212 protein-coding genes, 3 tRNA genes, 3 rRNA genes, 1 other RNA gene and 1 pseudogene (1 of these 220 running past the window's edge) are annotated in these 228,808 nt (G+C 56.5%); 153 read left to right on the top strand and 67 right to left on the bottom strand.

The features are described from left to right. Positions 1-67: 67 nt before the first annotated feature. The 3 genes from WCX18_RS11275 to WCX18_RS11265 are packed head-to-tail and all read left to right on the top strand — an operon-like array spanning position 68 to position 4,505. On the top strand, positions 68-2,644 hold the full coding sequence (locus WCX18_RS11275) for a plasma-membrane proton-efflux P-type ATPase (protein WP_345987889.1): 2,577 nt from the start codon (positions 68-70) through the stop codon (positions 2,642-2,644). Between the two features lie 49 nt (positions 2,645-2,693). Next, complete coding sequence (locus WCX18_RS11270) at positions 2,694-3,944, top strand: DUF4010 domain-containing protein (protein WP_345987887.1); 1,251 nt, start codon at positions 2,694-2,696, stop codon at positions 3,942-3,944. Positions 3,945-3,953: 9 nt separating this feature from the next. Then, on the top strand, positions 3,954-4,505 hold the full coding sequence (locus WCX18_RS11265) for a DedA family protein (RefSeq protein WP_345987885.1): 552 nt from the start codon (positions 3,954-3,956) through the stop codon (positions 4,503-4,505). On the opposite strand, the gene WCX18_RS11260 is transcribed toward WCX18_RS11265, so the two are convergent. Both WCX18_RS11260 and miaA read right to left on the bottom strand, forming a co-directional pair. Then, positions 4,489-5,673: a diguanylate cyclase gene (locus WCX18_RS11260; protein ID WP_345987883.1), complete on the bottom strand. Its 1,185-nt coding sequence runs from the start codon at positions 5,671-5,673 to the stop codon at positions 4,489-4,491. The genes WCX18_RS11265 and WCX18_RS11260 overlap by 17 nt on opposite strands. Positions 5,674-5,760: 87 nt before the next feature. Continuing rightward, positions 5,761-6,657, bottom strand: coding sequence for a tRNA (adenosine(37)-N6)-dimethylallyltransferase MiaA (gene miaA / locus WCX18_RS11255; protein ID WP_345987880.1), 897 nt, complete (start codon positions 6,655-6,657; stop codon positions 5,761-5,763). 61 nt (positions 6,658-6,718) lie between these two features. Between miaA and WCX18_RS11250 the strand changes: the two genes are divergently transcribed. Next, the gene (locus WCX18_RS11250) at positions 6,719-7,591 is read left to right on the top strand and encodes an alpha/beta hydrolase (RefSeq protein WP_345987877.1); all 873 of its coding nucleotides are present in this window, start codon (positions 6,719-6,721) and stop codon (positions 7,589-7,591) included. A 4-nt stretch (positions 7,592-7,595) separates the two neighbouring features. Beyond that, positions 7,596-8,456, top strand: a complete 861-nt coding sequence (gene mqnP / locus WCX18_RS11245; protein WP_345987875.1) for a menaquinone biosynthesis prenyltransferase MqnP — start codon at positions 7,596-7,598, stop codon at positions 8,454-8,456. 157 nt (positions 8,457-8,613) lie between these two features. Here mqnP and WCX18_RS11240 read toward each other — a convergent pair whose 3' ends face one another. After that, the gene (locus WCX18_RS11240; protein WP_345987872.1) at positions 8,614-8,910 is read right to left on the bottom strand and encodes a c-type cytochrome; all 297 of its coding nucleotides are present in this window, start codon (positions 8,908-8,910) and stop codon (positions 8,614-8,616) included. Between the two features lie 181 nt (positions 8,911-9,091). On the opposite strand from WCX18_RS11240, the gene rfaD reads away from it, so the two are divergent. From rfaD to WCX18_RS11225, 3 genes are read left to right on the top strand one after another with little or no spacing between them, the layout of a single operon-like run. Further along, positions 9,092-10,099 (top strand): ADP-glyceromanno-heptose 6-epimerase, encoded by a 1,008-nt coding sequence (gene rfaD / locus WCX18_RS11235; protein WP_345987870.1) that lies wholly within the window; start codon positions 9,092-9,094, stop codon positions 10,097-10,099. Then, positions 10,096-11,532 carry a D-glycero-beta-D-manno-heptose-7-phosphate kinase gene (gene rfaE1, locus WCX18_RS11230; protein WP_345987867.1) on the top strand — a complete coding sequence of 479 codons (1,437 nt, stop codon included), beginning with the start codon at positions 10,096-10,098 and terminating at the stop codon, positions 11,530-11,532. Before rfaD ends, rfaE1 begins: the two co-directional genes overlap by 4 nt. Beyond that, positions 11,526-12,128 carry a YfaZ family outer membrane protein gene (locus WCX18_RS11225; RefSeq protein ID WP_345987864.1) on the top strand — a complete coding sequence of 201 codons (603 nt, stop codon included), beginning with the start codon at positions 11,526-11,528 and terminating at the stop codon, positions 12,126-12,128. The genes rfaE1 and WCX18_RS11225 overlap by 7 nt, the downstream gene beginning before the upstream one ends. A 21-nt stretch (positions 12,129-12,149) precedes the next feature. Here the strand turns inward: WCX18_RS11225 and waaF are convergent, their stop codons facing one another. Further along, positions 12,150-13,121 (bottom strand): lipopolysaccharide heptosyltransferase II, encoded by a 972-nt coding sequence (waaF, locus tag WCX18_RS11220; RefSeq protein ID WP_345987861.1) that lies wholly within the window; start codon positions 13,119-13,121, stop codon positions 12,150-12,152. Further along, positions 13,118-14,380 carry a glycosyl hydrolase gene (locus tag WCX18_RS11215; protein WP_345987858.1) on the bottom strand — a complete coding sequence of 421 codons (1,263 nt, stop codon included), beginning with the start codon at positions 14,378-14,380 and terminating at the stop codon, positions 13,118-13,120. The genes waaF and WCX18_RS11215 overlap by 4 nt, the downstream gene beginning before the upstream one ends. Before the next feature lie 116 nt (positions 14,381-14,496). Here WCX18_RS11215 and WCX18_RS11210 point away from each other — a divergent pair, with 116 nt between their 5' ends. From WCX18_RS11210 to WCX18_RS11200, 3 genes are all read left to right on the top strand, one after another. Further along, positions 14,497-15,819 (top strand): UDP-glucose/GDP-mannose dehydrogenase family protein, encoded by a 1,323-nt coding sequence (locus tag WCX18_RS11210; RefSeq protein ID WP_345987855.1) that lies wholly within the window; start codon positions 14,497-14,499, stop codon positions 15,817-15,819. A 53-nt stretch (positions 15,820-15,872) separates the two neighbouring features. After that, a complete protein-coding gene (locus WCX18_RS11205) occupies positions 15,873-17,783 on the top strand; it encodes a YrbL family protein (RefSeq protein ID WP_345987852.1) in 1,911 nt (636 codons plus the stop codon). A gap of 122 nt (positions 17,784-17,905) precedes the next feature. Beyond that, positions 17,906-18,919, top strand: a complete 1,014-nt coding sequence (locus WCX18_RS11200; protein ID WP_345987850.1) for a glycosyltransferase family 9 protein — start codon at positions 17,906-17,908, stop codon at positions 18,917-18,919. A gap of 4 nt (positions 18,920-18,923) precedes the next feature. Here WCX18_RS11200 and WCX18_RS11195 read toward each other — a convergent pair whose 3' ends face one another. Next, positions 18,924-19,976: a glycosyltransferase family 4 protein gene (locus tag WCX18_RS11195; RefSeq protein ID WP_345987848.1), complete on the bottom strand. Its 1,053-nt coding sequence runs from the start codon at positions 19,974-19,976 to the stop codon at positions 18,924-18,926. Positions 19,977-20,112: 136 nt separating this feature from the next. Between WCX18_RS11195 and WCX18_RS11190 the strand changes: the two genes are divergently transcribed. Further along, positions 20,113-21,141 (top strand): glycosyl transferase family 90, encoded by a 1,029-nt coding sequence (locus WCX18_RS11190; protein ID WP_345990809.1) that lies wholly within the window; start codon positions 20,113-20,115, stop codon positions 21,139-21,141. A gap of 6 nt (positions 21,142-21,147) precedes the next feature. Here the strand turns inward: WCX18_RS11190 and WCX18_RS11185 are convergent, their stop codons facing one another. Next, positions 21,148-21,897 (bottom strand): lipopolysaccharide kinase InaA family protein, encoded by a 750-nt coding sequence (locus tag WCX18_RS11185; protein ID WP_345987845.1) that lies wholly within the window; start codon positions 21,895-21,897, stop codon positions 21,148-21,150. Between the two features lie 67 nt (positions 21,898-21,964). Between WCX18_RS11185 and WCX18_RS11180 the strand changes: the two genes are divergently transcribed. Genes WCX18_RS11180 through WCX18_RS11165 form a run of 4 tightly spaced genes read left to right on the top strand, consistent with a single transcriptional unit; the run spans position 21,965 to position 25,428 of the window. After that, on the top strand, positions 21,965-22,723 hold the full coding sequence (locus WCX18_RS11180; protein ID WP_345987842.1) for a glycosyltransferase family 2 protein: 759 nt from the start codon (positions 21,965-21,967) through the stop codon (positions 22,721-22,723). Next, positions 22,720-23,781, top strand: a complete 1,062-nt coding sequence (locus tag WCX18_RS11175; protein WP_345987839.1) for a TDP-N-acetylfucosamine:lipid II N-acetylfucosaminyltransferase — start codon at positions 22,720-22,722, stop codon at positions 23,779-23,781. The genes WCX18_RS11180 and WCX18_RS11175 overlap by 4 nt, the downstream gene beginning before the upstream one ends. Beyond that, complete coding sequence (locus tag WCX18_RS11170) at positions 23,774-24,853, top strand: DegT/DnrJ/EryC1/StrS family aminotransferase (protein WP_345987835.1); 1,080 nt, start codon at positions 23,774-23,776, stop codon at positions 24,851-24,853. Before WCX18_RS11175 ends, WCX18_RS11170 begins: the two co-directional genes overlap by 8 nt. 2 nt (positions 24,854-24,855) lie before the next feature. Continuing rightward, entirely contained in the window at positions 24,856-25,428 is a 573-nt protein-coding gene (locus WCX18_RS11165; protein WP_345987833.1) for an acyltransferase, read from the top strand. 4 nt (positions 25,429-25,432) lie between these two features. Here the strand turns inward: WCX18_RS11165 and WCX18_RS11160 are convergent, their stop codons facing one another. Next, positions 25,433-27,256, bottom strand: coding sequence for a sulfatase-like hydrolase/transferase (locus WCX18_RS11160; protein ID WP_345987832.1), 1,824 nt, complete (start codon positions 27,254-27,256; stop codon positions 25,433-25,435). A 74-nt stretch (positions 27,257-27,330) separates the two neighbouring features. Here WCX18_RS11160 and WCX18_RS11155 point away from each other — a divergent pair, with 74 nt between their 5' ends. From WCX18_RS11155 to WCX18_RS11140, 4 genes are all read left to right on the top strand, one after another. After that, on the top strand, positions 27,331-29,337 hold the full coding sequence (locus WCX18_RS11155; RefSeq protein ID WP_345987830.1) for an LTA synthase family protein: 2,007 nt from the start codon (positions 27,331-27,333) through the stop codon (positions 29,335-29,337). Beyond that, a complete protein-coding gene (locus WCX18_RS11150) occupies positions 29,334-31,043 on the top strand; it encodes an ABC transporter ATP-binding protein (RefSeq protein ID WP_345987827.1) in 1,710 nt (569 codons plus the stop codon). Before WCX18_RS11155 ends, WCX18_RS11150 begins: the two co-directional genes overlap by 4 nt. A 186-nt stretch (positions 31,044-31,229) precedes the next feature. Next, positions 31,230-33,203 carry a fused protease/ribonucleoside-triphosphate reductase gene (locus WCX18_RS11145; RefSeq protein WP_345987824.1) on the top strand — a complete coding sequence of 658 codons (1,974 nt, stop codon included), beginning with the start codon at positions 31,230-31,232 and terminating at the stop codon, positions 33,201-33,203. A gap of 573 nt (positions 33,204-33,776) precedes the next feature. Further along, positions 33,777-34,157, top strand: coding sequence for a hypothetical protein (locus WCX18_RS11140; RefSeq protein WP_345987821.1), 381 nt, complete (start codon positions 33,777-33,779; stop codon positions 34,155-34,157). Between the two features lie 71 nt (positions 34,158-34,228). Here the strand turns inward: WCX18_RS11140 and WCX18_RS11135 are convergent, their stop codons facing one another. Continuing rightward, positions 34,229-34,492, bottom strand: a complete 264-nt coding sequence (locus tag WCX18_RS11135; RefSeq protein ID WP_345987818.1) for a hypothetical protein — start codon at positions 34,490-34,492, stop codon at positions 34,229-34,231. A 141-nt stretch (positions 34,493-34,633) separates the two neighbouring features. Between WCX18_RS11135 and WCX18_RS11130 the strand changes: the two genes are divergently transcribed. The 8 genes from WCX18_RS11130 (at position 34,634) to WCX18_RS11095 (ending at position 42,549) form a co-directional block, all read left to right on the top strand. After that, positions 34,634-36,607, top strand: a complete 1,974-nt coding sequence (locus tag WCX18_RS11130) for a fused protease/ribonucleoside-triphosphate reductase (RefSeq protein ID WP_345987816.1) — start codon at positions 34,634-34,636, stop codon at positions 36,605-36,607. Between the two features lie 12 nt (positions 36,608-36,619). Further along, entirely contained in the window at positions 36,620-37,051 is a 432-nt protein-coding gene (locus tag WCX18_RS11125) for a hemerythrin domain-containing protein (protein ID WP_345987814.1), read from the top strand. Between the two features lie 70 nt (positions 37,052-37,121). Next, positions 37,122-37,553, top strand: coding sequence for a hemerythrin domain-containing protein (locus WCX18_RS11120; RefSeq protein WP_345987812.1), 432 nt, complete (start codon positions 37,122-37,124; stop codon positions 37,551-37,553). Next, positions 37,553-37,801, top strand: coding sequence for a DUF2249 domain-containing protein (locus tag WCX18_RS11115; RefSeq protein WP_345987809.1), 249 nt, complete (start codon positions 37,553-37,555; stop codon positions 37,799-37,801). The genes WCX18_RS11120 and WCX18_RS11115 overlap by 1 nt, the downstream gene beginning before the upstream one ends. A gap of 13 nt (positions 37,802-37,814) precedes the next feature. After that, on the top strand, positions 37,815-39,092 hold the full coding sequence (locus WCX18_RS11110; RefSeq protein ID WP_345987807.1) for a hypothetical protein: 1,278 nt from the start codon (positions 37,815-37,817) through the stop codon (positions 39,090-39,092). A gap of 89 nt (positions 39,093-39,181) precedes the next feature. Beyond that, positions 39,182-39,571, top strand: coding sequence for an Rrf2 family transcriptional regulator (locus WCX18_RS11105; protein WP_345984817.1), 390 nt, complete (start codon positions 39,182-39,184; stop codon positions 39,569-39,571). A 98-nt stretch (positions 39,572-39,669) separates the two neighbouring features. Further along, positions 39,670-41,907, top strand: a complete 2,238-nt coding sequence (locus WCX18_RS11100; RefSeq protein WP_345987804.1) for a cbb3-type cytochrome c oxidase subunit I — start codon at positions 39,670-39,672, stop codon at positions 41,905-41,907. A gap of 213 nt (positions 41,908-42,120) precedes the next feature. After that, positions 42,121-42,549: a globin domain-containing protein gene (locus WCX18_RS11095; RefSeq protein WP_345987801.1), complete on the top strand. Its 429-nt coding sequence runs from the start codon at positions 42,121-42,123 to the stop codon at positions 42,547-42,549. A gap of 11 nt (positions 42,550-42,560) precedes the next feature. Here the strand turns inward: WCX18_RS11095 and WCX18_RS11090 are convergent, their stop codons facing one another. The 6 genes from WCX18_RS11090 to WCX18_RS11065 form a co-directional block, all read right to left on the bottom strand. Beyond that, complete coding sequence (locus tag WCX18_RS11090) at positions 42,561-43,172, bottom strand: Crp/Fnr family transcriptional regulator (protein WP_345987798.1); 612 nt, start codon at positions 43,170-43,172, stop codon at positions 42,561-42,563. 78 nt (positions 43,173-43,250) lie between these two features. Next, positions 43,251-46,343: an efflux RND transporter permease subunit gene (locus tag WCX18_RS11085; RefSeq protein ID WP_345987796.1), complete on the bottom strand. Its 3,093-nt coding sequence runs from the start codon at positions 46,341-46,343 to the stop codon at positions 43,251-43,253. Next, the gene (locus tag WCX18_RS11080; protein ID WP_345987794.1) at positions 46,340-47,398 is read right to left on the bottom strand and encodes an efflux RND transporter periplasmic adaptor subunit; all 1,059 of its coding nucleotides are present in this window, start codon (positions 47,396-47,398) and stop codon (positions 46,340-46,342) included. The genes WCX18_RS11085 and WCX18_RS11080 overlap by 4 nt, the downstream gene beginning before the upstream one ends. Further along, complete coding sequence (locus WCX18_RS11075; RefSeq protein ID WP_345987792.1) at positions 47,395-48,699, bottom strand: TolC family protein; 1,305 nt, start codon at positions 48,697-48,699, stop codon at positions 47,395-47,397. Before WCX18_RS11075 ends, WCX18_RS11080 begins: the two co-directional genes overlap by 4 nt. 40 nt (positions 48,700-48,739) lie before the next feature. After that, complete coding sequence (locus WCX18_RS11070; RefSeq protein WP_345987790.1) at positions 48,740-49,798, bottom strand: HAMP domain-containing sensor histidine kinase; 1,059 nt, start codon at positions 49,796-49,798, stop codon at positions 48,740-48,742. After that, the gene (locus tag WCX18_RS11065) at positions 49,785-50,438 is read right to left on the bottom strand and encodes a response regulator transcription factor (protein WP_345987788.1); all 654 of its coding nucleotides are present in this window, start codon (positions 50,436-50,438) and stop codon (positions 49,785-49,787) included. The genes WCX18_RS11070 and WCX18_RS11065 overlap by 14 nt, the downstream gene beginning before the upstream one ends. Before the next feature lie 205 nt (positions 50,439-50,643). On the opposite strand from WCX18_RS11065, the gene WCX18_RS11060 reads away from it, so the two are divergent. Next, on the top strand, positions 50,644-51,168 hold the full coding sequence (locus tag WCX18_RS11060; protein WP_345987785.1) for a c-type cytochrome: 525 nt from the start codon (positions 50,644-50,646) through the stop codon (positions 51,166-51,168). On the opposite strand, the gene WCX18_RS11055 is transcribed toward WCX18_RS11060, so the two are convergent. Genes WCX18_RS11055 through moaA form a run of 4 tightly spaced genes read right to left on the bottom strand, consistent with a single transcriptional unit; the run spans position 51,165 to position 53,414 of the window. After that, positions 51,165-51,602 (bottom strand): molybdenum cofactor biosynthesis protein MoaE, encoded by a 438-nt coding sequence (locus WCX18_RS11055; RefSeq protein ID WP_345987782.1) that lies wholly within the window; start codon positions 51,600-51,602, stop codon positions 51,165-51,167. The two genes, WCX18_RS11060 and WCX18_RS11055, sit on opposite strands and share 4 nt — an antisense overlap. A 2-nt stretch (positions 51,603-51,604) precedes the next feature. Continuing rightward, the gene (locus tag WCX18_RS11050; protein ID WP_345984806.1) at positions 51,605-51,826 is read right to left on the bottom strand and encodes a MoaD/ThiS family protein; all 222 of its coding nucleotides are present in this window, start codon (positions 51,824-51,826) and stop codon (positions 51,605-51,607) included. Between the two features lie 4 nt (positions 51,827-51,830). Then, positions 51,831-52,436, bottom strand: a complete 606-nt coding sequence (locus WCX18_RS11045; RefSeq protein WP_345984805.1) for a hypothetical protein — start codon at positions 52,434-52,436, stop codon at positions 51,831-51,833. Between the two features lie 12 nt (positions 52,437-52,448). Next, on the bottom strand, positions 52,449-53,414 hold the full coding sequence (gene moaA / locus WCX18_RS11040; RefSeq protein WP_345987780.1) for a GTP 3',8-cyclase MoaA: 966 nt from the start codon (positions 53,412-53,414) through the stop codon (positions 52,449-52,451). Between the two features lie 143 nt (positions 53,415-53,557). Between moaA and WCX18_RS11035 the strand changes: the two genes are divergently transcribed. The 14 genes from WCX18_RS11035 to WCX18_RS10970 all read left to right on the top strand — a co-directional run bounded on the left by WCX18_RS11035 (position 53,558) and on the right by WCX18_RS10970 (position 66,562). After that, on the top strand, positions 53,558-54,214 hold the full coding sequence (locus WCX18_RS11035; protein WP_345987777.1) for a Crp/Fnr family transcriptional regulator: 657 nt from the start codon (positions 53,558-53,560) through the stop codon (positions 54,212-54,214). 12 nt (positions 54,215-54,226) lie between these two features. Beyond that, positions 54,227-55,594, top strand: coding sequence for a type IV pili methyl-accepting chemotaxis transducer N-terminal domain-containing protein (locus tag WCX18_RS11030; RefSeq protein ID WP_345987774.1), 1,368 nt, complete (start codon positions 54,227-54,229; stop codon positions 55,592-55,594). Positions 55,595-55,730: 136 nt separating this feature from the next. Further along, positions 55,731-58,544: a nitrate reductase catalytic subunit NapA gene (gene napA / locus WCX18_RS11025; RefSeq protein ID WP_345987772.1), complete on the top strand. Its 2,814-nt coding sequence runs from the start codon at positions 55,731-55,733 to the stop codon at positions 58,542-58,544. 10 nt (positions 58,545-58,554) lie between these two features. Next, positions 58,555-59,358, top strand: coding sequence for a ferredoxin-type protein NapG (gene napG / locus WCX18_RS11020; protein ID WP_345984800.1), 804 nt, complete (start codon positions 58,555-58,557; stop codon positions 59,356-59,358). After that, complete coding sequence (napH, locus tag WCX18_RS11015; protein WP_345984799.1) at positions 59,355-60,164, top strand: quinol dehydrogenase ferredoxin subunit NapH; 810 nt, start codon at positions 59,355-59,357, stop codon at positions 60,162-60,164. Before napG ends, napH begins: the two co-directional genes overlap by 4 nt. After that, complete coding sequence (locus WCX18_RS11010; RefSeq protein WP_345984798.1) at positions 60,161-60,787, top strand: nitrate reductase cytochrome c-type subunit; 627 nt, start codon at positions 60,161-60,163, stop codon at positions 60,785-60,787. Before napH ends, WCX18_RS11010 begins: the two co-directional genes overlap by 4 nt. A 52-nt stretch (positions 60,788-60,839) precedes the next feature. Beyond that, a complete protein-coding gene (locus tag WCX18_RS11005; RefSeq protein WP_345990808.1) occupies positions 60,840-61,283 on the top strand; it encodes a ferredoxin-type protein NapF in 444 nt (147 codons plus the stop codon). Beyond that, positions 61,280-62,251 carry a hypothetical protein gene (locus tag WCX18_RS11000; RefSeq protein ID WP_345987770.1) on the top strand — a complete coding sequence of 324 codons (972 nt, stop codon included), beginning with the start codon at positions 61,280-61,282 and terminating at the stop codon, positions 62,249-62,251. Before WCX18_RS11005 ends, WCX18_RS11000 begins: the two co-directional genes overlap by 4 nt. Positions 62,252-62,260: 9 nt before the next feature. Continuing rightward, positions 62,261-62,611: a chaperone NapD gene (locus WCX18_RS10995; RefSeq protein WP_345984796.1), complete on the top strand. Its 351-nt coding sequence runs from the start codon at positions 62,261-62,263 to the stop codon at positions 62,609-62,611. Between the two features lie 11 nt (positions 62,612-62,622). Then, the gene (locus WCX18_RS10990) at positions 62,623-63,147 is read left to right on the top strand and encodes a PAS domain-containing protein (RefSeq protein WP_345987767.1); all 525 of its coding nucleotides are present in this window, start codon (positions 62,623-62,625) and stop codon (positions 63,145-63,147) included. Positions 63,148-63,296: 149 nt separating this feature from the next. After that, positions 63,297-63,590 carry a c-type cytochrome gene (locus WCX18_RS10985; protein ID WP_345987765.1) on the top strand — a complete coding sequence of 98 codons (294 nt, stop codon included), beginning with the start codon at positions 63,297-63,299 and terminating at the stop codon, positions 63,588-63,590. Between the two features lie 30 nt (positions 63,591-63,620). Further along, entirely contained in the window at positions 63,621-64,844 is a 1,224-nt protein-coding gene (locus WCX18_RS10980; protein ID WP_345987762.1) for a hypothetical protein, read from the top strand. Between the two features lie 153 nt (positions 64,845-64,997). Beyond that, positions 64,998-65,369 carry a cytochrome c gene (locus WCX18_RS10975; RefSeq protein ID WP_345987759.1) on the top strand — a complete coding sequence of 124 codons (372 nt, stop codon included), beginning with the start codon at positions 64,998-65,000 and terminating at the stop codon, positions 65,367-65,369. 182 nt (positions 65,370-65,551) lie between these two features. Continuing rightward, positions 65,552-66,562 carry a glyceraldehyde 3-phosphate dehydrogenase NAD-binding domain-containing protein gene (locus WCX18_RS10970; RefSeq protein ID WP_345987757.1) on the top strand — a complete coding sequence of 337 codons (1,011 nt, stop codon included), beginning with the start codon at positions 65,552-65,554 and terminating at the stop codon, positions 66,560-66,562. A 345-nt stretch (positions 66,563-66,907) separates the two neighbouring features. On the opposite strand, the gene WCX18_RS10965 is transcribed toward WCX18_RS10970, so the two are convergent. Then, positions 66,908-67,825, bottom strand: coding sequence for a hypothetical protein (locus WCX18_RS10965; RefSeq protein ID WP_345987754.1), 918 nt, complete (start codon positions 67,823-67,825; stop codon positions 66,908-66,910). A gap of 109 nt (positions 67,826-67,934) precedes the next feature. Between WCX18_RS10965 and WCX18_RS10960 the strand changes: the two genes are divergently transcribed. Both WCX18_RS10960 and WCX18_RS10955 read left to right on the top strand, forming a co-directional pair. Further along, positions 67,935-68,192: a hypothetical protein gene (locus WCX18_RS10960; RefSeq protein WP_345987750.1), complete on the top strand. Its 258-nt coding sequence runs from the start codon at positions 67,935-67,937 to the stop codon at positions 68,190-68,192. A 144-nt stretch (positions 68,193-68,336) separates the two neighbouring features. Next, positions 68,337-69,092, top strand: coding sequence for a hypothetical protein (locus WCX18_RS10955; protein ID WP_345987748.1), 756 nt, complete (start codon positions 68,337-68,339; stop codon positions 69,090-69,092). A 72-nt stretch (positions 69,093-69,164) separates the two neighbouring features. On the opposite strand, the gene WCX18_RS10950 is transcribed toward WCX18_RS10955, so the two are convergent. Then, complete coding sequence (locus WCX18_RS10950; RefSeq protein WP_345987746.1) at positions 69,165-69,926, bottom strand: hypothetical protein; 762 nt, start codon at positions 69,924-69,926, stop codon at positions 69,165-69,167. Positions 69,927-70,238: 312 nt separating this feature from the next. On the opposite strand from WCX18_RS10950, the gene WCX18_RS10945 reads away from it, so the two are divergent. Next, the gene (locus WCX18_RS10945; protein WP_345987743.1) at positions 70,239-70,565 is read left to right on the top strand and encodes a helix-turn-helix domain-containing protein; all 327 of its coding nucleotides are present in this window, start codon (positions 70,239-70,241) and stop codon (positions 70,563-70,565) included. Beyond that, the gene (locus WCX18_RS10940) at positions 70,501-71,565 is read left to right on the top strand and encodes a tyrosine-type recombinase/integrase (RefSeq protein WP_345987740.1); all 1,065 of its coding nucleotides are present in this window, start codon (positions 70,501-70,503) and stop codon (positions 71,563-71,565) included. Before WCX18_RS10945 ends, WCX18_RS10940 begins: the two co-directional genes overlap by 65 nt. A gap of 78 nt (positions 71,566-71,643) precedes the next feature. Here the strand turns inward: WCX18_RS10940 and WCX18_RS10935 are convergent. The 6 genes from WCX18_RS10935 to gyrA all read right to left on the bottom strand — a co-directional run bounded on the left by WCX18_RS10935 (position 71,644) and on the right by gyrA (position 77,897). After that, a tRNA-Asn gene (locus WCX18_RS10935) sits at positions 71,644-71,718 on the bottom strand. 42 nt (positions 71,719-71,760) lie between these two features. Further along, positions 71,761-72,705: a radical SAM protein gene (locus WCX18_RS10930; protein ID WP_345987738.1), complete on the bottom strand. Its 945-nt coding sequence runs from the start codon at positions 72,703-72,705 to the stop codon at positions 71,761-71,763. A gap of 23 nt (positions 72,706-72,728) precedes the next feature. After that, complete coding sequence (hemE, locus tag WCX18_RS10925; protein ID WP_345987735.1) at positions 72,729-73,778, bottom strand: uroporphyrinogen decarboxylase; 1,050 nt, start codon at positions 73,776-73,778, stop codon at positions 72,729-72,731. A 34-nt stretch (positions 73,779-73,812) separates the two neighbouring features. After that, complete coding sequence (locus WCX18_RS10920) at positions 73,813-74,328, bottom strand: YqhA family protein (protein ID WP_345987731.1); 516 nt, start codon at positions 74,326-74,328, stop codon at positions 73,813-73,815. Further along, the gene (locus tag WCX18_RS10915) at positions 74,321-75,355 is read right to left on the bottom strand and encodes an aspartate-semialdehyde dehydrogenase (RefSeq protein WP_345987729.1); all 1,035 of its coding nucleotides are present in this window, start codon (positions 75,353-75,355) and stop codon (positions 74,321-74,323) included. The genes WCX18_RS10920 and WCX18_RS10915 overlap by 8 nt, the downstream gene beginning before the upstream one ends. A gap of 22 nt (positions 75,356-75,377) precedes the next feature. Then, on the bottom strand, positions 75,378-77,897 hold the full coding sequence (gyrA, locus tag WCX18_RS10910) for a DNA gyrase subunit A (RefSeq protein WP_345987724.1): 2,520 nt from the start codon (positions 77,895-77,897) through the stop codon (positions 75,378-75,380). 235 nt (positions 77,898-78,132) lie between these two features. Here gyrA and WCX18_RS10905 point away from each other — a divergent pair. The 4 genes and pseudogenes from WCX18_RS10905 to WCX18_RS10890 all read left to right on the top strand — a co-directional run bounded on the left by WCX18_RS10905 (position 78,133) and on the right by WCX18_RS10890 (position 81,524). Beyond that, a pseudogene (locus WCX18_RS10905) lies at positions 78,133-79,444 on the top strand (ammonium transporter). Positions 79,445-79,510: 66 nt separating this feature from the next. Next, positions 79,511-79,849: a P-II family nitrogen regulator gene (locus tag WCX18_RS10900; protein ID WP_345987119.1), complete on the top strand. Its 339-nt coding sequence runs from the start codon at positions 79,511-79,513 to the stop codon at positions 79,847-79,849. 146 nt (positions 79,850-79,995) lie between these two features. Beyond that, positions 79,996-80,334, top strand: coding sequence for a P-II family nitrogen regulator (locus WCX18_RS10895; protein WP_345985174.1), 339 nt, complete (start codon positions 79,996-79,998; stop codon positions 80,332-80,334). An 8-nt stretch (positions 80,335-80,342) separates the two neighbouring features. Next, entirely contained in the window at positions 80,343-81,524 is a 1,182-nt protein-coding gene (locus WCX18_RS10890; RefSeq protein ID WP_345987721.1) for an ammonium transporter, read from the top strand. A gap of 313 nt (positions 81,525-81,837) precedes the next feature. On the opposite strand, the gene glmS is transcribed toward WCX18_RS10890, so the two are convergent. After that, positions 81,838-83,652, bottom strand: coding sequence for a glutamine--fructose-6-phosphate transaminase (isomerizing) (glmS, locus tag WCX18_RS10885; protein WP_345987718.1), 1,815 nt, complete (start codon positions 83,650-83,652; stop codon positions 81,838-81,840). Continuing rightward, positions 83,652-86,168 carry an HD domain-containing protein gene (locus WCX18_RS10880; protein WP_345987716.1) on the bottom strand — a complete coding sequence of 839 codons (2,517 nt, stop codon included), beginning with the start codon at positions 86,166-86,168 and terminating at the stop codon, positions 83,652-83,654. The genes glmS and WCX18_RS10880 overlap by 1 nt, the downstream gene beginning before the upstream one ends. A gap of 100 nt (positions 86,169-86,268) precedes the next feature. Between WCX18_RS10880 and mqnE the strand changes: the two genes are divergently transcribed. The 24 genes from mqnE to rrf all read left to right on the top strand — a co-directional run bounded on the left by mqnE (position 86,269) and on the right by rrf (position 111,835). Next, entirely contained in the window at positions 86,269-87,321 is a 1,053-nt protein-coding gene (gene mqnE, locus WCX18_RS10875; RefSeq protein ID WP_345987713.1) for an aminofutalosine synthase MqnE, read from the top strand. Between the two features lie 138 nt (positions 87,322-87,459). Beyond that, complete coding sequence (locus WCX18_RS10870) at positions 87,460-87,801, top strand: NADH-quinone oxidoreductase subunit A (protein WP_345987710.1); 342 nt, start codon at positions 87,460-87,462, stop codon at positions 87,799-87,801. Further along, on the top strand, positions 87,792-88,307 hold the full coding sequence (gene nuoB / locus WCX18_RS10865; RefSeq protein ID WP_345987707.1) for an NADH-quinone oxidoreductase subunit NuoB: 516 nt from the start codon (positions 87,792-87,794) through the stop codon (positions 88,305-88,307). The genes WCX18_RS10870 and nuoB overlap by 10 nt, the downstream gene beginning before the upstream one ends. Before the next feature lie 58 nt (positions 88,308-88,365). Further along, complete coding sequence (locus WCX18_RS10860) at positions 88,366-89,994, top strand: NADH-quinone oxidoreductase subunit D (RefSeq protein ID WP_345990805.1); 1,629 nt, start codon at positions 88,366-88,368, stop codon at positions 89,992-89,994. Further along, on the top strand, positions 89,991-90,464 hold the full coding sequence (locus WCX18_RS10855) for an NAD(P)H-dependent oxidoreductase subunit E (RefSeq protein ID WP_345987704.1): 474 nt from the start codon (positions 89,991-89,993) through the stop codon (positions 90,462-90,464). Before WCX18_RS10860 ends, WCX18_RS10855 begins: the two co-directional genes overlap by 4 nt. Further along, positions 90,461-91,711: an NADH-quinone oxidoreductase subunit NuoF gene (gene nuoF / locus WCX18_RS10850; protein ID WP_345987702.1), complete on the top strand. Its 1,251-nt coding sequence runs from the start codon at positions 90,461-90,463 to the stop codon at positions 91,709-91,711. The genes WCX18_RS10855 and nuoF overlap by 4 nt, the downstream gene beginning before the upstream one ends. Then, positions 91,708-93,099 carry a 2Fe-2S iron-sulfur cluster-binding protein gene (locus WCX18_RS10845; protein ID WP_345987699.1) on the top strand — a complete coding sequence of 464 codons (1,392 nt, stop codon included), beginning with the start codon at positions 91,708-91,710 and terminating at the stop codon, positions 93,097-93,099. The genes nuoF and WCX18_RS10845 overlap by 4 nt, the downstream gene beginning before the upstream one ends. After that, positions 93,096-94,388 carry a complex I subunit 1 family protein gene (locus WCX18_RS10840; protein ID WP_345987697.1) on the top strand — a complete coding sequence of 431 codons (1,293 nt, stop codon included), beginning with the start codon at positions 93,096-93,098 and terminating at the stop codon, positions 94,386-94,388. The genes WCX18_RS10845 and WCX18_RS10840 overlap by 4 nt, the downstream gene beginning before the upstream one ends. Continuing rightward, entirely contained in the window at positions 94,388-94,912 is a 525-nt protein-coding gene (locus WCX18_RS10835; RefSeq protein ID WP_345987695.1) for an NADH-quinone oxidoreductase subunit I, read from the top strand. Before WCX18_RS10840 ends, WCX18_RS10835 begins: the two co-directional genes overlap by 1 nt. Beyond that, positions 94,899-95,399, top strand: a complete 501-nt coding sequence (locus tag WCX18_RS10830; protein ID WP_345987692.1) for an NADH-quinone oxidoreductase subunit J — start codon at positions 94,899-94,901, stop codon at positions 95,397-95,399. Before WCX18_RS10835 ends, WCX18_RS10830 begins: the two co-directional genes overlap by 14 nt. Beyond that, a complete protein-coding gene (gene nuoK, locus WCX18_RS10825; RefSeq protein WP_345987689.1) occupies positions 95,396-95,719 on the top strand; it encodes an NADH-quinone oxidoreductase subunit NuoK in 324 nt (107 codons plus the stop codon). The genes WCX18_RS10830 and nuoK overlap by 4 nt, the downstream gene beginning before the upstream one ends. Next, positions 95,712-97,589: an NADH-quinone oxidoreductase subunit L gene (gene nuoL / locus WCX18_RS10820; protein WP_345987686.1), complete on the top strand. Its 1,878-nt coding sequence runs from the start codon at positions 95,712-95,714 to the stop codon at positions 97,587-97,589. The genes nuoK and nuoL overlap by 8 nt, the downstream gene beginning before the upstream one ends. Continuing rightward, complete coding sequence (locus WCX18_RS10815) at positions 97,586-99,055, top strand: NADH-quinone oxidoreductase subunit M (protein WP_345987683.1); 1,470 nt, start codon at positions 97,586-97,588, stop codon at positions 99,053-99,055. Before nuoL ends, WCX18_RS10815 begins: the two co-directional genes overlap by 4 nt. Further along, a complete protein-coding gene (locus WCX18_RS10810; RefSeq protein WP_345987680.1) occupies positions 99,052-100,551 on the top strand; it encodes an NADH-quinone oxidoreductase subunit N in 1,500 nt (499 codons plus the stop codon). The genes WCX18_RS10815 and WCX18_RS10810 overlap by 4 nt, the downstream gene beginning before the upstream one ends. Positions 100,552-100,611: 60 nt before the next feature. Next, positions 100,612-101,181 (top strand): aminodeoxychorismate/anthranilate synthase component II, encoded by a 570-nt coding sequence (locus tag WCX18_RS10805; RefSeq protein ID WP_345987677.1) that lies wholly within the window; start codon positions 100,612-100,614, stop codon positions 101,179-101,181. Next, on the top strand, positions 101,178-102,371 hold the full coding sequence (locus tag WCX18_RS10800; protein WP_345987675.1) for a hypothetical protein: 1,194 nt from the start codon (positions 101,178-101,180) through the stop codon (positions 102,369-102,371). The genes WCX18_RS10805 and WCX18_RS10800 overlap by 4 nt, the downstream gene beginning before the upstream one ends. An 86-nt stretch (positions 102,372-102,457) precedes the next feature. Next, positions 102,458-103,777: an ATP citrate lyase citrate-binding domain-containing protein gene (locus WCX18_RS10795; protein WP_345987673.1), complete on the top strand. Its 1,320-nt coding sequence runs from the start codon at positions 102,458-102,460 to the stop codon at positions 103,775-103,777. Positions 103,778-103,787: 10 nt separating this feature from the next. After that, on the top strand, positions 103,788-105,605 hold the full coding sequence (locus tag WCX18_RS10790) for a citrate/2-methylcitrate synthase (RefSeq protein ID WP_345987671.1): 1,818 nt from the start codon (positions 103,788-103,790) through the stop codon (positions 105,603-105,605). Positions 105,606-105,747: 142 nt separating this feature from the next. Next, entirely contained in the window at positions 105,748-106,374 is a 627-nt protein-coding gene (locus WCX18_RS10785) for a type II secretion system protein (protein WP_345987669.1), read from the top strand. Positions 106,375-106,705: 331 nt separating this feature from the next. Continuing rightward, positions 106,706-108,207: ribosomal RNA gene (locus WCX18_RS10780) — 16S ribosomal RNA — on the top strand. A gap of 127 nt (positions 108,208-108,334) precedes the next feature. Then, positions 108,335-108,411 (top strand) — tRNA-Ile (locus WCX18_RS10775). Positions 108,412-108,423: 12 nt separating this feature from the next. Beyond that, positions 108,424-108,499, top strand: a tRNA-Ala gene (locus WCX18_RS10770). A 189-nt stretch (positions 108,500-108,688) separates the two neighbouring features. Next, a 23S ribosomal RNA gene (locus WCX18_RS10765) occupies positions 108,689-111,554 on the top strand. A gap of 165 nt (positions 111,555-111,719) precedes the next feature. Continuing rightward, positions 111,720-111,835: ribosomal RNA gene (rrf, locus tag WCX18_RS10760) — 5S ribosomal RNA — on the top strand. Together the 16S, 23S and 5S rRNA genes with 2 tRNA genes alongside form the textbook arrangement of a ribosomal RNA operon. Positions 111,836-111,958: 123 nt before the next feature. Here rrf and WCX18_RS10755 read toward each other — a convergent pair. The 3 genes from WCX18_RS10755 to bioD are packed head-to-tail and all read right to left on the bottom strand — an operon-like array spanning position 111,959 to position 114,424. Beyond that, entirely contained in the window at positions 111,959-112,891 is a 933-nt protein-coding gene (locus tag WCX18_RS10755) for an aminodeoxychorismate synthase component I (RefSeq protein WP_345987668.1), read from the bottom strand. Then, positions 112,878-113,759, bottom strand: a complete 882-nt coding sequence (locus WCX18_RS10750) for an aspartate carbamoyltransferase catalytic subunit (protein WP_345987666.1) — start codon at positions 113,757-113,759, stop codon at positions 112,878-112,880. Before WCX18_RS10750 ends, WCX18_RS10755 begins: the two co-directional genes overlap by 14 nt. Positions 113,760-113,782: 23 nt before the next feature. Next, the gene (bioD, locus tag WCX18_RS10745; RefSeq protein WP_345987664.1) at positions 113,783-114,424 is read right to left on the bottom strand and encodes a dethiobiotin synthase; all 642 of its coding nucleotides are present in this window, start codon (positions 114,422-114,424) and stop codon (positions 113,783-113,785) included. Positions 114,425-114,479: 55 nt separating this feature from the next. On the opposite strand from bioD, the gene WCX18_RS10740 reads away from it, so the two are divergent. The 21 genes from WCX18_RS10740 to dxs all read left to right on the top strand — a co-directional run bounded on the left by WCX18_RS10740 (position 114,480) and on the right by dxs (position 137,751). Continuing rightward, entirely contained in the window at positions 114,480-115,715 is a 1,236-nt protein-coding gene (locus tag WCX18_RS10740; RefSeq protein ID WP_345987662.1) for an aminotransferase class I/II-fold pyridoxal phosphate-dependent enzyme, read from the top strand. A gap of 123 nt (positions 115,716-115,838) precedes the next feature. Further along, entirely contained in the window at positions 115,839-117,518 is a 1,680-nt protein-coding gene (locus tag WCX18_RS10735) for an SUMF1/EgtB/PvdO family nonheme iron enzyme (RefSeq protein ID WP_345987661.1), read from the top strand. A gap of 187 nt (positions 117,519-117,705) precedes the next feature. Continuing rightward, on the top strand, positions 117,706-119,070 hold the full coding sequence (locus WCX18_RS10730; RefSeq protein WP_345987659.1) for an FAD/NAD(P)-binding oxidoreductase: 1,365 nt from the start codon (positions 117,706-117,708) through the stop codon (positions 119,068-119,070). 10 nt (positions 119,071-119,080) lie between these two features. Continuing rightward, entirely contained in the window at positions 119,081-119,794 is a 714-nt protein-coding gene (locus WCX18_RS10725) for a Rieske 2Fe-2S domain-containing protein (protein WP_345987657.1), read from the top strand. Positions 119,795-119,959: 165 nt separating this feature from the next. Beyond that, positions 119,960-120,259, top strand: a complete 300-nt coding sequence (gene clpS, locus WCX18_RS10720; RefSeq protein WP_345985157.1) for an ATP-dependent Clp protease adapter ClpS — start codon at positions 119,960-119,962, stop codon at positions 120,257-120,259. Next, positions 120,259-122,463: an ATP-dependent Clp protease ATP-binding subunit ClpA gene (gene clpA / locus WCX18_RS10715; protein ID WP_345987655.1), complete on the top strand. Its 2,205-nt coding sequence runs from the start codon at positions 120,259-120,261 to the stop codon at positions 122,461-122,463. Before clpS ends, clpA begins: the two co-directional genes overlap by 1 nt. Next, positions 122,460-123,131 carry a leucyl/phenylalanyl-tRNA--protein transferase gene (aat, locus tag WCX18_RS10710; RefSeq protein ID WP_345987653.1) on the top strand — a complete coding sequence of 224 codons (672 nt, stop codon included), beginning with the start codon at positions 122,460-122,462 and terminating at the stop codon, positions 123,129-123,131. The genes clpA and aat overlap by 4 nt, the downstream gene beginning before the upstream one ends. A gap of 11 nt (positions 123,132-123,142) precedes the next feature. Beyond that, on the top strand, positions 123,143-123,715 hold the full coding sequence (locus WCX18_RS10705) for a hypothetical protein (RefSeq protein ID WP_345987651.1): 573 nt from the start codon (positions 123,143-123,145) through the stop codon (positions 123,713-123,715). 95 nt (positions 123,716-123,810) lie between these two features. After that, positions 123,811-124,257, top strand: a complete 447-nt coding sequence (locus tag WCX18_RS10700) for a DUF3015 family protein (protein ID WP_345987649.1) — start codon at positions 123,811-123,813, stop codon at positions 124,255-124,257. 61 nt (positions 124,258-124,318) lie between these two features. Beyond that, positions 124,319-126,133, top strand: coding sequence for a DUF4105 domain-containing protein (locus tag WCX18_RS10695; protein ID WP_345987647.1), 1,815 nt, complete (start codon positions 124,319-124,321; stop codon positions 126,131-126,133). A gap of 70 nt (positions 126,134-126,203) precedes the next feature. Next, positions 126,204-127,187, top strand: coding sequence for a transaldolase (locus WCX18_RS10690; protein ID WP_345987645.1), 984 nt, complete (start codon positions 126,204-126,206; stop codon positions 127,185-127,187). A gap of 3 nt (positions 127,188-127,190) precedes the next feature. Continuing rightward, on the top strand, positions 127,191-128,411 hold the full coding sequence (locus tag WCX18_RS10685) for a PilT/PilU family type 4a pilus ATPase (RefSeq protein ID WP_345987643.1): 1,221 nt from the start codon (positions 127,191-127,193) through the stop codon (positions 128,409-128,411). 70 nt (positions 128,412-128,481) lie between these two features. Next, a complete protein-coding gene (locus WCX18_RS10680; protein ID WP_345987641.1) occupies positions 128,482-129,018 on the top strand; it encodes a 50S ribosomal protein L25/general stress protein Ctc in 537 nt (178 codons plus the stop codon). Positions 129,019-129,020: 2 nt separating this feature from the next. Further along, on the top strand, positions 129,021-129,578 hold the full coding sequence (pth, locus tag WCX18_RS10675; RefSeq protein WP_345987640.1) for an aminoacyl-tRNA hydrolase: 558 nt from the start codon (positions 129,021-129,023) through the stop codon (positions 129,576-129,578). 29 nt (positions 129,579-129,607) lie between these two features. Next, positions 129,608-130,681 carry an LptF/LptG family permease gene (locus WCX18_RS10670; RefSeq protein ID WP_345987638.1) on the top strand — a complete coding sequence of 358 codons (1,074 nt, stop codon included), beginning with the start codon at positions 129,608-129,610 and terminating at the stop codon, positions 130,679-130,681. A 94-nt stretch (positions 130,682-130,775) separates the two neighbouring features. After that, on the top strand, positions 130,776-131,990 hold the full coding sequence (gene lysA, locus WCX18_RS10665) for a diaminopimelate decarboxylase (protein ID WP_345987636.1): 1,215 nt from the start codon (positions 130,776-130,778) through the stop codon (positions 131,988-131,990). Between the two features lie 4 nt (positions 131,991-131,994). Further along, entirely contained in the window at positions 131,995-132,780 is a 786-nt protein-coding gene (locus tag WCX18_RS10660) for an HAD-IIA family hydrolase (protein WP_345987634.1), read from the top strand. Positions 132,781-132,800: 20 nt separating this feature from the next. Further along, positions 132,801-133,883, top strand: coding sequence for a prephenate dehydratase (pheA, locus tag WCX18_RS10655; protein WP_345990802.1), 1,083 nt, complete (start codon positions 132,801-132,803; stop codon positions 133,881-133,883). Then, the gene (gene hisC / locus WCX18_RS10650; RefSeq protein WP_345987632.1) at positions 133,880-134,974 is read left to right on the top strand and encodes a histidinol-phosphate transaminase; all 1,095 of its coding nucleotides are present in this window, start codon (positions 133,880-133,882) and stop codon (positions 134,972-134,974) included. Before pheA ends, hisC begins: the two co-directional genes overlap by 4 nt. A gap of 12 nt (positions 134,975-134,986) precedes the next feature. Further along, a complete protein-coding gene (locus tag WCX18_RS10645; RefSeq protein WP_345987630.1) occupies positions 134,987-135,853 on the top strand; it encodes a hypothetical protein in 867 nt (288 codons plus the stop codon). Between the two features lie 74 nt (positions 135,854-135,927). Beyond that, positions 135,928-137,751, top strand: a complete 1,824-nt coding sequence (dxs, locus tag WCX18_RS10640) for a 1-deoxy-D-xylulose-5-phosphate synthase (RefSeq protein WP_345987628.1) — start codon at positions 135,928-135,930, stop codon at positions 137,749-137,751. Between the two features lie 11 nt (positions 137,752-137,762). On the opposite strand, the gene WCX18_RS10635 is transcribed toward dxs, so the two are convergent. Genes WCX18_RS10635 through WCX18_RS10595 form a run of 9 tightly spaced genes read right to left on the bottom strand, consistent with a single transcriptional unit; the run spans position 137,763 to position 145,818 of the window. Continuing rightward, on the bottom strand, positions 137,763-138,380 hold the full coding sequence (locus tag WCX18_RS10635) for a prepilin-type N-terminal cleavage/methylation domain-containing protein (protein ID WP_345987627.1): 618 nt from the start codon (positions 138,378-138,380) through the stop codon (positions 137,763-137,765). Then, the gene (locus tag WCX18_RS10630) at positions 138,377-138,850 is read right to left on the bottom strand and encodes a prepilin-type N-terminal cleavage/methylation domain-containing protein (RefSeq protein ID WP_345987625.1); all 474 of its coding nucleotides are present in this window, start codon (positions 138,848-138,850) and stop codon (positions 138,377-138,379) included. Before WCX18_RS10630 ends, WCX18_RS10635 begins: the two co-directional genes overlap by 4 nt. Next, complete coding sequence (locus WCX18_RS10625; protein WP_345987624.1) at positions 138,850-140,364, bottom strand: GspE/PulE family protein; 1,515 nt, start codon at positions 140,362-140,364, stop codon at positions 138,850-138,852. The genes WCX18_RS10630 and WCX18_RS10625 overlap by 1 nt, the downstream gene beginning before the upstream one ends. 3 nt (positions 140,365-140,367) lie before the next feature. Further along, positions 140,368-142,272: a secretin N-terminal domain-containing protein gene (locus tag WCX18_RS10620; RefSeq protein WP_345987622.1), complete on the bottom strand. Its 1,905-nt coding sequence runs from the start codon at positions 142,270-142,272 to the stop codon at positions 140,368-140,370. Continuing rightward, positions 142,256-143,065: a PDZ domain-containing protein gene (locus WCX18_RS10615; RefSeq protein WP_345987620.1), complete on the bottom strand. Its 810-nt coding sequence runs from the start codon at positions 143,063-143,065 to the stop codon at positions 142,256-142,258. Before WCX18_RS10615 ends, WCX18_RS10620 begins: the two co-directional genes overlap by 17 nt. Beyond that, on the bottom strand, positions 143,049-143,579 hold the full coding sequence (locus WCX18_RS10610) for a hypothetical protein (protein ID WP_345987618.1): 531 nt from the start codon (positions 143,577-143,579) through the stop codon (positions 143,049-143,051). Before WCX18_RS10610 ends, WCX18_RS10615 begins: the two co-directional genes overlap by 17 nt. After that, the gene (locus WCX18_RS10605) at positions 143,576-143,983 is read right to left on the bottom strand and encodes a hypothetical protein (protein WP_345987616.1); all 408 of its coding nucleotides are present in this window, start codon (positions 143,981-143,983) and stop codon (positions 143,576-143,578) included. Before WCX18_RS10605 ends, WCX18_RS10610 begins: the two co-directional genes overlap by 4 nt. Then, positions 143,976-144,893, bottom strand: a complete 918-nt coding sequence (locus WCX18_RS10600) for a hypothetical protein (protein WP_345987614.1) — start codon at positions 144,891-144,893, stop codon at positions 143,976-143,978. Before WCX18_RS10600 ends, WCX18_RS10605 begins: the two co-directional genes overlap by 8 nt. A 22-nt stretch (positions 144,894-144,915) precedes the next feature. Continuing rightward, complete coding sequence (locus WCX18_RS10595) at positions 144,916-145,818, bottom strand: hypothetical protein (RefSeq protein ID WP_345987612.1); 903 nt, start codon at positions 145,816-145,818, stop codon at positions 144,916-144,918. Between the two features lie 158 nt (positions 145,819-145,976). Here WCX18_RS10595 and gspG point away from each other — a divergent pair, with 158 nt between their 5' ends. Genes gspG through WCX18_RS10580 form a run of 3 tightly spaced genes read left to right on the top strand, consistent with a single transcriptional unit; the run spans position 145,977 to position 148,197 of the window. Then, positions 145,977-146,429 carry a type II secretion system major pseudopilin GspG gene (gspG, locus tag WCX18_RS10590; protein ID WP_345987610.1) on the top strand — a complete coding sequence of 151 codons (453 nt, stop codon included), beginning with the start codon at positions 145,977-145,979 and terminating at the stop codon, positions 146,427-146,429. Further along, the gene (locus WCX18_RS10585; RefSeq protein ID WP_345987608.1) at positions 146,407-146,973 is read left to right on the top strand and encodes a prepilin-type N-terminal cleavage/methylation domain-containing protein; all 567 of its coding nucleotides are present in this window, start codon (positions 146,407-146,409) and stop codon (positions 146,971-146,973) included. Before gspG ends, WCX18_RS10585 begins: the two co-directional genes overlap by 23 nt. A 9-nt stretch (positions 146,974-146,982) precedes the next feature. Beyond that, positions 146,983-148,197, top strand: a complete 1,215-nt coding sequence (locus tag WCX18_RS10580) for a type II secretion system F family protein (protein ID WP_345987606.1) — start codon at positions 146,983-146,985, stop codon at positions 148,195-148,197. Here the strand turns inward: WCX18_RS10580 and WCX18_RS10575 are convergent. Next, the gene (locus WCX18_RS10575) at positions 148,194-149,708 is read right to left on the bottom strand and encodes a DEAD/DEAH box helicase (RefSeq protein WP_345987604.1); all 1,515 of its coding nucleotides are present in this window, start codon (positions 149,706-149,708) and stop codon (positions 148,194-148,196) included. The two genes, WCX18_RS10580 and WCX18_RS10575, sit on opposite strands and share 4 nt — an antisense overlap. Positions 149,709-149,954: 246 nt before the next feature. Between WCX18_RS10575 and bamD the strand changes: the two genes are divergently transcribed. The 5 genes from bamD to WCX18_RS10550 all read left to right on the top strand — a co-directional run bounded on the left by bamD (position 149,955) and on the right by WCX18_RS10550 (position 155,800). After that, on the top strand, positions 149,955-150,707 hold the full coding sequence (gene bamD, locus WCX18_RS10570) for an outer membrane protein assembly factor BamD (RefSeq protein WP_345987602.1): 753 nt from the start codon (positions 149,955-149,957) through the stop codon (positions 150,705-150,707). Then, positions 150,707-153,130: an endopeptidase La gene (lon, locus tag WCX18_RS10565; RefSeq protein ID WP_345987600.1), complete on the top strand. Its 2,424-nt coding sequence runs from the start codon at positions 150,707-150,709 to the stop codon at positions 153,128-153,130. The genes bamD and lon overlap by 1 nt, the downstream gene beginning before the upstream one ends. Positions 153,131-153,213: 83 nt before the next feature. Beyond that, complete coding sequence (gene rmuC, locus WCX18_RS10560; RefSeq protein ID WP_345987598.1) at positions 153,214-154,602, top strand: DNA recombination protein RmuC; 1,389 nt, start codon at positions 153,214-153,216, stop codon at positions 154,600-154,602. After that, positions 154,599-155,579, top strand: a complete 981-nt coding sequence (locus WCX18_RS10555) for a HAMP domain-containing sensor histidine kinase (protein ID WP_345987596.1) — start codon at positions 154,599-154,601, stop codon at positions 155,577-155,579. The genes rmuC and WCX18_RS10555 overlap by 4 nt, the downstream gene beginning before the upstream one ends. Beyond that, entirely contained in the window at positions 155,576-155,800 is a 225-nt protein-coding gene (locus WCX18_RS10550; RefSeq protein WP_345987594.1) for a hypothetical protein, read from the top strand. The genes WCX18_RS10555 and WCX18_RS10550 overlap by 4 nt, the downstream gene beginning before the upstream one ends. Here the strand turns inward: WCX18_RS10550 and WCX18_RS10545 are convergent. Then, positions 155,769-156,323, bottom strand: a complete 555-nt coding sequence (locus WCX18_RS10545) for a CDP-alcohol phosphatidyltransferase family protein (RefSeq protein WP_345987592.1) — start codon at positions 156,321-156,323, stop codon at positions 155,769-155,771. The genes WCX18_RS10550 and WCX18_RS10545 overlap by 32 nt on opposite strands. Before the next feature lie 144 nt (positions 156,324-156,467). Between WCX18_RS10545 and WCX18_RS10540 the strand changes: the two genes are divergently transcribed. The 4 genes from WCX18_RS10540 to WCX18_RS10525 are packed head-to-tail and all read left to right on the top strand — an operon-like array spanning position 156,468 to position 160,840. Continuing rightward, entirely contained in the window at positions 156,468-156,698 is a 231-nt protein-coding gene (locus WCX18_RS10540; RefSeq protein ID WP_345985122.1) for a FeoA family protein, read from the top strand. Further along, a complete protein-coding gene (gene feoB, locus WCX18_RS10535; protein ID WP_345987590.1) occupies positions 156,688-158,850 on the top strand; it encodes a ferrous iron transport protein B in 2,163 nt (720 codons plus the stop codon). The genes WCX18_RS10540 and feoB overlap by 11 nt, the downstream gene beginning before the upstream one ends. A 44-nt stretch (positions 158,851-158,894) precedes the next feature. Next, positions 158,895-159,563, top strand: coding sequence for a response regulator transcription factor (locus WCX18_RS10530; protein WP_345985120.1), 669 nt, complete (start codon positions 158,895-158,897; stop codon positions 159,561-159,563). After that, positions 159,560-160,840 (top strand): ArsS family sensor histidine kinase, encoded by a 1,281-nt coding sequence (locus WCX18_RS10525; protein WP_345987588.1) that lies wholly within the window; start codon positions 159,560-159,562, stop codon positions 160,838-160,840. The genes WCX18_RS10530 and WCX18_RS10525 overlap by 4 nt, the downstream gene beginning before the upstream one ends. Here WCX18_RS10525 and WCX18_RS10520 read toward each other — a convergent pair. Then, complete coding sequence (locus tag WCX18_RS10520) at positions 160,835-161,215, bottom strand: hypothetical protein (protein WP_345987586.1); 381 nt, start codon at positions 161,213-161,215, stop codon at positions 160,835-160,837. The two genes, WCX18_RS10525 and WCX18_RS10520, sit on opposite strands and share 6 nt — an antisense overlap. 73 nt (positions 161,216-161,288) lie before the next feature. Here WCX18_RS10520 and surE point away from each other — a divergent pair, with 73 nt between their 5' ends. Genes surE through WCX18_RS10500 form a run of 4 tightly spaced genes read left to right on the top strand, consistent with a single transcriptional unit; the run spans position 161,289 to position 164,957 of the window. Next, complete coding sequence (gene surE, locus WCX18_RS10515; RefSeq protein WP_345987584.1) at positions 161,289-162,062, top strand: 5'/3'-nucleotidase SurE; 774 nt, start codon at positions 161,289-161,291, stop codon at positions 162,060-162,062. Positions 162,063-162,064: 2 nt separating this feature from the next. Beyond that, positions 162,065-162,706 carry a ThiF family adenylyltransferase gene (locus WCX18_RS10510; protein ID WP_345987582.1) on the top strand — a complete coding sequence of 214 codons (642 nt, stop codon included), beginning with the start codon at positions 162,065-162,067 and terminating at the stop codon, positions 162,704-162,706. Continuing rightward, entirely contained in the window at positions 162,703-163,992 is a 1,290-nt protein-coding gene (locus tag WCX18_RS10505) for a thioredoxin-like domain-containing protein (RefSeq protein WP_345987580.1), read from the top strand. The genes WCX18_RS10510 and WCX18_RS10505 overlap by 4 nt, the downstream gene beginning before the upstream one ends. Positions 163,993-164,009: 17 nt before the next feature. Further along, a complete protein-coding gene (locus WCX18_RS10500; protein WP_345987578.1) occupies positions 164,010-164,957 on the top strand; it encodes an AEC family transporter in 948 nt (315 codons plus the stop codon). Positions 164,958-164,978: 21 nt separating this feature from the next. Here the strand turns inward: WCX18_RS10500 and WCX18_RS10495 are convergent, their stop codons facing one another. After that, a complete protein-coding gene (locus tag WCX18_RS10495) occupies positions 164,979-166,331 on the bottom strand; it encodes an FAD/NAD(P)-binding oxidoreductase (protein ID WP_345987577.1) in 1,353 nt (450 codons plus the stop codon). Between the two features lie 175 nt (positions 166,332-166,506). Between WCX18_RS10495 and greA the strand changes: the two genes are divergently transcribed. From greA to WCX18_RS10430, 13 genes are all read left to right on the top strand, one after another. Further along, entirely contained in the window at positions 166,507-167,007 is a 501-nt protein-coding gene (gene greA, locus WCX18_RS10490) for a transcription elongation factor GreA (RefSeq protein WP_345987576.1), read from the top strand. Then, positions 167,000-167,998: an N-acetyl-gamma-glutamyl-phosphate reductase gene (argC, locus tag WCX18_RS10485; protein ID WP_345990800.1), complete on the top strand. Its 999-nt coding sequence runs from the start codon at positions 167,000-167,002 to the stop codon at positions 167,996-167,998. Before greA ends, argC begins: the two co-directional genes overlap by 8 nt. Beyond that, positions 167,988-168,731 (top strand): metallophosphoesterase, encoded by a 744-nt coding sequence (locus tag WCX18_RS10480; protein WP_345987574.1) that lies wholly within the window; start codon positions 167,988-167,990, stop codon positions 168,729-168,731. Before argC ends, WCX18_RS10480 begins: the two co-directional genes overlap by 11 nt. Before the next feature lie 5 nt (positions 168,732-168,736). After that, the gene (locus WCX18_RS10475) at positions 168,737-169,852 is read left to right on the top strand and encodes an MlaE family lipid ABC transporter permease subunit (protein WP_345987573.1); all 1,116 of its coding nucleotides are present in this window, start codon (positions 168,737-168,739) and stop codon (positions 169,850-169,852) included. A gap of 1 nt (position 169,853) precedes the next feature. Continuing rightward, positions 169,854-170,594, top strand: coding sequence for an ATP-binding cassette domain-containing protein (locus tag WCX18_RS10470; protein WP_345987571.1), 741 nt, complete (start codon positions 169,854-169,856; stop codon positions 170,592-170,594). Further along, complete coding sequence (locus tag WCX18_RS10465) at positions 170,591-171,556, top strand: MlaD family protein (protein ID WP_345987569.1); 966 nt, start codon at positions 170,591-170,593, stop codon at positions 171,554-171,556. The genes WCX18_RS10470 and WCX18_RS10465 overlap by 4 nt, the downstream gene beginning before the upstream one ends. Beyond that, the gene (locus tag WCX18_RS10460; RefSeq protein WP_345987567.1) at positions 171,553-172,188 is read left to right on the top strand and encodes an ABC-type transport auxiliary lipoprotein family protein; all 636 of its coding nucleotides are present in this window, start codon (positions 171,553-171,555) and stop codon (positions 172,186-172,188) included. The genes WCX18_RS10465 and WCX18_RS10460 overlap by 4 nt, the downstream gene beginning before the upstream one ends. Further along, positions 172,175-173,347 carry a PatB family C-S lyase gene (locus WCX18_RS10455; RefSeq protein WP_345987565.1) on the top strand — a complete coding sequence of 391 codons (1,173 nt, stop codon included), beginning with the start codon at positions 172,175-172,177 and terminating at the stop codon, positions 173,345-173,347. The genes WCX18_RS10460 and WCX18_RS10455 overlap by 14 nt, the downstream gene beginning before the upstream one ends. Before the next feature lie 95 nt (positions 173,348-173,442). Further along, entirely contained in the window at positions 173,443-174,153 is a 711-nt protein-coding gene (locus WCX18_RS10450) for a hypothetical protein (protein ID WP_345987563.1), read from the top strand. A 100-nt stretch (positions 174,154-174,253) separates the two neighbouring features. Further along, complete coding sequence (locus WCX18_RS10445; protein WP_345987561.1) at positions 174,254-174,985, top strand: Sir2 family NAD-dependent protein deacetylase; 732 nt, start codon at positions 174,254-174,256, stop codon at positions 174,983-174,985. Positions 174,986-175,072: 87 nt separating this feature from the next. Continuing rightward, positions 175,073-175,297: a hypothetical protein gene (locus WCX18_RS10440; protein ID WP_345987560.1), complete on the top strand. Its 225-nt coding sequence runs from the start codon at positions 175,073-175,075 to the stop codon at positions 175,295-175,297. Between the two features lie 64 nt (positions 175,298-175,361). After that, complete coding sequence (locus tag WCX18_RS10435; protein ID WP_345987558.1) at positions 175,362-175,790, top strand: pyridoxamine 5'-phosphate oxidase family protein; 429 nt, start codon at positions 175,362-175,364, stop codon at positions 175,788-175,790. A gap of 97 nt (positions 175,791-175,887) precedes the next feature. Beyond that, complete coding sequence (locus tag WCX18_RS10430) at positions 175,888-176,568, top strand: dUTP diphosphatase (protein ID WP_345987556.1); 681 nt, start codon at positions 175,888-175,890, stop codon at positions 176,566-176,568. Positions 176,569-176,779: 211 nt separating this feature from the next. On the opposite strand, the gene WCX18_RS10425 is transcribed toward WCX18_RS10430, so the two are convergent. Genes WCX18_RS10425 through panB form a run of 4 tightly spaced genes read right to left on the bottom strand, consistent with a single transcriptional unit; the run spans position 176,780 to position 179,849 of the window. Next, complete coding sequence (locus tag WCX18_RS10425; protein ID WP_345987554.1) at positions 176,780-177,832, bottom strand: AI-2E family transporter; 1,053 nt, start codon at positions 177,830-177,832, stop codon at positions 176,780-176,782. 9 nt (positions 177,833-177,841) lie between these two features. Beyond that, positions 177,842-178,852: a Holliday junction branch migration DNA helicase RuvB gene (gene ruvB, locus WCX18_RS10420; RefSeq protein ID WP_345987552.1), complete on the bottom strand. Its 1,011-nt coding sequence runs from the start codon at positions 178,850-178,852 to the stop codon at positions 177,842-177,844. Positions 178,853-178,854: 2 nt separating this feature from the next. Then, positions 178,855-179,046, bottom strand: coding sequence for a hypothetical protein (locus WCX18_RS10415; RefSeq protein WP_345987551.1), 192 nt, complete (start codon positions 179,044-179,046; stop codon positions 178,855-178,857). Between the two features lie 11 nt (positions 179,047-179,057). Beyond that, positions 179,058-179,849, bottom strand: coding sequence for a 3-methyl-2-oxobutanoate hydroxymethyltransferase (gene panB / locus WCX18_RS10410; RefSeq protein WP_345987549.1), 792 nt, complete (start codon positions 179,847-179,849; stop codon positions 179,058-179,060). Between the two features lie 174 nt (positions 179,850-180,023). Between panB and trpA the strand changes: the two genes are divergently transcribed. From trpA to WCX18_RS10365, 9 genes are all read left to right on the top strand, one after another. Then, complete coding sequence (gene trpA / locus WCX18_RS10405) at positions 180,024-180,767, top strand: tryptophan synthase subunit alpha (RefSeq protein WP_345987547.1); 744 nt, start codon at positions 180,024-180,026, stop codon at positions 180,765-180,767. Between the two features lie 324 nt (positions 180,768-181,091). Next, positions 181,092-182,357 (top strand): phosphoribosylamine--glycine ligase, encoded by a 1,266-nt coding sequence (gene purD, locus WCX18_RS10400; RefSeq protein WP_345987545.1) that lies wholly within the window; start codon positions 181,092-181,094, stop codon positions 182,355-182,357. A gap of 3 nt (positions 182,358-182,360) precedes the next feature. Next, positions 182,361-182,810, top strand: coding sequence for an RDD family protein (locus tag WCX18_RS10395; RefSeq protein WP_345987543.1), 450 nt, complete (start codon positions 182,361-182,363; stop codon positions 182,808-182,810). Next, positions 182,773-184,962, top strand: a complete 2,190-nt coding sequence (gene lptD, locus WCX18_RS10390; RefSeq protein WP_345987541.1) for an LPS assembly protein LptD — start codon at positions 182,773-182,775, stop codon at positions 184,960-184,962. The genes WCX18_RS10395 and lptD overlap by 38 nt, the downstream gene beginning before the upstream one ends. Beyond that, on the top strand, positions 184,959-185,600 hold the full coding sequence (locus WCX18_RS10385) for a phosphoribosyltransferase (protein WP_345987539.1): 642 nt from the start codon (positions 184,959-184,961) through the stop codon (positions 185,598-185,600). The genes lptD and WCX18_RS10385 overlap by 4 nt, the downstream gene beginning before the upstream one ends. Continuing rightward, positions 185,601-187,778 (top strand): polyribonucleotide nucleotidyltransferase, encoded by a 2,178-nt coding sequence (locus WCX18_RS10380; RefSeq protein ID WP_345987537.1) that lies wholly within the window; start codon positions 185,601-185,603, stop codon positions 187,776-187,778. A gap of 29 nt (positions 187,779-187,807) precedes the next feature. After that, positions 187,808-189,064: an AAA family ATPase gene (locus WCX18_RS10375; protein WP_345987535.1), complete on the top strand. Its 1,257-nt coding sequence runs from the start codon at positions 187,808-187,810 to the stop codon at positions 189,062-189,064. A 147-nt stretch (positions 189,065-189,211) separates the two neighbouring features. Beyond that, positions 189,212-190,402 carry a MopE-related protein gene (locus WCX18_RS10370; protein WP_345987533.1) on the top strand — a complete coding sequence of 397 codons (1,191 nt, stop codon included), beginning with the start codon at positions 189,212-189,214 and terminating at the stop codon, positions 190,400-190,402. Between the two features lie 12 nt (positions 190,403-190,414). Next, positions 190,415-190,819 carry a hypothetical protein gene (locus WCX18_RS10365; RefSeq protein ID WP_345987531.1) on the top strand — a complete coding sequence of 135 codons (405 nt, stop codon included), beginning with the start codon at positions 190,415-190,417 and terminating at the stop codon, positions 190,817-190,819. Between the two features lie 20 nt (positions 190,820-190,839). On the opposite strand, the gene WCX18_RS10360 is transcribed toward WCX18_RS10365, so the two are convergent. Next, positions 190,840-191,787: a hypothetical protein gene (locus WCX18_RS10360; protein WP_345987529.1), complete on the bottom strand. Its 948-nt coding sequence runs from the start codon at positions 191,785-191,787 to the stop codon at positions 190,840-190,842. A gap of 67 nt (positions 191,788-191,854) precedes the next feature. On the opposite strand from WCX18_RS10360, the gene WCX18_RS10355 reads away from it, so the two are divergent. The 9 genes from WCX18_RS10355 to WCX18_RS10315 all read left to right on the top strand — a co-directional run bounded on the left by WCX18_RS10355 (position 191,855) and on the right by WCX18_RS10315 (position 198,080). Then, the gene (locus WCX18_RS10355) at positions 191,855-192,295 is read left to right on the top strand and encodes a phosphoribosyltransferase family protein (RefSeq protein ID WP_345987527.1); all 441 of its coding nucleotides are present in this window, start codon (positions 191,855-191,857) and stop codon (positions 192,293-192,295) included. Then, the gene (locus WCX18_RS10350; protein ID WP_345987525.1) at positions 192,288-192,782 is read left to right on the top strand and encodes a hypothetical protein; all 495 of its coding nucleotides are present in this window, start codon (positions 192,288-192,290) and stop codon (positions 192,780-192,782) included. The genes WCX18_RS10355 and WCX18_RS10350 overlap by 8 nt, the downstream gene beginning before the upstream one ends. Beyond that, the gene (locus WCX18_RS10345; RefSeq protein ID WP_345987523.1) at positions 192,770-193,516 is read left to right on the top strand and encodes a TerB family tellurite resistance protein; all 747 of its coding nucleotides are present in this window, start codon (positions 192,770-192,772) and stop codon (positions 193,514-193,516) included. Before WCX18_RS10350 ends, WCX18_RS10345 begins: the two co-directional genes overlap by 13 nt. Positions 193,517-193,620: 104 nt before the next feature. Then, the gene (locus tag WCX18_RS10340) at positions 193,621-193,908 is read left to right on the top strand and encodes a hypothetical protein (RefSeq protein ID WP_345987521.1); all 288 of its coding nucleotides are present in this window, start codon (positions 193,621-193,623) and stop codon (positions 193,906-193,908) included. Next, positions 193,905-194,702 carry a 3-deoxy-8-phosphooctulonate synthase gene (gene kdsA / locus WCX18_RS10335; protein WP_345987519.1) on the top strand — a complete coding sequence of 266 codons (798 nt, stop codon included), beginning with the start codon at positions 193,905-193,907 and terminating at the stop codon, positions 194,700-194,702. Before WCX18_RS10340 ends, kdsA begins: the two co-directional genes overlap by 4 nt. A gap of 36 nt (positions 194,703-194,738) precedes the next feature. Next, positions 194,739-195,209, top strand: a complete 471-nt coding sequence (gene ribE / locus WCX18_RS10330; protein ID WP_345987517.1) for a 6,7-dimethyl-8-ribityllumazine synthase — start codon at positions 194,739-194,741, stop codon at positions 195,207-195,209. Continuing rightward, the gene (gene nusB, locus WCX18_RS10325; RefSeq protein ID WP_345987515.1) at positions 195,209-195,616 is read left to right on the top strand and encodes a transcription antitermination factor NusB; all 408 of its coding nucleotides are present in this window, start codon (positions 195,209-195,211) and stop codon (positions 195,614-195,616) included. The genes ribE and nusB overlap by 1 nt, the downstream gene beginning before the upstream one ends. A gap of 122 nt (positions 195,617-195,738) precedes the next feature. Further along, positions 195,739-196,788 (top strand): dehypoxanthine futalosine cyclase, encoded by a 1,050-nt coding sequence (locus tag WCX18_RS10320; RefSeq protein ID WP_345987513.1) that lies wholly within the window; start codon positions 195,739-195,741, stop codon positions 196,786-196,788. Positions 196,789-196,835: 47 nt separating this feature from the next. Then, entirely contained in the window at positions 196,836-198,080 is a 1,245-nt protein-coding gene (locus tag WCX18_RS10315; protein ID WP_345987511.1) for a pitrilysin family protein, read from the top strand. A 180-nt stretch (positions 198,081-198,260) separates the two neighbouring features. Here WCX18_RS10315 and recG read toward each other — a convergent pair whose 3' ends face one another. After that, positions 198,261-200,051, bottom strand: a complete 1,791-nt coding sequence (gene recG / locus WCX18_RS10310) for an ATP-dependent DNA helicase RecG (RefSeq protein ID WP_345987509.1) — start codon at positions 200,049-200,051, stop codon at positions 198,261-198,263. Positions 200,052-200,160: 109 nt separating this feature from the next. On the opposite strand from recG, the gene raiA reads away from it, so the two are divergent. Then, on the top strand, positions 200,161-200,697 hold the full coding sequence (gene raiA / locus WCX18_RS10305; protein WP_345987507.1) for a ribosome-associated translation inhibitor RaiA: 537 nt from the start codon (positions 200,161-200,163) through the stop codon (positions 200,695-200,697). Between the two features lie 45 nt (positions 200,698-200,742). On the opposite strand, the gene WCX18_RS10300 is transcribed toward raiA, so the two are convergent. From WCX18_RS10300 to WCX18_RS10260, 9 genes are all read right to left on the bottom strand, one after another. Beyond that, positions 200,743-201,261 carry a hypothetical protein gene (locus WCX18_RS10300; RefSeq protein WP_345987506.1) on the bottom strand — a complete coding sequence of 173 codons (519 nt, stop codon included), beginning with the start codon at positions 201,259-201,261 and terminating at the stop codon, positions 200,743-200,745. Continuing rightward, on the bottom strand, positions 201,237-202,067 hold the full coding sequence (locus tag WCX18_RS10295; protein WP_345987504.1) for a type II secretion system protein: 831 nt from the start codon (positions 202,065-202,067) through the stop codon (positions 201,237-201,239). Before WCX18_RS10295 ends, WCX18_RS10300 begins: the two co-directional genes overlap by 25 nt. Beyond that, positions 202,064-202,738: a hypothetical protein gene (locus WCX18_RS10290; RefSeq protein ID WP_345987502.1), complete on the bottom strand. Its 675-nt coding sequence runs from the start codon at positions 202,736-202,738 to the stop codon at positions 202,064-202,066. Before WCX18_RS10290 ends, WCX18_RS10295 begins: the two co-directional genes overlap by 4 nt. Before the next feature lie 11 nt (positions 202,739-202,749). After that, entirely contained in the window at positions 202,750-206,088 is a 3,339-nt protein-coding gene (locus tag WCX18_RS10285; RefSeq protein ID WP_345987500.1) for a hypothetical protein, read from the bottom strand. Between the two features lie 149 nt (positions 206,089-206,237). Continuing rightward, positions 206,238-206,999: a pyrroline-5-carboxylate reductase gene (locus WCX18_RS10280; protein ID WP_345987498.1), complete on the bottom strand. Its 762-nt coding sequence runs from the start codon at positions 206,997-206,999 to the stop codon at positions 206,238-206,240. Positions 207,000-207,004: 5 nt separating this feature from the next. Next, entirely contained in the window at positions 207,005-207,268 is a 264-nt protein-coding gene (locus tag WCX18_RS10275) for a hypothetical protein (protein WP_345987496.1), read from the bottom strand. A 52-nt stretch (positions 207,269-207,320) separates the two neighbouring features. Then, on the bottom strand, positions 207,321-207,569 hold the full coding sequence (locus tag WCX18_RS10270; protein ID WP_345987494.1) for a GIY-YIG nuclease family protein: 249 nt from the start codon (positions 207,567-207,569) through the stop codon (positions 207,321-207,323). Beyond that, a complete protein-coding gene (locus WCX18_RS10265; protein ID WP_345987493.1) occupies positions 207,559-208,590 on the bottom strand; it encodes a dipeptide epimerase in 1,032 nt (343 codons plus the stop codon). The genes WCX18_RS10270 and WCX18_RS10265 overlap by 11 nt, the downstream gene beginning before the upstream one ends. Next, the gene (locus tag WCX18_RS10260; RefSeq protein ID WP_345987492.1) at positions 208,587-209,714 is read right to left on the bottom strand and encodes a DUF819 family protein; all 1,128 of its coding nucleotides are present in this window, start codon (positions 209,712-209,714) and stop codon (positions 208,587-208,589) included. Before WCX18_RS10260 ends, WCX18_RS10265 begins: the two co-directional genes overlap by 4 nt. Positions 209,715-209,771: 57 nt before the next feature. On the opposite strand from WCX18_RS10260, the gene WCX18_RS10255 reads away from it, so the two are divergent. Together WCX18_RS10255 and WCX18_RS10250 are read left to right on the top strand one after the other, a co-directional pair. Beyond that, on the top strand, positions 209,772-210,080 hold the full coding sequence (locus tag WCX18_RS10255; protein WP_345987491.1) for a hypothetical protein: 309 nt from the start codon (positions 209,772-209,774) through the stop codon (positions 210,078-210,080). Positions 210,081-210,082: 2 nt separating this feature from the next. After that, a complete protein-coding gene (locus WCX18_RS10250; protein ID WP_345987490.1) occupies positions 210,083-210,832 on the top strand; it encodes a 3'-5' exonuclease in 750 nt (249 codons plus the stop codon). A gap of 27 nt (positions 210,833-210,859) precedes the next feature. Here WCX18_RS10250 and WCX18_RS10245 read toward each other — a convergent pair whose 3' ends face one another. From WCX18_RS10245 to WCX18_RS10220, 6 genes are read right to left on the bottom strand one after another with little or no spacing between them, the layout of a single operon-like run. Next, on the bottom strand, positions 210,860-211,237 hold the full coding sequence (locus tag WCX18_RS10245; protein ID WP_345987489.1) for a response regulator: 378 nt from the start codon (positions 211,235-211,237) through the stop codon (positions 210,860-210,862). 17 nt (positions 211,238-211,254) lie between these two features. Next, positions 211,255-214,383 carry an ATP-binding protein gene (locus WCX18_RS10240; RefSeq protein ID WP_345987488.1) on the bottom strand — a complete coding sequence of 1,043 codons (3,129 nt, stop codon included), beginning with the start codon at positions 214,381-214,383 and terminating at the stop codon, positions 211,255-211,257. A gap of 12 nt (positions 214,384-214,395) precedes the next feature. Further along, complete coding sequence (locus tag WCX18_RS10235; RefSeq protein WP_345987487.1) at positions 214,396-216,150, bottom strand: Hpt domain-containing protein; 1,755 nt, start codon at positions 216,148-216,150, stop codon at positions 214,396-214,398. Between the two features lie 15 nt (positions 216,151-216,165). Next, positions 216,166-216,585, bottom strand: a complete 420-nt coding sequence (locus WCX18_RS10230; RefSeq protein WP_345987486.1) for a PAS domain-containing protein — start codon at positions 216,583-216,585, stop codon at positions 216,166-216,168. A 60-nt stretch (positions 216,586-216,645) separates the two neighbouring features. After that, a complete protein-coding gene (gene uvrC / locus WCX18_RS10225; RefSeq protein WP_345987485.1) occupies positions 216,646-218,442 on the bottom strand; it encodes an excinuclease ABC subunit UvrC in 1,797 nt (598 codons plus the stop codon). Beyond that, positions 218,414-218,878: a hypothetical protein gene (locus WCX18_RS10220; protein WP_345987484.1), complete on the bottom strand. Its 465-nt coding sequence runs from the start codon at positions 218,876-218,878 to the stop codon at positions 218,414-218,416. Before WCX18_RS10220 ends, uvrC begins: the two co-directional genes overlap by 29 nt. A gap of 89 nt (positions 218,879-218,967) precedes the next feature. On the opposite strand from WCX18_RS10220, the gene nadB reads away from it, so the two are divergent. The 5 genes from nadB to ssrA all read left to right on the top strand — a co-directional run bounded on the left by nadB (position 218,968) and on the right by ssrA (position 225,359). After that, positions 218,968-220,407 (top strand): L-aspartate oxidase, encoded by a 1,440-nt coding sequence (nadB, locus tag WCX18_RS10215; protein ID WP_345987483.1) that lies wholly within the window; start codon positions 218,968-218,970, stop codon positions 220,405-220,407. A gap of 50 nt (positions 220,408-220,457) precedes the next feature. Next, complete coding sequence (nhaD, locus tag WCX18_RS10210) at positions 220,458-221,765, top strand: sodium:proton antiporter NhaD (protein ID WP_345987482.1); 1,308 nt, start codon at positions 220,458-220,460, stop codon at positions 221,763-221,765. 124 nt (positions 221,766-221,889) lie between these two features. Continuing rightward, positions 221,890-223,440 (top strand): glutamine-hydrolyzing GMP synthase, encoded by a 1,551-nt coding sequence (gene guaA / locus WCX18_RS10205; protein WP_345987481.1) that lies wholly within the window; start codon positions 221,890-221,892, stop codon positions 223,438-223,440. A 194-nt stretch (positions 223,441-223,634) separates the two neighbouring features. Beyond that, positions 223,635-224,909 (top strand): OmpA family protein, encoded by a 1,275-nt coding sequence (locus tag WCX18_RS10200; protein WP_345987480.1) that lies wholly within the window; start codon positions 223,635-223,637, stop codon positions 224,907-224,909. An 83-nt stretch (positions 224,910-224,992) separates the two neighbouring features. Next, positions 224,993-225,359, top strand: a transfer-messenger RNA (tmRNA) gene (ssrA, locus tag WCX18_RS10195). A gap of 11 nt (positions 225,360-225,370) precedes the next feature. On the opposite strand, the gene WCX18_RS10190 is transcribed toward ssrA, so the two are convergent. After that, on the bottom strand, positions 225,371-225,988 hold the full coding sequence (locus tag WCX18_RS10190; protein WP_345987479.1) for an HD domain-containing phosphohydrolase: 618 nt from the start codon (positions 225,986-225,988) through the stop codon (positions 225,371-225,373). 161 nt (positions 225,989-226,149) lie between these two features. On the opposite strand from WCX18_RS10190, the gene WCX18_RS10185 reads away from it, so the two are divergent. After that, a complete protein-coding gene (locus tag WCX18_RS10185) occupies positions 226,150-227,904 on the top strand; it encodes an alkaline phosphatase D family protein (RefSeq protein WP_345987478.1) in 1,755 nt (584 codons plus the stop codon). An 84-nt stretch (positions 227,905-227,988) separates the two neighbouring features. Beyond that, on the top strand, positions 227,989-228,808 hold the 5' portion of the coding sequence (gap, locus tag WCX18_RS10180) for a type I glyceraldehyde-3-phosphate dehydrogenase (protein ID WP_345987477.1). It continues 176 nt past the right edge of the window; 820 of the gene's 996 nt are visible here — the first part of the coding sequence; it begins with the start codon at positions 227,989-227,991; the stop codon falls past the right edge of the window.

The following is a 228,808-nucleotide window of genomic DNA, read 5'->3' as shown; positions in this document are numbered from 1 at the left end:
GCCATGAGGCTCTGATCGTGCCGTTGGGCATACACAGGGCAAACGGAATTCCTGAAAAGGAGCCACGATGGAAACGGACACATCCGACTCACTACAGCGCGGCCTGCGCAGCAAAGAGGCCGAAGCCCGTCTCGCACAGTTCGGGCCCAATACGATCGAAGAGAAGCAGGTCTCCTGGGCCGCCCGGCTCTTAAAACGTTTCTGGGGTCCGATCCCCTGGATGATTGAAACCGCAGCGGTGCTGTCGCTCAGCGTGCAGCGGTGGGAAGAGTTCGCCATCATCATGGTCATGCTGCTCGTCAATGCGGCAGTCGACTTCTACCAGGAGTCGAAGGCGCTCAATGCGATCGAGGTGCTCAAGAAGAAGCTGGCCCGCAGGGCGCTGGTACTGCGCGACGCGGCATGGCAAACGATAGATGCCTCACACCTCGTCCCCGACGACATCATCAAGATCAAAATCGGCGATATCGTTCCGGCCGATGCGAAACTGCTCAGCGGCAGCGACTATATCCAGGTCGATCAGTCCGCATTGACGGGGGAGTCCCTCCCTGTCGACAAAAAGGTCGGAGACGACCTCTATGCCAATGCGATCGTCCGGCAGGGGGAGATGGTCGCCCATGTCACGGGTACGGGGTCGCATACCTATTTCGGCAAAACGGTCGGGCTCGTTGCCAAGGCGGAGCGCGAAGGGCGGAGCCATTTCCAGAAAATGGTCGTGCGCGTCGGGAATTTCCTCATACTGCTGACACTGGCGATGATCGCCGTCATCATTTACCACGGTGTGCAGAACAACGAACCGACGGTCGAGCTGCTGATCTTTGCGCTGGTACTTACAATCTCGGCCATTCCCGTCGCCATGCCCGCCGTCCTCACCGTGACGATGGCCATAGGGGCGCATGTCCTGGCGTTGAAAGAGGCTATCGTCAGCCGTCTTGCCGCGATAGAGGAACTTGCCGGTATGGATGTGCTCTGTTCGGACAAGACGGGGACGCTGACACAGAACCGCATGAGCCTTGCCGATCCCTACGTTGCCGACGGTTTCGATGAAGAGGCCCTGTACGTCTATGCCGCCCTGGCAAGCAAGGAGGAGAACGGCGATCCGATCGAGAGACCGATCTTCGACATGATCGACACCCGGGCGCTGCGGGATCGGCTGAAACCGTGGGAGCTCAAGAAGTTCCTCCCTTTCGACCCCGTCCATAAACGCACCGAGGGGATCTATGAAGACGGGGAGTGCGAACTGATCGTCACCAAGGGGGCGCCGCAGATCATCATCGAGCAGAGCGATGCACACGAGTTCGACCGCCAAAAGGCGAATGAACAGGTCCAGCTGTTTGCGGACAAGGGGTTCCGCACCCTGGGGGTCGCGTTCCGCAAATGCGAAGAGGATGTCTACCACTTCGTGGGCCTGCTCCCCTTTTTCGACCCGCCTCGGAGCGACTCCAAGCTGGCCGTAACGGAGGCCGAGGCGAACGGGATCGACGTCAAGATGGTGACGGGAGACAATATCGCCGTCGCGACCTATATCGCCCGGCTGCTCTCGATCGGGGAGCAGATCGAGGATGTCCGCGCGCTCAAGGGTGAATCGATCGAGGAGTACCTCTACCTCTCGAAAGTGCTGACCTCGGCCATCACCGAGGCTGTGATGCCGCATGCCGCCCCGGCCGAAGTGGATGCGAAAGTACGGGAGATCCTGCAGAAAGTGCAGCGCGAGCTTTACAACATGCCGATACCGAAGGGGGCGGTGAAGAAGCACGAATCGGAGATCATCGCCCTGATCGAGGCGGCGCACGGGTTCGCCCAGGTCTACCCGGAAGACAAGTATTTCATCGTCGATGCGCTGCAGAAGGCCGACCATATCGTGGGGATGACGGGCGACGGGGTGAACGACGCCCCGGCACTGAAAAAGGCCGACTGCGGTATTGCGGTCGACGGGGCGACGGATGCGGCGCGCGCCGCGGCGGATATCGTGCTGACGGCGCCGGGCCTGTATGTGATCGTCGATGCGATCAAGGAGGCAAGACAGATCTTCGAGCGTATGAAGAGCTATACGATCTTCCGTATCGCCGAGACGATCCGCGTCATCATCTTTATGACGCTGGCCATCGTGCTTTACGACTTCTACCCGGTGACGGCGCTGATGATCATCATCCTGGCGCTGCTCAACGACATCCCGATCATGACTATCGCCTATGACAATACCAAAGTAAGGCAGAGACCGGTGCGCTGGGATATGCGGGAGGTGTTCGTCCTGGCGAGCTGGCTGGGGATTGCCGGAGTGCTCTCCTCGTTTACCCTGTTCTGGGTCACGATGTCACTGATGCATCTGCCGCTCGATTTCGTGCAGTCGCTTTTCTTCGTCAAGCTCATCGTCGCCGGGCACGGCACGATTTTCAATACCCGTATCGACGAATGGTTTTTCCGTCGTCCCTTTCCGTCGGCACCGCTGCTGTCGGCATCGCTGCTCAGCGCCGCCGCCGGGATCGTTGTCGGCGTCTACGGGTTCGGTGTGATGGTACCGATCGGATGGAGTGCCGCTGCAGCCGTCGGGGCATACGCTTTCGTCTGGTTCATCTTTAACGATGTCGTCAAAATGGCGGTTTTGCGCTATTATCGTAAACGGTTCGGCATCGCGGTGATCTGAGGGGTCAAGAGGCGAAAGACATGGCGATGCTTTTTTGAGGAGTCAAGCGATGGAACAGTATTTTGACAGCCGGCTGGCACATTTCGCCCTGACGGCGATGTTCAGTTTCCTGATCGGCCTGGAGATCAAAACCTACCGGCTCCGGTTCCATCCCACCGACCAGGAACATACGTTCGGTTCGGCACGGACCTATACGTTTCTCGGCATCCTCGGCTATCTCTGCTGGCTGCTCGGTACGGCCCCCTATCTGGTCGCGATGGCGGGGGTCACCCTGCTTTTTGCGCTCTTTTACGTCCAGCAGCTCAACAAGGGGCGTCCCTCCATACTCTTCTACCTCGCGGCGCTGCTCGTTTATACCATCGGGCCGCTGTCGGAGCTTTTCGCGATCTGGCTCCCCTCTCTGGTGTTTGTCCTGATGATCTTCCTGCTCAACGCCAAGCCGCGTCTGCAGGCACTCTCCAAAAGCCTCAACGCCGAGGAGCTGGAAACGGTCGGCAAGATGGTACTGCTCTCGGCCGTCATTTTGCCGCTCCTGCCGCATCAGCCTATCGGGACGTTTTTGCCCCTGTCGCCTTTCGAACTCTGGAGCGCGGTCGTGATAGTATCATCGATCTCCTACGGCGGTTACCTGGCCCAAAAATATATCTTCCGCCAGAGGGGTTACCTGATTGCCGGGCTGATCGGCGGGCTCTACTCCAGTACCGCGACGACGGTCGTGCTCTCGCGCAAGGCCGCCGAGATCGGGAACCGGCGATTGATGACGGGGGCTATCGTCGCCGCCTCGGCCATGATGTACCTGCGCCTGATCGTGATCGCCGTGATTTTCACCCCGGAGGTGGCCGAGGCGCTTCTGCTCCCTTTTATGCTCTTTGCCCTGGCGGCCTTTGCGATCGCGGCACCGTATGCCCTGCGTCAAAGCGGGGAGACGGTACCGGTGGAAGGGAGTGTTGATACGAATCCGCTGGAACTGGGGACGGCGTTCCTTTTCGCCACCCTCTTTGTCGTGATGATGGCGGTGACGCAGCTCGTGACGGCCCATTTCGGCACGGGCGGGCTGCAGCTGCTCTCGTTTGCCGTCGGCTTCACCGATATCGATCCTTTTGTCCTGTCGCTGCTGACGGGCCATGAGGGGCTGAAAACGCCGGTGATCGTCTCATCGGTGATGATCGCGGCGGGGAGCAACAACCTGCTCAAGGCGATTTATGCCGTCTGGTTCGGGGGCTTTGCCGCCGGCCGGATCGCCGCGCTCTGGCTGCTGCTGCTCGGGCTGTCGACCATAGGGGTCGCTTTTTTCATCTAGGGGGCGGTCATGCTCGAAGCGCTGGTGATGACGTACGGCTACGCGATGATCGCCGCGGGCACTTTTTTGGAAGGGGAGACGGTCCTTGTGATCGGCGGCTACCTGGCCCATGCAGGCTACCTGGAGCTTCCGTGGGTGATCGTTTCCGCCTTTGCGGGCAGTTTTGCCGGGGACCAGCTCTACTTTTTCATCGGGCGCAGGCAGGGGACGGCACTGCTGGAGAAACGCCCCCGGTGGCAGGCAAAATCCGAACGGGTGCGTGCGTTGCTGCAGCGTCGTCAGAACAGCGTGATCGTAGGGTTCCGTTTCCTCTACGGGTTGCGGACGGTGACCCCCTTTCTGCTCGGAGCGAGCGGGATCGCACCCGGCAAGTTCATGCTGCTCAATGCCGCAGGTGCGGCGCTCTGGGCCGTCGCTGTTGCGCTGGCAGGCTACCTGCTGGGGCATGCCGTGACGCTGTTTTTCGCCGAGGCCCACCGTTATGCCCTCTACGGTGCGCTTTTTATCGCCTTCGTTGCGATGGTGGTCTGGGTGCGGCGCATTACTAAACGGAAGCGGTGACGCGGTTCCGTCCCGCCTTTTTTGCCTCGTAAAGCAGAGCGTCGGCCCGCCGGATAATGGCTTCATAGTCTGGATCGTTCACATCGATTTCAGCGACCCCGAAGCTGGCGGTCACGACCCCGGCGGCAGGAGAGCTTTTATGAGGGATTGCCAGTGCCTCGATACGGCGGCGCAGCGCTTCCGCAAAATGCTCGGCATTGGTGAGAGGCGTATTGGGAAGCATGATGATGAACTCCTCGCCCCCGTACCGGGCAATACAGTCACCGGGGCGTTTGAGGGCCTTTTGCAGGGTATGGGCCACCCTCTGCAGACACCGGTCCCCCTCAATATGGCCATAGGTATCGTTGTAGGCTTTGAAAGCGTCAATATCCGCCATAATCAGCGTCAGGGGTTGCTGTTCGCGCCGCTCCCGCTGGTACTCCTCTTTCAGACGTTTCATGAAATGGCGCCGGTTGGCGATGCCGGTGAGCGGATCGATCATACTCTGCTCCTCAACGGTCCGGTAGGCACGCCGCAGACGCCAGCCGACCAGTAGAATGATGACAAGCCCGATCAGGGCAATGAGGAGGTGACCGCCTCCCAGCGGAAGCTGGGGGGCCCTGACATGGGGGATGGTGACGCTGATGGCGCCGCGGATATCACCGACCTTGTAGCCTTGCACACCGTGGCACTGAAGGCAGCTTTTCCTGGTATACAGAGGTGCCATGTAACGGTACCCGTCTTTGAAAAAGGCCCCGTACTCTTTTTCCCCCTCGTAAAAGGACTCAAGCACTGTGCGTTCCCAGGGGTAGGGCGCATTCCCGGGGCGGATCGGGCGCAGGCTGGTAATATGGATCTGCACTCCGTCGTAGTTTTCCGCCAGTTCGGAGAGCTGGCGCGTCATATAGGCGGGGTTCACGAGGGTCAGCGACCGGTTGTCTTCGAGGGGGATGTCCCGCAGTACACCTTTGAGGTAGGGGTTGGGCGGTGTCGATGCGTCGGCGAAGACGTAGACGCCGCCGTGGCGTGCATTCCACTCCCGCGTGAGAAGGATCTGCTGGAAGAAGGCCCGTGCGGTTTTGAGCATGGTGTTTTCATCGAGCTTTTTGTTGTGATAAAACTCCCACGTCCATGAAAAGAGAACGACGAGTATCCACCCTCCCGCGAGCAACGAGATCTTCCCAAGCATCTTTTTCCCTGTCGGCTAATGGTCTTTTGATCTATCTATTTGTATAGATTATATCGCAGATCGGAACGAAAGGGAGCGGCCGTGTTTTCAGTCGGAAAGCGCGGCTGTGAGGTACGGGAGTAACGCTTCATACGGCAGCAGGGTCTTGGCGGCAAACTGGTTCCGGTTAAAGGTCTGCTGCCGCTTGGCCAGCTGTGCCGTGTGGGTCATGATCAGCTGCGTCATCTCCGCTTTGGTCGATTTCCCGTCAAGGTAGTCCAGGACCTCGATGATGCCGATCGCTTTCATTGCGTTGGGCGTGCGGCCGTACCGCTGCTCCAGCCGGGCGACTTCGTCGATCAGCCCGGAGGCAACCATCTTCTCTGTCCGTCGCGCGATACGCTCACGCAATACGTCGCGGGGGACGTCGATCTCAAAGAGGGGGGCATCGGTGAGGACCGGTTCGGGGGGGTGGGCCGCAAACCACTCCGAGGGGGGCATCCCCGTCTGAAGATAGATCGTGAGCATTTTTTCCGTACGGTAGCGGTCGTTGGCGTCGATTCCGGCCATATAGTCCGGATCGACGCGCTGCAGCATCCCGTAGGCCTTTGCATGTTCCTGCAGCAACGCTGCGACCTTTTGGCGGGTGTTCTCATCGGTGACGGGGGTCTCGGAGATCCCTTCAAAGAGGACTTTGAGGTAAAAGGAGGTGCCGCCGACGATGATCAGCGGGACATCGGCGGCGGCGCAGTCGGCATGGGCCTGCCGGTAGAGGTCGATAAAGGTCGTGACGTCAAAGGGTTGGTCCGGTGTCAGGACGTCGATGCCGTAGTGGATGATCGCTCCGCGCTCTTCGATCGTGGGCTTGGCCGAGGCGATGTCGATCCCTTTGTAGAGGCTGAGGGAATCAAGGGAGAGGATACGCGCGCCCGTGACGGCGGCGGCCTGAAGGGCAAGGTCGCTCTTGCCCGAGGCCGTGGGTCCGATGAGGGCGATCGTTTTCATGACGACAGTATACGCTACAATCGCTGTTAAAGTTGTGTATAAAGGCACAAGGAGAAGCGGGATGAAACTGGCGGGGTATGCGGTTGCGATCGCGGTATTGTTGGCGCTGTGGGGGTGCGAAGCGATGGTGTTCCAGCCCGATTCGCGGCTCTACGCGACGCCGGCGGATCTCAATCTCAGTTACCGGGAGGTGCATTTCGACTCCCGGGACGGTACACGGCTGTCGGGCTGGTGGCTCGAACCCGGCAACGTACCGCGGGGAACGGTGATGGTCGTGCACGGAAACGCGCAGAATATCTCAGCGCATTTTTTGGGGTTCGATTGGCTGGTAAGGGCGGGATACGAGGTGTTCATCTTTGATTACCGGGGGTACGGCACCTCGGAGGGGAGCCCGGCGCTGGAGGGGGCGGTGGAGGACACCGAAGCGGCCCTGGCATACGTGCAGGCACAGCGCAGGGGCAGGGTGACTGTTATCGGGCAGTCGCTGGGGGGCGCGCTGTTGTTCAATGCCCTGGCGCGGCAGGGGACGGAGCGCATCGCGCTGGCCGTCTTCGACAGCACCTTCGCTTCGCTCCCCCAGGCGGGCAGGGAGGCGCTTGACCGCTCTATTGTGGGCTGGCCTCTGCAGTGGGGCGCGTCGCTGACCCTGACGGACCGCTACGACCCCATCGGGATCGCCCCGTCGCTGGCGGTGCCGAAACTCTACCTCGCCGGCTCAAAGGACAGCATCATCTCCCCCAACCATAGCTGGCAGCTCTTTGACGCCTCGGCTCGGCCGCGCGCTTTCTGGCTCGTACAGGATGCAGGACACATCGCCGCTTTCAACGACTCCCGTATCCGGGCGCGCTTTCTCGCCTTTCTGCGCCGTCCGGCTTTTGATCCGGATGCCTCGGCTATGCTGATTTTTGATACAATTAAACAAAAAAGTGAGTAGCCGGGTGAAACGCATCGTCGCTAAACTGCATGATTTCAATGAGCTGGTGATGTTCCAGCACTCCATTTTTTCGCTCCCTTTCATCTTTATCGCGATGATCGTCGCCGCCGAAGGATGGTTCGGCTTTTCGCTGCTGCTGCTGGGGATCCTTGCGGCGATCTCGGCACGCAACTTCGCCATGGGGGTCAACCGCTACGCCGACCGCGATATCGACGCGCAGAACCCGCGGACCCAGGGGCGCCCCAATGCCGACGGCCGGCTGGACAGCACGACGATCCTGCTCTTTTCCGTCGTCAATGCGCTCGTCTTTATCATCGTGGCCTACCTGGTAAACGAGCTGGCCTTTACGCTGGCGATCCCTGTATTGGCGGTGCTGGGGAGCTATTCGTATTTCAAGCGCTTCAGCGAGCTGGCTCATGTCGTGCTGGGCGTCTCCCTGGGGCTTGCACCGCTGGCGGGTGTGATCGCCGTGAGCGAGAGCGTACCGCAGTGGTCGGTGCTGCTCTCCCTGGGGGTCTTGTTCTGGGTCGCCGGGTTCGATCTGCTCTATTCGCTGCAGGACATCGAGTTTGACAAGCTCCACGGGCTGCACTCCGTCCCCTCCGTCTACGGTCCGAAAGCGACCCTCTTTATCTCGACCCTTTTCCATCTCAATACGGTGCTGTTCTGGTGGATGTTCGTCTGGGCGGCGGGTCTGGGATTTTTTGCCTGGATGGCCGTGGCGGTCAGTGCGCTGATGCTGGGTTACGAACACTACCTCGTCCGTAAGGACTTCACGAAGATCGACCGCGCTTTCTTTACGGTCAACGGCTATCTCGGGATTGTTTTCCTGGTGCTGATCATCCTGGACCAGTGGCTGCGCTAGGCTTTTAACGTTGCAGCCGCTGCGGTATGAACTGCTGACGGTATGACGTGATGATGGGTGACGTTCGTATCGGTTGATTGTTTCGTTAAAGCGGAATGGGATGGAAAATGGTGTGTAGAAAAGAGGGGTTCCGCAGGAATGCGGAACGGGGCCGGAATTACTTCAGGCCAGCGATGTAAGCTGCAACAGCTTTGATGTCTGCTTCAGAGTACGGAGCAACCTGACCTTTCATCAGTGCACCCATACCGTGAACGTTGCGTGTACCGGCTTTGTACTCGTTGAGAGCCGCTTCAGTTGTAGCTGCGTCCCAGCCCTGGATGACTTGAGATTTGCCGAGGGCTTTTTTCTCGCCGCTTGCACCGTGGCATGCAGCACATTTTTTGTACAGAGCAGCACCGTCAGCCGCCATCAGAGAAACGCTTGCAACAAGCAGAGTCAGAGCAATTTTTTTCATTAGTAGGTCTCCAAGTGAAAATTTCGGGGTTCATTATACTGGGAAGAGTCTTAAACATTGTTAATCATTCCTATTAGTTTCACTTAACGAGATGTTCACTTCTGTTGAACAAAAGGGGCTCTTAGAGGGTTGTTACGTTCTAAATGGTAAAATCCCCATTATTTTTAACATGGGGAAAACGATGCGCTATATTGATGACGACCTGAAAGACAAGACGATTCTGATCACGGGGGGCGCAGGCTTTATCGGTGCGAACCTGGCCTTCTATTTCCAGGAGAATCACCCGGGTGCCCATGTCGTCGTCCTCGACAGCTTCCGCAGCGGCGAGACGCTCAGCAACGGCAACCTCAAAAGCTTCGGCCACTTCAAGAACCTGGTAGGCTTCCGCGGCGAGGTGATCAGCGGCGACATCAACGACAAGGCGCTGCTGGCCAAACTGGAAAAAGATTACGATTTCGACTACATCTTCCACGAAGCGGCCATCTCCGACACGACGGCGCTGGAGCAGGACCTGATGATCCGCACCAACCTCAACGCCTACAAGGACCTCCTCGACATGGCGGTGCGCCAGGGGGCGAACATGATCTACGCCTCGTCGGGCGCGACGTACGGTGACGCCCCCTCACCGCAGCGCGTCGGGGTCGAGGCGCCGCAGAACGTCTACGGCTTCTCCAAACTGATGATGGACCACCTCAGCCGTGACTACATGAAGCGCGAGAAGATTGGCATCGTCGGTTTGCGCTACTTCAACGTCTACGGGCCGCGGGAGTTTTTCAAGAACAAGACCGCGTCGATGGTCGTGCAGTTCGGCCACCAGATCCTCGCCGGCAAGAACCCGCGTCTCTTCGAAGGCTCGGACAAGATCGTGCGCGACTTCATCTATATCGAGGATATCATCCAGGCGAACATCCTGGCGATGCACCCCAAGGAAAGCGGGATCTACAACGTCGGTACGGGCAAAGCGCGCTCCTTCCAGTCCATCGTCGACACGCTCCAAAAAGAGCTGGGGACTTCTATGCCGTGCGAGTATATCCCGAACCCCTTCGTCGGGCGCTACCAGTTCCACACCGAGGCGGATATCGAGAGCACCAAGCAGGGGCTGGGATATGCGCCGCGCTATGAACTCGAAGACGGGATCAAAGCCTATATCCCCGAGATCAAGCGCCTTTTTGAAGAAGAGGTCAAATGATCCCGATCCTGCGTAACAGCCGTCCCAATATTCTCGTTATCGGCGATCTGATGATCGACCACTACCTCTGGGGCCGGGCGGAACGTATCTCCCCCGAGGCACCGGTGCAGGTCGTCGACGTCGCCAACGAGACGACGGTACTGGGCGGGGCGGGCAACGTCATCAACAACCTGATCGCCCTGGGCGCCTCCGTCAGCGTCGCCTCGGCCATCGGGGACGACGCCAACGGCAAAGAGCTGACGCTGATGCTCAAGAGCATCGGGGTGAAGACGGAGGGACTGGTGACGCAGGCGGGCCGCAAGACGAGCAAAAAGAGCCGCGTCATCGCCGCGAACCAGCAGATCCTCCGTTACGACAAGGAGTCCAAGGACGCCATTACGGAGGGCTCCGAGGCGAAAATCCTCGCCGCGGTGGAGAAGGACCTTTTCCTCTATGACATCATTATCCTCTCCGACTACGGCAAGGGGGTCCTGACCCCGGCGCTGGCCCAGGGGATTATTTCCCGCGCACGCCGGGGGGGCAAGAAGGTGCTCGTCGATCCTAAGGGGCGCGACTACTCGAAGTACCGCGGGGCGCACCTGCTGACCCCCAACAAGAAAGAGGCGATCGAGGCGACCGGCATCGAGATCACGGACAGTGAAAGCCTTCAGGCCGCGCTGCTGTGGCTCAAGAACGAATGTGACCTCGACCGCTCCATGATCACCCTCTCCGAGGACGGGATCGCGATCTTCGACGAGAAGCTCAAGCGTTTCCCGACCGTGGCGCAGGAGGTCTACGACGTGACGGGGGCGGGCGATACCGTGATCGCCTCCATCGCGTTCGGCCTCAGTTCGGGCCTCAGCATCGACGACGCGGCCCGCTTCGCGAACCTTGCCGCCGGCGTCGTCGTCGGCAAGATCGGTTCGGCGACGGTGACCCTGGACGAGATCGAAGAGTACGAGGCGATGCTGCACCAGAGCAGCTCCGATGCGCACATCAAGAGCTTCGAAGAGATCGACCGGATCGTCAACCGCTGCCGTGCGGGGGGCAAACGCATCGTCTTCACCAACGGCTGTTTCGACATCCTGCACGTCGGCCACGTCAAGTACCTGCAGGTGGCCAAGAGCTTCGGCGACGTCCTGATCGTCGGGCTCAATTCCGACGCTTCCGTCCGTGCGCTCAAAGGGCCGTCGCGCCCGGTCAACAGCGAAAATGACCGCGCCTATATCCTCGCCGCGCTTGAGTCGGTGGACTATGTCGTCAAGTTCGGTGACGATACGCCCTACGAGCTGATCAAGATGCTCCGCCCCGACGTCCTTGTCAAAGGGGGGGATTACGAAGGCAAAGCCGTCGTCGGAACCGAATTTGCAGGTGAGCTCAAACTCGTCGATTTCGTCGAAGGCAAAAGTACGACGAAGACCATAGCCAAAATCCAGGAGGGAACAACATGCTGAAAACTTTGGTCGCCACGTTGGCACTGGGCTGCTCGCTGTTCGCGATGCACGAAGCGGAACTGAACCTGAACAACTACGATCTCAATCTGAAACTCGATCTTGATATGGGGCAGTTCAACGATGCCGTCGATCCGGACACCGTCTTTGTCGGTGCACGCTATCTGCACGGCTCCTACCATCACAGCGACGAACTCCGCGACAAGGATCACGATCTTGTCGACCTGCACTTTGCCGTCGGGGAGCACCTGGATGCCAACCGCGCGCTCAAGCTCGGGCTCGGGGCAAAACTCGTTTACACCTCTATTGAAGGGTATGACTATTACGCCATGCCGCTCGGACTCTTTGCACGTTATACGCTGCCGCTGAACCTGGCGATTCCCTTTGTCGTCGGCGCCGATCTTTACTACGCGCCGCAGGTGCTTGCCTGGCAGGATGCGAAGAACTACCTGGAGTATGACCTGTCGCTCGATATCCGGATCATCGAACGCGCCGCGGTGACGGCGGGGTATCGCAAGATCGATACGGACTTCGACCTTCCCGGGGGGGATTTCACCTTCAACGAGGCCTGGTTCGCCGGGGTCAAGTTCCGCTTCTAAACCTTTCCGCCACCGGCGGGCTCAGACGATGAGCTGCTCCGCCGCTTCAATCACTTCATAAGCTTCGATCGATTTCATACATTCATGGTGTTTAAGGGGACATTCGCGTTTCATGCAGGGGGCGCACGCCATGTCGTGGCGGACGATGGCGCTTTTGGGATTGCCCCACTGGCAGGTCTCTTTGTGACGCGTCGGCCCGAAGATCGCGACGGTGGGCACGCGGTAGGCCGCCGCGACGTGCATGGGGCCGCTGTCGTTGGTGACGAAGAGCGACAGCCCCCCGATAGCGGCGCAGAGTTCGGGAATGGTCGTTTTTCCCGCGAGGTTGCGGTAGTTCTCAACCCCCCGTGCCTGCAGATCCTTTTCAATCGCTTCCGCCATGGCCATTTCACCGGGACCCCCGAAGATAACGATGTCGTAGCGGTCGGAAAAATGGGCGGCGACGGCGGCGAACTTTTCGGGGTACCACCGCTTGGCCGAACCGTAGGTCGCTCCCGGGTTGATGCCGAGCGTCGGTCTGTCAAAGGTTTTCGGTGTTATGAAAAGGCGCAGCGGTCCCGGTGCGGTTTCGCCGCCGCAGAGGCGGTCGGCCAGCCGCTGGTACTGCGCTGTCAGATGCTCACCGCGGGAGAGGGCAACCGCGTCGCTGAGCAGCAGCTGTGCATGCCAGCTCTTGCGGGCGACGGTTTTGGGGGTCCCCGTCCAGCGCAGCAGCAGCGAGGCGTGCAGCTGGTTGCGGAAACTGACCGCGGCGTCATGGCGGCCGATCATTTTGGCAAAGCGGTAGGTGTTAGCGAGGCGGTTTCCGCCTTTTTTCGTTTCGTCGACATAGGCATTGACACACATCGGGTGGTGTTTGAGGGCTTCGACGGAGACGAAGGAGCCGACGAGGGTCAGTCGCGCCCGGGGGTAGCATTCGCAGAGCGATTCGATGGCGGCCGTAGCCATCACCGCGTCGCCGAGCCAGTTGGGCAGGATGATCAGCAGCTTCACGCTTCGTCCTTTTCAATCAGATAGACCGGGCTGCCGGAGACGGTCAGGGCATCCGTCGTAAAGGTATTGCCGTCACGGCCGATAAAGTGGCGGGGCTCGGCAAAGTGCTGGGTATACTCGGTCCCGTTCGTCCAGAAGATCCGCAGCAGGCCCTCGGGGCGCTGCAGCAGCATCTCGAAGCGGTCACGGCGCTGCTGCAGGGCGATATGCCGCGCCTCTTTCAACAGAGACGCCATGGTCTTGAATGCCTTAAACCCGGGGCGTTTATGCCACCCCTCCCGGGTATCGACAAGACCGTAGCCCGGGGCGGCAAGCTGGTGCCAGTAGACGGTGGCGACCTGCTGTGTCGCCAGGGCGAGCAGGTAGTACCGCACCATGTACGAGGCGTAGGTCTCCCCGTCGACGCACTCCTTTTCGCTGGTGGGCGCGTAGGGGGCCGTTCCGCTCAGCGGCCAGTTCGTCTCGGTGAGGTAGAGGGGGTATTTCGCCCGGGGCGAGAGCATTACCAGTGAGGAGAGGAAATTGATCTTGCAGGGGAGGTCGCACCCCGTCTGGGTGTTTTCCGGGGCCCCGCGGCGGTCGACGTAAAGGAGGGCGGCTACGGCGTCGAAGCGGATGCCGCGGAGGTTGAAAAAGGCGTGGGCGGCGAAGTGGTATTCAAAATCGATGACACCGGGGCCGATGAGTTTCAGCTCCGGGTAACGCTCGTCGCGGAGCTGCTGCGCCGTTTTGAAGAACTCCAGGTATTCGTTGACGCTCGCGAATCCCCATTTCGCACGGTTGATGGTCGTGCCGATCTGGAAGCGGTCGCCGAAGGGGGCAAGGGCGGCAAAGGTGCGCTCGAGCGACCGGCGGCGGAGTGCTGCATCCTCAATGTGTTCGCGGTCCTGCATCAGCACGAAGAGCAGCCGTCTTCCTTCGAGGTTCCGGGCAAAGGCCGTGATCTTTTCCAGCGCGTCGGGTTCCCAGAGTTTCACCCGGATCAGCAGCTCGTTGACATCAAGCTCGGTGACGGCACCGAGTGTGGCTTCGGGCTCACGGAGGGGGTCGATGATAAGGCCCGTAAAACGGGAGGCTTCGACCGGGCGGCGGCGCAGGAAAGGCATGGCCAGCAGCGCCAGCGGCAGCCAGAGCAGGCCGGAGAGCGCCGTTTTGACAAGGGAAGCGCGCTGCGCTTTGCGCAGGCGGCGTTTGAGGGCACGGTCTTTGAGCTGATAGGGCTGGTCGGAGTGGAAATCCCAGGCGTACGGCGGTTTCATGCCGGCATTATATCGTGTATTGCCCTGCCTTCGTAACCGCGGAGTAATCGCCTCAATGGGCTTCTAACCGGGGATGAGATAAAATATCCCCCATTAAAACAGCAGCAAGGACACTCATGAAAATCTCCGTCATCGGAACGGGCTACGTCGGACTGGTCAGCGGGACCTGTTTTGCACAGATGGGCAACAGCGTCACCTGTGTGGATATCGATGAGGCGAAGATCGCGAAACTGCGCGAGGGGATCATTCCGATCTACGAACCGGGTCTGGAGACGATGGTACTGGAGAACCATGAGAAGGGGACGCTGACGTTCACGACCGATATCAGAGCGGCGATCGCCTCGACGGATGTCGCCTTTATCGCCGTCGGTACCCCGATGGGAGAAGACGGCAGCGCGGACCTGCAGTACGTCCTGGCCGTCGCCAAGAGCATCGGCGAGCATATGCAGCACTACATGGTCGTCGTCGACAAGTCAACGGTGCCCGTCGGGACGGCGGAGAAGGTCAAAGCCGCGATCCAGGCGGAGCTGGATAAACGTGGCGCCGACATCGATTTTGACGTTGTCTCCAACCCGGAGTTCCTCAAAGAGGGGGCGGCCATCGAGGACTTCATGCACCCTGACCGCGTCGTCATCGGCGCCGAGAGCGAGCAGGCGATGCAGGTGATGCATGACCTCTATGCGCCGTTCATGAAGAAGAGCGACCGCTTCATCGGGATGGATATCAAAAGCGCCGAGATGACCAAGTACGCCGCGAACGCGATGCTCGCGACGAAGATCAGCTTCATGAACGAGATGGCCAACATCTGCGAACGCGTCGGCGCGGACGTCAACAAGGTGCGCCACGGTATCGGGAGCGACGGCCGCATCGGCTACAGCTTCATCTACCCGGGCTGCGGCTACGGCGGCAGCTGTTTCCCCAAGGATGTCCAGGCACTCGCCAAAACGGCCAAGGATTTCGGCTATACCCCGCGCATCCTCGACGCCGTCGAGGCCGTGAACTATGACCAGAAAATGGTCATTGCGAACAAGGTGATCAAGCGTTTCGGCGAAGATCTCTCGGGCCTCACCTTCGGCATCTGGGGCCTGGCGTTCAAACCGGAGACGGACGACATGCGCGAAGCCTCCGCCATCACGATCATCAATGCCCTGACAACACGCGGCGCAAAGATCAAAGCGTACGATCCCAAAGCCCGCCACGAGGCGGAGAGCCACTACCTCAAGGGCAATGAAAGCGTCGAATACGTCGACAGCAAATACGACGCCCTTACAGACGCGGACGCGCTGATCCTCGTCACGGAGTGGCAGGAGTTCCGCAGCCCCGACTTCGACGAGATCGACAAGCGCCTCAAAAGCCCCGTCTTCTTCGACGGCCGCAACCAGTTCGACAAAGAGCGCATGGCGCGCCTCGGCTTCGAATACTTCCAGATTGGTGTTTAAAGCTGATATGGACCGGCTGGCAGTAGGTGAGTGCTGTGAGTGAAAATAGTACCTTGCAACTGTTCCGGGAAGTGCTGGATGAGGTGAGACGCCAGGGGCTGACGCTGGTCCAGCTGCGTCACCGTCCCATCAGCGAGGAGTACGCATTTCACGGTGATTATGACTTTATTCTTCCGCAGGAGCAGCGCAAAGCTTTCCTGACACTGCTGTTTGAGATGGCGAGCGAAGCCACTATCGCGTTCGGTATTGACCAGACGAAGAGCGGGAAACTGAAACTGCTTCTTTACGATACGGAATCGCCCGCGTTCATTACGCTGGAGATCTGGAACCACCTGCAGGTCCATGACCCCGAAGGCGCATCGCTCAAGCGGATATTCTGGGAGGATCTCGCACATATGCTCGGTGCAGTGGAAGCGGGAAGAATGACACTTCCTTTTCCCATAGAAGCCCTCTACTACCTTTCGCACCTCTACACCAAAAACAAGCGCCTCGATGCGGAAGAGGTGGCGCGGCGCGTTGCCTATTATCTGCAGGAAGCGGAAGCGCGTGGAGAGGACGTTATCACGGCACTCTTCCGGAGATTGCCGTCGCAGGGCATCAAGGCCGTCGCCCATGAGGCGAACCGCGAACTGATGGCGCTGGGCATTCTGCGGGCTCGAGGTGATAAAACACGCTATTGGGAGGAGAAACGCGCACGCTTCTTTGAAGAGTGGCACCGTTTCCGGATGAAAAAACGCACCAACCGCAGGCTGATCCCGTTCATCGGACCTGACGGCGTCGGCAAGACCACACTGATTGAAGCGGCATGCGGCGCCACAGGCAAGACCTCGTATTACCGCTTCAAAAAGATGTTCCGGAAGTCGCTGCTCTACAAAGCGGCCCTGCCCGTGATGCGCCTGCGGACGATAAAAGCGATGGGGATGAAGCCGGAGAAGAACCAGGTCGACGACTATTGCGGCGGCGTGGTACTGGGGATCGCACTGCTCCGCTATCCGCTGCTGTGGCTGCAGACACAGCTGAAAGGCTACCTGCTCGCCGACCGGTACTATTTTGACTTTCTGCTGAAAAACAGCCGTTTCGAAGGCCATGATAGCGGACTGCGGGAGGGATGGCAGCGGTGGCTCGGTCTGTTGCCGACGCCGGGGCTGCTCGTTCAGCTTGACGCCCCCGCTTCCGTGATCCATGCCCGGAAGGAGGAGCTTTCAGCGGAAGATATCGATCGCTACCGGACGCTGATGTTCCGCCTCTACCTGGAAAAACCGTCGGCGCGTTACCTTTACCTGAATACCTCCCGTCCTCTGGAGCACTGTTCGCAGACGCTGATGCAGGCCATGGAAAGCGTCGGCGTCAAAAAAAAAAGCAACGCGCAGCAGCTTGATCTGAGCCGGGCCCAGCTCCTGGGCAGCGGGAATGAACGGTTGTGCTATGTCCACCCCGAAGACCCGTCGAAGGTCATCAAGGTCAACCGCAAAGGGGTCAAGGGAAGGGAGCAGAACCGTATCGAGGCGGTATACTACCGGAACCTGCGGTGGTGGGAAGTCTCTTTCCATCATCTCCCCAAATGCCGCGGATGGATCGAAACGTCCGAGGGGAAAGGATTGATGTTCGACCGTATCACCAATGCGGACGGTACGGCGCCTGTCACCTTTGACGAAGCGCTCCGTTCGGGTGCCGTTACCGAGCAGGAGGGGCGTCAGATGTTGAAAGCGCTGGGGGCCTATCTGCTGGAGAATTCCATCCTCTTCGCCGATGTCGCACTGAGCAATATCATCTACCGGCAAAGTGCGGAGGGGGGAAAACTGATCATTGTTGACGGTCTCGGCTCAAGGCACTGCGGGCCGAAGTTCTGGCTCTACCGCAACGTCCGTCTGCTCTCGCGCATGCGTATCCGTCGGCAGCTGGCGCGTCTGCAGCAGAATTTCGACACCCTGGTGAAAACACTGGGTCAAGCGGAAAACGCCTAAGATACGGCGTGATGAGCGTTACCGAAGCGTAACCGTTTCGTGACGGGAGCATGTCCTTTGCTCCTGTAGTATTGCCTATTCTAAAATGTCCCGCCGTTATGGGCAGGGCAGGAGCAGAGGCAATGCACTTCCCCCCTTTCGCCCGGAACGGTTTCCGGGAACCTTTCAAATTCTTCACGGCACCGACGGCTGAGAGCGTAACACAGGCGTACCGTCCGGCTGACGGAAAACAGCGTCAATCCGTTTCGCGGGCGAAAAATATCGTGGTTTTTCTGCAGAACCGGGATTTTTTCGGTGCGCAGATCTGCCATATCCCGCTGCTGGAAGCGTTACGAAAGGTCTATCCGGGCCGGAAGATCCATCTTGTTTCGAAGCACAAGATCTCCAACCTGTTAAAAGAACTCGGGTTGGCGGATGAGGTGATCCTTGAATCGGGCAAATTGGAACTCGCATCACGCTACTTTGCGCTGGCACCGGAGATCACCCTTAATCTCCGGCGCCAGTCGGGTTTCGTCAATACCCTTGTCGGCCTCGGGAGTGTTCAGACGAAAATAGGATTTGCCTCCCCGATAAGCACGAAGCTCTTTACACGGACACGGACGCATGAGACAGGCGTTTACCGGGCGCAGAACTATCTGCGTCTGCTCGACAGGGCGATGGAAGAGACACATTTTAGCGAGGGGAATGAGATCCTGATCATGCCCGGTGCCGGCGGTGAACACAAGATCTGGCCGCTTGCAAACTATCTCGATGCAGCGCGGGTGCTCTCTGCACGCCACCCCGTTCTCAAAATTGCTTTTGTGCTGGGCGCCAAAGAAAAAGGGATGCGGCAGGCAATTGAGCAAAGCGGTTTTGCGGTCTATGACAATCTGGAGATCCGGCCTCTTGTCGAAAAAGTGAAACGCGCAAAGTGCGTCATCGCGAACGATTGCGGTCCTTCCCACATTGCACAGGTCTACAAAAAGCGGAGTGTCATTCTTTACAGCGACGAGTCATACACGGCGCAAGGGACGATCGATGAGTGGTTTCACAAACATGACAGGGCCGTTGCCCTGATCGGCGAGGCCGGCGCTCCGATTGATACGATTCCCGTTACGGAGGTCGTGGCGAACGTCGAGCAGCTGCTGTGCTGCTGAGGGGCTACTGATTGTAGCAGGAACGGTAGAGCTGCTCGTACCTGTCGGTCATCGCGCCGGGCGAAAAATGCTCAAGCTGAGTACGTGCCGCTTCGACAAGGCGCTCCCGCAGTGCGGCATCCAGGTAGAGACGTTCAACGGCGGCAGCCAACGCATCGGCGTCGCCCGGTGGAACGAGCAGCCCGTTCTCTTCATGGTGTATGATGTCGGGGATACCGCCGACGTCCGAGGCGACGATGGGGACGTCGAACTGCATGGCGTCGAAGAGAATGGAGCCCAGTCCTTCATAGCGTGAGGGGAAGGCGAAGAGGTCGAAGCATTTGAGGTAGTCGCCGACGTTGTTGACGAACCCCTCGAAGGTGACGTTTGCGAGGTCGGCCGCCGCTGCTTTCAGCTGTGCTTCGTCCTGACCACCGCCAAGCAGCACCACTTGGACGTCCGGGTGTGTCTGCGCCAGGAGACGGGCCGCTTCGATGAGCACGGCCTGGCCCTTGTGTGCATCGACGAGCGCGCCGATATGCCCCACGACGAATTTCCCCTCAAACCGGCGTTTCAGTCTGCTGACACTCTCCCCGTCGAATGCGAGGCGGCTCCAGGCGCTGGGGATGATCGCGACGTCGGTGTCGGGAACGAGTTTATGTATCTCCGTTTTGATGGCTCCGGAAAGGGCGACGCACTGCGCGGCATGGGCATAAATGGCCCGGTTGAAGGCATTGTTTTTGATGGCGTGGTCGACCCGGCGGGTGACAATGTAGGGAATGCCGAGGAGGCGTCTGCCGAAGAGGGCGAACTGCGCCGCCTTCGTCTCGTGCGCATGCAGCAGGGCCGCCCCTTTGAGACGGGCCAGGTGAAAAGCGTAGGGCTTGCCGATCTCGATGACGGTGAGGTTGTCGATGCCCCGGCAGCGCCGCCCCAGGTCCGAGCCTTTGCGTACCAGCAGCCGCTGGCGGTAGCCCCGCGCTGCGAGCGTTTCGATCAGCAGCTGCGTCTGCCGCTCGCCCCCGCGGAACCCTTTGGCAAAGTTGGCGTGGGCGATAAGCGCTCCGGGATGCTCCATCGTAACTGTCCTCTCTCACTGCATATTCCGGACGTATCCGAAGGGTAACCGGATCGTGTCGTAAGGATGTCGTATGGTACTGTAACATTGCCAAAAATCACAATGCCCCGCTGCCGGGGATGAAGGATGATTGGTGATGCTTAACCGCCGTTACCTCCGGATCGATGCAGACAGAAACAGCAAGTTTACCTACTATATGCGTAACGTGCTCGCCTACCCGCTTCCGGGTATCCTCTTCCGTCAGCACCGCGATTCTCTGCTGGAGAGAGGGAAAGCGGATGCGGAAGTGCAGGAGCGGTTGCACTACTATAACCGCTGCGACACGCCGTTTCGTCTGGGAAGCGACGCCGACACACTCGATGCTTTCAGAAAGGCGAAAAAAAAGACCTACTTTTTCGATCTTTACGGCTGGTGGCGCTATTTCCGCCCCGAGTACCGCAGCGCCTACCTCTTCGGGGATATCACCCACGTGCCGCCGCAGCCGACCCTGGTCAAAAGCCGCCCTATCGACGGGGACAACCGCAATTCGGTGCTGATGAACCTGAACAAAGTACGTCACTTTGTCTTCGTGAACGACAGGGTGCCGTTCGAGGCGAAAAAGAGTATGGCTGTCTGGCGCGGCAAGGCGTACGGAGAGCACCGCAAGGCGTTCGTGCAGCGTTATTACGATCACCCGTTTTGCGATATCGGACAGACGAATACGAAGTTCGAGCGGGACGTGCCCTGGCAGAAGGGGCGAATGACGCTCAAAGAGCAGTTGCAGTACAAATTCATCGTCTCCATCGAAGGCAATGATGTCGCCTCGAACCTCAAATGGATCATGTCCTCCAACTCGCTGGCGTTTATGGCCCGGCCCAAATACGAGACCTGGTTCATGGAAGGCACCCTCATCCCCGATTACCACTATGTCCTGCTCAAAGATGATTATTCCGACCTGGAGGAGAAGATCGCCTATTACAGTGAACATCCCGAGGAGGCGAAGGCCATCATCGCCAACGCCCACCGCCACGTGGCCCGGTTCCGGGACAGAGCGCGTGAGGCTATTCTTTCGGTTTCGGTACTGGAGAAGTATTTTGAGCGTTCGGGGCAGCTGGAGGCGGAACGCCGGAGTGCAGGGCGGAGACGGCGCGCCGTCCGTCCGGTCCCGGCGCTGTTCGGGGTATAAAAGGGCCTACTTCTTCCCTTTGAGGCGCTTTTTGAAGTTGACGACGGCTTTGGTCTTGCGGTCGAAAGCGGCGATGGCTTTCAGCGCCAGGGCCTCGTCGATGCCGCGCAGTTCGGCGTAGACCCTCCCCATCAGGGCGAGGTCATCGGGCTGAGCCCAGAGCTTGCTGAAGTTTTTCAGCCCTTCAAGAGGGCCGATGGGGCGGAACTGCATGCGGTTGATATCGACGAGCATAAAGGTGTAGGCCCCGTTTTCTTTACGTATCAGGATATTCCCGGGGGAGTAATCCTCGTGCCAGACCCCTTTTTCGTGGAGGCTGCAGGTAAAGGCCGTAAAGGCACGGAGGATCGCCTCCACATCCTTATCCTTTACCTCATGATGCAGTACCTCCCGGATCGTAAAATCGTAGGGCTCGTACTTCGAGATGAAGAAGCTTTGCGCGAAGAGCCCGCGCTCGAAGAATTCGATATAGCCGATGGGCTGGGGGGTCGGGACATCCAGTGCCTGCAGCCGGACGGCGTTGTTGTAGGACTTCTTCGCTTTCGAATCGCGTAGATAGGCATAGACGAAACGGTTGAGCAGGTGGGGGACCTTGAACGCCTTGATGACGGTCTGCATGCCGTGCAGGGGGACGATGCGCAGTTCGTTGCGCGCTTTGTGGATGCTTTCACTGGAAGAGGCAAACTGCTCCTTGACCGCGAGCAGCTCGTTTTCAAAGTCGGTATAGTCGGAATGGATGGTGTAGTTAACAGGCAACCGAGACCCCTTTTTATGACGGTGTAATAGTGATTCGGTTAAGATTTTCATCATTTTCGGGGACACGATGAAAAAACAGATTACGGCCAATATTATAACACTCAACGAGGAAAACAACATTGAAGCGGTAATCCGTTCGGTGCTGCCCGTGTGCGATGAGGTGCTTGTCGTCGATTCGCAGAGCAGCGACCGTACCCGCGAGATCGCCGAAAGCCTCGGTGCGAAAGTCGTGGTGCAGCCCTACCTCGGTGACGGTCCCCAGAAAGCCTTCGGCGCCCCGCTGGCGACGAATGACTGGATCCTCAGCATCGATGCGGATGAGCGTCTGGACGCGAATGCCGTCGCGGCGATTGCGGCACTTGACCTCGATCAGACCCCCTATGACGCCTTTTCATTCAAGCGCAAGACCTTCGTAGGGAAGCACTTCATCAAGGTCTGGTACCCCGACCGCGTCGCCCGGCTTTACGACCGGAGGAAGTGCGGCTATTCGCAGGCGATAGGACATGCGCGGGTCGAAACATCAAACGTCAAAGAGCTGGATGCGGACATGCTGCACTACTCCTTTGATGATTATGCCCACCTCATGCGCACGACGGAGAAGTTTGCCGCGCGGGGGGCAAAGATGCTCTACGAGAAAGGGAAGCGGGCATCCTGGTATGACCCTTTCACACACGGCTTTTCCAACTGCTTCAAAAAGCTCGTGATGAAGGGGGGAATGTTCCACGGCATCCCGGGCTGGACGGTCTCCATCAATTCAGGCTACCACACGTACATGAAATATGTCATGCTGCTGGAACTGCAGGAAAAAGCCGGGGAGAGCAGATGAAGTATCTGCATATCATGAAGAACGAGAAGTTCATCGCACCCTTTATCGAACTGATCAACCAAAACTTTGACCCGCAGGAGCATTTGTTTGTCGTGCTCGGAGGCGTTTCAGAGGCTAAACACCCACTCCCTGATGCGGAGAACGTCGTGCTTCTGAAACGTTCCTTGGCACACAAACACAATCTTTTCCTGCTTTCACGAAAACTGACTCCGTATTTTGAGCAGGCGGAAAAAGTCTTTCTGCATAGCCTGCTTGTGAGGCAGATCATCGATTTCCTGTTTTTTCATCCGCGCTTTTCGCGTAAAACATATTGGATCATCTGGGGTGGTGATCTTTATGACTACCATGCGAAAAGACGGAAGATAATGAAGAGGTTTCATCTTTACAAAAAGCAGAAGGTGATTAGCCGGCTGGGGGGTATCGTCCAGTTTAACCGGGGCGAATACGAGCTGGCCCGTGAGTGGTACGGGGCGACAGGCAGCTTTCACGACTGCATCTTCTACCCGGTCTATAAGCCGATGGAGCTGCCGGAAAAAACAGAAGATACTGTCTATATCCAGGTGGGGAATTCGGCGACGGCTTCTAATCACCACTTCGAAGCGTTTGCGAAACTGGTCCCCTATGCTTCGCAGCAAATCAAGGTGGTCTGCCCGCTCTCCTACGGCAATAAAACGTATCGTGAAAGGGTCATTGCCCGCGGCCGGGAACTGTTCGGCGACAAATTCGTCCCCCTCGTGGATTTTATGCCCTTCGACGCCTATATGGACCTTCTCGCTAAGATCGATATCGCCCTGTTCGACCACAGCAGGCAGCAGGCGCTTGGAAACATTATCGCCCTGCTTGGTTATGGGAAAAAAGTTTATCTGCGCCGGGATGTAACCACCTGGCAGATGCTGCGCGACAAGGGCATAGAGGTGTTCGATATCGCACAGGTCAATCTCGAGCCCCTCGACGAGGCGGCGAAAGCACAAAACCGACGGGAAGTGGAGGCGCACTTTTCGGAAGCAGCCTGTATTGCCCAGTGGAAAAATGTTTTAAAGGCACCTTTGAATGATTAATGTAACGAAAACATGGTTACCGGATAAAAAGAAGTATATTTCGTACATCGACAAAATTTACGAGAGTGGGTGGGTCACGAATAATGGGCCGCTTGTTAAGGAACTTGAAAGACGGCTGGAAGATTATTTAGGTGTGAAAAATATGATCCTCGTTGCCAATGGAACGATTGCGTTGGAGATCGCATACCGGCTTTTGAAGCTTGAAGGGGAGGTAGTGACGACACCATTCAGTTTTGTTGCTACGACGAGTTCCCTGGTATCCAATGGCTTGCAGCCGATTTTTGCGGATATTGGTTCGCGGTCATTTAACATTGACCCTGGGAAGATTGGAAGTGTGATCAGCGATCAGACCTCTGCCATTGTCCCCACGCATGTCTTTGGGAATGCGTGTGATGTTGAAGCGATCAATAATATTGCCCGACAATATAATCTGAAAGTCATCTACGATGGGGCCCATATTTTTGGGGTCCGGTATCAAGGGGAAAGCCTCCTGAAGCACGGTGATGTTTCGACACTTAGCTTCCATGCTACCAAATTGTTTCATACTGTTGAAGGCGGTGCACTTATTGTCAATGATGATTCTTTAGTGGAAGAGGCCCGTTTTCTTATCAACTTCGGTATTGACGGTCCTGATTCAATCAAGGCATTGGGGACGAATGCGAAGATGAATGAACTCGAAGCAGCGATGGGTCTGTGTGTTCTGGATGATATTGATTTGATTCTGGAAAAAAGAGAAGAGGTTCATTACCGATACCAGAACGCTTTGGAGGGCTTAGTCGATTTTCAGGAACAAAATCTACAGAGCAGCAGAAATTTCAGTTATTTTCCTATTGTCATGAAAAGCGAAGCGAAGACTTTAGAGTTACAAAAGGCATTGAACGAAGCGAAGATTTATCCAAGAAGATATTTCTATCCTTCCCTGGACACAGTGAATTACATTTCGAATCATCAGGTTATGCCGGTTTCACGGGATATCGCTAGCCGTATCCTGTGTCTACCGCTCTATCCGGGATTGGAATTACAAGATCAGGAACGTATCATTTCTCTTATCGAAAAGACGCTGAAAGTGTAGTCATGGGGAAGTATAAGATTCCTTTCGTAAAAACATTTGAGTTTACCAAAATCATTGGGATTGAGAACATTGACTTTGGCAAGTACGTGATCATCGATGATTTCGTCCTGATCTATGCGAAAGAACGGGTACGGATCGGTAATTATGTCCATATCGCCTCTTTTACATCGGTTAGCGGTGGTGGGGAGCTGGTGATGGAGGAGCTGAGCGCGGTTTCATCAGGTTGCCGTCTCATTACCGGAACGGACGACTTCAAGGAGTGGGGTTTTGGAAATTCGACGATTGCGAATGAATTTAGGAATGTGAAGACGGGTAAGATCCATATTGGCAAGTTTGTCGTTATCGGGGGCAACAGCGTTATCCTGCCGGGGGTGACGATCGGTGAGGGAGCCGCAGTGGGTGCGGGTTCGGTGGTTACCAAGGATCTGGAACCGTGGGGAATCTACGTCGGGAACAACAGGATTGGTTCACGGGACAGAGAGGCTGTCATGCGTCACTATGAGCGCTTTCTTTCCCTGCCGGAGGCCGAGCGCATAGGGGTGCTGTTCGCTCGCGATCTGCCGGACGTGTCCTGAGACTTTACCGGCTGAACTGCCGGTTCTCCTCAAGGCTCCTGATCAGGACCTCGTTCATCCGCTTTTTCTCTTTCAGTTTGATTTTTTCGTAACTCTTCGTATCGCGTATCTCGTTGTTGAATGCCTTTGCAAGGACGTCGGAGATGACGAAAGTCTCGTCTTCGCAGATGATGGCGTTTTCGTTCCAGTTCCCGACGAAGGCGCATTCACGGTGGTAGTCCGGGGCGAAAAGGTCGTAGCCGTGTGCATAGTCGCTTGATGGGTTGTCCGCCCCCAGCATCGCCATCAGTGTCGGGGCGATATCGAGATGCGAGGTGAGGCGGGTCACCTTCTTCGGCGCCGTGCCCGGCAGGCGGATATAGAGCGGCGTTCCGACCTGTTCGCGGTCGTAGGCGGAGTTGTGGCCGTAGTGGTCGTGCTCGAAGAACTCCTGCCCGTGGTCGGAAAGGACGATGATGACGGCGTCGTCGTAGAGTCCCTTTGCCTTGAGGGCGGCAATGAAGCGCGAAAAGCGCTCATCGACCTCGTAGGCGGCATTTTTGTACATGTTGAAGAGCTCGGTCCGCTCCTCGGCGGTCGCCGTCAGGTACTGGCTGCTGACCTGGTCGGGGGTGTATTTCCGGAATGCGTCATCGTAGGCGCGGCTGTGGACCGAATCGAGCCAGACGAAGGCGAACATCGGTTTGCCCAGCTCCTGGCGTCCCAGCCACTCGTTGAAATAGTTAACAGTGGCCAGGTCGTTTTCGGTCTTGCTGCTGTTGTAGTCATCCTTGATGGCGTCCTGGACGTCGTAAAAGATCGTCTGCCGGAATTCCGGCCACGCCGTGTTGACACTGGAGTCGATGCTGATCTGGTAGTCCAGTTTCTTGAGGGTCTCAAAGAGTACCGGCCCCTTTTTGGCATTGAGGAAGCCGAACCAGTAGCTGGAGTTGATGCCGTAGAAGATCGAGAAGAAGCCGAAACGGGTATTGTTGCCGCCGCTGTAGTGGTTTTCGAAATCGACGGCGTCGCGTTTGAAAGCGGCCATGTTCGGCATGTTGTCGTCGTTAACAACGTCGGGGCGGAGGGCATCGACCCCGAAGATGAAGATATTGGGCGTTTTGGGGTGGGTGACGCTGATGGGGTGCAGCGGGTAGCGGATGTTGGTGATCTTCTTGATGTTGACGTTGATCCCCTCGTTCTGCGCTTTTTCCATCCCGAACGTGCCGATAAGGAGGTCGTCCATCAGCAGCGGCTGGTAGAGGGGAACGACCTTCGTGCGTTCGAGGATGTCGCCATTGAGGTGCAGGTTGGCGACGGCATAGGTCAGTTTTTCGCCGAGGATGACGAGGAAAAGCAGGGGTACGAGGGTGCGGTTCAGCCGGCGGTTGACCTGCAAAGCCCTCTGCGCAGGAATCCGAGCGATCCGTTTCAGTCCGACCAGCAGCAGCGCCGCCAGGGCAGCGATGACAATGAGGACGATCGCGACGGCCTGGCCCGTCATCTGGAGACTGTCGTAGGCGGCCGGGGAAAAGAGGATGTTGAGCACCATGCCGTTGATATGGAAATTCCAGATACGGTAGATGGCGAAGTCGGTCATGAGCAGCAGATCGGTCAGGAAAAACAGTACAGACAGCAGGATCGCCGTCACACGGGCAAAGCGGAAAAAGAGCCGCAGGAGCAGCCAGTAGATGAGGTAGAGTGTCGCCGTCGTCGAGAGCAGGGCAGCCAGCGTGAAAACGAAGGCGGATGCGGTATAGTGGCTGTTAAAAAGGGCAAAGGCCAGTGAAAGCAGCGCGGTCAGGAGCAGATTGGCTTTGAAAAAAAGGGAGAGATGCTGCGGTGTCATAGTGTCGCTTTTTGGTGAAAGTATACCAAAGCGGTGCAACACTGTATAATACGCCTTAAAAAGGGTATTGACGCTTGAACGAATCGCCGACGCAATACTATTTCGGCCTGCTGCGGCAGACGGTGAAACTCCAGCTCCTTTTTCTGGGGCTGCTCTCCCTCTTCCGCCTGCTCTTTTTCTGGCAGTTCTCCCCGGCGAAGGTGTCTTTCCCCGCGCAGGAACTGACCGAAGCATTCTTCCTCGGCCTGCGTATTGACCTGGTGCTCGTCTGCTACCTCTCAGCCCTTCCGTTGCTGCTGATCATCCTCAACCACCTGGCCCGCTCCATCGTACCGCTGCCGTGGCTGAGACGGCTCTTCCGGGGCTACTTTACGCTCACCTACCTGATCGTCAGCGCCCTGGTCGGGATTGATTTCGGCTTCTACTCCTACTTTGGCGAGCACATTACGATCATGCTTTTCGGCTTCTTCGACGACGATACCTGGGCCCTCGTGCAGATCGGCCTTAAAAACTACAACGTCACCCTGATCATCGGCCTGGTACTTTTTTACGCCGTGGCCCTGGTCTGGCTCGTCGGCCGTTTTTTCCGTGATGTCCGCCCGACGGGCGCGGCGGCCGGTCCGCTCAGCGCGGCAGCCGTCTACCTGATTTTGCTGCTGCTGGTCGGGGTGGGTGCGCGGGGCAGCCTCGGGCTTTTCCCCCTGCTTAAAGACATCCCGGAGGTTTCGACGGACGTCTTTGTAAACGCCATCCCGCGCAGCGGCGTCTTTGCGTTCGAGAAAGCGCTCAAACAGTATCTCAAAGACAAAAACGGCGGCTACGACCTGATCAAACGCAGCGGCTACAAAGGCAATGTTCCGCAGGCCTTCAGGGACTATCTCGGGCGGGAGCAGATCAATACGGCCGATCTCGTGTCGAACCTGCGGCGTACGACGCCGAACAATAGCGCTGCCGCAGCGAAACCGCCCCATGTCGTCGTCGTCATGGTGGAGAGTTTCGGGGCACCGATCCTGCAGTACCAGAGCCCTGATTTCGATATCCTGCGCCGGCTCAAAAAACACTTTGACGAGGATATCCTCTTTACCGATTTCATCTCCGGTGCCAATGGGACGATCGCATCGATGGAACCGTTTCTGCTCAACGTCGTCGCCCGTCCCGGCAGCATCGCCTACGGGCAGAGCCGTTACCAGGGTACGGCATTCCCGCAGGCGGCAGCGAGGGTCTACAAAGCGGCGGGCTACGAGACGAACTTCGTCTATGGCGGGGACCTCTCGTGGCGTAACGTCGGCACTTTTTTCAAACGCCAGGGGTTCGACCGTGTCGAGGGGAAAAGCGACATCGAAGCGCTCTATCCCGGGGCGGAGGAGCATGATTACGGCGTCTACGACCGGTACACCTACGACTTCGTGCTGCACAAGCTGGAGCAGGCGGAAAAGCCGCAGTTTGTCTACATTCTGACGACGAACAACCATCCCCCCTATATCCTCTCCAAAAGCTACGACTCCAAGCCGCTGCAGTTCACGGAAGCACTGCAGGCGCACATTACCGGGGATATGGAGCTGGCGCACCGGCGGCTGCAGGACTACCAGTACGCCCTCGATATGGCCGGGCGTTTCATGGACGGGGTCAAAGCCTCCGATCTGGGGGAACGGACCGTTGTCGCGATCACCGCGGATAACAACACCATCGAGGGGATCATGCATTACGACAACCCCCCGCAGGAAGGCAAGCAGGTACCGTTCTACCTCTACCTGCCGCCGTATCTGAAGGCCGAACCGTTCGACCGCAACGTCAGTGCATCGCATAACGACCTCTTTCCGACGCTTTACGGCCGCACCCTTTCCAACACGGCCTATATAGCCGTCGGGGAGGACCTCTACGATCCTGCGGCGCTGCACTGCGGCTATAACGACGCGGGGGTCATCGTCTCGGCCGGGGGAGCGTTCAAAACCGGCCATGCCGCCAACGCACAGCAGCGTGCCTGCGAACAGAAGTACAACGCCGCACTCGCGGTGACCGAGTACCTGGTGCGGCAGGCATATAAAGCGGCGAAACCCGTATGGGAAAAGGGGAGTGAATGAAACAGACGTTCCGACGGTTCTGGCCGTATATCAAGGGGTATAAAGGCTACTACGTCATCGTCCTCATCGGGATCATTATGACGGTACTCGCCACGGTGGCGACGGCACAGATCATGCAGCCGCTGATGGACAAGATGTTCATCGAGAAAGACCCGCAGATGCTTTACTACATCCCTTTGATGATGATCGTCATCTACGTCGTCAAATCGGTCGGGCGCTACCTGCAGGCCGTATTCATGAACTATATCGGCCAGCATATCATCACCCGGCTGCGTTCGCAGCTGCTTGACCATATGCTGCACCTGGACATGGCCTTCCTGCACGCCAACCGCAGCGGGGAGCTGATCAGCCGCATCACCAACGATATCAACCGGGTGCAGTATTTCGTCTCAAACATGCTGCCCGAACTGGTTCGGGAGCTGCTGACGGCAGTCGGCCTCGTCGTCTACGTCATCTATCTCAATGCCGAACTGGCGTTCTACTCCCTGGTCGTGCTCCCGTTGGCGATCTATCCGCTGATCCTCATCGCCAAGCGCCTGCGCCGCCTTTCGCACCGTTCGCAGGAGAAGAACGCCGACGTCGTCACCCGTCTGACAGAGGTCTTCAACAACGCCGAGATCATCAAGGCCAACGGGACCGAAGCCTACGAGATGGGGCGCTTCGACGCGGAGAACAACAAGTTCTTCAAGCTGAACATGAAGGCGGTCTATACGAATGAAATCGTTTCCCCGATGATGGAGGTCCTGGGGGCCACGGGGCTGGCCGCCGTCATCTTTATCGCCGGGCAGCAGGTCTTCAACAACCAGATGACCGTAGGGGAGTTCACGGCGTTTCTGACGGCCGTGGGGCTGACCTTCCAGCCGATGCGGCGCGTCAGCTCCATCTACGGGAAGATCCAGAACGCCATTGCCGCCAGCGAACGGATCTTCAACGTGCTTGACCGCAAAAGCATGATCGAAGAGGGAACAGCGCTCCTGGAAGAGCCGATCCGGGAGATTGAATTCAGCCAGGTATCGCTTGATTACGGGGAGAAGCGCGCATTGCGGGGGGTGTCGCTCTCAATCCACCCCTCCGAGCAGATCGCCCTTGTCGGCGACAGCGGGGGCGGGAAGAGCTCGCTGGTCAACCTGCTGTTGCGGTTTTACGACCCGTCCGAAGGGGTGCTGCGCATCAACGGCCGGGATGTACGGGAGTATGATCACCGCTCCCTGCTCAGGCAGATGGCCGTCGTCTCCCAGCGCGTTTACGTCATGCAGGACAGCCTTGCCGAAAACGTCGCGTACGGACTGGAACTGGACGAAGCGCGGGTCATCGAGGCGCTGAAACTGGCCGACGCCTACGACTTTGCCCAGGGATTGCCGGAGGGGATACATACCCCGATGGAAGAGGGGGGTGTCAACCTTTCGGGCGGCCAGCGCCAGCGTATCGCCATCGCAAGGGCGATCTACAAGAACGCATCGGTCCTGATCCTCGATGAAGCGACCAGTGCACTGGACAATGAGAGCGAATACCGCATCCAGAAGGCCCTGGCATCCTATTCGAAAGACAAAATCACCATCATGATCGCCCACCGCCTCACGACGGTAGAGCACGCCGACAGGCTCTACTTCTTTAAAGCCGGCGAGATCACGGACACGGGAAGCTTCACGGAGCTGATGGCGCGTTCGGAGGATTTCCAGCGTATCGCACGCAGCTACGAAGGGTAGTCCCGACAGCATTCCGCCCGGCTGTACCCGACCTTTTCTCTTGCCCTATTTAAGCCCCTTCTTCTTTAAAACTGCCAAGCCTGACGATCGTCGGCATAAGCCGTTGTCTGACATTGTGACTGAACTAACGGCAGTGGTATGAAAATCCTACTATACTTGTGAAAGATGCTTGCAAGGAGGGATGGGATGAACGACAGTGACGATAAGATGATGATCACGGAACGATTCGAGCTGAAGGCAAAGGTCTGTGCCGCGCTGCGTCAGCGTAGACCGGATTTTGGTTTCGGCGGCTTTGGGGAGGCAACCTACTACCGGACCTACAGCCGTCGAAAAGAGGACGGGTCGCAGGAACATTGGGCCGATACGGTCATCCGGGTGATGAACGGGGCGATGTCCGTTCGAAAGCACCATTATGCGACGAGCAGGCTGCATTGGGATGAAACGTATTGGCAATCCTATGCCGCCGAAATGGCCGAAGCGATGTTCGAGATGAAATGGCTGCCGCCGGGGAGGGGGCTCTGGGCGATGGGAACGGCATACGTCTATACCCGTGGCGGTGCCGCGCTCAACAACTGCGGTGCGGTGGACACTGCCGATCTCGCCGCCGCGGCCGACTGGACCATGGATATGCTGATGTGCGGTGTCGGCGTCGGTTTCAACACGGCCTGGAAAGGCAGCGGTGTCGCCGTGCCGGACAAGTCCCGACCGGTGCCCTTTGTCATCCCCGACAGCCGCGAAGGGTGGGTCGCATCGGTCAGGCTGCTGATCGAAAGCTACACCAGGGGCGGGGCATGGTTCGCGTTCGATTACGATACGATCCGCCCTGCCGGTGCGCCGATCAGGGGCTTCGGCGGCACCGCTTCGGGACCGGAACCGCTCAAGACGCTGCATCGAAGGATCGAGAGTTATCTGGATGCCTTCTGTGCGGGGGAGACGGACGCGACGCGCTGTACGGCGGACATCTTCAATGCCATCGGTGCCTGCGTTGTCGCCGGCAATGTCCGGCGCAGCGCCGAGATCGCCCTGGGCTCGGCGGACGACAGCACCTTCCTGGAGCTCAAAGACTACGAACGCCATCCCGAGCGTGCCGAGATCGGATGGATGTCCAACAATACGGTCGTCCTGGAAAAGACGGACGATTTCAAAAAGCTGCCGATGATTGCCAAGCAGATCATCGCCAACGGGGAGCCGGGGATCATGAATCTGATCAACGTGCAGAAGTACGCACGCTACGGCAGAGACGCACACGACAATGCCTGGCTGGCGAACCCCTGTTCCGAAATTCCGCTGGAGAGCTTCGAGCTGTGTAACCTCGCGGAGGTCTTCCCGTCGCGCTGCGGGGACGAGAACGACTTTTACAAGGTGCTCGAATACGCGACGTTTTACGCGTCCACGGTCGCCCTGCTGCCGACGCACCGGCCCGAGACCAATGCCATCGTCGTGCGCAACCGTCGCATCGGCATCAGTCTCTCCGGCGTAGCGGATATGCTCGATGCGCTTGGGGCGACCGAACTGACACGGCGGCTGCGCAAGGGGTACAAGGTCGTGCGCACCGTCAACCAGAAACTGGCGGCGGATGCGGGGGTGCCGGCTTCGATCCGCGTGACGACGATCAAACCGTCGGGCACGATCTCACAGCTGGCGGGGGTAAGTTCTGGGATGCACTTCCCGACCTTTCAGTACGCTTTACGGCGGATGCGTGTCGGAAACGACTCCGCCGTCTGCCGTGTCCTCAAAGCGGCGGGGGTTCCCCACGAAGCAGACGCTTACAGCGACAACACGACGGTCTTCGCATTCCCGATCGATCAGGGGAAGACGCGTAAGGCGACGGAGGTTTCCGCCTGGGAGCAGTTCGCGTTTCTGGCGATGCTCCAGCGCGAATGGAGCGACAACATGGTCAGCTGTACCGTTTATTTCGACCCCGAAACGGAGGGGCACCAGGTCGAGCATATGCTGGCGCAGTTCGCCCCGGTTATAAAGTCGGTTTCCATGCTGCCGCACTCCGAGACCGGCGCCTATAAGCAGATGCCCTATGAAGGGATTTCCCGTGAAACCTATGCGGAGAAGCTCTCCGCCATGCCGCAGATCGACTGGAACCTTTTTGCCGACAGCGACGGGATCGAGAGCCGTTTCTGCTCGAACGACACCTGCGAGCTTTAAGCGGGGTCTACCGCATACGGGCAAACGATACGAAATGGATCACGGGTAGAAAAGAAAGTCTGTAAAAAGAGGGTGTTCTACACAGTAGAACTTTCATAGGCGATTTTTTCTAAAATCAAGGCGGAATAGTACGAAGCGTACTCATGTACGTGAGTGCCATGACAACGATGAGTTTGGGAAAAAGCGTCTAATGAAAGTGGCTCCGGATACTGGATTATCTCGAATGAAATGAAATAAACTACAAAAGACCATGACAAAGGGCTTTTGCAGCTCTATCACTTACTCTCACATTTCTTCAAAAGTGGTCATTCTTTGGCACGATATGGGCACATTTATGACATGGATATCAAAAGTACTTAGAGATAAATTTCTAATGTAAAATGTATATGGATATAGCCAAAAGCCTTTCTCCCGATAATTTTGAATCTTTCCCAACGAAAATATTTCAACTAATAGAATTATGATTTTTGTGTCAGACACCCTTAAAAGCAATGCGGCTACTATTAATAATTATTATCAATGGAGGTTGATATGAAATTGTGGAGCGTAGTAGCCATACTATTGGTGTGTAGCATGTTATACGGTGAACAAAGTAAAGATGTTCAAAAAGAAGAACTCAAAAAAGCGATGCAAAGCTTTGCATCGGCGCTTGAATTGATCCAGCACGGAATTTTATATAACAAACCTTGGGAGATGCGCAAAGGTGCGCAGTTGCTTGACAGAAGCTCTAAGGATTTTGTGGAACGGCATGGGGATGCACTCGTTTATCATATGCCTGACGACCCAAAATTTGCTCGAAGTTACGCCAAATATACAGCGCTCAGAATTCGGGATAATATCGACAAACTTTCTTCGAGTCTAGGCGGGCCGAAAGACTACAGTAATACTGCCGCCTACTATGCGCATATACTGAATGAATGTGTTGGATGCCATCAGAAGATACGACAGTGGTGATGAGACTGTAAAGCAGGAGGGATGACGATTTAGCACACTATTTTTGGGCAGATAAGGTATGTAGACTCTTGCTAATCAGCCTGTTCAAGTGAATGCTGCATCTTGTCGATCTCCTGTCGCACTTCATTAATATGATCCGGTCTTGCCAATGGCGTTTTCAGCCACTCCACCTGTAGTTCGTATCCTTCATACAGATCAAATAGCATCTGAATATTCTCGTTCATTTCGTCGAGGTTGTGGCAAATGAAATGCTTTCGCGTAATGGTGTTTATGACATCGAGCTGCCACTGATCGCCGACAGACTGGATTTCCACGGTAATGAGCAGTTGTTGCATAGGAACCTTTCAACTTTTAATTTAGTATAACCACTGTTTACGGGCAGCGCTTTGACATGCGTCAATCTGACTTGACGAAAGTCATGGAGTGATCTTGTGAATCAAAATATACTTGCCGGTGATCATTCAGGGAGAAGAGAGATGCAAGACAGTGAAAATGAGATCATGATTTCGGAGCGGTTCGAACTCAAACAACAGATCATCGATATGCTTCAGCAAAGAACGCCGGCATTCGGGTTCGGCGGTTTTGGGGAGGCTACCTATTACCGTACCTACAGCAGGCGTAAAGAAGACGGATCGCAGGAACATTGGGCCGATACGGTCATCCGGGTGATGAACGGCGTGATGTCTGTCAGAAAACAGCATTACGTGAACAGTCGACTGCATTGGGATGAGGGGTATTGGCAGGCGTATGCGGCGGAAATGGCTTCAGCGATGTTCGAGATGAAATGGCTCCCTCCGGGGCGCGGACTTTGGGCGATGGGAACGGAATACGTCTATACCCGCGGCGGTGCCGCGCTTAACAACTGCGGCGCTGTGGACACTGCAGATCTTTCCGCGGCCGCTGACTGGACCATGGACATGCTGATGTGCGGTGTTGGTGTCGGATTCAATACGGCCTGGGATGGTGCAAACGTCGCGCTGCCAGACAAATCGCGCCCGGTACCTTTTGTCATTCCCGACAGCCGTGAAGGGTGGGTTGCGTCGGTCAGGCTGCTGATCGAAAGTTACACCAAAGGAGGAGCCTGGTTCAAATTTGATTACGACTCGATCCGCCCGGCAGGCTCATCGATCAAGGGTTTCGGCGGTACCGCTTCGGGGCCGGAACCGTTAAGTACACTGCATCGAAGGATAGAAAGCTACCTGGACGCGTATTGCTCGGGGGAAACGGAAACGACGCGCTGTACGGCGGACATCTTCAACGCAATCGGTGCCTGTGTCGTTGCCGGCAACGTGCGCCGCAGCGCTGAAATTGCTTTGGGATCGGCAGATGATGGGAGTTTTTTGGAGCTCAAGGATTATGAGCGTTATCCCGAACGCGCCGAGATCGGATGGATGTCAAACAATACGGTAGTCCTGGAAAAAACCGAGGATTTCGCAAAACTTCCGATGATTGCCAAGCATATCATAGCCAACGGAGAACCGGGAATCATGAACCTGATCAATGTGCAGAAGTATGCTCGTTACGGTAAAGAGTCAGATGATCAGGCGTGGCTGGCCAATCCGTGCAGTGAAATCCCGCTTGAGAGCTATGAGCTCTGCAACCTTGCAGAAGTTTTTCCATCCCGATGCGCAGAAGAAAACGATTTTTTCAAGGTGCTCGAATACGCGACATTTTATGCTTCAACGGTAGCATTGATGCCGACACATCGTTCCGAAACCAATGCTATTGTCGTTCGCAACCGACGTATTGGGGTGAGCCTTTCCGGCGTAGCAGACATGCTCGATGATCTTGGGGCAACCGAACTGACCCGCCGTCTGCGCAAAGGATACAAGATTGTGCGGTCGATAAATCGTAAGCTGGCTTCGGATGCCGGTGTGCCGCCGTCGATTCGGGTAACGACAATCAAACCATCAGGCACAATCTCGCAACTGGCCGGAGTCAGTTCCGGCATGCATTTCCCGACATTCCAGTATGCATTGCGCCGGATGCGCGTCGGGAATGATTCCGCCGTCTGTCGTGTACTCAAAGCAGCGGGCATTCCGCATGAACCTGACGTCTACAGTGAAAACACGACCGTCTTCGAATTTCCGATAGACCAGGGAAAGACACGAAAGGCCACCGAAGTTTCCGCCTGGGAGCAGTTTGCGTTTCTCGCCATGCTGCAGCGGGAGTGGAGTGACAACATGGTGAGCTGTACCGTCTATTTTGATCCCGAATCCGAAGCGCATCAGGTTGAGCATATGCTGGCGCAGTTCGCCCCGGTCATTAAATCGGTTTCCATGCTTCCGCACTCTGAGACCGGGGCCTATAAACAGATGCCCTACGAAGGGATCAGCAAAGAGACCTATGACGAAAAGCTGGCAGCAATGCCACGGATCGACTGGAGGTTGTTTTCCGACAGCGACGGGATTGAGAGCCGTTTCTGTTCAAATGACAGTTGTGAGATTTAAAAGGATGAACGTATGATCATGGATGAATTCAAAGCTGAACACCGACAGTGTGATTCGCTCTATGCGGAAGCTGAAAGGGCGGTTGTCGGCGGCGACATAGAAAGGGCCGAAAAACTGTTCGGACAGTTTGTGGAAGAGACCGTCTCGCATATGGAACATGAGGAGCTTCGTGTCTTTTCAAGGCTCGAGGCGGAAGAACAGGCGGGACTGGATCCGATCCGTTTTGAACATATGCAGATCAGGGCGTTGCTCGAGAAGATGCAGCAGCTGCTCGCAGTTGGAGATTTTTCGACGTTTCTAGGGTGGGGAGAGTCTTTCATGATACTGATGCAGCAGCATAACATGAAAGAAGAGCAGCTGCTCTATCCGCTTTGCGATCGGCTCATGGCTGAAGATGCGGAAAAAGACGGCATAGAGATCGAGGGGTGCTGTTTGCGGCCATGACGGAGCATCTTGATTCACATCAATGAGCGAAAGGTCCAAAAGGGGGTAAGATCGCAGTAAAAAAGGATGTATGATGATTCTTGAATTTCTGCGAGATGACCACCGAAAATGTGATTCTGCGTTTGCCGAGACGGAATCAGCTGTTGCCAAAGGCGATCTGGCAGCGGCCAGAGGGGCATTTGAACGATTTAACAGCGAGACCCTTCACCATTTCGCCATGGAAGAGGAGATTCTCTTCCCGGCATTTGAGCAGCGTTCCGGTATGCAGGGCGGCCCGACACATGTGATGCGTATGGAACACGAGCAGGTTCGTGGGCTTCTGGAGCGGATGCGTACGGCATTGGATAACGGAGATTCGAATGGTTTTCTCGGGATGGCGGAGTCGATGATGATTCTGCTGCAGCAGCATAACATGAAAGAGGAGCAGATGCTTTACCCAGCCTGCGACCATACCCTGCAAGGCGATGCGTCGCTGATCATTGACGAGATGAAAGCGCTGTAATGCATGTGATCGAACTGGATGTGCGGATTTTCGAACATCCTGTGCCGTTGGAAAAGGCGATTGCGGCTTTTGCCGCACTCACACAGGGCGAAGTGCTCCACATGATTCATCGAAAAAACCCGCTGCCACTTTTTGATATTCTCGGGAAGCAGGGGGGACGTTACCGCTCTTATGAAGATGAAAACGGCATTTGGCATATTCTGATTGCCAGGGATCCTGCGGTCGACCTGGAGTCTCTGGATGTTTAGCCAGGGGCTCTCTTTGGAACAGGCGCCACCGATCGGCGTCATCCTGCGTTTTTTCCTCATGGTGCCCTTCTTCGGAGTGCTCTTCTCGCTTTTCATGTTCTATTCCGGCAGTGATATGCTCGTGCCGCACGGCCCGTCGGCAGCTGCGGCAGTCCATCTGCTATTCCTTGGCGTCATCGCTATGGCAATGACGGGATCACTCTTCCAGATGCTGCCGGTACTCGCCGGGGTCGTCATCAAAGTACCGACTCGCCATGCCACTGCGGTTCATCTGTTGCTGACCACGGGGACCATGATGCTTGTCTGGGCGTTCATAAGCTTTGAACCTGCGGCATACGCTCTGGCAGGCTTGTTGCTGGGGAGTGCCGTGTTCTGGCTGGCACTGCTGATGCTTCCTCCCCTGCTACGGCAGCGAGATGCCAAAGATACCGTACGCGGGATGCAGATCGCACTTGCCTCTTTTGCAGTAGCAGTACTTTTGGCATTGGCAATGCTTTACATGTTTGCACAGGGAGAAATGTCTGTTTCGCATGAGGCAATCCGCGCCTCCCATTATAGTTTTGCCCTGGTGGGATGGATGGGGATGCTCATCATAGCGGTGGCATTCCAGGTCATCGAGATGTTCTATGTGACACCCCCGTACCCAGGATTCTGCAAAAAGTGGGCCTGGGCAATACTCTTTGCGTCACTCATGCTGAAAATGATCTGGTTAATCTTCTCATTGCCGTATGCAGCTGTTTTCGATACATTCATTGCAGTGACATTGTTAGGATTTGCTGTGATCACATTCCGGCGCCTGTCGCAGCGGAAACGTCCCGTAGCGGATGCTACGGTATGGTTCTGGCGAATGGGCATGGCGCTGCTGCTTTTAGCGGTTTTGGGGTGGTTTTGTTATACCGTAAGCGGTGAGTCGGCCCTCATTCCTATGATGCTGGTCGCCTATGGGGGATTTGCACTCAGTGTGGTTTTCGGGATGATGTACAAGATCGTACCATTCCTGGTCTGGTTTCATCTGAACAGCCAGGGATATTTCGATGCGCCTGTCATGACGGAGATCATATCGCCAAAACGCGCAAAGCTCCATGTCTATCTTGCCTTGATGTCGTTTTTGTTTTTGTTCGGCAGCTTTGAATTTGATGTGCTGTTGCCATGGGCTGCGCTCGCCATGTTATTGAGTTTTATGCTGCTGGGGATGAATCTGCTCAGTGCAGCGAATGTTTACCGCCGGAAGCGAAAGTCCGGTACCCCGATGGATCTTTCCGCATTTTCCGACATGAGTATGAAATCGTGAGAAGAGCCTGCGACGCTGCAGCATAGGTGATTGTTAGGAAAAGCAAAAAGATTATATGCAGGTGAATCTCTTCGGTATAATCAGAAACCATGAAACTGAGTAAAACAGCTGAATATGCATTGTCTATCATGGCCCAGCTCGCCAGTGCAAAAAGTGTTGTCAGTGTGAAGACATTGCATGAACGCCTGAACATACCATTTCAATATACCTCCAAAACACTTCGAATGCTGTACCGATCCAATCTGGTAATCACCGAGCAGGGAAGAGAGGGCGGATATCGTCTTTCGCGTTCGGCCGAAACGATCATGCTCAGCGACATTGTTGAAGCTGTGGAGCCTGGATATAATTACGTCAACTGTATCATGGGCCGTGACAGGTGTGATTCAGATAAACCGTGTGCTCTTCATGAGCAATGGGCAAAGCCCAGAGAGCAGATCCGCAGAATGCTTCAAGAAACAACGCTTAGCAGTATCTCCTAGATAAAACATTCCCGATCTTGATCGATATCAATGCAGTGAAATTGGCAAAGCATTATAGTTCCATTAAATACTACCTAAAGGTATGATTTAAGGAGTTGATGATGGAAACATCGTTTATGGAAAAACTGATGAGCAGAAAGAGTTTGTATGCTTTTTTCTGGATTATCGGTACCTTCATGGTCACGATACTGATTTATTACACGGCTACATTGCAAAAAGAGGTGCCACCGATTCCCAAACAGGTGGTCAGCGAGAGCGGAAAAGTACTTTATACCTATGATGACGTCGTCGCCGGCAAAGGCTACTTTCAGCAGTTTGATTTAATGGATTACGGCACGCTGCTTGGTATGGGTGCCTATCTCGGTCCGGATTTCTCGACGGAGTTTATGCATAAGCGGGCTGAATCACTATATAGGTCCTATGCGCGTTCATTGTTCGGGAAGCCATTGGATAGACTTGATGATACGGAGTTGGCTGGTGTAAAAGCACGTACCATACGCGACTTCAAAAAACAGACATTGCTTGATGAAGCAGGTGTTGTTTATACGGAGGCTTCGGCCAAAGCCTATGAACATAACGTAGATTACCTCGTGAACTTTCTTGTCAACGGTGACCATGAACGCGCATGGCGTGCGGGCGTTATCCGCCAAGATGAAGCGAAAAAAATTGCCGCTTTTGTCGACTGGTCGCAATTAGTCGCATCTTCCTTGCGCCCGGGTACGGACCGGACCTGGTCAAATAACTGGCCATCTGAACCGCTCATTGATCAGGATGTTCAATGGGTATCGCATTTTTATTCACTTTGGGAATTTTTGATCTTGTGGGCAATGACGATCGGTGTCATTTATCTGGCATACGAATTTTTGTTCAAAGGCGAAGCGGATGAAGAGAAACATCTCGAGCCGGCGCTTAAGATCACGAAGCTGTTTCCATCGCAGGAAAAACTTCTCAAGTACGTCCCGATAGTGGCGCTCTTTATCCTGCTTCAGCTTGTCCTCGGCGGGTATTTGGCACATATTTATGTTGATCCGACGGAAAACTTTATTCTATCCCAGGACATTCTTCCGTTTAATGTCATGCGTGCGCTGCATACCAATCTCGCCATTGTGTGGGTAGCCGTTGGCTGGTTGGTGGGCGGTCTCTTGATCGCGCCGCTTGTCGGCGGAGAAGACCTGAAATTCCCCAGACTCGTGGACGTGTTATGGGTTGCCTTGCTAGTTGTCGGCGGTGGCGGTCTTATAGGGATATATCTTGGTGCGACCGGCCAGATGCGTGATGTCTGGTTCTGGTTCGGAAACGAAGGGCGAGAGCTACTTAATTTGGGACGGGTCTGGGATATCGGACTTGTTATCGGTCTCGTACTTTGGTTCGGTATGGTCTACTCTACTGTTCGCAAGGCCCGTAAAAATAATTTGTTGGTCGGAACCATTATCTGGTCGGCTTTCGGAATTGCAACACTTTATATCGCGGGGATGATGCCATTAACAGATATCATGCCTAACTACACTGTTGACGATTATTACCGATGGTGGGTTGTTCACCTCTGGGTAGAATTGACATTTGAACTCTTCGCAGCGGGTGTGTTGGCATTCTTGACCGTAGCGCTTGGGCTGGTTTCGAAACGTACGGCAGAACGCGTGATGCTTTTTGAGCTTGGACTGATTATGATGAGCGGTACGCTCGGGGTCGGACATCACTACTGGTGGCAGGGACTTGACGAATACTGGATTGCTGTAGGGGGCATCTTTTCGGCGATGGAGCCGCTGCCGCTAGCGCTTCTGATGATTGAGGCAATCAAAGAGCGTAGTCATATTAAGAGCCTTGGAAAGGAATTCGTCTTCAATGTACCATTCCTGTGGCTTGCGGGTTCGGCATTTCTAAACTGGTTTGGTGCTGGCTTTTTGGGTATGGTCATCAATACGCCCACAATCAGCTATTACTCTCACGGCACCTACTTGATCATGCCGCATGGGCATGTGGCACTGCTCGGGGCCTTCGGATACATAGCGATAGCGTTTATCTATATGACGGCACGCGCCAATGCACTGGCAAAGAATCTTGAATGGGATGATCGGCCTAGCCTTTGGGGATTTTGGCTGTTGACCGTCGGGGTGGTGCTTTATGCGCTGCCGACATTGATCATAGGATTTGAACAGACGTCAACTGCACATGAATTTGGTTATTACGCAGCACGCAGCCGTGAAACGATAGAGGCGCTCAGCGGATGGATGTGGTTCCGCATTCTTCCAGACGGTACGATGATACTTGGAGGATTGGTCATTCTCTATGATACAACGAGAAAAATCTATTTCAGCAAGGTGCTGCATAGGGGCTAGGCCCCTTGCAGTTAAATGCTTATCTGTCGGACGGTGCCCATCATTTTTTAACTTCAACAACTGACATTCGCGCCAGGCTTTCCCTTGGCATTTTTTAAGAAAATATTAAGATTATAGCATAAAATATATACAATTTTATTGCACAAAAATACAGCCATCACTGATAAAATCATCAAACATCGATGCTACATTTTGACATATAAAGGATTTGACATGAGTCTATCAAAAGAGACAATTGAGATTGTAAAAGCAACCGCAAAACCGGTCGCAGAAAATGCAGAGGCGATTACGGCGAGAATGTACGAGATCTTATTTGAGTCCCATCCGGAGACGAAAGCACTGTTTAGCGATGCTTCTCCTGATCAGCACAAAAAACTGGCGGCGGCAGTTGGCGCATATGCCGCCAATATCGAGCGCCTCGATATCCTGGGTGATGCACTGGATAAGATGGCGCAGGCGCATGTGCGTACCGGTGTGAAGCCGGAACATTATCCGATGGTCGGTGTTTCACTGCTGGGCGCCGTAAAGGATGTACTTGGTGATGCTGCTACCGACGAGGTGCTTACAGCTTGGAAAGAGGCATATTTCTATTTGGGCGATTTGCTGATCGCCCGCGAAAAGGAGCTTTACGCTGCGGCGTAAAGGAGTGTCTTCTATGGGAGAACCTCCCACCCCTCCACACTGTTGACGACTTTACCTTCATGCTGCAACTTTTTGAGTGTTCGCGAGAAGGTCTCCGGTGTCAGGTTCAGAATATTCGCAATTTCGTAATGACGCATTGTTTTAAGCAGCTCAGGAGATTTCCGGATAAAGTTGATAACGCGTTCGGATGCGTCCATGACCAGGCCACGTTCAATGACTGATTCAAGCATACGTATTTTCTTACTAAGTGAAAGCAGAAGAACACGGGCAAGTTCCTGATTGCTGAGAAACATTGACTCGAAAGCGTCGTAGTTGATCAAGAGCACCTCGCTGTCGGCTTCGAACACGGCGGTGGCCGGGTAGGGGATGCGATGCAGCACGGCGACTTCTGCCACCAATGAGACGGGCGTAAAATGATGAAGGATGATCTCTTTGTCGCTGCTGGAGGTTTTGAAAAGCTTCAGGATTCCCTTGGTCAGGACCACCAGATCATTCGGAGCGTCTCCTTCAAAAAAGAGTATTTCCCCCTTTCGGAATCTACATTGTCTTGCGATTTCGGTCAGTTTTGAGAAGGTCTCCTCGTTGAGATCTTCAAAAAGTGGCAGTGATCTTAATGGGTTCATAGGATAATCGTAACTTCACTCTCTTGCGTATCTGATACGTCATTTCGGTTTGCAATTATTATAACGAAATGAAAAACATCAGCCCTGTGCCTTTTTGCTTTGGGTCCATATAAAAACCAGTGGAATAAAGAGCAGTGTTAGAAATGTGCCGACGATCAGACCTCCGATTGCTACGGCACCCAGTGGAGCAAGCCGTTCCAGGCCTATGGCATTCCCCACGGCGATGGGCAGCATTCCTGCCGAGACGGCAAAAGCAGTCATTAATACCGGTCGGGTCCGGATTCGGATACTCTCCAGCATCGCTTCTGCAGCATTCATCCCTGCCATCATCCTCTCTTTTGCAAAGTGGATCAGTAATATCGCGTTATTGACGATGACACCCGAAAGCAGAATAAAGCCCATCATGGCGGGCATAGAAGTATGGTAGTGCATCAATAGCATCATCCACGATGCTCCTATGATTGTCAGCGGGATGGAAAGGACTACAATGAAAGAAAGCTTCAGGGACTCAAAAAGAACAACAAGTGTCAGTAAAATCAGGATAACTGCAAACCCTATGGCGACGACCATCCGTCCTGCAGAATCTTTGAACTGCTTGATATCACCACTCTGCTCCATCGTGACACCTTCAGGGAGAGTGATTTTCATGAGAGCCGCTTCCAGGGAATCCATAATGTGAGAGATGGCTGCTTTTTCGCGATATCCGTAAATATTGAGTGTGTATTGCAGCCCCTCACGCGTAATCAGGGATGGACCGATATGCTCTGTAACTTCAGCGACAGCACCAAGAGGGATTTTGCCTTTTGGCGTATCAATAATCCAACTGGCAAGTTGGATTGAGGAAGCCCGCTGGTGCGGTTTCAGCTGAATCCACACTGTTAAATCCTCGATATTGCTTTCCGGTACTGAAGCAAGAGCGGAACCATAGATTTGTGATTGCAGCTGAGATGCAATCTGTTCACGGTCAGTACCGTAATAATGTGCTTTTCGCTCGTCGAGCTTCAGGTCGAAGACCTTCTTGTCACGTTCCCAGGTTTTTGATACAGATACCAGCCCTTGCGTCTGATACAGTGCCTTTGCGACAAGATCACCAGCCTGTACGAGCGCATTCAGGTCATCACTGAACAGTGTAACATCGACATTGGCGCGGATATTCGCAAGCGCCGTTGCGCCAAAATCGACGACGTCAAACTGTTTGACGTCGGGCAGTTTTTGCAGTTTTGATCGAATCAGGCGAGCGATCTCCCAGATGTTTTCTTCACGATGGAACCGGTCAACGTACGTCGCCGTGACGGACAGCTGGTCTTCGCTGCCTCCGCTGCCGATGCTGAGAACACCTGCTTCAGAACCGATTGACGCGGAGAGATAGCGCAGTTCCCCGCTGCTTTCAAGAATGGTATTGACGCGCTGTATGACAGCTTCACTCTTTTCGATGGGGAGGTTCGCATCCATGATCATATTTACTTTGAGCGCACCCGTATCCATAGGCGGCATCAGTTCACGCCCGACAGTCGGCATAACACCTCTAGCACTAATGATGAAAAGCAAAACCAGTACGATGACATAACCGATCGCAGCCAGCTTTGAGCGAAGGGCGAGTTTGACTGCAGAGGCAAAAAAGTATTGGACATGGTCATTGAAACGCATGATGAAGCGGTTAAATATAGCTTCACTTCTTTCCAGCCGTGGATGCTTTATGGCCAATATTTTCAAAGAGAGTAGCGGGACCGCGGTAATGGAGATGATGTAGGAGGCGACCAGAGCAAGCAGAAGCGTACCGACGAGCGGCTGGAATACGGTTTGCGGGTAGCCGCCGACAAAAAGCATCGGGGAAAGGGCGATCATGGTAGTGATCGTGCCGGAAAGATCGGCGAACATTATCTCTTTTGTCCCGGTAATTACGGCTTGATCAATGGTGTCGTGCAGCGTCTTAAAATGGCGTTCGATGTTTTCCATTACGACGACCGTATCATCCAGAAGGAGACCGAGCGCAAGAATGATCGCCGTCATGGTAACGACGTTGATCTCGATCCCGACGAGCCACATCAGTGCGACGGTACTGGCATAAACCAGAGGGATGGTCGCCATAACGACAAGAATCTGTCGGAAACTTCCGAGGAACAGAAAAACGACGAGTGTCGAAAGGATAATCGCATCACGCAACGATTCGAACATATTGGTCGTACTCTGTACGATAGTATCCTTCTGTGTATCCGTGACACTGATCTGCAGGTTTGTGAACTCAATTGCGATTTTCTGCATTTCTCTTTCGACGGTTTCGATAGCGGCGATGACATCGGCGTTTTCATTGCGCTGTACCGCAAGCGCGATCGCCGCATTTCCGTTGCCATAATAGAGGGCGCGGTTGTCGCCGTGTCCGAAGTTGATTTCAGCAATGTCTCCAAGGGAAATGTTTGCGGAGATGGGGAGTGCCTTCAGCGATTCAACTTCCTCTCTTTGCCCGCTTGAACGCAGAAGATAACGCGTTTCCTCGTTTTGCAAAAAGCCGATGGCGAAATCAGCGTCATTGCTTTTGAGTGCACCTATGACACTGTCCAATTTCAGTCCGAAACGTTCCATCTTGTGCCTGTCGAGCGAAATCCGGACGCTTTTTTCATGTCCGCCAAAAAGATCAACGTTGGCAACACCTGGAAGTTTCAGCAGGCGGTTTTTGATTGTACGCTCCGCCAGACGACGGATCTCTTCCAAGGGAATCGTATCATCCTTCGAATGCAGCGCATAAGTAACGATCGGGGCCGTGGCAGCCGTTATTTTAATGAACTGCGGATCTTGTATAGACGTCGGCAGTACTGCACGGATTTTTGAGAAAGCGGCACTGACATCGTTCAGTGCGTCGTCCAAATCCTTGTCATATTCGAATTCCGCACGGATGACTGTAACCTCGTCAATCGTTGAGGAGTACACGCGTCGGACGTTGTCGATGGTATAGAACTTCCGTTCTGCCGGGACGGCGATATTGGCTGCCATATCTTCGGCAGACGTACCGGGTGAAGCGATCACTACAGCGATTTCCGGATAGTTTGAATCGGGGAAGAGCTTGCGGTCAAGCTTGCCGTAGCCGACCAGTCCCAGAAAGACAAAGAGCACCAGGAATGAGTATATAAAATAGGGACGTCGCAACAGGCGTTCCGTAAAGCTATTCGATGTCATGGATGTTCTGTCGCCTCGTGGCTGTTTTGTAGGGCCAGCGCTGCTAATTTGGTCGCAGATGCGACAGCGACACTGCTTTCGGGGCAGGGTTCTACAGCTGCATAAGACCCGTCACGCGCAAGCACGTCGACTGCCAACGGCACAAATGCTCCATTGCGGTTTTCCAAGACTGTCTGGGACTTCCCGCTTTTGAACAATGCTTTTTCCGGGACACTGCAATGCATAATCTTTTGAAGTTCGACTGCCACCGGGACAGCCTCTCCATGCACAAATGCAGATTTCGGATCCAGTGCAATTTCGGCCTCGTAAAGTCCCTGCGGTGCGTCGGCATACCGGGAAACGACGTTCCCAATAAAGATGCCATGGCTATGTACAGCGGCATTTTGGGGTATGGAAAGGGTTGTTGGATAAGCGATTCGGGCGATTTTAGGTTCCGAGTGCAGTTCTATAAGCCCTTTCCCGGGTACAGTGACATCCCCTATTTCTATATCAACCGTGCCGATGATTCCATCATACGGTGCACGGAGTTCGTAATAGGGGAGCTGCTGTTTCTGTATTTGAAGAGTGGCATCGAGTTCTGTCAACAAGGCGGATTTGTTTACAAGCGAGAGGCGAGAAGTATCATAGCGTTCTTCGGATATGGCTCCGGCTTTGAAGAGGAGTGCATCTGAATGAAACCGTTTTGAAAGTACTGCCACTTCACTCTCAAGTGCTGTTTTTTTGCCTTCGAGTGCTCGAATTGTTTTTTGCACGTCGCCAGAATCAAGCCGGACAAGCAGGTCGCCCTTTCTGACTCGTTGCGACTCATGGACCGGTATTTCGACGACGACACTGCTGTAGCGAGTCGCGAGTTTAGAGAGTTGCTTTGACTGGATATGGGCCAGTGTTGGATATGAAGTGATAATCTCACGGTCAACCGGTGTAAATATGTCAACATTGGCGATGTGTTTTTGCGGAACTGGCAGTGAGGTAATTTCCGCTTTTCTGTTCAGCAACAGTAATGCGCCCGAGATGAGGAACGCGAGAGCGATAAGCAAGAAAACGTATTTTTTCATTGTGTATCTCCTTGTTCATAGAGGTATTCGAGGATGTAATATGCCTTTAAAAGGGCATATCGCGATGAAAGCATTTCACTCAGTATCATTTGGGTTTTCGCTTTCTGTAACAGGAAATCGTTCATGCTGATCTCCCCCTCCTGGTAGCGGAGCGTCTCGATCTCCTCTGTTTTTTGTGCGAGTGCATACTCTTTTTTCGCCAGTTCGTACCGTCGTTTTGCCGTATTGAAACTGATGGTCCCTTCACGGCGATCCTGCTCGACTTGTAGTACGGTATGCGCTTTGGAATGTTTTTGCTGTATTTTCAGGATACGGGCTTGTTGTTGCTTGGCTGAACTGGTCCCGAAATCCAATATGTTCCACTGCAGATTGAGGCCGATATTCCAAAGTTCTTGATGTTCCCAGTTTCCGCTGTATGGATTGGTCGGGTCATTGGGGCCGAAACTGTAGCCGTAGTAGCCTTCTATCCCCGCCTGCGGAAGTGAGGACGCGTGGCTTTTGTGCTCATTTTTCTCAGTTTGGTCAATGAGAAGATCGTTGATCTGTATCCGCGAAGAGCTTGCCGCATCCCTCAGGGATTGCAAGGACGGAACGATTGGAATATCTTCCAGTGGTATAAGAGGACGGGTTCCCCCGGTCAGTACGGTTAAAAGACCGACCATGGATTCTCTCTGAGCCGCGAAAAGCTCGGCATTGGTTTCACTGCCGAGGCGTTCCGCATCGACTTTTAGAAGTTCGACCTCCGCTTTTTTCCCGAGAGATACCATTCTTTTCGTAGCGCTATAGAGGGTTTCCATTGCTTCGGAATAGTGTTCCCATGCTTTTGCATTGGCTTGTGCGCCAAGGGCGTCAATATATGCACTGCGGATTGTGAAAATGAGCTCTTCACGCGCAAGACGATATTTCAAGGAAGCAATCTTTCTTTGAAGCTCGGCGACCGCTTCAGTATCCTGCAGTTCATATCCACTGAATAGCGAAGCCTGGTAGTGAATCCCTGCCGAGAAAAGATCCTGGGTTGTCGCGATTTTAGACGCACCTGTTGCAATGGCGGCGGGAGTGAGCGGAAAAAGCGTTCTGGGAGTATTGTAATGCGAGTAATTTGCTACTGCTTCGATCTTCCCGAAATGCCTTGATGCGCTTTCTCGCTTTTGTTCATCTGCCAGCGATATCTGCAGGTCAGCTGATTGAAGCTGCTGATTGTAAGTAAGTCCCAGAGCAACAGTCTCCTCCATGCTCATTGCATAGAGGAGCGAACTGATTGGCAAGAGGAGGTAAAAAAGTTTTTTAAACAACATCGGCATTCAACTGTCTATTGGAATGCGATATCGTAGAATGACGCTGTTAGCGGAATGTTAATGAGATCGAGGTGCCGCGTTCTGTTGAAAGAACATCGATGTGGACCTGCATGGCATCACAGAGGCGTTTGACAATATCAAGCCCAATACCACTACCGTATTGCTCGGAGTAGCTGCGCTCGAAAATACGTTCAGGACGCTTGATCCCGATTCCTTCATCTGCAATTGTCAGTTTTTTATCTTTGTAAGTGAGTGTTATCTTGCCAGAATCTGCACTGAATTTGCATGCATTGGAGAGCAGATTGTCCAGAATCTGCCGCAGGGCTGCTGCGTTTGCCTGAACATTTCTTTCATGGATTGCTACTTCAAAATGCTGGTGAGGATAGAGCTGCCGATATTCCGCGAGCAGGGAATCAACCATCTGTTCAAGATCTATCAGCTCGGGCGTATAGGACCCCTCGTGTAGAAGATACCTCAGGTTCTTGTGCAGATCGGAAATGGCATCAGCACTTTTTTGAAGACGGTCCAGTGCGGAATGATTATGCAGCAAGGGTTCTTTGCGCAATGCTTTGAGGTTCAGCCCGATTGATGTTACCGGTGTATTGAGATCGTGGATCAAATCTTTGGCAAAGCGATCGAGCTCGCGTATGCTTTTTTGCAGCGGTGCGATAGCGTTTCGTGCGAGAATAAAGCTGATGATTGCGAACAGGAGCAGTAGAAGAAACTGCGTTCCGGCGACAACGAAAAAGAGCCTGTTGCGTTGTTCTTCAAAATGCGTGGTGTTCTTGGTAATGAAGATATAAACACCTTTTTCATTGCCAGGTACCCATTTTTCGAATTGATCGTTCCTTTGGTTGAAATTGTCGATGCTGAAATGTTCAAATGTTCTTTGCTCATATCGGTGCGTATAGCCTTCCAGACCTTCAGTGCTCTCGCCGACTTTGAGCCGTTTGGCGTACTCTATGAGGGAAAAATGTTCCATTTCAAGCAGTTGGTGCTGCATCTGGGAATAGTAGAAATGACCTGCTGTCAGGATGAGAAGAGCAACACTTATAAAGTAGGTGAGGAAAAACTTCCAGAAAGCCCTTTTTTCACTTGATTTCAAGCCGGTACCCTACATTTTTTACTGTCTGAATGGGAAGGCCGATTTTGCGCAGTTTGTTGATCCTTACCCGTAATGCGCCTTCGCTGGCCTCTTCACCATGCGCTGTTTCAAAAAGGATGTCCTCCTTTGTCAATGTGGTGCCGGAGTGCCTGAAAAAAAGCCTGACCAGTCGACGTTCGTAGTCACTCAACGGGATGAATACACTCTTTCTGTACAGTTCACCGCGATCGATGTGAAATGAAAGGTCTCCTATTTCTATGGTCTCAAGGATGCCTTGATAATACTGCCGGATCAGTGCTTTGATACGGATCATCAGTTCGTCGAAATCGAAGGGTTTTTTGAGGTAATCGTTGGCACCGCTTTGAAACCCCTGTGATAGTGAACGTATATCCTGCAAAGCGGTAATGAATATGGCCGGGGTGTCGATTGCGGCGTCACGTAGAGATCGTAGGGCAGTGAAGCCATCTGTCCCGGGAACATTGACGTCCAGTAGCAGCAAATCGAACGAGGTGGTTGCGGTAGCATCTATAGCTGCAGTGCCGTCCCGGACCCAAGAAACCTCGTACCCTTCATCTTCAAGTAGAAAGATAAGGGATTCGGCAAGTGTGACATCGTCCTCAAGTAGTAAGATGTCCGCCATATCGTCTCCTTAGTGAGAATAACAGTTTTCCATCACCTTGTTAGCGCCATATTAACGGCCTGCCATATGAGTCTTTTTTTCGTTGAATTGGTACTATTTTACCTGTTTTACTCAGGTGATATGCATGATGCGGGTCAATGGGTTTTGCCCAAAAGGGGAGTATGCTTTGGAAGGTAGAGTTTGATCTTTTAATAAAGGAGAGACGGTGAAAATTCATTACCCTGTTTATTTCGCTCTTGTGACTATCTTGCTTCATGGATGTGAATCAAACCCTGTCATGGATAAAGAACCCTGCGATAGCAATAGCCATACCCTGGCGAAAGAAGACAGCAGGGGAAAAGCTTATATAGCTATGCAGCGTGAATACAATGAAATTGATAGCACTGCTTATCTGGAAAGGTATGTCGTGGACGTCATCAATCAAGGTTCCGATGTGCTTGGGCTTCCGGCCGGGAGTATGGCAGCAGGTTTTTCCGATCCTTCCGATGCTCAGATAATTGCTGCATATGTTGTCTCTATCGCGGGCAAAAGCCCCGTCAATCCGGAATACATTCAGGAGGGCAGTCTCTATTATGCCGGTAACTGTTCGGGGTGTCATGGCAGTGATGGCAAAGGGATGGGCGGGGCCTATCCGGACCTGACACTGCCGATGTTGGAAGGCATAAAACTGAAAAAAAGTGCATTGCAGCGTCAGATTGATGCTATCGGAGAAAAAAGAGCTGCTGACTAGACGAGTATTCCACTGCCCTCAATTGGTGCGGAGCGGTCGGCGGCATAGATGCGCCGCCCATTGACGAGATCATATTTCCAGATAGGGGCGCTAGCCTTGAAGCTTTCGACAAATGTTTCAATCATTTCGAGTGCTGTCCGGCGCTTCGGTGAGAAAACGGCAGCAATATAAGACGACGTGTGTACGGGAACATCGCCACGGCTGTGCGCCATTTTCACGAGGGCATCTTTCGTTTTCGCTCTTTGCTGCCATTCGGTGAACCACCGGTTCAGGAGCGGATCATAGATGTCAAAGCTCAGGCCGTCAACGCCGTTTTCTTCTCTGACTGTGCCGATAAAGGGGATAAAGGCCCCATAGTTTTTAAGGGATTCTTCCTCATACCAGCGTTTGAGGATGAGCGGGACGTTTAGTGGTCCGTGATGGATTTCCAGCATCTTCAGCCTCCGCATACCGGCGGAAGCAGCGAGACCCTGTCCCCGTCTTTCAGCGGCATGTCCAAAGCGGTAACCAGTGTATCGTTGATGGCAACGGCACACGTTTCCAGCCAAGGACGTATCGTTTCGTTCAAACGTATCTGGTCTGCGACTTCAGCCAGGTTCGCAGCTTTTATTTCAAGGACAAGATTGCCTATTGGGCCCAGACAATGTACGGTAATCATTCAGCTACTCCTTATGTATGGTGATCAAATCGGGGTTTGACCGGTCTGCAAGGATAGCCGCAACGTTCTGCTGCCAAAGGCGGCCGAATGCTTTCTTCTCTTCAAAAGAAGATGTGCCCATGGCGACAGCCTTCATCAGTTCCGGGGGAATCTGCGCAGTTGGTGCGGCTGAAGGGTTATAGTTTAAATAGATTGTGTCTCCCGTTCTCTTGCATGTCATCATGACTGGTTCCGGCAGCACACGGTGAAAGTGTAGAAGTGCGTTTCGTGCAAAGTTGCCCTGCAACCCTTTGAATCCTTCGTCACCTGCTGCACCGGTGATGAGTCCTAGAACATTCCCGATGACGCCATTTGTTCCCTCCTCGCGGCTGCCCCGGATAGTGACAGCAATATCTCCCCGTTGCGGGACACTGTCCGGGTAGAGGGCATCGATGCCTTTGAGCGCCATCAGATACGCGCCGGCAACTGTCGGACAGGAGTGGCCGGCGAGCTTGACGGCATCGAGGTAGCTGTAGGTGATGATCCCGTCACCAATCGCACCCAGCAGGTCGGCGAGGGGATCATAAAGGGTGATCGTAGGTGCCTGGTCGAAAAAAGTCGGGTAATTCATGTCGGTGAGCCTTTATCCACCCGTCTGGTAGAACGCCCGCGTCGAGACTTCGGAGTCATTGGCGTTCCAGCGGTTTTTTTCGGGTTTGTTGAAGACGACGGTTCTCAACACCTGTTCAGCCTGATCAAGATCATTTTCACGCAAAGCATCTTTGACACTCATGGCCTCATCGAAGTACAGGCAGGGAATGAGATCGCCTTCCGCAGTGAGTCTGATGCGGTTGCAAGTGGCACAAAAATCGTGTTTATGCGGTTCGATCGTTCCAAAACGGCACCCGTCTGTGCATTCATAGAGTGTCGCCGGACCATCACTGCCGATCAGCACGGGGCTGAAACTGACATGCTTACCCAGAATGTCCAGAATCTCATCACTTGTCAGCCCCTGCACATGGCTGCTGGCAAAACTGTTCTCCATGTATTCGATGAAACGGATTTGCGCCCCAAGCCCTTTGGCATATTCGAAAAGGGCAATGACTTCATCCTCGTTTACCTTTTTCATGATGACACTGTTGATCTTGACTTTCAGGCCTGCTTGTACAGCGGCTTCAATCCCAGCCTTGACTTTGTCTAAAACATCTTTTTTTGTAATGGCATGCAATGTCTCTTTTTGCATGGAATCGAGGGAAACATTGATCCGTTTCAATCCTGCATTGCTGAGCCGTTCAACCATCGGTTCCAGTAGGTAACCGTTGGTAGTGAGCCCGATATCGACATCTGGTGCATACTCGATGATCATGGCGATCAGGTGGTCCAGATCGTCACGTGTCAAAGGTTCGCCCCCCGTTAAACGTATTTTCGTGATCCCTTGGTCGATCCCGATGCGTATAAACGAGTAGAGCTCTTCATAGCTGAGCAAATTTTCACGGGGAACCCAGCTGAAAGGTTTTTCGGGCATGCAGTACTGGCAGCGGAAATTACACCGTTCGGTGACCGAGACTCTCAGATAGGTCACGTCTCTGCCGAATTGGTCGCGCAGCATGGTAAATCCTTTTTTTGCTTGTATTATGGACATCATAGTCTTTTCCATATGCATGATGCATTGACCGAGGTCAAGGACAAGGGTGTATAGGTTGATATATATTTTTGATAGAATGGAGGTATTATGAATCAGGATCACTGCCGATGACCAAGCGTGTCACGGAGGAATATCTAAAGACCATTCCTTTATTCTCGGACTTGTCACAAGAGGAGCTGGCGGAGCTCATAAAGATTGTGTCGCTGCGCAAATACCCGAAGGGCGCGATTCTCTATTATGAAAAAGAGAAGCACAATGAGATCTACTATCTGAAAGAGGGGCTGATCAAGATCTACAAGGTAGACAGGTTCGACAATGAAGTGTTCATGTACAACCTTTTCAGCGATACGCTGATATCAGAGATCACTGATTTCGACCGTATCGGGTGCTTTGCCAATGCGGAATTCGCCATTGACAGTGATGTACTGGTTATCGACTTTGAGCATTTTCAGCAGATGTATATGAACAGTCCAAACCTGATGTTGAAACTGCTGAAAGAGTTCGCCAAGAAGAGTAAAATGATGCAATGCATCATCAACCGGGAGATCGTGTTTGACGGCACGGCGAAAGTCGCCTTTATGCTGATCAACGATCTTCGGAGTTTCAACCAGCTCAAGAAGCAGGAGATAGCCTATATGCTGAATATTCAGCCTGAAACACTTTCACGCATTCTGAAAAAACTGACACGCAGTGGCATGATCGATACTGTTGACGGTGAAACAGTTTTGAAAGATGAAGCAACATTGCGGGAAATTTTTGAATAAGAGAGGATCGTGATGAGAACCATTACATCCAAAATCAAACTGATCGGCGGCATGCTCTCGCTGATCATCGCCTCAATTGTCGGTATCACTGTGTATATCAACCACGCATCAAAACAGGACTCCGTGGTGATCAATATCGCGGGTAAGCAACGGATGCTGACGCAGCAGATCGCCAAAGAGGTGCTATGGCTCCAAAACCGTAACGAGGGAAACTTTAAAGCGCTTGATACTGCTCGTGCCGAGTTCGATGCAAGCCTGGAAGATCTCATGAACGGCGCCCCGGAACGAGGGATATATGCACCACCCAAGCAGTGCATTACGGAAAGGCTTTTGCAGGTCTCTTCACTTTGGAAAACATTTGATGATCATGTAGTCCGATTCCAAGAGCTTCTGGCGGAGACGAACAAACTGAAAGAGTCGCTCCCTTCTGAAAACGAGGCGATCTTGATGATCTCGGACCGGGTGGTAAAGCAGATGGTCGTTGAAGGGCTTGAAGGAGCGGTCATTGACGATGCGGGGCGACAGCGCATGCTGACACAGCGTATCGGTTTCAGTGCGACACAGTATCTGATCACAGGAGATGCCAACTATTTTACGCAGTTCCAGAAGGCGTACGGGCTCTACGGTGCCACGCTCAAGCGGTTTGAGGAGAACCGGGTCTGGTACCAGCGGCCTGACCTGCATCAACTGCTGATTGAAAATGATAAACAGTGGCAGAAATATTCCACCTATATGTTTGAACTGATGGAAAAGCAGAAGCAGCTCAATGAAGCCGTGCTGCATATCAAGGAACTTAATGTTGTTTTGCTTGAGACTATGGACTCTGCGGTAGCAGCCTACAGTGCCTATTCGGAAGAGCAGCGTGCCTTTTTACAATATTTCCAATATGCCGCAAGCTTGATCGCTTTGCTTTTTATGGTGTATGCCGTGTATCTGACACGAAGGATCCAGGGAGACTTCGAGCTTTTCCTTGACCGTTCCAGGTCGATGGCGGATTCGTTGAAGCTTTCAGAAGAGACGGTACGGTACGAACCGACAATGGAGACGGTCCAGACCGATGAGCTTTCTCAGGCATCGATGCATATGAGTCATTTTGTGGACAAGATCAACACGATACTTCAGCATGCCCAGCAGGCGATCCATGAGTCCGAACAGGCTGCTAATGAATTGGCCACTGTCACTGAAACTATGGATGAGGAGTTTGAGGGATTAGGGATAGATGAGGCATCCAAAAAAGATATTGATCGTACAATAGATAAAAGTGAAGATATCGTCATCCAGACGCTTGAAGAGCTCTCCGGCACATCAAGACTGTTGACAAAACTGCAAGAAAACCTCAACAGCATCGTCACCAAAACAGAACCAAAACCGCGTGGGTGAATCCGATGCAATGCTTTCTTGACTTAGGTCAAAGACACCTGACAACTTGTCCCGATACAATGATAACGTAACCTGAAAGCTGATAGACGCTCTCCCTTGCAGACGGCGGCCATCGGTAATCAACAAGGAGGATACGATGGGTATGGACAGAAGAAGTTTTCTCAAGAGTGCAGCGGCCGCTTCGGCAGCGAGCGCGATTGGAATGACGATTCCGACAGATGTCGAGGCCGCGGGGACAGATGCCCAGAAAGACTGGCGCTGGGACAAGGCGGCATGTCGTTTCTGCGGTACGGGATGCGGGATCATGCTCGCGACCAAGAACGGGAGGATCGTCGCGGTCAAAGGAGACCCCGCGGCACCTGTCAATCGCGGGTTGAACTGTATTAAAGGGTATTTCAACGCGAAGATCATGTACGGTGCCGACCGTCTGACGCAACCGCTGTTGCGCATCAACAGCAAGGGGGAGTTCGACAAGCACGGCAAGTTCGCGCCGGTCAGCTGGCAGCGCGCCTTTGATGAAATGGAAAAAAATATCCGCAAAGCCCTTGCGCACAGCGGCCCGGAAGGCGTTGCCAACTTCGCTTCCGGGCAGTACACAGTCATGGAAGGGTATGCGGCACAGAAAATGATGAAGGCGGGATTCCGTTCCAATGCGATCGATCCGAATGCCCGCCACTGTATGGCATCGGCCGTCGTCGGCTTTTACCAGACGTTCGGCATCGATGAACCGTCGGGCTGTTATGACGATATCGAATTGACGGACACTGTCGTAGCCTGGGGGTCGAACATGGCGGAAATGCACCCGATCCTCTGGTCGCGTGTCACAGACCGCAAGCTCTCCGATCCCGACCGTGTCAAGGTTGTTTCCATTCAGACCTACACGCACAGAACATCCGACTTGGCGGATATCGAGATTATTTTCTCGCCAAACACGGACCTTGCATTGTGGAACTACATTGCACACGAGATCGTTTACAACCATCCCGAAGCGATTGACTGGGACTTCGTCAAACAGAATATCATTTTTGCGACAGGTCCGGTTAACATCGGCTACGGTATGCGCCGCAGTGACGAGAAATCGGTCAAAGAGGGCAAATACACCGATCTTGAGATGGAGACGATTTCAAAAGAGATGAGCAAACCCGTCTCTGCCAAGGAAGCACCGGCCCTGGAGCCTTACGGCTATAAAGAGGGCGAAGTTATGAATAATCAGCCCGGTACCCTGGCACACTGGGAGATCTCGTTTGAAGAATACAAGAAATCCCTCGCGCCGTATACACTTGACTACACTGCGAAGATTGTCAAGGGTGACCCGAATGAGGATCTCGAGGCCTTCAAAGGTAAACTCAAGGCGCTGGCAGATCTCTACATTGAGAAAGGGCGCAAAGTCGTCTCTTTCTGGACGATGGGGATGAATCAGCATACGCGCGGTACCTGGGATAACACGCTTTCGTATAACGTCCACTTCCTGTTGAACAAGCAGGCGTTACCGGGCAGCGGCGCTTTCTCGCTGACGGGCCAGCCTTCAGCGTGTGGCACGGCGCGTGAAGTCGGAACATTCTGTCACCGTTTACCGGCGGATATGATGGTCGCCAATCCGGCGCACCGCAAGATCGCCGAGCATAAATGGATGATTCCGGAAGGGACGCTCAACCCGGTCGGGAACCAGCACATCATGAAAATCCACCGCGATATCGAGGATGGTATCGTCAAATTCGCGTGGGTCAGCGTCTGTAATGCTTATCAGGATTCCGCCAGTGCGAAACACTGGATCAAGGCCGCACGCGAAATGGACAACTTCATCGTGACATCCGACGGCTATCCGGGTATTTCAGCGAAGGTCTCGGACCTGATCCTCCCTTCGGCGATGATTTACGAGAAATGGGGGGCGTATGGTAACGCCGAACGCCGGACACAGCACTGGCGTCAGCAGGTGCTCCCGGTCGGCGATGCGATGTCCGACACCTGGCAGTGGGTCGAACTCTCCAAACGGTTCACCGTCAAAGATCTCTGGGGCGCATCGACGCTGCGTGATGGCACGAAAATGCCTGATGTCATCGCGGAAGCCAAAAAAATGGGCTATAACGAAGATACGACGATGTTCGACATCCTGTTTGCGAATGACAAGGCCCGTTCATACAAACTGGATGACAAAGACCCAGTTCAGGCCGGTTTCGACAACTCTGAGTGTCTGGGTGACAGCCGGAACGTTGTCGGTTCCGACGGAGAGGTCTTCAAGGGCTACGGATTCTTCATTCAGAAATACCTGTTTGAAGAGTATGCGGACTTCGGACGCGGGCACGGCCACGACCTGGCACCGTTTGATGTCTATCATAAGGTCCGCGGCCTGAAATGGCCGGTCGTCGACGGGAAAGAGACGCAGTGGCGCTTCAATGTCAAATACGATCCATATGCGGCCAAAGCGGTCGCCAAGTCCGGTTCGGACAGCACGCACGCGTTCTACGGAAAGCTGGCGAAGGCGCTGCCATACGGCGACCTGGGCGGCGTCAAAGTCGCGGAGAAAAAAAGCCTTGAGAACAAGGCAAAAATCTTTGCCCGTCCTTACATGGATCCACCGGAAATGCCGGACAGCGAATACGATGTCTGGCTGGCAACCGGCCGTGTGCTCGAGCACTGGCACTCCGGTACGATGACGATGCGTGTACCGGAACTGTACCGTGCGGTACCGGAAGCGCTTTGTTACATGCATCCGAATGACGCCAAGAAACGCGGTGTACAGCGCGGCGAACTTGTCAACGTCGAATCGCGTCGCGGTTCGGTGAAGGCCCGCGTAGAGACGCGCGGCCGTAACCGTCCGCCGGAAGGCCTGGTGTTCGTACCGTGGTTTGATGAAAAGGTCTTCATCAATAAAGTCTGTCTGGATGCGACGTGTCCGATGTCAAAACAGACAGACTTCAAGAAATGCGCGGTCAAGATCACGAAAGCATAACGAGAGAGCAATGAAAAACGAACAGCTGAGCGACCGTCGTAAATTTCTTCTGACCATGGCGCGGGGTGTAGGCCTCAGCGCGATGGGTGCATTGGTATGGACTGCTTATGTGGAAGAAGTCAAAGCGGCACCGCTGGTGCTGCGTCCTCCCGGCGCGCAGAATGAAGCCGACTTTTTGAAGTCCTGTATCAAATGCGGCCTCTGTGTCGAGGGGTGTCCTTACGATACGCTCAAGCTGGCAGCTCCCGGTGATACATTACCGATGGGAACACCGTTTTTCACCCCTAGGGAGATCCCCTGCTATATGTGTGAAGACATCCCCTGTGTCCCGGTCTGTCCCACGGGCGCGCTGGACGCAAACAAAGTTCAAAGTGACTTCGAGGGAGAGATGTTCTGGGACATCAAGAAGATCGACATCGGGGTTGCCATCGTCGATCCGAAGGCCTGCATCGCCTTCTGGGGAATCCAGTGCGATGCCTGCTATCGGGCCTGTCCATTAATGGACCAGGCCATAAAGCTGGAATATGAGCAAAATGAACGGACGGGGAAACATGCCTATTTAAAACCGGTTGTTGTCCCAGACGTCTGTACAGGCTGCGGGATGTGCGAACATGCCTGCGTTACGGAAAAGGCGGCGATTACCATCCTACCGAGAGGTGTTGTCGAAGGACATGCCGGCAGTCATTACGTCAAAGGCTGGGATAAAAAGGACCAGGAACGCGTCAAATCGGCTAAAGGCGGCACGACGGTAACGGAACGCAGTCAGGAAAAAGCGATCGATTCGCTGAACGATATGGGGGATCTGCTCGAATGAAATATCTGATTTTGCGCCGGATGCTCCAGGTCGGTCTGCTGACGCTTTACGGTGCGGCCAACTGGTACGGATACACGGCAATCCTGCAGGGAAATCTGAGTGCGTCACTGCTGCTTCAGCGTGTGCCGCTTTCCGATCCGTTCGCGGTATTGCAGATGCTCTCGGCGGGTGCGGCGCTTTCAACGACCGTACTCATCGGAGCGGTGATCATTTTTGTTTTTTACGCCGTGATCGGCGGACGGGCTTTTTGCAGCTGGGTCTGTCCGGTCAATATGGTCACGGACGCGGCCAACTGGACACGGAGAAAACTGGGGATATCCCAGGTGCAGAAGCGGGTTTATATGAGCCGGAACATGCGTTATTGGGTACTCGGGATTTCCCTGATACTCTCTGCGCTGACAGGCGTTGCAGCGTTTGAAATGATCAGTCCGATCTCGATGGCGCATCGCGGCATCGTGTTCGGTATGGGGTTCGGCGGTGCAGCACTTCTGGTGATCTTTCTGTTCGACCTGTTCGTCCATGAACACGGATGGTGCGGTCATATCTGCCCGCTGGGCGGGTTTTATTCGCTGATCAGTCGTTTCTCTCTGATCCGGGTCTTCCATGACGCGGAGAAGTGTACGGCCTGTATGAAGTGCAAAGAGATATGCCCTGAAAAAGAGGTGCTGCATATGGTTGCGAGAAGCAGCGAAAGTGTAGTGATGGGTGAGTGTACAAACTGCGGAAGGTGTGTTGAAGTCTGTGAGGATGATGCACTGAACTTTTCAATTCGCAAGCTTGCGAAACAAGCAAAGGAGAAGTCATGAAAATGAGAGTGATAACGGGCGGCATTGCAGCTGCTCTGCTGATGATTGGATGCAGCAATAGTGTGGAGCCGGCGAAGACAGCCGAAGTGAAACCGACGGTATCGGAAGAGTCCCTGGGGCTTCGGAAGACTGATCTCTATACGGAGCAGGGAACGAAACCGGCGATGGCGGATTATTCCGCGGAGGCTCCTGGAACGTCACAGCGGATTCAGCGCGCCTACGACAACGCGCCGCCGATGATCCCGCATGACGTTGAGGGCCTTCTGCCGATTACCAAGGAGAACAATGCCTGCCTCGGCTGTCATATGCCGGATATCGCAGAGGCGATGGGGGCAACGCCAATTCCGGCTTCACACTTTGCCAACTTCCGGCCCGATACATCGTTGGCCGCCGACGGCAAGATCACAAAAGAGGGGAAAGAGGTTGACAATACAGGTGATTTCAAAATGATCGTAAAGAAATCTGATCACCTTTACCAAGGCCGCTTTAACTGCTCCCAATGCCATGCGCCGCAGGCGAATATCGCGCCGGCAGTTGCCAACACGTTCAAACCCGATTATCAGGATGAGACGATGAAGAACAAGTCCGATCTGCTTGATGTCCTTAACGTAGGGGTGCAATAACGTGTCTGACATCAGCCGCCGCGGTTTTTTCGGTGCACTCGGTGCCGCCGTTATGAATAAAGGGAAGCAGATCAGGCCTCCCTACGCGGCGGATCTTTCGCGCTTCGGGCAAACTTGTCCTGAATGCGAAGGAATGTGCAGCAATGCGTGCGAAGAGAATATCATCATTATCGGTAAAGACCGTACTCCTCATCTTGACTTTTCCAAGGGTGGCTGTACCTACTGTGGAGCGTGCCTGGAAGGCTGTAGCCCCGGGGTGCTTTCCCATGCGGAAGAACCCATTCATGCTGCCGTTAGGATCAACCCTTTAAAATGTGTTAGTTGGCAGGGAGTGATGTGTTTTTCATGCAAAGAACCTTGCTTGGACAATGCGATCGATTTCAAAGGGCTTTACAAGCCGGAAATAAATGCCTCCCGATGCACATCGTGCGGATTTTGCATCGGCAGGTGCCCGTCTGAAGCCATTGAGACGACATTCTTTAAAGGGAACGAGTGAAAAAAATCAGCCTGCTTTTCATGCTGTCGGCAGCACTGTTGATCGGTCGGGAAATCGGTCCGGCTGCAGCGTTGACGGCAGATGGGCTGGTGACAGACATCCTTGTCGAGAACGGTGAGCTTTATGCCGCAACCTACGGCGGCAAGGTCGATGTTTTCGACATCGCAGGCAGGAAAAAGCAGGCCGTCATTACGATTCCGAATATCATTGATTTTATGGGAGATGAAATCCCGGCAAAAATATATTCGATCGACAAACTCGGTGATGTTTTGATGCTGGTCTCCGAAGGGAAGGCAGGCTATCGCAACGTTTACCTTTATCAAAATGAAAAACTGAAAAAAGTGATTGACAGCAGCGATGCCCTTCCGATAAAGAGAGGGGTGCTTGTTGACGAAGACCATATGCTTCTGGGGCTGTTGAGTTCTGAAATCATTCTGTATCGGATCAGTACCGAAGAAGTTGTTTACCGCCGAATGATCAAGGATGAGGAAAGCGGCGGATCCGCATTCGGGGACATGACGCTAAGCGAGGACCGCAAGACGGTCGTCACTGCGGATGAAAGCGGGGATGTCAATGTCTTCAGGGTATCGGACTTTTCCCATATGAAACTCCTGCGTGGACAGAACGTTGACAATATATACAAGGTGGATTATCGCCAAGGCGTCATCATCACCGCGGGGCAGGACCGCCGCTGTGCCGTCTATAAACCGGATGGCACGGCTTACTACATGGAGGGTGATTTCCTAATCTATGCCGCAGCGCTGACGCCTTCGGCAAATCGGGGCATATTCGCGGCAACCGTTGAAAACGATGTAGCGCTTTTCGACATAGCGGGTCGGACAAAGTTGGCTGAGCTTAAAGGGCATACGGCAACCTTGACGGATTTCGCATTTGTGGATGAAGACCATTTTTTCTCATCGGCCGAAGAGACCAGAATCCTTTACTGGGACATTGAAACCATCAAATAGGAGATGAACATGAACATTTCAAGTATTGTCGTTCAGACGACACCGCAATTTGTCGAAGAGTTGGTCGAAGCGCTCAAAGCTTCGGATGTATGTGATTATCACTTCCATGACGAAAAGGGACGCATCATTGTCACAATTGAAGGTGATGGGGTTGAAGAAGAGGTGAAAAAGCTGACTACGATTCAGGAAATGCCGCACGTTGTCGCCGCCGATATGCAATTTGCCTACAGTGAAGATGAGCTGGACAAAGAGCGGGACAAACTGGAGATCGAAGGAACGGATATACCTGAATGGCTCGATGATCCCGATGCCAGGTATAAAGATATCCAGTACAACGGCGATCTGAAGAAGAAGCTTTAAAAGGAGCCGATATGCAGACGTCGTTTGCGATGTTCCGCGAGACTGAAGTGCCGGAAGACGAGCTTATTATCTCCCGTACGGATCTCAAAGGCATCATCACGTATGCGAATGATACTTTTGCCGACATTTCCGGTTATACTCCGGAGGAACTGGTCGGCCAGCCACATAATATTCTGCGCCACCCCGATATGCCCAAGAGCGCATTCCGTCATATGTGGGAGACGCTCAAAGCAGGTAAAGCATGGGAGGGATACGTTAAGAACCGCCGAAAAGATGACGGTTATTACTGGGTGTACGCCCGCGTCAGCGGTGTGTTTAAAAACGGTGAACTCATAGAGTACAAATCGCTTCGCTCCTATGTTCCTCACAGCAAACGTTATGAGATGCAAAATGTCTACGATGCGATGCGGCAAAAAGAGGGCGACAGTGTACGTATTGTCGGCTACTTTCCGACAAGAACATACGAAAAGATGTTACAGGCTGCCTCTGACGCCGGGATCTCCCCCGAGGAGTGGCTTGCAAATCAGTTAAACTAGTGCTTCCGAATCCGACGCAGACTCCTGCGCCGGTCTCTCCCCTGACCCCCTTTTTACTCAGCAGTTTTTCTGTCGCTTGACCTAGGTCAAAGACGACGCCCTTGTTGTTTTCTTATAATCTTCATAACCGTATATTCAAGGAGAAGATTATGACAAAACTCGTAACGGCATTGGTAGTGACGTTTGGCTTGACATGTTCATTGTCTGCCGACGGTGCTGCTGCTTATAAAAAATGTTCGGCATGCCACGGTACAACCGGAGAAAAGTCGGCGCTCGGTAAAAGCAAGGTGATCAATACGATGACAAAAGCAGAGATTGTCACAGCGTTGAGCGGATATAAAGATGGCAGTTACGGCGGCCCGATGAAAGCGATGATGAAAGGTCAGGTAGCAAGCCTTTCGGATGCAGATATTCAGTCGATTGCTGACATGGTCGGGAAATAAGGCGTAAGTAGCCAAATTGAGGAGTAGAACATGAAAAAAGTGATGTTGTCTTTGGCCGCCGTGCCGGTTATTGTGGGAAGTATGGGTGTGGCCGCGTCGGCGGCCGAAGAGATCGTCCTCCTGGACGGAATGAAAATGAGCGGCGAGATCCGCCCGCGCTACGAGATGGCGGACGTCAAAGACAACGGCCTCGATACGGCCAACGCCTTTACCGCCCGGACGCGCCTCGCGGTCGAAGGGACGCTCCTCGGCCTTGAAGGGCTCACCGCCAAAGTGGGGATGACCTCGGTCAACAACTTCGGCTACAACGACTACGCGCCGCAGGATGCGACCTATGACCTTATCCTCGACCCGCAGCAGGCGATCCTGACCGAGGGATACCTGGCCTATACGGCGGCGGACACGACGCTGCTCGCGGGACGCTCCTTCGTCAACCTCGACGACCAGCGCTTTGTGGGTACCGTCGGCTGGCGCCAGATGGAGCGTGCCTACGACACGGTGACGCTGACCAACGGTTCCATCGAGGGCCTCTCCCTCATGGCCTCCTGGATCTACGGTTACCAGGGGGTCAACGCCAACCCGACGACCGATACGGGCTCGCTGCTCCTGCACGCTACGTACTCGGCGGGCAAGGCGCTCTCCGTCACAGGGTTCGGCTATATGCTTGCAGACATTCACGACACCTACGGTCTGCGCGTCTCCGGGGATATCGCCCTGGACGGCGTGACGCTGAACTATGCGGCCTCCTATGCAAAGCAGAGCGACGCCTCGCTGACCTACGCTCTCGATGATGCGCCGGAGATCGATGCTGCTTACTATGACGTCGCCCTGGGCGCGAACATCTCCGGCCTCATTGTCGGGGCGGAGTATGAGGTGCTCGGTGATGCCGAAAGCAACAGCACGAAAGGGTTCACGACCCCGCTGGCGACCCTGCACAAGTTCCAGGGGTGGGCGGACGTCTTCCTCGGTCGCACGTCCGGAAGCAACAACGACGGTCTGGCGGACCTGAGCGGTACGCTGGGATATGCCGCGGCGGGCTTCGGGAAAGTGCTGGGCGTCTACCACAAGTTTGACGCCCTCTCCGGCGCAAACAAGGACCTCGGCAGCGAGTTTGACGTGCTCTACGCGAACAAGGTCCCGGGCGTCAAGGACCTCGCGTTCCTGGCGAAAGCGGCTTTCTACTCCAAAGGCGACACGGGCAACGACGTCACCAAGGTCTGGGCACAGCTCGACTATAAATTCTCAACGAAGTAAGTCGCCTTCCCGCCTTCGGGCGGTTTGGCCAGGCAGCATTTCAAAGCGTAACCGATTCATTCACTCCTATGTAACTCGAGAGTTTCATCAAGCCGCTGCCTGACCAAGTCGTCCCCCTCGATTCGCGATACAATAACGTGAAAAGGAATTCCAATGAAAAATATATTGTTTGTTCTTTTGCTGATAACGTTTGCTTACGCATCGGAACCAATGGCATCACTGGAACAAAAGGTAGAGAGTGGGTGTGCAAGCTGTCATTTGGTGAGCAACCTGTCTCCGGAGCGAGTCGCTACAATGAAAGCGCCACCGATGTGGGGCGTGATGAAAAAAGTAAAAGCGGCTTATCCGGAACGTGAGAAAGCAGTAGAGTTCATGGTGGAGTATATGCAAAATCCGTCAGAAGACAAGATGCTTTTTCCTAAACAGACTATCGCGCGTTTCGGCGGGATTATGCCTTCACAAAAGTCGCTTTTCACCGAGGAAGAATTACGGGAAATTTCGAACTACCTGTTCGAAAGATATTAGTGGGCAGGTAAATTGTATATACACAACTAACCAATATGAATATCGCCTTCGGGCGGTTCGGGTAAGCAGTAACTGTGCGAAAGAAACCTTGCAACTTCATTCGATTCACAACACTCCAATTACACCAGAACAGTTACTGCTTACCCGAATGATGCACATGCCGACTGGTTTATAATCTCACTATGAAAAAAATCAATGTCTTTATCAACGGATTCGGGCGGATAGGGCGGGCGCTCATGCGCAGATTGCTTGAAGATGACCGCTTTGAAATTGTCGGCATAAACGATATCTATATGCGGGAACAGTTTGCATATCTATTGCAGTTTGATTCGGTATATGGCCGGCTACGATATGGTGTTGAACAGAAAAATGACCGCATCATGGTCGCGGACAGGATAATTCCACTTTTTAACGAAGAGAAGGTGGAGTCAAAGGCTCTGTACGACTTGGATATTGACATTCTCTTTCAGTGTACCGGGATACATCTCACCTGCAGGGCCAATCAGCCTTTTCTTAACAGCGGTGTGAAAAAGATCATCGTGTCGGCACCGCCACTGGATGATATGCCGATGTTTATCGGAAGCATCAACGATGATCAGTATCAGGGCGAGAGGATAGTATCAGCGGCGAGCTGCAGCGCGAATGCTATTGCCCCCGTGCTAAAACTGCTGAATGAATATGCCGGTGTGGAAGCCGCAAGTGTATCCATGATCCATAGCTATACTGCAGAACAGAAGCTGCTCGATGTGCTAGTGAATACCTCTGAACTGCTTCGTTGCAGAAGCGCTTCCTCAAATATATTACCCCTTTCTAGTTCGGCTACAGTTACCGTGGAGAAGTTATTGCCGCAACTCGATGGCCGTATTCAAACCCATAGTATTCGGGTGCCTGTACCTGCAGGGACACTTTACGATTTCAGTATGCAGCTCATACAATCGATACATGCAGAAGATCTCAACAAGATATTTGAACATGCAGCACACAATGAGTATAAAGAACTTCTGGCCGTGACGGAAAATGTCCTTGCATCGTCCGATATTATCGGTGACCTTCACGGGATCACGATTGAAAAAAAGCGGACGGTGAATGTGGGGGGAAAGTTTGTCAGACTGATGGGTTGGCAAGACAACGAAGTTGGATACGTTTCACAAATGATTAAACTTGCACTGAGATTAATGGAAATGAAAAATTAGTTTGATTGGAATCCTTTTCTACGAATGTATATTAAAAGACTGCAGCATCTTTCTCAAAAGAGTTGATACTATTTGATCATAACTTCGCGATAGCGAAGTAGTTAAGATTTGTCCCAAAAATATTTTGGGACTATACCTGATCTACACACACAATGTTTTTCGCGAATGGCGACCATGCTCCAAATGCCGATACTAAGGGCCAAACGGCTGTGGCGACTAGCGAATTTAAGCAAAGTGTGTTGATCGGTAGTCTAGAGGGCACCGTTGACAAGTTGTCAACGGTGCTCTGAAATTCCCTAAAATAGGGCCTTAGCCGCATTTTTGACGATTATCGTCATATTGCCCTTAATCATCGTCTCCATTACCAATAATAGTGAAAAAGATTGGGTGATGATCGCTGTATTTTGCATTCACTTCATCGTTTGGAGTAGAAGTAGGGAGCTCAAATATTTCGTAAAGATCAAGCACCTCATAATTGTCGATTCGTGTATAGTTCTTGATGTACAAGACTTGATCGTATGGCTCTGATTTTTTCAAATTGGAGTTTAGGCATTCACGATTAGCACGTGAAAATAATGCATCAACTCTTCGGTCCAATACATCACAGTCATATACATTCATATCGCCCACAATAATGAAGTCCCTCTCTGACCCCATGGAAGCTTGTTTAAACACCCAAGAGACAATAGAACTCAACTCGTGATAGCGGCGGTCAGTATCTGCATTGCTGCTACCGGGATTCAAGTGGGTTGAGATGACAGTAAAATCCATCCCACTCTTATCTTTGAATGTAAAATAGTATGGGACGCGTTCATAATCATCATTATTGCTACGATCTTCGGCTAGATATCCCTTATCGATCAATGTAAGCTTGTCTTGTTTGTAAAATGCGACAAACCATTCCGTTGAGGCGGAGTTGGAATGAATACTGTCACCAGTGCCGGTATCTTCTTCTGATAGTGCGTAATCGTACCCCTGCTGCTGCATCGCATCAAAAAAAGCTGCTGACTCTGCATCTCCACTGATGGCCCAGCCTGGTTCTCCTGTAATATTGATATCAGTAGGTGGCGAAACAACCTCTTGAATGAAAACAACATCCCTATGTCCTTCGGACATTAACTTCGCAATTCCCTCGTTATCACGACTACTCGAATATCCGATCCATTTGACATTGAATGTAGAAGCGTTGACATCTGCAAATACCAAGTTCGTAAATATCAAAATGCTAAACAGGAATGCTACTTTAATCTTTTTTGTTTGCATTGAGCGCTCCTTTAGCCATTGCATGATTAGCATTCATTGTAGCAAAGAGTGGAAAGTCATGTATGTAATATTTTAATGCCCATGCTATAGATTCATGCATAATTGCCCTATGAAACCATTCAAACTTCCAGCAATCAACCAGCTTTATGGTTCGGTCACAATCGAGACTAAAGAACAGTTATTTGAAATTCTCAGCTATCAAAACCCTCTTATGCTGAAGGAGTATAAAAAGCATCTGCCATGGTATGTAAAAGTCTCTGAACATGGTGCAAAGCTGAAAATCAATGTATTTCAACCGATTGTCGTTGTTGAAAAGATGTATGAAAAATCAAAAAATGGGGGGATAAAAAAACGTCGGGGTAGTTAGCTACAATGCAATTCGATCCCCCAAAGTGGAAATGATTTACACTTGTTCTGATCCATACACTTGAAGAGTTAGGAGATGACCAGGTTTTAAAGTAAAGAGTGTCATGGCTAAATACGGGATGATACATATTTTTCGAAGGAGCAAATGATGGTTAATGTTCTTCTAAATTCAATTGGAAGCTCTGGCAAGTCAATGATTGCACGAGAGATTCTTGGTGCCAATATGCCAAAGGCTCATATGTTTGAAGTAGAAACGTCAAACACAGGGAACCAGTATTATTCTGAATATTTCGGATCATACCGCCGAATTCCTGCTTACAAGTTTTTGGAACTTAACAAAGAGCTTTTATTGAGAGGTGAAGTGGAAGATTACATAATCGACGTGAGTGATAAGGAAGTATCGGAATTTGTGCGTGAAATGAGACGATATACAGGTGTACACGAGTCATATCATAAACTCATCCTCCCTGTGGTTCCTACTATGAAAGATATCCTTGACACCTGTAAAATGTTGAATACATTAATCTGTGACATTGGGGTCCCTGCATCGAATGTCTATGTGATTTTTAATCGTCTGGAAGATGGATGTGACATTGAAAAGAAGTTTGCACTTGTTTATGTGTTGAAAGAATCACTAGGCTTTCATACCAGTGACAATCTTAGCCTTTTGAACAAAGATGTTTTTTTCGAGTTGGAACAAAAAGGTCTTACCTCAAAGGCACTCATGGAATCAAAAGAAGATTACGCAAGGCTATCCCTAGAAGAAACTGACCCAGTCAAAGCCAATGAATATGCACTATTGCACCTGCTCTGTGCAAATGTCAAAGGGTTATACAAGAAAAATAAGAGAATCTTTGACTGGGTAATGGCTTCCCCTGAAAAAATTTTCGATGCTTCTTAGGACATGTAAATCAAGTGATGACTGTATTTGTGAGGATAGGTCCTTTATTTTCAGGGTTGTATGACCTGTTTTCTACAGCCCTAGCACATCAAATGCGTAAGGGCGGTACTTAACCTTTCCCCCTTTGCTCTCAAAAAACAAGATTATTGCAATGCCTCTTGCAAGTGATCTGCGAATCCGACTGCCAACAGATGCCAGTACGGCATCTTCACTTCCTCTCGCGTTTGCACAATAGACCGATGTAATCCTGCGAAAGTTTTCATTGAGATGTACTCCGGCATGATAGTTGACGTTCTCATTCAATAGTTTTTGCATTTCATCATTCAGTGTGATGGGTCCGGGGGTCAGGATCATTGCACCTATATCCTTATCCCCCATCTTCTGATATTCAAGAATGTTTCCCTCTGTAAGCGGTACATTTAAAACCTCCCAGTTCGGAATCATATAGGGCGAGCGGCTATAGAGCCGATATTCTCGTGTCATCTCATCTTTATGTTTTACAAATTCACCTGCCAACCAGTCTTCTAAAAGGTCATCCATGAAAAATGCAGCCATTTCTGTATTCATACGAAGGTATTCGTTCGTTATGGGGAGTAATGCCTCATGGTTCTGTGCAATTCTGACCTTCATCTTATGATTCAGATAGTGTGCAGCTCTTACCATGTCGGCTGAATCGATGCCATCGATATCAAGACGAAAATGGTAATTGCTGCCATCAGTGATCATCCGGATTGTCATACGTGCTTGAAAACCGACGATCTCCATAGCGACTTTTTCCAGAGCAGTCGTTGCCCAGTAAAATTCTTGGTTCGATTTAACTGTTTCGTTGTTCATAATCAATCCTTCTAAAGGCCATACGGTTTGGGTTTTCCTAGGACGGTCGTCTTGGAACCCGTGCGGCTTGAAAGAGTATTTGCCATCAAAATTTTTTTGTCAAGGAGTGTGGGTATTTTTGCATTGACCAGTTTCAAAAGAGCGTCTTCTAATACCACCAGGCAAAACGCAACGATAATTAAGCGTCTGAAGTACAAAACGCAACTATCCCTAGGCACTGGTTAAAAAGCGACTTCTTACAATGGTTGTATCGAAACACGAAGTCGGCTTTTTCTTACTTCGTTGACGAAAATCGCCAATCAGGAGTCTGCAATGGAACTGTCACTGGAAAACATTAACCTCATTCCACTGCTACTAAAAAGAATAGACGAGCTCTCTATGAAGCTAGAGACGTCGAATACCAAACGGTGGTTGAACGTCAAAGAAGTTGCCGAATATCTTGGCTACTCCAAGGATCGCATCTACAAGATGAAAGATGAGCATTTCATAGAAGGAGTGCACTTTCACAATCGAACGGGTAAAATACTCTTTGATAGAGTTGCGATTGACTCTTGGGTGGTCGGAAAGGACGACCGTGAAACTGATTACACGCAACGGCAAGTTGTGGATAACGTTTTATCATCAATCAAAGAGATATAGACGCTCTTTGGGACTGGATGACAACAAGGCAAATCGCGCACTAGCGACCAATAAAATACTTCCCGAGATCATCTACAAGTTGAACTCGGGAACGTTCTTTGAAAAAGAAACAACCATACCGACGGTAAGCGAATACGCCCAGGTCAGCTTCGCGCTGCACGAGCATCACCGCAAGCCCTCGACGAAGTATGACTACGCAACCTCACTGCGTCTGCATATCGCCCCCCGTTTGGGCAAGAAACGGCTGGACAGGATCAAGCCTTCGGATATCGCTCTGTGGCAGAATGAGCTGCTTCAGACGCTTGCGCCGCGACGGGTGCGCAATGTCCGGGCGGTGCTCAACACCTTCTTCGAGGATGCGATACGCGACGAGATCATCGACAAGAACCCGGTCTCGAAAGTGAAGCTTCCCAAAATCGATAAGGTGGATGTTGCCCCGTTCACGATGGACGAGATGAAGCTAATCATCGAAAACGCCGAAGGCGATCTTCAGACCTTCAGTGCCCTGGGATTCTTTACAGGGATGCGAAGCGGAGAGATGATCGGACTGCGATGGGAAGATGTCAATTTCGAAAGAGGAGAGATCTCCATCAAGCGGGCGATCAAGATGGGTGTCGTCTCGACACCGAAGACGCAAAGCAGTATCCGTACCATTGATATCCTCGATCCGCTGCTGCCTTATCTCAGGGCGCAGTACGAGCGGACGGGAGAGCAGGGCACCTATGTCTTTCTCAATAAGAACGGTGAGCACTACTACGATATCAAGCGCATTCGTGACACCCGCTGGAAAAAGCTGCTCGAAAAGCTTGATATTGAATACCGTACCATCTACCAGATGCGCCATGCCTTCGCGACGGTGATGATCGAAAACGGGGAAGATATTCTCTGGGTCTCGCATATGCTTGGGCATACGGACACGTCTATGACCCTGCAGATGTACGCGAAGTATCGCAAGCAGAAAGATAAGAAAAGGGCTGTGTTTTTGGCGGATGTGCTCTAGGCACTTATGGGCACAATTCGGGCACAGTGCTTGAAGTTGTTTCTTTGAAAGTCCGGTGTTTGGGGGTTACAGAAAAAGTGGCTCCGGATACTGGATTCGAACCAGTGACCAAGTGATTAACAGTCACCTACTCTACCGCTGAGCTAATCCGGAATCGTTAAGAGGCCGAAATTATAAAAGAAACTTCCTGAAAAGTCAAGAATTCTTGGTGCGTTTTCGGTGGAGGTTTCCGGCCGGGATGTAGAAGGTGATCCCCGAGCTGTCTTCGGCAACGATCCGGCCCGTCTCAACGAGGGCTCGGAAACGCGCCTGGCTCTCATTGTCGAAGAGCAGGGCGATGTCTTCCATGCTTAGCGGGCGCTTGTCGAGGGTGTTGAGGATCGCATCGTCACTGTAGCGTCCCTGGCAAGACTCGGCATGGGTGCGTGAGGCGATGTGGACCGGGAGCTCCGGGTCGAACTTCGAAGCAACCTCGTGAAGCTCACCGTAACTGAGCCCCTGTACGGGGTAGGCCGGGGGCCGGTCGATCGTCCCGATATCGATCCGTTTGCAGGGGATGTCGTGCAGGACCGCATTGAGAGCAGTGATCTCTTCGTCGGTGTCGTTGAGGCCGTGGACGAAGAGGATTTCCAGGTAGAGGTCGCCGCGGTACTCTCTTGCAAAGGATTTGACGGCATTGACGAGCGCGTCGATTTCGATCCCTTCGGCCGGGCGGTCGATCTTGCGGAAGACCTCCGGGGTGACCGCATCGAGGGAGAGCTTGACCTGGTCGAACTTGAGCAAAGTGGCAAAGGTCTTTGGATCGGTCAGCGTGGCGCTGTTGGTGAGAATCAGGGTCTTCGTATCGCCTTTGACGGCGTCGATGCGCTCGACAAGGGCGTCCAGGTCCGGGTAGAGGGTCGGTTCGCCGTTTGCGGTAACGGTGATGTCGTCGATGCCGGGATGTTCGGCCAGGGCGCTACGCAGTTCGGCAACGATTTCATCGACACCGCTGCGCTGTGTCTGTGTAGTGACAGGTGCGGCGGGGGCGAGCTCGCAGTAGAGGCAGTCGAAATTACACTGTTTGAGACCGGGCGAGAGGTCGATACCGAGGGAGGTACCGAAACGGCGGGAGTTGACCGGACCGAAGATAGCGCTCATCGTTTGGACCGATACGTTAGGCGTCAGGCTTTGGTGCTGACGCGGTGGCACTCGTTGACGAAGTGGATGGCGTTTTCGACGGGAACGTCGGGAAGGATGCCGTGGCCGAGGTTGAAGATGTGGCGCTTGCCGCCCATCGTCTTCTGGATCACTTCGATGCACGCCGTCGTGGCCTCTTTGGAGTAGAGGCGGCACGGCTCCATATTGCCCTGCAGGACGTACTTGTCGCCCAGTTTCTCCTTGGCCAGGGCCATCGGCGTGCCCCAGTCGATACCCATGACGTCGAAGTTGCCGTAAACGAGTCCGCGTTCGATGAAGGCCGCGATCCCTTTGGGGAACATGATGACCGGGATATGGGGGTACTTCTCTTTGAGGTACTCGGCGATCTCGACCATGTACTGCCAGGAGAACTCGTCATATTTGCCCGGTTCGATTGCCGCGGCCCAGGAGTCGAAGATCTGCACGACGTCGACGCCGCTCTGGATCTGTTTCTCCATGTAGTATTTGACGACTTCGGTGACTTTTTTCAGCACGCTGTGCAGCAGTTCAGGGTTGGAGTACATCATCTTCTTGCAGATGTTGTAGGTCTTTGTCCCCTGGCCTTCGATCATGTAGGTCGCCAGGGTCCACGGGGCACCGGTAAAGCCGATCAGCGCCTTCTCGTCACCGCGTGCGTCCAGCTGTTTGCGCAGCAGTTTGATCGTGTCGTAGACGTAGGTGAGCTTGTCCGCTGCCTCCTCGCCGCCGAGGAGACGGTCAACGTCCGCCTGAGAGGTGATGGGGTCGCTGAATTTCGGTCCTTCGCCTTTGACGAAGGAGAGGTCCATACCCATTTCATCGGGAATAACGAGGATGTCGCTGAAGAGTATCGCTGCGTCGACGCCGACAATGTCAAGAGGCTGGAGCGTGACTTCCGCCGCTTTTTCCGGATCGTGGCAGAGATTCAGGAAGCTGCCTGCCTTGGCACGGACTTCCATGTATTCGGGCAGGTAGCGGCCCGCCTGGCGCATCATCCAGACCGGGGTATACGGTGTCTCTTTTCCGAGGCAGGCATCGACGAAAATTTTACTCATTTATATTCCTATGGGTGTTGGATTTTGCGGGCGATCAGTGCTGATCGCCTTTGTGCAGAAAATAGAGGGCGAGCGCCAGCAGCAGGATCGACCCCGAGAAGTAGAGCATCTCCAGCGCCCCGTTGAACTGGGTGTGCAGGACACGCTGGAAGAAGTTGACGACCAGGACCATGACGATGACCTTGGCGATCTTGTCCTTGAGCTGGTCCAGGGAGTGGATCTGCAGCACCGAGGAGCTTTTTCCGTCCTCATCTTCGGCCGCATCGATCTTGGAGACGAAGAGCTCGTAGACCCCGAGGCTGAAGATCAGCAGCACGATAGCAATGAGGTAGAGGTCGATGGCCCCGATGATGCTCGCCACGACGTCTTCATGCAGGTGCTCGGGATGGACGTGGTGCGCAACGACGTCCCATACCAGTACTAGCACGCCCCAGATGTCGAGGCTTGCGACGACAAAGAGGATAATGGCGCCGATCAGCGAAAAGACAACGGCAAAGAGGGTGAAAAGGCGGCTGTTCCAGAGGCCGGATTCAAACAGCTTCTCAAACATCTGCACCCCCCATCTCTACCCATTTCTGCGCGATACGTACGGCATTGGTCGCGGCACCGACGCGGAGGTTGTCCGCGACGACCCACATGTGGAGCATATTGTCGCGGTAGAGGTCGCTTCTGATCCGCCCGACAAAGGTCTCGTTGCGGTCGACACAGGCTGCCGGCATCGGATAGACGCTGTTTTGCGGGTCGTCCTGGATGATGATGTTCGGGGCCTTGGAGAGGATCTCGCGTGCTTCGGCGGCGTCGACGGCGCTGTCGAATGTCATCGTGATCGCTTCGGAGTGGCCGCGCAGGACCGGGACGCGAACGCAGGTGGCGCTCAGTTCGATCCCTTTGTGCATGATCTTCTTCGTCTCGTTGACCATTTTGAGCTCCTCTTTCGTATAGCCGCTGTCGGTAAAGACATCGATCTGCGGAATGAGGTTCAAAGCGATCTGGTGCGGGAACTTGTTGTGTTCACTCTCGCCGAGGCGGAAGGCGAAGAAGTCCTGCATCTGCTGGACAAGCTCTTCCATGGCCGATTTGCCGGCCCCCGAAGTCGCCTGGTAGGTACTGACATCAACGCGCACCAGGTCGAAAGCGTCGTCGAGAGGCTTGAGAGCCTGTACCATCTGGATGGTCGAACAGTTCGGGTTCGCGATGATCCCTTTTTTCTTCCAGTCGCGGATATCTTCGGGGTTGACCTCCGGGACAACGAGCGGAACCTCTTCGTCCATCCGGTAGTGGCTGGTGTTGTCGATGACAACGGCACCGGCCGCGGCGGCGAAGGGAGCGAATTTGGCCGAAACGGAACCGCCGGCACTGAAGAGGGCGATCTCGATCTCCTCTTCGTCAAAGACGGTCTCTGTCAGCTCCTTGATGACCAGTTCGTTGCCGTTGAATTCGACGGTATTGCCGGCACTGCGGCTGCTGGCCATCGGTACGAGTTTGGCCAGGGGGAAGTCGATCTCTTCGAAAATGCGCAGGATCTCTTCGCCGACGGCACCGCTGGCGCCGACGACGGCTACGTTGTATTTTTTCATGACTGTTTGCTACCTCGTAAAATTATTCTAAATCAAATGATTGCTGTTCGGGCTCGATCTGGACATTTTCCATCTCGCCCTCTTCGCCGTCATCCTCTTCGTCTGTCACGGGTTCTTTTTTCGGACAGCGGGAGATGCTGACGACATCATCGCCTTTGACAATGTAGACGCCACTCGTGTTGCGGCTCGATTTGGAGATGCTCTCCATATCGACGCGGATCATCTTGCCGCCTTTTGTCAACGCCATCATGTCCATATTTTCGTTAACGATCACACAACCGACGACATGCTGGCCGGTTTTCGCGTTGAGTTTCATGGCAATGACCCCGCTGCCGGCGCGGTTGGTCAGGCGGTATTCGCCCGCGGTCGTCCGCTTGCCGATCCCCTTCTCGCTGATGGTAAGGATCTCCTGCTCGTCGCTGTCGATGATGTTCGCGTCGACGACACGGTCACCGTCATGCTTGAACTTGATACCGCGTACACCGCGGGTACTGCGTCCCTGATCACGGGTTTTGTCGATCTCGAACTTGATACACTGCGCATACTTCGTCAGGATGAAGAGATACTTCGTCTCCGCGGTGGCGATTTTCGCCGTTATCAGCGTATCGTCGTCGTCGAGTACGATGGCGCGCACCCCGTTGCTACGGATGTTCGAGAACTCGCTGAGGTTTGTCCGCTTGACGATACCGTTCTCGGTAAAGAAGACCAGGGACTTTTCGTCGCTGAAGTCGGTCGTCGGGATGATCGACTGGATCTTTTCGTCCTGCTGGAGCTGGATCAGGTTGACGACAGCTTTTCCTTTGGCCGTACGGGAACCTTCCGGGATGCGGTAGACCTTCAGCCAGTGCAGCTGCCCGCGATCGGTGACGAACATCAGCGTATCGTGGGTGTTGCAGGTGAAGAAGCTTTCGATGAAGTCGTCCTCGTAGGTTGTGACGGCGGTTTTGCCTTTGCCGCCACGGCGCTGTTTCTCGTAGTTGACCAGCGGCACGCGTTTGATGTAGCCGCGGTGGGTGATGGTGACGACCATCGGCTCGTTCGGGATCAGGTCCTCGATATCGATATCGTCGTAGTCATCTTCGATGTCGGTACGGCGCGGGTCGTTATAGACCTCCATCACCTCGTTGAACTCCTCTTTGATGATGCCGCGGAGCACCTCTTCGCTGCGCAGGACGCTCTCGAGGTATTCGATGAGTTCGAGCAGCTCTTTGAGCTCGTTCTCGATCTTTTCGCGCTCGAGGCCGGTCAGCTTCTGCAGACGCATGTCGAGGATCGCCTGGGCCTGGACCGGGCTGAAGTCGAACTCGGAGATGAGCCCCTCTTTGGCGGTTTCGGTGTCTTTGCTGGCTCGGATCAGTTTGATGATCGCATCGATGTGATCCAGCGCTTTCTTCAGACCTTCGAGAATGTGCGCACGCGCCTTCGCTTTTTCGAGGTCGAAGATCGTGCGGCGGATGATGACCGTTTTGCGGTGGTTGATAAAGTGGTTCAGCATCTCCAGGATCGGGAATACTCTCGGCTCCTGGTTGAGGATGGAGAGCATGATGATCCCGAAGGTCGTCTGCATGTTGGTCGATTTGAAAAGGTTGTTGAGCACGATTTCGCTCATGGCGTCGCGTTTGAGCTCGATGACGACACGGATCCCTTCGCGGTCGGATTCGTCGCGGATCTCGCTGATTCCGTCGATCTGCTTGTCTTTGACAAGGTTGGCAATGCTCTCGATCAGGCGCGCCTTGTTGACCATGTAGGGGAGCTCGTCGATGACGATGATCTCTTTTTTGCGGGTCTGTTCGATATGGGTCTTCGCACGGACCTTGATGCGGCCGCGGCCGGTCTCATAGGCATCCATGATCCCTTTCTTGCCGAAGATCGTTCCGCCGGTCGGGAAGTCCGGTGCCTTGATATAGTGCATGATGTCCGTCAGCGTCGCTTTGGGGTTGTCGACGAGGTGTACCAGTGCGGAGAGGACCTCTTTGGGGTTGTGCGGCGGGATGTTGGTGGCCATACCGACGGCGATACCGGAAGAGCCGTTGATCAACAGGTTGGGGACGCGGGTCGGCAGGATCTCGGGCTCCTGTGTCGTCGCATCGTAGTTGTCGATCATGTTGACGGTCTCTTTGTCGAGGTCCTTGAGCAGTTCCCCGGCATACTTCGTCATACGCGCTTCGGTATAACGCATCGCCGCCGCGTTGTCGCCGTCGATGGAACCGAAGTTCCCCTGGCCGTCGACGAGGGTCATCCGCATGGAGAAGGGCTGCGCCATACGGACCAGCGCGTCATAGACCGCCGTGTCGCCGTGGGGGTGGTACTGACCGATGACGTCCCCGACGATACGGGCGGATTTTTTGTATTTCGCCCCGGCGGAGAGGTTGAGCTTGTCCATAGCGTAGAGGATACGGCGGTGAACCGGTTTGAGACCGTCGCGTACGTCCGGAAGCGCCCGGCCGATGATGACGCTCATGGAGTAGTCGAGGTAGCTGCTCTGCAGACTCTCTTCAATATTGATATTTTCGATTTCGCTGTTGTCCAACAGTTCGCTCATTGCTTGTCCCACCTCGTACAGGAGCCTGCAGGCCCCGTGTTCTAAGATTTTTGGCGCTTATATTAACCTATATATACTTAAACACGACGGACACGGGACGGGGGCGGGATGGCGGTGATAAAACAGGAGGACACTGCCTAAAAAATAACCACCACTATCGAGTAAAAAGCCGACAAAATTGTATACTATTTTCATGAAACTTCCGCAGTCAAGGCTGCGAAAAAAGGATTAACCAATGAAGAAGTGGCTTTTGTCCATGATGATGCTTCTGCCGACGCTTGCGCTGGCAGAGGATGCTCCAACGCTCGATACAGGTGATACGGCCTGGATGATGGTGTCAACCGCATTCGTACTGCTGATGACGCCGGCAGGCCTGGCACTGTTTTATGCCGGGATGACACGTACAAAGAACGTACTGAATACCTATGCAATGGTCATGGGTGCCTTTGTCGTTGCCTTCGTGGTCTGGGTCATTGCAGGCTACTCCATCGCCTTCGGTGCGAGCGAGAGCGCAGCACTGCAGAACGTGTTCGGCGGCTTCGGCAACGTCTTCCTTTCCGGTATCAACTGGTCTGACCTGTCCGGCAGCTACCCGACCTTCGTCTTCATCGCCTTCCAGGGTACGTTCGCAGCGATCACCGTTGCCATCGCATCCGGTTTCCGCGATCGAGCGTATGAAGTTCTCCACATGGATGATCTTCGTTGTCCTCTGGGGTCTGGTGGTTTACGCACCGATTACCCACATGGTATGGGGCGGCGACGGTGCCTACCTCTTCGACGAAGGTGCACTTGACTTCGCCGGCGGTACGGTTGTCCACATGAACGGCGGTCTGGCCGGTCTGGTCCTGGCGATCATGCTCGGTAAACGTGCAGGCTATCCGAAAACAGCGATGAAACCGGTCAGCATCATTCTGACTGCTGCCGGTGCAGCCCTGCTGTGGTTCGGCTGGTACGGCTTCAACGGCGGTTCCGCATTCGGTGCGAACGCGGTTGCAGGTCTTGCGGTTCTGACAACAACCATCGCTACGGCAGCTGCCGGTGTCACCTGGATGCTGGTTGAATGGTTCATGTTCAAGAAACCGACCCTGCTCGGTGTTGCTTCCGGTATCGTTGCCGGTCTCGTCGCGATCACTCCGGCCGCCGGCTTCGTCGGTGTCGGCGGTGCCTTCATCGTCGGTATCGTCGGTGCACTCATCGGCTTCTTCGGTGTCGCGATCCTGAAAAAGAAACTGGGCTACGACGACAGCCTCGATGCATTCGGTATCCACTTCCTCGCCGGTCTGTGGGGTGCGATTGCTACGGGTATCTTCGCGCTGAACGATCAGGACCTCCTCTGGGACGGTCCGCTCAAAGCAAGCGGCGACCGTATGGGTCAGCTCTTCGTCCAGTTCGAGTCTGTCCTGATCGTCGGTCTGTGGACCCTGGTCGGTACGGTTATTGTTTACCTGATCTCCTCTGCGATCACCGGCGGTGCACGCGTTGACGAAGAGACAGAAACAATGGGTCTGGATGAGTCCATCCATGGCGAACGCGGATTCAACCTCTAATTGAACGGCTCGGGGGCTTCGGCTTCCGAACAGTGTTACAATACAAAGCACAAAAGGATTGTCAGAATGAAAAAAGTAGAAGCGATCATCAAGCCGTTCAAGCTTGAGGATGTGAAGGATGCCCTGGCTGAGATCGGTATTACCGGTATGACGGTCAGCGAAGTGAAAGGGTACGGGCGCCAGAAAGGGCACAGCGAGCTCTACCGCGGTGCGGAGTACGTCGTTGACTTCCTGCCGAAAGTCAAAATGGAGATGGTCGTCGAAGCGGCATCGGTCGACCAGGTCATCGATACGATCGTCGAAGCGGCCCGCACCGGCAAGATCGGTGACGGCAAGATCTTCATCAGTGATATCGAAAAGATTATCCGTATCCGTACCGGCGAATCCGGCTCCGAAGCCGTTTAAGCCTCTCCTCGGGGCAGGCTTTTCCTGCCTTGAAAGTGTACATCGACTACCATTGTCAAGGCTTTGATGATTAATTAATAATCATGTGTCTAAAAAAAGATCATGGTTTTCTTGATAAGATTGCATTAGTCTTATGAGGAGAATACATGAAAAAAGTAGAAGCGATCATCAAGCCGTTTCGTCTTGAAGAGGTAAAGGATGCGCTGGCGCAGATCGGGATCACCGGTATGACGGTCAGCGAAGTGAAAGGGTACGGGCGCCAGAAAGGGCACAGCGAGCTCTACCGCGGTGCGGAGTACGTCGTCGATTTCCTTCCGAAGATCAAAGTGGAACTGGTCGTTGACGACGAGCAGCTTGAGCAGGTGCTCGACACGATTACCGAAGCGGCCCGTACCGGCAAAATCGGTGACGGCAAGATCTTTGTCAGCGGCATTGAAAAGGTAATTCGCATCCGTACGGGTGAAACCGGTTCCGAAGCGATCTAGGCGGTGTAATGGAAGATTTCGGTTATATTGTCGACACGCTCTTCGCCCTCTTTGCGATGACGTTGATCGTCTTTATGGTACCCGGTTTCGCGATGCTCGAAGCGGGGCTGGTCCGTACGAAAAACGTTACGTCCGTCCTGACCGTTAATACGATGATCTATGCCGTGGCGTCGATGATGTTCCTGCTGGTGGGGTATGAACTGGCTTTCGGCAGCTGGGAAAACAGCGGGATGAGCATCTATGCCGCTTTCTTGTTCCAGATGGCCTTCGTCGGGAAGACGGTCAATATCATGAGCGGCGGGGTGAGCGAACGGGTGCGCATCCTGCCGATCGCGCTCTTTACCGTTCTGATGGGCGGTCTGATCTACCCGCTTGTCGTCAACGTTTCCTGGGGTGCCGACCTGCTGGCAGGAACCATGCTGGATCTGCAGATGTACGACCTGGCGGGGTCGACCGTCATTCACTCGACGGGCGGCTGGGCGCTGCTGGCGGCCATTATGATCATGGGACCGCGTAAAGGGCGTTACAAGGATGGCAAGATCCACGTCATCCCGGCGTCAAATATTCCTCTGGTCGTCCTGGGGGCGCTGCTGCTGTGGATTGGCTGGTTCGGTTTCAACGGCGGTTCCGTCGGTTCCATTGCCAGCAAAGAGAATGCGGATACGGTGGCCTTGACGATCATGAATACCAACACCGCCGGTCTGGCGGGGGCGTTGATCGCGGGGATCTTTATGTACCTGCGCTACCGCAAGTTCGATATCACGATGATCCTCAACGGTGCGTTGGGCGGGCTTGTGGCCATCACGGCCGGCCCGGACCTGTATGATACCCATACCCCGATCTTCATCGGTGCCATCGGCGGTGCACTGGTCGTTTTCGCCGTTCCGCTGTTTGACAAGCTGAAACTGGACGATCCGGTCGGTGCCCTTTCGGTCCACCTGGTAAACGGTATCTGGGGAACCCTGGCGGTCGGTATCTTTGCCGCCGAGCCCGAAGCGGGGATTACCCTTCTTGGGCAGCTCAAAGGGATCGCTGTCGTCGCGGTGTTCGTCTTTACCGTTTCGTACGCGGCAATCTACATCATCAATAAATTCCTGCCGTTCCGTGCCGGAGACGATGAACAGGTCGAAGGGCTTGACGTCACCGAATGCGGTCTTGAGGCCTACCCGGAATTCAAAAGAGCATTCTGATTCCACTCTCGGGTTTCGGCCCGGGGAAGAAGGCTTGTTCCTGTCCTTGCATCTTTCACCCCTGAGTGTTGTCAACAATTACTAATGCGTTCATTGTTCCCTTTCTTCTTTACGACTCGGCATTTAGTGCCTCGCATGTATTGCGCTTTAGCGCTTATGCTCGCACAAAGAAGAAACCGAACCCGAAAGAAGAAAGTGTGAAAGGCTGCCGCTTGCGGGAGCTTCCATTCATCACAAATCCGCCTGACACGCTTAATACCGTTTCTGACTTGACAGAAGAAGCGGAAACCGTCATCCTTCACTAAGTACTAAGTTATTCTACCGTTACACTTTTTGCAAGGTTTCTCGGCATATCGACGTCGTTGCCGAGGCGGATGGCGATCTCCATGGAGAGCAGCTGCAGTACGACCATCATCTCAAAAAATTCCGGCATATAGTGCGCATGCACGGCAATGGGGATGAAGTCGTCCGCCTTCTCAAACGGTTCATCGCTGATGGCGCAGATCGTGGCGTCGCGGGCGCTCAGCTCTTCGACGTTGCTCTTCGTTTTGTCATAGAGCAGGTTCTTGGGCATCAGGGCAATCGTGAACAGTTCCGGGTCCGCCAAGGCGATGGGTCCGTGCTTCATTTCGCCGCTGGGGTACCCCTCGGCATGCAGATAGCTGATCTCTTTGAGCTTAAGGGCCCCTTCGAGGGCGAGGGGGAAGAAGATATCCCTTCCGATAAAGAAGAAACCGTGGCCGTGCAGGTAGCGCTTGGAGAGACGGCGGATCCGTTCGTGCAGGTCGTCGTCGACTTTGACGACAGCCGGGGTTTCGCGCAGCAGCGCAATCTGTTCGCGCATTGTTTCCGTGCCGATAGCCCCTTTGGTTTGGGCGACGTAGAGGGAGAACATCCACAGTACGGCCATCTGGGTCGCGAAGGCTTTGGTGGAGGCAACCCCCTTTTCAATCCCGGCACGGGTCAGGATGGCGGCATCCGCTTCACGGACCATGGAAGAGTTGTCGACGTTGCAGATGACAAGGGTCTTTAAGCCCGCCGTCTTGGCCATCTTGAGGGTCTCGAGGGTGTCAGCAGTCTCCCCGCTCTGGCTGATGACAACGAAGAGCGTATCGGAGCAGAGCAGCGGTTCTTTGTAGCGCAGCTCGCTGGCGATCTCGACGGAGGTACGGATTTTGCCCAGGCGTTCGAAGAGGTAGCTTGACGCGAGGGCGGCATGGTAGCTCGTCCCGCAGGCGCAGAGTTTGATTTCGTTGATACCGTCGAGCAGGGAGGGATTAAGCTCGTCGAAGACGATCGCTTCGTCCGCAAGCCGCCCGATCAGGGTGTCGGAGAGAACTTCGCTCTGCTCGTAGATCTCTTTTTCCATGAAGAATCGGAACCCCTCTTTCTGGGCGGAGAGTTTCGATTCCGGCAGGGGGGCGAAGCGCGGTACGACAGCGGTGCCGGTCGTATCTTCAAGGTGAATGCCTGTACGCGAAACAAAACCGAGCTGGCCGTCCTCGAGGTAGATGACCCGGCTGCATTTGCCGATCAGTGCGGCGTCAGAGGAGCCGAAGAATTTCTCATCGCTTTCGTTCACCCCGACGATCATCGGCGAGCCGTGCTTGGCGAAAAAGATCGTATCGGGCATCTGCTTGGTGACGAGGAGGATCGCATAGGCCCCCTTGAGACGGCTGATGGTTTCACGGAACGCCTGCATCGGCTCCATGCCACTGTTCATCAGGGATTCGAAGAGGTGGACGATGACTTCCGTGTCGGTCTGGCTCAGGAAGTGTACCCCGCCGGCGACCAGGGCATTTTTGAGCTCCTGGTAGTTTTCGATGATGCCGTTATGGACGACGTAGGAAGTCTCTCCCAGGTGGGGGTGGGCATTGATCTCCGTCGGTTTGCCGTGGGTCGCCCAGCGGGTGTGGCCTATTCCCGCGGCAAACCCGCTGGTGCTGAAGTCGGCCGTTTTGGCTTCAAGGTTGGCCAGCTTTCCGACCGCTTTGAAATAGGAGAATTCATCGGCCTGCAGGACGGCGATCCCCGCGGAGTCGTAACCGCGGTACTCGAGCTCTTTGAGACCGTCGAGCAGAATTTCTTTCGTATCATGTTTTCCGAGGTAGCCGACGATGCCGCACATTACGTATTTCCTTTGCAGAGAAGGGGGATTAATCGATCGGCATTATTACACATATGCGGTGTTTTCTCGATTAAGAAATGGTCGCGTGCACGGCGTTTCGTCGTATGGATTTTGGCGGTGACGATCTGCATGTCCAGGGCATCGAGGCACTGGATGATAAAGGCCAGGAGCCCGCGCTGGTTTGCCGTGTGGACGGCAAGTTCGGCGAGATTCTTGGAGTGTTCGCAGTCGATGGTGATCTCTTCGGGTTTGATGACCGGCGCCTCGAGGGCAACGCTTCGCTGCATATCAAAAGACTCTTCGACGACCTCACGGATGCTCTCATACATATCCGGTGTCGGTGTCTGGAGGAAGTCGAGCTTGAAATACTTGACGTCGTCGAAGAGGGTGAACACCTCCATCGAGACGACATCGAGGTACCCAAGGCGCCCCAGCAGATAGGTGAGGTTCAACGGGATCTTGCGCAGGATCTCGACGCTGAGTCCCGTACTGAAATCCAGCGCGTACTGGTACTCTTTCACCTCGCGGGCGCGCTGCGCGATCTGCAGGACCTCTTCCGGGCCGTGGAGGAAGAAGAAGATGTTCGATTCGACCGCGAGGATTTTTTTCTGCAGCAGGCGGGGGAGGGCTTTGAAAGCGTCGAGCCGCTGGATGCGCTGTTCGACCTTGAGACGCCGTGCGGCATCGGTAATCCGCTCTTTTTCCTGGGCGACTTCCAGGGAAGAGTGGTAGAGCTCGTTGAGCAGTTTCGCATTGAACGCGTTGTAGGTCCCGGGCCCGACACCGCTCATGTCGGCGTAGGTGAGAATGTAGAGCAGGGTCAGCAACCGCGGTGTCCTGATGATGGACATAAATTTATAGAGCGTTTTTTCGCTGTGGATGTTGTGGCGCTGTGCGATGATGCTCATCAGGATGTGATGGCGGACCAGCAGGGTGGCATCGTCCGTCATTTCGGCACTGAAGCCCATCTTCTGCATCACGGGACGGATCAGTTTGACGCCGACCTCGCTGTGGTCGAGTTTCCTTCCCTTGCCCGCATCGTGCAGAAGCACGATGATTTTGAGCATGGTCCTGTCTTCAAGGCTGATCGTGTCGTAAAGGGCCTTGACATCGGGGTCATCGATGGATTCGAAGGCCTTGACGCACTGGATGGAGTGCAGGCCGACGGGATAGTGGTGGTAGCCGTCGAACTGCGGCAAAAACAGTGCCTTTTTCAGGGCGGGGATCAGTTCGGCGAGCACCCCGGCGTCGTAAAAGAGGCGGAGAAAACCGTAGCTGTGTTCGCGTTCGAAAAGCTTGCGGAGCAGCTGCTTGACGGTTTTGCTCCGCGGATGCGGGACCGACGTGTAGGTGAACTGGCTGACAAAGCTGTCGTCGAAACAGTAGGGGCGGTCTTCCAGGTTGATCAGGATGCTCAGCAGGGATTCGATCGGCTGTGCTTTGAGACGGAAGGAGGCAAACACTTTGTCATCAGAGACAAAGATACCGCGATGCACCCTCTGGCCCCGCAATGAAGGGAGACGTGTGGAATCGTAAAACATGGGTCTGATCATCTTGGTGACAAAGATGCTGCTGAAGTTGTGGATCCGCCACATCGCTTCGATGACCTGGGTGGCAAGCTTCATATCGTCGGAGAAGCCCAGCAGTTTCCGTACCTTGGGCAGATACTCGAGGTTGAGCTGGTCGTTCTGCTTGCCGGAGACGAGGTGCAGGGCGCTGCGCACGCGGAAAATCAGCTCCAGCGCGATCCGGTAGGCGCGGTAGGACTCCTCGCTGAAGATCGAGCCGTCTAGCTCTTTGAGGCTGGTGACGTCGAAGCGGGTTTTGGCGACCCAGTAAAGCAGCTGGGCATCGCGCATGCCGCCGACGCCCTCTTTGATATTGGGCTGCATGGAGACGGGGTATTTCGCCCGGCGTGTCTGCGCTTCGGCGATCTTCGCCTCGATGAAGCGGCGCGGCTCATAGCGGCGGATGCGCCCGAGCTCACGCTGGGTGGCGTGCCAGGTGTAGGTCGAGCCGACGATGAAGCGGGCTTCCATCATCGCCGTGCGGATGGTGATGTCCTCGTCGGCGGCATCGAAAAGTTCGGAAACCTTGTGGACCCGGTGGCCGAGCTTCAGGCCGGCGTCCCAGGCGAGGTAGAGGAACTTCTCGATGATCGCCTCGGTATTGTACCCCTCCAGGGGGACGTAGACGATCATCAGGTCGATGTCGCTGTAGACGGAGAGCTGTTCGCGCCCGTAGCTGCCCAGGGCCATCAGGGAGATGGGAATGGCGTTGCGCATCGGCAGGTAGTTGCCGAACATCCGCCGGAGCACCGTTTTGTACATCTGGGTGATGAACTGGTCGAGGGCCTTGGTGTGGCGCACGAGGAAGTCTTTCCCCTGGGTCTGTTCGAAGAGATCGGGCAGCGAGTCGAGGTAGACGCTGATCGCCTGCTTGAACCGTTTCGAGATCTCGAAGTCGCTGGCATTCTTCTCGATAAGGGTTTCAATATCTTCTACAAGTGTTTTCAAGGGGGCTGTTCCTCTGATGAAATCTTATTATTATAGTCGCTTTAGCCTTTGGAGGCGCTCATCTGGCTATAATGCGCGAAAAGAAAAGCAGAGAGTAAGCATGACGAAAATCGCAAACCGCCGGGTCGGCTTTGAAGAGGCGCTGGCGCTGTACGACGAAGATCTTTTCGCCCTGGGTGAACGCGCGGATGCGCTGCGGCGCGAGCTGCACGGCGAGAAGACCTACTTCAATATCAACCGTCATATCAATCCGACCAACGTCTGCAAGGACGTCTGCAAATTCTGCGCCTACAGCGCCAGCCGCAAAAACCCCAACCCCTACACGATGAGCCATGAAGAGATCCTCGGGATCGTCGACGACATCGTTTTACGCGATATCAAAGAGGTGCATATCGTCTCCGCGCACAACCCCGAAACGGGACTGCAGTGGTACCTGGACATCTTCCGCAAGATCAAGGAGAAATACCCGCAGCTTCACGTCAAGGCATTGACGGCGGCGGAGGTGCACTTCCTCGCCGAGGAGTACGGCAAAAGCTACGACGAGATCCTCGACCTGATGGTCGAGAACGGTGTCGATTCGATGCCAGGCGGCGGTGCGGAGATCTTTGACGAGGGGGTCCGCGACTATATCTGCAAGGGGAAAGTGACCTCCGAACAGTGGCTGGAGATCCACCGCAAGTGGCACGAACGGGGCAAAAAGAGCAACGTGACGATGCTCTTCGGCCATGTCGAGGAGCGCAAACACCGCATCGACCACATGATGCGTATCCGCGATCTGCAGGACGAGACCGGCGGCTTCAACTGCTTCATCCCGCTCGTGTACCAGTCCGAGAACAACTTCCTGAACGTCAAAGAGTTCATCACGGCCAACGAGATCCTTAAGACGATGGCGATCAGCCGTATCGTCCTGGATAACGTCCCCAACCTCAAAGCCTACTGGGTGACGTCGACGGTAAACCTCGCTCTGGTGGCGCAGGAGTTCGGCGCGAACGACCTCGATGGTACGATCGAAAAAGAGTCCATCAACTCCGCCGCTGGGGCCAAAAGTGCCAACGGCGTCAACCTCGAGGAGTTCGTCCACCTGATCAAAGAGAGCGGCTTCACCCCCGTCGAGCGCGACAGCCTTTACAACGAGATCAAGCCCTGGGCATGATGCTGCGCGATATTTGTCCACACCCGTAACAGATTCATAATCAACTTTTGTTATCATAGTTGCAATGACACGTGGAAGGCCTGCAAGCGCGGGCTAATAACGTCGTAAAAGTAGGTCAGGATGTCCGGATCGTTATTATTGGCAACAGGGTTGGTCACGGCGCTGGTGATCCTACTGCCGCTGCTGTTTCATCTGACGCGTCATCTCGGTGCCGTCAGCGACTCCCCGCGCAAAAACGAACCCTATGAAGGGGGCGTGCGCAAGACCGTCGAGGATCCTTCCGACGTCTTCAATGTCAAGTTTTTCCTGGTCGGTATCATTTTCCTGATCTTCGATGTCGAAGTGCTTTTCATGTTCCCCTGGGCGGTCAACCTCCGCGACCTCGGGTTTTTCGGCGTGGCGGAGATGTTCGTTTTCATCGGCCTGCTGGCCGGCGGCCTGATTTACGTTTACCGGGCGGGGATACTGCGATGGATCTGAGCGAAAACCTCCTCGGCGATGCCGTGATCACAACGAGGGTCGACGCCGTCATCAACTGGGGGCGGCAGTCGTCGCTGTGGCCCTTTGTCTTCGGGACGGCCTGCTGCGCCATCGAGTTTATGGCGACGGCGGCCAGCCGATACGATATCTCCCGCTTCGGCGCGGAGGTGCTGCGCTTCTCCCCCCGCCACGCGGACCTGCTGGTCGTCGCCGGTACCGTCAGCTACAAGCAGGCACCGATCCTCAAGCAGATCTACGACCAGATGCCCGAACCGCGTTGGGTGATCGCCGTCGGGGCCTGCGCCTGCAGCGGCGGTTTTTACGACAATTACACGACCCTGCAGGGGATCGACGAGATCGTCCCGGTGGATGTCTACCTGGCCGGATGCCCGCCGCGCCCGGAGGGGATTCTTGAGGCAGTGATGCAGATCCAGCAGCGGTTGTGGCGGGAGCCGACGCTCTCCCCGCGCAACGCCGACTTCAAAGGGAAGCTTGACGATGCCTGAACCCGATCTCTTCCGGCCGCTGCTGGCGCGGTTCGATGCCTTGCATTTTCTGCCGCCCATGGGGGACACCCCGGTGCTGCAGTGCGATGCCGCATCGCTCTACGGGGTTGCCGAGGCGCTGAAGCGGGAGTTCGGGTTTACGTTTCTGCTCGACATCACCGCCGTGGACAACCTCTACCGTCCCCGTGCCGGCGGGGCGCGCTTCGACCTGGTCTACCTCTTCCGCCACCGCGATTTCGTCCGGACCCTGGCGCTGAAAGTCCCGGCGCTGCACGAAGCGGTCCGCAGCATCGTTGCGCTCTACTCCAGCGCCGACTGGGCCGAGCGGGAGGTGTTTGATCAGTACGGGGTCCGTTTCGAGGGGCATCCCAACCTCAAGCGTATCTTGAACCACCTCGAGTTTGTCGGCCACCCGCTGCGCAAAGATTACGAGATCACCAAGGGGCAGTACTGTACCCAGACCCAGGACATGATGGATGAGATGGCCCCGCTGCTCGCTTCAAAGGGGCTGGAGGCGGAGCGCGACGGACTGATGATCCTCAACCTGGGCCCCTCGCACCCGGCCAGCCACGGCACCATCCGGACCCTCGCCGCCCTCGACGGCGAAAAGATCATCGCCGGCGCCAGCGAGATCGGCTACCTGCACCGCGGCTTCGAGAAGAGCTGCGAAAACCACACCTACAACCAGATCATCCCCTATACCGACCGTCTCAACTACTGTTCGGCGATCATGAACAACATCGCCTTCGCCCGCACGGTAGAGGGGATGCTGGGGGTGACGCTGCCTGATCGGGGGGTCTTTATCCGTGTAATCATCGCCGAGCTCTCCCGGGTCATCGACCACCTCGTCTGCCTGGCGGCGGGGCTGCTCGACATGGGAGCGCAGACGAATTACTGGTACCTCTTCAACCCGCGCAATGACGCCTATGATTTCCTCAGCCGCCTGACCGGGGCGCGCCTTACCAACAGCTACATGCGTGTCGGCGGGATGACGCACGATCTGCATGACGGCTGGAAAGCGGAGCTCGAAGCGGTACTGCAGAAGATCGACAAGGGGATTTCGGAGACGCTGATCATGACGGAGCGCAACCGCATCTTCCAGGACCGGCTGCAGGATATCTCCCCGGTCAGCGCGGAGCAGGCGGTCGATTTCGGCTTTACGGGCCCCAATCTGCGCGCCAGCGGCGTCGCCTACGACCTACGGGCCGCGAAACCCTACGACTTCTACGAGAGCTTCGATTTCGATGTCGTCGTCGGCTCCGTCGGTGATACTTTCGACCGGCTTATGGTACGGTTCGAAGAGATGCTCCAGAGCATGCGCATTATCCGCCAGGCGGTCAAAAGGATGCCGGGCGGACCGGTCAGCATCCCCGACCACCGCATCGTCTTGCCGCCGAAACCGGCGGTCTACGGTACGATCGAAGGGGTAATGAACCAGTTCAAGCTGATCTACGAAGGGGTCAAGGTCCCCGCGGGGGAGTATTACGGCGCCTATGAGGCGGCCAATGGGGAGCTGGGCTTCTACATCGTCAGCGACGGCAGCGGGACGCCCTACAAGGTGAAGGTGCGACCGCCCAGTTTCGTGCATATGGCCGCCTACCCGAAGATGATCGAAGGGTACCAGGTCGCCGACGCCATTTTGACCCTGGGCAGCCTCAATATCATCGCCGGAGAGATGGACCGATGAGTTTTGCCTTTCATGACCAGACCTTGGAGAAGATCGCTGCACTGCGCGAGCGCTACCCGCAGCCCCAGGCATTGGTACTGCCGCTGCTCTGGCTGGCGCAGGAACAGGAGGGGTGGCTGAAACCGGGCGTCTTCGAGGCGGTCGCGGCCCTGGCGGAGACGGCACCGATGGAGGTCTACCGGGTCGCCACCTTCTATACGATGTTTCACCTCGAGCCCGTCGGCACTTATCATATCCAGGTCTGCAAGACCCTGTCGTGCAAGCTCTGCGGGCAGGCGGAGATCCTGGCGGCGCTCGAAGCACGGCTTGGCATCGGGGTCGGCGAAACGACCGGGGACGGCCGCTTTACCCTTTCCGAGGTTGAGTGCCTCGGCGCCTGCGGCTGCGGCCCGATGCTGCAGGTCAACGAGACGAACCATGAAAACCTCACCGTCGAGAAACTCGAGCGGATACTGGAGGGGCTCGCATGAGAGACGCACGCATCGTCAGCCGACGCTTTGAGTCACCGAACAGCCACACCCTGGAAGCCGCCAGAGCCGACGGGGCCTACACGCGTCTGAAAGAGGCCTTCGCGATGGGGCCGGAGGTGATCGTCGCGCGGGTCGATGCTAGCGGGTTGCGCGGGAAGGGCGGCGGGGGTGCCCCGGCCGGGGCGAAATGGAAGCTGATGCCCAGGGAGGACCCCCGTCCCTCCTACCTCGCCGTCAACTGCGACGAGAGCGAGCCGGGCACCTTCAAAGACCGCCAGATCATCTCCAAAGACCCGCATCTCCTCATCGAGGGGATCATCCTCACCTGCTACGCCATCGGCGCGCACCACGCCTACATATACATTCGGGGTGAATATGCCTCCTTCCAGAAGATCCTGCAGGGCGCTGTTGACGAGGCTTACGCGGCGGGCTATCTGGGCGTAACGGTGGACGGCTTCGATTATCCCCTCGACATTACGATCCACCGCGGCGCCGGGGCCTATATCTGCGGCGAAAAGTCGGCGATGCTCGAATCGCTGGAGGGCAAACGGGGGCATCCGCGTCTTAAGCCCAAGCAGAAAGAGCCGGAGTGGTACTTCGGCAACCCGACCCTCGTCAATAACGTCGAGACCATTGCTACTGTACCGTTTATCGTTTATGAGGGGCCGGAGGCGTACCGCGCGTTCGGGACCGAGCAGAGTCCGGGCACGCTGCTCTTTGCGATGAGCGGCCACGTCGAATGCCCCGGGGTTTACGAGGCGGAGTTTGGCACGCCGATGCTGGAGTATATCGAGCACTTCGGCGGCGGGATCCGCGGCGGCAGAAAGCTCAAGGCGGTCATCCCCGGTGGGGCGTCGACAAAGGTGTTGACCGCCGACGAGGCGGCGCAGGCGACGCTGGATTACGAAACGCTCCGCGCGATGCGTTCGTCCCTGGGAACGGGGGGAATGATCGTGATGGATGAAACGACCGATATGGTCGCAGTGCTCAAGAACCTGCTGGAGTTCTACCACCACGAATCCTGTGGGCAGTGTACCCCCTGCCGCGAAGGGACGGGGTGGAGCGACGCTTTGCTGCAGCGGGTCCTGGAGGGCCGCGGCAGCGCAAAGGATCTCGACACCCTGCTGGAGCTGGCGGAGACAATGAACGGCAAGACGATCTGCGTATTCGCCCCAGCGGTCGCGGATGTCATCACCGGCTTCCTGACGAAGTTCAGGAGCGAATTCGAAGCAAGGACGGCGGGATGAGCAGGGTCGAGATCATCGTAGACGGCCGGACGGTCTCGGCGGAAGCGGATGCGCTTCTGATCGAGGTTCTACTGAAAAACGGCATAGAGATCCCCTATTTTTGCTACCACGAGGCACTGGGGCCTGATGGCAACTGCCGGATGTGCATGGTGGAAATAGAGGGGCAGAAGCGGCCGCAGATCGCCTGCGATACCCTGGTACGCGCGGGGATGTCGGTGCGTACCAAAGGGGAAAATATCGATGCCGTTCGGCGCAATATCCTGGAGCTCGAACTGCTCAACCACCCGGTTGACTGCCCCATCTGTGACCAGGCCGGGGAGTGCAAGCTGCAGGATTTCTATATGGACTACGGCCTGCACGACGCGAAGATCGAAAAGCGCGAGAAGGTAACGCACCGAAAGCACGTCGACCTGGGCGCCAATGTCATGCTCGACCAGGAGCGCTGCGTGCTCTGCGCACGCTGTACCCGATTCACTTCCGAGATCACGAAGACCCACGAGCTGGGCATCATCGGCCGGGGCGACCATGCCCGGGTCAGCACGATGCCGGGCAGAAGCCTTGAGAACCCCTATGCGATGAACGTGATCGATCTCTGCCCGGTGGGGGCGTTAACCAGCAAGGATTTCCGTTTTCACCAGCGGGTCTGGTTCCTCACCTCGACGCCGTCGGTCTGCCACGGCTGCGCGGCGGGGTGCAATATCTGGGTGGACCATAACCGCGAGAAGTACAAGGACGACCGCATTTACCGCTTCCGCCCCCGCGTCAACAGGGAAGTGAACGGCTGGTTTATCTGCGACGCGGGGCGGCTCAGCTACGAAGCGCTGCAGGAGAACCGCCGCTTGGATATGCTTCTGAACAAAGAAGCGTGCGATGAGGTCCGGGCCCTTGAGTACTTCCGTGATGCGTTGAAGCGTCACAAAGGTGCCGTTACGATCCTCGTCGACGCGGACCGCTACAGCGAAGAGATGGAGGCGGTAAAGGTGTTCGCCGAACGCCACGGCGCCGCGCTCTACTGTCCGGCGGCAAGCTACGACGATCCCGCCTTCGGCGATGACTGGCTCCGCTCCTCCTGCCGTGCGGCTAATCTCGGCGGCGCGGAAAAACTGGGGATCGAACGTACGCTGCCCGATGCGCTCGAAACGGGGCTGCTGATCAATGTTAACCACCCCGACGGAGCGAAATTCAAAGCCGAGATGCGTATCGAACTGCAGACGCATGTGGGTCGGGACGCCGACCTGATCCTGCCGCTGGCGGTGTTTACGGAGTGTGCGGGGACCTTGGTCAACGAGCAGGGCGTCGCGCAGTTCTGCCCGCAGGCCGTGCACCGCAACCGTCCGATCCCGTCGGCCGTCGAATGGGTGGAACGGCTTGAAGAGGCGCCGTTATGAGCCCGGCCGCGATCATCGTCGCACTCGGATCGTTCGTCCTCGGGGCGCTGCTGGCGCTGCTGATGATTCCGGTACTGGTCTGGCTGGAGCGGCGCGTCGCGGGGCTCATCCAGGACCGCCTGGGGCCAAACCGCACGAACATTGCCGGCTTCCGCCTGGGCGGGGTCGTACAGTCCTTCGCCGACGTGATCAAACTGGTGCTCAAGGAGGAGTACTACCCGGCGCATATCAAAACGGGGCGCTGGTTGCTGATGCTCTCCCCCGTCATCACCTTTGCCGCGGCCCTGCTGGCCTTTATGGTGATCCCCTTTGCGGATACCCTCTATATCGGCGGCGAAGCGCTGCGCGTCCAGCCGCTGCCGGTTGATTTTGGGGTATTGTGGTATCTGGGGGTGGGCGCCGTCGGCGTCGTCGGGATCTTCTTCGGGGGGTGGCTGAGCCACAACAAGTATGCGCTGCTGGGGTCGGTACGCGCCGGGTCGATGATGGTGAGCTACGAACTGCCCCTTGGACTCTCGGTCGTGGCGCTGATCCTCACCTACAATACGATCGATTTCAACGCGATGGTGCAGTGGCAGAGCGGCACGGTGCTGGGGTTCCTGCCCGCCTGGGGCATCCTGGTGCAGCCGCTGGCGGCCGTGATCCTGATCATCACGCTTTTTGCCGAGACGAACCGCGCCCCCTTCAGCGTCGCCGAGGGGGAGAGCGAGATCGTCGCGGGCTTCTTTACCGAGTATACGGCGATGAAGTTCGCGATGTACTTTATGGGGGAGTATGTCGCGATGAACACCGCCAGCGCCGTGGTCATCACCATGCTTTTCGGCGGTTACCAGCTGCCGTGGGTCGGTACGGCGTCGATGCTGACGCATTTTGACTACTACGCCTGGGGATATATGGTTGTGCTGCCGCTGATCGTCTTCGGGGTGATCCGCTGGATGCGCAAAAACAACCGGGTACGCCCAACGGTCTCCACCGACGGTGGCCGCGGGTTCGAGACGAAGGTACTGACAGGCGCGCTCATTATCATGACGCTGCTCATCGAGGGCGCACTGCTCTGGGTTACACTGCTCCCAGAGGGGACGGCGGCGGTTGCGACGGCGGTCGCTTTGCTGCAGATCGCGGTCTTCGTGACGAAACTGATGGCATTCAACCTCTTTTTCATCCTGGTGCGCTGGACGCTGCCGCGGTTCCGCTTCGACCAGGTGCAGTACCTGGGGTGGTACTACCTGCTGCCGCTTGCCCTGTTCAATCTATTCGTTACGGCACTGGTCGTGACAGGAGGTGCCTGATGCCACGCAACGTCAAAGTCGTCCCGCGCCATGGCCGGGAGACGAAGGACCGCTTCTACCTGCCGGCGATCTATGAAGGGATCAAGATCACCTTCCGCCACTTCTTCGATAACGTCAACGACATCACGGCGGTGGACGCCCTGGAGTACCCCGAGGAGCAGCCCGGTGACATCACGGAGCGCTACCGGGGTCTACACCGCCTCACCCACCGCCCCGACGGCAGCGTCGCCTGCGTCGCCTGTTTTATGTGTGCGACCGCCTGCCCGGCGAACTGCATATTCATCGAGGCGACGGAGCGCACCGACGGGGTCGACGAGAAGATGCCGCAGCGCTTCGCGATCGATACGCTCGAGTGCGTCTTCTGCGGCTACTGCGTCGAAGCGTGCCCCTGCGACGCGATCCGGATGGATACAGGGATCTTTTCGCTGACGGGCCGGAACCGGGAGGATTTCGTCCTGGAGAAGGAGCGGCTGCTCTCATTCCGGGGCGCTTTCGGGGAGGAGGACAGCCGTGCTGGAAAATAGCCTCTTTACCGTGTTGGCGTTGATCATGCTGGGCGGGGCTGTCGCGATGGTGTATCTGCGGCAGACGCTCTACGGCGCCTTCGGCTTTCTCTGTGCGATGCTGGCCATGGCGGGGATGTTCGCGCTGCTGGAGAACGGTTTCCTCTTTCTCGCCCAGATCATGGTCGCCGTCGGCGCGGTCGTGGTGCTGAGCCTGATGGTCATCGTCTCGGTCAACGCGAAGGATGAGAACCTTCCCCATGAGCCCTATAAACTGCGCTGGATCCTGTTCAGTGCCGCGCTGACCCTTCCCTTCGGCATTTTGCTCTACCGCACCCTGGCGTACCTGCACCGGGGATTCGCCGAAAGTGCAGAGGGGTTCGGCAGCCTGCACGCGGTGGGAGCATCGCTGTTTCAACAGTGGGTGCTCCCCTTCGAGATCGTCTCGGTCCTGCTGCTGGCGGCCATGCTGGGCGCGATCGTGATCGCCCGGAAGGAGCAGCCGTGAGCCCCGAACCTTTTCTCGCCCTCGCCACGCTGCTCTTCTGTCTGGGGCTGGTCGGCATCGTCAGCCGCCGCAACCTCTTTGTCGTCTATATGTCGGCGGAGCTGATGCTCACTTCGGTCAGCCTGATGCTTGCCACCTTCGGACGGGTGCTGGGCAGCGGGGACGGCGCGGCGATGGTACTGTTGATGATCGCGGTGATCGCTGCCGAGGCGGCGCTCTTCCTGGCCATCATCATCCAGCTGCACCGGGGGCGGAAAACCCTCGACAGCGATGCCTTCGCCGCACTGGCACAGCGCGAAAAGGAGGGGCGTGATGCTTAGCCTGATCGTACTGGTTCCCTTCGTTTCCGCCGCCGTGCTGGGGCTGCTCTACCTGGCTGCGCCGACACGGCCCCGGGAGCGTCTCTATGCGGCTGTCGGCATCGCCGCACCGGGCATTTCTGCCGTCCTGGCGCTCTTTGCGGGAAGTGAGCTCGCTGCCATGCCTGCTGACGCCGCACTGCATTCGACGCTCTTTGAATGGATCGCCCTGGGGGAATTCCGAATTCCCGTCGCCTTTGCCGCCGACAGGCTCGGCGCGGTGATGATCGCCTTTATTACCGTGATCGGGACGCTGATCCACGTCTATGCCGCGGGGTATATGCGCGGTGATCCCGGTTACGGGAAGTTCTTCGCTTTTTTCAACCTCTTTATGGGAAGCATGCTGCTGCTGGTACTGGCGGACAACCCGATCATGATGTTCATCGGCTGGGAGCTGGTGGGGCTGTCGTCGTACCTGCTGATCGGCTTTTATCACCGCGATGCGGCCAACGTCACGGCTGCGAACAAGGCGTTCATCCTCAACCGCGTCGGGGATTTCGGCTTTGTCATGGGGCTCGTGCTGCTCTTTGTCTCCCTGGAGGGGCAGGGGTATACCTTCGACGCCATCCGGACGCATATCGGCATGCTGGAGCCGGGCACCGCGCTGCTGATCGGTGCGCTGCTCTTCGTCGGGGCGATGGGCAAATCGGCGCAGATCCCGCTCTACGTCTGGCTGCCCGACGCCATGGCGGGGCCGACGCCCGTTTCGGCACTGATCCACGCGGCGACGATGGTGACGGCGGGGGTCTACATGGTGGCGCGTTTCGCCTTCCTTTACAGCGGCATTCCCGAAATCGGGGAGGGGATCGCGGTCATCGGAGCGGCGTCGGCACTCTTCGCTGCGCTGATTGCCTCCTACCAGCGTGACATCAAGAAGATCCTCGCCTACTCGACGATGTCGCAGCTGGGTTATATGTTCATCGCCGTGGGGCTGGGGGCCTACGGCAGCGGGCTGTTCCATGTCTTCACCCATGCCTTTTTCAAGGCGTTGCTCTTTATGGGCGCAGGGGCGGTGATCATCGCGCTGCACCATGAACAGGACATCTTCAAGATGGGCGGGCTGAAGGCGAAGATGAAGTACGTCTACGCCGTGATGCTGATTGCGACGCTGGCCATCAGCGGCATCCCCCCGTTTGCCGGTTTCTTCAGCAAGGATGCGATCCTCGCGGCGGCCTTCGCGTCGGGGCACTATACGCTCTGGGGCATCGGCGTCTTCACGGCCTTTCTGACGGCATTCTACATGTTCCGGATGCTTTTCATCGTTTTCCACGCCCCCGGCACCCATGCATCGCTTGCGACGCTGCCGCGCACGATGACCTGGCCGCTGGCAGTGCTGGCGCTCGGGAGTACGGGCGCGGGCTTCCTGGGCGCGAACGAAGCGTACGGCGGCAGTGACCTCTTTGCGCATTTTGCCGCGCTTCCGGACAGGGTGTATGCACTGTCGCACCGGACGGAGTACCTGCTGGGGGCACTGAACGTCATCATGGGGGTAGGGGGCATGGCCCTGGCCTACCGCCGCTACGCCGCGGGGGCGGAAGCGCCGCGTCCCGATACGCCCTGGCGCCGGGCCGTGCTCGGCAAGTTTTATGTCGATGAACTCTACGCCCGGCTCTTCGTGCGGCCGCTGTTGCGGCTGAGCCGCTTTGCGGATACGGTCGTCGACCGCCGCGTCGTCGACGGTTTTATCGGCTTGAATGTCCGGGGGTACCGCTTTGCCGGCCGCCGGTTTGCGGCCCTGCAAAACGGCAAGGTGCGCTATTACGCCCTCTATATCCTGGCAGGGGTCGCGGCGATGTCGTACGCGATGCTGGGCATCCTGGAGGTACGATGATGGAGAAGGTGCTGACCGACATCATTTTCCTGCCCTTTGTGGCGGCACTGCTGCTGGGGGTGCTGCGTGCGCCGCTTGGCTGGCTGCGCCTGGGCGCGCTTCTCTCTTCCCTCGGGGTCCTTGCCCTCGTACTGGCCGTGACGGCGGGCTTCGATCCGGACGGCGGGATGCAGTACATGCGCCATCTCCCCTGGATCGCCAACTACGGGATCGCCTATTTCGTCGGAGTGGATGCACTCTCTTTGGTATTGCTGCTGCTCATCGCGATTCTGATACCGCTGCTGTACCTGTACATGTGGCATGAGAAGCGCAAGGGGTACTGGTACAACATGATGCTGCTGCAGACCGGGGTGACCGGGGCCGTTCTTTCGCTGGACCTGATCCTCTTTTACCTCTTCTGGGAGACGATGCTGCTGCCGGTGTTCATCATGATCGGCCGCTACGGCAGCGGCGATCGTCAACGAAACGCGATGAAGATCGTGCTGATGACCGTGATGGGGTCGATGAGCATGCTGCTGGCGATCCTCTACCTCGGGTACAGCTACTTTGCCGCGACGGGGGGGTGGAGTTTCGACCTTGAAAACCTTTCAACGCTCCGGTTCTCCCCGCTGACATCCGTTTGGCTGGCCGCCGGGTTCCTGCTGGCATTCGCCATCAAGATTCCGCTGGTGGGCTTTCACACCTGGATGGCCCCGGCCTACGGTTCGTCGCCGACACCGGCGGTTGTGATTCTTTCGGCCATTATGGCCAAGCTCGGCGCCTACGGTATCTGGCGTTTCGGGTACGGCCTGTTTGAGCCGACGCTGAAACTCTATGCCCCCTTTATCATGGCGCTGGCGATCATCGGGATGCTCTATTTCGCGGTGCGGGCGGTCACGGAGAACGATCTGCGCAGGATGTTCGCGTACGCTTCGGGGTCGCACCTCTCCCTGATTGCGCTGGGGGTCTTCGTCACCAACCTGTACGGCTGGGGCGGCAGCCTCTATTTCATTGCGACCCACGCCCTCTCATCGGCGGGGATCTTCATTATGATCGGTCTGCTGTATAAACGCGTCGGTTCCATCAGTATCGGTGCGCTGGGCGGTCTGGCGCAGCAGGCCCCGAGGTTCGCCCTCTTTTTCGTCTTTTTTGCTCTCAGTATCGCGGGGCTTCCGGGAACCGGCGGGTTTGTGGGTGAGCTGCTGATCATCGTCGGCGCCTTCAAAGCGGACCCGCTTATCGGCATGTTCGCGGCGACGACGATGCTGGCCGCCATGCTGTACGTCTTCTGGATGCTGCAGCGGACGGTCTTTGGTTCGGCGGGAGCCTGCAGCAGTGCATGCCGGGACCTTGATGCCCGGGAGCTGGCGATGCTGATCCCCCTGGCGCTGCTGCTGCTCGTCACCGGGATCGTCCCGTCGCTCTTTACGCCGATATTCGAACCGCAGCTCACCGCAATGCTTGCCATGTTGGGAGGTGCCCGATGATGCAGATGCTGCTGCAGGCCCTGCCGCTGGCCGTCATTTTTGCCGGCGCCTTCGTCATGATGCTGCTGAGCCGGACCCGAACCTTCGGGCTGGGGCGTTTCAACCTGGTCGCCGTCGCCTTCCTGGCCGTTTCGTTCCTGCTGGGGCTGTTGCAGTACGGGGGCAGCGCTCCCCGGCTGCTGTGGCAGGGAACCTTCGGACCGGCATTTATCGTGGATGATTTCGCGCGACTGTTTGATCTGATGTTCACCGCGGGGGCGATGCTGACACTGCTGATCAACACCGATTACTTCCGCAGCCGCCGCTACTACAACGGCGAGTATTTCGCCCTGATCCTTTTCAGCGTATTCGGGATGATGATGCTGGCCCATACGAACGAACTGGTCAGTGCCTTTATTGCGCTGGAGACCGCGTCGCTCAGCATCTATGCCCTGGTCGGGTACCACAAAAACAACCTGATCAGTTCCGAGGCGATGATGAAGTATCTGGTCCTGGGTTCCATGACCGGCGTCTTCTTCATGCTGGGAACGGCGCTGATCTACGGGGCGGTCGGCGCGACGGACCTGACGGCCATTGCCGCGTTCATGCAGCACGCCGGTGAAGGGGAGCAGACGATGGTGATTGTCGGCGGGACCTTTATTATCGTGACCATTCTCTTTAAAATCGGGGCGGTGCCGTTTCACTCCTGGGTCGTCGATGTGTACCACGGTGCGCCCTACCCGGTGACGATGTTCATGGCGTCGACGTTCAAGATCGCCGTGTTCGCGATTGCGTTGCGCCTCTATCTGGTCGACTTTGCGACGGTGCAAACGGTCTGGACGCCGGTCCTGCAGGCAGTGACGGTGCTCACCCTGCTCGGGGGATCGTGGCTGGCGATATCGCAGCAGACTGTCAAACGGATGCTGGCGGGATCGAGCATCGTGCACAGCGGCTACCTGCTGATCGCCCTCACGTCGGCCGGGATGGGGTCGCAGGTGGCGGCGCCCGCGATCATGTTCTACCTGATCGCGTATTTCCTCAGTGCCGTGGGTGCGTTCGGCGTTTTGAGTTCCATCGCTTCTCAAAGCCGCCGGCAGATGACCTACGAGGATTTCAAAGGGTTCGCCGACCGCCACCCCTACCTGGCGCTCACCATGGCGGTCTTCATGCTGTCGCTTTCGGGTTTTCCGTCGACCATCGGTTTCCTGGGCAAGTTCTATATCTTCAGCGGGGCGATAGAGTCGGGACAGCTGCTGCTGGCGGGGCTTGGGATTTTGACGGCGTTTATCTCGGTCTATTACTATTTCCGGCTGATTGCCATGATGTACTTTTACCCGGGAGAGGGGGAGGCGCAGAAACTGAGGGTTAATCTGAGCAGTACACTCATTGCCGTGATGGCCGTACTGATCATCTGGGGCGGGATCGGTACGAGCCTGATACCGTTCGTCCCCGGCGCAGACGGTATCATCGATGTGGCGCAGCAGGCGGTGGCGGCACTTGCGGTGCCCACCCCGTAACTTTTTGCGTTCGTTGGATATAATGGCTTTCATTATACTTTCCGCAGCAGAGGTTCCGCCATGGTCTTGATGATCGACAATTACGACAGTTTTACGTACAATATTGTGCAATACTGCCTGGAGTTGGGGGCGGACCTGAAGGTGATCCGGAACGACGAAATGACGGTGGAGGAGATCGCTGCGCTGCAGCCGGAGAAGATCATCATCTCACCGGGACCGGCAACCCCGGATGAAGCCGGAGTGAGCCTGGCCGTCATCGACCATTTCAAAGATGAGGTGCCTATTCTCGGTATCTGCCTGGGGCATCAGAGTATCGCACAGGTTTTCGGCGGGAACGTCGTGCGCGCAGCAAAAATGATGCACGGCAAGACGTCGGTCATGGAGTGCGAAACCGGCTGTGCGATCTTCAAGCACCTTCCGGAGTTCTTTACGGCCACACGTTATCACTCCCTGATCGTCGAAAAGGCGGGTCTGCCCGAGACGATCGTGCCGACGGCCTACAGCCAGGACGACCATGAGATCATGGCGCTTCAGATCAAAGACAAGCCCATCTACGGCGTGCAGTTCCACCCCGAATCCATCATGAGCGAGTTCGGGCACGAAATACTGGATAACTTCCTCAAACTATGACCCCCCGTCTGGCGCTCTTTCTCCTGCTCGGGATCGATGCCGTCATCCTGCTGCTTGAGGCCTCCTCGCTCTCCCTGACCTACCACGGCGCCAAACTGCTTTACGACTATGAACCTTCCGTCATGACGCGGATCATCCAGGGCTCGATTGCTCTGTTCGGCCAGAATGACGTGGCGCTGCGCCTGCCGATGATCCTGATGAACCTGGCAAGCGCACTGCTGCTCTACAAGGTCGCAAAACCCTATGGGAAACATGGGAGAGAACGGGTCTGGCTTGTTGCCGTTTTCCTGCTGCTACCGGGCGTGATCAGCTCTTCGCTTCTGGTGGACAATGCCGCGCTGGTGACCCTGGGGCTATTCGTCTACCTTTTCCTGGAGCAGCGGTTCGGAAGGAGGGCGGATTTGCTGCTCCCGCTGCTGGCGTTATGCGATGTGGCCTTTACCCTGCTGTTCATGGCACTGGCACTGCAGGCTTTCCATGCGAAACGCTACCGCTACTTTGGTGCCTACCTTCTGTTGTCCGTAGTCACCGTATGGGCCTTGGGATTCAATACGGGGGGCGTGCCGCAGAACCAGTTCCTCGACATGATGGGGCTTTATGCGGCGGTCTTTTCCCCGGTCGTCTTCGTCTACCTGGTCTACGTGCTCTACCGTCGTTACGTGACGGGTCAGCTGGACCTTCTTCTGGCCATTGCGACGTCGGCCCTGGTCCTCTCCTTGCTGCTCTCTTTCAGGCAGCGCATCGAGATCGAGCAGTTTGCTCCTTTCCTGATGGCGGCATTGCCGCTCGGTATGCAGACCTTCTATCACTCCTACCGGGTGCGGCTCCGGCCCTTCCGCAAGCGTTACCGTCTGCTGTTTACGCTGGCGATGGCGCTGCTGGTCGTGAATGCGGCTGCCGTCTTCTTTAATAAAGCGGCTTATCTCTTTATCGATGAACCGTCGCACTATTTTGCCTACCGCACACACATCGCCAAGGAGCTGGCTGAAGAGCTGAAAGCGCGCAATATCTTCTGCGCGACGCTCCCGGAGAACCGGGCCATGCAGCTGCGGCTGCGTTTCTACGGGATCGGGGAGTGTGAAGAGACGGTTCTGCGTTCAGAGGGGCCTTTGGGACACAATAGTGTAACAATTCGTTACTATAATGTGCCGGCAGCGGTTTTTTATGTTACTAAATTACCCAAAAATTAATTCCACGACCTCCCGCGAAAGTCTCAAGCAGGGGTGAGAGATCATCCGTGATATAATCCAAACCAAAAGATTTTCAAGGAGTTGAAATGGCTCAAAGAGCGATTCGTGAATACGACGGTAAAGCCATCTTTGCCCGCCACTGGGAAAAATATTTCAGCGGTTTTCACTATGGATTCAAATCAGTTCTTGTCACCAGCGGTGCGGAACTGAAAGCGAAAGCCGAGGAACACGGTTTCGAGTGGCTGAAGCAGGAGCCGCTCGTCGCCAAGCCGGATATGCTGTTCGGTAAGCGTGGTAAAAACGATCTCGTTCTCTTCAAGACGAACAAGCCGGGCGACGTCACCCTGGACGATGCCGCCAAATGGATCGACGAGAAAATGTCACATGACGTGACACTGCTTTCCGGTCAGCACGGGCGCCTGACACACTTCGTCGTCGAGCCGTTCACACCGCATACGCAGGAGCAGGAGTACTACATCTCCGCGACGACCGTCGGCGAAGACGATGTTCTTTACATGTCCGCAGAGGGCGGTATGGAAGTCGAAGAGGGCTGGGACGAGAAGGTCAACGAGGTTCATATCCCGATCAACATGAGCGATGCGGATATGGAACATGCCGTCCGTGCAAACGTGCCTGCGGATATTCCGGCTGCAAATAAAGAGGCATTCACCTCTTTCGCGATCGCATTCTTCAAGTTCTACCGTGACCTGAACTTTGCTTACCTTGAAATCAACCCGATCGTCATGCTCGCCAACAACGAAATGGCTATTCTTGACCTCGTAGCACGCCTGGACGATACCGCAGGCTTCATGATGGGTGACGCTTGGTGCGGTGCAGAGTACCCGACGGCATTCGGTATGGAGGACCAGTCCCCGGAAGAGAAAGCGGTTGCTGAAGCCGATGCGAAATCCGGTGCATCCCTGAAACTGACGATCCTCAACCCGCTCGGCCGCATCTGGACGATGGTCGCGGGCGGTGGTGCTTCTGTTGTTTATGCAGATACCATTGCTGACCTCTCGGGCGACGTCAAAGACCTCGCAAACTATGGAGAATACTCCGGTGGTCCGACAACGGGTGAAACGAAGTTCTACGCCGACACACTCCTTGACCTGATGACACGTCACAAAGATGCCCAGGGCCGTGACAAAATCCTCATCATCGGCGGTGCGATTGCAAACTTTACCGACGTTGCGAAGACCTTTACAGGTATCATCCAGTCATTCGAAGAGTATGCGGATAAGATGAAAGAACACAACACGCGTATTTATGTACGCCGCGGCGGACCGAACTACGAAAAAGGTCTTAAAGACATTAAAGAAGCGGCAGACCGTCTGGGCCTGTATATCGAAGTCTATGGGCCGGAAACACACGTAACCGATATCGTGCGTATGGCACTTGAGAAGTAAGGAGAGAAGAATGGGTGCACTGTTTACAAAAGACACACAGGCAATTTTCTGGAATAACAACGCAAGCGCGATCCAGCGTATGCTGGACTATGACTATGTCATCAACCGTGCAACGCCGTCAGTTGCGGCGATCGTCGCACCGACGTCCAGCAATAAATTCGAGAAGTTCTTCTATGGACCGGACGAAATTATGGTCCCGGTTTTCCGTAACACGACCGATGCGGCGAGCGCGTTCCCGAAGGCAGACGTTCTGCTGAACTTCGCCTCTTTCCGTACGGCGTATGACGTCACGATGGAAGCGATCGGTCTCAAGGGCCAGTTCAAAACGATCATGGTTACGGCAGAAGGTATCCCGGAGCGTCTGGCACGTGGTATGAACCAGGCGGCACGTGATGCCGGTGTTACCGTTATCGGGCCTGCGACGGTCGGCGGTATCGCACCGGGCGCATTCAAGATCGCGAACGTCGGCGGTACGATCGAGAACATCATCAACTCCAAACTGCACCGTGCAGGTTCCTGTGGGCTTGTGACACGTTCCGGCGGTCTGTTCAACGAACTTTCCAACATCATCTCTATCAATGCCGACGGTATTGCAGAGGGTGTTGCGATCGGTGGTGACCGCTTCGTCGGTTCCGTCTTCATCGACAACCTCCTGCGTATGCAGAACAACCCGCAGGTCAAATACATGATTCTGCTCGGCGAAGTCGGCGGTACGGAAGAGTATAAAGTGATCGAAGCGGTCAAGTCCGGCAAGATCACGAAGCCGATCATCGCATGGTGTATCGGTACGATCGCAAAACACTTCAGCTCCGGTGTTCAGTTCGGTCACGCGGGTGCATCCGCAAATGCCGATGCTGAGACTGCTGCAGCTAAAAATGCAGCAATGGCAGAAGCGGGTATCTATGTACCGGCAAGCTTCAACGATCTTCCGGGCAAGATCAATGAGGTTTACAATAAACTGAAAGCGGAAGGCGTCATCGGCGAAATCGAAGAGCCTGCACTGCGCGAAGTACCGAAAGTCCGCCGCAAGAAAGAGTTCATCTGTACGATCTCCGACGACCGCGGCGACGAAGCGACGTACGCAGGTTACCCGATCAGCTCTGTTGCAACGCCTGACACCGGCTTCGGCATTGGTGACGTTGTTTCACTGCTGTGGTTCAAGAAACGCTACCCGAAATGGGCGACGGACTACATCGAAACTGTTATGAAAACTGTTGCGGACCACGGTCCGGCGGTCTCCGGTGCACACAACGCAAAAGTCACTGCACGTGCCGGCAAAGACGTTATCTCTGCGCTGGTAACGGGCCTTCTGACAATCGGACCTCGCTTCGGCGGTGCGATCGACGACGCGGCGCGCTACTTCAAGTACGCGAACGACAACGGTATGAGTCCGGCAGAGTTCATCGCCTACATGAAAAAAGAGGGCAAGACGATCTCCGGTATCGGTCACCGTATCAAGTCCGTCCGTAACCCGGACCTGCGTGTTTCCGGTCTGAAGAAGTTTGCAGCTGAAAACTTCCCGGCGACTCCGCTCCTTGACTTCGCTCTTGAAGTCGAGAAGCTGACGACATCCAAGAAGGACAACCTGATCCTGAACGTCGACGGTACGATCGGTATCCTCATGGTTGACATGTGGCGTGCGCTCGGTTACTCCGAGGAAGAGATCGACGGCTTCATCGACGCGGGTGCGCTCAACGCATTCTTCGTCGTCGGCCGCTCCATCGGCTTCATCGGCCACATCCTTGACGAAAAACGTCTCGGAATGCCGATGTACCGCCACCCGATGGACGACATTCTTTACAACGTCGAAAAAGCGGAAGAGCTTTAAAAAGCACTGCCTGGAAAAAATCAGTTTTCCAGGTAAGAGCTCTAAGCTCTATCCGTCTTCGACTTTCCTCTTTTCTCACCTTCCCCACTACTGTTTTCTTATGTTATAATGACCTATCCTCCAAAGAAAGATAGGAACCTCGATGAAAAAATCAGCTTTTACGATGATCGAACTGGTCTTTGTTATTGTTGTTGCCGGCATACTGGCAGCGGTGTTTATTCCAAGATTTGAACGTGATAATATCGCTGAAGCCGCTTATCAGGTTGCCAGACATATCAGATTGACGCAACACCATGCAATGGTTGAAGACCGCTTTAATGATGCACCTGCCGGTGTTGACTGGAAAGAAACAAACTGGCGAATCACCTTTGTGAGTGGCACAAGCGGCGAGTGTTACCAGGTACATGCAGACCGAAACGGCAATGGGGGGACGCCGGGATCAGATGAGTGGGCAGTTGATCCAATGACAAAAAAAGGTCTGTTCGGCGGATCATCATGTAATGGGACGAATGATGATGTATTGCTATGGAAGAGCTTCGGCATCAGTTCAGTGACGGTGTGCGGCGTGGCGACATCATCCGGCGGTATCAAGAATCTGGCTTTTGACCATCTGGGCAGAGCCGGCCAGATCAGCGGCAATACGATGAACTTGCTGGCAAATGATTGTACCGTCCATCTGACCACAAGCGATGGGCATACTGCGGATGTGCTTGTGACCAAAGAAACGGGCTTTGTCAAAGTAGCAAATATTGACGGAACAGCACTGTAAAAGCGTGTATTTTGGGAATTTCCAAAAAATTTGAAAATTTGCGCAAAAACCTCTTGACATTGCTTTTGAAATCCCCTATAATTCCCGTCCACAAACGATGAGAGGCATCGAAAAGAGGCCTATCTAGCGGGACTTCGGGTTGAAGATCGCGAAAGTTTGAGATCATTGAAAACTAAGCAAGTGGGATGGACAGACAAGGTCTGGAAGTCTTACTTAGATAAGACACAATAACCGTCTATTACTTGGGAAACTAAGTATAGACACTATACAGCCAATGATTTTATATCTTGGGCTGGATCAGTAATCGCTTCATTTATGAAGTGTCTTTTCAATTATGGAGAGTTTGATCCTGGCTCAGAGTGAACGCTGGCGGCGTGCTTAACACATGCAAGTCGAACGGTAACAGGAAGTAGCTTGCTACTTTGCTGACGAGTGGCGCACGGGTGAGTAATGTATAGGTTACGTGCCCCATAGTCTGGGATAGCCACTGGAAACGGTGATTAATACCGGATACTCCTGTTCGCAGGGAAAGTTTTTCGCTATGGGATCGGCCTATATTGTATCAGCTAGTTGGTGAGGTAAGAGCTCACCAAGGCGATGACACATAGCGGGTTTGAGAGGATGATCCGCCACACTGGTACTGAGACACGGACCAGACTCCTACGGGAGGCAGCAGTGAGGAATATTGCACAATGGGGGAAACCCTGATGCAGCAACGCCGCGTGGAGGATGACGCATTTCGGTGTGTAAACTCCTTTTATTAGGGAAGAAAATGACGGTACCTAATGAATAAGCTCCGGCTAACTCCGTGCCAGCAGCCGCGGTAATACGGAGGGAGCAAGCGTTACTCGGAATCACTGGGCGTAAAGGACGCGTAGGCGGGTTTTTAAGTCAGGTGTGAAATCCAATGGCTCAACCATTGAACTGCACTTGAAACTGGGAACCTAGAGTATGGAAGGGGCAGATGGAATTAGTGGTGTAGGGGTAAAATCCGTAGATATCACTAGGAATACCGAAAGCGAAGGCGATCTGCTGGGACATAACTGACGCTGAGGCGTGAAAGCGTGGGGAGCAAACAGGATTAGATACCCTGGTAGTCCACGCCCTAAACGATGAATGCTAGTCGTCGGGGTACTCGTTACTTCGGTGATGCACTTAACAGATTAAGCATTCCGCCTGGGGAGTACGGTCGCAAGATTAAAACTCAAAGGAATAGACGGGACCCGCACAAGTGGTGGAGCATGTGGTTTAATTCGAAGATACACGAAGAACCTTACCTGGCCTTGACATTGATAGAATTCTGTAGAGATACGGAAGTGCCAGTTTACTGGAGCTTGAAAACAGGTGCTGCACGGCTGTCGTCAGCTCGTGTCGTGAGATGTTGGGTTAAGTCCCGCAACGAGCGCAACCCTCGTCCTTAGTTGCCAGCAGTTCGGCTGGGCACTCTAAGGAGACTGCCTTCGCAAGGAGGAGGAAGGTGAGGACGACGTCAAGTCATCATGGCCCTTACGGCCAGGGCTACACACGTGCTACAATGGGGCGTACAGAGAGTTGCGATACCGCGAGGTGGAGCCAATCTCATAAAGCGTCTCTCAGTTCGGATTGTACTCTGCAACTCGAGTGCATGAAGCTGGAATCACTAGTAATCGTAGATCAGCTAAGCTACGGTGAATACGTTCCCGGGTCTTGTACTCACCGCCCGTCACACCATGGGAGTTGATTTCACCCGAAATCGGGAAGCTAAAGTAGCTACCGCTTACGGTGGAATCAGCGACTGGGGTGAAGTCGTAACAAGGTAACCGTAGGAGAACCTGCGGTTGGATCACCTCCTTTCTAGAGTAACCGGGCACCATTCGTTTGGTGGCCCGAAGAGAAAATCTCACATTTCAGATTGTGTCTGTCCGCTTGCTTGCTTAGTTTTCAGTGATCTGTGTTCTATTGAATTAGAAATGCCGAGAAGGGGCCTATAGCTCAGCTGGTTAGAGTGCACCCCTGATAAGGGTGAGGTCGGAGGTTCAAGTCCTCCTAGGCCCACCAGGATCACTATGTGGGGAATTAGCTCAGCTGGGAGAGCGCCTGCTTTGCACGCAGGAGGTCAGCGGTTCGATCCCGCTATTCTCCACCACGAAGCCTAATACGAGTACTTTTAGAAGTACTGATATTAGACTTCTTAGTGTATAAGAGTCTAAAACGTTCATTGAATTATCATTGTTAAAGTCAACAAATATTTATGAAGATTACTTCGTAAGTATTGCAACTACAATTAAATATTACAGTCTTATTCATATTGAGTAAGGCAGTAAGCGCTAATTAGAATAAAGATATTAAGAGCTATAGGTGGATGCCTAGGCTGGTAGAGGCGATGAAGGACGTACTAGGCTGCGATAAGCCTCGGGGAGCTGCCAAGAAGCTTTGATCCGGGGATTTCCGAATGGGGCAACCCGGCACGGCGAGAGTCGTGTCACCCTGCGGGGAGCGAACCAAGGGAAGTGAAACATCTCAGTACCTTGAGGAAAAGAAATCAACCGAGATTCCCAGAGTAGCGGCGAGCGAAATGGGACTAGCCCTAAAGCGTGTAGTGTGTTAGCAGAATCCTTTGGAAAGAGGAGCCATAGAAGGTGATAGCCCTGTAAGCGAAAACTATCTGCATGTTATTCGAGTAGGTCGGGACACGTGTTATCTTGACTGAACATGGGGGGACCACCCTCCAAGGCTAAATACTACTACCAGACCGATAGCGAACCAGTACCGTGAGGGAAAGGTGAAAAGAACCGTGGTGAACGGAGTGAAATAGAACCTGAAACCTATAGCTTACAATCATTCGGAGCCCCATTCTTTATGAGGGGTGACGGACTGCCTTTTGCATAATGAGCCTGCGAGTTGTGGTATCTGGCAAGGTTAAGCGAACGCGAAGCCGTAGCGAAAGCGAGTCTTAATAGGGCGATTAGTCAGATGCTGCAGACCCGAAACTGAGTGATCTATCCATGAGCAGGTTGAAGCCGGTGTAAGAGCCGGTGGAGGACCGAACCGATGGGCGTTGAAAAGCCCCCGGATGACTTGTGGATAGGGGTGAAAGGCCAATCAAACTCAGTGATAGCTGGTTCTCTCCGAAATATATTTAGGTATAGCCTCGAGCATTAGCATACAGGGGTAGAGCACTGACAGGGCTAGGGCTGCTCACCGCGGTACCAAACCCTATCAAACTCCGAATACTGTATGTGTAACCTCGGGAGTCAGGCGGTGGGTGATAAAATCAATCGTCGAGAGGGGAACAACCCAGACTAGCAGCTAAGGTCCCTAAGTTACATCTAAGTGGAAAAGGATGTGGAGTTGCTGAAACAACCAGGAGGTTGGCTTAGAAGCAGCCATCCTTTAAAGAAAGCGTAACAGCTCACTGGTCTAGCGATTCTGCGCCGAAAATATAACGGGGCTAAGATGTACACCGAAGCTCTAGACTTAGTTTTACTAAGTGGTAGGAGAGCGTTCCATTCAGCGTTGAAGGTATACCGGCAAGGAGTGCTGGAGCGGATGGAAGTGAGCATGCAGGCATGAGTAGCGATAAAAGCAGTGAGAATCTGCTTCGCCGTAAACCCAAGGTTTCCTACGCGATGCTCGTCATCGTAGGGTTAGTCGGGACCTAAGTCGAGTCCGAAAGGGGTAGACGATGGCAAATCGGTTAATATTCCGATACCGACTGTAGAGCGTGATGGAAGGACGCATAGGGCTAAACGAGGTCACTGATGGAATAGTGGCTCGAAGGATGTAGGTTGTAAGGCAGGCAAATCCGCCTTACATGAGACCGAGATCTGACAGGCTGTCGACGCTCTTCGGAGCAGAAACAGAATCGTTGATGCCGTCGTGCCGAGAAAAGTTTCTAAGCATATCTACAGTCGCCCGTACCGTAAACCGACACAGGTGGGTGAGATGAGTATTCTAAGGCGCGTGGAAGAACCCTGGTTAAGGAACTCTGCAAACTAGCACCGTAACTTCGGAATAAGGTGTGCCCGTTGTACGTGAAACCCCTGCGGGTGGAGCGGAAGCGGGTCGCAGCAAAGAGTCCCTCCCGACTGTTTACCAAAAACACAGCACTCTGCCAACACGTAAGTGGATGTATAGGGTGTGACGCCTGCCCGGTGCTCGAATGTTAAAAGGATCCGTTAGCTTTGCGAAGCGGTGAATTGAAGCACGAGTAAACGGCGGCCGTAACTATAACGGTCCTAAGGTAGCGAAATTCCTTGTCGGTTAAATACCGACCTGCATGAATGGCGTAACGAGATGGGAGCTGTCTCAACCAGGGATCCAGTGAAATTGTAGTGGAGGTGAAAATTCCTCCTACCCGCGGAAAGACGGAAAGACCCCGTGCACCTTTACTATAGCTTGACACTGCTATTGGGATATTCATGTGCAGGATAGGTGGGAGCCGTTGATTTAGTGACGCCAGTTGCTAATGAGGCACCCTTGAGATACCACCCTTGAATATTCTGATAGCTAACTGCGCAGAGTTATCCTCTGTCAGGACAATGTCTGGTGGGTAGTTTGACTGGGGCGGTCGCCTCCTAAAAAGTAACGGAGGCTTACAAAGGTTGGCTCAGATGGGTTGGAAATCCATCGTAGAGTATAATGGCATAAGCCAGCCTGACTGTGAGACATACACGTCGAGCAGAGTCGAAAGACGGTCATAGTGATCCGGTGGTTCTGTGTGGAAGGGCCATCGCTCAAAGGATAAAAGGTACGCCGGGGATAACAGGCTGATCTCCCCCAAGAGCTCACATCGACGGGGAGGTTTGGCACCTCGATGTCGGCTCATCGCATCCTGGGGCTGGAGCAGGTCCCAAGGGTATGGCTGTTCGCCATTTAAAGCGGTACGCGAGCTGGGTTCAGAACGTCGTGAGACAGTTCGGTCCCTATCTTCCGTGGGCGTAGGAGAGTTGAGGAGAGCTGACCCTAGTACGAGAGGACCGGGTTGGACGAACCACTGGTGCACCGGTTGTCCTGCCAAGGGCACCGCCGGGTAGCTACGTTCGGATGTGATAACCGCTGAAAGCATCTAAGCGGGAAGCCAACTCCAAGATGAACTCTCCCTGAAGGACGCATGAAGACTACATGCTTGATAGGCTGGGTGTGTACGCAGAGCAATCTGTTTAGCTGACCAGTACTAATAGTCCGTTCGTCTTTTTTCCCTAAAATTAGTGTCTTACTGCCTTACTCAGTATGAGCTGTAATAGCCGTAGTTGCAACCGTTGACTTTAACAATCATATTTTATGCTAACACTTGGCATAAAACATACATAATACCGACACGCAGTCGGATCCAAGAGCTCACCGGAGCTTTTCGATCCGATTGTCCAGGTGGCTATAGAGAGAGGGAAACGCCCGGCCCCATTCCGAACCCGGAAGCTAAGCCTCTCATCGCTGATAATACTGACCCTTGCAGGGTTGGGAACGTAGGTCGCCGCCTGGTTCTCGGATTTACCCCTCTACTTATTAAAACAATCCTGACATTCTTACTTACAAACAAAAACAATATATCAACCAAATGACCTTATTACTGCCTCTACTCCAGATCTCTGTTTCAATTGACATTTTAAGGGATATAGATCTTGTCGATCAGCTCTTCATACTCTTTTTGCGCATCACTGTCGATTGTTATTCCGCCGCCACTCTTGTATACAAGCCCATTCGGCGTCTGTTCGATATAGCGGATCGATACGGCACTATAAAGATTTTTGCCGTCAAAATAGCCGAATACCCCTGTAAAATAGCCGCGTTCGTACCCTTCCACCTCTTTGATGATCTCTACGGTGCGTTTTTTTGGTGTGCCGCTGATACTCCCTGCCGGCAGAAGAGCCCGCAGGATCTCTTCGAACCGGATCGGCCATGTGCTCTCCAACTGTCCGGATATCTTGGAGCTGACCTGCAGTAGCTCTTTAGATCCGGCTTTTATCCTGTCGATGTATCGGAATTTTTCGACACGTATATTGGTTGCCACGATGCCGAGATCGTTTCGAAGGAGGTCGACGACCATCAGGTGTTCCGCCATCTCCTTTTCATCGCCAAGGATCGTCTCTTCAGCCTCAGGAAGAGAAGCGTCGATCGTACCCTTCATAGGGTAGGTATAGATTTTGTCATCGATGATTTCAATGAATTTTTCCGGGGAAAAGCAGACGAACTTGTCCTTATAACGGAGCTTGAAGGGTGCATTGGCCTTCTGGTAGATTGTATGCAGGGTTTCAGAGCATTTTATAGGCGTAGGCTGGGTCAGATTGAGCAGATAGGTCTCTCCGCGACGAATATACTCCTGCACGCTGTCCAGTTTTGCTTTGTAGATCTCATAATCAACAGGCTTTTTATCCAGTGCAGAACAATGTGGCATGCCTGAGGCATGAAAGGAGAATTCGATGTCTTCATCCGAAAGAGTATCCAGTGGATAGCAGGTGAGATCTTTCCCTTCGAAATCGGAAAGAAAAAAGAAGGGAACGGCGTCTGCGCAGAGGGAATTGAGACTAGCGGTTGCCATCAAGAATCAGTTTTTTGAGCACAGCCATACGCACGGAGACGCCGTTGGAGACCTGTTCAAGGACTTTGCAACGGGGATCGGCCAGGAGGTCGTCATCAATATCGATATTACGGTGGACCGGCCCCGGATGCAGGATGATAATGTCGCGGTCACCGACAAGTTCTTTGGTGATGCAGAAGTCGCTTGCATAATCCTGTAGGGATGCGTAGCTGGGTTGGGAGTGGCGCTCCGTCTGGGTGCGCAGGCTCATGATGACGTCGACATCGTCCATCACGTCGTGCAGATGGTAGGTGGACGGCAGTTCGGTCTGCGGCATGAATTGCGGGGGACTGACCAGGGTGACTTTCATGCCGAAGCGCTGCAGAAGCTCGATGTTGGAGTTCGCGACCCGCGAGTTTTTGATATCGCCGACGATGGCGATGCGTTTGCCGTCGACGTCCCCGAAATGCTTGCGCAGGGTATAGAGGTCGAGCAGGGCCTGTGTGGGGTGGGCATGGGCCCCGTCACCGGCATTGATGATGGCGGCACGGGTGTGATTGGAGAGGATCTTTGGGACCCCGGCATTGGCATGACGGACGATGATGGCATCTGGGCCCATCGCATCAAGGTTCATGGCCGTATCGACGAGGGTCTCCCCTTTTTTCGTAGAGCTTTTGCCGACATCGAGGTGGACGACTTCGGCCCCAAGCCGCTTGGCCGCGATCTCAAAGGAGCTGCGGGTACGTGTCGAGTTTTCAAAAAAAAGGGTGATGATGATGCGGTCCTGCAGAATGCGGTGAAATCCGCCCTGGGCGTAGAGATCCGCATCGTTGTAGAGGGAAAGAATCTCTTCTGTGCTGAAGTCGTCGGTACGGATGAGATGCTGCATGGACCCTCTTTATTTTTGGAGAATTATAGCAAAAGCGCGTCGCAAAGTCGCTCAATATCGTCTTCGAGAGTGTGCCATCCGGGCACGGCGGTATCGAACCAGGGGCGGGAGGTCTCATCGAAGCCCACATCGTCCTGCCGGCAGTTCAACACCCATTCGGCTGCGATACCGCGCTGCTTGAGCGCTTCGAGACTGAGACGCAGGTCGTTGATACCGCCGAGACGGCAGTGGGCAACGAGAAGCGCCTTGGCATTGTAGCGGGGGATCAGGTCGATCATATCCGTCTCGGCGTCAACGGGCACGAGCAGTCCGCCGGCCCCTTCGATCAGGCAGACATCGCAGATCGCGTCCATCGCTTCGACGGCACGGTCGATGGCGTCCCAGTCGATGGATGCGTCCCCTTTCGCGACATAGGGTGCGGCCGGCAGGGCAAACTGCACGGGAACGATATCGTCGATGTCGAGCGCCCACGCCTGGGGGTTGAGCTGTTTGAGGTCCTGCAGCAGTAACGCGCCGTCTTCGGGAATATTCTGAACACCGGTCTCAATAGGCTTGATCACGCCGACGCGCACTCCCCGTGCGCTCAGTGCATGCATCAGCTTTCGGGTCGTATAAGTTTTGCCTATCTCCGTGTTGGTCGCCGTGATAAAAATGTGTTGCGCCACCTAAACCTCTTTCAGCTATAATGTGCCCAATTCTACAATCAACAGGTTTAAAGCAATGAATCGTTTTGAAGCGTTTACGACACAGTTCGTGCAGGGAACGGGAGCGAAAGAGGGCGCGATCTCGCCCGTGATCGCCAACTCGGCGGCCTTTGCATATGGGGATCCGGAGACGGCAGAGGGGATCTTCGACGGCAGCGTCAAAAAACCGCTGTACGCCCGGGTGGGCAACCCGACATCCGGCAAGCTTGAGGGGCTCCTGGCACAGATGGAGGGGGGTGTCGGTGCCATCGCGACGAGCTCGGGGATGGGCGCAACGGCCCTGGCCGTAATGTCGCTGCTGGAGAGCGGGGACGAGATCATCAGTATCGGCGGACTTTTCGGGGGGACATACTCCTTTTTTGAGGAGACCCTGCAGCGTTTTGGTATCCGTACCGCCTTTTTTGACGTTGATGCCCTCGAAGAGGTGGAGTCCGTCATCAATGCGAAGACCAAGCTGATTTTCCTCGAGAGTGTCGGCAATCCGAACATGCGGCTGCCGGACCTGCAGGCAGTTGCGGCCATCGCCGACGCCCACGGGATCGCCCTGATGGTCGATAACACCGTGACGCCGCTGAGCATCCAGCCGCTCAAACTCGGTGCGGATATCGTTGTCTATTCGACGACGAAACTGATCGCTGGCAACGCTTCGGCTCTCGGCGGCGCCGCCGTCTTCCGTGCGATCGGCGAAGGCAAAGACAAATTCAAAACGTCACGCTACGCGTCGATCCACAAGTTCATCGACAAAATGGGGGCGATGGCCCTTGTCGCGGTTGGCAAAAAACGGGCGATGCGCGATTTCGGCATGAGCCCGTCGGCGTTCAACAGCTACCTGACGCTGCTGGGCCTCGAAACGCTTCCGCTGCGTCTGAACCGGATCGTCGAAAGCGTCGAAACGGTGGCGCATGCGCTCAAAGAGGCCGGCTTGAACGTCAACCACCCGGCGCTGAGGGATCATCCGCACCATGACCGGTATACGACACAGTTTGTAAACGGGACGGGGCCGCTGCTGACAATCGATATGGGCAGCGCGGAGGCCGCCTATGCCTTTCTGCGCAAAACGAAACTGGTGACGATCACGGCCAACATCGGCGACAGCCGGACCCTGGCGCTGCATATGGCGTCGACGATCTACAGCGATTTCGGCGACAATGAACGGGCATTTCTCGGTATTACACCGGGGTTGATCCGCGTATCGATCGGGCTGGAAAACCCTGATGATCTTATCCGGGATTTTATTGCCGCGGCAGAGTAACGGCCTGGAAAGTGCGGGGTGGGTATCACAAATGCCGTTAGTGGGCATGCGTTGTTAAATTTAATTAGGTTGTAAGCTTAAGGAAATGATAATATAGGCCACTCGATACTCCCTTCAAGGCTTATGATGCGTATTTTTTTCCTCTTTTTGTTCCTGGGTGCCTCTTTACTCTTTTCCGCCACCGTAGAGCAGATGAAGAGTGAGAAGCGTTATGCTTTGGTGATCGCAAACGGACTCGTCACCGAAACGGGTGACGACAAGGCGGTGGCATCGGCCCAGGCGCTGGCGTCGTTTCTGAAATCCAAGGGTTTCAAGACGGTCACGGCTTTCAACCTCGACCGCGGGGAGCTCATTAAGACCTTCCGCAGCTTTGACAAAGAGCTCACTCCGAATGCCGTCATTACGCTTGTCTACAGCGGGCGGATGGTCGTCCATGATGCGCAGGCATGGATCCTGCCGGCGCGGATGAAGCTGGAGGGGCTGCCGCAGCTGCGTCTATCGGCGGTCAGTTTCGACTTTCTGCTGCAGAAACTGCAGCGCCACACCCCCCGTGTCAGTATCGGACTCATCGACGCCTTTGCCTATGGCGGCAAACCCAATACGACGGACGGCGAACTGATCCTTGACGCGATCAAGGATGTCAAAGAGGCCGATTCCCTGGTACGCTGGAACGGCAAAGCGGCAAGCTCACCGCTCTTCGGTCACGTGGCGGGGGACGTCGGGAACGGGCATGACGATATGGACAGCCTGGCCGACAAACTCTCCAAAGCGGGCGTCCACTCCCGGATCGCCGCCGCAGACTTCTATTTCAACGTCCCTGCCAAGCTGTTGACGCCTGCGGACAAAGCGTGGCAGCGTGCGGAGACCAAAAACAGTGTCGTCGGGTACGAAGCCTTCCTGATCGCCTACCCCGATTCTGCATACACCCAGACGGCAACAGGCCGGATCAATACGCTCAAGGTCAAGGAGAAGAGCGCTGCTGCAGATTCCGCCCAGAACAAGGAGCTTGAGAAGGTGGAAGCCGAGCTCAAAGTGCAGCAGGCGGAGCTGGCGCGCCTCAAAGCAGAGCAGCAGGCGCTTTCAAATGGAACCGAGACAGCTGAAGCGGCACCGCTCTATTATGAGCCGACAGAGATGGTGGCCATACCGGAGGGGATCTACCTGATGGGTTCGGACCGTTTCGACAACAGTAAGCCCGTCCATATGGTCACGGTCCAGGCCGGCCTGAAAATGAGTACCTATGAAGTCAGCAATCTGGAGTACAGCGCCTTTTTGAAAGCAACGGGGACGAAGTACCGCAAGAAAAAACTGCTTAAAAACGAGAGCGCCGCTGTGGCTTACGTCAGTTGGGAAGAAGCGATGGCCTACGCCGCCTGGCTCAGCCAGGTCTCCGGCAAATCGTATCGCCTGCCGACGGAGGCGGAGTGGGAATACGCTGCCCGTGCCGGAAGCGATACCCTCTATGCGTGGGGAGACAGTGCCGCCAATGCCGCACAGTATGCCTGGATGGCGACGAACGCACACGGCTTCGTGCACTCGCGCGGCTTGCTGCAGCCCAACGCCTTCGGCCTCTTCGATATGGCTGGGAACGTGGCGGAGTGGTGTCTGGACGGGGCAACCCCCGATTACAAAAGCGCCCCGTCCAAAGCAGCGAAAACGGGTTCGGACAATGATGCCATGAAAATCATCCGCGGCGGTTCCATCAAAAGCCGGGATGAGGGCCTTTCGCCCTCCTACCGCGATTCCAATATTCCTACCTACCGCAGTGAAATGGTCGGCTTCAGGCTCATTCTCGAGTCCTAAAACCGCCACGCAACGCTCTCAAAAAACATGAATAATCAAAAATAATATATATAAACAAAATATAATACTAAAAATGTAATATATTACTTTCAATAATAGTTTATCTGTTTTTTAAGGTTGAAGAAGTGACAATGGGGCGTTACCGGAAACGGTTAAGAATGCCATCACACTTTGTAAGGAGAGAAGCATGGGATTGTCACGAAGAGAGTTGCTCAAACTGTCCGGAGTCGCTGCTGTAGCGATGGGGGCTGCGGGGTGTTCGCAAATGGGGTTGTCGCCGGAAGAGGGTGCGGCCGAAAACGAGGGAAGCGTCGGGATCGGTACGGAAGCCCCGCTGCCCAAAAGCGATGCGCCGAGGGTGGTCGTTGTCGGCGGCGGCTGGTCCGGCCTGACGGTGGCCAAATACGTCAAAAAGTATGCGCCGAATGCGGATGTGGTCCTGGTCGAACAGCGCAGCGAGTTCATGTCCTGCCCGGTCAGCAATCTCTGGCTGGTAGATGCCGTCGAACTGGACTTTTTGATGCATGACTACCTGCAGGCCGCACGGGAAAACCGCTACACCTATTTTAACGCGACGGTCGTCGGGGTCGACAAGGCCAAGCGGGTCGTGATGACGAGCGACGGCGATCTTTCCTATGATTACCTTGTGCTGGCACCGGGGGTCGATTACGACTATTCCGGATGGACGAAAGATACGCTGCTGGAACGCCGGCTGCGGACGGAGTACCCGGCCGGTTTCAAGCCGGGCTCGGAACACCTCTCCCTGCGGAGCAAGGTACTCGATTTCGAAGCGGGCAATTTCATTCTGACGGTGCCCGGCGGCAACTACCGCTGTCTTCCTGCTCCCTATGAGCGTGCCTGTCTGATTGCCGATTATTTCAAAAAAGAGGGGATCGAGGGCAAGGTCGTCCTGATCGATGAGAACGAAGATGTCACGATCAAGGCCGAGGGGTTCCACTCCGCCTTTGAAAAGCTTTACAAGGATTACATCGAGTATATCCCCGGTACGAAGATCACGGCGTTCGATCTGGACAAAAAAGAGATCACGACCGAATACGACGATGTCATCCCTTTCGCGGATGCGGCGTTCTATCCGCACGTGCGCGGAGGCAAGATCCTGGAAGTCGCCGGGGTTGCGAAGGACAGTATCTTCAACAAAATGGAGGCAGATATCAACGTGCTGACCTACGAAGTTAACGGCCATCCGGAGATCTACTGCGCCGGTGATGTCCGGCCGATGGGCTTCAGCAAATCCGGCAACACGGCCAATACGGAAGGGGTCTATATCGCCAAGCGCATCGCCGCCAAAATCAACGGCGGGGGCGAAACACCTTGGGAATCCCCGTTGACGATCTGCTACTCGGCGGTTTCCAGCGACCCGGTCCTGGCCATTTCGATCAATGCCGCCTACGCCTACGATGCCAAGGCCAAGCGTTTCGCCTTTGCCAATGTCTATGCCAATGAGACGTGGGACGGCCGCGTCGGCATCAATAACGGTCGGGGCCTTATGGAATGGGCCAAGGGTATGTACCGCGACATGTTCAACGCATAGGAGAAGACGAATGGAACGCAGAAATTTTTTAAAAGTGGTCGGTGCTACCGGTGCCGTGATCGCGATCGACCCCTCAACGATCGGCCAGACGCTGATGGCCAAGGACGGATCGCTCTACAAACGTTATGCCAGAGTGCAGCTCGTCGACGGCAGCGGCGCACCGCTGAAGGCCGATGCCCTGAAAACGGGTGAGAACTATGTTTTCAACTACCCCTACGCGGGTACGAGCTGCCTGCTGGTCAATCTGCCGAAACCGACGGCAAAGGATGTCGCACTGACGGATGAGTTCGGGAATGAGTACATCTGGAAAGGGGGTGTCGGAAGCGGGGGGACGATCGTCGCTTTCAGCGGGATCTGCCCGCACCAGCTGACACACATCAACAAAAACGACAGTTTCATCACCTTTCGCAACCCCGGCGAACGTTTTGAGGGCGATATCGTCTGTGACGGGCATACCTCGGTCTACGATGCGGAGCGGGGCTGCCGCGTCAAGGAGGGTAAAGCGCCGCAGCCGCTGGCGGCGATCGTGCTCGAGGTCGGCAGCGACAACACCCTCTGGGCGGTGGGCGTGCTGGGCAAAGACAAGTTCCACGAATTTTTTCAAAGCTTCCGACGCGAGCTCAAAGAGCAGTTCGGCAGTAAGCGCCAGGCAAAAGCAAAGGTGGGCGAACATGCCGTCACGGTGCCCATGCGCGACTATACCCGCGACATCGTCAAACTCTGATACACTTCAGACGGCAGGCCTTCTCGGGGCCTCTGCCGTTAATCTGCATTTTTAAGTCGTTGCTTACACAATCCCTGCTAATCTAACTGACGTTAGTAATGAACAAGACTGTTTTATGCATTTTGCACTGCAGAAGCAGTGGTATGCACGTGTTAAGGACAATGTTTGAGTACGAAAAGAGAGCTTGAACTTGAGGGTGAACTGCTGCTCAAGGAGCCGGGACAATATAAAGTGATTTTGCTCAACGACGATTACACTTCCATGGATTTCGTCGTCGAGGTTTTGATGAGTATTTTTCACAAGAGTTATCAGGAAGCGGAGCAGATCATGCTCGATATCCATCGCCAGGACCGTGGGATCTGCGGTGTCTACACTTACGAAGTGGCAGAGACCAAAGTGATGCAGGTCAGCCGTCTGGCGCGGGAGCATGGGTATCCGCTCAAGGCAACGATGGAGGAAGCGTAATGATCAGTGCCGAACTTAATGCCGTCTTTCAAAAAGCGCTGCTGTATGCCAAGGATCAGCGGCATGAATACCTGACGATCGAGCATGTCTTTTATGCTCTGCTCGGTTCCAAAGAGGGGATCGCGATTATCCGGGAGTGCGGCGGCGACGTCGCGTCCATGCGCGCTGCGGTGAGCCGCTACCTCTCCATGACGATGGAGCCCCTGCCCGAGGACGTGACCCAGGAGCCTTTCGAGACCGTTGCGCTGTCACGCATGATCGACCAGATGATCCGCCACATCCAGAGTGCGCAGAAGCAGCAGGCGGAGGTCGGCGATCTCGTGGCGGCGATCTACGAAGAGAAGCACACCTATGCCTGCCAGGTGCTGCTCGAGAGCGATATCAACCGCGTCGACGTCCTGGAGGTGATCTCGCACAAGGATGTGCAGCCCCAGTCCGTTTCGGATGCGGAGGAGAGCTACCTCGAGAAGTATACGGTAGAGCTGGTGGCGCAGGCCCGCGCCGGCCGCATCGACCCCGTCATCGGGCGCCAGGACGAGATCGAGCGGGTCGTGCAGACACTCTGCCGGCGTAAAAAGAACAACCCGCTGCTCGTCGGCGAACCCGGCGTCGGCAAAACAGCCATCGCCGAGGGCCTGGCCCTGCGCATTGCGGACGGGGAGGTCCCCGAACTGCTCGAAGAGGCCCCCGTCTACGCCCTGGACCTCGGTGCGATGCTGGCGGGGACGAAATACCGCGGTGACTTCGAAAAACGCCTCAAGGGGGTGATCGATGAGGTGACGGCGCACAAGAACGCCATCATGTTTATTGACGAGATCCATACGCTCGTGGGCGCCGGTGCCGTCAACGGCGGCAGCATGGACGCTTCCAACCAGCTCAAACCGGCCCTCGCGTCGGGGGCGATGAAGTGTATGGGGGCGACGACCTATGCCGAGTACCGCAATGTGTTTGAAAAAGACCGCGCGCTGAGCCGCCGCTTTGCCAAGATCGATGTGGATGAGCCGAGCCAGGCCGAGAGCATCGAGATCCTCAAGGGGCTGCGTCCCAAATACGAAAAGCATCACAAGCTTACCTACGAGGACAAAGCACTCGAAGTGGCGGTATCGCTGTCGAAGAAGTATATCTCCGACCGCTTCCTGCCCGACGTGGCGATCGACCTTATCGACGAGGCGGGGGCATCGTTCCATCTGAAAAAACATGACCGCAACGTCGTCAAGGCGCTTGATATCGAAAACGTCATCGCGAAGATGACGGGAATCCCGACCTCGCAGGTCTGCGAAGACGATACCCTGCGGCTTGAATATCTTGAGCGCGATCTGCGCGCCAAGGTGATCGGGCAGGATGCGGCGGTCGAGAAGGTCGCGCTGGCGATCAAACGCAGCCGCGCCGGGCTCAACCCCGAAGAGCGGCCGATCGCGTCGTTCCTCTTTGCCGGACCGACGGGCGTCGGGAAAACCGAACTGGCCAAGTCCCTGGCGGAGACGCTGGGGGTTCATTTCGAGCGCTTCGACATGAGCGAATACATGGAGAAGCATGCGCTCTCGCGCCTGGTCGGTGCCCCTCCGGGTTATGTCGGCTATGAGCAGGGCGGTCTGCTCACCGAGGCGATCCGCAAACACCCCTACACGGTGCTGCTGCTCGACGAGATCGAAAAGGCCCACCCGGAGCTGATCAACGTGCTGCTCCAGGTGATGGACAATGCGACGCTGACGGACAACAACGGCTACAAGGCGAATTTCAAGAACGTCATCCTGATCATGACCTCCAACGTCGGGGCAACAGAACGCAGCGTCATGGGCTTCAATGCCGACAGCAGCCTGGCCCGCGGCGAAGCGCTCAAGGCCTTCTTTACGCCGGAGTTCCGTAACCGCCTCGACGCCGTCATCGAGTTTGCCCCGCTGGACCGCGAGATCGTCGAGGGGATCGTCGACAAATTCATCGCCGAACTCAACATGCAGCTGGCATCGAAGGGCATTGCGATCACCCTGGGCGAGAAAGCCCGCGGTTATCTCGCGGAGATGGGCTACGACAAAGCGATGGGGGCCCGCCCGCTCGGAAGGATCATCCAGGAGAAGATCAAGGACCCGCTTACGAACGAGATGCTTTTCGGCCGTCTGAAAGCAGGCGGGAAGGTCCATGTCGATTACAAGAACGAGATCGTCTTCACGTATGACGAACATGCGGAGGAAGAGGCGGCGGTGTGATTCCGCAGCAGATCCGCTATGAACTGGCATTCCCCGACCCGAGGGATGCCGACGAATCGGGTATCGTCGCCTTCGGCGGCGACCTGTCACCTTCACGGCTGCTGCTGGCCTACCGCAGCGGCATTTTTCCCTGGTACAGCAAAGGCGACCCCATTTTGTGGTGGTCCCCCGATCCCCGGTTCATTCTCAATCTTGAGGACTTCGTGCTGCGCCGTTCGCTCCGTAAGCGCCTCAAACATTTCGACATCCGTTTCAACACTGCCTTCAGTGACGTAGTCCGCGCCTGTGCGACGACACCCCGTCCTGGACAGGAGGGGAGCTGGATCCTGCCGGAGATGGTCGAGGCCTACGAAGTTCTGCACGCGATGGGACACGCCCACTCGGTCGAAGCGTGGCAGGAGGGGCGGCTCGTCGGCGGACTGTACGGGGTCGAAGTCGGGGGCATGTTCTGCGGCGAATCGATGTTCGCCCATGTCAGCGACGCTTCCAAGGCCGCCTTTGCCGCATTGGTAGAGCACCTGAAGGCGCGCGGCTTCGAGATGATCGATGCCCAGGTGCCGACGGAGCATCTCAAAAGCCTCGGCGCCATCGAGGTGAGCCGCGACTATTTCCTGATGCGTCTCGAACAGCTGCGCGATAAAGGTATAATGGGTTTCATGCAAGCGTAAAAGGAGTGGGCATGAAACTGCAAACGATCAGGGCAGCCGTTGCGGCACTGCTGGGCGTCATTCTGCTTTCGGGCTTCTGGAGCGGAAAGACAGCAGAGGAGAAGCGCCAGGAAGTACAGAAGATGAAGGCGGAAACGCTGGCGATGCTCTACAAAGAGGCGCCGGAGGCGAAAGCGATCATCAAGAAAGCGTACGGCTACGCCGTGTTCAGCAATATCGGCGTTAACCTCATTCTTGTCTCTGCCGGAGGCGGTTCAGGGGTGGCGCACGACAATGAAACGGGCAAAGATACCTATATGAATATGGGGACCGTCGGTGTGGGGCTCGGGCTCGGCATCAAGGATTTCCGCGGGGTCTTCCTTTTCGAGAACAAAACAGTCTACGAGGATTTCATCAACAAGGGGTGGGAGGCAAACGCCCAGGCCGATGCCGCCGCCAAAGCGGACGACAAAGGGGCTGCCTTCGGCGGGGCGGTGACCGTCGCCCCGGGTATCCGACTCTACCAACTGACCAAGACGGGGCTGGCGCTGCAGGCAACGATCCAGGGGACGAAGTACTGGCAGGATGATGAGCTGAACGAATAGCCGCTGTCTCCAGGGGTGAAATTTGGTGCGTCATTAGACCGGTTTAAGGAAACAATTCTTATACTGAACCATCATCAAACGATGAAGGAGTCACAATGAAAAAAGTACTTGTAAGTCTTGCTGCGGTTGCGGCGCTCAGTTCGGCGGCTTTCGCCGGTGTCAACAGCCAGACGGGCTGCGGTCTCGGTGCGATGATCATCAAAGATGACAGCTCCGCGATTATGCTCGCACTCCAGGCGACCACCAACGGTACCTCTGCAAACCAGACGTTCGGTATCACCTCCGGTACGTCCGGCTGTAAGCGCATGCCGCTGGTTATGAACGACCGTGCTGCCGAATTCGTCGCGTCCAACATGGATCAGATTGCGAAAGAGGCTGCGATCGGCGGCGGTGAATCCGTCGATACGCTTGCGGAACTGCTCAAAGTCGAAGACAAAGCGGCTTTCGCGGCTTCCCTGCAGCAAAACTACAACAGCATCTACACGTCCGGCGACGTCAAGATGGCTGACGTTCTCGACAACATCGCAACCGTCGAGGGCTGACCCTACTTTTCTCGGGCCGGGTTCCCGGCCCATCCTCCCATCTCCCCAAAAGGGTTTTTTCTTGTACCGTTTCCTCATTATGCTGATGATATTGGCGTCTGTCGTGCAGGCAAACGTAGTGGAAAACGCCCTGGATAAGGCGGCAGATCTGGCGCTGGCAGAGAGCCGGTACTGGCACCTGCTGCTGCATATGCCTAAAGACGTCAGCGAAGTCGACGACCCGGCATTCTTCCTCGCGCCGGACGGCAGGGAGAACGCAGGGGCCGAACTCAATGCGACGATCACGGCGCTCTACGGGGAGACCCGCTTCGACGACAACGCGACGGGATGCCGTTTCCCCGCCCGCCGCGCCTGGCTGCAGGAGCGTCTCGGGCTGGAAGGCCTGCCAGCGCTGCAGTGCACCGCCTACGAGACGCTGGTGCGGAAGATGGACCCGCAGTCGGTGACGCTGGTCTTCTCCTCGGCGCACATCAACTCCCCGGCCTCCATGTTCGGCCATACCTTTCTGCGCATCGACTCCTCCTATGAGTCGAAGATGCTCTCCTATGCCGTCAACTACGCCGCCGGCGCGGACCCGGACAAAGAGAACGGGATCGTCTTCGCGATCAAGGGTCTTTTCGGCGGCTACCCGGGGTTTTACTCCCTGCTGCCCTATTATGAAAAACTCAAAGAGTACCGGGATACGGAACAGCGCGACGTCTGGGAGTACGACCTGGACCTGAACCATGACGAGGTGATGGCGATGATCCGCCATATCTGGGAACTCAAAGGGGTGTACAACTGGTACTACTTCTTCGACGAAAACTGTTCGTACAACATGCTCTGGCTGATGGAGATCGCCCGGCCGGACGTTGATGTCCGGGGCCATTTCATCTACCACATCATCCCGATGGAGACCGTTCATGCGACCGAAGAGGAGGGGCTGGTGCATGCCAAGCACTACCGGCCGTCGAAGCGGACACTGCTGCTGGCCTATGAGAGGGTGCTGGACAAGCGCGGCGAAACGGAAGCCCTCGCGCTGGCCGACGGCGTGCTTGAGCCCCGGGAGGTGCTGGACGATCCGGTGCGCGATGCACAGATGAAGCGCTACACCCTGGAGGCGGCGTCGGAGCTTGCCGAGTACCGTTTGATGAAGGGGAAGGTCGACAAGGCGGCCTATTCGGAGCGATTTCATAAAATCCTTTCCGCGCGAGCGGCCCTCGGGAAGGGGGAGACACTGCCCGTGACACGCCCGAGAAACCCCGATGAGGGGCACCGCGCGACGCGGGCGCTCGCCGCAACGGGATGGCGTGACGGCAACCCTTACCAGCGCATCGGCATCCGGCCGGCCTATCACGATCTCAGCGACAGCGACGTCGGGTTCATGCCCGGAACACAGATCGAGTTTCTGGACCTTGAAGCGCGTTATGACCGCGACGGCGCTGCCGTGGAGAAGGCGACAATCGTCTCCATTACGTCCATCGCCCCGCAAAGCGCCTTTTTCAGCCCCTTCTCCTGGCGGATGCGTGCGGGGTGGGACCAGTCGTTTCTGAGCCGTGATGCGGTGTTCGGCACGACGGTCGGCGCGGGTTTCGCCGCCGGAGGCAGATGGGGGTACGGGTATCTCCTGGCGGAGCCGGAAATTTTCATCACGGACAAAGGGTACGGCGCATTTAACACGACGGCAGGGGTGCTTTTTGAAACGGGCGGCGGTTCCAAACTGGCCGGGGAGGGCGGGTACCGTTTTTATGCCGACGGGATGCGCCAGTGGACGGGAAGAGTGGAACATACGAGCCGCATTTCACAGAACAACGCGCTGAAGCTCTTCTTTGATTACACGGAGAAAACCGACGGCCCCCAGCGCAGTTTCAGTGCCGCATTCGTACACTATTATTAACATGCCTTTATAGACACCGGTGCCGCAATCGGTTATAATCGTTACACGATATCAACGTAGAAGAGAGCCGATGTACATTCCGCAAATACAGTTTTCCCTCTGGGCCGATTTCATCGAACGCGATTTCATCGATACGGGCCTAAAACGTCTCGTCGAGCAGGGCGTTGTCAACGGGGCGACGTCGAACCCCGCGATTTTCAAAAATGCCATTTTGACCTCACCGGCCTACCAGATGCAGCTGGAGACGCTGCAGAACCACACCCCAAAGGCCAAATACGAAGCCCTGGCGATCACGGATATCCAGAAAGCGGCGGATGCCCTGCGGCCGCTGTTTGATCAAAGCGACGACGGCTATGTGAGCATCGAGGTCGACCCCTACCTCTGCGACGATGCCGTCGGAACGATCGAGGAGGGGCGCCGCCTTTTCAGGACGATCGAACGTCCCAATGTGATGATCAAGGTCCCGGCAACCGACGCGGGCTATGTGGCCATGGAGACGCTGGTCAGCGAGGGGATCCCCGTCAACGCGACGCTGATCTTCTCCAAGGCGCAGGCGCTGGCCTGTGCCAACTCCTTCGCACGGGGGCTGGAGAAGGGTTCGGTACAGGTCGATACGGTGATCAGCATCTTCGTCAGCCGCCTGGACCGCGCCATCGACGCGACGCTCGAAGCCAAAGGGGTGCAGCCGGCCCTGGCTGGCGTCTACAACGCCGCGGCCATTTACGAGGCGGTCGAGTCGCTGGAGCTGCCCCGCTGCCGCGCACTCTTCGCGTCGACCGGCGTCAAGGGGGGCGGACTTCGCCCCTCCTACTATGTCGATGCACTGCTGGCGGCGCACAGCGTCAACACGGCACCGATCGAGACGATCGAGGCCTTCGTGGCGCACGGGGACACTGAGGCGAAGCTGCCGCTTGACGCGGAACGGATCGAGGCACATTTCGACGCCGTCGCCGAAGCGGGCGTCGATATCGAGGCGGTCTGCGCCCAGCTCATGGACGAGGGGCTTGAAGCATTCAAAACGGCATTTGCCGAAATCCTGGCGGAATTGGAGTAATTTATGAGTACAAATCAAGTCGATACCGATATCAATATTGAGAACCTGACCTTTGAAACGCTGCGGCGGGTGCGCGGGTACCTGAAACGGATGATGGATGCCGGGGGCTCGGACCTCCACCTCAAGGCAAATTCCGTCGTACGTGCCCGTATCAACGGTGACATTACGCCGCTTAGCGGCGAAATCTTCAAAAAAGAGGAGGCGCTCACCTTCGCGAAAGAACTTTTGCGAACCCGTTTTGCTGAGTTCGTCCGGCAAAAAGAGCTCGACCTTGTCTACTCTTTCGACGAGAATACCCGTTTCCGTGTCAACATCTTTTTCCAGATGGACGGGGTCTCCGCTGTTTTCCGTGTCATTCCCGTCAAGATCGTCTCCATCGACGATCTCGGTCTGCCCAAGGTCGTCCACAGGTTTGCCAGTACCGAGCGGGGGCTGGTCCTGGTGACCGGGGTTACCGGTTCGGGTAAATCGACGACGCTTGCGGCAATCATCAACGAGATCAACTGGTCGCAGCGCAAACACATCGTCACCATCGAGGACCCGATCGAATTCGTCCATAAGGACCGCAAATGTATCGTCAACCAGCGCAGTGTCGGGCAGGATACGAAGAGCTTCGCCAACGCCCTGCGTGCCGTACTTCGTGAAGACCCGGATATCATCCTCGTCGGGGAGATGCGGGATATCGAGACGGTCGAGACGGCGCTGCATGCGGCGGACTCGGGACACCTTGTCTTCTCCACGCTGCACACCCTGGATGCGAAGGAGACGATCAACCGTGTCATCTCCATCTTCCCGACAGGGGAACAGAACCGGGTCCGCATGACCCTGGCAGCCGTTTTGCAGGGGGTCGTTTCCCAGCGCCTCATCCCGACCGTGGACGGCAAACGGACCGCGGCACTGGAGATCCTCGTCAATACGCCCTACATTGCCCAGCTCATCATGGAAGACCGCGACAGCGAGATCCGCGATGCCATCGAGGAGGGGAAGGATATCTACGGATCGCAGAGTTTCGACCAGGGGATCCTGGACCTCTGGCATGCCAAGCGGATCTCGACAGAGCAGGCGTTCAAATATGCGACTTCGCCGGCAGACCTCAAACTTCGCATGGAGGGCTTCACCAGCCGCGTGACCGCCAAAGACGGCAGTACGATGCAGCCCAAGCACGAAGAGGATGACAAACCGCGCTTCAGCGAAGATGAGATCTTCCAGCTCAAAGGCGAGTAGCATCAGTTTTAGCTGTTTTTAAAGTATATTTAAGTATTATTCCGTCCTATTTTATTACAAGGACACACCTATGTTGGAAGGTATTGTTAGAGAGAGTACCGGTAAAAGCGCTACAAAAGCGTGTCGCCGCGATGGTTATCTGATTGCCAACATCTACGGAAAGGGGCTTGAAAACGTTCACGCCGCTTTCAAGATGAATGAGTTCATCCGTACAGTTCGCAACAAAGACACCCTGGCGTTCCCGGTAAAAGTCGGTGACCAGGAGATGAACGTTGTCGTTCAGGCGTATGAGTCTCATCCGGTGTCCGGTAACCTGCTGCACGTTGACCTGATGGTCGCACAGCCGGGTGTCGTTACCCACTACAATGTTCCGGTCAAGACGGAAGGTTCACCGGTCGGTCTGAAGAACAAAGGTATGCTGTATGTCGCGAAGAAACGTCTGCGCGTCAAGGGTGCCATCGATCAGATCCCGGATACGATCACTGTCAACGTCGCTCCGCTCGACCTCGGTGACTCTATCCTGATCCGCGACCTGGAGAAATCCGAAGCGTTTACATTTACTGACGCTGACCGCGTTTCCGTTCTCTCCATCATCAAAGCGAAATAATTTTGCTGATCGTCGGACTGGGTAACCCGGGTTCGGCGTATGAGAAGACCCGGCACAACGTCGGGTTTATGGTCGTTGATGCGCTCTTAAAGCGCCATCAGTGCGATGCCGTCAAAAAGGCCGTTTTTGAAGGTGACCTCTATAAATTTTCCACCCATTTTTTCCTCAAACCGCTCACCTTTATGAACCTCTCAGGCCGTTCCATCGCCAACGTCAAACGTTTTTACAAGATCGATGAAGTTATTGTCATCCATGACGACCTTGATCTGCCGTTCGGGACGCTGCGCTTCAAGCGCGGGGGCGGGCACGGGGGGCATAACGGCCTCAAATCGACCGATACGGCGATCTCCCCCGATTATATCCGCGTGCGCATGGGCATAGGTCATCCGGGAGACCGCAACCGGGTTGCCGATTATGTGCTGAGTGCCTTCACCCCGGCAGAACGGGAGCACCTTCCCGCCTGGATCGACCGGACTGCTGACGCGGTCGAGGCGCTGATGCGGATGAGCATGGACGAGGTCGCCTCTAAGTACACCGTCAAAAAAACTCCGTTACAATAACCGATATTCTTCAGGGGCCTGCGATGTTGATGTTCCGCTATATTGCCTACCATTATCTCAAATACATCGCCGTCATTCTCTTTGCCCTTGTTTTTTTCATGGTTGGTTTTGACTATATGGAGAGCGCGGACAAACTGCAGTCGGCCAACCTTATCGTCATCTACCTCACCTACAAAACCTTTTTTGCCGTCGATATGCTGCTGCCGCTCTCCCTGGTCTTTGCGATGATCGCGACGAAGATCTTCTTGATCCGCTCCAACGCTTTGGTGGCGATCTATGCGCTGGGCTACAACAAAACAGACGTTATCAAGCCCTTCGTCGGGGTGGCAGTCGTGATCATGACCCTCTACATCGCCCTGCATGCGACCTCGTTCGCCCGTGCGGACGAGTATGCGAACAATATCCGGCGCTCCGCCCAGTACCTGCAGCCCACCTCCAACCTCTTTTTCACGTTCAAGGACCGCTACGTCTATTTCGGGAAACTCTACCCGCTGCAGGAGCGGGCCGAAGATATCCGTATCTTCACCCATGAGAACGGACAGCTCCAGCAGGTGCTCTCCGCCGAGGGGGCCTACTATACCGACGAACACTGGCACCTGAGCCACGCCGTATCGCTGCGCAAACCCGACACACTGAGCCTGGAGGGTGAAGGGATCACCGTGACACAGCTGCAGGATCTGATGATGCTCGAGGGGTTCCGTCCGAAGATCCTCGACCAGGTCTACGAAGGGAAGGTGAACTACACCATCCTCGATGCGATCGATGCCCTGCTGCTGCTGGGAAGTGAAAACCTCAATATCGACAAGATCAAAAGTGCGCTCTACCGCATTTTCATCACGCCGCTGTTCGTGCCGAGTCTGATCATCCTGATCTTCTTTTTCGTCCCGATCAGCCCCCGTTTCCTCAATATCACGCTGTTCAGTTTCATTGCGATCCTGGCGACGATGATGACCTGGTCATTCCTCTTTATGCTCACCGAGCTCTCCAACAACAAGACCATTCCCAGTGAAGTGGGCATCGTGATGCCGGTGCTCGCGCTTTTCGCGGCGGCCCTGATCCTCTGGTACCGTAACCACGGGCACGGCGTCGACGCACACTCCTAACGCCCCCTTTAGCCCTTTTTCGCTATTATCGCGCAACAATTTTCCCGGGCACGGTGCTGCTGCAGGCGTCACCCCGGCCCCGAAAGAAGGAAGCATGTCAATGGACTTCAATGCCCTGGCAGACACATACGGTACACCGCTCTACGTGTATGATTTCGACGCGATGCGCGCGCAGTACGAGGAGCTCAAAGAGGCGTTCCGCGGGCGCAAATCCCTCATCTCCTACGCCGTCAAGGCCAACTCGAACCTCAGTGTCGTCAAACAGTTTGCCGATCTCGGTGCCGGTGCGGACTGCGTCTCTATCGGCGAGGTGCGCCGTGCGATGATGGCGGGCGTGCCCAAATACAAGGTGATCTTCAGCGGCGTCGGCAAGCGTGACGACGAGATCCGAGAGGCGATCGAACGGGATATCCTCTACATCAACCTCGAGAGCGAGGCGGAGCTGGGGCGCGTCGAGATGATCGCGCAGGAGCTGGGGCAGGTTGCGCGGATCAGTATCCGTGTCAACCCCAACATCGACCCCAAGACCCACCCCTACATCTCCACGGGGCTGCACGACAACAAGTTCGGTGTCGAGATCGATGCGGCCAAGCGGATGTATATCCGCGCCAACAAGTCACAGTGGCTTGAACCCGTCGGGATCCATTTCCACATCGGCAGCCAGCTCACCGAACTCGACCCGATCCGCGAGGCGAGCGAGATCGTCGCCGACCTCGTGCGCTCCCTCAAAGCGGCCATCGGGATCGAGCTGAAGTTCTTTGACATCGGCGGCGGGCTCGGCATCCGCTACAAGGACGAAACGACGATCACGCCGTACGACTACGCCCAGGCGGTGCTCTCCACCCTGGCGGGGATGGATATTACTGTCGTCTGCGAACCGGGCCGTTTCATGACGGCGAACGCCGGCTATTTCCTGACACGGGTATTGTACGAGAAACAGAACGGTGCGAAGCGTTTTGTCGTCGTCGACGGTGCGATGAACGACCTGATCCGCCCGAGCCTCTACCGCGCCTATCACCGCATCACCCCGGCCACGGCCCATGAAGGCGACGAGACGCCGGCGGACATCGTCGGTCCCGTCTGCGAAAGCGGGGACTTCCTGGCCAAGGATTACCCGCTGCCGCCGATGGCGCACAACGACCTGCTTGTTGTCCACAGCGCCGGGGCCTACGGCTTCGGCATGGGCAGCAACTACAATACCCGCGGCCGCGCGGCGGAAGTCGCGCTCATAGCGGGAGCGGACCGCCTGATCCGGGACCGGGAGTCTTTCGAAGACCTGGTCGCACCGGAGCTGAAATACCTCGGCTGATCCCATGTACTTCGTCGACGTTCAGGGCACCCTGATCGATGACCGGGCCCAGGCGCCCATCCCCGGGGCGATCGACTTCATCGACGCCCTCAACCGCAACCATACCCCCTACCTTGTCGTCACCAATAACACGAAACGCGCCAGTAGCGAGTTTCTGGCTTACCTTCAATCGCTCGGTTTTGCCATCCCCCAGAACCGCTACCTTGATGCGCTGATGCTTCTGGAACGCGAGGTCCCGAAGAAGGGGGTAGCCGCCTACGGCAGCGAGACTTTCCTGGCACAGCTTGATGCCATGGGGTACGTACGCGATTACAGCGCGCCGCAAACGCTCCTGCTCTCCGTCCGGGCCGATTACGGTGCGGATGATTTCGCGCAGATGATCACCTTCCTGATGAACGGTGTACGCCTGGTCGGCATGCACGACACGACGCTCTATGCGACGCAGGAACAGCGCTTCCCCGGCGTGGGGGCGCTGCTGCGGATGCTCTCCTATGCCGCGGCCGTCCCGTTTACGGTCGTGGGCAAACCTTCCGAAGCATTCTACGGCGAGGCGCTGCGCCTGCTGCGTACCCAGTGTTCGGATGCCGCCTATGATGGGGTGACGATGATCAGCGACGATTACGCCGGCGATCTGACCGGTGCGGCGGCACTGGGGATGCGGACGGCCCTGGTCCTCAGCGGAAAAGTGCGCCCCGAAGACGCGCTTACAGCGCGGCTGCGAAGGGAAGAATCGGGGACGGTGGTGTATAATGACGTCACTGACATACCGTCCGGAAAGAGTGTGAAGTGAAAAGCGAAGCGATACAAGCGTTGGACACCCTCGAGGCGTGCCGCGATGCCATTGATGCGATTGATACGGAGCTGCTGGCCCTGATCAACGAGCGGATGGCCGTGGTGGAGCGCGTGGGGGAGATCAAGAACGAAAGCGGGGCGCCGATCTACCGCCCCGAACGCGAACGGGCGATCCTGAAGCGGCTTGAGACGCTCAACATCGAGCAGAAGGGACTGCTCAATGCCGGGGCGATCGAAGCGATCTTCCTCGAGATCTTCGCCGTCGCACGCAACCTCGAACTCCCCGAACGCATCGCCTACCTCGGGCCGGAAGGCACCTTTACCCACCAGGCGGCGGAGAGCCGTTTCGGCGCGATGAGCGAATACCTCCCGATGGGCACGATCAGCGGCGTTTTCAAGGCCCTCGAGAGCGGGCGCGCGAAGTTCGGGGTCGTCCCGATCGAAAGCCGGCGCGACGGCGTCGTCGGCGAGACGCTCGACCTGCTGGCGGCGAGCCCCGTGAAGATCGTGGCGGAACTCTACATGCCGATCCACATGACCTTTGCAACGAAGGCGCCGCACCTCGACGGGATCAAGCGCATCTACTCCAAGGACAAGGGCTTCGGCCAGTGCCGCGCCTTCCTGGACGAACACGGGCTTCACAATGTGGAGCAGATTCCCGTCGAGTCGACGGCGAAGGCCGCCATTCTCGCGGCAAAGGACCCGGAGGCCGCGGCGATCTGCAGCCATATCGCCGCCAAGCTCTACGGGGTGCCGATGCTGTTCGAGAACATCGAGGACGTCACCGACAACACGACGCGCTTCTTTATCCTGAGCGATTTCAAAAACGTGCCGAGCGGCCATGACAAGACCTCGATCCTGGCCAAACTCAAGAAGACGACGCGTGCCGGTGTCCTGGTCCATTTCCTGCACGATTTCGACAAGGCGAAGATCAACCTCAGCAAGATCGAGAGCCGCCCGGCCAAAAGCGGTTCCGGTTTCGGTTACTGGTTCTTTATCGATTTTTACGGCCATATCGACGACAAAAACGTGCAACGCGTTTTGAAAAAATACACCGAAGAAGTGACGTGGCTGGGAAGCTACGTCGAAGGGGAACAATGAGATTCAATCCAGTACTTGATGCCATCAGCGTCTATGAGGCGGGCAAGCCGATCGAGCTTGTCGTTCGCGAATTCGGGATCGCGCCGAAGGATATTGTCAAGCTCGCCAGTAACGAGAACCCGTTCGGCTGCTCCCCGAAAGTGCAGGAGGCCGTGGGCGCGATCGTCTCCAAGATGGCCCTCTACCCCGACGACTCCATGCACAAGCTCAAAGCGGGGCTTTCAAAACGTTTCGGCGTCGATCCGCACGAAGTCGTCATCGGTGCCGGTTCTGATCAGGTGATCGAGTTTGCCGTTCATGCCAAGGCGGGTGCGGGCAGCAAGGTGCTTGTCAACAGCGTCACCTTCGCGATGTACGAGATCTACGCGCACCACGTCGGTGCGGAGGTGATCCGCACGGCTTCGCGCGAACATGACCTCGACGAGTTCTACGCGCTCTACCTGGAGCACAAACCCTCCATCATCTTCCTCTGTACGCCGAACAACCCGACCGGCGACAGCGCGGACGCGGCGGAGGTGAAAGCTTTCCTTTCGAAAATCGACAAGGAGACCCTGGTCATCGTCGACGGCGCCTACATGGAGTACGCCCGCTACAAGGATGCCGCCAAGGCCCTGGAGCCCAAAGAGCTCATCGAGACCTATGAGAACGTGCTTTACCTCGGGACCTTCTCGAAAGCGTACGGGTTGGGGGGGATGCGCGTCGGTTACGGTATCGCGCAGCGCGATATCATTACCGCGCTCTACAAGCTCCGTCCCCCCTTCAACATCACAACCCTCTCCCTCGAAGCGGCCTCCGTGGCGTTGGAGGACGAGGAATTCGTGCAGATGAGCATCGCGAAGAACTTTGAGGAGATGGCGCGCTACGAGGCCTTTGCCGAAGCGCACGGTATCCGTGCGATCGATAGCTATACGAACTTCGTCACCCTCTGCCTGGGCGAGGGCAGGAACTCCACTGCGATCGCCGACACCCTGCTGCGGCAGGGGATGATCGTGCGTAACCTCGCCGGTTACGGGCTCAACGCGATCCGGGTCACCGTCGGAAAGCCCGAAGAGAACGACCGCTTTTTCGCCCTGGCTGCGGAGCTGGTCTGATCGGAGGGCGGGGTGAAGATCGCGGACGCTTTCTCCTCCCTGCCGAAGACCACTATTCTACTCTCCCTGCTGCTGCTCTGTTTCCTGCTGCTCAGCGGCATGCTCTACCGTTCGCTCATGCACATGGAGATGGCTATCGGTTCCATCGCCGACCCTGTTATGACGGGGCGGCTGATAGAGCGTCTGGAGCTGCTTGATGCGGATTACCGTGTCCGGAAGGACGGCCGTATCCTTGTAGATGAGGGCGATGCCGCGCGCCTGCAGCGCCAGGGGCTTGCGTTGGGCGAGGTACGCCCGCAGCCCGACAGGAGGGGCCAAGCCCTGCTGATCCTGCTGCTGCTGGCGACGGCGGGGGGCGTCGCATCGGTTGTACGGCGCTTAGCGCGCCTGCTGCAGCCGCTACGCCCGGCACCGGCCGTGACCGCACCTCATGCTGAAACACCAACGGTGCCGCAACGGTCCGTAACCGTTCCCGAGGCGCCTATTCCCGCCGGGACGCAGCGGCTCTACGAGGGAGAACATCCCCAGACCGTCGCGGTCTACCTCCTGACGCTGGCGACGGCGGAAGCCGCCGCGGCGATGGAGGCGATGGACGTGCATCAGCGCGACCGGGTTTGGGAGCGGATGGCATGCAGCGGGGAGTGCGACGAAGGGCTGCGCCGACGTCTGTCGGAACTCTTTGCCCGGAAAATGAAAGCGCTGCAAAAAAGGGTACGGCCGGCGGAGACGACGGAGAAGATGGTCGCCATCTACCGGCGGCTCACGCCGCAGACGCGCGAGGCGCTGCTGGCGGCCCTGCGCCGGGGCCATCCCAAAGAGGGGATTATCAGATTACTTGAAGCTGAAGCGCTGCAGTCGCATCGGGGCGGAGAAGGTTGATAATAGCCCCTTTTCGCTAATATGCTTCACCTTTTTTCCCCTTTTTCAGGGAGAGGCCATTGTACGAGGACAGGATGAACCAAAAACCATTACACGATTATGAAGCGCTGGAGGCACAGTGCCGCGCGATCCGGGAGCGGATCCTGGACGTGGTCAGTACCAACGGCGGGCACCTGAGCTCCACGCTGGGAGCGACCGAGCTGATCGTGGCGATGCATGCGGTGTTTGATTCGGCCAAGGATCCCTTCATTTTCGATGTCTCTCACCAGGCCTATGCCCACAAGCTGCTGACGGGACGCTGGGAGGCCTTTGCCACCCTGCGCCAGTTCGACGGTCTCAGCGGCTACACGAAGCCAAAGGAGAGCGAGCACGACTACTTCGTCGCAGGCCACTCCTCCACCTCCATCTCCCTCGGGGTCGGTGCCGCAAAAGCGATTGCTCTCAAAGGGGAGCAAAACGAGCGAATCCCTGTCGTCATGATCGGTGACGGGGCGCTGAGTGCGGGGATGGCCTACGAGGCCCTCAACGAGCTCGGCGAGCGCGAATACCCGATGGTGATCATCCTCAACGACAACGAGATGAGTATCGCCAAGCCGATCGGGGCCGTCAGCCGGATGCTAAGCTCCGCGATGGCGAGCCCCTTCTACCAGAAGATCAAACGCGGCACGGAAATGTTTGTGGACCATTTCGGCGAGGGGGCGCACTACCTGGCCAAGCGCTTCGAGGAGTCCTTCAAACTGATCACGCCGGGCATCATGTTCGAAGAGATGGGAATCGAGTACATCGGCCCCGTCGACGGGCATGATATCAAACGCCTCGTTGAGACCTTCGAGACCGCCCGCACGATGGGCAAACCGGTGATCATCCATGCCCAGACCATCAAAGGCAAGGGGTACAAGATCGCCGAGGGGCAGCACGAGCAGTGGCACGGCGTGGGCCCCTTCGATCTCGACAGCGGTGTCTCACATAAAAAAAGCGGGGCCAAGAGCGCAACGCAGATCTACACCGAGGCGCTGCTCCATCAGGCGGACCGTAATGAGAAAGTCGTGGGCGTGACGGCGGCGATGCCGAGCGGTACCGGGCTTTCGGCCCTGCTTGAAAAATACCCCGACCGTTTCTGGGACGTGGCGATCGCCGAGCAGCACGCCGTGACGTCGATGGGCGCACTGGCCAAAGAGGGGTTCAAGCCCTTCTGTACGATCTACTCCACCTTTTTGCAGCGCGGGTATGACCAGGTGATCCACGACGTCTGCCTGATGGACCTCCCGGTCGTGTTCGCGATGGACCGGGCGGGGATCGTCGGCGAGGACGGCGAGACGCACCAGGGCGTCTTCGACATCAGCTTCCTGCGCGCGATCCCGAATATGACGCTCTGCGCGCCGCGCGACGAAAAGTCGATGCACCAGGCCGTGGCCTTCGCGGCGGCCTTTGACCGTCCGCTTGGGCTCCGTTACCCCCGGGGTGCTTTCCTGACAGCGGGACTGCCGGAATCCACCCCGTTTGAATACGGCAAGGCAGAGCTGCTGATCGAAGCCCAGAGTGATATTTTGCTGATCGGGTACGGCAACGGCGTCGGCCGTGCGGCGCAGACCCTGGAGCAGCTGGGGATGCCGGCGGCCCTGCTGGACCTGCGTTTCGTCAAACCGCTCGATACGGAACTGCTGCGTATGCTCACCGGCCGCCATAAGCGCTGGTTCGTCTTCAGCGACTCCGCCGCGGCCGGCGGGGTGGGCAGCGCCCTGTTGGAGTGGCTCGCATCCGAGGGGATCGGGGATATCCGTCTTCAGAGCTTCGAATATGGGGACGCCTTCATCACCCACGGCGCGACGCTCAAAGTGGAAGCGTCACTGGGGCTGCGTCCCGAACAGCTGGCCGAGCGCATCCGCGAAAGCTTCTAGCGCTTCCTTCCCTAAAAAGCCAGTTCCATCAGCAGCGGCTGCTGCGCCGCTTTCGTTTTCAGGTAGAGCAGATGCGTTTTGATCGTACGCGGGCCTGACGTCAGGTTCTGCGTCGTATCGCCCGCCCCCGCATCTGAGGGAACGGCACTGCCGGGCGCCAACGCCGTTGCATTGCTCTCCACCGCCTCTTTCACTTTCCCGGTATAGATGTTGAAGTCCGTCACGTCGCTGTCGATGATGCTGACGTGAATGCGTTCGCGGTCATCGTAGGGGACCGGAAGGGTGATGGGGAAAGACGCCTCCAGGCGCACGAGCTGAAGGGTCTCGGCATGGACGAAGTAGGTCACGTAGGGTGCGGCGATGCCGTAGAGGGAGTTCTTTGTCTGCAGCTGCAGCACCTGGTAGTGCTTGTCGTTGGTCGCAAGGACGCCGAAGGCGTAGGATTCGACGCAGTCACGGTAGAAGAGGGCGTACTGCTTGAGCCGCTTGCTCTGTGCGTCCGCATGGCTCTTCATCGTGACGTTGCTGGCACGGGTGCCCCCGAGCGCCCCGTAGAGGAAGAGCGCGAGCATGGCGATCAGCACGACCGAGATCAGCAGTTCCATCAGGGTGAAAGCGGTGCGTTTCATTGGGCCATCGGCCTTATGGTAAGGATGGAACCGTGACGGCGCTCTGCGCTCAGCGTGACCTGGATGAGTTCGAACTGGATCGGCGGAACGGCGCCTGCGGCCTCGATGTCCCTTGCGTTGAACTCCTCCCCGCTCTCTGCCCCCTCCGTCAGCATCCCGGTATCAAACGAAACGGTGTCGACCAGGGTCTCCGTATAGCGGTAACGCTGGGATTTGAGGTAGGCACGCAGATCGTCGTTCTCAATAGGGTAACTGTCACGCAGCAGGTCGTAAAGGGGTTTGTCGCTGCGGTGAAGGCTTTTGTCGGCATGAAAGGCGGCGACGGCAAGGTTCTCGGTCATACGGGAGGTCTGTTCAAGCTGACCGAGGAAGAAGAGGTTCGAACTGTTCATCTTCAGCATCGCCGCGCCCGCGATGACCGCGATCGCAACGGCGGCCAGCACTTCGACGAGGGTAAAAGCGGGACGCATCAGGCGTCCTTGACCCCGACACGGATGATCTCGTGCAGGGAGGTCGTCCCGTTCAGCAGCAGGGTCTTGAGCTGGTCGGAGAGCGGGGTCATCCCCAGTGCGATCGCCTTGGCCCGAAGGTCATGGTCATTGACCCGGTCTTTGAGCATCGCGACCAGATCGTCGGTCATCTCGAAAAACTCTCCGATCGCCTGGCGCCCGGCGTAGCCCGTGTAGTTGCACGCTTTGCACCCCTGCTCCTCAAAGACGACGGCCCCTTTGGGCAGGTCAAGCTCTTCGGCGTACTCGTCGGTGAGGACGGTCTGCTGCTTGCACTCGGGGCAGAGTTTGCGCACGAGGCGCTGGGCCAGGACCCCCAGCAGCGAAGAGCTGATGAGGAACTGCTCGATGCCCATATCGACGAGACGGGTGATGGAAGCGGTGGCGTTGTTGGTGTGCAGCGTGGAGAAGACCAGGTGGCCGGTGAGGGCTGCCTGGATGGCGATCTCGGCTGTTTCACTGTCGCGAATCTCCCCGACCATGACGACGTCTGGGTCCTGGCGCAGAATGGAGCGAAGCCCCGAAGCGAACGTCAGCCCCGCCTTGGCGTTGGTCTGGACCTGGTTGATGTTGTCGGCCTTGTACTCGACGGGGTCCTCGACGGTGATGATGTTGATATCGGGGGTGGCGACCTGCTGCAAAAAGGCGTGCAGCGTCGTCGACTTCCCGCTTCCCGTCGGCCCGGTGACGAGGATGATGCCGTGGGAGTGCTTGAGGATTTCGTCGAGGTGCTTGGTAAGGGCGTGGTCGAAGCCGAGCCCCTCGAGGTGCGGGATATCTTCGGACTGCATCAGCATACGCATGACGACGCGTTCGCCGTAGTAGGTCGGCAGGACGGAGACGCGGACGTCGAGGGTTTTGCCGGCGATCTTGACGTGGGTCCGGCCATCCTGGGGGACGCGTTTTTCGGCGATATCGAGGTTGGAGATGACCTTGATACGGCTGATGATGAGGTTCGCGACCCGTTTTTCGATGTCGGCGTGTTTGGTCAATGCCCCGTCGACCCGGAAACGCACTTCGCCCTTGTACTCGTGCACCTCGACGTGGATGTCCGAGGCACGCTGTTTGACCGCCTGGTAGAAGAGGGCGTTGACGAACTTGATGACCGGCGCGGACTCTTCGCTGGTGAGCAGGTCCGAGGAGGTGTGCAGGAAGTCCGAGAGCGACATCTCCTCCTCTTCGATCTCTTCTTGTTCCTGTTCGATCCCGCTGAGTTCGGAGTCGGTGCGGATCTCGAGGAACTTGTTGTAGAGCCGGTCGAAGGAGTCCGCATCGACGATGACCAGGGGGAGGTCAATGTCGAACTTGGCCAGGAAGTCGAAGGCCTGGGAGAGGTGGGCGCGGGAAAGGACGATATGCAGTTCGCCGTCGATCTCGCTGAAAAGCACGTAGCTGCGCAGGCTGAGGTTCAGGTTTACCGATTCGAGCGGATGGGGCTTGAGGTCGACCCCTTCGAGTTCGGGAATGTTCAGCATGCGTTATCGCTTGGCCGGGCTGATGACGGAGAGGGCATCCCCGGATGCCGGGACGGCGGCTTCGGTTGCATTGCTGTCGTTATCTTGCTTGTCCAGCTGCTCTTTGCGCTCTTCGAGCTTCTCTTCGATCAGCTCCTCATACTTGGCCTGGATGGCGTCGAGTTCCTGCAGCATTTTACGGACCTTCGGCATATCCTCGTTGTTGCGGACGATGAAGGGCGTGAGGACGATGACGAGGTTGATCTCTTCGTGGGTGGTGTACTGCCAGTCGAAGAGGCCGCCGATGAGCGGGATGTCGCGCAGGAGCGGAATCCCCTGGGCTTCTTCGCGGTTCTTGTCGTAGATGAGCCCCCCGATGATGACACTTTCGCCGTTGCTCACAATCGCGGTGGTGACGACTTCGCGTTTGGTCGTGCTGGGCAGGCCGGGAACGGAGCTGTTGAGAATGTCCTCGAGCTTGGCCGTCGTGATCAGGGTGACCTTGTTGCCCTGGGAGAGGCGCGGCTTGATCTTGAGGGTCAGACCGATATCCTCGCGGGTGTAGGTGTTGCGCGCCACGGAGGTCGTATCGGCGGCCTGGGCTGTCGAGGTGACGATGGGCTCCGTGCGCCCGACGTAGATGGAGGACTCCTGGTTGTTGACACAGAGCAGGGTCGGCTGCGACAGGGTGTTCGCCGCGCCGTTGCTGGCGAGGAAGTCGATCGTGGCACCGAAGGCGATGCCCGAGTCGAAGGTGGCGCTGCTGAGGTTGATCAGCCCGCCGCCGTCAAAGGCGATAGCCGAACCGCCGAGATCTGCGGCGAAGGTGAAGAGGCCGGCATCGGTGACGGCGCCGCCGGCAAGGCCGTATTTGACCCCGATCCTGTCGGCCATGTTCTGGTTGATCTCGACGATGCGCGCTTTGACGAAGACCTGCGGTTTCTCGACGTCGAGGATCTTGATCATCGCCTGGATGTCCTTGATGTCGGACTCCAGCCCGGAGACGACGAGGGCGTTGAGCTCGTCATAGACGCTCACCGTCGGCTTGTCCGCCTCTTTGGCGTATTTCTTTTTGTCCAGGACCGCCTGCAGGGAGGCGACGACGTTTTTGGCCTCGCTGTTCTCAAGGGGGATGATGGTCAGGCGCTGGTTCGTCGAGTCGTCTTTTTCATCGAGGCGGTTGATCAGCGGGGTCAGCTTGTCGATGTTCTCCTGGGTGGCGAGGATGATGATGGCATTGGTGGCGTCGTCACTGAGGATCTCGACCTTGTTGTTCTCGACTTTCTGGTTGATGATCGCCTTGGCGATCTTCGTGACGGAGGCGGCCAGGCGGCTTGCCTTGGCATTGGCAAGCGGGATGAATTCGGCTTTGACGTCTTTCGCCTGATCCCGGTCGATCTTGCGGACGATCGTCTCGATCACGCTGATATTGCCCGGGGTGTCGCTGACGATCATCATGTTGTTCTCTTTGATCGTCAGCAGTTTGCCGGCGGGGGAGAGGAACTGGCGGACCTTCGCCGCGATGACGTCGATGTTCTCGTTCTTGGCGGAGATAAAGCGGGTCTGCATCAGCACCGATTTCGTGCCGGGGTTGATCGGCAGGTTCTCTTTGACCGCGACGTTCTGGCGGACGATCTTGAGGTAGCTTCCCTCCTGCACCATCGTGAACCCTTTGCTGTCAAGCACGGAGAGGAGGATGCTGAAGAGTTCGTCCTTGTAGATCGGCGTCGACGAGACGAAGTTAACGGTGCCCGGGATCGGTTTGTCGAGCAGGATGTTCTTGCCGTTGGCTTTGCCGACCATCTTGATCAGCTCTTCGATCTTGATGTCATGAAGTTTCAGATTGACCTGTTCGCGTGCGGCCGCTGCGGAACCGAACGCCATGGCCCCTGCCAGGACCAGGGTGAGGAGTTTAGTCGTAAATTGCATAGTCAAGCTGCCTTTCTGTATGGTTTCGCTGGATATCCAGGGTCAGGTTATCGATCTGGTCCATATTTTTGTAGAGTTTGAGTACCTCTGCCACGGAGGTGAGGGGTTTGCCGTTGATGCCGGTGATGATGTCATGCTCCTGCAGTCCCATTTTAGCAAAGATGGAATCCTTTTTGATCCACTTGACTTCGAAGCCGGTCAGCTTCTTGTTCTGGTAGACCTCCTGGATTTTGACGTTTTGCCAGATGGCGTCGAAATTTTCGGTGTAGTAGCGTATCTCTTTGCGCTTGATGGAGGTGAAGCCGTCCTGGGTGACGACGGAGGTGGCCGGTGACGGTGCTGTTTCGACCCCTCCCATACTCTCCTCTTTGAATGCGAGGGCGTAGCGCTGGCCGTCCTTTTCGAAAATGGCTTTGGTCGGCAGAATGTCGACGAGGGTATAGCGGTTGTACTGCTCCCCTATGGAAAGGAGTTCGGTTTTGCTTCCCTCTTCGACGAGGATGAAGGGGTGGGCCTCCTCCAGGTAGATCCCGCGCAGTGTCAGCGCGTCGAGCCGGTACACTTCGGTCTGTTTGCCGCCGCTCTTTGCGACGGCCCTGCGCTGTTCGATCCCGAAGAGCTGTGAGGGCGTGTAACGGGCGTAGGTGACGGTGTCTCCCGAGGCGACTGCCGGTTCGACGCCCTCGCGGGGCAGCCATGCCGCCAGGATGAGCATCAGCGCTTTGGCGACGGCGGCGAGGATGGCCAGGACGATGAAGCGCCGTACCCATAACGGATTAATACGTTGTTTCATAGCGGTAAGCCCCCCCTTCGATGCTCCGCAGCTGCTTCAGCCAGAAGGGCCGTTTGGCCCGCAGGGCGGCAGAGGGGGTGAGCTCGAGCGTAACCTTGCGTTCCATCAGCGCGACCCGGCCGGTGACGCTGCCGAACGCGCCCGCGCCTTCGAGGGTGACGTGAAGCGGGTCGAGCACGGAGTAGGTCACGCTGATCCCGTCCACGTCGAGCGGCGCGAAGCTCTCCATGTCCGCAGAGAGGGAGAAAGGTGCCACCCGGACACTGTTGTAAAACAACCACGGCGTCACGGTGACCTGTTCGAGCCGGGCGACGTGCAGATCCTCGAAATAGAGGTCGCCGCCCTTGAGCACGAAATCAAATCCGCGGTCAACGGCCCTTTCGGCGGCAACGGCGAGGCCGAAGGGTTTCATCTGCATTTCCGCTTCGTGGTAGAGGGCGGTTTTCGGCAGGAACACGAGCAAGAAGAGTACGAACGCCGCGCTGTAAAGCAGGCCCATTTTCATGCGCTTCATAAGGCGAACTCCACGCTGAGACTGACGTTCTGGTCTCCGCTGCGGCTGATGGTCATTTTCGAGATCGTCACCGGGGTGTTGAACAGTTTCGTGGTGAGACGGTCAAAGGTCTGCGCCGGCAGCGGCGTGAACTGCACCTGGTAGGTGCGGCCGTTCTTGTTCTTGCGGTCCACGTAGGTTTTGAACTCGCCCTGCGTCAAGATGGCGTCAATACGGCGCTGGATCTGCTTGGTGTCGTCCCACTGCTGCTGCATGCTGCGGATCTGTTTGCCCAGGCGGGCCGTTTCGGCATTCGCCTTCACCGCGTCGCTGATGGCCCGTTCGGTGCGGCCGCTCTGTACGAACATCAGCAGGGCGAGAAACAGCGCCGCGCCGAAGACATAGACGATATTGATCTTATTCATACGTCGCCTCCAGGTAGAGGGTGTCGCCCTTGCGCTTCTCGGAGGTGACGGTGGCGATGGCTTTGAGCTGCTTTTTGAAGGCGTCGGCTTTCGCCGGGTCTTTGAAGACGGCGGCGATTGAGAGCTCCCGGGTGCCCAGGCTCAGGCGCTCCAGATGGTTCTCCTCGTCGGCGGGCAGGGCGAAGAGGGCTTTGGCCGTCGCACGGAGCTGCGTCTGGCGCTTCTGCTTCTTGTTGAGGGCGTTGATCAGGCCGTCGCGTTCGAACGAGGTCTGGGGAAGCCGGTAGGTGTCCGCGATCTTCTCCTGCTCCTCGAGGAGCGTTGCCAGCTGCGCGCGGGCGGTAAAATACTCAATCCCGTAAAGCAGGGCGAAGATGCCGGCAACGATGCTGAGGCGTTTGAACTGTTTCTTGTCCAGCAGGGTGCTGTGGTAGAGGGTGATACCGACCGTAGGCCCTTTGCGCTCATGGGTTTCGAAAAAGCTGCTTGCCTCCTCGGCCGTGGCCGCATACCGTGCGGGCAGCTCGGTGACGACACCGTCGACGCTGGAGAGGATCCGTGTCGCGCCCAGGCGCAGCGGTGTTTCAAGCGCGGCGCATTCGGTCTGGGCAAAGTAGATATGCCGCACGTCGGAGGGGCGGATGCCGGTACGGGTGACCGCGTCGATGATCTGCTCCTCGTTGTACGCGAAGAGCCAGAAACCCTCATCGCGCTTGAGGACATGGTAGCTGTAGACGCCTTCGGGCGTGATGGCGTCGAAGACGGAGGGGGCGAGCTTTTTGGCCTGGAAAACCGTTTTGACGGGAAGCGCCTCGGTGCGGAACCAGTACAGCGACGGGGAGAGGATAAGGTCGACTTTCCCCTGGACGCTTACGGGCTGTGCCTCCCGGTCGAGGAAGAGGGTGGTCACAGCGGCTTCCGTCCGGGAGAATTTAATTGGAAACTGCAATTTCGCTCACTTTCTGGTCGGCTAGATTGTAGGTGAAGGTGTAGGAGGTCTGATGGGTTTTGCTCATCACGTTCATGGACCCGACCACATCCGGTGCGTAGAAGGAAACGCCCAGATCCTGCATCATCTGCTTCGTTTCCGGTGTAAACGGCAGCGCGTCGAGCGAGGCGTAGGTCGCGACACGTTTGGTCGTGAGCTCGGCCAGCGTCGCCGGATCGATGGAGGGATCGATGAAATGGAGGGTTTCGGGTTCGATATGGTTGAAATCGATGGCCGTGTTGCGGAAGCTGATAAGGTGCTCCCAGGGAATCTCGTCGACATTGTAATCCTGCGTCAGCGCTTTATACCCCTCGATCACTTCGTTGAAATGCTGCATGTCGTAAAGGCGCCCCTGGGTGAAATCCGGGTTTTTCAGGCTGAGTTCCGAGCCCGGAAAACGTTCGTTGGTGTCCATATCAATACTGTCCGCTACCATGGAAATGAGCAGAATGGTATCGGAAACATTGTAAACGGTCAGTATACGCTCGAGGTAGCCTTCCACCGCGGGATCGAGCGGCAGGGGGGTATAGGGGTCCGCCGTAACCCCGCTGTTACTTTTGAGCAGGTGGTTGATATTGACTTTTCCGGCATCCGAAGCGAAGGTGATGTCCATCATCATCCCGTTTTGCTTGTTCTCGAAAAAGAGGGGGATGCTCAGCAGGATATCGAGGGCATCGGAGTCGTTGATGTCCCCGGTGTTCTGCTTCAGGATGGTGTAGATGCTCGGCAGCAGCGTATTGCTCTGCACGAGGAACGCTTTCGTCTCGGTCTGGTTGTAGCCCCGTTCGAGCAGGCCCGCCCCGACGGCGATCAGTGCTGCAATGGCGGTAACGAACGCGAGCGTCATCAGCAGCGCTATCCCTTTTCGGTGCAAATCATACCTCTTTCCGTGCTTTGGCCCAGCATTTTATCTCTGTTTATTTTAAGTATACTATAATCGCCGAAAAAATTATCTTTCGTGAGGCGGAGTGATACCGTATGCTTCGAAGGGATCCAAGGATGTGTATGCAGAGCAATAGAGTCTACCGGGGAGCTGCCCGCGGGGCGTTTACGTTGATGGAGCTGATGATCGTCATCATCATTCTGGGGCTGCTCGCAGCGCTGGTCATGCCGAACCTGATCGGCAAGAGCGAGGAGGCGAAACAGAAGCTCGTCTGCGTCCAGATGAAGGGGATCAAGAACGCCCTGGATATGTTCCGGCTCGATAACGGAACCTATCCCGACGCGGAAGAGGGCCTGGAGGCTCTCGCGAAGAACCCGGATGCGGAGAAGTACCCCAACTACAGCGCAGGCGGCTATTTCCAAGACGGTGTCCTGCCCAAAGACCCCTGGAAGAACCGCTACATCTATGTCCCGGGCGAGGACGGTATCAACCTGATCTCGTTGGGCGCGGACCGTAAAGAGGGCGGAACCGCGGAGAGCAAAGATATCACCTATGCCGAGTGCATCAAGCAGTAGGAGAGGGTTTACCCTCTTTGAACTGCTGCTGGTCGTCCTGCTGATCGCCATTTTGTACGGCGTTTTTATCAATAAACTCTCAACGGGTAAAGGGCCGGCCGATGGGAAAGAGGCCGTGACGCTGGAGACGCTCCGCGACTACCTCTCCCGTTTCCGCCCGCAGCGCGGGGACGTGACGCTTGTCTGTCCCGAGCCCTGCGAAACGTGCAGCGTTTTCGTCGACGGCCAGGCGGTGGAGGGGGCGGATATCAGCCTCTTCAAACAGGAACCCACCGTCTACCGCAGAGACCGGTTCGGCCAGTTCGAACCCTACACTTTTCTACCGGTGCGCCGGGGGGAGGCCGATACGGTAAATGTCTGTTTCGCGTTTACGCTGCGCGACAATGACAGCAGTTCGAGTTACATTGTCGAAACGGGAGCGCTGTTCTATCTGTTTGAGGCGTTCGGAGAGCCGGTGCGGCGCTTCGAGACGCTCGATGAAGCGGCGGAGGCCTACAGCCGCAAGGCACTGATACCCGACGACAAACGGGTCTACGATTTTTAAGGGGGAAGCATGGTATTTGCCTATCGGGGCCTGCTGCAAGACGGTAAGAAGACCAAGGGGGTCCTTGAAGCCGCCGACCTGGAGGAGGCGAAAAAACGCCTCCGTTCCCAGGGCATTTTCTATACCAAGCTCGACGTGGAGAAGAGCGCGTCCGTCGGCCGTCTGAACTTCTCCCGCAAAAAGACCGCCGGGGCGAGCGAACTCTCCATCCTCAGCCGCGACCTCTCCATCTATATCAAGTCTGGCATCTCCATCGTCAACGCCCTGAAACTGGCCCGGAACCAGTATGCGAAGAACAAGAGGATGACGAACTTCCTCAGCAGCATCATCACGATGCTCGACGAGGGGAAGAGCTTCTACCAGGCCCTGGAGCGCCAGAAGATTCTGGCACTCCCGGAGTTCTACAAACAGTCCATCCGCGTCTCCGAGGAGAGCGGAATCCTGCAGGAAGTGCTATTGGAAATGGCGATCTTCCTCAAAGAGCAGGACCGTATCACCAAGCAGATCAAGAGCGCGTTCGCCTACCCGGCGTTCATTATTGTCGTCTCGATTTTCATGGTCGCATTCATGATCACCTTCGTCGTACCGAAGATCACCGGGATCTTCGACCAGCTCGACCAGGAGCTGCCGCCGGTGACCCAGTTCGTCATCGCAACTGGGGATTTCTTTACCGCGCACTGGCTGGGGCTAGCCGTGGGGCTGGTGGCGCTGATCGGCCTCTTCACCTCGGCGATGAAGTATAACCGCGCCTTTCGCTATGCCGTGCACATGCTGCAGCTCAAACTCCCCTTTTTCGGGCAGGTCGTTCAGACCTCCGAGCTGGGGCGTTTTTCCTATATCGCGTCGGTGCTGATCCGTTCGGGGGTGCCGTTCGCGCAGACGATCAACCTCTCGGCGAACGTGCTGCACAACCAGGTGCTGCAGCGGAAGTTCTCGGATGCTTCGGACCGGGTCGTTGAGGGGTCAAAGCTTTCCAATGCGCTGCTACGGGATGGGTTTGAGATCGATCCGTCCTTTGCCCAGGCGATCGCGCTGGGGGAGGAGACGAGCGAGGTGACGGCGATCCTGCAGAACCTCTCCGAACTCTATTTCGAAGAGAACAAGGATAAGATCGGGCTTTTCCTTTCCCTGCTGGAGCCGATGCTGATGCTTTTGGTAGGGGGGGTGATCGGCTTCATCGTCACCGCGATGCTGCTGCCGATCTTCTCGATGAATATCAGTTAGGAGCGACGTCCGCCGCGGTTGCGGTCGCCCCGGTTGCGGTCGCCGTCCTGGCGCCGGCGGTTGTTGAAGCCGCCGTTTCGGCGCGGTTTGCCGCTGCCGCGGCGTCCGCCTCCGCCTCCTCTTTCGTTGCGCTCCATCGCTTCCATGATTTTGTCCAGGCGCTGTTTGGGGACACCGATCGTCTGCGGTCCTTTGACGTTCATGTTCTTCATCAGCAGGGAGATAAGCCGGTAGGCGATCTGTGTCTGGTCCATGTCGTCGCACAGCGCGTTAAAGAGTTCGGTCGCTTCTTCGTAGATCTTCTGTTTTTCGATCTCGTCGACAAGGCGGGACATCTGTTTGGACTGCACCTGCTGTTTTGTCGGGATGTAGGAGTGGGCCATCTGGGTGCCGACGATCTTGCGGATACGCTGCAGCTCTTTGAACTCCAGCGGCGTTACCAGGGTAATGGCGACCCCTTTCTGGCCTGCGCGTCCCGTCCGGCCGATACGGTGGACGTAGCTCTCCGGATCGAAGGGAATGTGGTAGTTGATGACGTGGCTGACGTCGTTGATGTGGATCCCGCGCGCCGCAACGTCGGTGGCGACAAGAATGTCAATTGCATTCTCTTTGAGACCCCTGATGACGGATTCGCGCTGGCGCTGTTCCATGTCGCCGTGGAGCCCCTTGGCGTTGTAGCCGACGGAGGAGAGCACATTGGAGAGACGGTCGACTTCGCGCTTGGTGCGGCAGAAGACGATCGTCTTTTCCAGCTCTTCGGCGTCGAGCAGGCGGATGATCGCGTCGTCGCGCTCGTTCTCCTCGATGACGTAATACTGCTGTGCGATATCTTTGTTCGTCGTCTCCTCCTGGGTGATGGAGACGAAGGCGGGCTCGACGAGGATACGTTCGGCAAGAGCCTTGATCGGTTTGGGCATCGTGGCCGAAAAGAGCAGGGTCTGGCGGTCCGTCGGCAGGAAGTCGAAGATCGTGTTGATGTCGTCGAGGAAGCCCATGTCGAGCATTTCGTCCGCTTCGTCAAGGATGACGGTGGACGGGGCGAAATCGCTGAGCATGTTGCGTTCAAGGATGTCTTTGAGGCGGCCCGGGGTCGCGATGACGACCTGCGCGCCGCGTTCGATCAGGCCGATCTGGCGGTTGTAGGAGCTGCCGCCGTAGACGGTGACCGTGTGAATGCCGAGCTTTTTGCCGTATTTGAAAAGCTCGTCGCTCACCTGGTTTGCGAGTTCGCGTGTCGGGACGATAATGAGCGCCTCAACGCCGCGGTCGAGGCTCAACTTGCTCAGGGTCGGCAGACCGAAAGCCGCCGTTTTACCGGTACCCGTATGGGCCTGGCCGACGACGTCGCGCCCCTCGAGGATGAGGGGGATGGCCTGCTGCTGAATGGGGCTGGGGACTTTGAAACCGGCGTAGCGGATGCTCTGGAGGATCTCGTCGCGAAGACCGAAGTCGTCAAAGGAGGCCGTCGCTGCGGCGGTATCGTCGAGTGTTTCGATGGGTGGTGTCTGCATTTTCTCTCTTGAAACGGACACGGCTAAACCATCGTTGCGACTGAAGTGAATCAAAAAAGAGTTGCATTTTCTGAAGCGGCTTAAAGAGCAGGAAAGACAGTTTGATCGGGCCCGGTAAATTTTGATGCAATTATAGCGAAATTTTTGCCTTTTGCGGTGTGTGCGGGATTATGGGGACGCCGCGGCGCGTCCCTTTAACTTTTTTCGCTAAAATGGCTTCACTTTTTGGAACCCGTGTGGGAGAGAATGATTAAAAAAACGATTGCAACCCTGTTTACGCTGCTGCTCCTTCTGGGCGGCTGTACGAAAGAACTTGACGAATATAACAAGCCGGCCGCGTACTGGTACGAGAAGATGGTCGCGGCCGTTTCCGACGGCAACCTGGACAAAGCGGACAACTACTACAGCTCGCTGCAGAGCGAACATATCGGTTCGCTGCTGCTGCCCGAAGCGACGATGATCATGGCGATCTCGCACCTTCAGGCGGAGGAGTACCTGCTCGCCGAGCACTTCCTGACCGAGTACATCAAGCGCTACGCGACCCCGGCTGAACGCGAATATGCCGAGTATATGAAGGTCAAGGCCAAGTACATGGCCCTGCCGAACCCGCGCCGCGACCAGGGGCTGATCAACGAGGCGATTACGGAGGGCGAGACCTTTATGCGCCGCTATCCCCGTTCGACCTATGCCCCGGTCGTCGATACGATGGTCACGAGGCTCTACCTGGCTGAAGCGGCCCTGAACGAATCGATCGCCGAGCTGTACGACCGGCTGGACAAACCCAAGGGGGCGACCTTCTACCGCGAGAAGAAGCCCCAGCCGTGGATCGACTGGAACGAAGTGGACCCGGCACAGACGGCGTGGTACCGCAGTATTTTCGAAGGCGACGGGCACGGAAGCTGGTACGCTTTCATCATTCCCGATACCCAGAGCGTCGTCTCCCGCCACCGCTACGACGATGCCGCGGATGAAAACCGAACCGATATGAAGGAAGAGTAATGCAACTGGACCATTATGCAAGTTTCCCGACCGAACTGCCGGTCATCTTTGAAGACGGGCTGTTCCTCTACCCGTTCATGATCTCGCCGCTGTTTCTCAAAGACGACGAGAATATCGCGGCCGTCACCCATGCGATCGAGCACGACTCCCTCGTCATCGTCTGCCCGACGAAAGAGGGGCACGAGGGCGAACGCACCCTCGAAAGCATCCATGACGCCGGGGTAATCGGTTCCATTATGCGCAAGGTCTCCCTGCCCGACGGCCGGGTGAAGGTCCTCTTCCAGGGGCTGGCACGGGGCAAGGTGATGGAAGGGCGCGCGGAAGATCCGCTGCGCGTCCTGGTCGACACCATCGACCCCAAGGCGGTCAACGAGATCAAGATGGATGCGATCCTCGAGGTCGTGCGCGAAAAGGTACGTGCCCTGTCGCAGGTGAGTAACTTCTTTCCGCCGGACCTGCTGCGCACCATCGAGGAGACCCAGGAGTACAACCGCATCGCCGACCTGATCTGCAGTACGGTCAAGCTGCCGAAGCAGCGCGCCTACGAGATGTTCGTCGAGGCGGATACCGAGCGGCGCCTACTGCTGCTCATCGACTACCTGATCGAAGAGATCGAGGCGAGCAAGCTGCAGCGCGAGATCCGCACCAAAGTCAATACGAAGATGGAGCAGATCAACAAGGAGTATTTCCTCAAGGAGCAGCTCAAAGAGATCCAGCAGGAGCTGGGCGTCGACAACCAGCGTGAAGAGGAGATTGCCGAGTACCGCAAACAGCTCGAAGGGATGAAGGAGCATATGGGCGCGGACGCCTATAAAGAGATCTCCAAGCAGCTCGACCGCTATGCGCGGCTGCACCCTGACTCCGCCGATGCGGGGATGATCCAGGGGTACCTGGAGTGGGTACTGGAGATCCCGTTCGGCAAGTACGCCAAAAAAGCCCTCAAGATCGAGAACGTCGAGTCGCAGCTCGATGCGGACCACTTCTCCCTGGAGAAACCGAAGAAGCGCATTGCCGAGTTCTTCGCCGTCAAGGAGCTGATGGAGCTGCGCGGCAAGAGCGCGCAGAAAGGCGGCAGCGCGATCCTCTGTTTTGCAGGCCCTCCGGGCGTGGGGAAAACCTCCCTGGCCAACTCCATCGCCACGGCGCTCAAACGCCCCCTTGTGCGGATCGCCCTGGGCGGGCTTGAGGACGTCAACGAACTGCGCGGCCACCGCCGTACCTATATCGGCGCGATGCCGGGCCGGATCATCCAGGGGATCATCGATGCGAAAAAGATGAACCCCGTTGTCGTCCTCGATGAGATCGACAAGGTCGGTATGTCCCACCGCGGCGACCCGACGGCGGCCCTGCTCGAGATCCTCGACCCCGAACAGAACAGCCACTTCCGCGACTACTTCGTCAACTTCGACCTCGACCTGAGCCAGGTGATCTTCATCGCGACAGCCAACGACGTCGGCCGGATCCCGGCCCCGCTGCGCGACCGGATGGAGTTTATCGGGGTGAGCAGCTACACGCCCCAGGAGAAGTACGAGATCGCCAAACGCTACCTGCTGCCGCAGGAGCTGAAAAAACACGGCCTGAAAAAACAGGAAGTGGCGGTTTCGGCATCGGCGATGAAAGAGCTGATCCACAGCTATACCCGCGAGGCCGGTGTGCGTAACCTGCGCCGCCGCATTGCCGACATCGCCCGCAAATCAGCGAAGATGATCCTGGAAGATCCGTCTCTCACAAAGGTTTCGGTGTCGCTCAAGAACCTCAAAGAGTTCATGGACAAGACGGTCTTCGAAATCGAGAAGACGGACAACGTCAACCGTGTGGGCGTCGTCAACGGTCTGGCCTGGACCGCCGTCGGCGGGGATGTGCTCAAGATCGAGACGATCCGGATCAAGGGCAAGGGGCAGATGCAGCTCACCGGCAGCCTCGGCGAGGTGATGAAAGAGTCGGCGCGTATCGCGATGAGCGTCGTCAAAACCCTGATCGACAACGGCAAGGTCAAAGTAGACCACGCCATTATCCCGAAGACGTTCAAAGAGCAGGAGGAGCAGACGGTGCTCGATGCCAGCGAGGTCTACAAACGCTACGACCTGCACATCCACGTCCCTGACGGCGCGACGCCCAAAGACGGGCCGAGCGCAGGGATCGCGATGAGCACGGCGATCGCCTCCATTCTCAGCAACAAGGCGGTCCGTGCGGGGATCGCGATGACGGGCGAGGTGTCGCTCAGCGGCAACGTCCTGCCCATCGGCGGTCTCAAAGAGAAGCTGATCGCCGCGCACAAGGCGGGCATGCACACGGCGCTTATCCCGAAAAAGAACTATGACCGCGACCTCGACGAGATCCCCGATGAGGTCAAAGAGGTGGTGACGATCGTGCCAGTCGAACGGATCGAAGAGGTGATCAAGCTGACCCTCTTGCCGGAATAAGCCCTCCCCGGGCTGCCCTATTTACGCTTCCCTAATTATTTTCTCACTATAATCAATATCAAAATCCAGCACAAAAGTAAGCCGTGTCCGTAGAAACCTTGACCCCTCTTCAGATCGTTCCTATTCTGCTGATCCTGCTGCTGACGGGTGCGGCGGTGTATCTGCTCGTGCAGCTCCGCCGTCGCGGAGAGGCGCTCGAAGCGCTGCAGGAAGTCGCCGAAGCAAGACAGGCGGCACTGTTGCAGCGTGATCAGGAATATATCCGCCTGAGCGATACGCTGGCATGGCGGGAACAGGAGGAGGCACGGCTGCGCGGCAGCGTCGAGGCGCGGGAACGGCAGCTTGAGCAGACCCGCCGCGACCACCAGAGCCTCGAACGCGAATTCGCGGTGCTGCAGACGCGCTTCGAGGAAGCGCAGAAGCAGCATACGGAGCAGCTGCGCCTTCTTGACGAGGCGAAGCAGGTGCTTGGTGCCCAGTTCGAGGGACTGGCGCACCGCATCTTCGAACAGAAGGCGAAGACCTTCGACGCCGCGAACCAGCAGCAGCTGCAGCTGCTGCTCAAACCTTTCCGGGAGCAGATCGACGCCTTCTCCAAACAGACGCAGAGCCAGTATGTCGAGGAGAGCAAGGAGCGCCACCTGCTCAAAAGCGAGATCGAGCGCCTGAAGGTTCTTAACGAGCGGATCGCGGAGGATGCGCTCAACCTGACCAACGCCCTCAAGGGGGAAACGAAGACCCAGGGGAACTGGGGCGAGATCGTCCTGGAACGGGTGCTGGAGAGTTCGGGGCTCCGGCCGGGATACGAGTACGAGACCCAGGGGACCTACAAGGACGAGAAGGGGAATATGCTGCGCCCCGACGTCGTCATTTTCTTGCCGCAGGAGCGCTGCGTCATCATCGACTCGAAAGTCTCCCTCGTCGCCTACGAACAGTTTATGAGCAGCGACGACCCGGAGGCGAAGAGCCGCGCACTGCGCCAGCACCTCCTCTCGATCAACGCGCATATCAAAGGGCTTTCCGAGAAACGGTACGAAAACCTGCCGGGGATGCGCACACTGGACTTCGTCCTGCTCTTCATGCCGATCGAGGGCGCTTTCCACCTGGCGCTGCAGAACGACAGCGGCCTCTTCAAAAAGGCGTACGATGCGCGGATCATCATCGTCAGTCCCTCGACCCTGCTGGCGACGCTGCGCACCATCGAGAATATCTGGCGGACCGAGCAGCAGCAGCAAAACGCCGCCGAGATCGCGCGTCAGGCGGAAGCGCTGTATGACAAGTTCGTCGGCTTCGTCGAGGACATGGAACGTATCGGCGACCAGCTCGGCAAAACCCAGGGGCAGTGGGAAGCCGCGATGAACAAACTGGCCAAAGGCAAGGGGAACCTGATCCGCCGCGCGGACCAGATGAAGAAACTCGGCCTCAGCCCGAAAAAGGCACTGCCGGGCAGTGACGAGGAGGAGGCGGAATGAAGCGCGAGGGCCTGATCCCATGGATCACCGCCATTGTCCCCGTGCTCTTTGCGCTGCTCGCCGGTGCCATCCTTTATGTCGTGTTTGGAAAGACGCTGGCGCAGGATGAGATGGTCGTGGGCGCGGCGCTGCTCGCCCTGATGACGCTCCTTGCCGTTTTTGTTTCGGGTTACTGGGGGTATGCCCTCCTGGTACGGCACCGGGAGCAGATCAATCTGCGGGACAACGCCCTGCGGGAGTTCAATGCGACTATCGAAGCCAGGGTGCAGGATGCCGTGGAAGCGCAGCGCCGCAGGGACCGTCAGGGGATGCAGCGTTCAGTCACCAAGGCCATGGATGAGACGATCAGGCTTGTTACCGGACGCTGGCGTGAACCGCTGCAGCGGCTCGCGGCGCTCCAGGGAGAAGAGCGTGCTCAGTCGGGGCAGCTCGAATCGGCGGCGCTGATCGCAGCATCGATGCTCCAGAGCCTTGAGGAGTGGGAGGAGTTCTTCCGCATCGATACCGAGCGTGAGGCGGTGGACCTCAGTGAGAGCGTCAGAAGCGCACTGGCGTTGCTGGCGCTGGAGTTTGCCGATGCGGGGATAAGTGCCGAAACGCACCTGGAGTGTTCCAAGACTCTGCCGCTGTACCGCAACGAGATCATACGGGTGTTGATCAGTCTGCTGCAGAATGCGAAGGATGTCCTGGTGGAACGGCGCATCGCGCTGCCGCGTGTCGAAGTCGAATGTTATGAGACGGGGCAGTTCATCGTCATCCGCCTCTGCGACAATGCCGGCGGGGTGGAAGCGGGCATCGTCGACAGGATTTTTGAACCCTATTTTTCGACGAAGAGCCGCTCGGCCGGGTTGGGACTCTACATGGCGCGCAACATCGTCGAAGAGCACTGTAACGGCGAGCTGGCCTTTGATAACATCGACGAAGGTGCCTGCTTCTATCTGAAGATCGGCAAACACCAGTCCGAGGAGACGGAATGAAGACACCTATACTGCTGACCTGTTTCATCAAAGAGACGCGCTGGGTCCCGACCCGGCGGGAGGATGCGCTGCGCATTCTGCGTGAGGAGATGGACGGGGCGGACCCTGAGGGGCTGCTCACCTACGTCCTCGAAGCAACGAAAACGGGCAAGACGGTGACGGTGGGCGAATGCCGGTTCCGGCAGGATGTTACGGGTGGGGAACCTTCACCTTCGAGTTGAGCAGCCATCCGATCAGCAGCATCGCACCCATGACGATATAAGCATTGGTGAGATCATAGGCAGCGGTGAGATAGGCCAGCCAGAGCAGAATGGCACCCAGCGGGGTGGGGACGCCGGTGAAATATTTTTCGACGGTCCCCTCTTCGGCGTTGATGTTGAACTGGATCAGCCGGCGCAGGCCGCTGACGACATAGTAGATGCTGACTGCACCCGAAAGCAGGAGCACCGCCCCGTCCAGTCCGGAATAGACCGCCTGGAAGATCAGGAAAACCGGTACCAGGACGAAGGAGAGGAAGTCGGCGAAGGAGTCGAGCTGGATGCCGAACTCGTTCGAGAGCGCATATTTCCGGGCGATTTTGCCGTCGAAAATGTCGAAGGCCCCGCCGATCCAGGCGAAGATGATGGCGGTGAAGAAGTTGTTCTGGCTGATGAAATAGACAGCGAGCAGTCCGCTGGCGATATTGACCATCGTAAAGAGGTTGGCGAGGTTGAAATGGTTGTCGGCACGGTAAAGAAATTTCATGGCGCCATTATAGCAAACGAAGCGGAAAAATCGGCGGCGGGGCAGGGTATAATACGGCCAATGGATTAGCGCCGCTAATTTAGTCTAAATTAATTTGATTTTTATTATCATTTAGAAACCAATCAGGACGGGACTCGGGTAACAGTGAAATTGACAGAGTGTATGAAAGGGTGCAGCGCCACGATCGTCAAGCTGCATGCCCAGGGGCCTTTAAAACAGCGTCTTGTCTCCTTCGGCGTCATGAAGGGCGCCCGGGTCGAGCTGATGGGCTTCGCCCCGGCCAAAAGTACCGTGGAGATCAAGGTGGGTCGGATGCGCCTTGCCCTGCGCAAAGAGGAAGCCGAACTGATCGAGGTCAATGCCGATGCCCAATAACGTTCCTGTCTGCCCCGTCACCGAAAAACATATCCGCATCGCCCTCGTCGGGCAGCCCAACGTGGGCAAAAGCATGCTCATCAATGCGATCAGCGATGCGCGTCTGCACGTGGGCAACTTCAGTGGGGTCACCGTCGAGAAATCCGAGGTTTTTTTCGATTACAAGGATTTCCATTTCACCATCGTGGACCTGCCGGGCACCTACGCCTTCACCGACTACTCCATCGAAGAGCGCGTCACCCACGATTTCCTCTGTAACGAAGCGTACGACCTGATGATCAACGTCGTCGATTCGACGAACCTGGAGAAGAACCTCCAGCTCACCGCCGAGCTGATGACGATGAACAAGAAGATGGTGCTGGCGCTCAATATGAGCGACGAGGCGGACCGCGAAGGGATCGTCATCGACTACGAATACCTCTCGCAGCTGCTGGGCGTGACGGCCGTACGGGTCTCCGCGGCGGCCAAATCGGGGATCGAAACACTGATAGAGTCCGTGATCGCCGTGCACGAATCCCCCTACCAGGAACCGAAGCTCATCTTCTCCGAGGCGGTCGAGGAGGAGATCGGACTGATCGCCTCCTACCTGGACGAGCACCGATTCAGCGCCGCGATCTCCAACCGCAACATCGCGATCAACCTGCTTCAGAACGAAAAAAAGACCTACCGTACCCTGCATGACCTGCCGCTCTGGACGGAGCTGCAGCCGCTGCTGATCGAGGCGGACAAACATATCGAGATGCATCACGATACCGACGACGTCAAAGAGGTCTTCGCCGAAGAGTACGCGGCGTTCATCCGGGGCGTCATCACCGAAACGGTGCGCTATACCGAACAGCCCGCCGAAAAGAAGAGCCTCACCGAGCGGGTGGACGATCTGCTCATCCACCCCGTACTGGGCATCCCGATCTTTCTCTTTCTGATGTGGGGGCTTTTCCAGCTCACCTTCGAGATCGGGAACATCCCGATGGAGTGGATCGACGCCTTCTTCGGCTGGTTCGGCGAAACGGTGGGCGCGACGATCCCCAACGCGGATATCCGCTCCCTCGTCGTCGACGGGGTCATCGCCGGGGTCGGGGCCGTCGTTCTCTTCACCCCCAACATCATTATCCTCTTTATCGGGATTGCCCTGCTCGAAGCGACGGGGTATATGTCGCGGGTTGCTTTTCTGCTCGACGGCATCTTCCATAAGTTCGGCCTGCACGGACAGTCGTTCATTCCGCTCGTCACCGGATTCGGCTGCTCCATCCCCGCCTACATGTCCGCGCGGATCCTCAAAAACGACAGCGACCGGCTGCTGACGCTCTTTATCATCGGGTTTATGAGCTGCGGTGCGCGTCTGCCGGTCTACGTCCTCTTTACCGGGGCTTTCTTCGCGCCGAGCGTGGCGGGGAATGTCCTTTTTGCCATCTACATCGCCGGGGCGCTGATCGGGCTGGTTGCGGCGAAGATCCTCAAGCTGACGGCGTTCCGCGGGCAGGACGAGCCCTTCGTCATGGAGATGCCAAAATACCGCCTCCCTTCGGTGAAACTCATCTGGCACACGGTGCTGACCAAGACATTGATGTACCTCAAAAAGGCGGGGACCTTCATTGCCGGTGCGTCGATGCTCGTCTGGTTCCTGAGCAGCTATCCCCACTCGCGGGAGATCGAAGCGGTTTACAGCGCGAAGATCGAACAGGCCGCAGACGAGCGCGCGGCGTCGCACCTGATCGTCGAGAAGGATGCCGCCCAGCTCGAACAGAGCTACCTTGGGCGCATCGGCAAGGCGATCGAACCCTTCTTTACGCCGATCGGGCTGGACTGGAAAATGGCCATCGCCCTGCAGACGGGACTGGCGGCCAAAGAGGTGGTTGTTTCGACCCTGGGCGTCCTCTACGCCGTCGGTGAAGGGGTGACGGAAACGGACAAGACCCTCATCAGCGCCATCCGTACGCATATCCCCTTTGCGTCGGCCGTCGCCTTCATTGTCGTCATCATGCTCTACCTTCCCTGCCTGGCCGCATCGGTCGTCTTTACCCGGGAAGCGGGGGGGATCAAATATTTCTTCTACCTCTTTCTCTTTACGACGGCGACGGCCTATACGCTTGCCTTTCTCGCCTACCACCTGACCCTGGCACTGACGGGCGCTCCGGCGCTCCTGCCGCACTAGGGACTGTTAGCCAAGAGTTAATGCTGCTGGGGTAGAATGCTCGCATGAAAAAGATACTGATGATTGAAGATGATCTGGAGCTCGCGGAGATCCTGACCGAGTACCTCGAGCAGTTCGGGTACGAGATCGAAACGGAGGACGACCCCTTCAAAGCGCTGAGCATCCTCAAGCTCAAGCCCTATGACCTGGTCATCCTCGACCTGACGCTGCCGGGCATGGACGGGCTTGAGGTCTGCGAGGCGATCCGCGAACGCCAGGACATTCCCATCATCATCTCGTCGGCCCGTTCGGACGTCACCGACAAGGTCAACGCCCTGGAACTGGGTGCGGATGACTACCTCCCCAAACCCTACGACCCCCGCGAACTCGAAGCCCGCATCAGCTCGGTCCTGCGCCGCTACGCCGCCAAAACGGAGGCGAGACAGGCCGAAGAGCACCACAGCGATTTCAAACTCGACGAAGGGGCGATGCAGATCAGCTACAAGGGGCGGGCGCTGGACCTTACCAACGCGGAGTACGGCATCCTCGCCTTCATGATCAAAAAAGAGGGGATGGTCGTCTCCCGCGAGGATATCATTCTCAACGTTAACGCGATCAACGAGGACTCCTCTAACAAGAGCATCGATGTTATGGTCGGCCGGATCCGCAACAAACTCGGCGACAAATCCCTGATCGAATCGGTGCGGGGCATCGGGTACAAGCTTATCAAATGAGGCGCAATGCCGTCTTACTGACCATCCTTTTCGCTTTCGCGGTGACGCTGCTGAGCGTCACCTTCGTCTTCTGGGAGTTTTACAAGAACAACCGCGCCCAGTACATCGACAACATCTTCAACAAGTACACCGTCATCACGCAGATCTACCGAGAGCATATGATGAAGCACACCTCCGAAGCGATCCTGGAGGCGAACCTTGCCGTTTACGGACTGTCGAACATCCAGGGGGACAAAGCAGTCCGTGCCGTTTTCGACAAGGCCGATGTCCTCAAGCGTGTCGGATTCCAGGAAGTGGTGCGTACCATGCACTTCTCCAACGAGGCGATGCACGCCCTTGACCGGGTCAGCGACCTTCGGGCGACGATGCTGGAGTCGCAGGGGAAGATCTACTTTTTCCTGGAGACGCCCCAGGGCAGGTTTTTGCTGCTCGATGAGCAGCTCCGCCCCTATTTTCCGACCCATCTGCTCAGTGCGTACCTGACGATCGTCTTTGTCGTCGTCTGGGCCGTTTTCATCATCTGGCGCCGGATCCGTCCGCTGCGCCTGCTGACCAAGCGGGTGATCCGCTATGCCGAGGGAGACCGGAACGTCGTCTTCCGGATGAAGGGCAACAACGAGATCGCCATTCTCGCCAACGAGCTCGAACAGGCGCGCAAGAACATCAACACCCTGATCGAATCCCGGACCCTTTTCCTGCGCAACGTCATGCATGAACTCAAAACGCCCATCGCCAAGGGGCGGATCTCCGCGGAGATGCTTGCCGAACCCAAGCAGAAAGCACGATTCAACAATATTTTCCTGCGCCTCGAGCAGCTCATCAACGAGTTTGCGATGATCGAGGAGGCCTCCTCGGGCTTTGGCAACAAGAACATCGGGACCTACCGGCTGGTAGACCTGATCGACGAGGCGATCGACCAGTCCATGCTGGAGCCGGAGATGATCACTGTCGATATTGAGAGCAGCGAACGGATGGCCTGCGATTTCACGATGATGGCGACGGTCATCAAGAACATGATCGATAACGGGGTGAAGTATTCGCCGGACAAACGGGTGACCATCCGGATGGAGGGCAAGGAACTTGTCTTCGAGAACCGGGGGGAGAAACTGCGCCACCCGCTGCGCTATTACGTGGAGCCCTTTACCAAAGAGCACCCGGCCCGCAACAGTTTCGGGCTGGGACTCTACCTGGTCGATGCGATCCTGCATGCCCACGGCCTGCAGCTGGCCTATGCGTACGACAACGGGGTCAACCGCTTCTACATCACCGCGCTATGAGAGGTCATACACCTCGTGAAGCGGCTTCGTTTTCCGCTTCTTGGTCCGCACAACGCTTTTATGGGTCCGGTTGTACTTGATCATCATGTAGAAGATGATGGAGAGGGCGACAGAGGCGCAGATCTCGTACCCGATCGCCCAGACGGCGGCGAACATGGCGAGATCGAGCGCAAGGAAACTGTTGAAATTACCCTTGGCGATAAAGATAAACAGAAAGAGCAGGCCGACGACGTAGGGGATAATGATAAAATAGAGTCCGAGAAACAGACGCTCATACCCCTCCGGTAACGGGAAGACCTTCGCAAGGTCAACTTGTTGCTGTGAAAATGGTTGCGGGTCGTCTAGACCCTCATGAGGGGGATGTGTATGAATCATGGAACGAACTCCGGTTTTGATTACCATTGATTTATAGCAAACTATAATATCACAAATAGTAAGGGAAAACAACGTGAAGCAAATTCTTGTCACCAACGACGACGGGTACGAATCGGAAGGGCTGCTGGCGCTGGTGGAGGCGCTGCAGCCCCACGGGCAGGTGACGGTGGTCGCGCCTTCGAGCGAAAAATCGGCCTGCGGCCACTCCCTGACCCTGTCGCATCCGCTCAGTTTCATCAGCGTCGGTGACGATTTTTACAAGCTTGACGACGGGACGCCGAGCGACTGTATCTACCTCGCACTGCACTCGATGTTCGAGGGGCGCAAACCGGACCTCGTCGTCAGCGGCATCAACAAGGGCTCGAACATGGGGGAGGATATCACCTACTCCGGCACCGCGGCCGGGGCGATGGAGGCTGTCTTGCACGGCGTGCCGGCCATCGCCGTCTCACAGGTGATGGATTTTGAAAAGCCTCTGCCGGATTTTGCCCTGGCCAAGCAGACGGTTTCCACACTGGTCGAAAAGATTTTTGCTTCCGAATTCCCCCTGCCGCCGCGCCAGTTCCTCAACGTCAACATCCCGACCGACGTCACTTCTGCTGCGACGAAAGTGACCTATGCGGGGCACCGCTTCTACGCCAACGACGCCCACCTGCACCGCAACCCCCGGGGCAAAGAGTACTACTGGCTGGGGCTGCACCCCCTGGAGTACAAAGCCAGAGAGGGGCGTGAGGAGCTCTGCGACTTTGAAGCCGTGATGCAGGGGCACATCTCCGTCTCGCCGATCATGCTGGACCTGAGTGCGTATGCTTCCATGCGCACGCTCGATGACTGGCTGGGGGCCTAAGGATGCGCTATGAACGTTCCCGCATGCTCCTGGGGGAGGATTTCGAAAAGCTGCAGGGGGCCAGGCTGCTGCTGCTGGGTGTCGGCGGTGTCGGGAGTTTTTGCCTCGACTGCCTGATCCGCTCCGGCGTGAACGACATCACCATCGTCGATTTCGACACCTACGACGAGAGCAACCAGAACCGCCAGCTCTGGAGCGAACACCATATCGGGGAGTCGAAGGTCAAAGCGCTGCAGACGCACTATCCGCAGATCACCGTGATCGAAACGCGCATCGATGAAGCATGGGTGGAGGCCTTTGATTTCGAACCCTATGACCTGGTGCTCGACGCCATTGACGATACGAAGGCGAAACTGGCCCTGGCACAGAAGTGCTACGCGAAACTCATCAGTGCGACGGGTTCGGCAAAACGGCTGGACCCCAGCAAGATCGAAGTGGGAACCATCTGGACAGCCCACGGCGACCGCTTTGCCTCCAAGCTGCGCTACGAACTCAAGAAACGGCGTTTCAGCAAGAAATACCCCGTCATCTTCAGCAGTGAACCGCCGCGGGTGAAGGTCAAGGGGAGCTTCATGGGCGTGACCGCCGCTTTCGGCCTGACCATGTGCTCGCTGGCGGTACGGCGGCTCATCGGTTCGAAATGACGGTCCGGGCCCCCGAGCTCGGCCGCGGCGACTGGGTCACCGGCGGACCGCTCTTGCTGCATGATCTCCGCCCGCGGGTAGTCCTGCTCGACTTTTTCACCTTCGGCTGCATCAACTGCATGAACAACGTGGCCGTGCTGGAACGTCTGCAGTCGCGTTACGGCGACACCCTGCAGGTCATCGGGGTGCACAGCGGCAAATTTGCCCATGAGAAAGAGAGCGATGCCGTCCGTGCCGCCGTTGCGCGGATGCGGATCAGCTACCCCGTCCTCAACGACCCGGAAGGCAGGCTGGTCGACCACTATGCGGTCAAGGCGTGGCCGACGATGGTACTGGTCAATGCAGAGGGGTATATCGCGGCGACCTTCCGGGGGGAAGCGCAGGGCGTCGCCATCGACCTGGCACTGCAGAAGCTGGGACTGTTCCCGCGGGAGGGAACGGCCGACAGTACGGCGCTGCCGGGTCCGCTTCGTTTTCCCGAAGCCGTCATTCGCTCTGATGAACAAACGTTCATAGCCAACAGCGGGGGCGGCGATGTCCGCGAATACAACGTGGCCGGGCAGCTTGTCCGCCGTTTTACCCCCTTCCGGATCCCCGCGGCCCTGGCCCTCTGGGAGGGGATGCTCTATGTCGCCGACCGCGCCGCCGGCAGCGTCTGCCGCATCGACCTGCAGACCGAAGAGCGGACGGTGCTGTTTGAGCAGCTTCGCTCCCCTTCGGCACTGATTGTGGAGGCAGAGACGATCACGGTCGCCGAGGCGGGGGCGCATACCGTCACGGTCTACGACAAGGAGACGCTGCGACCGCTGCAGACCTACGGCAACCGCTTCGAAGCGCTGCGCGACGGGGCGGGGGAGGCGGCCCAGCTGGCCCAGCCGATGGGGGTGGCGCGCTGCGACGACGGCACACTCTGGTTCGTCGACGCGGAGAGTTCCGCGCTGCGCTATATAGAGAACGGACATGTGCATACTGCCGTCGGTGAGGGACTGTTCACTTGGGGCGATTCGGACAGTGACCCGATTCTGCTGCAACACCCCCAGGGTATCGCCTGCGGCCGGGTCGGTGACGGCTGCGGCGGGGGGCGCCTCTTTATAGCCGATACCTATAACGGCAAGCTCAAGGTGTACGATCCCCAAAGCGGCAGGATGATGACATTGATGAAAGATCTGAAGGAACCTGCAGGATTGTGCAAAAAGGGGTGCAGCCTCTATATCGCCGAGAGCGGGGCGCATCGCGTCATAAGGTACGATCTTTCGTCCATGTCTTTCGAGACTTATATCGACTGAAAGACGGGGAGGAGAGCATGGATATTTATGTGAACACGTTGAGCTCGATGCTGGTGCTCACCTGTATCATTCTGCTCGTCGCTTCCCTGCGCCGTTTTGGCATGTTCAGTCCCGATAACGGCACGCTGTTTGCCTCCCTGATCACGCAGCTGACGCTGCCGGCCCTGATCTTCTATGCGCTTTCGCATGCTGCGCTGGAGTGGAAATACCTGCTTGTCACGGGCCTGATGCTGGCGGGGGAACTGCTTCTTTTCGCGCTGGCGTGGGGTGCGGGAAAAGTGATGGGGCTCTCCGCGCCGAAAACGGGCAGTTTTATCCTTGCAGCCGTCTTCGGGAGTTCGGCGCTGCTGGGGTATGCCCTGGTGGCGGAGGTCTTTGGGAAAAATGCGGAGGCAATGGCCGAAGCGTCGCTGGTCTCGGAGCTGGGGGTCGGGTTGCCGCTGTTTACGCTGGGGGCGATGATCGCCATGCACTACGGCAGCAAAAAAGAGCCGGGGTCTGGGACGGCCGGGGCGGCGGCCTTTTTCCGCTCGCCGATATTCATTGCCATTGTGGCGGGGAGTGCCTGGAGCATTGCCGGGCTGTCCGTGACCGGCATGGTGGCCGGACCGCTCTTCGACGCGGTGCAGATCGTCGCGAAGGCCAATACGCTGCTGGTGACCCTGCTTGTCGGGGTCACGCTCGGTTTCGACCGCCTCAGAGAGATCGCCGGTATTGCTGCGGTCGTGCTTCTCCTGAAGCTGGTCGCTTCCCCCCTCCTTATCGCATTGCCGGCCCACTATTTTGCGCTGGAACCGTGGCAGCTCCAGGTGCTGGTCATCGAATCCGCCATGCCTTCGGCCATGCTGAGCGTTGCTTTCGCCAAACGCTACGGCTGTGACGTGCCGCTCGCGTCAAAGCTGGTATTTGCCACCCTGCTCGGCAGTATGGTGACGGTGACGGTTATGATGCGCCTGCTGGCATAGACGGCACCGTTTATCGGCTGATCATGAACTTTTGGCGGCCCCGAACATATCGATGTAGCAGGCCTCGGCCCATCCGTAGATGTTCCGGGCGTTCTCCAGCCCCTCTTCGCCTTTCCAATGTTCATCGGTGACCGGGGTGGCAAACTCGAACTGTTTGCGTTTCGGGTTGTAGGCGTATTCGGAGTGGATGAAGATGCCGTGCTCGGGATAGGCGGAAACGGCGGAGATGCAGAGCGTGACCGGCGACATCCACTTCAGGGGGACCTGTTTGTTGATCTTCGCGGCGAGCATCTTCGCGACGTTCTGCCCTTCGCTGAGCGAGGTGTTCCCCGACTTTGAGAAGCCGGTGGGGCGTGCGTCGCCGGTGACGTAGATGTTGGGATGGCCGCGGACCTCATAGGTCATCGGATCGATGTCCCCCTCGAGACGGTTGTAGACGGTGTCTTTGGCGACCCCGCACACCTCCAGGAGTTTCCCTCCCCGCACATGGGGATAGAAGGAGGCGTCGTCGAATGTGAAGGTGTCGAACTCGGTTTTGACCTGCTTCTTGTCGAGATCGATCGCCTCGATGACGGCGTTGGGTTCGTAGACGATGTACTCCTTGTAGAGCTCTTCGAACGCCGTGTGGAAACCGTGGGCCTTGATCGTGATGTCGTTGTTCTCGTCGAGCAGAAGGACTTTGCCCTTGATCCCGTTGTGCTTGAAGTAGTCCGCAATGAGGCAGGCGCGTTCGTAGGGCGCGGGCAGGCAGCGGTAGTTACCGCCGGGGACGGTCATGAGGAAGGTCCCTCCCTCGAAGGCATGGATCTTGCGTTTGAGGGTCATATGCTCCGAGCCGGGACGGAAGGCGGCCGGGTACTCCTGGCGCAGGCGGTTCTCCAACTGTGGGTCATTGGTCCAGAAGGAGTAGTCGTAGTCGATGCCGGGTGCGAGTACGAGGTAGTCGTAGGCGATGTCGCCCATGGTGGTGTGCAGGGTGTTGCGGGCTTTATCCACGCCCGTCGCGGCGGCATGGAAGTAGGTGTAGCCGTGCTGTTGTGCTGCCTGGTAGTAATCATGGGTGATAAACTCCAGGTCGACCTTGTCCACCAGCCACATGTTGCTGACGGGGCAGGAGATGAAGACGTCGCGCTGTTCGACGAGGACGACGTCGGCCGCGGGGGCGAAGAGCTTGGTGTACTTGGCCAGGCTGAGCCCGGACCAGCCACCGCCGACGACGACGACACGCGTCCCTTTGGGCTTCGGCAGCGTGGCCGGTCCGTCGGCCGGCTGGCTTTTCGGGACGGTTTCGGCGGCTTCGGCGACTCCGGCGGATGCGACGGCGGCGGCAAGGGCTCCGCCGAATTTCAGGGCGTCTCTGCGGGAAAATTTCATGACGATGGCTCCGGTATAGTAGGGTCGGGTGCTGACCGCTTGTTGGACGTTTTGGATACGCTTGAAAGCAGCATAGTAGGATAAAATCGGTTAACCCGCCGTTTCGCCTTTGGCGGTATTCCTGGCGGCGGATGCTGATTGTGCGCTATAATTCATCTAAAAACGAGGAATGATTTTGAGCCAGGCACAACCGATGACCCGTTTCGGATACGAAAAACTGCAAGCGGAGGTCAATCATCTCAAAACGGTCGAACGCCCGGCCATCGTCAAGGCGATTGAAGAGGCCGTGGCGCTGGGGGACCTGAAGGAGAATGCGGAGTACCATGCCGCCAAGGAGCGCCAGGGACAGATCGACGACCGCCTGAACGAACTGTCAGCGCTGCTGGGCAATGCGCAGATCGTTGACCCTTCCACCCTGGAACACAGCCGCGTCAGTTTCGGCTCGACGGTCGTACTGTGCGACATGGATACGGATGAAGAGGTGACCTATACCATCGTCGGCGGCTGCGAAAGCAATCCGCAGCTGGGGCTGATCTCGTTCGCGTCGCCGCTGGCCAAGCAGCTGCTGGGCAAAGAGGAGGGCGACGAGCTCAAGGCCAAGCTGCCCGGCGGCATGAAAGCGTTCGAAGTCATCGAAGTAAAATACCAGGAGATTGTTTTTGAGTGCCATGATTAAAGTCGCGGTCATCGGGGCCAGCGGCTATACCGGGATCGAACTGATCAAAATGCTCATCACGCACCCGCGGTTCGAGCTGGCCTATGTCGCCACGAGCGAAGGCGGCGTCAGCCTGACCGAACTGCACCCCTCGCTGGCGGGCGTCTACGAGTGCGATGTCCTCAAGGCCGATGCCGACGCCGTTGCCGGAGCGGCGGAGCTGGCCTTCCTGGCCCTCCCGCACAAAACGGCGATGGGTTTCGTGAAAGCGCTGCGGGAGCGCGGCGTCAAAGTCGTCGACCTCTCCGCCGATTACCGCCTCAAGCGCGAGACCTATGAGGCGCACTATGTTCCCCATATCGATCCGGAGAACCTTGAGCATGCCGTGTACGGACTGCCGGAACTTTTCCGCAGCGCGATCAAAAAGGCCGACCTCGTGGCAAACCCGGGCTGCTACCCGACCGCGACGATCCTCGGGGCGCTCCCCTTTATGCGTTACATGCAGCCGGGTTCGCCGCTGATCGTGGATGCCAAGAGCGGGGTCAGCGGCGCCGGCAAGAAGTGTACGGAGAGTACCCACTTCGTGACGATCAACGACAACGCCTTCGCCTACAATCCGCTGGGGCACCGCCACGGGCCGGAGATCGCCGAGAAGCTTGCCCTCGAGGAGGGACAGGTCCATTTCGTGCCCCATCTGCTCGGGGTGACCCGGGGGATGCTCAGCTCCGTCTACATGCAGGTCACGGGGAGTTTCGAGCCGCTGGAAGTACTTCAGGCCTACTATGCGGACGAACCGAACGTGCGTGTGCGGACTGAACCGGTCTCGATGAAACAGGTTGCCGGGACCAACTTCTGCGACGTCTTCGCCAAGCGCAGCGGCGATACGCTCTTTATCACCTCGGCCATCGACAACCTGCTCCGGGGGGCGAGTTCGCAGGCCGTCGTCAACGCCAACCTGATGATGGGGCTGGACGAAAACACGGGGATCCCGACCATCGCCTATGTCCCGTAACCCCTACGAGGTGCTGCCCGGTGCGCTGCTGATCAGCGACGCCCACTACGCCGAAACGCGCCCGCAGCTGCTCTCCTTGCTGCAGGCGATCGACACGGGGAAGCTTGACGCACCGCAGCTCCTGCTGATGGGAGATATTTTCGACCTGCTTTTCGGGCAGATCGCAGTGACCCATGTCATGAATGCCGAAGCCGTTGCTACGCTGCAGCGTATCAGCCGCCGCATCCCCGTCCTCTACCTCGAAGGCAATCACGACTACAACCTCGCCGGACTTTTTCCGGATGCCACCGTCGTACCGCTGTCGCGTCAGCCCTTTGCGTGCCGATGCGGAGAACGCACACTGCTGCTGGCGCACGGGGATTTCAACCAGCCGTGGCAGTACAACCTCTATACGGCACTGATCCGCAACGGCGTCATTCTGCACCTGCTGGGCTGGATCAACCGCCTGACCGGGAACGGCATCATCGCGAAACTCGAGGCGCACCTGAACAGGAAAAACCACTGCCACGCCATGACGGACTATGAAGGGTTCGTACGGCGCCATCTCGCCCCGCTGGCACTTGCGGGTACCGATGTCTTTATCGAGGGGCACTACCACCAGGGGATGGCCTACGACTTTGAAGGTCTGCGCTATTTCAATCCTGACGCATTTGCCTGTAATCTTCGCTATGCTATCGTTAGAAACGACCAAAACGGGTTTACCCTGCAGACGCGGGAGTGGAAGGACGGTTAAGGGCAATGGCGCAGCTGCGGATCGAAGAGACCGGACGCGGGATGACGGTATACTGCAGCGGCCTGTGGCAGGCCACGGCGCTCGATGAGGTCGCCGGAACCGTCCGGGAGTCGCTTGCCCCGCTGCGGAGTTACGAAATCACTTTTGAGCTTTCGGGAGTCGAACGGATCGATTCGGCGGGGGCGTTGCTGCTGCAGCATACGCAGCGCCGACTGGAAGCCGGGGGTAACCTGGTCAAGATACAGGGGGCCGATGACGACAGTGCCCGGATGCTGGAGATGGTGCGCCAGTACAGCCATCCCGGGACGGATTTCGCGGTAGCCTCCCCGGGCTTCCTGGCGCAGACCGGGAGGCAGACGGCCGAAGTCCTTGCCAACGGCATGGGCATCACCGCCTTCGTCGGGCGGACGTTCAAGGCACTTGTGAACCTGCTCTTCCTGCGGGTGGGATTCCGTTACAAAGAGACCGGCTACCAGATGATGGAGAGCGCCATCAAGGCCCTGGGCATTATTGCGCTGACGATGTTCCTGGTGGGGGTCGTCGTCGCCTACCAGTCGGCCGTCCAGCTCAAAACCTACGGGGCGAACATCTTCATCGTCGATGCGCTGGGGATCTCGATCCTGCGCGAACTCGCCCCGATGCTGACGGCCATCGTCGTCGCCGGCCGAAGCGGTTCCTCCTATGCCGCGCAGATCGGGGTCATGAAGATGACCGAGGAGATCGACGCGATGCGGACGATGGGCTTCGACCCCTTTGCCTTCCTGGTCCTGCCGCGGCTTTTCGCCCTGATCATCATGATGCCCATCCTCATCTTCTTCGCCGATGCCTTCGGTATGCTAGGAGGCATGCTGATCGCCCATACGGAGCTGGGCCTCTCCGTCACCCTCTTTACCGACCGCTTTACCGAAGCCGTGGCCCTCAAGCACTTCTGGGTCGGACTGGTCAAGGGGCCTTTCTTCGCGGTCCTCATCGCCTCGATCGGGATCTACCGCGGGATGCAGGTCAAAAATGACACGGAGAGTATCGGGATCAACACGACCAAAAGCGTCGTCGAGGCGATCTTCGCCGTGATCATCTGCGATGCGCTCTTCTCCATCGTCTTCACAAAGCTGGGGTTCTGAGATGCGGCCGGTGATCGAGGTTGAAAAGGTTGTCACGCGTTTCGGGGAGCGGCTGGTGCACGACGAAGTGTCTCTGCATATCAACGCGGGCGAGATCTACGGCTTTCTCGGTCCCAGCGGCTGCGGAAAATCGACGCTGATGCGCGAGATCATTCTGCTTGAACCGCTCCAGAGCGGGACCATCCGTCTTTTCGGCGAACCGCTGAACACGCTCTCTTTCGAGGCGGCACAGGCCCTGCGGCGCAAATGGGGGGTGCTCTTCCAGTCCAACGCCCTCTTTACCTCGCTCAACGTTGCCGAAAACATCTCCGTCATGCTCAGAGAGTATACGGCGCTGCCGGCGGGGGTGATCGACGAGATCGTCGCCTTCAAACTGGATATCGTGGGGCTGACGCCCAAAGAGGGGAAGCTCTACCCCTCCCAGCTCAGCGGCGGCATGAAAAAGAAGGTGGCCCTGGCACGGGCCCTGGCCCTCGATCCGCCGCTGCTCTTCCTGGATGAACCGACCTCGGGCCTCGACCCCGTTTCGGCCCGGGAGTTCGATGCGCTGATTCTCAAGCTCCGGGACATGCTACAATTAACCGTAGTAATGGTGACCCACGACCTCGCCTCGATCGAAACGGTGCTCGACCGGATGGCGATCATCGACGAGCGGCGTATCGCCGCCGAGGGGACCCTTTCGGAGGTCAAGCGGGTCGCGAGCCCGTTCATCCGTACTTTTTTTGGAGGTGACGTATCGTGAACGCCAAAACGAACGAGACGATCGTCGGTATCTTTGTCCTGCTCTCCTTGGCGCTGATGGCCTTTTTTGTCATCTGGATGCTGCAGCCGGCCAAGAAGGATGAGCTGCAGAGCTACCGCATCGAGTTCGGCGAATCGGTCTCAGGGCTTAACGTCGATTCGCCCGTCAAGTTCCGCGGCGTCACGGTGGGAAAAGTACGCGCCATCCGCATCAGTCCCAACAATATCGAGAAGATCGAGGTCCTGATCGACGTATGGAAAACGACCCCGGTGAAAACGGATACGATTGCCATGCTCAAATCGCAGGGGATCACGGGGCTGAGCTACGTCGACCTGAGCCGCGGGAGCGAGGCGGCCCCGCTGCTGCAGCCCAAAGGCAAAGAGAGCGTTCCGACAATCCCTTTTGAACCCTCGTTCTTCGTCACGCTCGAGCGTACGTTCGGATCGGCCTCTGACAACATTTCCGAGCTTCTGCTGCGCCTCAAAGAGCTGATCGGCGAGCAGAACCAGGCCGAGGTCTCCCGCCTGCTCTATCACAGCGCCAATGTCGCGGAGAAGCTTGATGCGGGGCTCACCACGGAACGGTTCGCCCATCTGGACGATACGGTCCGGAAGCTGGGCCGGCTGGCGGCGGATCTCGATGCCCGGACGAAGGGACTCCCGCAGCTGCTGCAGAGCGGCGATGCCGCGATGGGGCAGGCCAAGGTCTCGCTTGCCTCCCTGCAGGAGAGTTTTGCCTCCATGGCCGAAACGCTGCGGGTGATCAACGCCCGCAACAAGAACGGCGATTACAGTATCAAAGAGACGATGGGACCGGGCATGGCACAGTTTGAAGTGACGATGCGGCAGATGGAGCAGAGCCTCGTGCTGCTTAACCAGATGCTGCTGCGCTACGGTGAGAACCCCTCGGATATGCTCTTTGAACATCAACCGCCGCAGGTGGGACCGGGAGAAGCGAAATGAAATGGATAACAGCGATAGTCGTCGCGGTATTGATCGGCGGCTGCAGCCTGACGCGGGAAGCGCCGCCGGTGCAGAGCTACCGGCTTGACGGCGGGGAGACGATCAGCGCGGAGCGTGCGGAGGGATGCAGGGAGCGTGTCATCCGCATCGCCCTCATCGAAGCCCCGCAGTGGCTGGAAGGCACGGCGATCCATTACGCCGGGACGGACCACCGTTTCTACCGCTATACCCTCTCGCGCTGGGAGCAGTCCCCGGTGCAGCAGATCCAGCAGCTGATCGAAAAGAGCGTCATCGAAAGCGGCCTGTTCCAGGGGGTGGTTCCGTACAAATCCCTGGCCAAGAACGACTGGCTGCTTGAAGTCCGTATCGAACAGATGCTGCAGACGATCGACAGTAAGGGGGCAGGTGAAACAGACCTGATGCTTTACGCGGTCCTGGTGGACCAGTACAGCCGTCGGATCCTCGCGCAAAAGACGTTCAGCTACCGGCAGCAGGACGCCGACGCCGGTGCACAGAGTGCGGTACGCGGATGGAGCGAGGGTGTCACTGCTTTCAAATCGGCGCTGATTGCGTGGCTGGCAGCGCAGTGCGAGACACAGGCAAGGATTGACCGCAGCGATGTCGATCTTTGACCGCGTCACGGTGCGCAGCGGCGGCAACGCCGAGAAGTACGCGCTGCGCCAAAAGCTTTTCGGGACGGAAGACGTCCTGCCGATGTGGGTGGCCGATATGGATATCGAGACCCCCCTGTGCGTACGTACTGCCGTGATGAAGCGGGCGGAGCACCCCGTCTACGGGTATGAAGAGATGCCCCGCAGCGCCTTTGAAGCCCAGTGTACATGGATGGCAACCCGCCACGGCGTGACCATGGCGCCGGAGGAGCTTTTCTTTTCGCACTCCGTCGTCGCGTCCATCTCCGCCGCCATCGCCGCGTTTACCGACCCCGGGGACGAGGTTGTCGTGCAGCCCCCGATCTACCCTCCCTTCGTCAGTACGGTACGGCACAGAGGCCGAAGGGTGCTTTCTAACCCGCTGCGGCAGGATGAAGAGGGGATCTACCGTTTTGACCTGGAGGGGCTTGAGCAACAGATCACGCCGAAGACGAAGCTGCTGCTGCTCTGTTCGCCCCATAACCCCGTAGGCCGGGTCTGGGAGTGTACGGAACTCGAAGCGCTTGCCGAGATCTGTCTGCGCCACGGCATCACGGTCTTTGCCGACGAGATCCATTCGGACCTGGTCTTTGCCGGGCATAAGCATACGCCCTTTGTCTCGCTGGGAGAGGCAGTCAGGAGGATCACGGTGACGGCAATCGGCCCGGGCAAGACCTTCAACGTCGCAGGCCTGGCCGTGTCGACCGTGGCGATAACGGACACGGCGCTGCGGGAGAGGTTCAAAGCGGTCTACGACACGATCCATTTTGCCCAGGGAACGGTGTTCGGTCATGCCGGCTTCGAAGCCGCTTACCGGGAGGGAGCGGCATGGCTGGAAGCGCTGCTGGGGCACCTTCAAGGCAATATCGACAGGCTCGCCGATCTCACTGCGCGCTTTGAGACGATCGCTTTCCGGCCGCCCGAGGGGACCTACCTCGCCTGGCTGGACTGCCGGCGGATGGGTTTTGAGTCCGATAAGGCCCTGCGGGAGTTTTTTATCAGGGAAGCACGTCTCGGCCTCAGCCCGGGGATCTCATTCGGCAGGGAAGGGAGCGGTTTTATGCGGCTCAATTTCGCCGTCCCGACGCCGACGATGGACGAGGCGCTGTATCGTCTGGAAGGTGCACTGCAACGGCTTTAGAAGCCCCTTTACTGTAATGGAAACGTAATCTATTTTGCCTACACTTCGCGAAAAAATCGGGGGCGCTTTCGCGCGCTCCGGGGGGTGTGAGAGGCATGATGAGATTGGTTGTACTGGCGGTTTGTACGTTTGTAGGTTTGCAGGCGGCGCTTTTCGACGGGGATGTCCATGAGAAGGCGTCGCGCCAGATGGGGCTTCTGAAGCAGTTCAAAGCGAATGCAAGCGATGCCAGCGCGATTACGAAGCGCGGCGAATATACGCTGATAGATGGACAGGCGCAGGGCATTGCCCGTATCCGTTCGGAAGTGCTGACGCTGGGGCTGCCGGATGCGGAGCGCGAAGCGCTGCTGCACGATCTGGATACGTACAAAACGACCGTCACGGACGTCGGCGCACAGCTGCAAAAAAGCGCGCCGGACCTTCATCGGCACTACCGCCAGCTCCTCGACGGCCTTGGGGCGTTCAACAGCCGCCTCGGCAGTATCGGTCTGCGGGAGCTTCTCCACAGCTGGCGGGAACTCAGCCGTATCAAAGGGCGCTTCGTCAAACAGCCGGACGCGCGGCTTGCCAAAGCCTTCGAGGGGGCATGGACCCGGGTCACCGTGACGATTTCGGAACTCTACCTCGACGAGGAGATGGAACAGCCCCTTTTTGAGTACCTGGATGCGTACAAAGCCTGTTTTGATGAAATGAACACTGCCTACCGCGCGGTCGGCTATGCCGATGTAGGCCGTCTGAAACCGCTGACCTACAAGATCAAGATGCAGTTCGAGATGATGGCCCCCCGCCTGGCCGAGCGGCACTGACCCGGCGCTGCGCTTCCGCTCCATTTTGTTTACAGCTTACATGATATCCTGACGGAAATGTACCGGGGTGCTTCCTGGGAATGCTTTCGAAGGAGCGGCCATGAAAAAAGTGATGATCCTGAGCGGCGCCGGTCTCAGTGCCGAGAGCGGTCTGCGGACCTTCCGCGACCATGACGGGATGTGGGAGGAGTATGACGTCATGCAGGTCTGCTCGACCCGCGGATGGGAAGCGGACCGCGGCCTGGTGACCCGTTTTTACAATGCCCGCCGCCACGATCTCGAGGACAAGCAGCCCAACGCGATGCACCGGGCCATCGCCGAATTGCAGCGGCGCTACCCCGGGCAGATCTGGAATCTGACGCAGAACGTCGATGACCTGCTGGAACGGGCGGGATGCGATGAGGTGCTGCACCTGCACGGGACGCTTCGGGACCTGCGCTGCGAAAGCTGCGGGCACGTCTGGGACATCGGGTATGATGAGCAGACGGAAGCGGACTGCTGCCCGCGCTGCGAGAGTGCCGATGTCCGCCACAACGTCGTCATGTTCGGCGAAAGCGCACCGATGTACCGCAAAATTTACGAAGCGGTGAACGATGCGGAGCTCTTCATTGCCATCGGCACCAGCGGCCAGGTGATCGATATCGTCCCCATCGCCCGGGAGTTCGCACACTCCGTCCTGGTCAACCCGAAGCGGGAGGAGTACGTGACGATGTTCGGTTCCTTCGAGCAGACCATCGATGCGTTCTTTACCGACTTTCTCCAGATGGGCGCCGTGGCGGCCGCCGCACCGCTGACGGAGATAGTAGAACGTTTTATGCATGATAATGCGTAGCGTTCTGAAATGGAAATGAGACGTTGCCGTAATGGGGAGGAGATGAAACGCCATTATCATAGCGCCATCTTGCATCCGGAGTGAGCAATGAAAGAGACGACCTTTGTGATCCGTCATCTGGAAAACGGTTGGGGCTGGCCCGATATCGACAGCGACGACGTCGCGGTGGAGTACCTGTGTGAAGAGCTCGAGGTCCCCGAAGAGCTTATCAACGAGGTGCATTGCGGTGAGGGAACGATGCAGCTCTCCCTCATCCCTGACCGCGGCTACATGCGCGATGACTGGTATGTCAACCTGATACGCTGCGCCTGAGGGATGCGGCGCCGTTTCGCGCTATAATCCCTTATGCTATTTCCTACCTTCCACGGCCGTCACGATGCGCGCTGCACTTGACGCCATCGCCGCATTCGTGCGGGAACATCATGTATTGACCCTTGCAACGAGCCGGGACGGCTCCCCCTATGCGACACCCCTGTTTTACGCGTATGACGATGTGCGCAACTGCTTCGTATTCGCCTCGGCGGAGGATACGGAGCACACGGCCCAGATGAAGGCCAACCCCTTCGTGGCGGCGGGCATCGCCCTGGAAACGGATACGGTTGGTAAAATCCAGGGGCTGCAGTGCCGCGGCCGGATCGTCGTTTCCGATGCAGCGGACGCGCGCTGCTACTACGCCCGTTTCCCCTATGCCCGCGCGATGCTTCCTACACTGTGGCGGCTGGAGCCCTCCTGGATGAAACTCACCGACAACCGGTTCGGTTTCGGCAAGAAACTGCTCTGGGAAGCCGCAGCGCCGGTAAAGTAGCCGTACCGGCACACTCGTCTTTTCCTCACGGCCCCGGACGGAAGGGGGGCTGAATACAATTCCCGGTAAAATGTCGACAAAAAAACGGAGCGTACCCATGAACAGAGCTTTACAGATGCTGCAGCTGCAACAGCAGCTCAACGATGCCACGAACGGAGCAGACTGGGAAGCGGGTACGACCAAGAACGGCAAGGCGATCAACTGGAAGCGCTGTATCTACATGGAGTGCGCCGAGATGATCGACTCGTTCGCATGGAAGCACTGGAAGAACATCGCCGCCGAGCCGGACTGGGCCAACCTGCAGATCGAGGTCGTGGACGTCTGGCACTTCGTGATGAGCCTGGTGCTGCAGGAGTACAAGCAGCGCGATCTCGGCAGCCTCGATGACGCGGCGAAGGCGATCGCGATCATGCCTTTTTACGAGATGCTCAACGATGAAGCGGAAGGGTTCGCCGTCGAGAAGCTCGTGATGGCCCAGGTGGAGTCGGTGATGAAAGACGCCCTCGACAGCAAGCCCGACCTGACCAAACTGCTCGCAGACTTTTTCGAACTGGTCCGCATGAGCAACCTCGACCTCACGTCGCTCTACCGCCTCTACGTCGGCAAGAACATTCTCAACCAGTTCCGCCAGGACCACGGCTACAAAGAGGGGCATTACGTCAAGGTCTGGAACGGGGAAGAGGACAATGTCGTGATGAAGCGGCTTTGGGAAGAGAAAGGCGATATGACGCCTGAGGAACTTTATGCTTCTTTGGAAAGTGCCTATCCGGCAGCGTAATTTGCAATTGTTTGTTCCCCTTTTTCTTTGCATGCACAAAGAAAAAGCCGAACCGGGAAAAAGAAAGGGCAACAAGCTGCCGCTTTCGGGATACTCTATTCCTCGGTGATCCGGCTGACACGCAAATGATCGTTTCGGCCTTGACAGAATGGACGGATTGTCACAGGCTGCGCTTAACGCTTAACGCTTAACGCTTAACTCTGACTGCTATTCAACTGATATCCGTCGCCCGTTCGCTGATCGCGTTTTTGCGTTCCACCAGCGTCAGCAGCGCCATGAAGAAGGCGGTGATGGCGGGACCGAGGATCATGCCCCAGAACCCAAAGCTCGTCAGTCCGGCGATGATGGCAAAGAAGATGATGAGCTCGTTGCGCTTGGTCTCGGTCGTGGAGAGTTTGCTGTCGATGCTCTTGATGATCACCGGTTTGATGAAGGTGTCCGCGATCACGGAGATGACGATGATCGTATAGAGTGCGATGAAAACGGCGCTGCCCGTATGGCCGACGGAGAGTTCGTAGAGGGAGAAGGGGACCCACATCAGGGCGCCGCCGACGACGGGAATGAGCGAGGCGAATCCGAACAGAATGCCGAAAAGCAGACCGTTGTAGCCCATAAAACTGACGGCGATCCCGAACAGCGCCCCCTCCAGGGCCGCGGTCAGCAGAATGGAGTAGAAGACGATACTCATCACCGAAGAGACCTCCGAGCCCAGCAGGGCCGCATCATCGGGCGGGAGGTTGATGACATGTTTGAAATAGGCTGCGAGCCGCTGGCCGTAGAGGTGCGCGAAGAAGTAGAAGACGATAATCATGAACGCGTTCTTGACAAAAGAGGCGCTGATACTGCCGATGGTGCCGGCGTAGGCGAGCGCTTTCTTCGTCAGATCGGCGGGGTCGTACGAGGTGATAAAGTCCGAGACGTGGGTCCTGGAGCGCCCGGAGAATCCCGGCGCACGCTCTACAAGCTCCTGCAGGTAGTCCATGACCGATTCGAGGCTCGCAGGGTCGAAGTGCTGCAGGTAGATGGTGATCTTGGCGAGAAAGTAGCCCAGCGGTGCGAAGAAGAGCAGGGCCATCACGAGTGTCGAGAGGGCCGCCGCCGCGAGAACCGATCCGGACCACTCCCGCAGCCGCCGTTTGAACGAGAAGGTCGAAACGGCGAGCAGGGAGGCGATAAGGATGCTCATCAGGTAGGGGCTGTAGAGCAGGTACATCCAGTAGAGCGATGCCGCGAGCAGGATGGCGAAGATCGTCTGCGGCTTCACGGCGCGATCCTAGAAGAGCCCGCTCTGTTCGGCGGGCGGGGTGAGCCGGAGCACATCGTAGCACTTGGGCGTGGCGACGCGCCCCCGGGCCGTACGCTCCAGGTAGCCGTTGGCGAGCAGGTAGGGCTCCAGGACATCCTCTATGGTCCCTTCATCCTCGCTGAGCGCCGCGGCGATGGTACTGAGCCCCATGGCCCGTCCTTTGGCCTGGACCAGCAGCTCCAGCAGCCGCAGGTCCATCTCGTCGAAGCCGTGGGCGTTGATGCCCAGCTCGTTCAGGGCGTAGGCGGTGCGCTCATGTGTGATGGTGGTCTCATCGGCGACGTCGGCAAAGTCCCGGACCCGGCGCAGCAGCCGCAGGGCGATCCGCGGCGTTCCCCGGGAGCGGCGGGCGATCTCCAGCGCGGCGTCGTGCTTGATCGGCTTGCCCAGCTTTTCCGCCGCCTGCATGATGATGCGTGCGAGCTCTTCGGGGTGGTAGAAGTTCATACGGAAGTTCATGCCGAAGCGGTCGCGCAGGGGGTTCGAGAGCATCCCGGCCCGCGTCGTCGCCCCGATCAGGGTGAAGCGGGGCAGGTCGATCTTGACCGTCTGGGCCGCCGGGCCGCTGCCGATGATGATGTCGAGGCGGAAATCTTCCATACTGGGGTAGAGGATCTCCTCGACGGCGGGGGAGAGGCGGTGGATCTCGTCGATAAAGAGGATGTCCCCCTCCTCGAGGTTGGTGAGGATGGCGGCCAGGTCGCCGCTCTTTTCGATCATCGGGGCGGCGGTGACCTTGATGCTGCTGCCCATCTCGTTGGCGATGATCAGCGCCAGGGTGGTTTTCCCCAGCCCGGGAGGGCCGAAGAAAAGGGTGTGGTCCAGGGCTTCGCCCCGTTTTTTGCTCGCTTCGATGAAGACGCCGAGATTCTTTTTGATCTGTTCCTGGCCGATGTAATCCTTCCACCCCTCGGGGCGCAGGGAAGTCTCCACCGTCTCCTCGGCGCTGAATTTTTCGATCTCTACGATACGTTCCATCGTTACTGTCCCTCCGGATATTGTTCCGCAGCTTTGTACTCTTGATAGGGCTGGTCGTGCTGCGCCTCGCAAGCGCGCCGCTCATCGGGGCTGGTGATATTGCGGCAGTTCTGTTTGGCGATGTCATGCGCCATGTCGTAGCGCATTTCATTGGAGCAGCCGGAGGCCAGTACCCCCAAGATGAGTACAGACACAGTTTGAGGGATCAATACGTATGCTCCTCTGCCGGGAAGGTGCGCGCCGCGACCTCTTCCTTGTACTGCGTGACCGCCGCTTTGACCGCATCGGCACCCTGCATGTACTGCTTGACGAATTTCGGTACGAAGGGCTCATAGAGGCCGAGCATATCGGAGAAGACGAGCACCTGCCCGTCGACGCCGCTGCCCGCACCGATACCGATGACCGGGACCGATACGGCTTCCGCGATCCGCGTCGCGACCTCGGCTTTGACCCCTTCGACGACCATACAGAACGCCCCGGCCGCTTCGACGGCTTTGGCGTCCTCGATCAGGGAGAGGGCATTTGCCTCGTCTTTGCCCTTGACCTTGTAGCCCCCCTCGCCGCGGACCGCCTGCGGCAGCAGGCCGATGTGGCCGCAGACGGCGATGCCGTTGGCCGTGAGGTGGGCGATGATACCGGCTTTGTCCCGGCCCCCTTCAATCTTGACCGCGTCGGCACCGCTCTGCTGGTAGACGGCGATGGCGTTCTCCAGGGCCTTTTCGGCCGTCGTATAGGTGCCAAACGGCATATCGCAGATGACGAAGGTGCCCGGCGCCCCGCTGCAGACGGCTTGGGTGTGGTAAATCATCTGTTCGAGCGTGGCGCTCAGTGTATCCGGTTTCCCGGCGAAACTCATGTTGAGCGAATCCCCCACCAGCAGAATGTCGGCGATGGGGTCGAAGAGGCGTGCGAAGAGGGCGTCATACGCGGTGATCATCATCAGCGGGGTACCGCCTTTGGCATTCCGGATGGCACCGACGCTCAGCTTTTTGGCCATTGATTGCTCCTGCGGGCATGCCGGAATAGGGGGGATTCCCCTCTCCGGTGCCCTAGTCAATTGAGAGCGATTTTATCCAAAAATGCTACAATTGCGGATAAATATGGCAGGCCGCCGCCCCGTTGCAGGGGGCGCAAGCGCCCGGGTACGGGCGATACGGCAAAAGGGTAATCGGTGGAAAAACAACTGGTGGGCTACATTACGACGGGCTATCCCGATAAAGATTTTACGATCGACCTTGCACTCTCCCTGGGAGAGAACGGTGTCGATTCGCTCGAACTGGGTATCCCCTTTTCTGATCCCGTCGCCGACGGACCGGTGATCGAGGCGGCGAACTACGTCGCGCTGGAGAACGGTTTCCGTTTCAAAGACGTCCTGGACGTTTCCCGGGCCGTGGCACCCCGTGTCGATACCCTCTGGATGGGCTATTTCAACCCCTTCTACCAGTTCGGGATGGAGAACGTCCTGCGCGAGGCGAACGATCTGGGCGTCACCGGCCTGATCGTCCCGGACCTGCCGCATGAAGAGGCTGTCCTCTATGCCGACGCCTTCGCCAAACACCGCATCAGCAACATCGCCTTCGTCGCGCCGACGGATACGGACGAACGGATCAAAACGGTCGTCGGTTCGGCACAGAAGTTCATCTACCTTGTCGCCTACGCCGGGATTACTGGGGCGGGCAAGAGCGAAGATCTCGGCGGGGTCGTCGCTTCGATCCGCCGCCACACGCAGACCCCCGTCTACGTCGGTTTCGGTGTCAACGAGCAGACGGCAAAGGCGAAGGCGGAGGGCGTCGACGGCGTCATCGTCGGTTCTGCGTTTATCAACGTGCTGCTGCGCGAGGACCTCTCTTTTTCCGAAAAGATCAACCACTGCTGTGCGATCGCGAAAACGATCAAAACCCGCATCAACGAATAGGGAAATCACCTCCCGTTTTTTAGCCCCTCTTTATGGCGTATCGGCTATAATTTGACTAGCAGCCTGGGTGGTGCGAGCTCTCGCATTTCAGGGGGTTCTACATATCTATACTATGGATGGGGTAGTCGCTTTTGTGTGCCGGTGATCTCGCTGGAGGGCGCAAGCCCGAGAGACCGCCGCCTGATGAAGCGCTCAATCCGTATTTTTTTGGCTTTGAGAACCAAAGCTATCTTGCGGAACGGCCACTCGGGTTTCTCTCTCCGTTCTCATTCAAGAAGATGCCGTCTTTTTGAATGAAAACAGACAGATAAGGATCGGCAGAATATGAATGTAATGGTAATCGGCAGCGGCGGACGCGAATTTGCGATCGGGCGTGTCCTGGCGCAGGACGAAGCGGTTGAGAAACTCTATTTCGCACCGGGCAACGGGGCGACGCCGATGCTGGGCGAGAACGTCGCGATCAAGGATTACGACGCGCTGGCGGATTTTGCGATTGCGAACAGTATCGAGCTGACCATCGTCGGGCCGGAAGCGCCGCTCACCGAAGGCGTCGTCGACATCTTCAAGGCGAAGGGGCTGACGATCTTCGGCCCCTCCAAGGCGGCGGCGCAGCTCGAGGGCTCCAAGGTCTATATGAAGAACTTCCTTGCCAAGTACGGCATCCCGACGGCACGCTACATCGAAACGGGCCATATCGAGACGGCTTTCAAGTTCATCGAGACCCTGCCGACGCCGGTCGTCGTCAAAGCCGACGGCCTCTGCGCGGGCAAGGGCGTCATCATCGCAGCGACCCACGACGAGGCGAAAAAAGCGGCCTCGGAGATGCTCAGCGGAAAGGCCTTCGGCGACGCGGGGAAGAAGGTCGTTATCGAGGAGTTCCTCGACGGCTACGAACTCTCCATGTTTGCCATCTGTGACGGGGAGGACTTCATCCTCCTGCAGGCGGCGCAGGACCACAAGCGTCTCCTTGACGGCGACCAGGGGCCGAACACGGGCGGGATGGGTGCCTACGCGCCGACTCCGCTCGTCAACGACGAAATCTACGAGAAGGTCAAGGAACGCATCGTCCGCCCGACGCTCGACGGGATGCAAGCGGAGGGGGCGCCCTTCGAGGGGGTCCTCTTCATCGGCCTGATGATCGTGAACGGCGAACCGATCACCCTGGAGTTCAACGTCCGTTTCGGCGACCCGGAGTGCGAGATCCTGATGCCGCTGCTGAGCTCCCCGGCAAGCGAACTCTTCTACAAAGCCGCGACGAAGCAGCTCGATACCCTGGATGTGAAGTTCAAGAACGAATACGCCGTCGGCGTCGTCATGGCGAGCCGCGACTACCCCTACAGCAGCAGCGAGCCGGCGGAGATCGTCGTCGACGAGATCGTGCATACGGAGCTGGCAGAGCATTCGCACATCGCCTATGCCGGTGTCAGCGAAGAGGACGGCAAGCTCTTTGCGACAGGCGGGCGCGTCCTCGTCTGTGTCGGGACGGGGGCAAGCATCCGCGAGGCCCGCGACCGCGCCTACCTGCTCTGCGGCCAGGTCCACTTCGCCGGCAAAAAACTGCGCACCGATATCGCATACCAGGCCCTCTGACCCGTGAACGAGACGATCGAAACGCTGCTGCACCGGTACGAACTGCACCTGGCTTCCATCCCGAAGCGTGCCGTGGCGTTTCTGATCGACGAGCTCCTGCTGAGCCTGCTGTTCACGATCATGCTCTGGGGTCCGATCTCCAAGGCGGAAGATATGGAGACGTTCCTGTTTGTCACCAACGCCTACGCCCTGGAGTACCTGGGGATGAAGGTCTTCTACCAGACGCTCTTCGTCGCCCTTTACGGGGCGACGCTGGGGAAGATGGCGATGCGCATCCGTGTCGTGGCCGTGGAGGACGGCGGGGTCCCGGGCTGGCTGCCGGCATTCAACCGCGCCGTCTTCCGCATCCTGAGTGAAATCATCTTCTACCTCGGCTTTATCTGGGCGATGTTCGACCCCAACAACCAGGCGTGGCATGATCGCACCGCCCGCACCGTCGTTGTCGATGCTTAGGCTCTTTCTCCTTCTTACGCTTGTGTTGACCGCGCTGCGGGCGGAAAACCAGATTGAATTTTTTGCAACCCGGCTCGATTCGAACCAGAGCGTCGTCCATGCCAGCGGGGATGTGCTTGTCCTCTACAAAAGCTACTACCTCAGTGCCAACGAGGCCTACTTCGACCGCAACAGCAGCACGCTGGAACTCTTCGGCAATATCGTTGCGATGCAGGGGTCGGACTATTTCGCGATGGGGGACTACGCCAAGCTCGATGTCGCCACGAAGAGCCGGGAGTTCTCCCCGTTTTTTATGCTCGACCGCCATACGAATGTCTGGATGAGCTCCTCGCGTTCGGGCGCGGAAGACAAGGACTTCACGGTAGAGAAGGGGATGGTGTCGGGGTGCGACCCCAACGACCCGTTCTGGGTGCTTTACTTCTCCAGCGCCGATTTCGACAGCGAATCGCGCTGGATGAACGTCTATAACGCCTACCTGAAGATCTACGGCATCCCCGTCTTCTACTTTCCCTATTTCGGCTACTCGCTGGACAACCGTCGGCGCAGCGGTCTGTTGGTCCCGTCTTTCGGGGTCTCCAGTACGGAAGGTTTCTTCGTCGAACAGCCCGTCTACATCGCCATCGACCCCTCCTGGGACGTGGAACTGCGGCCGCAGATCCGCACGGAGCGGGGCGAGGGGCTTTACGGGAAGTTCCGTTTTGTCGATTCGAACGTCTCCAAGGGGTCGTTAAACGCGGGCTACTTCCAGGAGAAATCCTCCTATGTCGATACCTACGACCTGGCCAACTCGAACCATTACGGTTTCGACTTTTTCTATACCAACACGGCGGTGCTGCAGCGCTGGCTCGGCCTGGACCTTCACGGACAGTCGGGGCTCTATGCCGATATCAAGTGGATGAACGATATCGACTATATCAACCTCTCATCCAACGATACCGTCAACTACGCGACGTCAAACCAGGTGCTTTCCCGGGTTAACCTCTTCTACAACGAGGAGAATGCCTACTACGGTATGAACCTGCGCTACTACCTCGACCTGAACAAAAAGAGCAACGCCGACACGCCGCAGAACCTGCCGATCCTGCGCTACCACCGCTATATCGACACCTTCCTGGACGAACACGTTTACTACACCTTCAATCTCCGCGGGAACAATATTTTCCGCGAAACGGGGATGCGTGCGGTCGAGGGGGAAGTGGACCTTCCGGTCACGCTGCAGACCTCCGCGCTGGAGGATTACCTGCTGCTCTCCTACAGTGCCCGTCTCAACGGGAAATACATCACCTTCGGGAACGAACCGACGAGCGTATCGGCGATCACGACGGGCGGGATGTACGAAACGGGGCTCTTCGGCCGGATCTACCACGTCTTCGATGCGGGCACGCAGGTGACGAAGGCGTTCGACGGATTCAGCCACACCGCGGGGCTGGACCTTGCCTATACCAAGGCCGGCGTCGATGACGCGGCGGGCTATTATGAGACCCAGCAGTCGCTCTGCACCGGGAGTGATGCAGCGCTCTACCCCGAGTGCGATTTCTACGCCGTCAACGAGATCGAAGAGGCGCTGGACCTCAAATTCAGCCAGTTCTTCGTCAATGACGAGGGGGAGCAGGTTCTCTACCACCGCATCTCGCAGCGCTTCTCCTTTGACCGTTACCAGGATCAGCTCAGTGAGCTGGAGAACGAGCTGGACTGGCAGCTGACGCCGGAACTCTCGCTCTACTCCGATGTTTTTTACAACTATGATTACCACCGCGTCTCCAAGACGCTCAACGGCATCCGCTACAGCGATGATGCGTTCAACGTCGGTGTGACGGACCTCTATGAAGACCAGCCCGATGCTAACGGCACCAGCCGGGTCAATTACCTGACGTTTGATGCCGTCTACCGCTATAATGACCACTACCGCTATTTCGGGCGCTATGCTTATGATCTGGAGACGAATACGAAGAAGCTCTCCGAGATCGGCTTTGACTATACGAAGCGCTGCTGGAAGTTCGGGATGCGCTACGTCGAGAACAACCGGCCGATCCTGACCAATGCCCAGACCGATTCGGTGCTCGAGAAGTATGTCTATTTTACCGTTGAGCTCCGTCCGATCGGCGGCACGGAGGTGAACTATAAACTCAGCGATGTACTGGATGGTTCATGATGATACTGTTTGAAGATAGAAAGGCGGCCGCTTCGGCGCTCAAGGAGCTGTTGCCGCTGGCACAGATGCAGCGCGAGTCGTGGATACTCATTGCCGTATCCGAAGGCGGCGTCGCGCTCTGCCAGGAGCTCAACGGCCGGATGAAACTGAAGATTGACTGGCTGATGGGCGAATCAATCATGGCGCCCCACAACCCAGAGTGCGAACTGGGGCGGGTGAGCGAGATGGAGGAGATCGTCATCAACGACGACCTCGTCAAAGCGTTCGGCGTGCAGTACGACTACGTCTACGGCGAGGCGCGCCGCAAGCATGAGGAGAAGATCCTCTCGAAGATCTACCACTACCGCAAAGGGCGCCCCCTCACGAGTCTTCGGGGCAAAAACGTCCTGCTGGTCGACCAGGGATCGGAGAGCGGGCTGAAACTGATCTGTGCGATCAAAACGGTGCTTTCGCGTTCGCCCGACGCCCTCTTTGCCTGCGCGCCGGTACTGCCCAAAGAGGTCTATGCTTCCATCGAACCGCTCTGCGACGCGCTCTTCTGCCCGCACGTGCTGGAGGATTATATAGAAACATCATGTTATTATTCACAATTAGAAGATGTTTCGGATGAAATGATTATCAAGATACTAGGGGACTAAATGGATTATGATGTACTGGTAGCCGTCGAGAACAGGACGGAAGAGTATGCGCTTACAAGCGTGGCCCGTCAGGCAAACGGAAGCGCATGGCTCAAGGCCGGCAACACGGTCGTCCTGGCCACTGTCGTCATCGACGAGACCGAATTCGTCGAAGAGGGCTTCCTGCCGCTGACGGTACAGTACATCGAGAAGTCGTATGCCGCGGGGAAGATTCCGGGCGGATTCATCAAACGCGAGAGCAAACCGAGCGATTTCGAAACGCTGACCTCGCGTATTATCGACCGCTCCCTGCGTCCACTCTTTCCCAAAGGGTTCGCCAACCCCGTCCAGATTACCGTGATGGTCCTCAGCGCGGATGAAGATGCCGACCTCCAGGTGCTCGGTCTCAACGCCGCCTCGGCGGCCCTGTATGTCTCCGACATCGATATCGACATCCCGGTCAGCGCCGTGCGTGTTGCGAAGGTTGACGGAGAAGTCATCTTCAACCCGACCCTGCCGCAGCTCAAAAACAGCACCCTTGACCTCTTTCTCGCGGGAACGCAATCGGACCTGCTGATGATCGAGATGCGTGTCCAGGGTTCGGTAGAGACGGAACTGCTCGATACGATGATGGTCGACCCCCTTGTCGATCCGGCTCTCGCCGCCGAGACGATTGCCCGCTACCGCAGCAACGCGATGGGTGAAGATGATTTCATCGTCCTGCTCTCCGAAGCGCAGCAGCTGCTGGCGACGGCGAACGTCTCCTACGCGAAAGCCTTTGCCCCGTTCAAAAAAGAGACCTTCAAACTGACCTGCATCGCCGCGGAGCCCGACGAGCATCTGATGGCGTATGTCAGGGAGCAGCACAGCGGCGACATCGCCGCGGCGATCGCTCAAATGGCGCGCACGGAGCGTTCAACGGCCCTGCGCAACCTGCGCAAAAAGATCCTCGATGCCGAGCCGGAGTATGACGAGCACGCCCTCAAAAAAGCGATCGAAGCGGTCAAACGTGAGACGGTCCGCGCGCAGATCCTGCAGACGCAGAGCCGTGCCGACGGCCGGAAGCTCGACGAGGTGCGTCCGATCAGCATTCTGACCAACGTCCTGCCCTCCGTCCACTCCTCCTGTCTCTTTACACGGGGCCAGACCCAGGCCCTCGTGACACTGACCATCGGCGGCAACAAAGACGCCCAGATGTACGAGGACCTCACCGACAGCGCTGCGCAGTATGAAAGTTTCATGGTGCATTACAACTTCCCGGGCTTCAGCGTCGGGGAAGCTTCTCCGGTCCAGCCGCCGCGCCGCCGCGAGCTGGGACACGGCAACCTCGCCAAACGCGCCCTCGAACCGGTACTGGAAGCCCCGGGGCAGACGGTGCGCCTCGTTTCCGAGATCCTGGAATCCAACGGTTCCTCCTCCATGGCGACTGTCTGCGGCGGCTATATGGCGCTCAAAGCGGCGGACCTGGAGACGACCGACCCGATCGCGGGCGTGGCGATGGGGCTGGTCAGCGAAGGTGACCTGCACATGGTCCTGACCGACATTACCGGCCTTGAAGACCATGACGGCGATATGGACTTCAAGGTCGCGGGTTCCAAAGAGGGGATCACGGCGCTGCAGATGGACATCAAGCTCGGCGGCATCTCCCTGGAGCTGCTCAAAACCGCGCTCTACCAGGCAAAGGCGGGGCGGGCCCATATCATCGACATCATGGCCGACGCGGAGCACAAGATCGAACTGAGCGACGAGCTGCCAGGCAGCGACTTCTTTAGCATTGATCCCGAACGTGTCGCCGACGTCATCGGCCAGGCGGGCAAGACGATCCGCGAGATCATCGAGAAGTTCGAGGTCGCGATCGACATCGACAAGAAAGCCGGCAACGTAAAGGTCACCGGAAAGAACCGCGAAGGGGTCAAGGGGGCGCGCGAGCATATTGAGCAGATCGTCTCCGTGCCGAAACTGGAAAAGCCCGAATACCATGTCGGCGATATCGTCAAGGGGCGTGTCAAGAAGATCGTCGATTTCGGTGCCTTCATCGAACTGCCCGGCGGTGTCGACGGCCTGCTGCACATCTCCAAGATCTCCGATTCGCATGTCCGCAACGTCTCCGATGTCCTGAGCGAAGGGGACGACATCGACGTCGAGATCCTCGAGTTCAAGGGCAGCAAGATCAGCCTCGGCCGGGCACCGGCCCTCTAAACACCCTCAGGGCTGCGCGGCCCGAACGTATGGAAACCACGTCACTCTCTGCACTGCTCTCCACGCTGCAATCCGGACAGAACCTTTTTCTCACCGGCGGGGCCGGGACCGGAAAAACGACCCTGACACGCCAGATCATCGCCGCGTACGGCGCCGAAGGCAAAAAGGTTGCCAAGCTCGCCTCGACGGGGATGGCGGCAGCCCTGATCGGCGGTCAGACCCTGCACAGTTTTTTCGACCTGGGCATCGCGGACAGTGAAACGGACCTTGAACGCCGGGGGAAGCTGATCCCCAAGAAGAAGATCGTCAAGCTGGTGCGCGCGATGGACCTCATTGTCATCGACGAGATTTCGATGGTGAGTGCCGAGGTACTCGACATGGTCCGGCTGCGGCTGCTGCAGTGCGGTTTTGACGGCGTGCTCCTGGCGGTGGGGGATTTCCTGCAGCTGCCGCCGGTGACCAGGGGCACGATCCGTTTTGCGTTCGAGGCCCCCAGCTGGAGCGCGTTTGCATTCGAGACCGTGACGCTGACGCACAACTGGCGCAGTGAGGATGCCGAATTCAACAGCATCCTGAACGCCGTGCGGCATGCCTGTGTCGGCGAGGAGGAACATCGTTACCTGCATGAGCTGATCAAGCCGACGGGCGATGATCTGTCAAACTATACCTTCCTCTACGGTACGAACCGTTCCGCCTTCGAACATAACCGCGAGCAGCTTGATGCGGTGGATGGGGACCTTTATGCTTTTGAAACCCAGAGCGTCTGCCATGATACCAAGGCCCAGCCGCGGGAGGTGCAGCGTTTTATGGAAGATGCCCGTATCCCTGAAATACTGGAACTGAAAATCGGGGCGCCGGTCCTCTTTACGCGCAACAGCTGGAACTACGTGAATGGCGAACGGGGGAGTGTCGTCAAACTCGAGCAGGATGCGGTTTCTGTCCGTAAAAGTGACGGCACCGTGGTGAAGCTCGAACGCGTGGGCACGCAGAAGAGCCGATGGGAAGAGCGCACCGTGGAGCAGGATAAGCAGATGGTCGAAGTGCCCCTCATCACCCTCTACCAGTTCCCTATCGTGCTGGCTTTTGCCATCACCATCCACAAATCACAGGGGATGAGTATTCCAGATCTTGTCATCGATACCACGGAGATCTTCGCCCCATCGCAGTTCTATGTCGCCCTTTCGCGCGCCGTCTCCCCCTATACACTCATACTGAAACAGCCCCGTGTCAATTGGGCAAACCTCGCCTTTGTCCACCCCAAAGCACTGGCTTTCGTAACTGCCTGATTTTTCAAAATAAACTATTATTTTTAATTATATAATGCAATTGAATTTTAACAGCTAGTTGTTTTCTGCGCCGTTAAGCAAAAGGCAGTGCATTGTAAGATGGTTTTAATTCACGTTTTTCCCTGTTATTAGTATGAGAAGGAGGGAATGATGAAAACAATGAAAGAGAGAGGAATTGTTCTACTTGCCGTGATGGCCCTGATGGCCGGGGGCTGCAAGGTCGCGAGCGAAACGGATGCCAGCACAGGCGGGGGCGGCGGCGGGGGCGGCAGCGTTGTTATCGCGGCCTTCCCGACGGCCGTCGACGGCTTTGAAGGCAGCTCAGGGGATAATGCCCCGAACCATCCCAGCAGTACGCTGGTCGATCAGGGGCTTCAAACGCGTACCATCTATCCGCAGGGGGATGAGGACTGGGTACAGGTGGCCCTGGAAGCGGGGAAGACCTACGAAATTTTTGCCACCAACCTGAACTATACGGCCGATACCGTTATCGAACTCTATAAATCTGACGGGACGACATTGGTGGCTTCGAATGACAATTTTCTTGACTTTGACAGCAATATCGAACAGGTGCCGATTACACAAGCGGGCAATTACCTGATCCGTATCTACTCCTACTATCCGTACGATACGGCCAGCTACCAACTCGGGGTCCGGGTGTTTGTCGACGGTGACAATGATGGCTACTCCGCGACGTATGATTGCAACGACAGCAACAATGCCGTCTATCCCTATGCAACCGAGATCGCCGGTAACGGGATTGATGAGGATTGTTCGGGGGCGGATGCCCCCTCGGGGAGTGACGGTTTTGAGCCTGACGGCACGCTTGGGGGCGCGACAACGATCTACAACACGGAAGGTGCGGTCGGCGAAATCATCTATCACCATACGCTCTATTCCCTGGCCCATACGATCGATCCCGGCAGTGACACCGATTATTACAAAGTGACACTTCCGCCGTATGGCGCCGCCTATATCGTGGATGACTCACAGGGACCCGCCGGGATTGCGATGGCGCTGCTTGATGACGGCGGTGCACCGCTCGGGATTACCGGAGTGAAAGGAGCCGGCGGTTACATCGAGATGAGTACGCCCGATGCCGGAGCGATTGCAGCCGCCCAGACCTACTATCTCGAAGTCGTCTCCGGAGACGGGACGTCGACGACCTGGTATGCCCCGGCAATGATCCCTATCGGGACGGACAGTGACGGTGACGGGTTCTACACGAAAGACTGGTCTCCCGACTGCGACGACACGAACGATCAGATCTTCCCGGGGGCGACGGAACGTCCGCTGGACCCGAAAGACTGGGACTGCGACGGAGACCCGACATCATAGGGAGGAGCAATTATGCGCTGGATCGTTTTGTCGACAGGGATAATGGCACTCGCCTTTTTGGCCGCGGGAAGGATGGACAGGCATCCGAACAGACCGGTTGACGGGAAACTGAGTGTGCCGACCATGCTGGAAATGGCGGTGAAACCCGTTCCGGGGTCAAAGGAAGCCTCGGAGGGGGCGGTGATGACAGCGTTGCCCTCCGATGTTCCTGCACTTTCTGACGAGGAGAAAGCCTATAACCGTCTTGTCGCTACCGAGCGGCGCATCGAACGTCAACGGGCACGGGTCGCCTATATCGAGGCCCGACGAGAATGGCGCAGGGCACTGAATGCGGCCAGGAGCAGCGGCGACGCGGAGGCGCTGAAGCGTATAGAAGCGCTGGAACCCGTTCGTGAAAACAGGTTGGTGCAGGAATAGGGTGTTCGTCGGGCGAAGTATCAGAAGCCGAGCGTATGGAAAATCCCTTCATCCCGGATACGCTTCTTCAACCCCTCTGCCGTCTGGCGTCTGGCGTCGGTGAAGCTGTGGGATGATGCCGCTTCAAGGAATAATTCGTTCCGGGCGAGCTTCTCCCCTTTGGCAACAGACTCCAGCCGCAGTCGCATCGTGACCTGGAAAAGCCCGTTTCGCCGCTCCTGCTGGCTGTCGGCATGCATCAGGAGCAGGCCGATGCGGTTGCCTGTCGGCAGCATCCCTTCGGCACGGAGCGCCTTCTCCATCGTATCGACGTAGACGATGCCTTCCGCATCGCTGATCACGTTGACGGCGACACCGAATTTGAGGGTGTTGTACGCTGAATCTATCTGCTCGACAAAAGCATGATAGGGTTTCGTATCGCTGCCGGGGTCGGCCGTTTCAAGGAGGAATACCTCTGCGAGCAGCATCGGGTTCTCCTCGTGGGCAGCCCCCAGTTTCCCCAGCTTTTGGAAGAGGGGGGCGTTTTCATCGGTCTTGGCCTGCTGTTCGAGCGTTTCGCGGTGCGCTTTCAGCCGGGCATCGATCTGTGACGCGAAAACGGCCCGCGGCATGGTAATCAGGACCGCGTGATCCTCGCCCATTTCCGCCTCCTGCTTGAGGGTGACATCGGGATAGTCGATCTCCTGCAGGACCCGCTCCATGGCCTTTGCAATCGCTTGACGCTCGTTGACGTCCCGGATGTGCTGACCGAGAGGAAGCTGGGCTCCCTTGAGCATCGTCGCCGCAATATTGCCGATGGCGGAAAGAAACGCCTCCTCTTTGCTTTTGGCGACCGAGACACCGTACAGTTCCGTCGCCGTCGGTGCCGGCGGATGCTCGACCCAGGAAGGGACTTCGGGGGTCTGTGGTGTGAGGCATCCCGAAAAGATGATGGTGAAAAACAGCAGGATCAGTAAGTTGAAACGCATGAAACTCCCTTTCGTGTCATGGTATCAACGGAAGGGTAAAGGGGGGCTTTAGTGGTATAATGCGGCCATGTATTTTTACAGCTATGAGGCTTTTGAAGCGGATATGCGTTCCCTGCTGCCGGAGTGCCGCGCGTATGCACCGGATCTGATCGTGGCGCTTGCCCGCGGCGGCATGATGGGGGCGCAACTGCTCGGATACGGTCTGGATGTTCGCAACATCGCCCTGCTGCGGGTGGCTTCATACGATGATGATGCCCAGCGTGAGGGGGTCACCATCGAGGGGGATTGCCCCGAGGGGCCGGTACAGCGTATCCTGATCGTTGACGATATCGTCGACTCGGGCAAAACGTTGCAGCAGGTCAAAGCGTATCTGCAGGAACGCTTCCCGGTCAGTACGATCAAATGTGCTGCACCGTGGTACAAACCTGCTGCCTGCGAGCAGCCCGACTTCACCTGCCGGGAAGCGACGGAGTGGATCGAGTTTTTCTGGGACCGCTTCAGTGAGTAGGGGTCTGGCGTGGCTGCAGTATCTGCGTACGCTCTCGCTGGCATTTCGCGTGATTGCGTTTGAAAAGACGGATGATGCGGCCCTGGTCATCTGGGGGGCGTTGACGGCATTTGTCACGCTCCTCTGCTTTGTACTTTCCACGGCGGTAGGGATCTCGGCCCTTGTTGGCATGGGGCTTCTCTGGTTCGCCGTACGCGGCTGGGCCCGCCGAAACCGCTACCGTCTGATCCGCACGGCCGACCGGGTGGAGTTCGCGGATATGGACACGGCGGACGATGATTACCGGCAGGGGTTCAGCACCGGGGTGGTCCTGCGCCGGCTGGACCCGGACGATGTCAAACGGACCGGTGAATACGATGCGGAGCTGATGGCGGGGAACCGATGGTTTTTTGTGGTCACTGCACCAGAAAAAACGCTCATCGTGCCGTGTGAGCGGGTCGTTTCCATTGAAATCGATACGGGGGAGGAACAGCGTTGGGATCACTGATCTTTTACCTGGGCGTCGGCCTCTTTTTGATGTGGGTTTTCCGAAGCTACGGCCGTTATCAGTACCGCACGAACGCGGCGGGGCGTGCTCCCCTGCATTCCGAGGCGCTGCGCAACTCCGAACTGGGGCTTTTTGTCGCGCTGATGGCAAAGGTGGCCAAGGTCGACGGCCGGGTTGATACCCTTGAAGCGGAACTGATAGGCAACACCTTTACGGACATCGCCAACACTTTCCCCAATCACGAAGCGGTGCGTGAGGAGCTCAAAGCGATCTTCAACCGTGAAAAGGAGCAGCGCTTCAATGCCGATGCGATCGCACAGCGTCTCGCCTATGCCACGGTGCACCATCCGCAGCAGCGGCTCGGGATGTTCTCTTTCCTCGTCAATCTTGCCTTTGTCGACGGCGAGCTCAGCCACAGCGAAGAGAACCTGCTGATAAAGATTGCGGCCTTTTTGCAGATTGCGCCGGAGCAGGTCGAGACGATCATGGCGCAGTTCGCGCAGATCTACAAAACGGGCCCGACCCGTACCGGACTGAAAGAGGCCTATGCCCTGCTGGGCGCAGCAGAGGGTGAATCGATGGAGAGCATCAAGAAAAAGTACCGTGCGCTGGTGAAACAGTACCACCCCGATCTCATGAAAGCCAAAGGCGCGGACGAGGCGTATATGGCTGAAGCAACGCAGAAGATGCAGCAGATCAATGCTGCCTATGAAACGATCAAGGCCTCCCGCTAGAGATGGGGTCTATTGCGGGAACACCATACCGGGTTTGTTAACAACCTCTGGTATAATCCTAATTATTTTCGGCGGCTCGGCCGTGACACGCGAAAGGAGAAATCATGGATGAATCATGGCTTTATCCGGCGACGATCGTCGTCCTGTTGATTCTGGCGTACATGCAGTGGCAGATCAACGCCAAGAAAACGATGATCCTGATCCTCGTTGTTTTGGGCTATATCATCTATTCGCATGAAACGGGGCATTCGTTGACGGAGTTCCGTGAACAGGCTGTTGAGGACTTTGACAAAGCGGTCGGTAACAGCAAATACAAAGAGCGGGTCGTCTCCCCGGCGATGCGGCCTGTCGAAGCGAGAGAGATGCTTGACGGTAACGGGAGCAGTAAATGATTCTGATGTCAGGCCCCTGCGTTATTGAAAGCGAGGCTTCGCTGTTCCGCATTGCCGAAGCGCTGCAGCCCTATCATGAGGATGCACGCTTCGACTTCTACTTCAAGGCGAGCTTTGACAAGGCGAACCGTACCTCGCTTGAAAGCTACCGCGGGCCGGGGCTTGAGGAGGGACTTCGTCTGCTGCAGAAGGTGAAAGAGACCTTCGGGTACAAGATCGTTACCGACGTACACGAATCCTACCAGGTGGCACCGACGGCGGAAGTTGCCGATATTATCCAGATCCCCGCTTTCCTTTGCCGCCAGACCGACCTGCTGGTGGCCGCGGCCGAAACGGACCGGATCGTCAACATCAAAAAGGGGCAGTTCATGAACCCCGCCGACATGCGTTATTCGGTGCTCAAAGTCCTCAAAACCCGCGGCTGCGATGAGGTGAGTTACGAGAACGCACAAAAGCACAAGGTCCTTCTCACCGAACGCGGTTCGAGTTTCGGATACGGCAACCTTGTCGTCGATATGCGTTCCCCGGTCATCATGCGCGAATTCGCGCCGGTCGTCTTTGACGCAACGCACTCGGTACAGATGCCCGGCAGCGGCGGCGGCAAGACCGGCGGCGACAGTTCGATGGTGCCGTACCTGGCCAAAGCGGCCGCGGCCGTCGGTGTCGACGGGTTCTTTTTCGAGACCCATTTCGATCCCGCTTGTGCCCTGAGCGACGGTCCCAACATGATTACGCTCGACGGCTTGAAGCAGCTGACAGAGACCCTGCTGGCGATCGAAGCCTGCAGCCGTTAGGCCTGACAGGATATCTACAAAGAAGGAGAAAGAAAGATGAAAATCATCGAAGGAAAGCTGCAGGTACGTCCGGGCAAGAAAGTCGCCATTATCGCGGCACGTTTCAACCATCTCATCACCGACCGCCTGGTCGAAGGGGCCAAAGATGCCTATGCACGCCACGGCGGTGAGGAAGCGGAGCTGGACCTGGTCCTGGTTCCGGGCGCGTTTGAACTGCCGATGGCAACGGAACGCCTGCTCGCCACGGGCAAATATGACGCCGTCTGTGCACTCGGTGCCGTCATCCGCGGCGCTACTCCGCACTTTGATTACGTCTCGGCGGAAGCAACGAAGGGGATTGCGACTGTGTCACTGAAATACGCCAAACCGGTTGCCTTCGGTCTGCTGACGACCGATACCATCGAGCAGGCGATCGAGCGTGCCGGTACGAAGGCGGGGAACAAAGGGTTCGAGGCCATGACGACGGTCATCGAAATGCTGAACCTTTATGCGGAGATCGAAGCGTAATGGCGACACGTCACCACGCCCGTATGGCGGTCGTCAGTCTGCTGTATGCCTATGACCTTGGGAACGGTGCAATTGCCGATCATACCGATGAGATCCTCGAAGAGAAAAAGATCCGCAATAAGCAGAAGGATTTCGCCCTGACGCTTTTTGACGGGGTGATGGCCCATCTCGAAGAGGTGGACACGGCGATTGTCAAACACCTCAAAGAGTGGGACTTCGACCGCCTCGGCTCCATCGAGCGGGCGACGCTGCGCCTGGGTGCCTATGAGGCGCTCTACAGCGATCTGGACTCCGCCGTCGTGATCAACGAGGCGATCGAAGTCGCCAAAGCGTTCGGTACGGAGCAGTCTCCCAAGTTCATCAACGGCGTTCTCGATGCGATCGCCAGAGAAAAAGCCGCTTCCTAAGTCCCGCCCGCGCTTAAAACAATCTTTTTAAAGTTTCCCGCTTCTTTAGCCGGGGGCGGAACTGAATCCTGGGCCGGTTATACTGCGTTCCAGGAAAAAACGTACGAGAGAATGGAACCATCATGAGCAGACTCACAAAAGAAGAAGCGGTTGATCTGATCCGCAATGCCGATCTCAAGACCCTCGGAAAACTCGCAACTGCCCGCAAAAAAGAGCTGCATCCCAAAGGGGTGACGACCTTTGTCGTCGACCGCAATATCAACTATACGAATATCTGCTGGGTCGACTGCAAATTCTGTGCCTTCTACCGTCATGAGAAGGACGAAGACGCCTATGTCCTCACCTACGACGAGATCGATGCCAAGATCGAAGAGCTGCTGGAAATCGGCGGGACGCAGATCCTTTTCCAGGGCGGCGTCCACCCGAAGCTGAAGATCGAATGGTATGAGGATCTCGTCGAGCATATCCATACGAAATACCCGCAGATCACCATTCACGGCTTTTCGGCCATCGAGATCGAGTTTATCGCCAAGGTGTCTCGTATCAGCGTCGAGGAGGTGCTGACCCGTCTCAAGGCAAAAGGGCTCTCTTCCATTCCCGGCGCAGGGGCGGAGATCCTCAACGACCGTGTGCGCGATATCATCGCGCCGCGCAAGATCGATGCCGACGTCTGGATCGATATCCACCGCAAGGCGCATAAACTCGGCATCAAGTCCACGGCGACGATGATGTACGGGACGATGGAGACGGACGAAGAGATCGTCGAACATTGGGATATGGTCCGCCGCCTTCAGGATGAGACGGGCGGTTTCCGCGCCTTTATCATGTGGTCGTTCCAGGGAGAAAATACGAAGCTGCTCGCGGAGTTCCCCGACATGAAAAAGCATTCGGCGAACCGATACCTCCGCCTGCTGGCGGTATCGCGCCTCTTTCTGGACAATGTCCCGAACCTGCAGAGTTCCTGGGTGACCCAGGGACCTTATATCGGGCAGATGGCGCTGCAGTTCGGCGCGAACGACCTGGGATCGACGATGATGGAAGAGAACGTCGTCCGCAGTGCGGGGGCGGGCTTCCGCATGGCCAAAGAGGAGATGGTCCGTCTGATCCGCGACATCGGCGAGACCCCGGCGATCCGGAACACGGCGTATGAAACCCTGGAGCTTTTTGCGTGAGCTTCAAAGCGCTATTAATATTCATTTTTTTGACAGGACAGATTGTAATGGCTGAAACGACGGTGGAACAGGTAGAAGTAAACGGCATCGAGGTGCCGATGATATTTGAGAAGGACCCTCGGCTTCCGATCGTCTCCATGCAGTTGGTCTTCCGCCAGAGCGGTTCCATCGAGGACGGCGCCGATGCGGGCCTGGCGAAGGTGACGGCTTCGATGCTCAACGAAGGGACGCAGAAGCGCGGCGCCGTCGGTTTCGCAGAGGCGCTCGACGCACGGGCCATCCATCTCAGCGTGCATGCCGGGACAGAGACGATGGTCTTTGAAATGGGCTCGCTCAAAGAGGAGTTCGGCGAAGCGGTCGGTCTGCTCGAAGAGCTGCTTACGACGCCCAACCTCAGCAAGGAAGCCCTGCAGAAGGTGAAGACGACTTCCGTCGGTGCGCTCAGCCGCAAAGAGAGCGACTTCGATTATGTCGCCAACCGCGAACTCAAAGCGGCACTTTTTGCCGGAACACCGCTGGCTGCCCCGGCCTCCGGGACGGTTGAGAGCGTCAAGGCGATGGAGCTCAAACAGATCAAATCGTTTGTCAAAGATCATCTCCAGACATCGCGTGCCATCGTGGTGATCGGCGGGGATATTTCCAAGGCGGACGCCGCCGATGCCGCCCGCCGACTGCTGGGCCACCTGCCGAAGGGTTCGCTGGAGAGCCTCGGGTTCTACCCGGCCAGCGCTGCGGCGAAGACGGAGCTGCTTAAGCGCAAAACGGAACAGGCCTATGTCTATTTCGGGGCCCCTTTTGAGATGAAAGTCGGCGATCCCGAGCACTACATCAGCCGCGTGGCGATGTTCATCCTCGGCAGCGGAGGCTTCGGAAGCCGGATGATGGAGGAGATCCGTGTCAAGCGTGGGCTGGCCTACTCTGCATACTGCCGTGCCAATATCGCGCGTTCGAACAGCTACTTCTTCGGTTACCTCCAGACGAAGATCGCTTCGCAGAAAGAGGCGGTCGAAACGGTTCGGGAAGTGATCGAAACGTTTATCGAGAAGGGGGTGACCCAGGAGGAGCTCGACCAGGCAAAACGCTTCCTGCTCGGTTCCGAACCGCTGCGTGTCGAGACACTCTCCCAGCGCCTTTCGCGCACCTTCCTGGAGTACTACAAGGGTGAAGGGATCGGTGCTTCCACCCGCGAACTCGCGCAGATCGAAACGCTCGACCTTGCCACGCTCAATGCCTTTATCAAAAAGCATGGGGAGATCGAGAAGCTTACCTTCGCGATCGTTACGGAAGAGTAAGCAATTTTTTTGTTCCCCTTCTTTTTTGCTTATCCAAAAAAGAAGCCGAACCGGGAAGAAAAAAGGATGACAAGCTGCCGCTTTCGGGGCACTCCATGCCCCGGTGATCCGGCTGACACGCTAACGACCGTTTCGGCTTTGACAGTAGAAGCGGATATTGTCAAGCTGTCTCATCACACATCAGGGCGATAGCGCCGCTTTGACTTCCCGAACAATTCCCTCATCCTCGGCCAGATCGGCCCAGAGGAACTTCTTCCCGCTCTGGATACTCCCTTTGAGAAGATCGCCGCTTTTACGGTATTTGAGGTCCAGCGCGGCGATGTCGAAGCCGTTGTCCGTTTGGCGGAAGGCGTCGAGGCGCTCGCTTTCGTTCAGGTTTGTATAGAGAAAACACCATCCCTTGAGGCCGGTACGGCTGACGCGTCCGCGCAGCTGGTGCAGGGTTGCCAGTCCCAGCCGTTCGGCGCCGACGATGACGACCGTCGTCAGACGCGGAAGGGAGATCCCGACCTCGATGACGGTCGTAGCGAGCAGGATGTCCCCTTGCTCCCTGAAGGTTTCAAGTATGACCTCTTTTTCCCTGTCCTTGCCGTGGGTGACGTAGACGTTTGCAAAATGCTTCTCCCAGTACCCCCGTGCCTCTTCAATGCTCTGGTAGCCGAAGTTCTCGCTCTCTTCGACCAGCGGGTAGACAATGAGCACCTGGTGCGATTGCGCGATTTCCCCACGGATGTGTGACAGCAAAGATGGGAAATCGGGTTTGTGGATGACCGTGGTCGTAATGTCTTTTTTAAAGGGGGTCTTGGTGATGAGGCTGACATCGATATGGGCGGAATCGATCATGGCCTGGGTACGGGGGATGGGCGTGGCGGAGAACTGCAGGTAGTGGGGATGACGGGCGCCGTCGGAGATCAGCTTCTCGAGCCGGTGGCGCTGCGCTGTGCCGAAACGGTGCTGCTCATCCACCATGATGAGGGCCGCTTCGGGCAGGTCGCGGTAGAGCAGGGCATGCGTTCCGATCAGCACATCGGCCTCCTCCAGCGGCAGTTTTTTCGGCGTGGCATTGGTGACGAGCAGAATTTTCTTTTCCGGGAGGAATTTCCGTGCCTCCTCGTAAAGCTGGTTGGCAAGGATCGTTGTCGGGGCCATGAGGACGCTGCGGTACGGCGTGGCCATTTGCATGGCGGCAAGGATCACCATGGTTTTGCCGGCACCGACATCGCCGACGACCATCCGCTTGGCGGCATGGGGCTTTTTAAAATCCGCTTCGATCGCCTCGATGGCCCTCGTCTGTTCATCGGTCAGCAGAAACGGCAGCTGCATGGCCCAGCGGCGCCAATCGTTGTCGAGTTTCTGCAGGACATCGAAGTAACGCCGTTTCCCACGGAGCGAACGCATATAGCTGTAGAGTTCGGCATATTTGAGGGCATAGAGCTCTGCGGGTGTCGGCTCCTTCTGGGGCGCAGTCTGGGGGAAATGGAGCCCCATCAGTGCATCGGCGACACGGGGCGGAAGCCCTTCTTCCAACAGGTTTTCCCGGGTGATGTAGCGCGCTGCAAGACGGGCCATCACGTCAGTCCGCAGCGCCGTTTTGTACTTCGGCGTCAGCGAGCCCGCTTCGGGGATGCGCTGGGGATGGCTCATCTGGCAGCGCCCCTGTCTGCAGTCGATACGGCCGTAGTACAGGGCCCGTTCCCCTTCGACGAAAAAACGAAGCATATAGGGTTTCGGATTGAAAAGGACCCCCTCGATGCGGTGACCGAAATTGTGGACAAACAGGGTGATCGTGACGGTGCGGGGGGTGCGTTGGATGGACTCGACTGTGGCGTCGATGGCCTGCTCGATTCCTTCGGTAAGCCTGGGAGAGAGCCGGCGGTCTTCAAACCGGACCGGGGCGAGAATGGCCAGCTCTGCGGCCGAATAGACTCCGAGTTTTTTGAATTTTTCGATATCGGCCTGTTCAATATGCATGGGGTATTTTAGCGCGTTTGTGCCTATCGGGCTTGAATAATGACATGTTTGCTGTGTTATAATCGTTGCCACGACAAATTACACAGAGGGCCTTGCCCGGAAAGGTTGCATGATGAATATCTCACTGACCGGAAGAGCGATCGAACTGACCGATCCCATCAAAGAGTATTTGCAAAACGCGATTGGATCACTTTCGAAGTTCAACCTGGACATCATTTCGGCGCAGGCAGTCTGCGCCAAACGCAGCATCGGGAAAAAGCAGGGGGTTTCGGTAGAATTCACGATCAACCTGGCCGGCAAGAACACCGTCGTCATCAAGCAGAGCGACGATGACATGTATGCTGCAATCGACATCGCGATCGAACGGGCCCAGAAGGCGTTGCGCCGTATGCATGACAAGATCAATGACCATCACCATGAGGGGATGAACAGCGCCAAAAGCGAATCGGCGGACGTCAAAGCCGCTGCCGAAGCCTTTGAAGACGAAGTCATCCCTGTCGAACTTGACAGCTACAAACCGAGAGAGGTGGCTGATGTCCTCGAGGAGTTGAAAGCGACAGAAAAGCAGTTCGAGATCTTCCTGGACAACGACGGGAAGACGCGGGTCCTCTACAAACGAAACGACGGCCGCTACGGCCTCTACTAATAAACAGACGGCAGGAAGCCGTCTCTTTTTTAAGACTTTCCCGATTTACAGTTTTTGCAGGGTCCGCCGATGGTATTGGATGGGCTCATCAAGACCAATTCCCACGTGATCGCTGACATAGACATCTACCAGCATTGAACCGCCGGTTTCATTCGTATTCAGCTGATTCGCTGTTGCCTGGTTGCCATCGATATAGCCGAAGCAGTTCGCACCGCCACTCGCCGATACGTTCAGCGCGGCAGTCTGATCATTAGACCAGATGTAGCTGATCTGCGTCGTGTATGTCAGCGTCGGGTTATTGGCAGGGAACTGTCCGGTGATGGTTCTGATACAGCCATTGGTTTCACGATCCCTGCCGGAGACGGCCAGCACCGCCTCTTCAGTGGCCGCATAGGTCAGGAGGATGGCCTGCTGATGGATATAGTTGTTGATACTGCGTTGCGTCCCTTCAGCGGTTTCCCCGATCATGCGAAGCAGCAGAAAGCTGATGGCCAGCATCATGAAGACAGCGACGATGAGGACGAATCCTTTTCGTTTTTTTAAAAGACGGTTCGTTCTTTGCATAACGAATACTCTCCTTCCCCACTAAAGTTGTCGTCACCGACGCAGACCTGCAACTTGATGATGTCGCCCACTTTCGTGAAAGTAAACGTCGTAACGTTTTCCATCAGTGTTGACGCGGTACCGGCTGTATAAATTTCCCCGTCCCAGGGTTGATAATCCGTATAGAGCGTCAAGACACGGTTATTCAGTTCGACCGCGAAAGCGCTGTTCGCCAGCTGGTAGAACTCATAGACGTCACGGCCGACGAACGATCCGACGGCAGGGGTGAGTTGTGCTGCCCCGACATTGACAGGATGCATCGTATGGGACTGGTCCGCAAAAGCGGCGGCCTGCCACCCGAATCCTGAGAGCACATCAACATTTGATCCGAGGAAATAGACGGCTGCTGTTCCACCGTTGTAGAAAGCGGAACGTGACGATGTCCGCGGTGATTTCAGGTAGGTCCCATTTGAATCTGTCAGGTCGATGGTCCCACTCCAAAGCGGTGGAAGCGATTGCCAACCGTCATAGTCGATACCGACCCACTCCAAAACGGTTGAACCGGCAGCCGTATTGCTTCCGAGTGGCTGGTAGGAACCGTGGTTGAGCGTACTGGCAATGACGGAGTCCTTGATACGGTTTTGGAGCCGGTTGGCGATCTGGTTGACGGCGGCCTCACTTTGTGCCTGCAGGATATTGGTCCGTTTGCTGTAGACAAAGTTGTTGTAAATCTGCTGCATAATATCAACCCCGAATTTGGCGAGGATGCCCATGATAACGATGACAAAGATAAGCTCCAGCATTGTAAAAGCGCGTTTTTGCATCATTGCATCGTCCTTTTGAAGTAGTCGATTTCACCGATATTGGCAGCGTAGACATAAAGCGTTGCGACATTGCCCCATGATGGTGTGGCTGTCATCGAATCGTTTTGCTGCAGTTCGATTCTAGCCATCTTCATGTTGGTAGCTGTCGCGGAGACCGGTGAAGGAAAGTTGGGGAAATTGTATGTTGCTGAGGCGGTCGTACCGGTGTTATATGCTGTATTCCCGTCTCCGACAAAACTGATGGCGACATTGAGCCTGTAGTCCTTTTTGTAAGCGGAGGAGCTTGTAGGGTCTCCTCCCGTAAGAAAAGTGAGTGCACTCCCCGTCGTCATGTCATTCAGTACGGTTGAGGCTGGGGAGGTCGCAGCAGAGTGGAAACGGCGGTGCGCATTTTCTGCGATGCCCCCGATCCGGAAGATGCTGTTCGTTCTGCTCAGATTTCCGCTGCCGGCAACGTCCAGTATTTTGGAATGTGAAAGCAGGTCACCTGCGTTTTGTGAGTTCGGATCCCATCGGAATGAAAGCAGTTGTGCCGCTTTGGCAGAAACGGCAAAAACCGCTTCGTCGACGATGTTGCCTTCGAGTGATTTGGTATTACGTTCAATCATCCTGGGCACACCGGCAATCGCAATTCCGATCAGAACGATTGCGAAGATGAGTTCGATCATGGTCATGGCGCGACGTACTACCATTGGATTCTCCTATTGGTATTTGTATTCGCATCTGAATCGACAGAGGCACCTGCTGCATCGGTACCGGTTTTGGCGCCGCTTTTATTGTTGAATTCGAGTTCGAACTCGTTGCGGGTCGCATTGGCATTGTATTTGTTATAGATAAGCCAGCTGCTGCTTCCATTGTACGGGTTGACTCGGATCGTTGCCTTGTAAGGATAGCCCTCGTTCCCGTTATAAGTATAGGGGATCAGCGTCATCCCGTTGACATTTGTATAGGTACCGTCGTCGACCAGCGTGCCGACGGCTGGTGCCGTTGTCGTAATGTTGCCGTCGGTCGCCGTGTGCAAGGTATTGATATACCACTTGATGGCATCGCTACTGCGCTGGTTGTCGTTCGTCAAAGCCGACAAGTAGGTACTGATCGGAAGTGAATTGTTGGCATCGATGGAATAGGAGCCCGGCACGTAGTAGTAGAACTCGTAATAGACTTTGACCGGTTTCGTTGCCTCCGTTGAACATGGTGCAGTCCCGGCAACGTCGCAGGGGACGCGGAAGCGCGGCGAGTGGGCACGTCCATAAATAAAGAGGACACGCCCGTCCGCAGTCGCATTGCGATCCCCGCGCGGGTATGCATTGGTATCATAGGTTACACCCGCGACGGCAGGCGGTACCGGCGGAGCTGTCTGCGTATAGTGTGAAACGATACTGACGTTATAGTCCGGCCCGTCGATGATAAACGGGTTGACCGGGGCATTCTTCTGGCGCGGGAAGTTGAAACGCAGCACCTGGGAGAGGTTCGTTTCATCCCATGTAATGCTCTTGGTACCGTTTTCATCCCCGTCTTTCCCGAAGCCGAGCAGGACGCCGTCTGCTGCAGGGTCACCGATTTTTGTGACGTTTGCATCCCCGTGCAGCGTATCGTGGGCAGCCTGGACAAGCCAGACTTTGTTTTCGTAGTATTCGGCACCGTCACGGAAGTTCTGGGTGACACCGCCCACGGCATTCTTGGCAGCGACCAGCGTATCGACACGCGCCGCCATGACATAGGTGGATATATTGGCCTCGTTGAGGTTGGCGAGGTAGGTGAAGCTTCCCGGGAGGCCGTTGTTGTTCGTGACGTTGGTCTCGTTGAAGTCGAAGTGGTGGGGAATATAGGTGACGTTCTGGTCGCCGCAGATATAGGCACCGTCAGGGCTGCAGTCTTCGGAGGTGTTGTCGTCGAGGTTAAGGATATCGACTGAGGCCCATTCATGGTCCTGTACGCCGATGACAACCCTGCCGACATCGTCGAAAGTGACACCGGCTACTTCAGTGGCACCGGTGGCGGGGTAGATCGACAAGCCATCCTGCATATCAAATTCCCAGGTGCTCCATTGCAGCGTACCGTGGAGAAGACCGGCAGTATCAAGCACGCCGGTATTGAGATACATGCTCTGTTGGAGCTCGATATTTCCACCATTGCCCCCACTCTGGTTGTAATCGAGCGTCGCTACAGCACTGTCGTAGTTGAGCGCATAGACGGTCATGTTGTGGTCACTGCCGGAACGGAGCAGATCCGGGTAGTGGGGATCGACGGTACTGATGGCATAGTGGTCCGGGCGGATGGCAAAGGCGTCGGAGGAGCAGGTGTAGGGGATGCCGCCAAGACTGCACTCAAGACAGCCGTACTGCGTGTTGTAGGGTTCGGGGACATTGGCGGCGATGGCACTACTGTTACACGGCTGTCCGTTGGCGATCGCTTCCCAGCAGCGCTCAAACGCCACGTCACCAAAGATTTCCTTATAGCGCTCCGCCGGGGTACTCTCAGCAGAGGTGGATGTCAAACAGGCCGGGATCCCGGTGACGGTACCCGAAGCACTCCCGGAGGTGCTGGAGTTCGGGCAGTCAATATCTGCATCAATGATCAGCTTGCTGAGGTCAAGCGCTTTGTATTTGAAGCGGGCCGCTCTTTTCGCGCGTAAACTGTCCGTATAGGCCATGGTAAACGCGCTGCTTGTCGCCGTGGAATCGCCTGCATGAAAGATGGAGACGACGGGCTCATTACCGCCCGGGACCGTCATCAGCCGAACGGTGTCGGTACAGGTCGCGTCGCTGAGATAGTAGACAACATACATGTCGATGGTTTTATTCGCAGTAATATAACCGCCGTAGGTGTTGTTCGCGTTCATCGTTTCATTGCTGTCTCCGAGGAAGACCGATGTCATCTGGTAGTTCGGTTTATTGGAGACCTTGGTATGGATGACACCTTTATAGGGATCTGTCGCACTGACGACGGCATCGACAATGTCTACCTGGGAGGCGAAATCGTTGATATCGATTGTGCCGCCGCCGGCAGGGCAGGCCGGGAGTTCCCCCTCATAGAGCTCGCCGTTTTTGACGTAGCGGCCGTAAAGAACGATGTCATTGACTGTCCCATCGCTGTAGTAGGTGTCCTGGTCACTGATCGTGACGTTGCTGTCCGGGGCGAGCGTACCGATGGCGTAGCTATAGCCTGCGCCGTATCCCGAGAGTATCGAAAGGGCGGAGGGACCTGAACAACTGACGTCGCCGCCGCAGGTGCCGTCGGTGATCGACGGGCTGTACATTTTGTAGACCGCGACGGTATCAATGGTCGTGTTCATGTCCTTGTTGCGGATGACCTGCGAAGTCAGACAGTTGTGGTTAGTGTTCGGACCGATATCGTAATAGAAGCCGCCGGCCATATCGCATTTGTTGCCGTCACTCTGCACGTCGGAGTAACAGAGGTCCTCCTGCGGGAGCGGATCGGGGAGGACCGGCGTGGAAGTGGTACAGGGCTGGATCTGGCCGTAATAGGTGTCCGCTCCCTTGACGTAGCTTCCGTAGAGGTAATTGGAGGTGAGCAGGCTCGCCGTCACTGTTCCCCGCATGTAGATGCTGTTCTCTTCAAGCGAATTGACCGGTGTGGCGGGATAGAACTGATAGCCGTATGCAAACAGACCGATATTGACGAGGTCCGTGGAGTTCAAATCGATATCGATGTTGCTCTGCTGTCCGCAGCTCCCGGCCGTCCCGAGCGAGAGGGCGGAACCGGAAACGCCGTTGATACCGCAGTCGGAGAGTACGGAAGCGCCGAGCCATGCCGATGTGTCATAGGTAAGGACGACATTCTGAAGCTCGGAAATACTTTGGTTCAGAACAGGGATTTCGATTTCGTTGACCAGGCCTAAATCGATGAGGCCCAGCAGGTTCAGACAGAGCAACCCGTTACAGCTTGCGGGCCTTGTACAGAGATCATTCGCATTGCTGTAAATGGCTGCTTCGGAGTGGGAGAGGAAAACCCCTCCCACCAAAAAGCTCTGCAGAAAGATGATGGATAAAAACCGTTTCATAAACTACTCCTCTCCTTCACAATATCGGGGATTTCGGTAGACAGTATTGATGCATAATATCTATATTACTGCCGCTCGACTAAATGTAGTCTTAAATAAAAACCACAATATTTAATAGCTATTGATTGCTGTTAATTAATAACGAGACACTAACTTTTTTGGGTTATTTTATAAGCTTTTTCGATAGCATCGATGCACCCGTGACGTACCCCGGCCGCTTCCAGGGCACTGTACCCCGCTGCCGTTGTACCGCCGGGACTCATGACGCCGTCTTTGAGCAGGGCAGGGTGTTCGTTTTGAATCAGTTCGCCGAAACCGCCGAAGAGGCCACGCATCACGGTCATGGCATCGTCACGTCTGAGCCCCTGTTTTACGGCACCATCGGCGAGGGCTTCGGCAATGAGGGCGAGGTAAGCGGGGCCGCTGCCCGCGAGCGCCGTGGCGATATCGAGCTCTTTTTCGCTGCCGAGCCAGAGCGTTGTACCGATGGCGTTAAAAAGGGAGATCGCCTCGGCTTCGAGGTGGCGGTCTCCGGTGAGCGTCGTCATGGAACGGCCGACCGTTGCGGCAAGGTTGGGCATCGCACGGACGGTACCTGCAGCGGCGATATGGCTTTTGAGGGTTTCGACTTTCGTCCCGGCAAGGACGGAGTAAAGGGCTTCCGCCTTTCCCTGCAGTTTCGTGCCGACTTCGGCGATATTGGCCGGTTTGACGCACAGCAGAATGGTCTTGCCGGTGATGTCGAAGTCGTTGAGCAGATGCTTGGTGACGTCGGTGCCGACGGCAGCTTCGAAGATATCGAGCTTCTCCAGGTTCCGCCCGACAACCTCGATGAGGTAGCTGTTCTTGAGGGTCTTCGCCATAGAGGTGGCCATATTGCCGTTGCCGATAAAGGTGATGGTCTTTTTCATACCTTCTACTCCTCTTCTTCTTCGCGCATCATATCGATCTCGTCGATGATGGCGCGGCACTCTTCCTCGTCGAGCTCACCGTTTTTCACTTCGTCGAGCAGCAGGGCGAACTCTTTTTTCAGCTCCTGCAGTTCGGCGAGCTGCGTTTTGTCGTCTTCCGTCGCATTTTTCGTTTCGGCGATCTTCTCATAGAGGTCGTCGATGAAGGATTCGATCTCGGGGATCACGTCGTTTTCCAACAGGTCGATAAGGTCTTCGGCTTCGGTCATAAGAGCCCTTTGCATGATGTTTGTAAAACTATAACATAGGGCGGCTTGAAGCCTAGTCGCATCCGATCAGGGCCTCTTTGGTGGCCCGCGTCATCTGTTTGATGGCATATTCGCGTTTTTGGGCGCTGCTGCGGTCGGGATGCATTTCAGAGTAGACGAGGACGACCGGGCGCCGGGCACGGGTATAACGGGCACCTTTTGAGGAGTGGTTGTGCTCATGGAGGCGCTTTTCCGTATCGACGGCGATTCCCGTATAGTAGGTGCCGTCACTGCAGCGGACGATGTAGACACTATAGCACATAGCGGTTTCCATCGACGGTAAAAGGGAGGTTAGCAGGGAGGGTGCGGTAGAGCAGGGGGCTGTCGAGATCGATCCAGGCGAAACGGTCGGGGTAGGCGGCGGCGAGGTGAAGGGCGGCGGTGATGGAAACGGGCCCTTCGAGCATGGAGCCGAGCATGCACTGTATACCGTAACTCCGGCAGACGTCAAGGATGCCAAGTGCGCCGGAGAGCCCGCCGCACTTCATCAGCTTGATATTGATGAGGTTTGCCGCACCCTTGTCGAGCACGCACCGGGCGTCTTCGGCATCGAAGACCGCTTCGTCGGCCAGGATCGGGAAAGGGGAGTGCTCCGTGATCTGGCGGAGCGCGTCGAGATCGGCCGCGGGTACGGGCTGCTCGATCAGGGCGAGGGGCAGATCGGCGCAGGCATCGATGAAGGCGAGGCTCTCTTCCAGGCTCCAGGCCTGGTTGGCGTCGACGAGTAGCTGTGCGTCGGGGAGGGCCTCGGAAATCTCCCTGATACGTAGTGCGTCCAAGCCGTCCCCGCCGCCGACCTTGACCTTGAGAATGTCGTACCCGTTGCGGAAGAGTTCGGCGGCTTTGGTCCGCATGACGTCTGGTGCCCCAAGGCTGACGGTCACGGCCGTGGTGACGGGAGCGGCCTTTCGCGCACCGAGGTAGCGGTAGAGCGGCAGGCTTTTCTTCTGCGCAGCCAGGGAGTAGAGTGCCATGTCCGCCGCGGCTTTGGCACTGCTGTTGCCCGGCAGGGAAGCTGCGACAGCATGAAGCAGCGTTTCGAATTCAAAGGGACGGCCGAGCAGAAAGGGCAGGATATGGTGCTGCAGGGCTGCTTCGATACTCTCAAGCGTTTCGCCGGTGATCGCCTTGGTCGCGGGGGCGCTGCCGTAGGCGGTATGGCCGCTGTCTGTCTGCAGCGCAAGGACGACGAAGGAGACGTCATCGACGCGCCGCAGGGCCGTGACAAAGGGGGTGGCCAGGGGGAGCGATTCCCGGTAAACCCGGGCGCCGGTAATGGTCATGCCGCTACACTCCGCAGGCCCGTCGCGATGGTGAGGCCGACGAGGGTGCCGATGAGGTACCCCATGATGGCCATGATGACAGCGGGACCGATGAGCATCCGGTTATAGGCGGCAGCAAGAATGGGGGCAGAGGCGACTCCGCCGATATTGGCCAGCGAAGCCACCCCGATACTGAACAGCGAGAGCCTGAAGATCCGGGCGAGCAGGAGCATGATGAGGGCATGCAGGAGCAGAATGGTTGCGCCTGCGGCAAGGTACAAGGGGACATCGGCAAAGCCATGCAGCTTGGCATGGGAGCCGATCAGGGCGATTAGGACGTAGAGGAGAAAGGAGGCCAGCGTACTGCTGCCTCCCAGACGCCGCATCGGGGTAAAGCTGCCGGCAACACCGGCAAGGGTGGCGAGCAGAACGCTCCAGGTGCTTTCGGGCAGGATGGGCAGCATCGGCGCTGCCGTTCTGACCGCGGAAGCGATAAGGAGTGAAGCGGCCAGAAGCAGCAAAAACATACGCAGGCTTCCCCGGGGCTCCGACGGGCCGGCCAAGGCGATCCCGATGTTCTCCGCGCGGCTCCATCGGTCGAAACGGCGGGCGAAAGGGACGGCCAGCAGCAGGGCGCTGACCCAGAGGGTATAGAGCAGCGAGTCGATGACGAGAGCGGGGCCGAGCTGGCTTTCGGAGATCTCCAGGGCCGCAGCGACGGCGAGCATATTGGCCGTTCCGCCGGTCCAGCTGCCGCCGAGTGCCCCGAAGACGCCGGCAGCCTCCGGTCCGAAACCAAAAAGCGCAAAGACGGCAAAGAAGGCTCCGGTAATGGAGAGGACGGCACCGCCATAGGCAAGCAGAAGGGGTTTGCCGAGCGTCGAGAACGCCCGCAGGTCGAGCTGCAGCAGCATGGTGAAGAGCATCATCGGCAGGAGCCAGGATTTCACCTGCACGTACGCCGCAGTTTGCGCGGTATTCTGCGCAAAGAGGCCGCTTTGAGACAGTGTGATGCCGAGCAGGTAGATCAGGACAATGGCGGGCAGCCAGGTAAAGAGTTTGAGGGGAGTACGCATTTCGATCCACCAGAGGCCGCCGCCGAGTGCGATGACAATGCCGAGGTATCCGAAGACGCTTGTAATCATGGAGATATTGTAGACACTTTTTGGTTAGTTACGGGTTTGCTATGGCACAATGACAGGATGTTTTATTCGCTCCAGTTCTCTTTTTGGTACCTCTTTTTCGGGACGATTCTCACCTACCTTGTCTGGGGCTTTATCGTATCGTTCGAAGTCAACCTGGCCATGGGCGGATCGAAGATCGCCCAAAAATGGATCCGGGCACACCATACCTACAAGCAGCTCTATTACGAAGTCAAAATCTTCTACCCGATCATCTATACGGGCTATTTTTTTCTGGAGCTGTTGCCGCATCTTCTTTGGAAGGCGCCCAGGGCGGTCTTTGACATGGAACGGCTGTTTCAAGAACTTTTTGACGGGGAGGAACGTTAGGCATGGCAAAATTCGTATTGCTGGACACGGAAACGACGGGGGCGGGAGAAACGGACCGCATTATCCAGCTGGGCTTCATAGTCCTGGAAGCGGGGCAGCAGACGGAGGTCTATAATGACTTCTGCTCCACGGATGTGCCGATCGCGTATGGCGCGATGGAGGTGCACAACATTACCCCGGAGATGATCGAAGGCAAACCGCTCTGCACCGAGACTGAGGCCTACCGGGCACTTATGGCCCTCAACAATGATGGGAATTACCTGGTGATCCACAATGCACCCTTTGACCTGGGGATGTTGGAGAAGGAAGGGTTTGTCAACGGGATGAAGCTCATCGACACCCTGCGCTGCGCGCGGCATGTTTTCGAAGATGAGGAGGCACACCGGCTGCAGTATTTCCGTTACAAGATGGGACTCTACAAAGAGGAGGCGGCGGAGGCACAGAAGCTCGGCGTCGAGATCAAGGCGCATGACGCCATCGGCGACGTCCTGACGCTCAAACTCTTTTTAAGCCGCCTGCGCGCACGTGTCCAGGAGCGTTTCCCCGGAGAGAACCCTGTGGAAAAGATGGTTTCCCTGACCCTGGAACCCGTCTTTTACAAGGGACCGATGCGATTCGGCAAGTACAAGGGCAAAACGCTCTTTGAAATTGCGGCGGATGATCGCGGCTACCTGCAGTGGATGGTGGAGAAGATGGAGAGTCTCGACGACGATATGCGTTATTCGATCAACAGGGTATTGTCGGGAGTGTAAGGGGGAATTGCGGGGAGGCCCGGCCGATCAGAGGATCAGCTGGGAGATCTTTGCGCTCAGTTCTTTTTCACGCACCGGTTTCATGAGGAAACCGTTCGCACCGGCTTCAAGGGCCTCGGCTTTTTTCGTTTCATCCGTTGTCAGGACGATGACCGGGGGCTGTCTGAGGTTCTCGTCGGCGCGCAGGACGCGGAGCATGTCCAGGCCGCCCATGACCGGCATGATGATGTCAAGCAGTACGACGTCGATGTCCGGCGTATTTTTAAGCTCACCGATGGCATCGGCACCGTTTTTGGCTTCGATGACTTCAGCGACATAACCCGTTTTCATCAGCATGGACTTCAGCAGTTTCAGGTTGATGAGGTCGTCGTCTACGGCAAGTACTTTCAGTTGTTTGTTCGGCATTCAGTTTCCTTTAGAGTTTATACGTATTTTTCAAAGATCAGACGCAGCAGGTCTTTGTTGATGACATTTTTGATGACGTCGTTGACGTGCTTGCGGGTCGCCTCGTCGGGTTCGACACCCGGATCGACCATCATGACGGTCGCGGTTTTGTGCGCTTTGTTCCCCAGGGTGGTCTGCAGCATTTCCAGATCCAGTCCTTCGATCTCCTGGTCGAACAGCACGAGTTTGTAGGCTTTGTCCTCGAGGGCCTCGATCATGTTGCGGCTGCCGCTGACACTGTCATAGCTGAAGCCGAGATCGGAGAGAAGCTGACCGAAGAGTTTGTTCTCCAGCACCCCTTTTTTCACCAGCAGGATGTCGGCGTTATAGGTGATCTCCGGTACAGCTTCAGTCGCCGATTCCTCTACGACTGCCGTTTCGACAGTTGCTGTTTCTTCCACAGTCTCTGCTTCGGCTGACGCCGCGCTCCGTGCATCGACGATCTTGTCACCGATGAACTGGCTGAGAAGGTTGAGAATCTCGGTACGCACCAGCGGTTTGGTCGTATATTCGTCCATACCGACATCCATAAAGCGTTCGCGGTCCCCTTTGAGCGCATTGGCCGTCAGGGCGATGATCGGTACGTGCGGCTGGTTCTCATCCTCTTCGTAGTCGAGGATCTCCATGGTCGCTTCCATTCCGTCGAGTACCGGCATCTGGATGTCCATGAAGATCAGGTCGAAGTCGCCGTTTTTGCGTTTTTCAAAGGCCTCGAGGCCGTTGTTCGCGATGGTGATCTCCAGACCGAGCTCCTCGAGGGTACGGCGGATCAGTTTCTGGTTGATGATATTGTCTTCCGCGACAAGGACTTTGGCGTTGAAGCGGCTGTCGGCGCTGACTTTTTTACGCTTCTTCTGCGCTTTTTTGACGACGTAATCTTCGGCATCGAAGGACTCGAGCACGTTCTGCAGCTTGGTGGCGTTGAGCGGTTCGTACAGGACCTTGAAGAGGTCGAGCTCCATGCTCTCGATCTTCTTCATGTAGTAGGACTTCGTCACGAGGACCGTTGCTTCCGGCGTTGCGCTGACTTTTTGCAGAACCTCTTCGTCGCAGTAGTCGAAATCGGCGATCAGGATGTCGTAGCTCCCCTTTTCCTGGAGCGCTTGCAGTTCGCGCAGGTCGTTGAAGGTGGTATGCTTGACCCCGTAGTAGCTGAGGTACTCGAGCAGGTATTCCGTCTGTGCTTTCTGGCGCGTCTCATCGTTCATGATGAGCGCGTTGATGTTGGTGAAGCTGTGACGGAGCGACTCGTTGAGGGTTTCGATCTCTTCGAGTTCGAGGACGAAGAAGAAGGTCGTGCCGTGTCCCGGTTCGCTCTCGAGGTCGAGCTTGCCGCCCATCAGTTCGATAAAGCTGCTGGAGATTGTCAGACCAAGGCCGGTACCGCCGTATTTACGCGTAATGGAGGTGTCCGCCTGGCCGAAGGCTTCGAAGATGCGGGCTTTCTGCTCGGCGGTAACGCCGATTCCGCTGTCTTTGACTTCAAAGCGGACACGGGCACGGTTCGGCGTATCGCACGCTTCGCGGCGGACGTTGACGTTGATCGCCCCGCCGCTGTTGGTGAACTTGACGGCGTTGGAGAGAAGGTTGATAAGAACCTCTTTGATCTTGGTCGGGTCCCCTTTGAGCGGGCGTTCCAGGCTCGGGTCGATGAAACAGCCGAGGTCGATGTGTTTTTCGGAAGCGCGGACGGCATAGACTTCGACGGCGCTTTCGAACTCTTCGAGCGGGTTGAAGGCGATCTCTTCGATCTCGAGCTTGTTGCTTTCGATCTTGGAGAGGTCGAGGATGTTGTTGATAATTTCCAGCAGGTTCTCGGAACTCTTCTCGATAATGTCGATGAATTCGCGCTGTTCTTCCTGAAGGTCGGTATCTTTGAGGAGCTCGGTAAAGCCGACGATCCCGTTGAGCGGCGTACGGATCTCATGCGACATATTCGCCAGGAACATTGATTTCGCTTCGCTAGCCTCCTGTGCGGAGACCTTATCCATACGGGTCTGTTCGATGACGCTTTCAAGCAGGGCGTAGGCCTGTGCCGTACCCTTTGCCGTTTCAAGGTTGATATCGGAGCTTTCGGTCTCGATACCTTCTGCCGCCCGTTTGAGGACCGATTCGAGGTCCTTGATGTTGCGGGCGATATCGTTGGCGAGGAAGTAGCCCAGCAGTGCAATGATGATCGCGATCGCCCAGATGACGACGGCGGCCGTAAGGATTTCGAGCGCCTGGGTCTGGACGATGGCCGCCCGTTTGTCCATGGCTGTGATCAGGACGTTTTCGGCTTCGGAGAGCAGGTTGGTCTTTTCCGAGAGCATCGCAAACCAGACACCGGACTGCGTGGAGTAGAGCCCGTCGTTGATCGCCTGGATGATTTCGGCGCGTTCGGCGGTAATGTCCTCGAACAGCTCGGTATTGTCTTCCCCTTTGAACAGGGCATCCATAGCGGCCTTGAGATCGGCATCGAGGGCGGTATCGTAGCTGATGGCGTCAGCCCGGCCGATCAGCGAGAGCCAGCGGTTGACCTCTTCGGTCTCCAGCGCTGTGGAGCGGGCGAGAATGAAAGAGATGAAGTCGCGTTCGGAAGCGGTATAGAACTCGGCCTGGAGGAGGTTGAAGTAGGCGGAAGCACTGGAAGAGAGCGCCTTGTCATCGGAGATCTGGGTAATGTGACCGAGAATCTCGAGGATGTTATTCAGCAGTACCCCGTACGCCTCAGCATAGACGGCTTCAAATTCCGCACTGCCGGTATCGACGGCGTTGCGGACCTCTTCGATGGTGTTGGCCGTGTTTTTGAGCGTTGTAGCGTCCTGGGCGTTCAGAGTGCTGCTAAGCTGCGCCAGCGACTGGTCGACGATGTCGCGCTGGGAGAGCAGCGATTTTTTGGTCGCTTCGGAGTGGTTACCCATGTACATAACCGTCATCCCGCGTTCGCGGGAAATGTTGGTGAACAATCCGTTGAGGTATTTATTCTCGGCCAACTTCGTCTGCAGGACTTCCGCAGACTGGTAGTCCTTGAACGAGGTATAAACGTAGAAACTGGCCAGGCTCAGCAGGAGGAGGATCGGCAAAAGGCTGATCAGACGCAGCTGGCTTTTAAGTCCCAAATTCATATAGCTTCCTTTTTAGAGTTGATTCAAAAGTGAATAAAAGTGTTCCGCTTCCCGCTTCAGTGCCGGAAGCTGCTCGTGACGCAGCAGCTTGGTCAGGCTTCGGGAGACGTCTTCGATACGAAGGTTATCCGAAAGACCTTTGAATTCAAAGGCCGCGGCGCGCACTTTTTTCAGATCGCCGTCATCGATGGCCTGCAGGATCTCGCCTTTTTTCTTTTTGGCGTCATCGATGAAATCTTCCACAAGGCTCTTGACGAACGATTCGCTAAGCCCGATCTCGGCGGCAGCCCGCGGGAGGTCGTAATGGAGCTCGCTCTCTTCGGAGCCGGACATCAGTGCAGTGTCTTTTGCGCTGTCACCGCTGACCTGCTTATAGTGTTCATGCTCTTCTGCATCGTCGATCAGGTGCTGTTCCGTTTCGGGGATGACATCGAGAGTGAAGGGCTCGACATCCTCGACGGGTTCGCGGGGCTCCTCTTCAATCGCCGGGGCGTTTTCGTCCTTGATCGGCGGCAGTTCGATCTCGTCGTCCATCAGGCTGCCCAGTTCCAGCGAAGCTGGTTCCTCTTCGACGGTCGGCGCTGCAGGTTCTTCCTTCGCAGCAGGGAGCTCCTCGGGTGCGGATGTGCCCAGCAGGTCGCCGAAGTCATAGAGGTCGTCTTCCTCCTCTTCCGCCGGCAGGGAGAGCGCAGGTGCGGCGGCTTCCGGTTCGACCGGTTCGCTTTCCGGCGGGGTGGCGGCCATCATTTCCGGAAGCGGTTTGCCCTCCATCTTGGCAATGATCAGGTAGAACTGCTTCAGGTTGGCCTCGATCTCGACCTGGTCGCGCGACGTGTTGACGATGCTCAGGACTTCGAAGGCGTCTTCGATACGGAGGTTGGCGGCGACCCCTTTGAGTTTGTGCGAGAGAAGGTGGACTTCGTCGAAATCCTCTTCATGGTTGGCATTGAAAAGGCCCGCTTTGAACTCATGCGCCTGCTGGATGAAGTCGCCGATGAACTCTTCGATCAGTTCGACGGGCAGACCGAGTTCGTCAGCCGCTACATGAGGATCGAAAAGATAATCACTGTCCGTCTGAAGGTTGTCCAGGTAGGCCTGCTCTTCCTGGTTGATATAGTCGCCGAGCATCGGGCGTTCGGTTTTTGCCGGGGCGGTTTCCGGTTCAAAACTTTCGGGCAGCTCGAAATCCTCTTCGAAGGTGAACGGTTCCGGTTCGATATCCGGCCCGAAGCTTTCGGGTTCGATATCTTCGAGGCCGCTCAATGAACCGTCAAGGTTGAGGTCGGGCAGGTCGATGGCCGGCAGCTCTTTGAACTCGAACTCCTCCTCGGCGGGTGCGCCAGGTGCGGCCGGTGTTTCCGCTTTCGGAGTCTCGAACGGGATGTCCGGCAGTGCGGAAGGCGCGGTGCTTGCCGGACGTTCAAACGGTTCGATCGTTCCGCTGAGGGTCTTGATCTGCTTGAGCTGTACGACGTACCCCTCGTTGTCGGGGGCATCCGTCATGAAAATCGGCGAAAGGCTCAGCGAACAGGAGAACTGGACTTTGTCGTTCTGGATGATGGCACGGGTGTCTTCGGCATCGGCATGGAGGACGAAATCGATCCAGGGGAAGTTCTGGAAGTTGTGGATATACCCCGGTTTTTTGACGAACATTTCGGCGACGTCGTTATGTTCCGCCAGGAATTCGGACAGGGTTTTGTATCCAAGATGATGCAGCGTTTCGTCGTCGATGCCCACCAGTTTTTTGTTGTGGTTGTAGATTAGCACAATGCCTCCTTCACGTTATGATTCTGCTTCTTCGCTGCGCAGGCGCTCGTACAGCGCCTCGGCCTCTTCGATGGCCGTTTCGCTGGCCCCTTTGCGCGCTGCGGCATATTTGGTGATCGCCCCGGTCTCGTCCTGGATCGGGGTGATGGTCGTTTCGACCCAGTAGTAGCGTCCGTCTTTGCGCAGGTTTTTGACGAGACCGCTCCAAACATTCCCCTGTTTGATCGTATTCCACATGGTTTCAAATGCTTTTTTCGGCATATCCGGGTGACGGATGATATTGTGCGGCTGTCCGATCAGCTCCTCTTTGGTGTAACCGGAAATTTCACAGAACTTCCGGTTCGCAAAGGTAATGATCCCATTCAGATCGGTTTCACTGACGATCGCACGGCCTTCGAATTTAAACTCTTCATCTATCGGTTCTACTACCTGCATAGTCGGCCTTGTTTTAATTTGTGTCTGGATAAATATAGCATATTAACCGCAAAATGCAACTTATCGATAACTATTTTTGATTATTTTTGCATCGGCAATGTTGAGGAGTGCGGCGAGTTCCTCCTCCGGTGCAGCATAAACGGCTTCAAAGGTGCCGTAGTGGTTGAGAAGTTTTTTGATTTTGGCTTCTGAAATCCCCTTGAGCTGCAGCAGATTGGAGCTTTTTGCTTCTTTTTCCCGTTGCTTTTTGTGAAAGGTGATAGCAAAGCGGTGGGCCTCGTCCCGCAGCCGCTGCACCCAGTGCAGACGGGGGTCGGAGGTTGGCAGCCTCAGCGTCTCTTCTGAGGTATGAACGAGGTCGGCTGCCTTGCCCTTTGCACGGTGTGCCTTGGCGTCGATTTTTTCCTTGCTGACGGCAATGACGTCGAGGTTGACCCCGGCCGAGGCGAGGAGGTCCGTTGCCAGCAGCAGGAGGGTCCTGCCCCCGTCGATGATCCAGAGGTCCGGCGGCGGGTTTGACCCGAAACTCTCGATGCGACGTGTCAGCATTTCGCGCATCTGGGCGTACTCGTCCCGGGCATTGAGGTTGTAGTGGCGGTAGGCTTTTTTGAGGAACGTTCCCTTTTCGGCCACGATCATCGCACCGACGGGGGCGACGCCGGCGAGGTGGGAGTTGTCAAAGACCTCGACGCGTTCGGGGAAACTGGTGAGTCCGTAAAGCGCCTGCACGGCTTCGGCCGTCGCTTCGGCCCCCGTATGCCGCTGCTTCTTAAGCAGCTCTTCGGCGTTCAGCCGTGCCGTATCGATGACCTTGCGCTTTTCGCCGCGCTGGGGGGCGTGGATCTCCACCTTCCGCCCGAGGTGTTTCGAGAGCGCCGACGCGACCCAGTCGCGGGTTTCGAAATCGTCCGCGACGAGAATGGGGGCGACGATGGGAGGCTGGTCGTGGACGTAGAACTCCAGCAGGGTACGCTCATACAGCTCGCCGGGGTCAAAGAGGGCGCCCGTACGGATCGTATCGAAGGCGGAGGAAACGATCTTGCCGCGGCGCATGAAAAGCCGGACGATGGCGGCGTATCGGTCGTTGTGGGCCACCGCGAAGATGTCGTAGTCCGCCGCGTTGGCCAGGTCGATCTTGGAGAGCTGTTCGCTGCGTTCGATACGGTCGATGCGGTCACGCAGTTTGGCCGCCTCTTCGAAGCGCAGCGCTTCGGCGTAAAAGGCCATCCGTGCCTCGAGGCGGGTGAGCAGTTTCCGTTTCGAGTCGATAAGGCTTTTGGCCTCGTCGATGAGTTCGGCATAGGCTTCGGGCGTCACCAGCCCCTCGCAGGGGCCGAGACACTGCTTCATCTGGTAGAAGAGGCAGGTCTTTCCCCCGGCGAGGCAGCTCTGCTTCTGGACCAGCGGTACGAGGTCGTAGAGGGAGTCGAGGATGTCCCGCGCCCCGACGGAGTAGGGGCCGAAATATTCGATCCGGCTGCCGGTGACGACTTTGCGCGTGATCTCGAAACGGGGGAAGGGGAGCGCACGGTTGATGTAGATGTAGGGGTAGGTTTTGTCGTCACGCAGCAGGATGTTGTATTTGGGTTTGAGTTGCTTGATCAGGGAGTTTTCCAGGATCAGCGCGTCGTGTTCGCTTTCGACGACGATATAGTTCAGCGAGACCGTTTCGCCGAGCATCTTCCGGATGCGGGGGGAGAGGGTCGGGTTGGGCGCGAGCATGGGGGTGAAGCGGAAATAGCTTTTGACCCGTTTCTTCAGGCTCTTGGCCTTGCCGACATAGAGCAGATGGCCGCCGGCGTCGTAGTAGTGGTAGACGCCGGGGCGGTCAGGCAGGTTCTGAATCTGTTCGAGCATGGACGTGTTCTCTGATCCGTTCGATAAGGCGGTGCAGTTCGGGATGGTGCGTATCGTTTGCGAATGCCCCCTCGGAGCGTTCGGTATAGTGGGCCTCGCTCTGGCGCAGGAGCCCTGTATCCTCAGCGCCTGCGGGCTGGATACGGTGGGTGACGAAGGCCCGGATGTCCTCCGGGGGGCACTCCCGGCACTCCGGCGGGGTGTACTGTTTTAAAGGGGCTTTAATCGAGGCAATGATATTATCGAACTCCTGTTTGGCGCCCGGATGGCTGAGCACAAAATAGAGTATATTGTTGTGAAAATAGCCGTACCGTACCAGCCGCTGCAGATGCGGGGGAAAAAGCCCCTGGATGCGGCGGATGCACTCAAAGCGCGCCAATTTTGAAAACGACGGCTTTTGCCGCAGCGAAGCGAGAATATGCGAAGCATTTTTCATATGATGATTATAGCGGTTTGCCTGTTAAGCCTTACTGGATGCGGCTACAAGGGCGACCCCTACTACGAAGCCCCGCAAAAGGTGCGCTGATGCAGTATGACATTCTGATCATCGGTGCCGGGGTCGCCGGACTCTATGCCGCGCTGAACATTCCCACCGATAAAAAAGTACTCCTCATCAACAAGACCCGCCCCTGGGAATGCAATACCTATTACGCCCAGGGCGGGGTAACGACGGCACGCAACGATGCCGATATCCCGATTCACATCAACGACACCCTCGAAGCCGGGGCGGGGATGTGTAACGTTGAAGCCGTCCGCGTACTGAGCGAAACGTCGCAGGAAGTCGTCAGGGATCTGATGGCGCGCGGCTTCAAATTCGATACCGCCGAGGACGGCCGTCTGCTCTACACCAAGGAGGCTGCGCACTCCGCCGACCGCATTCTGCACGCGGGCGGTGATGCGACGGGGCGGCACCTGCACCACTTCCTGCTGATGAACAATCCTCACCCCATGCTGGCCAACGCCACCGTCATCGATTTCCTGATCGAAGAGGGGAAGATCTGCGGGGTCGAAGTCGTCTACAAGGGCGAACGCAAGGTGATCCTCGCGCACCAGGTGATCCTCGCCAGCGGCGGGGTGGGATCGCTCTACCGCTTTCATACGAACGCCTACAGCATCAGCGGCGATATCCAGGGGATCTGCGCCGAAAAGGGGATCGCGCTCGAAAACATGGAGATGATGCAGTTCCACCCGACGGTCTACCTCGGCAACCAATCGGTGCAGAAACAGCTGCTCAGCGAGGCCCTGCGGGGTGAAGGTGCGCAGGTCGAGGACGAAGACGGGTACCGTTTCCTCTTCGACTACGACCCTCGGGGCGAACTCGCACCACGGGACATCGTCAGCCGGGCGCTGTTCGACTACCGCCGCAAAACGAAAAAGCAGATATACCTCTCCTTCCGGGAGTTCGATCCGGCCTATTTCCACAAGCGCTTCCCGAATATCAGCGCAAACCTGCGGGATATGGGTTTCGACATCCCCAAAGACCGGGTGCCGATCTCCCCGGCGTTTCACTACGCCATCGGCGGGATCAAGACGGACCTCGACGGCCATGTCGAGGGCGTCAAAGGTCTCTACGCCATCGGCGAGGCGGCATCGACGGGCGTGCACGGCGCCAACCGGCTGGCGAGCAATTCGCTGCTGGAGGGACTGGTCTTCGCCAAACGTGCGACCGCGGCGCTGCTGAATGAGCCCGGCACCCGCTGCTCTACGCACTTTGAAACGGGGGACGACCCCCTGTTCGTCGAGGGGGACAAAGAGAAAAAGGAGCAGCTGCGCCGTATAATGTGGAAACACGTTTCCATTGTCCGGACAACAGAAGGGCTCCAGGAAGCACTGGCCGAAATCGATGCCATGCTCGCTTCCCCGATCGGCCGGATGCTTCGGTTGCGCCTGATGACGGCGCACGAGATCGTCCGCGCGGCACTGGCCAGGGAAGAATCGGTCGGGGTCCATTACCGCGAAAACTGAGTTTATGACACCGTCGGAGGTGTAGGATATATTTCAATTGGGAGTTTTATATGCATGATACCATGCTTGATCTGACCTCGACATGGGTCGGGATCGCTGTACTGGCCGTCTTTGTCATTGGCTATTATTTTATTGCAACGGAAGAAAAATATGAGTTGAACAAGGCCAAGCCGGCGCTGTTCATCGGGACGTTCTCGTTTATGCTGATCGGGATCTACTATGCGCTCAACGGGCTCTCCCCGGATCCGCTGCATGACGAGATGCGCACCCTGATCGAGGAGATCGCGGAGATCTTCTTCTTCCTGTTCGTAGCGATGACCTTCATTGAGACCCTGATCGAACGCGGGGTCTTCGACGTGCTGAAATACAAGCTGGTCTCCAAGGGCTACAGCTACAAGAAACTGTTCTGGCTGACGGGCCTGCTGGCGTTCTTCATCTCCCCGGTGGCCGACAACCTGACGACGGCGCTGATCCTCTCGACGGTCCTCTTTACGATCGACCGCGACAACCACAAGTTCCTGGTGCCGGGAGCGATCAACATTGTCGTGGCGGCCAACGCCGGCGGTGCCTGGAGCCCCTTCGGCGATATTACGACGCTCATGGCGTGGACGGCGCAGAAGGGCGAGTTTGTGGACTTCCTCTTCCTCTTCGTCCCCTCCATCGGGGGCTGGGTTCTGACGGCGTGGCTGCTCGCCCGTTTCGTGCCTGCGGGTGCACCGGCGTTTGATGCCAGTACGGAAGCGGCACCGCAGATGCGCGACGGCGGGATGACCGTCGTCTACCTCGGCGCTGCCACGATCGTCATCGCGGTTCTCGGGCACCAGTTTTTCCACTTCCCGGCGATGTGGGGTATGGTCTTCGGTCTGGCGCTCCTGAAGCTCTACTCTTTCCGCCTTACCAAGCAGAAGCGGGATTCGTTTGACATCTTCGTCAACATGGAGAAGATCGAGAACGATACGCTGCTCTTCTTCTTCGGGATCCTCTCCGCCGTCGGTGCGCTGCACTATGTCGGGTTCCTCAACTACATTCACGACCTCTACGGCGTGATCGGTGCGACGGCGTCGAATATCGGTGTAGGGTTCCTCTCGGCGATCGTCGACAACGTGCCGGTGATGAGTGCGATCCTCAAAGCGAGCCCGGAGATGGGGCTGGACCAGTGGATGCTCGTGACGATGACGGCGGGAATCGGCGGGAGCCTGATCAGCTTCGGTTCCGCCGCCGGTGTCGGCGTTATGGGGCGTTTGCGCGGGATTTATACCTTCGGCTCGCACATGAAATACGCTTGGACGATTCTGGCCGGGTATCTCCTCTCTCTGGCGCTTTGGTACGTCCAGTTCGAGATCCTCGGGCTGTACTGAGCCGCTTTTCGGCACTGCCTCCCGGGGCGGATCACCCCTCCGGCGTACTGCCTGACACTAACCCAATTCTAACCCCTTTTAAGCTATCCTTCCATAACCAATCACCATTCATAAAGGTCTTACCGTGAAAGACGTCAGCATTATCGTACTGGATTTCGGATCACAGTACACGCAGCTTATTGCGCGCCGCCTGCGCGAGGAACGCATCTACTGTGAAATTGTTCCCTACTTCACCAAAGTCGATGAGATTACCGCGAAAAACCCCAAGGGGATTATCCTGAGCGGCGGTCCGGCATCGGTTTACGACAAAGACGCCTACGAAGTGGACAAGGCGATCTATGACCTCGGTCTCCCCGTGATGGGGATCTGCTATGGGATGCAGCGCATCGCCGTCGATTTCGGCGGCTCGGTTATCCGTTCCGATCACCACGAATACGGCAAGGCGGAACTCTATATCAACGAGGAGCACGGCAATGTTTCCCCGCTGTTCGAATCGTGCGAGAACAGCCGTGTCGTCTGGATGAGCCATAGCGACCGTGTTGATGTCCTGCCGGAAGGCTTTGCACCGATCGCCTACTCTGACAACTCTCCCTACGCGGCGATCGCGAATGAGGAGAAACGCGTCTACGCCATGCAGTATCACCCGGAAGTACAGCACAGTGAAGAGGGTTACCTCATGCTGCGCAACTTCGCGCGCAAGATCTGCGGCGTGACCGAGAAGTGGGACATGGGCCACTTTCTCAAGGAGCAGATCGCGAAGATCAAAGAACAGGTCGGCGGGGGCAAGGTCCTCTGCGGACTCTCCGGCGGGGTAGACTCCTCTGTTGTCGCCGCGCTGCTGTACGAAGCGATCGGCGACCAGCTGATCCCGGTCTTTGTTGACAACGGGCTGCTGCGCAAGGGCGAGCGCGAACAGGTCGAGGAGGTCTTCAAGGTCAACCTCAAAGTCCCCCTCGTCGTTGCCGATGCTTCCGAACTCTTCCTGGAACGTCTGGCGGGCGTCACCGATCCGGAGACAAAACGCAAAACGATCGGACACACTTTTATCGAGGTCTTTGAAGCCGAGGCGAAGAAGCACTCCGGCATCAAGTTCCTGGCGCAGGGAACCCTTTATCCCGACGTCATTGAGTCCGTCTCCGTCAAAGGGCCTTCCGAGACGATCAAGTCCCACCACAACGTCGGCGGTCTGCCCGACTGGATGGACTTCGAGCTGATCGAGCCGCTGCGCGAACTCTTCAAGGATGAAGTCCGCAAGCTCGGCCGCGAACTGGGCCTTCCGGAATCGATGATCAACCGCCATCCGTTCCCGGGGCCGGGCCTGGCGATCCGTATCATGGGCGACGTCAACAAACCGGATCTCAACCTCCTGCGCGAGGCGGACGTCATCCTGCTCGACGAGCTTAAGGCGAGCGGATACTATACCCGTACGTGGCAGGCGTTTGCCGTCCTGCTCAACGTCAAGAGCGTCGGCGTCATGGGGGACAACCGTACTTACGACAATACCGTCTGTGTCCGTGTCGTCGAGGCGGTCGACGGGATGACGGCGACCTTTGCACACCTGCCGCATGACCTGCTCGAGCGCATCAGCCGCCGCATCATCAACGAAGTCGACGGGATCAACCGCGTCGTCTACGACATCAGCTCCAAGCCGCCTGCAACGATCGAGTGGGAATAGGAATCGGCCGCCAGGCCGGGCCTTCCGCAGCAGTACCCTCTCCATTCTCCTTTTTGTATCCGCTTTGTATCAAATATCTATCAAATTTTCCGTTTTTGTCATTAATGTTGAGAATTTGTCGTGCTATAATGCAGCCAAGATGACGAGTTTTCCATGAACCGAGGGGAAATTCCGTTATAAACAAAGGAGAAATAATGCGCAAAATTGGCTTTTTCATGTCTGCAGTCACCGCTGCAGTCCTGGCATCGACCGCTTCGGCAGGAGATTATGAAGTGACCGCGATAGTCGGCGGGGTCGTCCCGGAAGGTAATCTGGAGCTGAACAAACAAGGGACCATTGGTGCAGCGGTCCAGTTCAACGCGATTTTTGAGAGCATCAAACCCGAGCTCGAAGTTCTCGTTTCACCCGATGTAACACACAAAAAACCGGCAGGTGACACGACCATTACCCGTGTCATGCTTAACGGCGTGCACGAATACGGTCCGCTCGGCACGGCGATTCCGTATATGAAAGCTGGTCTGGGCTATGAAAACATGACCAATGACCAGTTTGATAACACCGACAGCGTGATGGCCGATGCTGGTCTCGGGTTCAAATTCCCGATCGCCGAAGACGTTGCACTGAAACTCGAAGCACTCTATATGCTCAAATACAACGACGACCGCTGGGATAATAATCTGGCAGGTCTGGCCGGTATCAGCATTGCTTTTGGATCTTCCGAGCCTAAAGCTGCTCCCGAAGCGGAACCGGCACCAGCAGCCGCTGCGGCTCCGGCCGACAGCGATAACGACGGTGTCGCCGATGATGCGGACAAATGCCCGGGTACCGCTGCCGGTGTGACCGTCGATGCAAGCGGCTGCCCGCTCGACAGCGACAAAGACGGCGTGGCCGATGCGTCGGACAAATGCCCGAATACACCGGCCGGTGCGACGGTCGATGCGATGGGGTGCCAGCTTGACGGTGACAAAGACGGTGTCGTTGACGCTGCCGACAAGTGCCCGAATACGCCGAAGGGTGCCAGCGTGGACGAACTGGGCTGTGCGGTTGACTCCGACGGTGACGGCGTCAGCGACCTGAAAGACAACTGCCCGAATACCCCGGAAGGCTTCAAAGTGGATATGGTCGGATGCCCGGTCGTCAAGACGCTGAAGATCCGTTATGAAACGGCCTCGGCGGTCATCGAAAAAGATTCCGAAAGCAAAGTCGTTGAATTCGCCGACTTCCTCAAAGAGAGCCCGGCGTACAACGTGAAGATCCTCGGCCATACGGACAGCCGCGGTTCGGATAAATACAACCAGGGGCTTTCCGAAGCGCGTGCGAACAGCGTCAGAACACTCCTGATCGCCAACGGTATCGCGGAAGACCGTATCATTGTCGAAGGCAAGGGCGAGTCCCAGCCGATCGCCGATAACGGTACGGCAGAAGGCCGTGCAGCAAACCGCCGTATCGAAGTCTGGCTGCTGAAATAAGGCGCCGCTTCATACCTGCCGGAGATGCGGTTTTTTATTGTCGTCTCCGGAATTATGGTATAATTGAATGTTTACTTAGACACGGGGCTGACCAGGTTTCGACGGGATCAGGTCGCCTACGGTTGCATGCCGGGCTGAGCATCCCGTTATACGGCTCAGATTGCATAACTGCAAACAATACAAATTATCGTCCTGCTTACGCTGTAGCGTAAGTTTTAACTTAATTTAGGACTGCTTCGCCTTCCGACTCTGGATAGGAAGGATTTTGAAGTATCACCCTTCTCCAGATATATCTGCAGATTGTCTCATCTGCAGAAGAACTTCGAGACTCGCCTGGTCTAGCTTTGCAGGTTGTGTGAAGCCCGGTTAAACCAAACAACCCCTCTAAGCATGTAGACGCCGCAGGTAGCTTGTTTTCGGACTGGAGTTCGATTCTCCACAGCTCCACCAACTCTTTTCAATCAACCCTGTCTATCACAATACTTTTTTTCAAACTCATCCATATTTTCCAGCTGCAAAAAAATTGTCAATAGATCCGGGTCATGCTTGGTGCCGCTTTCGCTTAGCATGATCTCAACGGCTTCATGATGCTGCAGGGCCCCACGGTAGGGGCGCGTTTCGCGCAGGGCGTCGTAGCTGTCGAGAATGGAGAGCATCCGGGCGATGCGCGGGATGGCTTCGCCCTCAAGCCCGTCGGGGTAGCCGCTGCTGTCAAAGTGCTCGTGATGGTGGCGCACATAGGTGGCAATCCTGTCGCCCTTGGGGAGCTGCATCAGACGGACGATGGCTTCACCCATGGTGGAGTGCAGCTGCATCGTTTCGCGCTGTTCGGGCGCAAGGGCGTCCGGATGCAGGAGAATACTGTCGGGAACGCCGATTTTGCCGATGTCGTGGAACATGGCGCTGTAGAGCAGCTGGATCTGCTCGTCGTGGGGAAGCCCGCAGGCGCGTCCGAAAGCGTCGGCGAGCAGGACGACCCGTTCACAGTGCTCATGGGTCTGGATGTGACGCTGCCGGAGGCTTTCGCGCAGCCCTTCAATGCTGCAGGGCTGTGCGTGGAGTGATTCGAAAAGGTTCATGGTTCCCCTTTGCATGCGCAGGTGGGTTTCTAAGGGCCGGAGATCGTTACGGAACTATTGTAGCAGAAGATGCGATTGATGAAACCAGATGATGGCCGTTGCGTAATGCCGCCGTAACCGCCGGGAGGTACCATCCGGCGATTTTTGCCTGGAGGTACGACATGGACAGACGGGGCTTTCTGAAGCATTTTTCGGCGCTGGCAGCTGCCGGAGCGGCCGCAACGACGATGGCAGGATGCGGCAGCAGCGTGACGGAAGGGAACGCAACAGAGACAGACAGTGCATTGCTCGATTTCGACCCGGACAATGCAAGTGCGGCGGTCTTTCCCCAAAGCATCGCATCCGGCGATCCGGCGTCAAACGGTGTTATCCTGTGGACACGCGTCTCTCCTGACGCGATCACGGACAGCACACTGCCGGTCGGCTACGAGATCGCATCGGATGAAGCTTTTGAAAACGTGCTTCTGCAGGGCAGTGCCGTTGTCAACCCAGCGGAGCTCAACCATACGGTAAAGCTGAAAGTGACTTCCGACCTTCTGCTCCCCGCAACGACGTATTATTACCGTTTTGTATACGCTCAGACGGCGTCCAGGACGGGATGCTTCAAGACCCTGCCGGAAACGGGAATGGCATCGGTACGCTTTGCCTTTTTGAGTTGCCAGGACTATACAAACGGCTACTATACGGCCTACGACCATCTCGTGCAGGAGGAGATCGACTGTGTCCTCTGGCTGGGGGATTACATCTACGAAGCCGTCGGCGATCCCTCCTACCAAAATAACCTCGTGCGGACGATAACGCTGCCCAGCGGCGCACTTTATGCCCAGGATCTGGCGGACTATTACCACCTTTACAATACCTACCGCAGCGACGAGAAACTGCAGCGGGTCCACGAACGTTTTACGTTTATCACGATCTGGGATGACCACGAATTCGCCAACGATTGCTACGACGGTGACCATGCTCCCGACCACAACTATACGGCCGACGGGAACGCCGAAGGGCTGTTCAACCTTCGACTTGCGGCAAACCTCGCCTGGTTTGCCAACCAGCCCGTCGACGTCTGGTACGATGCGCAGAGCCCCACACCGTTCAACATCCGTATCTACCGCACGTTTCGTTTCGGAGAATTGATGGAACTTGTACTGACGGACCAGCGGCTTTACCGCTCAGCCCACCCCTGCGGGGAAGGGGAGTACGGCGAACGCTATGTGACCCCGGGGTGCGATGGCATTACCGACCCGGGACGGACGATGCTCGGCAGCGAACAGAAGCGCTGGTTCCTCGATACGGTACGCCGTTCGGGGAGACGCTGGGTTTTCTGGGGGAACGAGGTGACGTTGATGCAGATGAAACTCACCGGCATAGCCGGGCTGCTTGAGAGCTATTTCAACCTGGACCAGTGGGACGGATTCCAGGCGGAGCGGCAGGAGATTATCGATGCCGTCGCCACCTACAAGGCCGAAGGGACGCTGCAGAATTTTGTTGCACTGACGGGGGATATTCACAGTTATATTACCGGGCATCTGACCAAAGACTTCAACAATCCGTTGGCAGAAATCGTCGCACCGGAATTTGTCGGGACCTCCGTCACCTCGTCGAACCTTTATGAGCTGGGACTGGGGCTTGCCAGCAGCGTATCGGGTGACAGTACGCTCAGCGCACTGCTGCAGCCGCTGGTCGAACAGATGGAGCCGGAAGGGGTAGAGGAGGCGATGCGTATTCCCAATCCGCATATCGGCTATTTCAACTCCCACCAGCACGGTTATGCGGTTGCCGAAGTCAGTACGGAGCGGGTGACGGTCTCCTTCCGGGCCGTTGCGACGATCCGTGAAACGTCGGCATCCGTTACGACGATCAAGCGTTTTGAAGTCGGTGACGGCACTCCCGTCATGAAAGACGTCACCGCGCCGTGAGCGGATTTTGTGCAGCGCTGTAACCTTTTCTATAAACCATTTTTACTATAATGGCGATATTAAACATTTTGCGAGGAAATGACTATGGCAATCAAAGTGGCGGTTAACGGAACGGGACGCATCGGGCTTATCGCGATCAAGATCGCGGCACAGCGTGATGACATGGAACTGGTGGCGATCAATACGACCGCCAAACCCGATATGCTGGAGTACCTGCTCAAATATGATTCTGTGCACGCCGGCATCGATACGAAGGTCATCGACGAAAATACGATCGAAGTCGGCGGCAAGCCGGTCATGATGTTCAGTGAGCGTGATCCCGAATCTTTGGACTTCAGCAAAGCCGGCGCCGAAGTCGTCGTCGAGTGTACGGGCGTCTTCCTGACGACGGAAACGGCGAAAAAACACCTCAAAGGAAGCGTCAGAAAGGTCGTCATGTCCGCGCCGGCCAAGGATGACACCCCGACCTATGTCATCGGCATCAACACCGACAGCTACAAGGGCGAAGCGGTCATCTCCAACGCCAGCTGTACGACCAACGCGCTGGCGCCGGTAACGAAGATCCTCGATGACACCTTCGGGATCGAAAACGGTCTGATGACGACGATCCACTCCTATACGAACGACCAGAACCTGCTCGACGTCAAGCACAGCAAGGATATGCGCCGTGCCCGCGCGGCGGCGGTGAATATGATCCCGACGACAACAGGTGCCGCCAAGGCGATCGGCCTCGTTATGCCGCACCTCCAGGGCAAGCTCAACGGCTACGCCATGCGTGTTCCGACGACAGACGTCTCCGTCGTCGACCTGACGGTCAACCTGAAAAAAGCGACGACCAAAGAGGAGGTCATTGCCGCCTTTGAAGCCGCTGCGGCGGGCGAATACGCGGGCCGTGTCGAGATCG

Origin of the sequence: Sulfurimonas sp. HSL1-2, from assembly GCF_039645565.1 — a bacterium.
In the GTDB taxonomy this organism is placed as follows: Bacteria; Campylobacterota; Campylobacteria; order Campylobacterales; family Sulfurimonadaceae; genus Thiomicrolovo; species Thiomicrolovo zhangzhouensis.
This window is presented reverse-complemented; position numbering and strand designations above follow the sequence as displayed.

What these genes read in the sequence shown, in the direction of transcription:
- WCX18_RS11275 (WP_345987889.1), top strand. Translation starts at nt 68, where the DNA reads ATGGAAACGGACACATCCGACTCACTACAGCGCGGCCTGCGCAGCAAA.
- WCX18_RS11270 (WP_345987887.1), top strand. Translation starts at nt 2,694, where the DNA reads ATGGAACAGTATTTTGACAGCCGGCTGGCACATTTCGCCCTGACGGCG.
- WCX18_RS11265 (WP_345987885.1), top strand. Translation starts at nt 3,954, where the DNA reads ATGCTCGAAGCGCTGGTGATGACGTACGGCTACGCGATGATCGCCGCG.
- WCX18_RS11260 (WP_345987883.1), bottom strand. Translation starts at nt 5,673, where the DNA reads ATGCTTGGGAAGATCTCGTTGCTCGCGGGAGGGTGGATACTCGTCGTT.
- miaA (WP_345987880.1), bottom strand. Translation starts at nt 6,657, where the DNA reads ATGAAAACGATCGCCCTCATCGGACCCACGGCCTCGGGCAAGAGCGAC.
- WCX18_RS11250 (WP_345987877.1), top strand. Translation starts at nt 6,719, where the DNA reads ATGAAACTGGCGGGGTATGCGGTTGCGATCGCGGTATTGTTGGCGCTG.
- WCX18_RS11240 (WP_345987872.1), bottom strand. Translation starts at nt 8,910, where the DNA reads ATGAAAAAAATTGCTCTGACTCTGCTTGTTGCAAGCGTTTCTCTGATG.
- rfaD (WP_345987870.1), top strand. Translation starts at nt 9,092, where the DNA reads ATGCGCTATATTGATGACGACCTGAAAGACAAGACGATTCTGATCACG.
- rfaE1 (WP_345987867.1), top strand. Translation starts at nt 10,096, where the DNA reads ATGATCCCGATCCTGCGTAACAGCCGTCCCAATATTCTCGTTATCGGC.
- WCX18_RS11225 (WP_345987864.1), top strand. Translation starts at nt 11,526, where the DNA reads ATGCTGAAAACTTTGGTCGCCACGTTGGCACTGGGCTGCTCGCTGTTC.
- WCX18_RS11215 (WP_345987858.1), bottom strand. Translation starts at nt 14,380, where the DNA reads ATGAAACCGCCGTACGCCTGGGATTTCCACTCCGACCAGCCCTATCAG.
- WCX18_RS11210 (WP_345987855.1), top strand. Translation starts at nt 14,497, where the DNA reads ATGAAAATCTCCGTCATCGGAACGGGCTACGTCGGACTGGTCAGCGGG.
- WCX18_RS11200 (WP_345987850.1), top strand. Translation starts at nt 17,906, where the DNA reads ATGCACTTCCCCCCTTTCGCCCGGAACGGTTTCCGGGAACCTTTCAAA.
- WCX18_RS11195 (WP_345987848.1), bottom strand. Translation starts at nt 19,976, where the DNA reads ATGGAGCATCCCGGAGCGCTTATCGCCCACGCCAACTTTGCCAAAGGG.
- WCX18_RS11190 (WP_345990809.1), top strand. Translation starts at nt 20,113, where the DNA reads ATGCTTAACCGCCGTTACCTCCGGATCGATGCAGACAGAAACAGCAAG.
- WCX18_RS11180 (WP_345987842.1), top strand. Translation starts at nt 21,965, where the DNA reads ATGAAAAAACAGATTACGGCCAATATTATAACACTCAACGAGGAAAAC.
- WCX18_RS11175 (WP_345987839.1), top strand. Translation starts at nt 22,720, where the DNA reads ATGAAGTATCTGCATATCATGAAGAACGAGAAGTTCATCGCACCCTTT.
- WCX18_RS11170 (WP_345987835.1), top strand. Translation starts at nt 23,774, where the DNA reads ATGATTAATGTAACGAAAACATGGTTACCGGATAAAAAGAAGTATATT.
- WCX18_RS11165 (WP_345987833.1), top strand. Translation starts at nt 24,856, where the DNA reads ATGGGGAAGTATAAGATTCCTTTCGTAAAAACATTTGAGTTTACCAAA.
- WCX18_RS11160 (WP_345987832.1), bottom strand. Translation starts at nt 27,256, where the DNA reads ATGACACCGCAGCATCTCTCCCTTTTTTTCAAAGCCAATCTGCTCCTG.
- WCX18_RS11150 (WP_345987827.1), top strand. Translation starts at nt 29,334, where the DNA reads ATGAAACAGACGTTCCGACGGTTCTGGCCGTATATCAAGGGGTATAAA.
- WCX18_RS11145 (WP_345987824.1), top strand. Translation starts at nt 31,230, where the DNA reads ATGAACGACAGTGACGATAAGATGATGATCACGGAACGATTCGAGCTG.
- WCX18_RS11140 (WP_345987821.1), top strand. Translation starts at nt 33,777, where the DNA reads ATGTTATACGGTGAACAAAGTAAAGATGTTCAAAAAGAAGAACTCAAA.
- WCX18_RS11135 (WP_345987818.1), bottom strand. Translation starts at nt 34,492, where the DNA reads ATGCAACAACTGCTCATTACCGTGGAAATCCAGTCTGTCGGCGATCAG.
- WCX18_RS11130 (WP_345987816.1), top strand. Translation starts at nt 34,634, where the DNA reads ATGCAAGACAGTGAAAATGAGATCATGATTTCGGAGCGGTTCGAACTC.
- WCX18_RS11125 (WP_345987814.1), top strand. Translation starts at nt 36,620, where the DNA reads ATGATCATGGATGAATTCAAAGCTGAACACCGACAGTGTGATTCGCTC.
- WCX18_RS11120 (WP_345987812.1), top strand. Translation starts at nt 37,122, where the DNA reads ATGATGATTCTTGAATTTCTGCGAGATGACCACCGAAAATGTGATTCT.
- WCX18_RS11115 (WP_345987809.1), top strand. Translation starts at nt 37,553, where the DNA reads ATGCATGTGATCGAACTGGATGTGCGGATTTTCGAACATCCTGTGCCG.
- WCX18_RS11105 (WP_345984817.1), top strand. Translation starts at nt 39,182, where the DNA reads ATGAAACTGAGTAAAACAGCTGAATATGCATTGTCTATCATGGCCCAG.
- WCX18_RS11100 (WP_345987804.1), top strand. Translation starts at nt 39,670, where the DNA reads ATGATGGAAACATCGTTTATGGAAAAACTGATGAGCAGAAAGAGTTTG.
- WCX18_RS11095 (WP_345987801.1), top strand. Translation starts at nt 42,121, where the DNA reads ATGAGTCTATCAAAAGAGACAATTGAGATTGTAAAAGCAACCGCAAAA.
- WCX18_RS11090 (WP_345987798.1), bottom strand. Translation starts at nt 43,172, where the DNA reads ATGAACCCATTAAGATCACTGCCACTTTTTGAAGATCTCAACGAGGAG.
- WCX18_RS11085 (WP_345987796.1), bottom strand. Translation starts at nt 46,343, where the DNA reads ATGACATCGAATAGCTTTACGGAACGCCTGTTGCGACGTCCCTATTTT.
- WCX18_RS11080 (WP_345987794.1), bottom strand. Translation starts at nt 47,398, where the DNA reads ATGAAAAAATACGTTTTCTTGCTTATCGCTCTCGCGTTCCTCATCTCG.
- WCX18_RS11075 (WP_345987792.1), bottom strand. Translation starts at nt 48,699, where the DNA reads ATGCCGATGTTGTTTAAAAAACTTTTTTACCTCCTCTTGCCAATCAGT.
- WCX18_RS11065 (WP_345987788.1), bottom strand. Translation starts at nt 50,438, where the DNA reads ATGGCGGACATCTTACTACTTGAGGACGATGTCACACTTGCCGAATCC.
- WCX18_RS11055 (WP_345987782.1), bottom strand. Translation starts at nt 51,602, where the DNA reads ATGCTGGAAATCCATCACGGACCACTAAACGTCCCGCTCATCCTCAAA.
- WCX18_RS11050 (WP_345984806.1), bottom strand. Translation starts at nt 51,826, where the DNA reads ATGATTACCGTACATTGTCTGGGCCCAATAGGCAATCTTGTCCTTGAA.
- WCX18_RS11045 (WP_345984805.1), bottom strand. Translation starts at nt 52,436, where the DNA reads ATGAATTACCCGACTTTTTTCGACCAGGCACCTACGATCACCCTTTAT.
- moaA (WP_345987780.1), bottom strand. Translation starts at nt 53,414, where the DNA reads ATGCTGCGCGACCAATTCGGCAGAGACGTGACCTATCTGAGAGTCTCG.
- WCX18_RS11035 (WP_345987777.1), top strand. Translation starts at nt 53,558, where the DNA reads ATGACCAAGCGTGTCACGGAGGAATATCTAAAGACCATTCCTTTATTC.
- WCX18_RS11030 (WP_345987774.1), top strand. Translation starts at nt 54,227, where the DNA reads ATGAGAACCATTACATCCAAAATCAAACTGATCGGCGGCATGCTCTCG.
- napA (WP_345987772.1), top strand. Translation starts at nt 55,731, where the DNA reads ATGGGTATGGACAGAAGAAGTTTTCTCAAGAGTGCAGCGGCCGCTTCG.
- napG (WP_345984800.1), top strand. Translation starts at nt 58,555, where the DNA reads ATGAAAAACGAACAGCTGAGCGACCGTCGTAAATTTCTTCTGACCATG.
- napH (WP_345984799.1), top strand. Translation starts at nt 59,355, where the DNA reads ATGAAATATCTGATTTTGCGCCGGATGCTCCAGGTCGGTCTGCTGACG.
- WCX18_RS11010 (WP_345984798.1), top strand. Translation starts at nt 60,161, where the DNA reads ATGAAAATGAGAGTGATAACGGGCGGCATTGCAGCTGCTCTGCTGATG.
- WCX18_RS11005 (WP_345990808.1), top strand. Translation starts at nt 60,840, where the DNA reads ATGAATAAAGGGAAGCAGATCAGGCCTCCCTACGCGGCGGATCTTTCG.
- WCX18_RS10995 (WP_345984796.1), top strand. Translation starts at nt 62,261, where the DNA reads ATGAACATTTCAAGTATTGTCGTTCAGACGACACCGCAATTTGTCGAA.
- WCX18_RS10990 (WP_345987767.1), top strand. Translation starts at nt 62,623, where the DNA reads ATGCAGACGTCGTTTGCGATGTTCCGCGAGACTGAAGTGCCGGAAGAC.
- WCX18_RS10985 (WP_345987765.1), top strand. Translation starts at nt 63,297, where the DNA reads ATGACAAAACTCGTAACGGCATTGGTAGTGACGTTTGGCTTGACATGT.
- WCX18_RS10980 (WP_345987762.1), top strand. Translation starts at nt 63,621, where the DNA reads ATGAAAAAAGTGATGTTGTCTTTGGCCGCCGTGCCGGTTATTGTGGGA.
- WCX18_RS10975 (WP_345987759.1), top strand. Translation starts at nt 64,998, where the DNA reads ATGAAAAATATATTGTTTGTTCTTTTGCTGATAACGTTTGCTTACGCA.
- WCX18_RS10970 (WP_345987757.1), top strand. Translation starts at nt 65,552, where the DNA reads ATGAAAAAAATCAATGTCTTTATCAACGGATTCGGGCGGATAGGGCGG.
- WCX18_RS10965 (WP_345987754.1), bottom strand. Translation starts at nt 67,825, where the DNA reads ATGCAAACAAAAAAGATTAAAGTAGCATTCCTGTTTAGCATTTTGATA.
- WCX18_RS10960 (WP_345987750.1), top strand. Translation starts at nt 67,935, where the DNA reads ATGAAACCATTCAAACTTCCAGCAATCAACCAGCTTTATGGTTCGGTC.
- WCX18_RS10955 (WP_345987748.1), top strand. Translation starts at nt 68,337, where the DNA reads ATGATGGTTAATGTTCTTCTAAATTCAATTGGAAGCTCTGGCAAGTCA.
- WCX18_RS10950 (WP_345987746.1), bottom strand. Translation starts at nt 69,926, where the DNA reads ATGAACAACGAAACAGTTAAATCGAACCAAGAATTTTACTGGGCAACG.
- WCX18_RS10945 (WP_345987743.1), top strand. Translation starts at nt 70,239, where the DNA reads ATGGAACTGTCACTGGAAAACATTAACCTCATTCCACTGCTACTAAAA.
- WCX18_RS10930 (WP_345987738.1), bottom strand. Translation starts at nt 72,705, where the DNA reads ATGAGCGCTATCTTCGGTCCGGTCAACTCCCGCCGTTTCGGTACCTCC.
- hemE (WP_345987735.1), bottom strand. Translation starts at nt 73,778, where the DNA reads ATGAGTAAAATTTTCGTCGATGCCTGCCTCGGAAAAGAGACACCGTAT.
- WCX18_RS10920 (WP_345987731.1), bottom strand. Translation starts at nt 74,328, where the DNA reads ATGTTTGAGAAGCTGTTTGAATCCGGCCTCTGGAACAGCCGCCTTTTC.
- WCX18_RS10915 (WP_345987729.1), bottom strand. Translation starts at nt 75,355, where the DNA reads ATGAAAAAATACAACGTAGCCGTCGTCGGCGCCAGCGGTGCCGTCGGC.
- gyrA (WP_345987724.1), bottom strand. Translation starts at nt 77,897, where the DNA reads ATGAGCGAACTGTTGGACAACAGCGAAATCGAAAATATCAATATTGAA.
- WCX18_RS10900 (WP_345987119.1), top strand. Translation starts at nt 79,511, where the DNA reads ATGAAAAAAGTAGAAGCGATCATCAAGCCGTTCAAGCTTGAGGATGTG.
- WCX18_RS10895 (WP_345985174.1), top strand. Translation starts at nt 79,996, where the DNA reads ATGAAAAAAGTAGAAGCGATCATCAAGCCGTTTCGTCTTGAAGAGGTA.
- WCX18_RS10890 (WP_345987721.1), top strand. Translation starts at nt 80,343, where the DNA reads ATGGAAGATTTCGGTTATATTGTCGACACGCTCTTCGCCCTCTTTGCG.
- glmS (WP_345987718.1), bottom strand. Translation starts at nt 83,652, where the DNA reads ATGTGCGGCATCGTCGGCTACCTCGGAAAACATGATACGAAAGAAATT.
- mqnE (WP_345987713.1), top strand. Translation starts at nt 86,269, where the DNA reads ATGACGAAAATCGCAAACCGCCGGGTCGGCTTTGAAGAGGCGCTGGCG.
- nuoB (WP_345987707.1), top strand. Translation starts at nt 87,792, where the DNA reads ATGGATCTGAGCGAAAACCTCCTCGGCGATGCCGTGATCACAACGAGG.
- WCX18_RS10860 (WP_345990805.1), top strand. Translation starts at nt 88,366, where the DNA reads ATGGGGGACACCCCGGTGCTGCAGTGCGATGCCGCATCGCTCTACGGG.
- WCX18_RS10855 (WP_345987704.1), top strand. Translation starts at nt 89,991, where the DNA reads ATGAGTTTTGCCTTTCATGACCAGACCTTGGAGAAGATCGCTGCACTG.
- nuoF (WP_345987702.1), top strand. Translation starts at nt 90,461, where the DNA reads ATGAGAGACGCACGCATCGTCAGCCGACGCTTTGAGTCACCGAACAGC.
- WCX18_RS10845 (WP_345987699.1), top strand. Translation starts at nt 91,708, where the DNA reads ATGAGCAGGGTCGAGATCATCGTAGACGGCCGGACGGTCTCGGCGGAA.
- WCX18_RS10840 (WP_345987697.1), top strand. Translation starts at nt 93,096, where the DNA reads ATGAGCCCGGCCGCGATCATCGTCGCACTCGGATCGTTCGTCCTCGGG.
- WCX18_RS10835 (WP_345987695.1), top strand. Translation starts at nt 94,388, where the DNA reads ATGCCACGCAACGTCAAAGTCGTCCCGCGCCATGGCCGGGAGACGAAG.
- nuoL (WP_345987686.1), top strand. Translation starts at nt 95,712, where the DNA reads ATGCTTAGCCTGATCGTACTGGTTCCCTTCGTTTCCGCCGCCGTGCTG.
- WCX18_RS10815 (WP_345987683.1), top strand. Translation starts at nt 97,586, where the DNA reads ATGATGGAGAAGGTGCTGACCGACATCATTTTCCTGCCCTTTGTGGCG.
- WCX18_RS10810 (WP_345987680.1), top strand. Translation starts at nt 99,052, where the DNA reads ATGATGCAGATGCTGCTGCAGGCCCTGCCGCTGGCCGTCATTTTTGCC.
- WCX18_RS10805 (WP_345987677.1), top strand. Translation starts at nt 100,612, where the DNA reads ATGGTCTTGATGATCGACAATTACGACAGTTTTACGTACAATATTGTG.
- WCX18_RS10800 (WP_345987675.1), top strand. Translation starts at nt 101,178, where the DNA reads ATGACCCCCCGTCTGGCGCTCTTTCTCCTGCTCGGGATCGATGCCGTC.
- WCX18_RS10795 (WP_345987673.1), top strand. Translation starts at nt 102,458, where the DNA reads ATGGCTCAAAGAGCGATTCGTGAATACGACGGTAAAGCCATCTTTGCC.
- WCX18_RS10790 (WP_345987671.1), top strand. Translation starts at nt 103,788, where the DNA reads ATGGGTGCACTGTTTACAAAAGACACACAGGCAATTTTCTGGAATAAC.
- WCX18_RS10785 (WP_345987669.1), top strand. Translation starts at nt 105,748, where the DNA reads ATGAAAAAATCAGCTTTTACGATGATCGAACTGGTCTTTGTTATTGTT.
- WCX18_RS10755 (WP_345987668.1), bottom strand. Translation starts at nt 112,891, where the DNA reads ATGGCAACCGCTAGTCTCAATTCCCTCTGCGCAGACGCCGTTCCCTTC.
- WCX18_RS10750 (WP_345987666.1), bottom strand. Translation starts at nt 113,759, where the DNA reads ATGCAGCATCTCATCCGTACCGACGACTTCAGCACAGAAGAGATTCTT.
- WCX18_RS10740 (WP_345987662.1), top strand. Translation starts at nt 114,480, where the DNA reads ATGAATCGTTTTGAAGCGTTTACGACACAGTTCGTGCAGGGAACGGGA.
- WCX18_RS10735 (WP_345987661.1), top strand. Translation starts at nt 115,839, where the DNA reads ATGATGCGTATTTTTTTCCTCTTTTTGTTCCTGGGTGCCTCTTTACTC.
- WCX18_RS10730 (WP_345987659.1), top strand. Translation starts at nt 117,706, where the DNA reads ATGGGATTGTCACGAAGAGAGTTGCTCAAACTGTCCGGAGTCGCTGCT.
- WCX18_RS10725 (WP_345987657.1), top strand. Translation starts at nt 119,081, where the DNA reads ATGGAACGCAGAAATTTTTTAAAAGTGGTCGGTGCTACCGGTGCCGTG.
- clpA (WP_345987655.1), top strand. Translation starts at nt 120,259, where the DNA reads ATGATCAGTGCCGAACTTAATGCCGTCTTTCAAAAAGCGCTGCTGTAT.
- WCX18_RS10705 (WP_345987651.1), top strand. Translation starts at nt 123,143, where the DNA reads ATGAAACTGCAAACGATCAGGGCAGCCGTTGCGGCACTGCTGGGCGTC.
- WCX18_RS10700 (WP_345987649.1), top strand. Translation starts at nt 123,811, where the DNA reads ATGAAAAAAGTACTTGTAAGTCTTGCTGCGGTTGCGGCGCTCAGTTCG.
- WCX18_RS10690 (WP_345987645.1), top strand. Translation starts at nt 126,204, where the DNA reads ATGTACATTCCGCAAATACAGTTTTCCCTCTGGGCCGATTTCATCGAA.
- WCX18_RS10685 (WP_345987643.1), top strand. Translation starts at nt 127,191, where the DNA reads ATGAGTACAAATCAAGTCGATACCGATATCAATATTGAGAACCTGACC.
- WCX18_RS10680 (WP_345987641.1), top strand. Translation starts at nt 128,482, where the DNA reads ATGTTGGAAGGTATTGTTAGAGAGAGTACCGGTAAAAGCGCTACAAAA.
- WCX18_RS10670 (WP_345987638.1), top strand. Translation starts at nt 129,608, where the DNA reads ATGTTCCGCTATATTGCCTACCATTATCTCAAATACATCGCCGTCATT.
- lysA (WP_345987636.1), top strand. Translation starts at nt 130,776, where the DNA reads ATGTCAATGGACTTCAATGCCCTGGCAGACACATACGGTACACCGCTC.
- WCX18_RS10660 (WP_345987634.1), top strand. Translation starts at nt 131,995, where the DNA reads ATGTACTTCGTCGACGTTCAGGGCACCCTGATCGATGACCGGGCCCAG.
- hisC (WP_345987632.1), top strand. Translation starts at nt 133,880, where the DNA reads ATGAGATTCAATCCAGTACTTGATGCCATCAGCGTCTATGAGGCGGGC.
- dxs (WP_345987628.1), top strand. Translation starts at nt 135,928, where the DNA reads ATGAACCAAAAACCATTACACGATTATGAAGCGCTGGAGGCACAGTGC.
- WCX18_RS10635 (WP_345987627.1), bottom strand. Translation starts at nt 138,380, where the DNA reads ATGAAACGCACCGCTTTCACCCTGATGGAACTGCTGATCTCGGTCGTG.
- WCX18_RS10630 (WP_345987625.1), bottom strand. Translation starts at nt 138,850, where the DNA reads ATGCGTCCCGCTTTTACCCTCGTCGAAGTGCTGGCCGCCGTTGCGATC.
- WCX18_RS10625 (WP_345987624.1), bottom strand. Translation starts at nt 140,364, where the DNA reads ATGCTGAACATTCCCGAACTCGAAGGGGTCGACCTCAAGCCCCATCCG.
- WCX18_RS10620 (WP_345987622.1), bottom strand. Translation starts at nt 142,272, where the DNA reads ATGCAATTTACGACTAAACTCCTCACCCTGGTCCTGGCAGGGGCCATG.
- WCX18_RS10615 (WP_345987620.1), bottom strand. Translation starts at nt 143,065, where the DNA reads ATGAAACAACGTATTAATCCGTTATGGGTACGGCGCTTCATCGTCCTG.
- WCX18_RS10610 (WP_345987618.1), bottom strand. Translation starts at nt 143,579, where the DNA reads ATGAAGCGCATGAAAATGGGCCTGCTTTACAGCGCGGCGTTCGTACTC.
- WCX18_RS10605 (WP_345987616.1), bottom strand. Translation starts at nt 143,983, where the DNA reads ATGAATAAGATCAATATCGTCTATGTCTTCGGCGCGGCGCTGTTTCTC.
- WCX18_RS10595 (WP_345987612.1), bottom strand. Translation starts at nt 145,818, where the DNA reads ATGACGCTCGCGTTCGTTACCGCCATTGCAGCACTGATCGCCGTCGGG.
- gspG (WP_345987610.1), top strand. Translation starts at nt 145,977, where the DNA reads ATGCAGAGCAATAGAGTCTACCGGGGAGCTGCCCGCGGGGCGTTTACG.
- WCX18_RS10585 (WP_345987608.1), top strand. Translation starts at nt 146,407, where the DNA reads ATGCCGAGTGCATCAAGCAGTAGGAGAGGGTTTACCCTCTTTGAACTG.
- WCX18_RS10580 (WP_345987606.1), top strand. Translation starts at nt 146,983, where the DNA reads ATGGTATTTGCCTATCGGGGCCTGCTGCAAGACGGTAAGAAGACCAAG.
- WCX18_RS10575 (WP_345987604.1), bottom strand. Translation starts at nt 149,708, where the DNA reads ATGCAGACACCACCCATCGAAACACTCGACGATACCGCCGCAGCGACG.
- bamD (WP_345987602.1), top strand. Translation starts at nt 149,955, where the DNA reads ATGATTAAAAAAACGATTGCAACCCTGTTTACGCTGCTGCTCCTTCTG.
- lon (WP_345987600.1), top strand. Translation starts at nt 150,707, where the DNA reads ATGCAACTGGACCATTATGCAAGTTTCCCGACCGAACTGCCGGTCATC.
- WCX18_RS10555 (WP_345987596.1), top strand. Translation starts at nt 154,599, where the DNA reads ATGAAGCGCGAGGGCCTGATCCCATGGATCACCGCCATTGTCCCCGTG.
- WCX18_RS10550 (WP_345987594.1), top strand. Translation starts at nt 155,576, where the DNA reads ATGAAGACACCTATACTGCTGACCTGTTTCATCAAAGAGACGCGCTGG.
- WCX18_RS10545 (WP_345987592.1), bottom strand. Translation starts at nt 156,323, where the DNA reads ATGAAATTTCTTTACCGTGCCGACAACCATTTCAACCTCGCCAACCTC.
- feoB (WP_345987590.1), top strand. Translation starts at nt 156,688, where the DNA reads ATGCCCAATAACGTTCCTGTCTGCCCCGTCACCGAAAAACATATCCGC.
- WCX18_RS10530 (WP_345985120.1), top strand. Translation starts at nt 158,895, where the DNA reads ATGAAAAAGATACTGATGATTGAAGATGATCTGGAGCTCGCGGAGATC.
- WCX18_RS10525 (WP_345987588.1), top strand. Translation starts at nt 159,560, where the DNA reads ATGAGGCGCAATGCCGTCTTACTGACCATCCTTTTCGCTTTCGCGGTG.
- WCX18_RS10520 (WP_345987586.1), bottom strand. Translation starts at nt 161,215, where the DNA reads ATGATTCATACACATCCCCCTCATGAGGGTCTAGACGACCCGCAACCA.
- WCX18_RS10510 (WP_345987582.1), top strand. Translation starts at nt 162,065, where the DNA reads ATGCGCTATGAACGTTCCCGCATGCTCCTGGGGGAGGATTTCGAAAAG.
- WCX18_RS10505 (WP_345987580.1), top strand. Translation starts at nt 162,703, where the DNA reads ATGACGGTCCGGGCCCCCGAGCTCGGCCGCGGCGACTGGGTCACCGGC.
- WCX18_RS10500 (WP_345987578.1), top strand. Translation starts at nt 164,010, where the DNA reads ATGGATATTTATGTGAACACGTTGAGCTCGATGCTGGTGCTCACCTGT.
- WCX18_RS10495 (WP_345987577.1), bottom strand. Translation starts at nt 166,331, where the DNA reads ATGAAATTTTCCCGCAGAGACGCCCTGAAATTCGGCGGAGCCCTTGCC.
- argC (WP_345990800.1), top strand. Translation starts at nt 167,000, where the DNA reads ATGATTAAAGTCGCGGTCATCGGGGCCAGCGGCTATACCGGGATCGAA.
- WCX18_RS10480 (WP_345987574.1), top strand. Translation starts at nt 167,988, where the DNA reads ATGTCCCGTAACCCCTACGAGGTGCTGCCCGGTGCGCTGCTGATCAGC.
- WCX18_RS10475 (WP_345987573.1), top strand. Translation starts at nt 168,737, where the DNA reads ATGGCGCAGCTGCGGATCGAAGAGACCGGACGCGGGATGACGGTATAC.
- WCX18_RS10470 (WP_345987571.1), top strand. Translation starts at nt 169,854, where the DNA reads ATGCGGCCGGTGATCGAGGTTGAAAAGGTTGTCACGCGTTTCGGGGAG.
- WCX18_RS10460 (WP_345987567.1), top strand. Translation starts at nt 171,553, where the DNA reads ATGAAATGGATAACAGCGATAGTCGTCGCGGTATTGATCGGCGGCTGC.
- WCX18_RS10455 (WP_345987565.1), top strand. Translation starts at nt 172,175, where the DNA reads ATGTCGATCTTTGACCGCGTCACGGTGCGCAGCGGCGGCAACGCCGAG.
- WCX18_RS10450 (WP_345987563.1), top strand. Translation starts at nt 173,443, where the DNA reads ATGATGAGATTGGTTGTACTGGCGGTTTGTACGTTTGTAGGTTTGCAG.
- WCX18_RS10445 (WP_345987561.1), top strand. Translation starts at nt 174,254, where the DNA reads ATGAAAAAAGTGATGATCCTGAGCGGCGCCGGTCTCAGTGCCGAGAGC.
- WCX18_RS10440 (WP_345987560.1), top strand. Translation starts at nt 175,073, where the DNA reads ATGAAAGAGACGACCTTTGTGATCCGTCATCTGGAAAACGGTTGGGGC.
- WCX18_RS10435 (WP_345987558.1), top strand. Translation starts at nt 175,362, where the DNA reads ATGCGCGCTGCACTTGACGCCATCGCCGCATTCGTGCGGGAACATCAT.
- WCX18_RS10430 (WP_345987556.1), top strand. Translation starts at nt 175,888, where the DNA reads ATGAACAGAGCTTTACAGATGCTGCAGCTGCAACAGCAGCTCAACGAT.
- ruvB (WP_345987552.1), bottom strand. Translation starts at nt 178,852, where the DNA reads ATGGAACGTATCGTAGAGATCGAAAAATTCAGCGCCGAGGAGACGGTG.
- panB (WP_345987549.1), bottom strand. Translation starts at nt 179,849, where the DNA reads ATGGCCAAAAAGCTGAGCGTCGGTGCCATCCGGAATGCCAAAGGCGGT.
- purD (WP_345987545.1), top strand. Translation starts at nt 181,092, where the DNA reads ATGAATGTAATGGTAATCGGCAGCGGCGGACGCGAATTTGCGATCGGG.
- lptD (WP_345987541.1), top strand. Translation starts at nt 182,773, where the DNA reads ATGATCGCACCGCCCGCACCGTCGTTGTCGATGCTTAGGCTCTTTCTC.
- WCX18_RS10385 (WP_345987539.1), top strand. Translation starts at nt 184,959, where the DNA reads ATGATGATACTGTTTGAAGATAGAAAGGCGGCCGCTTCGGCGCTCAAG.
- WCX18_RS10380 (WP_345987537.1), top strand. Translation starts at nt 185,601, where the DNA reads ATGGATTATGATGTACTGGTAGCCGTCGAGAACAGGACGGAAGAGTAT.
- WCX18_RS10375 (WP_345987535.1), top strand. Translation starts at nt 187,808, where the DNA reads ATGGAAACCACGTCACTCTCTGCACTGCTCTCCACGCTGCAATCCGGA.
- WCX18_RS10370 (WP_345987533.1), top strand. Translation starts at nt 189,212, where the DNA reads ATGATGAAAACAATGAAAGAGAGAGGAATTGTTCTACTTGCCGTGATG.
- WCX18_RS10365 (WP_345987531.1), top strand. Translation starts at nt 190,415, where the DNA reads ATGCGCTGGATCGTTTTGTCGACAGGGATAATGGCACTCGCCTTTTTG.
- WCX18_RS10360 (WP_345987529.1), bottom strand. Translation starts at nt 191,787, where the DNA reads ATGCGTTTCAACTTACTGATCCTGCTGTTTTTCACCATCATCTTTTCG.
- WCX18_RS10355 (WP_345987527.1), top strand. Translation starts at nt 191,855, where the DNA reads ATGTATTTTTACAGCTATGAGGCTTTTGAAGCGGATATGCGTTCCCTG.
- WCX18_RS10340 (WP_345987521.1), top strand. Translation starts at nt 193,621, where the DNA reads ATGGATGAATCATGGCTTTATCCGGCGACGATCGTCGTCCTGTTGATT.
- kdsA (WP_345987519.1), top strand. Translation starts at nt 193,905, where the DNA reads ATGATTCTGATGTCAGGCCCCTGCGTTATTGAAAGCGAGGCTTCGCTG.
- ribE (WP_345987517.1), top strand. Translation starts at nt 194,739, where the DNA reads ATGAAAATCATCGAAGGAAAGCTGCAGGTACGTCCGGGCAAGAAAGTC.
- nusB (WP_345987515.1), top strand. Translation starts at nt 195,209, where the DNA reads ATGGCGACACGTCACCACGCCCGTATGGCGGTCGTCAGTCTGCTGTAT.
- WCX18_RS10320 (WP_345987513.1), top strand. Translation starts at nt 195,739, where the DNA reads ATGAGCAGACTCACAAAAGAAGAAGCGGTTGATCTGATCCGCAATGCC.
- WCX18_RS10315 (WP_345987511.1), top strand. Translation starts at nt 196,836, where the DNA reads ATGGCTGAAACGACGGTGGAACAGGTAGAAGTAAACGGCATCGAGGTG.
- recG (WP_345987509.1), bottom strand. Translation starts at nt 200,051, where the DNA reads ATGCATATTGAACAGGCCGATATCGAAAAATTCAAAAAACTCGGAGTC.
- raiA (WP_345987507.1), top strand. Translation starts at nt 200,161, where the DNA reads ATGATGAATATCTCACTGACCGGAAGAGCGATCGAACTGACCGATCCC.
- WCX18_RS10300 (WP_345987506.1), bottom strand. Translation starts at nt 201,261, where the DNA reads ATGCAAAGAACGAACCGTCTTTTAAAAAAACGAAAAGGATTCGTCCTC.
- WCX18_RS10295 (WP_345987504.1), bottom strand. Translation starts at nt 202,067, where the DNA reads ATGATGCAAAAACGCGCTTTTACAATGCTGGAGCTTATCTTTGTCATC.
- WCX18_RS10290 (WP_345987502.1), bottom strand. Translation starts at nt 202,738, where the DNA reads ATGACCATGATCGAACTCATCTTCGCAATCGTTCTGATCGGAATTGCG.
- WCX18_RS10285 (WP_345987500.1), bottom strand. Translation starts at nt 206,088, where the DNA reads ATGAAACGGTTTTTATCCATCATCTTTCTGCAGAGCTTTTTGGTGGGA.
- WCX18_RS10280 (WP_345987498.1), bottom strand. Translation starts at nt 206,999, where the DNA reads ATGAAAAAGACCATCACCTTTATCGGCAACGGCAATATGGCCACCTCT.
- WCX18_RS10275 (WP_345987496.1), bottom strand. Translation starts at nt 207,268, where the DNA reads ATGACCGAAGCCGAAGACCTTATCGACCTGTTGGAAAACGACGTGATC.
- WCX18_RS10270 (WP_345987494.1), bottom strand. Translation starts at nt 207,569, where the DNA reads ATGTGCTATAGTGTCTACATCGTCCGCTGCAGTGACGGCACCTACTAT.
- WCX18_RS10265 (WP_345987493.1), bottom strand. Translation starts at nt 208,590, where the DNA reads ATGACCATTACCGGCGCCCGGGTTTACCGGGAATCGCTCCCCCTGGCC.
- WCX18_RS10260 (WP_345987492.1), bottom strand. Translation starts at nt 209,714, where the DNA reads ATGATTACAAGCGTCTTCGGATACCTCGGCATTGTCATCGCACTCGGC.
- WCX18_RS10255 (WP_345987491.1), top strand. Translation starts at nt 209,772, where the DNA reads ATGTTTTATTCGCTCCAGTTCTCTTTTTGGTACCTCTTTTTCGGGACG.
- WCX18_RS10250 (WP_345987490.1), top strand. Translation starts at nt 210,083, where the DNA reads ATGGCAAAATTCGTATTGCTGGACACGGAAACGACGGGGGCGGGAGAA.
- WCX18_RS10245 (WP_345987489.1), bottom strand. Translation starts at nt 211,237, where the DNA reads ATGCCGAACAAACAACTGAAAGTACTTGCCGTAGACGACGACCTCATC.
- WCX18_RS10240 (WP_345987488.1), bottom strand. Translation starts at nt 214,383, where the DNA reads ATGAATTTGGGACTTAAAAGCCAGCTGCGTCTGATCAGCCTTTTGCCG.
- WCX18_RS10230 (WP_345987486.1), bottom strand. Translation starts at nt 216,585, where the DNA reads ATGCAGGTAGTAGAACCGATAGATGAAGAGTTTAAATTCGAAGGCCGT.
- uvrC (WP_345987485.1), bottom strand. Translation starts at nt 218,442, where the DNA reads ATGCTCGAACAGATTCAGAACCTGCCTGACCGCCCCGGCGTCTACCAC.
- WCX18_RS10220 (WP_345987484.1), bottom strand. Translation starts at nt 218,878, where the DNA reads ATGAAAAATGCTTCGCATATTCTCGCTTCGCTGCGGCAAAAGCCGTCG.
- nadB (WP_345987483.1), top strand. Translation starts at nt 218,968, where the DNA reads ATGCAGTATGACATTCTGATCATCGGTGCCGGGGTCGCCGGACTCTAT.
- nhaD (WP_345987482.1), top strand. Translation starts at nt 220,458, where the DNA reads ATGCATGATACCATGCTTGATCTGACCTCGACATGGGTCGGGATCGCT.
- WCX18_RS10200 (WP_345987480.1), top strand. Translation starts at nt 223,635, where the DNA reads ATGCGCAAAATTGGCTTTTTCATGTCTGCAGTCACCGCTGCAGTCCTG.
- WCX18_RS10190 (WP_345987479.1), bottom strand. Translation starts at nt 225,988, where the DNA reads ATGAACCTTTTCGAATCACTCCACGCACAGCCCTGCAGCATTGAAGGG.
- WCX18_RS10185 (WP_345987478.1), top strand. Translation starts at nt 226,150, where the DNA reads ATGGACAGACGGGGCTTTCTGAAGCATTTTTCGGCGCTGGCAGCTGCC.